Raw genomic sequence first — 230,686 nt, 5'->3', positions numbered from 1 at the left:
GGCTATTCCTGCAAAGTAAGAGGCGTGCATTAGAGATCCTTGATAGTCTTCTATACCTACAAGTCCTGCCGGGTTCCAATAGATCGAGTTCACATCATTGGTTGTAGCAACAACACTTTTGCTCATTCCTAGTCCAGCAGCATCAACTCCTATAGTTAAAAATTCATTAGAGTAACTTCTAAATGCTTGTGCAGATAAAAGAAGTGGACTAAGTAGTATAAAAAATAATATTTTTTGTTTCAAAGGATGAAAATTATCTGTAACAAATATCTAAAAACATACTAAAATAACAGTAGTTTTTTAAAGATATTGTTTATAATAGATTTATCTGAATATTTTGCCTGATAAATCTTTCAATTCTAAGTTCTAACCAGTTGTTTTTAGCGTTGTAAAAAGAGGAGATAAACCCACAATGTCCCCCATAACTTGTAGTTTCAAAGAAGAAATTTTTAGAATTTTTTGCTTCATCTATAGGGAAACATTTATCGGACAAAAAAGTATCATCTTTAGAGTTGATTAGTAAAGTTGGTATTTCTATTTTTGATAAGTATGGTTTTGCACTTGCTTTTTCCCAATAATCTTCTGGACTCTCAAAACCAAAAACAGGAACTGTATATAGACTTTCTAAATGTTTAAATCGGGTAGCTTTTGCTAGTTGATCTTTATCTAAATTAAATTCAGGAAACTTTGCAGCCTTATCTAAAATTTTAGTCTTCATGGTTTTTAAAAAACGCTCTAGATAGATTTTGTTCTTTAATTTCTCTAATTCATATTCTCCCGAAGCAATATCAATAGGAACAGAAATTGCAATTCCGCCCTTTATTTTAGGTGATATATTTTCTGATTGCTCTCCTATATATTTTAAGGTTAAATTACCTCCTAAACTAAAACCAACTAGTATAATATTGTCATAATTATAATTTTCTATAAGATGTTTTACAACAAAATCTACATCTTCTGTTTTTCCACTGTGATATGTGCCTAAAAGCAAATTATCATCGCCAGAACAACCTCTTAAATTAAAACACACAGTATCTAACCCTTTTTGGTTTAAGTGTTTCGTTGTAGATACGATGTATTTAGATTGAGAACTTCCTTCTAAGCCATGAATTAATAAAACTAAGGTTTTAGAACCAACTAGAGAAAAGTCTAAATCAATAAAATCTTTATCCCATGTAGAAATTCTTTTTCTTTTATAGTTACAGGATTCTTTTGAGAAAACAGATCTATAAATAGTATTTAAATGACCACTTTTAAAAAGGAAAGTAGGAGTGAAGTCGGAGGTTAATACAGGCATTTTTTCTGTTTGTAAAGTTTAAAATCAAAAATAATGAGATGTTACAAGCGTTCATTTTGATTTTATTGGTGAATTCGTGGCAAGTTCTTAAATATTAGTACAAATATTGGAAAATTTTAAGGATTATGAAAACCAATAAAATCGATTTTCTTATTTTAGCCTATAAATAAAACCTTAAAATGAATTTAAAAAAACACATTCCTAATTTAATAACGCTTGGTAATCTTTTTTGTGGAACAATTGCAACAATTTTTGCTGTTGAAGGAGATTTTGTTTTTGCTGGTTTATTTGTTCTTTTAGGTATTCTATTTGACTTTTTTGATGGTTTTGCCGCTCGATTGTTAAATGTTTCTGGTGAGTTAGGTAAACAACTAGATTCTTTGGCAGATATGGTTACAAGTGGTGTTGTACCCGGAATTATTGTTTACAAACTATTAGTAGAAAACACTTCTGGTTTATATGATTTTAACGAATTCAATTATTTGCCTTTTGTAGGTTTACTTTTAACTTTAGGAGCTTGTTATAGATTGGCTAAATTTAATATTGATACGAGGCAATCAGATTCCTTTATAGGTTTACCAACGCCTGCAATGAGTTTGTTTATCATTTCTTTGCCTTTAATTCAAGAATATTCTACAGTAGAATTTGCTCAAAATTTAATAGGAAATAATTATTTTTTAATTGCAATTACTTTATTATTAACATATTTAATGAATGCAGAATTGCCTTTATTCTCTTTAAAATTTAAGGAGTATTCTATTAAGAAGAATATGGTAAAGTATTTGTTTCTACTAGTTTCTTTATTGTTGATTATCTTCTTACAGTATATTTCAATTCCGTTGATTATTATATTTTACGTAGTTTTATCCGTAATTAGTAATTTTAGAAAAAAAGAAACAGTTTAAATCTGTTAGGCTTTTATTTAAGTAATTCTATCAGCAAATAAATCTTATTTAAGATCGATGAAAAATATTGTTAGCCTTACAAAAAGCGTCTGTGAAAATATAAAACAACTATTTGAAATTATATAGACAAGTTGTTAACGACATAGATTATGGTTTAAAACAAGAAATATGTCTAGTTGAGTGCAGTTGAAGCCTATTTTAGTGGTCTAATAGTTCCTGATTGATTTTCATATAAAAAAAGCCCTTTCAATTTTCAAACTGAAAGGGCTGATATGTATATTAAAAAAAAGTTGCTTAAAAAATCTTCCTCTTTTTCAATTCGAAGTCTTTACCTAAATATACTTTTCTAACCATTTCATCTGCTGCCAATTCTTCTGGAGTTCCACTTTTTAGAATACTTCCTTGGTACATTAAATAGGTTTTATCTGTAATCGCTAAAGTTGCTTGTACATCATGATCTGTAATTAAAATACCGATGTTTCTATCTTTTAAATGAGCCACAATGCTTTGTATGTCTTCTACAGCAATAGGGTCTACACCAGCAAATGGTTCATCTAATAGAATAAATTTTGGATCGGAAGCTAAGCAACGTGCAATTTCTGTTCTACGTCTTTCTCCACCAGATAATAAGTCTCCTCTGTTTTTACGAACATGACCAATATTAAACTCTTCAATTAAAGACTCTAATTTTTCTTTTTGTGCTGTTTTTGATAAATCTGTAAATTGTAAAACAGACATAATATTTTCTTCAACAGACAATTTTCTAAAAATAGAAGCTTCTTGTGCTAGATAACCAATCCCTTTTTGAGCACGTTTGTACATGGCATCTTCAGTAATTTCTTCATCATTTAAGAAAATTTTACCCGAATTTGGTTTTATCATCCCAACAATCATATAGAAAGAAGTTGTTTTTCCGGCTCCATTAGGACCTAAAAGTCCGATAATTTCACCTTGTTTTACCTCTAAAGAAATTCCGGTAACAACTTTTCTACTTCCGTAGATTTTCTCTATGTTTTCTGCTCTTAAAATCATATTTCTTTACAATGTATTATTGTGTAAACGTTTAATTGTGTAAATGTTGTTGTTTGTAAAAGTAATAATTGTAAAGTATTAAAACCTTAATATAATTATAAAGATTTAACAATTACACGTTTAAACAATTCAACAATTAAACCTTTTCATGAAGCATTTCCCAATACTCAACAGCTCTTCTTAAATGCGGAATAACAATAGTACCACCAACCAAGGTAGCAATAGACATCGTTTCCATCATTTCTTCTTTAGTAACTCCATTTTTCATAGCGGCTTCTAAGTGATATTGTACACAATCATCACAACGTAAAACCGCAGAAGCCACTAAACCTAAAAGTTCTTTTGTTTTAACAGGTAAATGACCTTCTTTAAAAGTATTTGTGTCTAAATTGAATATTCTTTTTATTACTTTATTATCAGAATCTAAAATTTTATCGTTCATTTTCTGACGATAGTCATTAAACTCCTGTACCTTTTCGTGCATCTTTATTTTGTTTTTTTATTACTATTTTAGAAACTCTAATACTTACTTCATATAAAATAAGAATTGGAATTGCTACAATTACTTGACTAGCAACATCTGGTGGCGTAATAATAGCTGCTAAAATTAATACAACTACTAAAGCATGTTTTCTATATTTTCTTAAAAACTCTGGTGTTACCAAACCAATTTTGGTTAAAAAGTAAACTAAAACTGGTAATTCAAATAAAATTGAAACACCTAATAACATATTGGTTACTAAACCTATATGAGAGTCCATTGTAAAGTTATTCTGAATTAAATCTGTAATTTGATAATTATACAAAAAGTGTATAGAAATAGGTGCAATTACATAAAAACTAAATGCGATACCACAGAAAAATAAAAAAGAAGCTATAAAAATAAATCCTCTAGACTTATTTACTTCCTTTTTTGTTAATCCAGGTGCAACAAAACGCCAAATTTCCCATAATAAATAAGGGAAAGCCAGAATAATACCCAATATAAATGAAGACCAAATAGAATTCATTAATTGTTGGGTGGGCTTTAAACTTATTAAGTTATCTTTAAAAACAACATTACAAAAGCTACTATCCAACTTAAAAAAAGTGAAAAAATCACAAAATAGTTGATAGGTTATAAAATCGGATTTTCTGTGTGCTAATAAGAAGTTTTCATACACTTCTTTTTGAAACACAAATAATACAATTGCTATGATAAATATTGCGGCAGCACTTCTTACCAAGTGCCATCTTAATTCTTCTAAATGACCTAAAAAGGACATTTCTTTTTGTTGCTCTGCCATTAAAAAATACCTTCTTTAATTAAATCATGTAAATGTACGACACCAACATATTTGTTTTTATGATCTACAACTAACATTTGTGTAATGCTGTTTTTTTCCATTAAAGTTAATGCATCTACCGCCATTGCATCTTCTAAAATAGTTTTTGGGTTTTTACCCATTATATCTTTTGCTGTAATTTGAGAAATTTGTGTAGATTTAGAAAGCATTCTTCTAATATCTCCATCGGTAATAATACCTGTTAATTTTTCTTTATTTAAAACAGCAGTAACCCCTAATCTTTTTTCAGAAATCTCTACAATTACTTTTGCGATACTATCTGTTTCGTTAACAGCAGGAACTTGGTTTTTTTCTACCAAATCAGCTACTCTTAAATACAATCGTTTACCTAAAGCGCCTCCAGGATGGTATTTTGCAAAATCTTTACTTGTAAAACCGCGTAAATCTAGTAAACAAACAGCTAGTGCATCACCTAAAACTAATTGTGCAGTGGTACTTGTTGTTGGTGCTAAATTATTAGGACACGCTTCTTTTTCTACATAAGCATTTAATGTAAAGTCTGCATGTTCGCCTAAATAGGAGTCTACATTTCCTGTAATTGCTACTATTTTATTTCCATAATTTTTTATCAATGGAACTAAAACTTTAATTTCTGGAGTGTTACCGCTTTTAGAAAGACATATAACAACATCGTCTTGTTGTACATTTCCTAAATCTCCATGAATAGCATCTGCAGCATGCATAAAAATAGCAGGTGTTCCTGTAGAATTAAATGTAGCAACTATTTTAGCAGCAATGTTTGCGCTTTTACCAATTCCGGTTACAATAACCCTTCCATTAGAATTTAAAATAAAATTAACGGCCTCTTCAAAGTCCGCATCAATTAATTTTGCTAAATTAGCAATAGCATTACTTTCTGTTAAAATAGTTTCTCTGGCAGTATTTATAATTGTGTTTGTCTTTTTCAAATGTTTGGTGTTTTATCAGAATAAAAAAAAGTTATATCTTTAGATTAAGAAACAAGCAAATTTACTATAAATAATAATTAGAGCAAATATAATAGTATGTTTGTGAGTTGATTTTAAAGTTAAAATAATATTTAATAAAAATGGATTTATATACCCCTCTAAAAAAGTTCTTTGGATTTAATAAATTTAAAGGTTTACAAGAGCAAGTAATTAAAAGTATTGTTGAGAATAACAACACTTTTGTAATAATGCCAACAGGTGGAGGAAAGTCTCTTTGTTATCAGTTACCTGCATTAATGACAGAAGGAACTGCTATCGTAGTTTCTCCATTAATTGCTTTAATGAAAAATCAAGTAGATGCAATTAGAGGTATTTCTGAACACAATGGTGTGGCACATGTTTTAAATTCATCTTTAAATAAGACAGAAGTAGCTCAAGTTAAAGAAGATATTACTAATGGAATTACAAAACTTTTGTATGTAGCACCAGAATCTTTAATAAAAGAAGAGTATGTTACTTTTTTAAGAACGCAGAAGATTTCTTTTGTAGCGATTGATGAAGCGCATTGTATTTCTGAATGGGGACACGATTTTAGACCTGAATACAGAAATCTAAAACATATTATTAAGGCCATAGATAATGTACCTGTTATTTGTTTAACGGCAACTGCAACAGAAAAAGTACAAGAAGATATTTTAAAAACTTTAGGGATTCCGGAAGCGAATAGATTTAAAGCGTCATTTAATAGACCTAATTTATTTTATGAGGTAAGACCAAAAACGAAGGAAGTAGAAAAAGATATTATTCGCTTTGTAAAACAAAGAATGGGTAAATCTGGAATTATCTACTGCTTAAGCAGGAAAAAAGTTGAAGAAGTTGCTCAGATTTTACAAGTAAACGGAATTAAAGCAGTTCCGTACCATGCAGGTTTAGATGCTAAAACAAGAGTAAAGCATCAAGATATGTTTTTAATGGAAGATTGTGATGTAGTAGTTGCTACGATTGCATTTGGTATGGGAATAGACAAGCCAGATGTGCGTTTTGTAATTCATCATGACATTCCTAAAAGTTTAGAAAGTTACTATCAAGAAACAGGTAGAGCGGGTCGTGATGACGGAGAAGGATATTGTTTAGCATTCTATGCGTATAAAGATATAGAAAAGTTAGAGAAATTTATGGCAAGCAAGCCCGTTGCAGAGCAAGAAATTGGGCATGCATTATTGCAAGAAGTGGTTGGTTATGCAGAAACGTCTATGAACAGACGTAAATATTTGTTGCATTATTTTGGCGAAGAATTCGATGCTGAACATGGAGATGGAGCAGATATGGATGACAACTCTAGAAATCCGAAGAAAAAACACGAAGCTAAAGAAGACGTTCAACTTTTATTAAATGTTGTAAAAAAGACCTTACAAAAGTATAAATCTAAAGAGATTGTAAATACAATAGTAGGAAAAGAAAATGCTTTATTAACTTCTCATAAAACGCATTTACAACCCTTTTTTGGAAGTGGTAAAGATAAATCTGCACTTTATTGGATGGCACTAATCAGACAGATTTTGGTGGTGAACTTAATAAAGAAAGAAATAGAACAATATGGTGTTGTTAAATTAACTGAAAAGGGAGATGCTTATATAAAGAATCCTACTTCTTTTATGATGACAGAAGATCATTCTTATAGTGAAGAAGATGATAACTCTATTATTACAAATGCTAAATCTTCAGGAGGTGTTGCTGATGATAAGTTAGTAAAACTATTAAAAGATTTACGTAAAAGTGTAGCAACAAAACAAGGAGTGCCTCCATTTGCTGTTTTTCAAGATCCATCTTTAGATGATATGGCTTTAAAATACCCAATTAACTTAGCGGAGCTTTCTACAGTTCATGGAGTAGGAGAAGGTAAAGCAAGAAAATTTGGAAAGGATTTTGTAAAATTAATTGCTACTTATGTAGAAGAAAATGAAATTCTAAGACCAGATGATTTAATAGTAAAAAGTACAGGGACAAATTCTGGCTTAAAGCTTTTTATTATTCAGAATACGGATAAAAAATTACCTTTAGAAGATATTGCAAAGTCAAAAGGACTTGAAATGGGAGAATTAATTAAGGCTATGGAAGGAATTATTTTTTCTGGAACGAAGCTGAACATTGATTATGCTTTAGATGATTTACTAGATGAAGATCAACAAGAAGAAATTCATGATTATTTTATGGAAGCAGATTCTGATAATATACAGGAGTCTTTAGATGAATTTGATGGTGATTATGATGAAGAGGAATTAAGGTTAATGCGAATTAAATTTATAAACGAAGTCGCTAATTAATACTAGTTCTTAAAGAGAACAAATAAAATTATTAGTAGAATATTTATTACAATACAAAAAAGCACCTATAAATAGGTGCTTTTTTGTATTGTAAAAGAAGTAAAAAACTATAAAGTAAAAATAGTAAGTAATACTCCTAAAATAATGGCAATAAATTTTTTCAAATTAAATTTATGATTTTCAGAGCCTTCAAAAAGAATAATGGTAGAAATGTGAAGAAAGACACCAATAATTATAGCTGTTATTTCTTTTGCATAGGTTGTGAAAAATGGAATTTTATCACCTAATAATAATCCAAGAGGACTCATCAATGCAAAAACAATCAAGAAAATAAACGTTATTTTTTTAGAATATTTTGTCTGAATTAAAAAGGTTGTTAAAACAAATGCAATTGGTATTTTATGCACTATAATTGCCCATAACAAATTATCACCTGCGTGATGAATAGGTAAACCTTCGGAAAAGGCATGTAAAGACAAACTTATAAATAACAAGGTTGGAAACTCTTTACCATCAGAATGAATATGAATATGTCCGTGTTCTGCTCCTTTAGAAAAAGATTCTAATACAGACTGAATAATAATTCCGATTAATATAAAAATTCCTATTTTTTTATATTCTGTAGTTTCAGCATATACTTCTGGCAGTAAATGTAGAATAGTAACAGATAACAAATAGGCACCACTAAAAGCTAATAATAGACGAACAGCTTTTTTACTTGGTTTTATTATATAGACCAGTAAAGAACCAATAAAAACTGCTGTTAATAATAAGACATAACTCATTTTGCAATAATAATTAATCGATCAGAAGTTTTAGCTTCAAAGTTATCTAAGTTGTAATTTCCAAAAACGCTTGTAATTGTAAATCCTACTTTTTCTAAAAATGTGGTCATTTTAGCAAGGTCTAAATACTTTACTTGTTCTGTATAAGAGTGGTTTTCTCCATCAGCAAAGAAAGAAATATGCTTTAAGATAAACCCATCTTTTATTTCTCTTTCAATATGAAAAGTGATGTTGTCTACAGTTTTTGTTTCCTTCTTCACTAAATTCAGCTTTACTTTTTCGGCATTTAAAAAGTCAAATACAAAAAATCCGTCTTTGTTCAGGCCGTTTTTAATGTTTTCTAGAATTAAAATATCCTCTTTATCGTCTTTAAAATACCCGAAACTTGTAAATAAGTTAAAAATAGCATCATACGTATGATGAAAAGGTTTGCGCATGTCATGCACATTAAATTTTAATGTATTATTTTCAAATTCTTTTGCAGCATTAATACTGTTTTCTGCCAAATCACCACCAGTAACAGTATAACCTAAAGAGTTTAAAAACACAGAATGACGCCCTTTACCACATGGTAAATCTAAAATATGCGTTGTTTTTGGCAAGCTTAAAAAAGAAGTAATATTCTTCATAAACAATTGCGCTTCATCGTCATTTCGTTCCTTGTAAAGTGTGTGATAGTAAGGGGTATTAAACCAATCTGTAAACCAATCTTTTGTTTTCATTTTTATAAAATTTGCAATAACCAGCGAATTACTTTCATTGCTATTGGCTATTCTTAGCCTTTTGCCATTATAGACATTTCAGTCTGTAAAAGTAACCAAATCTTACGTTCTGTAAAATGAATTTCTTAATTAGTATAAAAGCTATTTATAAATAGTATTTTTGCAGTCAATTTTATGAGCATGAACAAAGATTTTAAAATGACAGCAACAACACTTTTCGGTTTAGAGGGTGTTTTGGCAAAAGAGTTAAGAGACCTAGGAGCACAAGATGTTAATGAGGGAGTTAGAATGGTTTCTTTTAGAGGGGATAGCGGTTTTATGTACAAAGCAAATATTGCTTTAAGAACAGCTGTAAGAATTTTAAAACCTATTAAAGTTTGTAAAATCTACGATGAAGAAGATTTGTACGAAGCAATTCAGAAAATTAAATGGGAAAACTATTTAGAAACTGAAGGTACCTTTGCAATAGGAGCTGTCGTAAATTCTAAGAATTTTACGTCTAACTCACATTATATCTCTTTAAAATCTAAAGATGCAATTGCAGATTACTTTAGACATAAATATAGTAAAAGACCAAATGTAGATTTAGATTATCCAGATTTAAAAATTCACATTCACATTCAAAAAGACTGGTTAACCGTTTCTTTAGATTCATCCGGAGATTCTTTGCATAAAAGAGGGTATAGAACAGCGACTAATATTGCGCCAATAAACGAAGTTTTGGCTGCAGGTATGGTTTTATTGTCTGGTTATACTGGAGAGGAAAACTTTATAGACCCAATGTGTGGTTCTGGTACCATTTTAATTGAAGCTGCTATGATTGCCTGTAATATTCCGGCAAACATCAACAGAAAATTATTCGCTTTTGAGAATTGGAAAGATTATGATGAAGATTTGTATTTTACCATTCAAGAATCCTTATTAAAGAAAATACGTTCTTCTCATTTTAAAATAATGGGGTTTGATAAAGCGCCTTCTGCGGTACAAAAAGCACAAGACAATGTTGCAAATGCCAATTTAGATGATTTTATAGGGGTGCACCACGTTAACTTTTTTAACTCAACAAAAGAAGTTTTTGGTAACACTACTATTTTATTTAATCCACCTTATGGTGAGCGTTTAAACATTGATACAGAAGAGTTTTATAAGAAAATAGGAGATACACTTAAAAATAATTATCCTGGTTCTACAGCTTGGTTAATTACTTCAGATACAGATGCTTTAAAATGCGTAGGACTAAGGACTTCTAAAAGAATTGCCCTTAAAAATGGAGATTTAAACTGTAAGTTTGTAAAGTACGATTTGTATGAAGGAACTCGTAAGTTTAAAGAACGTAAAGAGGATTCAGATACAGAAGTAGAAACAGAAACGGAAGATTAGATTCTTTTTGTTATTGCGAGTTTACAAAGCAATCTATACTATAATAGTAAAGAAGTTATCTAAAAAAGGTTAAATCTTGTCATACTGAACTTGTTTCAGTATCTCAACTTATTGAAGTTCAATCTTCATAAGAATCTGAAATAAATTCAGATTGACAAAAATCTTTTTTTAGATAACTTCTTTTTTTTGAGGCTATTTAATGCTTGGAGTTTATATTGAGCGTAGTCGAAAGACACTCGCTTATTTTATCCTGAAAAGGAATAAAAAAGAGCTCAAAAAATTGCTTCAATAAAGGATAGATTTGTTTGTAAGCTTTGGTTATGAAGAAAAAGCTTAATTATTTCTAGACCTATATTTGGATGTTTTTCTTTCTACTAATTTTAACGAGTTTCGTCTGTTATTATTTTTGTTCTGTGTTTTACACCCCAATCTCTTATAGTTTCTATTACTTTATCTAAAGATTTTCCGTAATCGGTAAGGCTATACTCTACAGATACTGGCATTGTATCAAAAACAGTTCTATTTACCAATCCATTTACTTCTAAATCCTTTAATTCTTTAGATAACATTCTAGGAGTAATTCCTACTATTTGACGCTCTAACTCTTTAAATCGGTGGTTTTGAAATGAAAGTGCAATAATTATAGGCAATCTCCATTTTCCGCCTATCAGTTCAAGGACATCACGCACCGGAAGAATAAAAGTCTTACATTCTTGATGTGTGTGTATCTCTTTATGTTTATTTTCTAAATTCATAATACTCTTAAAATAGATTATTGGTATACTAAAGTATACTACTATACTTTAGTATACCGATATACATTGTATAGCAAAATTATATATTTTTGTGTTATAAATAAAGATAAGAAGATGAAAAACACATTAATTGTAAATTATACACCAAGAATAGGGTCTAATACTAAAATATTAGTAGATCATTTTACAGCATTAAATAAAGATAAAACAAAAATTACTGTTTTAGATTTGGCTAAAACAGCTCCTGATTTATTGTTAGAAGAAAACCTTAATCTATATGTAAAAAGAAATTTTGGTGGTGTAGATTTAAGTGAAGATGAACAAAAAAGAATGTATCATAATGATAAAATAGTACAACAAATACTAGATGCCGACTTTATTGTTTTAGCAAGTCCTCTTTATAATTTTTCAATTCCTGCTACTGTAAAAGCATGGTTTGATACCGTAATTAGTGCGGGTAAAACATTTACACAAACAGCAACAGGGCCTAAAGGGTTGTGTGAGAATAAGCAAGCAGTATTACTAATGACAAGTGGAGGCGATTTTAATAGTGAACCATTAAAAAATGTTAATTTTGGATCTCCGTTAGTTGCTACCTGTTTTGGATTTATGGGCATACTATCAGAAAGTATTACAGCATTTGGCTTACAACAATACCAAGACAAAGCGACAGAAATTTTGGAAAAAGCTAAACAAGAAGTCGAAGTTCTAAGCAATAAATGGTATTAATACTGTATATAATAAATTAAATATAGCTTAAAAAAGAATTTTAAATACCAATATAGTTGGTGTATTCTCTTGAACCGATGATTTAAGGGAATAAAAATATAATTTAAAACAGCTAATTATAGAGGAATACTGGGGGAAATTGGATGTAATAATTCTATATTGATTCTTTTTTTAGTAAAATATCAAAAATATTTTATAGGTTGTTAGTTTTTAACTTACACAGATTTTAGGATAGTGTCTTTTTTTTACAAAGCAATTTATACTATAATAGTAAAGAAGTTATCTAAAAAAGGTTAAATCTTGTCATACTGAACTTGTTTCAGTATCTCAACTTATTGAAGTTCAATCTTCATAAGAATCTGAAATAAATTCAGATTGACAAAAAATCTTTTTTTAGATAACTTCTTTTTTTTTTGAAGCTATTTCCTGCTTTCCGTTATATCTTTTTGTGAAAAACAAAAAGGATACCACTTCAATCAGGGCTAGACTTGTTGGTAAACTTTTAGATAAATTTAATGAAAAAAGCCTTTAAAAAACTGAATAAATTTCAGTCTTTTAAAGGCTTTTTTATATCAATTTTGTAATTATTTATTCAACTTGTTTCTTTGAATTAGCTTTTTTTAATTCTTCTAAAATTGATTTTTGATTAGTAATAACTTCATCAATTCTAAGCATCCACGCTCCAAATGCTCTTATTAAAAAAACGATTACAACGATTATTACAAGTCCGATAATAAAATCCATATTATTAAATTTAGGTTATTTGTTATTACTTTTATTAAAGTTACTGCTTTAAAAAACCGATCTCAGTTATTATTTAAACTCTATTATTTCTGCAGTCATAGTTGCTGAAACTCTTTTTTTAGTTTCAATTAAATCAACAGATACGTTTACAAGAGCTCTACTACCAATTAATTCTACACCAGCTGCTTTTGCTTGTTCTAACATTTTAGCTTTAGCTCTAGAGATAATTCCTTCTTTATTTGTAATGTTTCCTGTCAATATTTTTTCTGTAACTGTACCTGTAAAACTACCTAGTACATTAAAATTTGAACTTGATAAAATTGTTTGAGTCTGATTTTGTTGTTGATAACCGCCACTATATAAGCTTGATGTTTTACATGATGTTAGTGCAGCAGCAATAACCATAATAATAAAAGTTTTTTTCATTTAATTGATGTTATATAATTTTGCCTACTCCTTTTTAAAGTCCTTTTTCAGCTTGTTCAGACATTATTTATTGTGATCTATTTTACTTAAATAAGTTCAATGTTTTTGGATAAATTAAATTAAGATTTAACTTATATTTTAATAACTTAAAATTACTTTCATTTTTTTAAATAAACTTACGGGTTTCCGTAAGTTCGCTAAATTCTAAGGCATAATTGTTTTGTCTGTGGAGTTGTTTCTTTTACTTTTATTAAATATATAGCATTATTAGCGTTAATAAAATGCTGCTAACTAAAGCTAATTATAAGCAGCTAATTTACTTTTTTGGTGTTAAAGTAATAATATAAAAGCTCCCTTTTTAAACAAAAAAAACCAAAACAATTAAGTTTTGGTTTTTTTATGATGTAAGGTTTTATTTACTATTTACCTTTCTTTTGTTGTGCTTGTTGCTCTTGTGCTTGCTTCATAGCATCGTCTATTTTTTGACGGAATTTACTTTTCTTCTTTTCCGGTTTCTTTTTGTTTTCTTCTATTTGAGCATGAATTTTATCTTCATCAATAACAAAATTCTTAATTACCAACATAATAACAATCGTTAGTAAGTTAGAAATAAAGTAGTACAAACTTAATGAACTTGCGTAGTTGTTAAAGAAAAACAACATCATAATAGGAGAGAAGTAAATCATATACTTCATCATTTTTCCCATATCAGGCATACCTTCTTGTGTAGGTGGCTGCATATTTGCTTGCTGACTTTGGTTCATTTTCATGTAAAAGAAAATTGCGACAGAAGCTAATATTGGAAATAAACTTACGTGATCTCCATAAAAAGGTATTTTAATTGGCAATTGATAAATCATATCATAAGAAGATAAATCATTTGCCCATAAAAAGTTCTCTTGTCTTAAAGCTAAGTTTGTTGGGAAAAACTTGAATAATGCAAAGAAAACTGGCATTTGTAATATTGCAGGAATACAACCAGATAACATGCTTACACCAGCTTTACGCTGAATAGCCATGGTTTCTTGCTGACGTTTCATAGCATTTTCTTTTCCTGGATACTTATCATTTAAAGCTGTTAATTCAGGTCTAATTACCTTCATTTTAGCACTAGATAAATAAGATTTATAAACTAACGGAGACATGATGATTCTAACAACAATAGTCATTAAAATAATAATTAATCCGTAGTTAGATAAGAATCCTTTTAAGAAATTAAATACTGGGTAAAATACAGTTCTGTTTAAGAAACCAAAAATTCCCCAACCTAAATCTGCTGTATGATCTAAATCAGTACCTTCAAAAGTCTTTAATAAATTATAATCACTTGGTCCGTAGAACCATTTCATGTTATAATTTAACTCACCACTAGCTAATTCTAACGGAGTTTTTAATTCATATCGTTTTGTAAAAACCGTATCTAATTCTTCATTTTTAATAAGATCTGTAGAAGTTACAGTACTGTTATTAAAAGGAGTATCAGTTAATAAGATAGACGTAAAGAAGTGTTGTTTATAAGAAATCCAATCAACATCATTTAAAATTTCTGTGTTACCAGCATTCAAATAATCTACATCATCTTCTGTTTTATAATAAAGATGAGAATACATGGTGTTTTCTGTCTTTACACTCTTTTCATGTGCATAACCATCTAAAGACCAATCTAAATTAATTGGGGTAGAAGAGTTAATTACATTGCTTAAACCTTGAGAACGAACTGCAAAATTAACCATGTAATTTTCTGGTTTCATCTCATATCTATATTCTAAGAATTGAGTGTCTGAAACTTTTAACTTCATAGAAAGAACAGTCGTTTCTCCATTTTTAGAAACTGTAGGTTCAAAGAATAGGTCTTTGGTGTTTAAAATTCTATTGTCTGTAGTACCAAAATTGATGTTAAAAGACGCGTTTTTGTCTTTTATCATATATAAAGGTAAAGAATCATGAGTTTTATAATTCTTAATTTCAGCCTCTATAATTTGTCCACCTTTATTACTAACGGTTAATTTAACCAAGTTATTTTCTAAAACAGAAGTACCGTTAGAACCTTTTATTGCACTTTGTGCAAAAGCACCAAGTTTAGTTGTGTATGCAATTTGTTTTAAAGAATCGTTTTCAAAAACAGGTGTGTTTTCTGTAAAATTATTCGATGTGTTTTTTGTAGTGTCTACAATTTGTTCTGTATTCGTAGAAGGATCCGTAGTTTCATCTGGTTTGGTAGAGTTAATCCAGTATAATAAAATACCTCCTAATAATAACATTCCTATAAAAGAATTGATATCGAATTTTTTTTGTTCCATGTGTTATTTTAAAATGTCAATTTGTCATTAAACCAAAAATATCTTTTGATAAAAACGCGACAAATGTAGTTAAAAAGCAGCTTTATATAATTTTTGCTACTTTATTTTTGATACTAACTATGTAGTTCAAATAGTATTCCTAATTTTTATAATGTCACTTTAAGAGCAGTCGAAATATTTAAGTTTCGACTGCTTTTAATTAAATACTTTTTTATTTTTGAGACTGTTTTAAGGCAGCTTTAATAAAATCTACAAATAAAGGATGTGGTTTTAAAACGGTACTCTTATATTCTGGATGATATTGAACACCAACAAACCAAGGATGTGCAGGTACTTCTACAACTTCTACCAATCCTGTTTTAGGGTTGAAACCTGTTGCTTTCATTCCGGCAGCTTCAATTTGTTCTAAATAATCGTTGTTAAACTCAAAACGGTGTCTATGACGCTCGCTTATCATGTCAGATCCATAAGCTTTGTATATTTTAGAATCTTTTTTCAACTCACAATCCCAAGCACCTAAACGCATGGTTCCACCTTTTTCGGTAACATCTTTCTGACTTTCCATTAAATTAATAACAGGGTCTTTAGTGCTTTTATTCATCTCTGTAGAACTTGCATTCTCTAAACCTAAAACGTTTCTTGCAAATTCAATAACCGCCATTTGCATTCCTAAACAAATTCCGAAGAAAGGAATATTATTTTCTCTTGCATATCTTACGGCTCTAATTTTACCTTCAATACCTCTATCACCAAAACCAGGAGCCACTAAAATACCATTAACACCTTTTAGTTTTTTCTCTGCATTTTTAGGTGTTAAACTTTCTGAATGTACCCAACGTACTTTTACTTTAGTTTCGTGCGTAGAACCTGCATGAATAAAAGCTTCCGTAATAGATTTATAAGAATCTTGCAACTCAATATATTTACCAATTAAGGCAATTTCTACTTCGTGCTTTGGGTTTTTGTGTTTCTCTAAAAAGTTGTTCCAAACTTTTAATTCTGGTTCTCCTTTAGAAGAAAGCTTTAATTTATTTAAAACAACGGTATCTAAACCTTGTGCTAACATTAAATTAGGAACATCATATATAGTCTCTGCATCTATAGACTGTATTACGTCTTCTTGCTTCACATTACAAAATAAAGCCAGTTTACGTTTAATGTCATCAGAAATTTCATGTTCTGTTCTACACACTAAAATATCTGGACTCACACCACTTTGCATTAACATTTTTACAGAGTGTTGCGTAGGTTTTGTTTTTAATTCACCTGCAGCAGCTAAAAAAGGAACCAATGTTAAATGAATAACAATAGCATTATCTTCTCCTTTTTCCCAAAGCATTTGTCTAACAGACTCTACATATGGTAAAGATTCAATATCACCAACAGTTCCACCAATTTCTGTAATTACAATATCGTAATCGCCCGTTTCTCCTAAAATCTGGATTCTACGTTTAATTTCGTCTGTAATATGAGGGATCACTTGCACCGTTTTTCCTAAAAACTCTCCTTTACGCTCTTTATTAATTACAGATTGATAAATTTTACCTGTAGTTACGTTATTAGATTGACTTGTAGGAATGTTTAAAAAACGCTCATAATGACCTAGATCTAAATCTGTTTCTGCTCCATCATCTGTAACATAACATTCTCCATGCTCGTACGGATTTAAAGTTCCTGGGTCTATATTAATATAAGGGTCTAATTTTTGGATAGTTACAGAAAATCCTCTTTGCTGTAATAATTTTGCTAATGATGCAGCAATAATTCCTTTTCCAAGGGATGATGTTACGCCTCCTGTTACAAAAACATATTTAGTATTACTCATGGTATTCTTAGGTTTGCGCAAAAGTACTAACTCTAAAAATTCTGTCAAATAAAAAAGGTGAAAAGATTTACAAAACTTGTACTTTTGTCTCGTTAAAAAATATTTCATTTTTTTTTAAAATAGTGTTTGCCATAAATAAAAACAGTTGTATATTTGCCAACGCTTTAAAAGAGTAGAATTTAAAGCAGTAAAATAATAATAGAAGACATTTAAAAATACAGATAATGCCAAAAAGAACTTACCAACCGTCAAAGAGAAAGAGAAGAAATAAACATGGTTTCATGGAAAGAATGGCTTCTGCTAATGGTAGAAAGGTTTTAGCTCGTAGAAGAGCTAAAGGAAGAAAGAAAATTTCTGTTTCTACTGAAACTAGACATAAAAAATAAATGATTAACATTTGTTAATATATAAGGTGTTACTTTTTTAAGTAATGCCTTTTTTTATACCCAAGCACTAACTATTTTTGTAAAACAACATAACACAACAACTTACAATGCCAAAAAGAAAAGACCTCAAATCAGTTTTAATTATTGGATCTGGACCAATTGTTATTGGACAAGCTTGTGAATTTGATTATTCTGGTTCACAATCTTTACGTTCTTTAAGAGAAGATGGAATAGAAACAGTTCTAATCAACTCAAATCCTGCAACAATTATGACAGACCCATCTATGGCTGATCATATTTATTTGTTGCCTTTAACAACCAAATCTATCATTCAAATTTTAAAAGAGCATCCACAAATTGATGCTGTTTTACCAACAATGGGTGGGCAAACCGCATTAAACCTTTGTATTGAAGCAGATGATAAAGGAATTTGGGAAGATTTTAATGTAAAATTAATTGGTGTAGATATTGATGCCATTAATATTACAGAAGACAGAGAGCAGTTTAGAGAGTTAATGTTAAAGATTGATGTGCCAATGGCGCCTCAAGCAACAGCTACTTCATTTTTAAAAGGTAAAGAAATTGCACAAGAATTTGGTTTTCCTTTAGTAATTCGTTCTTCTTATACCTTGGGTGGGGCAGGAGCTTCTATTGTTTACAAAGCAGAAGATTTTGACCAACTTTTAAGTTTTGGTTTAGAAGCATCACCAATACATGAGGTGATGATTGATAAAGCAATGATGGGCTGGAAAGAATACGAATTAGAATTATTACGTGATAAAAACGATAACGTTGTCATTATATGTTCTATCGAAAATATGGATCCTATGGGAATTCATACTGGAGATTCTATAACAGTAGCACCTGCTATGACACTTTCTGATAAAACGTATCAGAAAATGCGTGATATGTCTATTAAAATGATGCGTTCTATTGGAGATTTTGAAGGTGGTTGTAACGTACAGTTTGCAGTCTCGCCAGACGAAAAAGAAGATATTATTGCTATTGAAATTAATCCTCGTGTTTCTCGTTCATCCGCTTTAGCGTCTAAAGCAACAGGGTATCCTATTGCAAAAGTAGCTACAAAATTAGCGATTGGTTATACTTTAGATGAATTAGAAAACGGAATTACAAAATCTACATCTGCTTTATTTGAGCCAACTTTAGATTATGTAATTGTAAAAATACCACGTTGGAATTTTGATAAATTCGAAGGTTCAGATAGAACTTTAGGTTTACAAATGAAATCTGTTGGAGAAGTAATGGGAATTGGACGTTCTTTCCAAGAAGCATTGCACAAAGCAACACAGTCTTTAGAGATTAAAAGAAATGGTTTAGGTGCAGACGGAAAAGGGTATACAGATTATAACCAAATTATAGAAAAATTAACCAATGCAAGTTGGGATCGTGTGTTTGCAATTTACGATGCCATTGCTATGGGAATTCCTTTAACTCAGATTTACGATATCACAAAAATAGACATGTGGTATTTAAAACAATATGAAGAGTTATTTCAACTTCAAAAAGAAATTTCTACCTACAAAATTGATACTTTAGGAAGAGATTTATTACTAGAAGCGAAGCAAAAAGGATACGGAGACAGGCAAATAGCGCACATGCTGGGTTGTTTAGAAAGTGAAGTATATACAAAAAGAGAAGAATTAAAAGTACAACGTGTTTTTAAATTAGTTGATACTTGTGCTGCAGAGTTTAAAGCAAAGACTCCTTATTACTATTCAACTTTCGAAAACGAGATTGAAACTGCAGACGGAGAAATTATTATTGCAAACGAAAGTATTGTAACTGATAAAAAGAAAATTATTGTTTTAGGATCTGGACCGAATAGAATTGGACAAGGAATTGAGTTCGATTACTGTTGTGTACATGGTGTTTTAGCAGCTGCGGAATGTGGTTACGAAACCATTATGATTAACTGTAACCCAGAAACGGTTTCTACAGATTTTGATACAGCTGATAAATTATATTTCGAACCTGTTTTTTGGGAACATATTTATGACATTATTCGTCATGAAAAACCAGAAGGAGTTATTGTACAGTTAGGTGGACAAACGGCTTTAAAGTTGGCTGAAAAGTTAACGAAATACGGAATTAAAATTATTGGTACTTCTTTTGAAGCACTAGATTTAGCGGAAGACAGAGGGCTTTTCTCTGAGTTGTTAAAAAGTAACAATATTCCTTACCCAGAATTTGGTATCGCAGAAACTGCGGATGAAGCTTTGGCTTTAGCGGATGAATTAGATTTCCCTATTTTAGTAAGACCTTCTTATGTATTAGGAGGACAAGGAATGAAAATTGTAATCAACAAAGAAGAGTTGGTAAAGCATGTTGTAGATTTATTAGGTAGAATGCCTGGTAATAAATTATTGTTAGATCATTATTTAGATGGAGCGATAGAAGCAGAAGCAGATGCAATTTGTGATGCAGATGGTAATGTGTACATTATTGGAATAATGGAGCATATTGAGCCTTGTGGAATTCATTCTGGAGATTCTAATGCTACTTTGCCTGTTTTTAATTTAGGCGATTTAGTTTTACAACAAATTAAAGACCATACTCGTACTATTGCTACAGAGTTAAAAACGGTAGGTTTGATTAATGTTCAGTTTGCAGTTAAAAATGATATTGTTTATATTATTGAAGCAAACCCAAGAGCATCTAGAACAGTACCATTTATAGCAAAAGCATACAAAGAACCGTATGTAAATTATGCAACAAAAGTAATGTTAGGTCATAATAAAGTAACAGATTTTAATTTTAACCCTCAATTAGAAGGGTATGCAATTAAGCAACCTGTATTTTCTTTTAACAAGTTCCCGAACGTTGATAAGAAACTAGGACCAGAAATGAAGTCTACTGGAGAGAGTATTTTGTTTATTGATAGTTTAAGAGACGATCAGTTTTATGATTTGTACGCAAGACGTAAAATGTATTTGAATAAGTAATTTTCAAGTAAAACTTTATATTAAGCATCTAAAAATATTGATTTTCAGTATTTTTGGATGCTTTTTTTATGCTTATACTTTAAGGTTTTATATTTATTAATGATAAAAAATTATTCTCTTTTAATAAATGAATGAACATTTATTCATAACTTTGTATTCGGAAAATAATTCTAAGTATGGCGCGTAAAATTGATGAAGATAAAATAGCAAGAATTAAAGATGCGATTATGCACACCATTGTAGAACATGGTATTGAAGCAACTACAATTGCAATGATTGCTAAAAAAGCAAACGTAAGTGGTGGGTATTTGTATAGAACTTATACAGGTAAACAAGATTTAATAAATGAACTTTATCATGATAAGGTAGATTCTTTATATAAAGAGCTAGAATATTTATTAACCATAAACTCAAATACTATTAAACCACTTATAGAAGAGTTTATTAGAAATAGAGTAACTTACTTTTTAGATGAGCCAAATGCATCTAAGTTTTTTTATCAATTGCTACATAATGAAAACTTTTTTGCATCAGAAATCATTAAAGAAAAAAGTGCTGAATTAATGAACAGCATCAAAAAAATTGGAGTGAAATCTGGAGAGATTTCTAAAGAAACAACGGTGTATCAATTGCATTATCACATTTTAGTCTATGCCGTGGATTATATCAATTTTACAAGAAAAAATATTTTTGGAGAACAAGAAGTTACTATAGATGATGTAGATAAACTAACTGACAATATTTTAAATATTTTAAAATAAGTGAATATCAATTTAAAAAATAAATCAATGAAATTGAATAGAATAGGAGTGTTTTTCTCTGTTGTATTAGGTTTTATAACAACATTTACAAACGCCCAAGATATTACTTTAAGGCAAGCGTATGACTTAATGTTGTCTAAAAACGGAGATGCAAAAGCCTCTAGCTTTGAAGTAAAAGCGATGGAAGAAGAGCACAAAGCTACAAAAGGATTGCGTTTACCAACGGTAGGTGTTTCTGGTACTTATATGCATTTAGATAAAGATATTTCGGCTGATTTAAATGAGCAAAGAAATATGGTAGGTGGTTTGTTAGGAATTACAGATCCTGCATCGGTTTTAGGAAGTTGGGATTTTACGCTGCAAGAAAAAAATATGGGGTTTGCCACTGCAGACATATCGATGCCAATTTATGCAGGTGGAAAAATTAATGCTGCCAATAAAGCATCAGAAATAAAATTAGCATTGTCAGAAACCAAGCATAAAATTAAAGAAGATGCATTAACGATTCAGTTAATCAATTACTTTTTTAAGTTAAAGTTAGCGCAAGAAGCAGTGCAGTTAAGACAAGAAGTATATGATGTTATTTTGTTACATAACAACCAAGCAACTAAGTTTTTCGAAAATGGTATTATTCCAGAAGTAGAAACTTTAAACGCTAAAGTAGCTTTGTCTAATGCAAATAGAGAGTTGTTAGGCGCTAAAAAAGATGTCGATTTGGCTACTACGGCTGTTCAGAATTTAATAGGAGTAAATTCAATTTCTGGTTTCAGTAGTGAATTTAAGGAACCCACCATTGTAAAACCTTTGCAAGAGTTTACCAATGATATGTTGACTGAAAATGAACAGTTAAAAATCATTGAAAAAAATCATGAGTTAGCAAAAGTAGGAGTACAAGTAGAAAAGAGCGATTATTTTCCGAAAGTAGGAGTTTCTGGAAAATACATCCTTTGGAAAGATAATTTGCCATTGGTAGATACAAAATGGTTTGTTGGTGTTGGTGTAGAATGGGAATTGTTTAATGGTTTTCAAAGAGAACATAAAATAAAAGCATCTAAATACAAAATTTCTCAAGTAGAAGAAATTGATAGACAAGCACGACTAAATTTAACGACGTACACAGAAAAATTGTACAATACCATGCAAAAGGAACTGGAGCAATACGAAAGTTTACATACAGATGAAGCATTGGCAAATAGACTAAAGTTTATGAGAACACGTGCTTTTGAAGAAGGAACAGGAACTTCACTAGAAGTGATGGACGCAACTCTAAAGTTATCAGAAATTAAATTACATAAAATAAAAGCCTTATATGAGTACAATGTAGCTTACGGAGAGTTAATGGTACTTACAGGAAAAACAGCTTCTTTCTTAAATCAAAATTAATAATAAAATTAAAATGAGAAATCCAAAATTTATAAAATCATTAATAGGTGTTGTAATTATTTCAATTATAGTTCTTACAGGTGTGTGGTTTTTAACGAAACCTAAATCGGTTGTTTTACAAGGTAGAATTGAAGCAAAAGAAATTTATTTGTCTTCTAAAATACCTACACGTATCAATTCTTTTGAAGTAAAAGAGGGAGCAAGTGTAAAAAAAGGACAATTGATAGCAACGCTTTTAAGTCCAGAAATTATGGCTAAAGAGCAACAAGCGTTAGCTTTAAGAGATGCTGCAAATGCTCAAAAAAATAAAGCACAAAATGGAGCAAGGTCAGAAGAAATTAGAGCTGCAAAAAGTGTCTATGAAAAAGCAACAGCAGCAGCCAATGTAATGAATAAGACATATACTCGTATGGCAAACTTATTTAAAGACGGTGTAATTTCTGAACAAAAACGAGATGAAATATTTGCTAAAAAAGAAGTTGCCTTAAAAGACCAAGAAGCTGCATTAAGCATGTATCAAATGGCAAAAAAAGGTGCTAGGAACGAAGATATAGATGCTGCTACAGCAATGGTAAAACAAGCAGATGGCGCTTTAATTGAGTTAGAGGGTTATAAAAATGAGCGTAATATTATTGCACCTATAGATGCAGAAGTTCTTGATTTTTTACCAGAAGAAGGAGAATTAATAGGAGCAGGTTATCCTGTGGCTCATTTGGTTGATCTAACAAATAGTTACGCTATCTTAAATATTAAAGAAACGAGTCTTTTCAATTTTAAAAAAGAAAGTGTTTTTGAAGCAACGATTCCTGCTTTAAACAATAAAAAAGTACAATTTAAAATTTATTACGTGGCTGCTTTAGGAGATTATGCTACTTGGAGTGCAACAAAAGCTACTGGAGATTTTGATATTAGAACTTTTGAAATTAAGGCGATGCCTGTTGAAAAAGAAGTAGAGTTAAGACCTGGAATGAGTATTTTAATTGATTATTCTCAATTTAATGAGTAAAATGAAACCCTCTTTACGGATTGCAAAAAGAGAGATCGCACTGTTATTTAACAGTAAGTCGACTTTTGTTCTTGCAGTAATATTGCCTTTTGTGTCCATTTTGTTTTTCAATACGCTTTTAAGTGAAGGTGTTGCTAGAGATTTACCTGTTGCTGTGGTAGATTTAGATCATACTGCAACCTCAAGAAATATAATTGCTCAGTTAGATGCTGCGCCAGATATTAAAATTGGTTTTTTTCCTATAAATCAGCAAAAAGGAGAAGAATTAATTAGCTTGGGAAAAGCGTATGGTGTCGTTACAATTCCTCAAAATTTTGAAGCCGATTTAAAAAGTGGAAAACAAGTAAACATCATCAACCAGTACAATAGTAATTTGTTATTGGCTGGTGGATTAGAATACAAAGCATTTCGAAAAGTAATAGGAACAATTTCGGCTGGTGTAAACATAGAAAAGCAACGTAAAAAAGGAGTTTCAAAGCATCAAGCATTGGTTAATTATCAACCTATAAAAGCAAATAATCATGTATTGTCTAATCCGTATACAAATTACTCTTATTACTTAAATACCGGGTTTTTAACGATGTTTTTCCAATTATTTGTCATGCTAACCACTATTTATTGTTTTGGAGCAGATTTAAAATATAGCAAAGGAAATAAGTTATTGAGCATTACAAACGGAAGTTTATCTGCTATTATTTTAGGAAAAGTTTTACCTTATACTATTTGGTTTTTATTTGTAGGCATTATTACACTATTAAGTATGTACGTATGGCAAGATTTTCCTTTTTTTGGTAGTAAAACAACCGTTTTAGCTGGTTTACTTTTATTGATATTAGCAAATCAATCATTTGCATTATTCTTTATTGCTATTAGTGGTAGTTTTAGAGAAGCCTTAACAATTGGTTCTGGTTTTGGTGCTGTAAGTCTTTCTTTTTCAGGAATTACATTTCCAATTTTCGGAATGCCAGAAATACTGCAATGGTTGAGTCAGGTTTTTCCGTTTACCCATTTCTTTGAATTATTATTAGATCAATCGCAACGAGGGTTTCCTGTATTTTACTCTTTAAAGGCAATCATTATCTTAGTTGTTCTGTGTATTGTACCAATTTCAATAAGTTGGTTTAAGTTAAAAAGATTGTTTTTAAAAGGAAAGTTTAATCACAGTATTTAAAATGAAGAATTTATATAAATTATTTTACAAAGGCATCATCTCATTTAAGAATACATTCCGTACCGAATGGAATTCAATTAAATCGGATAAAGCGGTGGCGAGTACTTTTTTATCTGTTACCCTTATTATTTTGGTGGTGTATACCTATATATATTCAAATCAAATAATAAAAGAAGTTCCGGTAGCAATTGTAAATCAAGATGGTACCAGAATGAGTAGAGATTACATTGCTATGTTAGCGGCTACAGAAGGTACAAAAACAATAACATCATTTGCAGATTTAGAAGCAGCAAAAGTAGCCTACTATTCCAGAGAAGTGCAAGGTATCGTTATGATTCCAAAGAATTTTGAAAAGAATATTAGAAGTGGTAGACAAACTACCATTACTACTTTTTCTGACGCTGCAAATATGTTGTTTTACAAACGTGTTTTAGGAGATGTTACTGCGGTTAACGGATATTTTAGTGCAGGAATTTCAATAAAAAAAGAAATGGCTAAAGGTGTTTCTTTTGATGCTGCTCAGAAAAATTATACGCCTATAAAAGCAATATCAACCAGTTTGTTTAACATAAATTCTGGGTATGCAACTTATTTAATTCCCATGTTAACAGCTTTAATTATTCAATTAGTATTGTTGATGGGAATTGGTCTTTTAAGTGGTTCTCGACGAGAAAATATTTCTACGCATAAAGAATTTCCAAGAATATTAAGTAGAGGAGGCGTAATCTCTGTTTTACTAGCAAAAGCCTGTTTATATACTTTAATTTATATCGTTATTATTCCTGTTCAAGTTGGCGTTGTGTACACGCTATTTGGAATTCCGGTGCGTTCCTCATTATTATCAATTTACGTATTTATAATTCCGTATATATTTTCTGTGGTATTTTTAGGAATATCCATCAGTTCTTTTTTTAAAAGAAGAGAAGATTCTATTGTGTTTTTAGTGTTGCTTTCTATTCCGTCTTTAATGTTAAGCGGCTTGTCTTTTCCTGTTGAAGGTTTTTCTAAGTTTTATAAATTTATTTCAGACATAATACCATCAACACCTGGTATGAATGGTTTTGTTAAATTAACACAAATGGAGGCTTCATTTTTAGATGTTTTAAAAGAATGGAATCATTTATGGTTGTTGACAATCATTTATTTTGTCATTGCTGCTATCTCTTTAAAATTAAGAGCAAAAAAGGAAGTGATCTTAAAAAAAGGATTAGAGGTAAATAGTTAATTATATAGATTATAAGAGTCGAAAACTATTTTAGTAATCAATTAGTTCTCAACTGTGCTCTAACGGACAAAAATAAATTTAGTAGCTACTGTAAAGTAATCAGTTAAGGTAAATAAAAAGTAGGTTTTTATGTACTGATATCTAAAAGCAGTTATAAAATCTATACATCGCTTTTTTTTGATTTGAATACCTTGAAAATCCTAAGCTTTTCTTAATCTTTCTCAAATTTCTATTATCTTCGTTTTTCTAAAAAAAGAGACAGAAAATGAGTAGAAATATAAAGGACTATTTAATTATTGGTTTAAAAGGAATGGGAATGGGGGCAGCAGATGTAGTGCCTGGAGTTTCTGGTGGTACAATTGCTTTTATTTCTGGTATTTATGAAGAACTATTAGGTTCTATTAGCAACGTAAATCTAGACTTATTTAAAACGTTAAAAAAAGACGGATTAAAAGCCGCTTGGACACAATTAAATGGTAATTTTTTAGCTTCATTATTTATAGGGATTTTTATAAGTATAATTTCATTAGCAAAAGTCATTAAATACTTATTAGAGAATGAACCTATTTTATTATGGTCGTTCTTTTTTGGTTTGGTATTGGCTAGTATCATTTACATCGCTAAGCAAATTACAAAATGGAATGTTATTTCTGTAATAGTCTTAGTTTTAGGAGCCTTTTTAGCATATTATATTACGACTCTAAATCCTTTAGTTTCAGAAAATTCTTCTCCGTTATTTATATTTCTTGCAGGAGCAATTGCTATTTGCGCAATGATTTTACCCGGAATTTCAGGTTCTTTTATTTTAGTGTTATTAGGTGCATATAAACCTGTTTTAGATGCTTTAAATAATAGAGATTTTAAAACGATTTTAGTTTTTATGGCTGGTGCAATTATTGGTCTATTAACATTTTCTAGAGTTTTAAAATGGTTGTTTAAACATTATAAAAATATAACGTTAGCTGCTTTAACTGGTTTTATAATTGGTTCTTTAAATAAAATTTGGCCTTGGAAAGAAACCTTAACATGGCGAACAAATTCTCATGGCGTAAAAGTGGCATTTAACGAACAAAGTATAAGTCCTTTTTCTTTTAATGGAGATGCAGAGTTAACCATGGCAATTGTATTGGCGGTTATTGGTTTTGTAATTATTCTAGGAATGGAAAAATTAGCAGTAGAGAAAAAATAAATGTTAATAGAAAGAACTTTTTTACAGAAATTAATCCTTTTCTTAAAAGGGTTGGCAATGGGCGCTGCAAATAAGGTTCCTGGTGTTTCTGGTGGAACGGTTTCTTTCGTTTTTGGCTTTTATGAAGAATTAATTTACTCGTTTAGAAAGGTAAACTTAAAAGCATTTAGGTTGCTGCTAAATGGTCGGTTTAAAAGTTTTTATAGCTACATAAATGGCTCGTTTCTGCTTTTAGTTATGGGCGGAAGTGTCTTTAGTTATTTTAGTATTTCTTTAGTTTTAGATTATTTTTTAGTAAACTTTGAACTCTATGTTTGGAGTTGGTTTTTTGGAATGATTATAGGCTCTATTTATTATATTGGTAAAGATTTTGGCGAATGGAATTTTAAAAATATACTATCTCTAATTATTGGAGCTTCTATAGGAATTGGAATTAGTTTTTTAACACCAGCTACAGAAAACGACAATCTTTGGTTTGTTTTTGTTTGTGGAATTATTGGTGTTTCTGGTATGACGCTTCCAGGGCTTTCTGGGTCTTTTATCTTAATCCTTTTAGGTAATTATGTGTTGTTATTGGTAGACTCTGTAAATGTATTATTCAATGTAATTACAAGTCTTTTATCGGGAGATTTTAAAGTTTTATCCGATCCTATAAAAGTACGTTATTTAAAAATAATTAGTGTTTTTACGGCAGGTTCTGCTTTTGGCTTGGTTTCTATTAGTCATGTTTTAGGCTATGTTTTAAAACGGTGGAATCAAATTGTAAATGCAGTTATTATCGGTTTTATTACGGGATCATTAGGGATTGTTTGGCCTTGGAAAAAAGCAGTGTATTTACAAGAACAAGGCAACTTTTTAATTGATCAAAAAGGAAATAAGATTGTTGAAAATTACGAACGTTTTGTTCCTGATTTTTCAAATTTAGAAACCTGGACCGCTGTATTTTATATTGTGTTAGGTATTTTGTTAATTTTAGTAATAGATTTTTATGGGAGAAAGAAAAAATAAAGTTTTTGGATTATTAGGAAAAGATATTGAGTATTCTTTTTCTCGTGGGTATTTTACAGAAAAGTTTGAAAAATTAGATTTACAAAAATGTAAGTACGTTAATTTTGATATTCAAAAAATAGAAGATTTTACTGCTGTAATAAAAGAAGGAGGAGATAGTTTAGGCGGAATAAATGTTACCATTCCTTATAAGGAAGAAGTAATGAAATACTTAGATCAATTAGATGAAACAGCAAAGGCTATTGGAGCTGTAAATACTATTAAATTTACTAAAAGAGGAAATTTAAAAGGTTATAATTCTGATGTTGTTGGTTTTGAGAAATCAATATTTCCATTGATAAAAAAACATCATAAAAGAGCTTTAATTTTAGGGACTGGTGGTGCTTCTAAAGCAATTGCCTATGCCTTAAAAAAGAATGACATTAAGTTTAAATTTGTTTCTAGAAAACCAGAAGGTAAAAAAGAAATTTCTTATCAAGATTTAACGGAAGAAATCATGGAGAAATATCAAGTTATTATTAATTCTTCTCCAGTTGGTACATCTCCTAATACAGATAGGTGTCCGGATATTCCGTATCAGTTTATTACCGAAAATCATTTGTTGTACGATTTAATTTACAATCCAGAAGTCACAACTTTTTTAGCCAAAGGAAAAGCACAAGGAGCAACAATTAAAAACGGATATGAAATGTTGCAATTACAAGCAGAGGAATCTTGGAGAATTTGGAATAAAGCATAATTAGAATGCTATTATTTATTTTGTATTAAAAGAGTAGTTGGCAAGTTAGCGTAGCGCGTTAGGGATTGAATTGGAAATCCTTTTTATGAAGTATGAATAAAAAGATTGTAAAAGAAAGCCCGACCTGCAAGGGAACGCCCAAAAGTAAATTATCTATGTTATTTTATAGTTAGATAGTTTGTAGATTTAGTAAGTTGTCAGTATCTTTATAAGATATATAATAGTATTATTATAGTAGACCTTAAACATTGTAGATATGTTAGAAAAAAATGAAGTAAACGTTGATAAGACGGAAAAGAAAGTAGAAGAAGTTTTAAATGAAACTAAAAAAGTTGAAGCTGTAGAAAATCTTGAAAAAACAGATGATACTGTTGATGCTGTTGATGAAATAGAGAAGTCTATTGCTAAGGATGCAGAAAAAAATAGTGACAAAGAAGAAGAATCTGATGTTGTAGATTACACAAAATTATCTTTAGAAGATTTAGTTTTAGAACTAAAAAAAACACTTTCTGACAATCCTGTTCAAAAAATAAAAACTCAAGTTGAAGGTATTAAAAGTGCTTTCAATCAGAAATTTGGTGCTCTTTTAGCAGAAAAGAAAGCCGCTTTTTTAGAAGAAGGAGGTAATTCTATCGATTTTCAATTTTCTAGCCCTATAAAAACGGATTATAATACGCTGTTGTCTGATTATAAAAAACAACGTGATGCACATTATAATGATTTAGATAAGCAACTTTCTTCTAATTTAGATAAAAGACTTTCTGTTATTGAGCAATTAAAAGATTTAATTGAAAATGCAGATACTGCAACGATGTATAAGAGTTTTAGAGAATTGCAAGATTCTTGGAAAACTATTGGACCTGTTTCTAAGAACCATTATAATGATACTTGGAAAACGTACCATCATCATGTAGAGCGTTTTTATGATTTATTACATTTAAGCAATGATTTTAGAGATTTAGACTTTAAACATAATTTAGAGGAAAAATTAAAAATTATAGAAAAAGCAAACGCATTGGCAGAAGTTGCTGATATAAATATTGCATTTAAAGAATTACAAGATTTACATAAAATCTGGAAAGAAGATATTGGACCCGTTTCTCAGGAAATGAGAGAAGATGTTTGGGGAAAATTTAGTGAGGCTACTAAAAAGATTCATGACAGAAGACATGATCACTTTAGAGAAATGCGTTCTAAACACCAAGAAATTATAGAAAATAAATTAGTAGTGGTAGAAAAGCTAAATGCTTATGATACGGCTAATAATAAAACGCATAACGATTGGCAAAAAAGTATTAAAGATATAGAAGAGTTAAGGCAAGAGTATTTTAATGCTGGTAAACTTCCGTATTCTAAAAGTGAAGAAGTTTGGCAAAAATTTAAAGCAGCTACAAAGAAATTTAACAGTGCTAAGAATGTTTTTTACAAACACGAAAAGAACGATCAGCAAGATAATTTAAAGAAGAAAATGGCCTTAATTGAGCTTGCAGAGTCTTTAAAAGAAAGTGATGATTGGGAGTCTTCGACGAATACTTTAAAGAAAATACAAGCAGATTGGAAAAAAATTGGTCATGTTCCTCGTAAATTTTCTGATGATATTTGGAAGCGTTTTAAAGCGGCTTGTAACCATTATTTTGATAGATACCACGATCAGAAAAACTCTTTAAATAAAGAGCAACAAGAGGTTGTAGATGCTAAAAAAGAATTTTTAGAAACAGTTAAAGAATTAAAAGATCCTACCAAAGAAGGTATTTTCGAAATTATAAGTAACTGGAGAAGTTTAGGTGCATTGCCAAGAAATGCAAGACATATAGATGGTAAATTTAACAAGTTAATAGATAGAGCCTTAAGTGGTTTAGATCTAGACAAGAATGAAGTTGCTATGTTAAAATTTACACATGTTGTAGATAGCCTTGCAGCAGATAACGATGTTAGAAAGTTAGATTCTGAGCAAATGTTTGTTAGAAAGAAAATTGATGAAGTTGTTAAAGAAATTCAGCAATTAGAAAATAATTTAGGTTTCTTTTCTAACGCAACAGATGATAATCCTTTAGTATTAAATGTAAAAAATAGAGTAAATGAGTTTAAAGTAGATTTGGCTATTTGGAAAGAAAAGTTAAGTTACATTAAGAAACTAGATTACTAATTTACTTATAAAGTATTTATATTCTTAAATAATCGATACAGATTTATAAAGGATAAAATTTTAAAATAAAAAAACTGAACAATGTCGTCATTGTTCAGTTTTTTTTATTTGTATGTTTTTATATGCGTTTCACTTAAGCATTTTTGATTTTTAGATCTATATTACCCTAGTAAGCAGTAGGTAAAAACTATAGTTTTTCTAAATTACTCTTGATATTGATGGATTACTTTGGTGGCAATTTTTTTTTATTTGAATACCATGTCTAGGTGATACTTTAACTTAAGTCAGCTCACCAAGTTTTATTTCTTGTGAAATTGGAAGTTTAAAAGAAGTTGAGTAGTCTTTTTGTGAATGTTTTAAAAACTCATTTTTTAATATATTTCATTACACTATTGCTTAAGTCCTTGGTTATTTGAGCCCTTCGTTATTTAAGTGTAGAGTTTTTTTTGTTTTATATAAATTCTATTTACTCTTATAAAGAACTTGCACTAAAGGTATCACCTTGGTTAACATCACCTGTGTCAAAACCTTTTTTAAACCAACGCATTCTTTGTGCAGAAGTTCCGTGTGTAAAAGAATCAGGAACCACTCTTCCTGTAGATTGTTTTTGTAAACGATCGTCTCCAATAGCATTTGCAGCATTTAAGGCTTCTTCTAAATCATTGTCATCTAAAATTAAATTATCTTTTTGAGAATGATGCGCCCAAACACCAGCGTAAAAATCTGCTTGTAATTCTAACATAACAGAGTATTTGTTGTATTCAGTTTGACTCACTTTACCACGTAAAGCTTGTACTTTTTTACTGATACCTGTTATGGTTTGAATGTGATGGCCAACTTCGTGCGCAATTACATACGCTTGTGCAAAATCTCCGGGCGCATTTAAATTTCTTTCCATTTCTTCAAAAAAACTTAAATCTATGTATAGTTTTTCATCACCAGGACAATAAAAAGGACCAGTTGCGCTAGAAGCACTTCCGCATGCAGAATTCACAGAACCTGTAAAAAGAACTAAAGTCGGTTCTCTATAATCTTGTATAATTGTATTCCAAACATCTTCTGTACTTCTTAAAACTTGGTTACTAAATTCTGCCAACTCATTTTCTTTAGCTGTTCCTTTGTAAGTAGTTGAAGATTCTATTTGGTTACCAGTATTTCCTGTAATAAAGTTTAAGGGATTGTTTCCTGTAAAATACATGACAGCCAAAACAATACCTACAATAATTAATCCTTTTTTAGAAGTCACTAATTTTAGTAGAAGCCCAATTATCATAGGACTTAAACTGCCTAAACCACCAGAACTACCACCCGAAGAAGCGCCTCTTCTATCTTCTACATTAGAACTTTTTCTATTTCCTTTCCACTTCATAAAATATCATTTTAAAAAGATAAATTTACTGTTTATTTTTATTTAATTCTTCTAGACTGTGTGGTAAAAGATAAACCTTGTTGACCTTTAGTAGAATTCATGATTCCTTCGAATAAAGGTTCTGGGCAATCTTTTGGTATTTTCCATTCGAAAATAAAATTAGAACCCGTTTCTCCATTTTTTTCTACTTCGTCTATGATTATTTCTGCAGTTTCTAAAGGAGCTAGAAAGATTGTTTTATCAAAATAAGAGTGAACAGACTTTCCTTTGGTATCGTAATATTCTGCTTTTAACAAATAGATGGTGTCTGTATCACTTGTATTCCGCAAACTAACCATAGCAGTTAAACTGTGGGTTTTGTGTTCTGAAACACTGTAAATTTGAGAATATACAGATAAATAAGATTTGCCGTGTTCTAAAGAATCTTTGGTATTGATTGCTAAGTGTCTTTTAGACCAATTTTTAAAATCTACAGAGCTGACTTCTTTCTCTTTATTACAGCTTAAAAGTAATAGACTTAGGATGATTAGTAAAGTGTATTTTTTCATTTTTTTTTGGAGAAATGGAAGTAGTTTGTTTGACCTGTTTGTGGATTGAAAGTTTCGTGTTAAGTGAATGGTTATTTTCCGCAGGAAAATTGTTGTTTACAAAAATGCAACTGACTTTGATAAAGCACTAATATAGCAAATTTTAATACACGGTATTGGGCACTGTTTTACCAATCTAAAAGTTCATTCTTTACTTTTTTAGAATCTGTTTTATTAAGTTCTTTCAGCTTATTTAAAGCTTCGTCAAAGTTGAAACAAAAATCACTCATTATTAGGTCGTTAGTGGTTTCGAATACGTTTTCTTGATTTAATATATTTGATTTTTTATCGTCTAATTGATAAACAGAATCTTCTTGAAGAGATGATGTTAGTTCTTTTAAATGAATTTTATGACCTTTGTATTCAGCTAATTTTGGATGAGTTACACTAATCAAATCTATTAAAGTGTTTTTTGCAGAATTAACTCCAATATAAGATAATGAAACAACCATAGGTTTTTCAAAATAATTAAAAGTTGTATGATTTGAATTATTTGTTGAATATTTAGTTTTTACTTTTTTTCTATAATAATTATGTACATCTCTATTTTTTTTGTCACTAGAAGAACGTATAGTTTCAAAATCTTCTTTTTTTGTAATCGCTATGACGCATGATTTGTTATAGTGATTTTCAATTCTTGTTTTTACACGTTTTTCTTTTTTGTCCCAATCTTCATAATTTGTAGAAGCAAAAGTTTGAAAATCTGTTAATGCCCATTTTAAAATGGTGTTATCAAAACCGTTAGGGTCTAATTCATAATAAATAGTTAAAAGGTTATAAAACCGTTTTATTCTAGAATCGAAATACATTTTTTCAAGAATTGCTTGTTGAGATTCTTTCGAGTCAATCCAAATGAATTTTGCAGCGAAATAATCTTGAAGAGATTTATGCCCCCATTTATAATAATTTCCTTCTTTTTTGAAAATTGGAACAGTTTTAATTAAATCTTTTAAAAAATCGCTTGATCTAAATTTAAGGTCACTGATATGTTTTTTTGCTTTATCAATAAATTTAATTATGGTGTTTTTATCATATTCAACTTTGTTTTCAATTGAGGTGAAATAACCGATATGTCTTAATACTCTTTCAAAATCATCAATATGTAAATTGCTATATTTATCTCTTTTTAAATAACCTTCTTTCGATAGGTCATGTGTTTCAAAAAGAGCATCATAAACTTGCTGGTAAAATTGACTCTTTTTAATAGGTATATCTTTTTTGAATTCATAAGACTTATACAATAAGGAAACTAGAAATGGGTTACTTAAATATTCTTGAAGTGAATCATCAGGAGTATCATTTAATTGTTTAATTAAGTTTTTCGAAATTGGACGATAACTATACGAGTCATACTTATTTAATAAACTGTAGGCTTCTCCTTTTTCTAATGGTTTTACGTTAAATTTTTGAAAATCACCAAAAGAAGCTAAAGAGTCCTCAGGTCTTGATGTTATAAGAAAGAAATTGTAATTGGCTTTTTCAATGAATTTATGTAATTCTCTAATTACATATTCTCTATCATCCAGAGCTATTTCATCAAAACCGTCGAATAAAAAGATAAAATCACCTTCATTAATTAATTTTAATATAAAATCTTGACTCAGTTTTTTTCCGATTGGAGAAAGTTGATTTTGAATTTCTTTAAGTATATTGTTTTTATTATTTATTTGACTTAATTCAATGAGAATAGGTATACCTTTTTTTTCTAGAATTATTGATTGAAATAATTTTTTTGTAATCGTGGATTTACCCATGCCTGCGGTATCTTCTATAATTACTCTGATGTATTCAGGAATTAAGTTCTCAGGGTAATTATTTATCTTTATTTCTATTTGAGTGTTCTTATTTCCATCCTGACAGCTTAATGTTAAAGGCTGATATAGTATTTCTAATAGAGTTTGTTTATTAGGAAATACGAGCGTGTCAATTGTTAGAAATTTTTCATAGCGTTGAGTAAGATAACTATCAAAATTTTCTTCAACCTTATTTGGTGTTGTATTCGTTATAGCAAATTTACTGAAAACAGTTTGAATTTTCGGCAAAAGAATGTCTTTCACAATCGGTAAAATTAAATTTGAAATTATAAGTTCTTCAGGTTTATTCATGTGTTTTGTTTAATTGTGCACAACTATTTTGATAAAATAAATTTCAATTCATTTATCAGAAGTCGAACGAATTTACCCTTTTTTCTTGACAAAATCAAACAAAAAACCTCTCTGAATGAATAGTGAGGTTTGTGGTTTTTAGCAGCAGTAAAAAAAGTTAAGTTTAGTTACAGTTTTAACCAGAAAAAATGACTTTGAATTTACAAAGTGGAATTTTAAAGCAGCTTTATGATGGTTACGAAAACGTATTTTAAAAAGCTAAAAGGAATCTTTAAATTTAGTCTGCTAGTCTGTTGCAATTCCAAAATAAACCCATGTTACATTTTCTAAAAAAGGATTATTCATGGAGTGGAATTCTCCTTGTTCAATAGTGATACAATCTCCAGGAACTACAATCATTTTTTTGTCATTCACAATAAACTCTGCTTTACCAGATTGTATATAAAAAACTTCGTACATGGTATCATGTCTATGCGTTTCTACAGTTTGTCCGGGTGTAAAAGTTGCAGAACCAAACATCATTAATTGAGGAATTTCTCCTCTTTCTATAAATACTTTTTTCTTGACATTTTCATCGTGACTTGTGCCTATTTCTGGTAATGTATTTGTGTGTATTAATTTCATTGTACATATTAATTCTGATTCCTAAAATACAAAAACATTCAAATTATCAAAAGAAAAAATACTGTTTGATATTTTAGTGTTATAAAAAGGAATGAGAGGTTTTGCTTTATATTTTCTGATAAAAAAAGGACAAATAAAAAACCTCCCTGAATACACAGAGAGGTTTTTGTATTATAAGTCATTGCGAGGTATGAAGCAATCTGTAAATTTAAAGAAACAGATTACTTCATTCGTTCCTCATTCGTAATGACGTTTTATTACTTAATTAACGCGTAAGAACGTTTTATGAAGTTTGTTAACTCTTCACCATGTAAAAGGTTTTGAGATAATTTAGCTAAATCAAAAGCTTGAGAAATTAAACCTTTCTGAGCCGCTTCATCTTTATTATTTAAAATATCAGCAACTAATGGGCTGTTTGTATTTACCACTAAGTTATACATGTCTGGGAAATTACCCATTCCCATCATTCCACCACCACCAGAAGCTTGCATTTCTTTCATTCTACGCATAAATTCTGGCACTGTAATCATAAACGGAGAAGAAGCAGAATCCATCGCTTCTAATTGAACTGTATATGTTTTAGAATTTACTGCACCTTCAATAATTGGTTTTAAAGTTGCAATTTCATCTTCAGATAATTTAGAAATTACGTTATCGTCTTTCTTAATTAAATTATCTACGTGATCTGCATCAACTCTAGAGAATTTTACTTTAGCATCACCACCTTCTAATTTCTGCATTAAATGAGAAATAATAGGAGAATCTAATAACAATACTTCATATCCTTTAGCTGTTGCATCCTGGATATAACTGTGTTGTGCTTCTTTGTTTGATGTATATAAAAGAACGTGATTTCCTTCTTTATCAGTCTGAGAATCTTTTGTTTTTTCAATTAATTCATCAAATGTAAAATACGTATCTGCAACTGTTGGGTACAATGCAAATTTCTTCGCTTTGTCAAAGAATTTATCTTCAGACAACATTCCGTACTCAATAATTACTTTAATATCGTTCCATTTTGTTTCAAAATCAGCTCTGTCTTTTTTGAAGATAGAAGATAATTTGTCTGCTACTTTTTTAGTAATGTAGCCAGAAATTTTCTTTACAGCTCCGTCTGCCTGTAAACCAGAACGAGAAACGTTTAAAGGAATGTCTGGAGAATCAATTACACCTTTTAACATTTGTAAGAAATCAGGAACAATTCCTTCTACATTATCTGTAACAAAAACTTGGTTTTGGTATAATTGAATTTTGTCCTTTTGCATATCCATTGATGTAGATAACTTAGGGAAAAATAAAATACCTGTTAAGTTAAAAGGATAATCAACATTTAAATGAATGTGGAATAAAGACTCTTCAAATTGCATTGGATACAATTCTCTGTAGAAGTTTTCATAATCTTCATCACTTAAATCTGCAGGTGCTTTTGTCCAAGCAGGTTCTGTGTTGTTGATAATATTATCAACTGTAATTTTTTTATGAGGCTCTGTAGTTTCTTTACCTTCAGCATCTGTTGTAGTTGCAGGTGTAAACTCAGGATCGTTAATTTCTTCTGTTCCAAATTTAATTGGCACTTGGTTAAAACGGTTGTATTTGTTTAATAAACCACCAATTTTACTTTCTTCTAAAAAGTCTAAAGAATCTTCTGCAACGTGCAAAATAATTTCTGTACCTCTGTCTGCTTTATCACTTTCTACTAATGTAAACTCTGGAGAACCATCACAAGTCCAATGTGCAGCAGGTTCGTCTTTAAAAGACTTTGTAATTAATTCTACTTTTTCTGCAACCATAAAAGCAGAGTAAAAACCTAGTCCGAAATGACCAATAATTCCTGCTTCGTTGTCTTTATATTTATCTAAAAATTCTTCAGCTCCAGAAAACGCAATTTGGTTGATGTATTTTTCAACTTCATCTGCAGTCATTCCTAAACCTTGATCTTTAATAGTAATTGTCTTAGCATCTTTATCTATGCTGATTTCAATTTTAGCATCACCTAATTCAGTTTTAGCTTCACCAATAGCAATTAAATGCTTTAGTTTAGAAGTTGCATCTGTTCCGTTAGAAATTAATTCACGTAAAAAGATTTCATGATCTGAATACAAGAATTTTTTAATTAGTGGAAAAATATTTTCTACTGATACATTAATATTTCCTTTTGCCATTTTATGTTTATTTTATTAATTTATTATTCTGATAAAGGTTATTCAAAAAAAATACCAAAGAGAATTTTATGACAAGATGACATAAATATTATTTTAATGTCAACTCTTTCGTTTATTTTTATAAATTAGTACTTTTACGTATTAAGAGTTTGCAAAAAATCAAAAAAACAATATATAATTATGTATAATTCAAAAATAACGGGACTTGGGTATTATGTTCCAGAGAATGTTGTTACCAATAACGACTTAAAAGAGTTCATGGAAACTTCAGATGAATGGATTCAAGAACGAACAGGAATTAAGGAAAGACGTTGGATAGACCCAAAAACAGAAGACACAACGGCAGTTATGGGCGCAAAAGCATCTAGAATTGCAATTGAAAGAGCTGGGTTAACAAAAGATGATATCGATTTTATTGTATTTGCAACTTTAAGTCCGGATATGTATTTTCCTGGAGGTGGAGTTCAAGTACAAGAAATGTTAGATATGGGAACAATTCCGGCTTTAGATGTACGTAACCAATGTTCTGGTTTTATTTATGCAATGTCTGTTGCAGACCAATTTATTAAAACAGGAATGTATAAAAATGTTTTGGTTATTGGAGCAGAAAATCATTCAGGAGGATTAGACAAATCTACAAGAGGAAGAAATATTTCGGTGATTTTTGGAGATGGAGCAGGAGCTGCTGTACTTTCTAGAAGTGAAGAAGCAGGAAAAGGAATTTTATCTTCTCATTTACATTCGGAAGGTAAACATGCAAAAGAATTGGTTTTAGAAGGACCGTCTACCGGAAAATGGGTTCCAGGAATTATAGAAAGAAATGACCCGGATGATGTTTCTTATTTCCCTTATATGAATGGTCAGTTTGTTTTTAAGCACGCCATAACACGTTTTTCTGAAGCAATTGTAGAAGGTTTAGCAACAAACAAATTAGAGAAAGAAGACATTGATATGTTAATTCCGCATCAAGCAAATTTACGTATCGCACAATTTATACAAAAGAAGTTTAAGTTGTCTGATGATAGGGTTTTTAATAATATTCAAAAATACGGAAACACAACAGCAGCTTCTGTAATTATTGCTTTAACCGAAGCTTGGGAAGAAGGAAAAATAAAAGACAACGATTTAGTTGTTTTAGCTGCCTTTGGAAGTGGATTTACTTGGGGAAGTGTAATTATTAGATGGTAAAAAGAAGAGGGTTGACATTCGTTTGTTAAATTGTTCTTTTGGAATGATTGGTGAAAAATGTGATTTTAAACTAAAATATAGTCAAGTTAAAATGGAAACCCAATTTAAATTCTAAATATCACACAGAGCTTGTCGAAGTGTAACCTAAAATGGTCTTCGACAGGCTCAGACTGACATTCGTTTTCTAAATTGTTCTTTTAGAATGATTGGCGAAAAAGGTGATTTTAAACTAAGATTTAGTCAAGTTAAAACGTAAACCCAATTAAAACTCTAAATGTCACACAGAGCTTGTCGAAGTGCAGTAAAATGGTCTTCGACAAGCTCAGACTGACATTTGTTTGTTAAATTGTTTTTTTTGAATGATTGGTTAAAAATGTGATTTTAAACAAAAATATTGTCAAGTTAAAACGTAACCCAATTAAAACTCTAAATGTCACACAGAGCTTGTCGAAGTGTAAAAAATAGTCTTCGACAAGCTCAGACTGACATGCGATTGTTAAATTGTTTTTTTGTAATGATTGGTTAAAATGTGAGTTTAAACTAAAAACTTTCAAGTTAAAACGTAAACCCAATTCAAACTCTAAATGTCACACTGAGCTTGTCGAAGTGCATTATCCAAAAACTAAATTATGAGAATTTATTATGTCTACATTTTACTATGCTCTGATAATTCTTATTACACAGGAATGACAAATAATTTAGAAAGAAGATTGTTTGAACATAAGTCAGGGAAAAGTAAAGACTCCTATACTTTTTCTAGGCTACCAATTGAATTAAAATGGTATTTAGAGTGTTCAGATTCGAGAGATGCAATTCAATATGAAAAGAAAATTAAAGGCTGGTCTCACAGAAAAAAGAAAGCTTTGATTGATGAAAATTGGAGTGATTTAGTAAAGTTTTCTAAAAACTATTCAGAAAATAAAGATTCTAAAATATAGTTGTTTTGTAATTTGAATTAAAATTTGTGAGTATATTTTATTTTTTTTAAACTCAATTTAAATTCAATATGTCACACAGAGCTTGTCGAAGTGCAGTTAAATGGTCTTCGACAGGCTCAGACTGACATTTGTTTTCTAAATTGTTTTTTTAGATTGATTGGAAAAAAGTAGAGTTTAAACTAGTATATTGTCCAGTTAAAACGTAAATCCAATTAAAACTCAAAATGTCACACAAATGGTCTTCGACAAGCTCAGATTGACATTTGTTTGTTAAATTGTTCTTTTAGAATGATTGGTAAATAGTGTGATTTTAAACTAAAGTATTATCAAGTTAAAACTAAAGCCAATTAAAACTCTAAATGTCACACAGAGCTTGTCGAAGTGTAAGTTAAATAGTCTTCGACAGGCTCAGACTGACACTCGTTTGCTAAATTGTTCTTTTAGAATGATTGGTGAAAAATGTGATTTTAAACTAAAATATTGTCCAGTTAAAACGTAAACTCAATTAAAATTCTAAATGTCACACTGAGCTTGTCGAAGTGCATCTAAATGGTCTTCGACAGGCTCTGACTGACATTCGTTTTCTAAATTGTTTTTTTGAGTGATTGGTAAAAAATGTGATTTTAAACAAAAATATTTTCCAGTTAAAATGGAAACCCAATTAAAACTCCAAATGTCACACAGAGCTTGTCGAAGTGCAGCTAAATGGGCTTCAATAGACTCAGACTGCCTTACACTTCCAAAACACTATTTAAAAACTAATTATTTACTAGCTTTTGGGTAATCTGTATAACCTTTAGCTCCTTGGCTGTAAAAAGTATCTTGATCCCACTCAGTTAATTCTAAATTGTTTTCAAAACGTTCTACTAAATCTGGGTTAGAAATAAAAGGTTTCCCATAAGCAACTAAATCTGCATCTCCATCTTCAAGTATTTTATTTCCTTTTTCTTTATCAAACGAAGTGTTAATCATTAGAGTTCCATTATATAACGGACGGAAATGTTTTGCTATTTCAGTTACTGCAAAAGGAACATCAGAAACATCTGTAAAAGGTTCTGAAAGATGAACGTATGCTAAATTGTAATCGTTTAGTTTTTTAATTATGTACTCGAATGTTGGTATTGTTTCTTCATCTAAATTGATGCCAAACAAACCGTTTAGAGAAGGATTGAAACGTACACCTATTTTTTCTTGAGGAATTACTTCTTTCATTGCGTCTAAAACTTCAAAAAAGAAACGCGTTTTGTTTTCAATACTTCCACCATAATTATCTGTTCTTGTATTAGAACAGCTCGTAAAAAATTGATGAAATAAATAACCGTTAGAAGAGTGAATTTCTACGCCATCAAAACCTGCTTTTACGGCATTTGCAGCAGCATTTTTAAAATCGTTAACCGTAGTTTTAATATCTTCAACCGTCATTTCTTTTGGTGTAACAGTATCTTTAAAACCTTCTGGCGTAAAAGATTGTGCATTTGGGTTTATTGCTGATGCAGAAAGTGGTAATTCTCCGTTATGAAAATCTGGGTGTGATATTCTACCAACATGCCATAATTGAATAAAGATTTTTCCTCCTTTGTCATGTACACGTTTGGTTACTTGTTTCCAACCTTCAACCTGTTCATCAGAATATATTCCTGCAGTATAAATGTAACCAACTGCATCTTTAGATACTTGTGCGCCTTCTGTTATAATTAAACCTGCAGATGCGCGTTGTTCGTAATACAAACCATGTAATTCGTTAGTAGGCACATTACCTTCGTTATCTGCTCTACTACGAGTCATGGGAGCCATTACGACCCTGTTTTTTAAATTAATATTTTTATTATATGGAGTTAATAATTGTTGCTTGCTCATTTAATGTTGACTTTTATATTGTTAAATCTACACAAAATTACAGGAATAGAAAGCTAATATTATTGACTTAGATCAATTAAGAAAGATTTAACCTTTCAGTTGTCGCCTTACGCGACTTAAGTTTTCTGGAGAAACACCTAAATAATTTGCAATGTCGTAATTAGGTACTCTATCTTCTATATTTGGGTATGAGGAGCAAAATTCTAGATAACGTTCTTGGGTATTTTTTTCTAATGTAGATAAAATTCTTTTTCGCTGCGCGATGAATGCCTTTGTGGTTAAAATTCTAAAGTAACGTTCAAAAATAGGCGCTTCATCATAAATTTTTTGAAGATTGTCATAGCTTATAGATAATAATTTAGAGTCTTCTATAGCTTCTATATGTAATATGGAAGGTGTTTGATTGTAAAATGCATCAAAATCTCCTACCCACCAATTTTCTATAGCAAATTGTATGATATGTCTATTCCCCTTATCATCCATATAATAAGCTTTTAAACAGCCCTTTATTACAAAGTATTCGTGTTTTACAATGGCGCCTGGTAATAGTAAAAACTGACCTTTAGGTATAGAGGTTTCCGTTAGAATGGCATTAAACAATTGCAAATCAATAGTTGTTGGAGTAATATGATTATTGATATGATTTGTTATAGATTGATACATGTTACAAAGATGCTAAAAATGATTACTTAATTAAAGTGAAACTTTCTCTTTTTATTTTGATATGAAAGTATTTTTTAAGGTGAAATAAAAACCTCATTATAAGTAATGAGATCTCTAGTTATTTTATATTTCTTTTTAATTAATATTTCATTTACTGTTTTTGTATTTTTAAAAAAATGAAATTAAATAGGTATATTGGATTTCTAATATTACTAGCTTTTATTAATCGATTGGTTTATATTTGTTATGATATTAAATTTGTTTAACGTAAATTAACAGAATGAAAAATGTAACATTAGTTCTTGGCGCATCAACAAATCCTAACAAATATTCTAATATTGCTATAAAAAGACTCGTAGATAAAGAAATACCAGTTGCTGCTTTAGGCATAAGAAAAGGAACCGTTTTAGGTGTTGTCATTGAAACCGAAAAAAAAGAGTTTGAAAATATTGATACGGTTACTTTGTATCTAAATCCAAAAAATCAAGAAGAATACTATAACTATATAATTGGATTAAAACCTAGAAGGGTAATTTTTAATCCTGGGTCTGAAAATGGAGAATTTGTAAAACTTTTAGAAGAGAATTCTATTGAGACAGAAGTTGCTTGTACATTAGTAATGCTGAGCATGAATCAATATTAAAAAGTAAATTGAATTGGTAAAGTTAAACTTCCCTTTTCAAAATATTTTATTTTCTAATAAATTTAGAAAAACCAATTCAATTTACTTATTAATTATATTTTAAATACTTTACCAGGTTCGGCTAAGTGCGTGTGTTTAAATATTTCTTGTGCTTCCGCTCTAAAAACGTTAATATCTTTATATCTGCCAGAATAATGCCCAATTATTAATTGTTTAGCGTTGGCTTGTTTTGCTATTTCAGCAGCTTGTTTTGTTGTTGCGTGTTTGGTCTTTTTTGCCAAATCTTCTCTATCTGCTAAAAAAGTAGCTTCGTGGTATAATAGATCTACATCTTTTATAATAGGTACAATGTCTGGTTTATAGCAAGTATCGCTACAAAAGGCAAAACTTAAAGGTTTGTCTGCCGGAATTGTTAATTCTAAATTAGAAACAACTTCTCCAGAAGGTAAAACAACATCTTTACCTGCTTTTATATTTAAATAATCAGCTTTATCAATATCTGGATATCCGCTAATATTTAACATGTTTAATTTTCTTGGTTTTTGCTTTTCTGTAAACAAATAACCATTTGTATAAACTCTGTGGTTTAAAGGAATTGTAGTTACAGAAACTTTATCATCTTCAAAAATAAGCTCACTTTCTTTTGAGGTTAATTCATGAAAAATCATTTTATATTTTGCGTGAGATTGAGAAACTCTCAATTGTAATAAAGTAACTTCTTTAATACCTTTTGGTCCATAAATATGGAGTTCTTTTTCTCTATTTAATATTCCGAAAGTAGCTAATAATCCAACTAAACCATAAAAATGATCGCCATGTAAATGCGTAATAAAAATATGATTTATTTTAGAGAAACCTACTTTATATTTTCTCATTTGACGCTGCGTACCTTCTCCACAATCAATCAAAAAATGACTGTTGTTAATTTCTAAATATTGAGAAGTAGGAAAAGCGTTTTTTCTAGGAGTTGCAGAATGGCATCCTAAAATAGTTAGTGCTATACTCATCTAATCACAAATCGTTTAGAGATGGTTCTTTTATTGTCTTGAATACTATAAATGTACATACCTGTAGCTAAATTATCTTTATAAAAAGGAATGTTATTTTTACCAGATTTAATCTGAATACTTTTTCTATATACTGTTTTTCCTAGAACATTTTTAACCGTAAAATAAATGGTCTTGTTAGCGTCTGATGAAAAACTAATTTTGGTAGAATTGGTAAATGGATTTGGAGCAGCAGATAAACCATCAATAGAGTTTTCTTGAGAAAAACCAATTGAAGTGTAACATAAAAATAAAATAAAAAGTAGTTTTTTTACCATTTGCTTCTTGTTTAAAATCCTAGTTCTCTTTCCATAGCTTCCATTTCTATTACATCTATTGCTTCTTGTACAGTAGGAGTAATGTTAAAGTTTTCTGGAAAATCGTCTATATTAATACTAGAATTTACTAATACAAATGATGTGCCATTTTCCTTTTTTTGAGCTGCTATTCTCAAAAATAGTAAAAAATCTTTTATTGAAGCGTTAATGTTGTCTGAAATTTGTATAATAATATGCTCTTTAGATCTTTTTTCTTCTTCAATTAAGAAAGAATTGTAGAATTCAGAGAATGACTTTTCATCACTTGAAATAAGTGTATATGTATCTTTTTTTAATATTTTCATTATTTTAATTCGCTTTTGTACAAATAACATTTAAGATGTAAACTACTTCTTTTTCATAAGAATAGATTCGTTTATAATCTCTAAAAATTATTCTTCGGTATTCTGGTAAAATGTCATCTTTTTGAAATTGTTCAGCAAACTGAATTTCTTTTGAAGCTCTAATAATATCTTTTCTTACAATTTTTCTTGCTGATGGCGATTTAGTATACCTATATTCTAAGATTAAGAGTAAAGATTCTTGAGCTTTTCTTGTCCAAACAACTTTAGTAATCTTATTATTCATTTTCAAGTTCCTCAACAGAAATATAATCTCCCTCTTTTACTTGGTTATTTGCTGTTTCAATATCCGTAATATAATTATTTTTGGTCATTGGTTTTCCGTCAGGGTAAAATGCAACGATTTCATCTTGATAATAATTTTCAAAAACGCCGTTAACAATTTTTAATACTTTGTCATCTGCGTTTTCTAAAAAATATTGAATTTTATTTTTTAATTCAGCTGTACTCATCTTTCCCAAATATAAGAAATTTATCGCTTAACTTGTTGTGCTAATAAATAAATAACTGCCATTCTTACGGCAACTCCGTTTTCTACTTGGTTTAGAATAATAGATTGATTAGAGTCGGCAACTTCACTTGTAATTTCTACACCACGGTTTATAGGTCCTGGATGCATGATTACAATTTTCTTGTCGAGACTATCTAAAATCTCTTGATTTATACCAAAAAGTTGCGTGTATTCTCTGGTAGAAGGAAAGTACTTAAGATCCATTCTTTCATTTTGAACACGTAAAACATTGGCAACATCACACCATTCTAAAGCTTTTTTTAGATTGGTTTCTACTTCTACACCCAAACTAGAAATGTATTTAGGAATAAGTGTTGTAGGGCCACAAACCTTTACTTTGGCACCTTGTAATTGCAGTGCAAAAATATTAGATAATGCAACTCTAGAGTGTAAAATATCTCCTACAATAACTATTTTTTTGCCCTTTACACTGCCCAATTTTTCTCTAATAGAATAAGAGTCTAATAGAGCTTGAGTCGGGTGTTCATGCGTTCCGTCTCCAGCATTAATAATTTTAGCATCTACATGTTTAGATAGGAAAACGCCAGCTCCAACACTTGCATGTCGCATAACAACAATATCAACTTTCATTGCTAAAATATTGTTTACGGTATCAATTAGAGTTTCTCCTTTTTTTACAGAAGATTGTCCTGCAGAAAAGTTAATTACATCTGCAGAAAGTCTTTTTTCTGCCAATTCGAAACTTAATTTTGTACGCGTACTGTTTTCAAAAAACAAGTTAGCAATAGTAATATCTCTAAGAGAAGGAACTTTTTTAATAGGTCTGTTAATTACCTCTTTAAAATGATCTGCAGTTCTAAAAATAAGATCAATATCAGTTTCTTTTAGATACTTTATTCCTAATAAATGTTCTACACTTAATTCTGACATAATTATTTTGATTCTATGTAAACTGCGTCTTTTTTGTGTGTTTCTTTCCAGGTAACTAATACCTTTTCATGGTTAATAGCATCTACTTGACGGCCTCTATAATTTGGCTGAATTGGTAAATGTCTACTAAAACGTCTGTCTATTAATACTAATAGCTCAATATTATCTGGTCTGCCGTAGGCTTGCATTGCAGTTAATGCAGCTCTAATGCTTCTACCAGAAAACAAAACATCGTCAATAATTACTACATTTTTACCTTCAATTATAAAGTCCATTTTAGTCGCTGTAGCTGCTAAAGGTGCATCTCTTCTTCTAAAATCATCTCTGTAAAAGGTAATATCTAATAATCCTAATTTTAAGTCTTTAACGTTGTAAGTGTTTTTTAATAAATCGGCTAATCTATTAGCCAAAAAACTACCCCTTGGTTGCAAACCAATTAATACGGTATTAGAAAAATCGTTATGATTTTCGATTAACTGACAAGCCAATCGATGTAAAATTATTTCAATATCCTTTGAGTTAAGTAAGTTTTTTTTGCTCATAAGAAAGCTATCAATTTAGCTTGATAGTTATTGAAAATCAAAATTACTGTAAATAAATGTATGTGCAAAATTTATAGCAACTAAAAACGAAATCACTTTAATGTTAACTAAATTGTTAAAAAAAAAATAACCTAAATTAAATGGGAACTCGTAGTTATAGTACCTTTAATATACTAATTCAAAACTAATAGTTATGTCCCTCTTAAAGTTTGAATCCATGCTTAAAACCAACGCAGTTTATTTTTTTGATCTGGTTGAGTTTGAAGAAATAATTGTACATTATTTAGATGCTGGTAAACATGCTTTGGCTAAAAAAGCCGTAAAATTAGGGTTGCAACAACACCCTGCTTCTGTAGAGTTAAAATTACTACAAGTAGAAATTTATGTTTTTGAAAATGAGTTAGATAAAGCATCCATATTATTAAAAATAATTGAGCGTTTAGAGCCTAATAATGATGAAGTTTTTATACAAAAAGCAACCATCAGTTCTAAACAAGGAAACCATAAAGAAGCTATAGAATTATTAAAAAAAGCGTTGACTTTTACAGATGATAAAGTAGATGTTTGGTCTCTTTTAGGAATGGAATATTTGTATTTAGACGACTTTAATAATGCACGTTCTACGTTTATAAAGTGTGTAGAAGTCGATTTTGAAGATTATTCTGCCTTGTATAATGTAGTGTATTGTTTCGATATGGAAGCTAAACATGAAGAAGCAATAACGTATTTAAATGCTTATGTAGAAAGAAATCCATATTGTGAGGTTGCTTGGCATCAATTAGGAAGGCAATATTTTATTTTAGAAATGTTTGAAAAGGCTTTAATGTCTTTTGAATATGCTGTTTTAATTGATGAATCTTTTATTGGAGGTTATTTAGAAAAAGCAAAAACCTTAGAGCAATTAGGGCGTTATAAAGAAGCGATCGATAATTATTTAATTACGTTAGAATTAGATGATGCAACTGCTTTTGTATGTCTTAGGGTAGGAGAGTGCTATGAAAAATTATTAAATTTAGATGAAGCTATTTCATTTTATAAAAAAGCGGTACATGAAGATCCTTTGTTAGATAAAGGTTGGGTGTCACTCGCTAATTTATATTTTTTAGATGAAAACTATCAGAAAGCTGCTTATTATATTTCTAAGGCGTTAAAAATTGAAGAGGATAATTTTTTGTATTGGAGACGATATGCTGAAATTAATTTAAGACTTAACTTCTATGAAGAAGCGGTAGTTGGTTATGTAAAATGTTTAAGTTTAAATGATACCGACTTAGAGGTTTTTATAGGTTTAACGGATGTATTATCTTTTTTAGGCGAATTTAACGATGCTATGAGTACTCTAGTTAAAGCACAAAAATTTTACAAAGATGCTGCTGAAATAGAATATAGATTAGCAGGCTTATTTTTTATTCTGAATAAAGAAAAATACGGATTTGATCACTTAATTACTGCTTTAACAATAGATTACGATTATCATATTATTTTAAAAGAATTGTACCCAATTGTCTATGACGATAAAAAAGTGCAAAAACTTTTAGTTGATTATAAAAAAGCAACGGAATAAGTTCTAAAATTAAAAACCTCACAATTTTGTGAGGTTTTTCTTAATTTTTTATTGACTAAAACGTATTACTTGCCAGCTTTATCAACAACTAACCTTGTTGCTCTATTGGCAACTTCCCATGCTGTATGAAAAACCAAACGAGTTCTTTTTTCTAGTAATTCATATTCAATTTTATCAGGAGTATCAGAAGGTTTATGGTAATCTTCATGTGTTCCGTTAAAATAAAAGATTACAGGAATATTGTGTTTAGCAAAGTTATAATGATCAGATCTATAGTAAAAACGATTTGGGTCATTTTCATCATTATAAGTATAATCTAAATTAATATTGGTGTATTTAGTGTTAGCGTTTTCAGAAACTTGGTGAAGCTCTGTGCTCAATTTATCTGCTCCAATTAAATAGATGTAGTTCGTGTCTGTTTTGTGTGCGTCATCAATTCTGCCAATCATATCAATATTTAAATTACAAACAGTATTTGCTAATGGAAATATTGGGTTTTCAGTATAATATTTAGAACCTAATAATCCTTTTTCTTCACCGGTAACATGTAAAAATAATATCGATCTTTTAGGGCCTTTTCCTGCTTTTTCTGCTTCTTTAAAAGCTTTTGCAATTTCTAAAATAGCTACAGAACCAGAACCATCATCATCTGCACCGTTATAAATTTCACCATTTTTTACACCTTCGTGATCTAAATGAGCAGAAATAACTACAATTTCATCTGGTTTTTCTGATCCTTTTATAAATGCTAAAACATTTTCTGAATCTTTATATTTACCACGACGTGTATTTTTATTAATCCATTCAGCAGGTACTTCTTGATAATAATTATCGCCTCCTAAACCAGAAGAGATTCCTTTAGAAACATAGAAGTTTTTTAAAAATTCAATCGCTTTTTTCTGTCCAGGTTCTCCGGTATTTCTACCTTCAAATTCATCCGAAGCAAAAATATATAAATTAGTTTTTAAATCTTCAGCTGTAATTGATGCAGCATATTGAGCAGCATAATCGATGTTTGAATCTTCTTTTGTAGCATTTTTACTAGAGCTACATGCTATTAAAAAAAATAGTCCAAATGTATAAAGGATGTTTTTCATGAATTGTGTTGAATAAAATTATATTGAAAATAAAATAAAGCTCAAACTTAACTTTTGTTAATCACAAATTGTTGTAACGTTTTGTTAAAATTAACAAGTTCTTTAGGGAAAAGTGTGTCAAAAGCATTAATTGTTATTAATTCTGTAGGTGTACCGAAGTGTACTGTGTTTTCTGTTAAAAGCATTACTTCATCTGCTAATTGAATAGATAGGTTTATTTCGTGTGAAGAAATTATAATTGTTTTATTAGTATCTGCAACTAATTTTTTTAATAATGAAAATATCTTAATGGTATGATGCATGTCTAAATGGGCTGTTGGCTCATCTAAAATAATAATTTCGGTGTCTTGCGCTAATGCTCGTGCAATTAAAACTCTTTGCAGCTGACCATCACTTAATTCATAAAAACGGTTGTTTTTAAGTTGTTCTATTTCTGTTTGATTAATAGCTGTATCTACTTTTTCGATGTCTTTGCTAGAAAGTTTATCAATCCAATTGGTGTAAGGCTGTCTGCCTAATGCAATTAATTCGTAAACCGTTAACTGGCTTTCTGGTAAACGTTCTGTTAATACCAAACTTAATTGAGTAGAAAGTGCTTTTTCTGTGAAGTTTTGTAAATTTTTCTGATGAATGAAGATTTCTCCAGAAATAGGTTTTTGAACCTTAGAAAGTGTTCTTAATAAAGTAGACTTTCCGATTCCGTTTTTACCCAAAACCGTTATTAATTTTCCTTTTTCAATTTCTAAATTAATGTTAGATGCAATAATTTTAGAGTTCTTTTTTTGCTGATAACCTATCGATAGATTTTCAGTTTTAAGGATGATATGTTTATTTTTTATTTTCAAAGTTTCAAAGGTTTAGAGTTACAAAGGTTTAGAGTTACAAAGTTCAGCTTCTGTGCTTATAGATTTTTAAGGATGTAACTTTGTCACTACTTTTAACTTTGCTACTTAATTATACAAACAATCTCTTTTTTCTAATTAGCAGCCAAATAACAATTGGTGCACCAAATAAAGATGTAATTGCATTAATAGGTAATGTAAATTCGCTTGTAGGCATTTGTGCAATAGCATCGCAAATTAATAAAACAATGGCACCAATAATAGCTACTGCGGGTAATAAAATTTTATGATTAGAGCTAGAAAACAACATTCGTGCTATGTGCGGAACTGCTAATCCTACAAAGGCAATTGGCCCAGAAAAGGCTGTAATTACTCCAGTTAAAATACTGGTAATTAGTAAAATAATATTTCTACTTTTTTTTACATTAACACCTAAACTCTTAGCATAGTTTTCACCTAATAAAAAACTGTTTAAAGGTTTTATAACGGTGATGGTTCCTAATATTCCGATACAGTAAATAATAACAAAAACGGTAATTTCATTCCAAGTTAAATTACCCAAACTACCAAAACTCCAAAATAAATATTGTTGAATTTGAGCTGCTTCACTAAAATATGCTAAAACACTTATAACTGCAGATGTTAAGGAACCAAACATCAATCCGATGATTAAAATGGACATGGTATTTCTTACTCTATTTGCTGCAATAATTACGGCAGATAAAACTAAAAAAGCACCTAGACTTGCAGCAATAGGCAAAGACCAGTTAGAGACTGAACTTGCAAGAAAAAAACCTCCAAAAACCGAAGAACCCAATATTAAAATAGCAACACCTAAACTTGCTCCAGAAGAAATACCAAGTACAAAAGGACCCGCCAAAGGATTTCTAAATAAGGTTTGCATTAATAAACCACAAATAGACAAGCCAGAACCTACTAAAACAGCAGTTATAGCTTTGGGTACTCTAAAATTGATAATAATAGTTTCCCAACTTTCCTTGGTTACATTACCACCAAAAAGGCTGTTAAAAATATCTTTAAACGGAATTGAAACAGACCCAAAACTGATGTTCAAAAAGAACAAAACGACTAGTGAAATTGATAATAAAAAGAAGTGTTTTGTGTATGATTTGTTTTCCATTGATGGTTGTCTGGTTGTGCGCAGTCTAAACTTATTTTTAAACTTCTCTAAAGCTGCGTTATATCTTCAAGTTAAAATCCTTTTAACTTGAAGATAATGTTTTAGAGTTTGATTTTAATAATTATATTTTGATAAAAATTTTACTAATTTCTGAATTGCAATTCCTCTATGAGAAATGGTGTTTTTTTCTTCCGAAGTCATTTCAGCAAAAGATTTTTCAAAACCTTTTGGTTTAAAAATTGGATCATATCCAAAACCTTTTTCTCCGTGTTTTTTTTCTAAAATATCTCCTTTACAAATTCCTTCGAAAAGAAAATTTTCGTCATTTAAGTTTAAAGCAACTGCGGTTCTAAATTGTGCTTTTCTGTTTTCAGCAGGTTTTAAATCTACCAATAATTTTTGCATATTGTTTTCAGAATTAGAAGGCTCGCCAGCAAAACGTGCAGAATATACACCTGGTTTTCCTTCTAAGGTTTCTACTTCTAAACCTGTATCATCTGCAAAACAATTATAACCAAATTTTTTGGAAATATAATCTGCTTTTAATTTAGCGTTTCCCTCTAAAGTGGTTTCTGTTTCTTCTATTTCGTCAAAACAGTTAATATCTCTTAAACTCAATAATTGTATTGAGTCTGGTAACATTTCCTGAACTTCACTAAGTTTGTTAAGGTTGTTTGTTGCAAATACTAATTTCATTAAAAATAAATTGATTTTTAAACAAATGTAATCAATTTATATATGCTACTTTATTTTTTAGTTTACTTAAATAACAAAAAATAACTGTAAATTGCAAAAATAATTAAAACGCTGTATCCATTACTATTATTGGTTTGTCGTGTAAATGTCGGGTTAAAATCAACAAAAATGTACCTCCAAAATATAAATCTAAATTAACATTGTATGATAAATAAAAATATACATACAATGAAGCAACCAGAATTAGGTAAACGTATTTTTGAACTGCGAAAAAGAAATGGATTAACTCAAGAAGAGTTGGTAGAACAATGCAATATTAATGTTAGAACAATTCAGCGAATTGAAGCAGGAGAAGTAAACCCTAGAAGTTATACTATAAAAATTATTCTTGAAGTATTAGGGGAAGATTTGCAAAACATAAACGAGAGTTCTTTAGATGAAAAAAATGTAATTAATTGGACTAATACAGAATTAAAATCCTTGAATAAAAGTTGGGTTTTTGGTGTTTTTTATTCAATTATTACGTTGATAGGTATTTTAATGGAGGTATATTTTACAACTCATAAAGTATCAGGTTTTTGGCTCTTGGTTTTTAGAATACCGTATGTAATTCTATTTTTCCTTTTTGTAATTCCATTTCTTAAGGGTTATAAGATTATTGCTCAAAAGTTTAATAATACCTTATTAATAAAAGCAATTTACATTTATTTTGGTATAGCTATACTTATTTCATTTGCTACTTTTTTTATGAAGAGTAACGGTTTTATAGGTGCATTGGAAATAGCAATAGGTGTGTTTTTAATGATGATTTTTGGTGTTGGAGAATTAATTATGGGATTAGGGATTTTAGGGTTAAAAGAAAATTTAGGTTCGTTTGCTCAAGTTACGGGTATTGTAAAAATTGTAAACGGAATTATGGCCATTACTTTAATACTATGGCCTGTTGCCTTATTTTTGATTATTCCAATATTAATACTTGAAACCTTCTTTTTAAACGATACTTTTAAAACCTGTAAAGATTCGATTATTCATGATGATACGGCTCATTCTTTAAAATAGTAAAACCTCTGTACAACTGTTCTACAATAAAAAGGCGAATCATTTGGTGAGAAAATGTCATTTTAGATAAAGATATTTTTCCGACAGACTTTTTATAAACCGCATCAGAAAAACCATAAGGTCCGCCAATTACTAAGACTAATTGTTTAATACCAGCGTTCATTTTTTTCTGTAAATATTTAGAAAACTCAATAGAGGTAAAGTGTTTGCCTTTATCGTCTAACAAAACTAAATTATCGGTGTTCTGTAGTTTAGACAAAATCAATTCACCTTCTTTTTCTTTTTGTTGAATTTCGCTAAGATTTTTTACATTCTTAATATCAGGAATTATTTCTAACTCAAACTTTATATAATGTTTTAACCTATTTTGATATTCATCAATTAACAGCATTAATTGTTTATTATCTGTTTTACCTATAGCGAGTAATTTAATTTTCATATTTTTTGTTTGGTCGGGCTTAGGCGAAACCTAAATTTTATGATTAATTCCTTTTTTAAAACTCATACTTACTGTGTAGCAGACAAACTTTAAAAAAAGAAAACAAATTTATAAGATTTAAAACATAAATTGGACAGAACAGACCAAAAGTTGAAAATCATTGTTATTTTTACATCAGAATTAATGAATTATGATATCAAAAGAACAATTTCAAAAAGAATTAGATTTAATTATAAAAAATGCCATTCGAGAAGATATTGGTGATGGAGACCATACATCACTTTCTTGTATTCCTGCCGATGCACAAGGAAAGGCAAAATTGTTGGTAAAAGAAGACGGAATTATTGCCGGAGTAGAATTTTCAAAACAAGTTTTTTCTTACGTTGATGAAGATTTAGAAATAGAAACATTTATAAACGATGGTGATGATGTAAAATATGGAGATATTGTTTTTCATGTTTCTGGGAAATCTCAATCTATTTTAATGGCAGAACGTTTGGTTTTAAATGCCATGCAAAGAATGTCTGCAATTGCAACCAAGACAGCTTTTTTTGCTAATTTATTAAAAGGAACAAAAACAAAAGTTTTAGATACTAGAAAAACCACACCAGGAATTAGAGTTATTGAAAAATGGGCTGTTAAAATTGGAGGTGGAGAAAATCACCGTTTTGCCTTGTATGATATGGTGATGATTAAAGACAATCACATCGATTTTGCTGGCGGAATTACAGCAGCCATTACCAAAACAAAGAAATATTTAGCAGAAAAGAATATCGATATTAAAATTATTGTGGAAGCTAGAAGTTTAGAAGAAATTAAAGAAATTTTGTCTAACGATGGTGTTTACAGAATTTTAATAGACAACTTTAATTATGAAGATACTAAAAAAGCGGTAGCTCTAATTGGTGATACTTGCTTAACAGAATCTTCTGGAGGGATTAATGAAGAAACGATTAGAAAATATGCAGAATGTGGTGTAGATTTTATTTCTTCTGGTGCATTAACACATTCGGTTTATAATTTAGATTTAAGTTTGAAAGCGTTTTAAGAATGTTAAAAAGTCTGACTTTCTTACTCTGTAACTACTTTTAACTTTGTAACTAAAATAAAAAAAATGAAAAAATATATAACAATTGCAGCTTCTTTAATGTTGGTGATTTCTTGCAACACTAAGGAAACTAAAAAAGAAAACACGATGGATATTTCTAAAAATCCTTTATTGATAAAAAGTACTTTAGAGTATGGAACGCCAGATTTTACTAAAATAAAGTCGAAACATTTTTTACCGGCTATTTTAGAAGGTATGAAATTACAAAACGAGGCAATTGTAAAAATTACAGAGAACACAGATGATCCAACTTTTGAAAACACTATTTTAGCTTTAGAAGAAAGTAGCAAAAAATTAGATGACGTAAATGCAGTTTTTTATGGATTGGCAGGCGCGCATACCAATGATACGATTAAAGAAAATCAAAAAGAATTAGCACCAAAGTTTTCTAAACACAACGATGATATTTTACTAAACACACAATTATTTGCAAAAGTAAAATCGGTTTATGAGAATCTTTCTGAAGCTAATCTAGATGCGGAATCTAAACATTTAGTTGGTGAGTATTTTAAGAATTTTTCTAAAGCAGGCGCAAATTTATCCGAAGAAAAAAAGGAGAAATTAAAAGAAATCAATTCAGAAATAGCGAGTTTGTCTAATGATTTTGGAAAGAAATTATTAGATGCAAGTAAAAAAGGCGGAATTACAGTTACTAATAAAGAAGATTTAAAAGGTTTTTCTGATGAAAAAATAAAGTCTTTAGAAAAAGATGGTGCCTATGAAATTCAGTTAGTAAATACAACGCAACAAGCTTCTTTACAAACCTTAGAAAATAGAGAAGTAAGAAAGGAATTGTTTGAAAAATCGATTCATAGAGCAGATGCTGGTGAATACGATACGAGTGATCTTGTTTTAAAAATGACAAAGTTAAGAGCAGAAAAAGCTCAGATTTTAGGTTTTGACAACTATGCTAGTTGGAGTTTACAAGGAACCATGGCTGCAACACCAGACAAGGTTTTTAATATGTTTGAAAACTTAATTCCTGGCTCATTAGAAAAGGCAGCATCAGAAATAAAAGAGATTCAGGCAGAAATTAATAAAGAAGGAAAAGATTTTAAATTAGCGCCTTATGACTGGAATCATTATGCAGAAAAAGTACGTAAGTCTAAATATAACTTAAACGAAGATGACGTAAAACCTTATTTTGAAATGACAAACGTTTTAGAAAAAGGAGTTTTTTACGCTGCTACAAAGTTATACGGAATTACATTTAAAAAACGTACAGATATTCCTACTTATCACCCAGATGTTGTGGTGTATGAGTTGTTTGAAGAGGACGGTTCTAAATTAGGATTATTCTTTGGAGATTATTTTGCAAGAGATAGCAAACGTGGTGGTGCTTGGATGAGTAATTTTGTAAAACAATCTAAATTACGTAACCAAAAACCGGTAATTTATAATGTTTGTAATTCATCTAAACCAGCAGAAGGAGAACCTGCATTAATCAGTTTTGATGAAGTAGAAACCATGTTTCATGAGTTTGGCCATGCATTACACGGTTTCTTCGGAAATCAACAATATACGTCTATTTCTGGTACAAGTACAGCAAGAGATTTTGTAGAATTTCCTTCTCAGTTTAACGAGAACTGGGCAACGCATCCAGAAATTTTAAATAATTACGCGATACATTATAAAACAGGAGAAGTGATTCCTGTAGAATTATTACAAAAAATTAAAGATGCAGGTACCTTTAATCAAGGATATTCTATGATAGAGAATTTATGTTCTTCTAGTTTAGATATGAAATGGCATACAATTTCTGCAAATGATACTATTGAAGATGTCGCTAATTTTGAAGCAGAAGCTTTAAAAAGTATGAAATTAAATTTGGATGAAATTCCACCAAGATATCGCTCTACTTATTTTGCACACATTTTTAGTGGTGGTTATGCAGCAGGTTATTATTCTTATTTATGGACAGAAATGTTGAGTCATGATGCGTATGATTGGTTTAAAGACAATGGCTTGTTAACTCGTGAAAACGGACAAAAATTCCGTGAGCAAGTTTTATCTAAAGGAAACACAATGGATTATGCAGAAATGTATAAAACATTTGCAGGTAGAGATCCTAAAGCAGCACCAATGTTAGAAGCAAGAGGTTTAAAATAATTAATAAAATGAAACATATTATAAAAGTTATAGCAATAGTTTGTATTCTATTTTCAGCATGTAAAAATAACACACCACAAGATGTCTCTGGTGTTTATATTGGCGAATTTCCATGTGCAAGTTGTACGGGAATCGATAATACAATGACCTTAAATTCAGATGGAACTTTTGTGTTAGAGAGCGTGTATAAAGGACAAGGTGATGATGCTGTTTTTACGAAAACGGGAAATTATTCCGTTGAAAACGGAAAAGTAATTTTAGCCTTAGAAACGAGTCCATTTAAATATGAAATTGGTGACAATTACATTGAAATGCTAGATATTGATGGTAATAAAATTGAAAGTGAGTTAAATTATAAATTAACAAAACAAGAATAAGTTTAGATGACAGATACTTATTTTGATAGTGAGGAATTTACTAAAATTGATTTTAAGAAAACTAAGATAAACAAAGGAGAGTATGACAATTGTACATTCACTAATTGTAATTTTGAGAATGTACATGCATCAAATATTCAGTTTGTAGAATGCGATTTTATAGATTGTAATTTTAGCAATGCAATTGTAGATAATACGGCTTTTAAAGAGGTTACTTTTATCAATTGTAAAATGATAGGTGTAAAATTTAATGAATGCGATTCGTTTTTATTACAATTTAGTTTTAAAGATTGTCAATTAAGTTTTTCGTCTTTTTATCAATTAAAAATTCCGAATACAAAATTTAGTAATTGTAACTTACAAGAAGTAGATTTTACAGAAGCCGTTTTAACCAATTCCATTTTTGATAATTGTGACTTTAATGGAGCCATTTTTGGTGAAACTAATTTAGAAAAGTCAGACTTTAGAACAGCTTTTAACTTTAATATCAGTCCGGAAAAGAATCGTTTAAAAGGAGGGAAGTTTAGTAAAGACAATGTTATTGGGCTTTTATCAGAATATAGAGTTGTAGTTGATTGAAAAGTTACAAAGTAGCAAAGTTACAGAGTTGCAGAGTAACAAGCTAAACTTTGTAACTTTGAAACTATTTTTAACTTTGCCACTAATAAAAAAAAGATATGAAAACATTTAGAGATTTGTTAGTCTGGCAAAAGTCGATGAACTTTGTTACTGAAATTTATAAAGTATCTAAATCATTTCCAAAAGAAGAAACATTTGGCCTAACTTCTCAATTAAGAAGGTCTGCAGTTTCAATACCTAGTAATATTTCTGAAGGTTATGGTAGAGAAGGAGTGAAAGATTATCTTCGTTTTTTAAATATTGCAATGGCATCTCTTTTTGAATTACAGACACAAGTGGAAATTGCTTTTAATTTAGAATATATCAATAAAGGTAAGTTTGAAAATTTATATGAATTATCAAGAGAAATAGAGAGAATGTTATCTAGTTTTATTAGAACTATAAAATCAAAAAGAAACTAATCTTACAGTTATTCAACTTTGTAGCTCTGCAGCTAATTTAAACTTTGCAACTTAATGTCAAGAGAAATAGAAGAAAAACTAGAAAAAATACCAGTTGTAAATTTCTTGGTACTATTTGGAAAAAGAATAAAAATTCCTGGTTTAGAAGGAATGTCTTTGTACGATGTAATAGAAATGTACATTATTGGTATTGTAAAAGGAGCCTTAACAACTAGAGCAGGAGGAATTGCATTCAGTTTTTTTATGGCTGTTTTTCCTTTTTTGCTGTTTATTTTAACGTTAATTCCATACATTCCAATAGAAGGCTTCCAAGAAGGCTTATTTTCATTTATAAAAGAGGTGTTACCGCCACAAACCTTCGAAGCTGTAGATGTTGTGTTAAAGGATATTATTAATAATCAATATGGAGGTTTGCTTTCTTTTGGTTTCTTACTGTCTATCTTTCTAATGACAAATGGTGTGAATGCTATCTTTGGTGGTTTTGAACATTCATACCATATAACTGATGTTAGAAATGTTTTTAGAGCCTATTTTGTCTCTTTAGGAGTCTCTTTATTAATGTCATTCTTTTTAATTATAGTAATAACTTCACTAATTTTATATCAATTTGCATTGTCTAAAATTGATGAAACAGGTTGGCTAGATACAACCGATTTAGATCTGTTTTATTATGGAAGAAGTCTCATTTTTCTAGTGATGATTTTCACCATAGTTTCGTTGCTTTTTAGATACGGAACAAAACAAGGAAAAGAAACAAAATTCTTTTCTGCAGGAGCACTTTTAACCACAGTTGTATCTTTATGTACGTTTTATTTATTCGGAATTTATGTAGTGAAATTTGCACAATACAATCAATTATACGGTTCTATTGGTACTCTTTTAATCTTGATGTTATTTGTATGGCTAAATGCAATTATCTTATTGTTAGGGTTTGAGTTAAATGCAGCTATTTACGCTTTAAGGTTCAGAAATAAAATTGATTCTATTTTATAACATTTCTAAGTTTTTCACGATATTTGCGCTCGCTAAAAGCAATTATCATTTAACAATTATCAGTAATCTAATCTGGTTTATTAAAAAATGATAAATGAACATTGATAACTGATTTATATGAAACCAAGTATTCCAAAAGGAACCAGAGATTTTTCGCCAACAGAAGTAGCTAATAGAACGTATATAATGAATACGATAAAAACTGCTTTTGAAACATTCGGATTTCAACCTATAGAAACACCAAGTTTCGAAAATTCATCAACCTTAATGGGGAAATATGGTGAAGAAGGAGATCGTTTGATTTTTAAAATTTTAAACTCTGGAGACTTTTTAAAGAAAGCCGATGAAGGTCTTTTATCAGAAAAAAATAGCTTAAAAGTTACCAGCCAAATTTCAGAAAAAGCATTACGTTATGACTTAACAGTGCCTTTTGCTCGTTACGTTGTGCAACATCAAAATGATATTACGTTTCCTTTTAAAAGATATCAAGTACAACCTGTTTGGAGGGCAGATAGACCACAAAAAGGACGTTTTAGAGAGTTTTTTCAGTGTGATGCAGATGTTGTTGGTAGTAAATCTTTATGGCAAGAAGTAGAATTTGTACAATTATATGATACCGTTTTTAGTAAACTTGGTTTAGCAGGAACGAATATCAAAATTAACAATAGAAAAATACTTTCTGGAATTGCAGAAGTTATTGGTGCACAAGATAAATTAATCGATTTTACTGTAGCTTTAGATAAGTTAGATAAAATTGGTAAAGACGGTGTTGTTAAAGAAATGTTGTCTAAAGGAATTACGGAGGACGCTATTGAAAAAGTACAACCTTTGTTCGATTTTTCTGGGTCTAATTTAGATAAATTAGCTTCATTAGAAAGTCTGTTATCAACTTCTGAAGAAGGAACAAATGGAGTAGAAGAGTTGCGTTTTGTAATTAATTCTGTTTCAGCATTAGGTTTAGAAACAGCAACTTTAGAAGTAGATGTTACTTTAGCAAGAGGATTAAATTATTACACAGGAGCAATTTTTGAAGTTGCTGCGCCAAAAGGTGTAAAAATGGGTTCTATTGGTGGTGGTGGTAGATATGACGATTTAACAGGAATCTTTGGTTTAAAAGATGTTTCTGGAGTTGGAATCTCTTTCGGATTAGACAGAATCTATTTAGTATTAGAAGAATTAGGGTTGTTTAAAGCTGTAGATTTACCAAAACCAAAGGTTATTTTCTTAAACTTTGATTCTAATTCGGATGTTTTAAAAATGAAAGCCATTAAGGTTTTAAGAGAAAATAATATAAAAAGTGAATTTTATCCTGATTTAGCAGAAAGTAATAAGGCACAAAAGCGACAATGGAAATATGTTAGTTCTAGAGAAATAGAATTTGTAGTTTCTAATGTTGTAAACGATGTTTTTACTTTAAAGAATATGAATTCTGGAGAGCAAAAAGATGGTAATTTATCAGAAATACTATCCTTACTAAAAGCATAAATTATAGTTTTATAATTTTTATTGATTCGTAAACTAAAATAATACGTTGCAAACACGTAAATTTGCACTATAATAAGAATGAAATGTTTGAATTGAGCAGCAAAATGAATGACGAAAGAATTGAAGAAATAGGAGAGAATCACGTTGGTACATCAGCCAAAACTCCATTAAGAGCAGATGCTTTTGATATAACTGATGAAGAAAAAATTGAAAGAATCCAACAGAGTGTTAAGGATATTTTAACCACTTTAGGTTTGGATTTAACAGACGATAGTTTACAAGGAACTCCTAAAAGAGTTGCTAAATCTTTTGTTAATGAACTTTTTATGGGATTAAACCCTAAAAATTTACCAAAAGCATCAACTTTTGATAATAATTACAATTATGGTGAAATGTTGGTAGAAAGAAATATCGTTGTATATTCTACCTGTGAACATCATTTATTGCCAATTATTGGTAGAGCACATGTTGCTTACATTTCTGATGGAAAAGTAATTGGACTTTCTAAAATGAATAGAATTGTAGAGTATTTTTCTAAGAGACCTCAAGTGCAAGAGCGTTTAACAATGCAAGTTGTACAAGCGATGCAAGAAGCTTTAGGTGTAGAAGATGTTGCTTGTGTTATTGATGCAAAGCACTTATGTGTTAACTCTAGAGGTATTAAAGATATCGAAAGCTCTACTGTTACTGCTGAGTTTGGAGGTAAATTTAAAGAAAAGGAAACGAAAAGAGAATTTTTAGAGTACCTAAAAATGAATACAAGTTTCGAATAAAACTATTATTTCTGTTTAAACAGAATTCTATAAATATTAAAAACCGTTTAGAGATTTTCTAAACGGTTTTTTGTGTTTAATATTTTTTAATTGATTCTAGAAATAATAAAAATGGAGGCTGTATTCTTAAAAATAAAAAAGTCCAAAGCTTTTAACTTTGGACTTCTTATTTATATACTAAAATAAATAGTTTATTTATTTACTACAACCCATTCTCCTTTTTCAATTAAAGGAATAGCTTGTTTAAATTTTACTTCTTTCTCTTCACCACTCATTACATTTTTAATTGTAACGCGCTCATTTCTTCCAACTTTAGGTTGTTCACGTACTATGGTTTCAACAGGTTCAGATTGTTTTTGACGAGAACTCTCTATAGCTTGTTCTGTAGAGTTTTGAACATCAGCTTTACTTGTATTTAAACTTTCTCTTTTTTGTTGACGTGCTTCTGAAATTTGATTCGCATCTTGACTAGGAAGCTCTCCTTTAAATAAGAAAGATAATACCTCTCTATTTATTTCATCAACAGTAGTTTTAAACAATTCAAAAGCTTCAAACTTGTAGATTAATAAAGGATCTTTTTGCTCATAAGATGCATTCTGAACAGATTGTTTTAAATCATCCATTTTACGTAAATGATCTTTCCAGTTTTCATCTATAATTGCTAACGTAATGTTTTTCTCGAAATCTGTAATTAAACTTTTTCCTTCACTTTCATAAGCATCTTTTAAGTTGGTTACAACTTGTAAAGATTTAGTACCGTCAGTAAAAGGAACTACAATACGCTCATAACGATCACCTTCATTTTCAAAAACATCTTTAATTACAGGGAATGCTAAAACGGCATTTCTTTCAATTTTGTTTTTGTAATGTTCTGTAACAAGATCGTATAATTTGTCTGTGATTTCTTTTTGTGAAAGTTTATCAAATTCTTCTTCTGTAAAAGGAGAAGTCATTGAAGAAAATTTAATCAATTCAAATTCAAAATTGTGGAAATTCTTAGCTGCTTTATTCGTATTCGTAATAGATTCGCAAGTGTCATAAATCATGTTTGCAATATCTACCTGTAAATGTTTACCATCTAATGCATGACGTCTTCTTTTATAAACAAACTCACGTTGAGCGTTCATAATATCATCATACTCTAACAAACGCTTACGAATACCGAAGTTATTTTCTTCTACTTTCTTTTGTGCTCTTTCAATAGATTTGGTAATCATAGAATGCTGAATTACTTCACCTTCTTTTAAGCCCATTCTATCCATCATTTTGGCAATTCTATCAGAACCAAAAAGACGCATTAAATTGTCATCTAAAGCAACATAAAATTGAGTAGACCCAACATCACCTTGTCTTCCTGCACGTCCACGTAACTGTCTATCTACTCGTCTAGAATCATGACGTTCTGTACCAATAATAGCTAAACCACCAGCATCTTTTACTTCTTTAGATAATTTAATATCGGTACCACGACCAGCCATGTTTGTTGCAATTGTAACAATACCAGGTTTACCAGCTTGCGCAACAACATCTGCTTCTCTTTTGTGTAATTTTGCATTTAAAATATTATGAGGAATCTTACGCATTTGTAACATTCTACCTAATAATTCTGAGATTTCTACAGAAGTTGTACCAACTAAAACAGGTCTATTTTGTTCAACTAGTTTTACGATATCTTCAATTACTGCATTGTATTTTTCACGCGCAGTTTTGTAAATTAAATCTTCCTTATCATCTCTTTGAATAGGTCTGTTTGTAGGGATTTCTACAACATCTAATTTGTATATTTCCCATAACTCACCAGCTTCCGTAATTGCTGTACCTGTCATACCAGACAGTTTTCTGTACATTCTAAAGTAATTCTGTAAGGTTACAGTAGCAAAAGTTTGAGTAGCATCTTCAATTTTTACATTTTCTTTTGCCTCAATTGCTTGGTGTAATCCGTCTGAATAACGACGACCATCCATGATACGACCTGTCTGCTCATCAACAATCATTACTTTGTTCTCCATAACCACATATTCAACATCTTTTTCAAAAACAGTGTATGCTTTTAAAAGTTGGTTCATGGTATGAATGCGTTCACTTTTTATGCTAAAGTCTTTATATAGTTCTTCTTTTTGAGCAGTTTTTTCTTCTTTACTACTTTCAGAATTATCTATTTCACCAATTTTTACTCCGATATCTGGTAATACAAAGAAGTTTTCATTTGCAGTTTTTTCTGATAAATCTGCGATTCCTTTGTCTGTTAAATCAATTTGATTATTTTTTTCTTCAACAACAAACCATAAGTCTTCATCTACTTGTGGCATTAATTTGTTGTTATCTTGCATGTAGTAGTTTTCTGTTTTCTGCAAGATTTGTTTATTTCCTTCTTGAGATAAAAACTTAATTAATGCTTTGTTTTTTGGTAAACCTCTGTAAACTCTTAATAATAAAAATCCTCCATCTTTATCGTTTCCTTCTGCGATTAATTTTTTAGCTTCAGCAAAAACACTAACTAAGTGATTTTTTTGTTTAGTAACGATTTCAGAAACTAAAGGTTTTAATTCGTTAAATTCATGTCTGTCTCCTTGTGGTACTGGTCCAGAAATAATTAACGGCGTTCTCGCGTCATCAATTAAAACAGAATCTACTTCATCAATAATTGCGTAGTTAGGTGCTCTTTGTACTAAATCGTCTTTAGAGCTAGCCATATTATCACGTAAATAATCGAAACCAAATTCGTTATTTGTACCATACGTAATGTCTGCATTATATGCTTTTCTACGCGCATCAGAATTTGGTTGATGATAATCGATACAGTCTGTTGTAAAACCATGAAACTCAAAAATTGGTCCCATCCACGCTTTATCACGTTTTGCTAAATAATCATTTACTGTTACTAAGTGAACTCCGTTACCAGTTAATGCATTTAAATAAACGGGAAGGGTAGAAACTAATGTTTTTCCCTCACCAGTCATCATTTCTGCAACTTTACCTTGGTGTAAAACAGATCCACCAATTAATTGAACATCATAATGAACCATGTCCCAAGTGACAGCTTTACCGGATGCATCCCAAGAATTTGCCCAAAAAGCTTTATCACCTTCTAAAGTAACGTTATCTCTTTCTGCAGATAATTCTCTATCAAAAGGAGATGCTGTAACTTCTACTTGCTCATTTTCTACAAAACGTTTTGCCGTTTCTTTTACTATAGCAAAAGCTTCTGGCATAATTTTAAGTAAAGTTTCTTCAGAAACTTTATATGCTTCATCTTTTAAAGCATCTATTTCAGTATAAATATCTTCTTGACGATCTATATCTGCTGTCTTAGCTTCTTCTTCTAATTCAGTAATTTTAGTATCAAACTCTTTTGTAGCAGTTTTTATCCTTTGCTTAAACTCGATGGTTTTGGCCCTTAAACCATCGTTAGAAAGTTTAGAAAATTCTATTTCGAATTTTTTTACATTTTCAACAACTGGTTGTAAAATTTTTAAATCTTTTTCTTGCTTATCACCAACAAAAAGTTTGATTACTGAATTTAAAATATTCATTTATTATGTTATTTTCAGTTAAATTAATAACTGCATTATAGTTCCGTATCAGGTTTTTTAAAAGCCTGAAAAATAGTTTTCTAGATTATAAGAAAACAAAAAAAAAGCCTCTTTAGAGACTTTTTATATTTAATTATTATGTTTAGTATTCATCCTCATTCCAAAGATAATCATCTTCGGTAGGATAATCTGGCCAAATTTCAACAATTGAGTCATACGCATCACCTTCATCTTCTATATCTTGTAGGTTTTCTACTACTTCTAAAGGAGATCCAGTTCTAATAGCGTAATCTATTAATTCGTCTTTGGTTGCTGGCCAAGGCGCATCTGCTAAATAAGATGCTAATTCTAATGTCCAATACATTTCTTAATGTTTAATTTTGTGCAAAAATAATTTTTTTACTGAATTATACAAGTCTTTTTTAAGAAATATATAGAGAAGTTATTCTTTCAATTTGTTAATATCTTAAAATTAATGCTTTAAGGATGAAATAAAATGAAAAACTTCTTTAAATCGATAAAAAAAGAACGTGTTAATTTTTTGTAGGAATCCATTTGATTTCCTCTACTGATAAGTCTTTGGACAACTTTCGTGCCAACGTAAAAAGGTAGTCAGAAAGTCGGTTTAAGTATTTTAGTATGTCAATATTAATGTTTTCTTGATCATTTAGTTCTACAACTAAGCGTTCTGCTCGTCTGCAAATACATCTTGCAATATGACAAAATGACACAGATTGATGTCCGCCAGGAAGAATAAAATGAGTCATTTGAGGGAGCTCTAAATCCATTTTATCAATTTCTTCTTCTAAAAACAGAATAGAAGCATCATCAATTTTTGGAATGTTGAGTCTCTCTTTTCCATTTTTTAAAGTTTCTTTTTCTGGAGGAGTTGCTAACATAGCACCCAAAGTAAATAATTCATTTTGAATTTTTAATAAAGATTCTTTAATAGAAACACTTATGTTTTGATCCTTTATTAATCCAATATAAGAATTTAGTTCGTCTACATTACCATAACTTTCTATACGTAAATTGTATTTTTTTACTCTAGTACCTCCAAAAAGAGCGGTTGTACCAGCATCACCAGTTTTTGTATATATTTTCATAATATTAGTTGCGGTTTTTCATTAAATCAAAGTTACAAAGTTTAAAAGGAGTGCTGTTTAAAATTAACACGATTTAACACTTTTAAAGAATTAGACTCTTATTTTAAAATGTTCTTTTTCCTGTTCTTTTCTGAAGAAAACAATTCCCCAGTAAAAAACATCAACGGTAACGGTTACTTTTTTGTGATTTTTAATTTCTGTCCAGGCTTCTTTCATTTCGTCACTCCAGTAAATATCATCAAAAATCCATACTGAATTATTAGTAACGGTATTTAAACAAGTATTAAAATAATGTAAGGTGTCTTTTTTTGTATGATTTCCATCAAAATAAATACAATCGAATTGTTGGTTTTTGACAGCTTTGGGTAAAGTTTCTTTAAAATCGCCAGTAATTATCTGAATGTTTTTATAATTATTTTTTAAAAATAAATTTTCAGCAATTTTACTAGTTTCTGGGCAACCTTCTAATGTTGTAATATTTGTTTTATTGTTTCCAATTTTAATTGCTGATGTACCTAAACCTAAAGAAGTACCAATTTCTAATAAATTATTATGTTTAAAATATTGAATTAAACGAATTAATAATTTAGCTTTTTTGTTTGATAAACCTGCAATTTTTGCAATTTTAGAAACTTGACGCTCATTATTTTTAAAAACTTTAGAACCTGCACCAAAATCTGTGACTTTTATCAAACTTTTGTTGTCTAATAGTTGTTGCTTCGTTTTATAAAATAATTGAACTAATATTGGGTCTGTTTTTTTGTAAAAACATTTGGTTATTAAATCATACACAAAAGGGGAGTGAACCCCATGTTGATTGGATGATTTTACGAGAAATTTTAAATATTTTGTTATCAAATAAATCATTTTTTATAAAAAACGAAAGTAAAATAAAATTATAGTAAACCACTTTTAAAAAGTATATTTGTGCATATTTATGATTAAAATTACAATGAGAAACCATTTTTTACTGCTCTTATTTATTCCTTTTCTTTTTTCGTGTATACCAGCTAAGGATATAATTTATCTACAAGGAGAGCCAATTGCAAAAAAAGAAATTAAAAGAATTAATAATATTCCTTACAAGTTACAGGTTGATGATATCTTAAATATAGATATAAAATCTAATGACGAGACTTTAGTATCCGTTTTTAAGAAACAATCTAGTAATTCTAATAATACAAATATAGATGAATCTCAAATATTTTTTAATGGTTATAGTATTGATAGTTATGGAAATATAAGAATGCCTACTTTAGGAGAAATTAATGTTTTAGGGTATACTGAGCTAGAGGTTCGAAAAAAAATAGAAAATGAATTAAAAAAATTCATTAAAACACAAGAAGAGCTTTTTGTTTCTGTAAAATTGGCTGGTATTAAGTATACAGCCATTGGAGAAATAGGAAATCCAGGTCCTAATATTATTTATCAAAATAAACTTTCCATTATAGATGCTATTTCTAGTTCTGGAGATATTACAGCTGTTGGTAATAGAAAAAGAGTTGAAATTATAAGAAACTCGATTACGGGGACAGAAAAATTCACAATTGATTTAACACAAATAAGCGCTTTTGATTCGGACGTATTTTATATCAAACCAAATGATATTATAAATGTTATTCCACTGAAACAAAAGACATGGGGAACAGGTACTACTGGTCTTGGAGCACTCACAACAATTGTTTCTTTATTTACATTAATAAGTACTACTTTTATTTTAGCAAGAAATTTATAGCGATTTATGGATAATTTTAATAAACTAGATAATAGTACTATTCAAAACAATATTGATGTTAAAGGTTATCTTTTTAAAGTTTTATCTTATTGGAAACTTTTTTTTGTAACTATTATTATTGCATTAATTGTTGCTAAATTTATGAATGACTATAAACCTAAAATTTATAGTCTTAACACAGTTATTTCTGTAAAAGAAGAAAATAATCCATTATTTTCTACCGGAACAAATATCGCTTTTAACTGGGGGGGAGCAAGTGATGCTGTAGAAACGATTAAAGTAGTCTTAACTTCTAGAACACATAATGAAAAAGTTGTTAAAAAATTAAATTTCTTTATAAATTATTTAAAAGAAGGAAGGTATAGGCTAGAAGATGTGTATGGACAGACACCTTTTATAGTTAATCTTAATACTAGCAAGCCTCAATTATATAATAAGCTTTTACAAGTAGAAATTACTGGAGAGAATACTTATAATTTGTCTTTTGATTTTAATGAATTAGGTACTAACCAATTAATTACATATGATTCTAGTGTAATAAGTAATTATAACTCTAATAAAACATCTTTTTCTAAAGAGTTTAAAATAGATGAAGAAGTAAATACTTCATTTTTAAATTTTTCACTTAAAAAAAATAATAAATTTAATATAGGAGAAAAATATTTTATTCAGTTTGTAAGTTTTGATGGCACCGTTGGGGCTAATAGGTCAATAAGTGTATCTGATATTACAAATGGGTCTTCGATGCTTCAGTTGTCTAAAGATGGTACAAATAAGAATAGAATTGTAGATTATTTAAACACAACCGTTTTTATTTTAGATAAAGACAAACAAGAGCAAAAGATTCTTTATGCTAAAAGAACAAAAGAATATATTGAAGTTTTATTTACAAAAGTAGAAGATAGTTTAAAGAGAATAGAGGAAGAGTTAGGGGTTTATAAAGAAAAAAATAATATTTACGATCTATCTGAAGAAGGGAGTGTTATTTTTGATCAAACAATTGACTTAGAAAAAGAAAAGAAAGGGATATTAGAATTTAATGACTATTTAAATAACTTAAGAAGTTATATAAGCTCACATGATTCTTTTGGAGAAAACGTACCTGTGCCTGCTTTAATATCTATTCAAGATATGAAAATTGCAGAAGAAATATCTATTCTTATACAGAAATCTAGCTTAAGAGAGAAATTAAGAGGTTCTGTAACAGATAGTCACCCAAGTATTGTAGTATTAAGCAATGAAATTAAGATTTCTAAAAATAATCTTTTAGAAAATATTTCAACATTAAAAGTAGTTAATAATAATAAACTTAATAAGTTAAGGTCTAATTTATCTAGTTATAAAAGTAAGTTAAAAAGATTACCTAAAACTGAACAAGGCTTATTAAAATTTGAGAAAAACTATGAAATTTCTGAAGCAAATTATAATTATTTGAAGCAAAAAAGTTATGAAGCTGGTACAGCGATAGCTGCAAATGTATCTGATGTTAAAATTATAGACACGGCTAAAGATTTAGGTAATGGACCTGTATACCCAATACCAAGTTTTAATTATTTAGTAGGATTAATGTTGGGAATTGTTTTTCCATTATTTTACATCATAACTAGAGAGGTTTTAGATAATAAAATTCACACAGCAGAAGATATTCAAAATAATTATGCAATTCCTGTTTTAGGTGTTGTAGGTAAAAACCATGGAAATAATAACCTAGCTGTTTTTAATAAACCAAAATCTTCTGTTTCAGAATCTTTCAGGGCGCTTAGATCTAATATTCAATTTTTGTTTAAGAATACAGATGCGGATAAATCAAAGACATTAGTTTTAACTTCTTCTGTAAGTGGAGAAGGGAAAACAATGATTTCTATAAATATGGCAACTGTTTTTGCTTTAAGCGGAAAGAAAACGGTATTAATAGGTTTAGATTTAAGAAAACCTAAAATTTATGATGATTTTGATTTAACCAATGACGTTGGTGTGGTAAATCATTTAATTAAGCAAAAGACATTAGATGAAATTATAATTAAGACTAAAGTACCAAACCTAGATCTTATTTTGTCTGGACCAATACCTCCAAATCCATCTGAATTATTACTGAATGAAACGGCAGATAAGATGATTAAAGATCTTCAAGAAAGATATGATTATGTTATTATTGATACACCGCCTGTTGGTTTAGTTTCAGATGCTTTAGAATTGTTTAAATATGGAGATGCTATTATTTATGTTATCCGTCAGGATTATTCCGAAAAGGGAATGATGAGAATGATAGATGATAAGTATAAAAATAAAGAAGTAACCAATATTAGTTATGTTTTAAACGACTTTTCTATAAAGAATAAATACGGTTATGGTTACGGCTATGGTTATGGCTACGGTTACGGCTATGGTTACGGAAAATACGGTAATGGCTATCATGAGGATGAAGACAATAAAGGCTTCTTCTCTAGAATATCTAGTTTATTTAAAAAGAATTAAAAATTCAAAAAGCATCGCTAATTCGATGCTTTTTTAGTTATATAAAAAAACTGAGAAGAAATTTCAGTTTTTTAGAGGAATTTAATAAGCTGTTTTATCTTGTTTTTCTGCCCATTTATTAAAAGGCTCTAATGCAATTTCTCTTCCTATTTGCTCAAAAGGAATACTTCTTTTCTCGTAAGGTAAAGGAATTTCTTTGTAGATAAATTCATCGTCAAAACCAATATTTGCAGCATCTTGCTGATTACTTCCATAAAAAACTTTGTCTGGTCTTGCCCAGTAAATCGCACCTAAACACATAGGACATGGCTCGCAAGAAGTATATATAATACAACCGTCTAACTGAAAAGAACCGATGTTTTTACAAGCATCTCTTATTGCAGTTACTTCTGCGTGTGCCGTTGGGTCGTTTGTAGAAGTTACTTTGTTGTTTCCACGACCAATTACTTTTCCGTCTTTTACAACAATACATCCAAAAGGACCTCCTTCGTTATTGTTCATTCCTTTTAAAGCCGCTTTTACAGCTTCGCTCATAAATTCTTCGTGTTTGTTCATCTTCATTTTCTTTTATTATGATTTACTTTGTTTAGCCAAAAAAAGCTGCATAAGTATGCAGCTTTTAGAGAATGTAAAATTAATATTTTTATTTTAAACCGCCAGTCATTTCTTCTGGTTTTACCCATTCGTCATATTGTTCTGGAGTTACATAGCCTAAACGAACAGCTTCTTCTTTTAAAGTTGTTCCGTTAGCGTGTGCTGTATTTGCAATTTCTGCAGATTTATAATACCCGATTTTAGTATTTAAAGCAGTAACTAACATTAAAGAATTATTTACCAATTCTGTAATTCTAGCATGATTTGGTTCTATACCAGCAGCACAATGTTCATCAAAAGATTTACAAACATCGCCAATTAATTGAGCCGATTGTAAAACATTAGCAGCCATTACAGGTTTAAAAACATTTAATTCATAATGTCCTTGAGCACCACCAATTGTTACGGCAACGTCATTACCCATAACTTGAGCAGCAACCATTGTCATAGCTTCACACTGTGTTGGGTTTACTTTACCAGGCATAATAGAAGAGCCTGGTTCGTTTGCAGGAATAATAATTTCTCCAATTCCAGATCTTGGTCCTGAAGCCATCATTCTAATATCGTTTGCAATTTTATTTAAAGAAACAGCAATTTGCTTTAACGCTCCATGCGTTTCTACTAAAGCATCATGTGCTGCTAAAGCTTCATATTTGTTTTCTGCTGTAATAAATGGCATTCCTGTAAATTGTGCAATATATTTTGCAACTAAAACATCATAACCTGCAGGTGTATTTAATCCTGTACCTACTGCTGTACCACCTAAAGCTAATTGAGATAAATGCTCTAATGTATTATTTAGCGCTTTTAAACCGAAGTTTAATTGTGCAACGTAACCAGAAAACTCTTGACCTAAAGTAAGTGGAGTAGCATCCATTAAATGTGTTCTACCAATTTTTACAACATCTTTAAAAGCTTCGGTTTTTGCTTTTAAAGTATCTCTTAATTGTGTAATTCCAGGAATAGTAGTTTCTATAATTTTTTTGTAAGCAGCAATGTGCATACCTGTAGGAAATGTATCGTTAGATGATTGCGATTTATTTACATCATCATTTGGCTGAATCACTTTTTCGCCTTCACCAATTACTTTTCCTGCAATTTCTTGCGCTCTGTTAGCAATTACTTCGTTCACATTCATGTTAGATTGTGTACCAGAACCTGTTTGCCAAATAACTAAAGGAAACTGGTCATCTAACTTTCCTTCTAAAATTTCATCACAAACTTGTGCGATTAAATCTCTTTTTTCTTCTGTTAAAACACCCAACTCTGTATTTGTATATGCAGCTGCTTTTTTTAGATATGCAAAACCATAAACAATTTCTAATGGCATAGAACCAGAAGCACCTATTTTAAAGTTGTTTCTAGAGCGTTCTGTTTGTGCACCCCAATATTTGTCTGCAGGAACTTCTACGTTTCCCATAGTGTCTTTTTCGATTCTATATTTCATAATTATAATGTAAATTTTAGATACACAAATTTACAAAAAACTATGATTACATAAAGTTGATATTTATCATTTTTAGATAACTAAAAAAAATGTTTTTTTGATGCCTATCTTTTAAAAATAAATATTATTTTTGCAATAATAATTTTACAAAATATACAAATGTTAGATTTTTCAGAATTTTCAGGATTGGTTTTATTTATGTTTATTTTTACAGCTGGTTTTTGGTTGTTAATATTCTTATTAACATTTGTGGTTCCTTACTGGATTGGTGGAACTATCTGGGAAAATATGAAGTTAAAGAAAGAAGCTAAAAAAGCTGCCGAAGGTAAGTAGTCTTTTTAAAACATATAATTAAAAAAAAACTCGTTCATTTATTTGAACGAGTTTTTTTTGGGCGTTACCACAAGGGGCGGGATTTCCGTTACAAGTCCTCGTTTTTTACAAAGGTAAAAACCTGTGGGCTTTTCACTAGAATCCCTAACGCGGGCAAACTTGCAAAACTTGTTGTAGTAACAAATAATTAGCAAATATGCCCGCGTTAGGGATTGAAGCAATTGTTTGAGCTCTTTTTTCTTTTTCAGAAAAAAAGCGAGTGCGGAAAGCCTGTTAAAACGCCCAAATACTTTTAAAATTCATCTCCGCCACCATCATCTTCTCTATTTCCAGCTGGTTTTCTATCTTTTTGGTTTTTACTCTGATTAAATCTGTAGGTAAAAGTTAAAGACACCTGGCGCATTCTTCTTTGAAATGTTTGGTCAGTAATATTTGTAGGGTTTTCTTTACTTGGAGCGTACCCAACAACTTGGTACTTTCTAGAGTTAAAAAGATCACTAACATTAAGTACTAAGGTACCTTTGTCTTTTAAAATATCTTTACTAAGTGCTATGTTTGTAGATAAAATACCTTCTCTCTCGCTTTGTGCATCGTTTTTTGGACCGTAATAAAAAACTCTTGTTTGAGATTGAATATCCCAAGGAAGTGTAATTTTAGCATCGAAACGCGTGAACCAAGAGTCATTTTTTGTATCAAAATTTTGAGTAATTGGTGTTAGGTTGCCATTATTAGGGTCTGTAACGTTGTAAGTGTATTCTCCTTCTGTTTCGAATTGATAGTAGTTAAAACTACCAGAAAAACGTACTTTTCTACTAGCGTTATAATTTGCTGTAAATTCGAAACCAGATCTGTCTTCTGAAGCTAAATTAATAGGTTGTCTAATAATTACATTGGTTTCTTTTCCGTTTACAAATCTAACATCTTGACTGTTAACTCTCGAGATATTGTTTGTTGAATGTTGGTAATAAATAGAGGAGTTTAAAGTTAATTTCCCCCAAGTATTTAAGTAACCTAAATCGAAAGAGTTTGTATATGTAGGGTCTAAGTCTACGTTTCCTTTAGAAAAAATAACTTCACTTTCTCTACTTTCAAATGGATTTAAATAGCGAGAGCTTGGTCTTCTTAATCTTTTGCTATATCCTAAGGTAAAACTTTGATCATCGTTTAATTCATACCCAAAGTTTACGGTTGGAAACAAATCTGTATAATTTTTATTGTAATTTTCATTGTTATTCAATAATTGAATATCAATGTTTGTAATTTCTGCTCTTAAACCTAATAAATAAGAAAACTTGTTAATTTTACTTCCAAATTGTGTGTAAAAAGCATTTACATTTTGAATGAATTCTAAGTTATTAGAAGGGTTGTATGCTGGGTCTAAATTAGGAGCGACAACTAAGTAATTTGACGATAAGTCTTGGAAACTACCACGATAACCTGCTTCAAATTGTGAGTTTTCACCGATTGGTAAAACGTAATCTGCCTGCACTAAATTGTCTATAGAAAGTTCGTTTGTTGTATTTGTTTCTGGATTTGTATCTGTAATTATTGCAAATTCATTTTCTGAACTAGCACTATGTTGTAGGTCTACAGTTAATTTTTGACCTTTATCATCTAAATTATTTGTGTAATTTAAAGAGAATTGAAGTGTTTGATCTTTTTCTGATTCATCTTGTATACGTAAAGAATTATATAAGTTGTTTTCGCTAGTATCAAAAGAACTAATGTTGTTTATAGAAACATTATCATTATTAGAGTCTCTCACAAAAATAGTACCTGTAATAGAACTTTTTTTGTTTAAGTAATACTCTAAACCAAAATTAGCATTAAAGCCTTTTCTTAATCTTTCGTTGTCTCTATTTTCTACTCTTATACTATCTACAACATTACCTGTTAAATAAGTAATATCAGAATCGTAAATACCAGGGCTTCTACTATTATTATAACCAAGGTTAGAAAAAACATTTATTTTTTCTGTACGTAAATTTAAATTTACACCAGCTTGGTAATTTTTAGGATCTCCGGCAGTAACATTTACAGAACCGTTAAAACCAGAAGCTTTTCCTTTTCTTAAAATGATGTTTAAAATTCCTGCAGTTCCTTCAGAGTCATATCTTGCAGATGGAGATGTAATTACTTCAACTCTTTCAATAGCATCAGAAGGCAATTGTTTTAAAGCATCTGCACCGCTTAAACCAACTAAAGCAGATGGTTTTCCGTCTATTAAAATACGTACGTTTTCACTACCTCTTAAACTAACAATTCCTTCGGGATCTACATCTACAGAAGGTACGTTGTCTAAAACATCAGAAGCAGAACCACCTTTTACAGTCATGTCTTTACCAACGTTATATATTTTTTTATCTAAACGAATATCTACCGTAGATTTTTCTGCTATAAAAACCACTTCATCTAAACTACTTGTGTCTTCGTAAAGTTTGATTGTTCCTAAATTTTTGTTTGATAAAATTTCTTGAACTGGATACTTAATAGTTTTAAAAGAAATAAATTCTACACTAATTTCGTACGTTCCTATTGGGTTTTTAATATTGAAACTACCTGTTTGATCTGTAATTCCCCCAGAAACTACTTGCGTTTCAGTGTTTTTTAAAACTACAGTAGCATATTCTAATGGTTGATTGGTATTTGCATCTACAACTTTACCTGTAATAGAAATAGTTTCATTACTAGGTTTTTGAGCTAGCAAATAGGTTGATGTTAATAGGCAAAGTAATAAGAGTGTAATTTTCTTCATAATTGTCTTTGAATCTTGTTATTTTAAGACAGCAAAGTTCTCTCTAAGTTTAATTAGAAGTAGTTAAAGAAAAGTTAAACAAAACACAAAAAAGTTAAGGTTAAATTATGGATTTAATATTTTCTGGAGGTCTGCCGATAACTGCTTTGTTATTATTGATAACAATTGGGCGTTCTATTAACTTTGGATACTCTATCATTGCTTTGATAACCTCCTTGTCAGATAACTCTTTTCCTTTGTAGTTTTCTTTCCATATTTTTTCTGTTTTTCTAACTAACTGAATAGGAGAGATGTCTAACATTTTAATAATTTCTGTTAGTTCTTTTTCTGTTGGAATTTCTTCTAAATATTTTACTATTTCGAATTCTTTCTTAGAGTTTTCTAAAATTTCTACCCCTTGTCTAGATTTAGAACAACGTGGGTTGTGGTATATTTTAATCATTATTTTTAAGTTTCAAAGTTTCAAAGTTTCAAAGTTTTGCTATTCGTTTGCAAATTAGTTTAGCCCTGATTGAAATGGCATCCTTTTTTTATTTTTCTTAAAAAAAGATATAATCTTTCGACTTAGCTCAAGATAAATTCCTAGTAGGAAATAGCTTCTAATAATTGTAATTTAAATAATTAAAAATCTAATCGCTTTTTTGTCCATTTAACATTAAATAAGACTTTAAAAACGGATTTATATCGCCATTCATTACATTGTCTACATTACCTGTTTCGTGACCAGTTCTTACATCTTTTACCAACTTATAAGGATGCATTACATAGTTTCTAATTTGGCTTCCCCATTCTGTTTTTAGCTTCCCAGATTCAATCTCATCTCTTGTGGCTTGTTGTTTTTGCAATTCAATTTCATATAATTGAGATTTTAGCATTTTTAATGCTGTTGCTCTATTATCGTGCTGAGAACGCGAGTTTGAGCAAGAAATCTGAATTCCGGTTGGTTTGTGCGTTAACTGAACTTTGGTTTCAACTTTGTTTACATTTTGTCCGCCAGCACCACTAGAACGCGCGGTTATAATTTCTATATCTGCCGGATTGATTTCTATTTCTATAGAATCATCGGCAACAGGGAAAACATAGACAGAACCAAAAGTGGTATGACGTTTTCCGTTAGAATCGAAAGGTGAAATACGTACCAATCTGTGTACACCATTTTCTCCTTTTAGCCAACCAAAAGCATAATCACCATCTATTTCTATGGTTATGGTTTTAATACCAGCTACATCACCTGCTTGGTAATTAAGTGTCTTTAATTTATAACCTTGCTTTTCTGCCCACATGGTGTACATTCTAGACAACATTTCTACCCAATCGCAACTTTCTGTTCCACCTGCACCTGCATTAATTTGTATGGTAGCAGATAATACATCTCCTTCGTCGGATAACATATTTTTAAACTCTAAATCTTCTAAAAATGTACTTGCTTTTTCAAATTGTTCTACAACTTCTGCTTCTTCAACTTCTCCTTCTTTATAAAACTCGTATAAGACATTTACATCTTCACTTAAAGTGATGGTTTTGTGATAGTCTTCTACCCAATTTTTCTTTAAGCGAAGCTCTTTCATAAAAAGCTCTGCTTCTTTAGGGTTGTTCCAAAAATCTGGATCTACCGTTTTCTCTTCTTCATTGGCAATTTCAATCAGTTTTTTATCAATCTCTAAATAAGATTTTAACTTTTCAATTCTTTCGGCAATATCTTTAAGTTGTTCTTGTGTAATCATAGGTTGAACAAAAATAAATGAATTTTTAAGAATTCTTGTTTTAAAAGATGATAGTTATTTTATAGATTTATCAAAAATTAGAATAAGTAATGATAATAGACTTAATTTCCGATACTGTTACCAAGCCAACAAAGGGAATGTTGGATGCAATGATGAATGCAAGAGTTGGTGATGATGTTTTTAAAATGGATCCAACAACGAATGCTTTACAAGAAAAAGCAGCTGAAATATTTGGAATGGAAGATGCCTTGTTTTTTCCTTCTGGAACCATGGCAAACCAAACAGCTATAAAATTACATACCCAACCTGGAGATAAATTAATCTGTGATAAATATGCACATGTTTATAATTACGAAGGTGGAGGAGCAGCTTTCAATTCTGGAGTAACTTGTAAGTTAATTGATGGTCAAAGAGGAATGTTTACAGCAGCACAATTACAAGAAGCTATTGCAGAAGGATTTGGTATTCATACGCCATTTGCAAGTTTGGTTTGTATAGAAAATACTACAAATAAAGGAGGAGGAGCTTGTTGGGATTTTTCTGAATTAGAAAAATTACAGAAAATATCGAAAGAAAATAATTTAGCTTTTCATTTAGATGGAGCACGTTTATTTAATGCCATGGTTGCAAAAAATGAAACTCCAAAACAATATGGCGAATTATTTGACACAATTTCTATTTGTTTGTCTAAAGGATTAGGTGCACCGATTGGTTCTATTTTATTAGGCTCTAAAGCACATATAGCAAAAGCTTTGCGCATTAGAAAGTTATTGGGTGGTGCAATGAGACAAGTCGGTTTTTTAGCTGCAGCCGGAATTTATGCTTTAGACAATCATGTAGAAAGATTGGCTGAAGATCATAAAAGAGCAAAAGAAATAGGTGTTGTTTTAGAATCGGTTTCTTATGTTACTAAAGTAGAACCGATAGAAACTAATATTGTAATTTTCTATGTTGATGCAAAAATAGGAGCAGAGAAGTTTATTAAAAAAATGGAGTCAAAAAACATTCTTTTAACGCCAATGGGCGAAGGAAGAATTAGAATTGTTACGCATTTAGATTACACAGCGGAAATGCATGAAATTCTTTTAAGAGAATTGAAAAACTTTTAAAAGTAAAAACGGACAATTGGTGAAAAAGCAGAGGCATAAACGCTTCTGCTGTCGTATAAAACATCATATCTTATACCAACAGCAAAACGACCAGTATTATAAGCTGCACCTAAATATAAGGCAGGAAAACTTGTTGATGTACTATTTGAGTTTTCTGAAATATTTGCAAAAGATTGTTCAAATTCTCCAGAAAGCTGAATACCTATATTAGGTATTTGGTATAAAGAAATAATACTCGCTCCATAAACATTAGTTTTTGTTGTTTCGTATTTACTATATATATAGGTTAAACCAGTTCCTAAAGCAAAACCATTGTCAAAATTATAAATGGCACTCGGAGAAATACCAATGGTAGTTTGCGAACCAAAACTCATACTTACACCACCACCAAACTGTACATTGTCCCAAAAATCAGTGTTTTCTTGAGAAAACATTGTAAAAGAGCAACTTAAAAATAAAAAGAGAACATATTTTTTCATAATACAAATTAATTAGGCTCGTCTAATTTAGCTAATTCTTTGTAATTTCTGTTTAATTTTTTTAATAAAATTCCATATAGCAATTGATAAAAGAGCCATAAGACACCTAATATTACCAATGTAATAACTAGAGTTAAGAGAATTATTAAAAATATTTGCTTGGTTTCTAAATCTTCAAACTTAAAATTTATTTCTGCTACCATTACAATAATCATCATTAATGCCATGTAACCTAAGTTAAATATCACATAGTTTCTTACTGTTTTTCTAGTTTTAAGAATTTTTTTCATCAACTTTTTAGTTGAATCAATGGTAGAAATACTTTTGTAATTCTTATAGAACATTACTAAAAAATAGAACAAAATTATATATGCTAAAACTTGAGAATAATAAACAAAATTCATTAATCCAATTTTTTCATATTCTAAATATGCTTCTTCCATATCTAAGAAAAAGTACATAGAATTTAAAATTACAAATTCTAAAATACCAATAATAAAGATCCATTTTACAATAGATGATGACTTAGATTTAGCCATTTTGTAGATATCAACAGACGAAAATTTATTTCCTTCTTCTGGTTGATTTTCCCACGTTTTTTTATATTTATCTAATAAATCCATGCTGTTATGGCTTTAAAATGTTTTTTAATTTCTCTTTTGCTCTATTCATTTTTACTCTTGCATTTACAGATGAAATCCCCAATGTTTCAGAAATTTCTTTGTAAGGTTTGTCTTCAAGATATAAAAATATCAACGCCTTGTCAATATCATTCAATTGATGAATCGCTTGGTACAGTGCTTTTAATTGTACCTCTTCTGTATCATCATAATCCGTCGCTTTTATTTTATAAGCAAAATCACTAATATCTTGTGTTTTAACTCTTCTTGTAGATTTTCTATACAACGAAATTGCTGTATTTAAAGCTACTCTATACATCCAAGTGCTAAATTTTGAATCTCCTCTAAACTTTGGGTAGTTTTTCCAAAGCTGAATGGTTATCTCTTGAAATAAATCATTATGAGCACTTTGGTTTGTAGTGTAAATTCTACAAATTTTATGAGCAATATTTTGATTTTCTTCAAAGTCCAATAAAAAATTTTTCTCTAAATCTTTTTGCACTTGTGTAAATTAGTTAGTTACCTATTAGTAGGGTAAAAGTATAAATTGTTACATTTTAAATAAAAAATATTTTATTCTTTGTTTTTTCTTTAACTTTGTTGAACTAAAAATAAAATACATTGAACAATATTAAATTGGATTTTACCATTAAAGACCTTGAAAATATTTCAGGAATAAAAGCACATACAATCCGTATATGGGAAAAGAGGTACAATCTTTTAGAGCCAAAAAGAAGCGAAACAAATATTCGTTTTTATTCAAATGAAGATTTACAGAAACTTCTAAATATTGTTTTATTAAATAATAATGATATTAAGATTTCTAAGATTTCAAAAATGTCTGATGAAGAGTTAATTTTGCAAACTAGAGCATTAGCTTTTGAAACATCTTTAAATGACGAATCTATTAATGCTCTAAAACTATCGATGTTTCAGTTTGATAAACGCTTGTTTAACAATGTTTATGAAAAGCTTTTAGAAGAAAAAACTTTTCAAGAAATTTTTCAAGAAGTCTTTATTCCTTTTTTAAATGATGTAGGTTTATTGTGGCAAACGGATACTTTAAAACCAGCTCATGAACATTTTATTTCTAATTTAATTGTTCAGAAAATTCTTATAAATACAGAAAAACTACAGTTCGATATTTCTGAATCAAGTAAAACGTATGTGTTGTTTTTGCCAGAAAATGAAATTCATGAAATTGGACTTTTATATTTAAATTACGAACTTGTTTTAAGAGGAGCTCATACCATTTACTTAGGGCAAAGTTTGCCTTTAAACAATTTGGATTATTTTTTAGAAAGTGATAATGAAATTTGTTTTATTACTTCTTTAACTATTAAACCATATGATGATAAAATAGAAGATTATTTTAAAGAAATAGATGTTATGATACGTAATTCAGGTAAAACATTTGTAGCTATTGGTCAGAAAGTAAATCAGGTTAAACACCTAGATTTAAGTCCACAAATTCACCTACATAACACTATAACTGATTTGTTAAAGGTGATATAATTTTATATTTTCAATTTTATGTTTAATAAAATTGTATATTTGTTAAACAAAATTAAAAATGAAGAAGAAAATTTATATAATAGGATCGGGTTTTTCTGCTTTATCAGCTTCTTGTTATTTAGCAAAAGCAGGTTATGAAGTTATTATTTTAGAGAAAAACGATACTTTAGGAGGAAGAGCAAGACAGTATAAAAAAGATGGTTTTACTTTTGATATTGGGCCATCTTGGTATTGGATGCCAGATGTGTTTGAGCGTTTTTTTGCTGATTTTGATAAAAAACCATCTGATTATTATACGCTGGATAAATTAAATCCTGGTTACGAAGTTTATTTCGGAGAAAATTCATCCGTTAAAATAGCCAGCGAATTAAAAGAAATTTATCAACTTTTTGAAGATGAAGAAAAAGGAAGTGCTAAGCATTTAAAAACTTTTTTAGATTCAGCAAAATCTAATTATGATACTGCCATAAAAGATTTGGTATATCAACCAGGAGTTTCTCCTTTAGAATTGGTAAATACAACAACTATTGCAAGAGTTTCTCAGTTTTTTTCAACCATAAGAAAACAAGTTAGAAAAGATATAAAAAGTGAAAAATTAATTAAGATATTAGAATTTCCTGTTTTGTTTTTAGGAGCAAAGCCTAATAATACACCTGCATTTTATAATTTTATGAATTATGCAGATTTCGGATTAGGAACTTGGCACCCAAGAGGAGGGATGTATACCGTTATAGAAGGTATGGTTTCTTTGGCTAAAAGTTTAGGAGTAACGTTTAAAACGAATGCCAATGTTGAAAAAATTATAACTGATACTTCTAAAAATGTAACGGGTTTATTGGTAAATGGAAAAGAAATTAAAACGGATTTAGTTTTAAGTGGAGCAGATTATCATCATACTGAAACTTTGTTAGATAAAAATGTGAGACAGTATTCTGAGCGTTATTGGGAGAAAAAAACCTTTGCTCCATCTTCTTTATTGTTTTATGTTGGTTTTGATAAAAAAATTGAAAATGTTAGTCATCATACGCTGTTTTTTGATACCGATTTTGATGCTCACGCAAAAGAGATTTATGATGATCCGCAATGGCCAACAGATCCTCTCTTTTATGCAAATTTCACTTCTATTACAGATAAAACTTCTGCACCAGAAGGTAAAGAAGCTGGTTTTTTCTTAATTCCTTTAGCTCCCGGAATAGAAGATACAGAAGAACTAAGAGAAGAATATTTCCATAAAATTATGGATAGATTTGAGGCATTAACAAATCAAGAAGTAAAAAAATATGTGTTGTTTAAAAAGTCTTTTTGTGTAGATGATTTTAAAAGTGAATACAACTCTTACAAGGGAAATGCATACGGAATGGCAAATACACTTTTACAAACTGCTTTTTTAAGACCAAAAATAAAAAGTAGTAAAATAAAAAATTTGTATTTTACAGGGCAGTTAACTGTTCCAGGTCCTGGAGTTCCACCAGCTTTAATATCTGGAAAAATTGCATCAGAATTAATCTTTAAAAATCAACTATAATTATGAAAGAACTATTTGATAGCGTTTCTAGTGAATGCAGTAAGTTGGTTACAAAAAAATACAGCACTTCTTTTTCTTTGGCTGTAAATATGTTGTCTCCAAAAATTAGAACAGATATTTATAATATTTATGGTTTTGTACGTTTTGCAGATGAAATTGTAGATTCTTTTCATGATTATAATAAGGAACTTTTAATGGAACATTTTGAAAGAGATTATTATCTAGCAAAAGAGCTTGGTATTAGTCTAAATCCCATTTTAAATTCTTTTCAGCAAACGGTTCTTAAATATAAAATACCAGATGAAATGGTGCAAGCCTTTTTAAAAAGTATGAAAGCAGATTTGTTTAAAACAGAATATCAAACTAAAGAAGAATATGATGCGTATATTTATGGTTCTGCAGATGTAGTTGGGTTAATGTGCTTAAAGGTTTTTGTTGATGGTGATGATAAAAGATTTAATGAGTTAAAGGATGCTGCAATGCGTTTGGGGTCTGCTTTTCAAAAAGTAAATTTTTTACGTGATTTAAAAGATGATTTTGAAGTGTTGAATCGTTCTTATTTTCCTAATATAAATTTAGGGGAATTAGATGCATCTTCTAAACAGTTAATTATTGATGAAATAGAAGCAGATTTTGAATTTGCATACCAAAACGGAATTCTTAAATTACCAGTTGAAGCTAAGTTTGGTGTTTATATGGCATATCGATATTATAAAAGACTGCTTAAGAAGTTAAAAGATGTTCCGTCAGAAAAAATTATGGATACTAGAATTCGTATATCGAATCCGATGAAAATAAATTTGTTAGCTAGAAGTTACGTAAAATATAAATTAAACATTATTTAATGATCTTTGTTCTAATTACTTTGGGTGTTTTTCTTTTTATGGAATGCGTTACATGGGTTACTCATAAATTTGTGATGCATGGTTTTGGTTGGTATTTACACGCAGATCATCATCAGCCAAAATACCAAGGTGTATTCGAAAAAAACGATGCTTATTTTATTGTTTTTGCCATACCTAGTATTTTACTTTTTTACTTTGGTACGTATACAGAATATACGTTCTTGTTTTTTATTGGACTCGGAATTCTGTTTTACGGAATAGCCTACTTTTTAGTACACGATGTTTTAATTCACCAACGTTTTAAATGGTTTAAACATACTAATAATCGTTATTTAAGAGGTTTGAGAAAAGCGCATAAAATGCATCATAAGCATTTAGGAAAAGAAGAAGGAGAATGTTTTGGAATGTTATTTGTACCTTTTAAATATTTTAAAAAACCAAAACTTTAAGGTTTAAAAATTCACTAATTTCTTCAATTTTTACTAAACACACCATTATATCTCTATTTTGAATTATTACGACTACATAATTGTTGGAGGAGGAGCATCTGGACTAATGATGGCTTATAGGATGTCTAAAGATTCTTTTTTTGATGACAAATCTATATTGATTGTAGACGAAGTAAAAAAGCAAGTTAACGATAAAACTTGGTGTTATTGGGAAGAACAAGATGGAGAATGGAATGATATTTTAACTACTTCTTGGAAAAATATTGTGTTTAAGAGTGCTATTTATAACAAGGTAGAAAGTATTGCTCCTTATCAATATAAAATGATTCGTAGTAAAGATTTTTATCTAAAAATATGGAATCAAATAGCATTAAAAACAAATATTTCCTTTCTTGAAGAAAGTGTTATTAATATTAATCAACTATCCTCCGAGGCAGAAGTAATTACAGAAAATAAGGTTTTAAAAACACTAACTGTACTTAATAGTATTTTGAGTGATGATTATAAAAAACAGTCTAAATATCCTGTTTTAAGACAACATTTTGTTGGTTTTTTTATACAAACAGAAGAAGATTCTTTTGATGATAGTGCAGCAACTTTTATGGATTTTACGGTTGCACAAAAAGGAAATACACGTTTTATGTATATACTTCCTTACAGTAAAAAAGAAGCATTGTTTGAGTACACCTTGTTTTCTAAAGATTTATTAGCTTATAATATTTATAAAACTGAAATAGAAAAATATCTACAAAGTAAAAATATTATCAATTATAAAATTATTGAAACAGAGCAAGGTTTAATACCAATGACCTGTTATAAATTTTGGAATAAAAACTCTAAAAACATTATTCATATTGGTACTGCAGGTGGTTGGTCTAAAGCAAGTACAGGTTTTACTTTTAATAATATCAATAAAAAAACAATCCTTTTAACCAATCATTTAAAACAAAATAAACCATTACCAAAATTTCATAAAATAAATAAATTCTGGTTTTATGATTTATTGTTATTAGATATTTTAAGTGAAAAAAACCATATAGGATCTTTTCTTTTCTCAAATTTATTTAAACGTTCTTCACCTAAAAAAATATTAAAATTTTTAGATGAAGAAACTTCTGTTTTTGAAGATTTACAAGTGATACTTAAAATGCCTCCAAAACATTTTATCATAGCACTTTTTAAAAGAATTTTATAACTTAAGATCTATTTAAAACTTTTGTCGAACACTTCTTTCATTACAGAGTAAGAAGTAGATGCTCCTGGTGAAGCGCCTAAAAGAGCAGCAATTGTTTTATCTTCAGAAATTATTATTTCTGTTCCAAATTCTAATTTACCAAACCCTTTTTTATTTCTTTTTATAATTTGAACACGTTGTCCAGCAATTACAGTTTTCCAATCGTCATTATTTGCTTCAGGATAAAAAGCTCTTAATTCTTCCATTCTGTCTTTAAAAGATAATCTTACTTGTTTTATTAAGTATTTTACAAGTGGTAAATTTTGGTAACCAGCACCTAATAAACTCATAATATTATCAAACTCTACAGATCTAGGTAAATCGAACATAGAACCGTGTTTTAAGAATCTAGTTGTAAAGCCCGCAAAAGGACCAAATAACAATTCTTTTCTACCGTTAATCATTCTAGAATCCATGTGAGGAACAGACATTGGTGGTGCACCACGTCCTGCTTTACCGTATGCTTTTGCGTTATGCTTTTCTATAATTTCTGGATTGGTACAACGTAACCATAGACCACTTATAGGAAAACCTCCATAGCCTCTTGCTTCTTTTATATTTGCTTTCTCTAATAAAGGCAATGTACCTCCACCAGCTCCAATAAAAAGATATTTAGAGGCAAGCATCCAGCTTTTAACAACGTTTTGCCCTTTTATTGTTACTACCCAATTACGTCTTTTAGACTTTTGTATGTTGTTAACGTTACTATGATTTAATAACTCTACGTTGTCTTGTTTTTTTAAGTAACGAAATATTTGTTCTGCAATTTCACCAAAGTTAACATCATATCCTTTTTCAAAAAAGGTAGCAGCAATTTCTTCTTTATCTGCTCTTCCTTCCATCATTAAAGGGAGCCATTTTTTTACTTGTTCTTTATCTTTAGAGAAAAGCATTCCTTTAAATTGAGGGTTATCTTTTATAACCTCATAACGCTTTTCTAAAAAAGCAACGTCTTTTTTTCCTCTAACAAAACTAAGATGTGGAACTTCGCTTATACATTTTGATAAATTGTTGATATAGCCTTTTTCTTCACAGTCTTTCCAAAAATTATAAGTTTCTGTAAATTGCTCCGAAATACTGATGGCTTTTGTAATATCTACAACACCTTTTTTTTCTGGAGTGTAATTCAATTCACAATTCCCAGCATGTCCAGTACCTGCATTATTCCAAGCCTCAGAACTTTCTTGGGCTATTGTAGGTAGCTTTTCTATGATGGTTATTTTCTTCCCAGGAAATTTTTCAAAAAGTAAGATGGCTAATGTTGCAGACATGATACCACCTCCAATAAGTACAAATTCGGAATGTTTTACAGATGAAATTTTTGGCATTTTTTTTATTTTAAGAGCACAAAGATACTTGTTTCTTGAGGTTTTTAAAACTGATTTTTGTTGAGATTTTAGTAATTTTTATATAGTTAAATTATATAATACATAAATAAATCGCTTATATAAAAATATTTTGAAATTTATATTGAAGGTATGGGTTCTTTATAGTCCATTTTAAAGATTTAATAGTACGAAATTGAAAAATAAATGGACGCTCTTTTTTCCAAATAGAATAAAGCATTTAATTTTTCTAAATTATTAAAAAGAAATAATTTTCTTGTTCATTTTTAAAGTTGGAGTTTAAAAAATAATTTAAAGCTACATGGTTTTTAGCCAATCGTCTAATCTATCTAACCAAGTATGTAAATAACCTTTTTGATTTATTGCTAAAGAAAAACCGTGACCTCCATAAGGATAAATATGCATTTCTACTTTTACTTTTTTATCATTTAAAGCTTTGTAAAACTGTATACTGTTTTCTACAGGCACTGCATTGTCATTAGAAGAATGCACTAAAAAAGTAGGAGGTGTATTTTCTGTAACTTGTAACTCATTAGAGTATTGTTCTATTAATTCTTTGGTAGGTGTTTTGCCTATCAATTGATTTCGAGAACCTTTATGTGTATAATCATCCTTCATCGTAATTACGGGGTAAATTAAAGCCATAAAGTCTGGTCTTGCAGAAATGGTGTCTATAGATTCTTCTTTAAAATTATTATCAGTATCAAACTGAGTGCCCAAAGTTGAGGCTAAATGTCCGCCAGCAGAAAAACCGATTACCCCAATTTTATTTGGATTAATACCGAATTTATCAGCATTAAAACGAACCCATCTCATCGCTCTTTGAGCATCTTGCAAAGGAGCTTCATTGGGAGTTTTTTGAGACTTAGAATTTGGTAATCTATACTTTAGAACAAAAGCAGTAATTCCCTTGCTATTAAACCATTTTGCAATTTCAGTGCCTTCCCAATCATAGGCTAACATAGTATAACCTCCACCTGGATAAATAAGAACAGCCTTATCTGTTGCATTTCGTTTGGATGGAGCATAAATTTCTAATGTTGGTTTTTTAACTTTAGATATTTTAATAATATCTCCATGTTCTATAAATTCTTCTTCGCTAGTTTCTATGCTATTTGGGACGATTTTCCAAAGAGAGATAACTTCATTTTGTGCTTGTAATTGACCAAAGGATATTATCATAAATAAAAAAATAAGTCTTAGTTTCATATAGGTTATTTTAAAAATAGAGATTTACCATTGTACGCCAATAACATGCTCTATGGGCTTCTTCTTGCCATTCAAATAAGTGATGTGGAATTCCTTTTTCCTGTAAAATATTACATAGTTTATAGTTGCTTTCTAAAAAAACATCTTCTTTACCGACGGCTAATATAATATTCATTTTACTCAATTGATTAAGTAAATTTTGATCGTCTAAATTTTTTAAATATTGATTAGGCATGTTAAAGTACACAAAATCATTATGAAAACCACTTAACAAGTCTTTAAAGTAACCATTAGATTTCGTTAAATCATAACGTCCACTCATACCAACAACTTTAGAAAACAATGTTGGATGTCGCATGGCTATGTTTACCGCATGGTAAGCACCTAAACTGCAGCCTGCAGATACTATATTTTTATTTGAGTTTTGTAAATTGGCGAAAGGGAGCACTTCTTCTATAACGTAGTTTTCATATTGTATATGTCTATAAATTCTATAACCTGGATCTTTAAAACTGTTGTAAAAAGATTCTAAATCTACACTGTCTACACAATAAACTTGTAATTCTCCTTTTTTAATCTTTTGCTCTACAGAGGCAATAATTTTCCAGTTTTCATAATCATAAAAACGTCCCATTCTCGGTGGGAAAAACAAAACTTTTTCACCTGAAAATCCAAATACAAGGAGTTCCATTTCTTTTTCAAGATTTTGACTATACCATTTATGATATTCTCTTTTCATGAAAAATTAATTTTTCATTAAGATACTATTTTAAAATGTTTTTTCGAGTATTTTTTGAGGGAAAATTTTAGGATGTTTCTGGAGTGTTTTTTCTAATAAGTTGTACCCCTTAGAGTTAAAGTGTAATCCATCTTCTTCAAAATACTTGCTATTCGGTTCTCCTTTTTTATCTAATAAGGCATCATAAATATTTACAAAATGAAAATTATCGTCTTTAGACATTAACTTTTGAATGTTTTTATTTGTGTAATTGATGCTTTCTTGCAGATGACTACGTGCAATACTAGGTTTTATAGAAATACAAGTACATTTTATGTTACCGTATTTAGTTCTAATTTTAAATAGTAAGTTTTCTAAAAATAGAATAATTTCTTCTGGATGTCTGCCGTCTCCTAAATCATTGTCTCCTGCATAAATTACAATAGCATCTATATCTTTTATGTTTTCAAAAATACGATCAAAGAACCAAGTACAAGCAGCCAAGGTAGAGCCTCCAAATCCTAAATTTATTGGTTTATGTTCTTTAAAAGTAGTAGTTAAGTTATTCCATAGGGTTAATGTAGAACTTCCGTAAAAAATCGTTTTTGGATGATATTCTAATTCTTTAATTTGATTTTCTAATCGTTCTAAATCTGGATGATACCAAAACATGTATTTTTTTTTAGGGTTAATTTTTCAATATAGAATTAAAAAGTTAAATAGTATTAAAATGGTTATAAAATTAAGCGTTGTCCCTGCGTTTTTAAGGGATATCCCTACTAAAATACAAGTAGAATCACTTTTTATGTCTACAAAAGTGACTTTTTGGAGTTCAATTATCAATTCATAAAAGAAGTATGTATTGTTTTTTGGTAGTAAAACGACTAATTATATTATTTATTTAATTCGTGAATTTTGTTGTTTATGTGTTTGGTTTTTAAATGGTTATGTGTGTTTGTGTTTTTGAGATTATTTTTTATTTTACTTAATGTAAGTTTATGTTTTTAAGTCGTCTATTTATTGAATAAATTTGCATTAATTTATAAAACATAGGTAAAATAAATGAAATATATTAGAATATTAATACTAGGTCTTACACTCGTTTTTACAAGCTGTAAACATCCTTTTGAGTTTAGTGTTTATGAAGCAAACGTTAAAACCGAACAACAAAATACTACTGATAAAAATTTAAAATTATTAGAGAATATTACAGTAGACTCTAAAGAATTTAAATTCGCTTTTTTATCAGATGTACATTTTTTTTATGATCAACTTAGTACAGTAATTGATGATATCAATAAAAGAGATGACATTAAGTTTGTAATCTTTGGAGGTGATATTGCTGATCAAGCATTATTAAGAGAATATGAAATTTTTCATGATATCATGTCTAAATTAAAGAAACCTTATCTAACGGTTATTGGAAATCATGATTATAATATCAATGGAGGAATCATCTACAAGAAAATGTTTGGTGATTATAATTATTCTTTTGAATTTAACAATAACAAGTTTGTTCTTTTTGATAATGTAGTTTGGGAAAGTGAAAAGGAGTTAGATTTTGATTGGTTAACATCAGAATTAGAAGACAATACATCTTTTAATCAAGTATTTGTTATTGCTCATATTCCTCCTTATGGAGATCAGTTTGACGATGAATTAAAAGAAAAATACATGTCTACCATGTCAGAATACAATGTTCCATTATCTATTCATGGACATACGCATAGTTATTTATATGAAGAGGGTGATGTAAGTTATCTAACTGCGCCTGCAGTTAAAGAGAAAGCGTATAATATAGTATCTGTGAAGGATAAAGGGTTTAGTGTTGAATTGATCGAATTATAAAATAAATGAAAATTAGAAAAATATTTATAGTATCTATATTGTTGTTATTATTTAACAATGTTTATGCTCAAGAAACAGTTGTAGTTAAAGAGAAATCTTGGTATGTACCAGATTATGTAAAAGCTCAATTTGCAGGAAATATTGGTCTTGTTTCTGTGGGAGCTGGTTATCAATTATTTAATGATGTTTTGTATTCAGAATTATTATATGGTTTTGTGCCTGAATTTGCTTCTAGAGCAGATAATATTCATTTAATTACCATTAAGAACACGTTTCCTATTTATAGAAAAGTAATTGGAGAAAATTTAACAATAACACCTATAGCAGGTTTTACAACAACTTTAGACATAGGAACGAATTCTTTTACTACGCTTCCTAGTTTGTACCCTGATGGATATTATGTGCCTACAGCTGTTCATTTTACTTTTTTTGGAGGAGCTTTATTGCATAAGGATTTTAAAAAGCCAAAAATTTTTAAAGGAGTAGATTTTTATTTAGAATTCGGAACTGTAGAAACCTATTTATGGTATGCAATTACGTCTAAAGAGGTTGGTGTACTTGATGTTTTTAGTACTGCCGTTGGAGTGAATTTTTACTTTTAAACAATCTTTAAATTACTTAAAAAGTAAAAAGCCTTGTTTACAATTTGTAAACAAGGCTTTTTTTATGGAATAGATAATTTCTACTTCGGATATTTCTCAGCAATCTTATCCAAAGATAAATTGTGAATACTTCCAACATGTGTATGTTGTTTTCCTAAATCTGGTTTGTACGTTCCGGCTTGTACTTGTCCGCCAATTTGTTGATACGCTTCTCTAAAAGACATACCTTCCACCACTAAATTATTGATACTATCTACAGTAAATAAATATTGATACTTTTCATCATTCAAATCAATATCTTTTACAATTACTTGTTGAATAGAATAATTAAAGATGTCTAAAATATCTTTTACATCTTCAAAAGCAGCAATAATATTTTCTTTTAATAACTGAAAATCTCTGTGATAACCGGTTGGTAAATTATTAGTAATCATCACCATTTCTGTATGTAAAGCCTGTATTTTATTACATTTTCCACGGATCAATTCAAAAACATCAGGGTTTTTCTTGTGTGGCATAATGCTACTTCCTGTTGTTAATTCATCTGGAAAGGTGATAAACCCAAAATTCTGACTCATATACAAACAAACATCCATTGCAAAACGAGACATCGTGTTACACAATCCGCCTAAGGCGGAAGCAATAGAACGCTCACTTTTACCACGGCTTAATTGTGCTGCAACCACATTGTACTTCATGGTAGCAAATTCTAATTCTTTGGTGGTTAATTCTCTGTCTATAGGAAAAGAAGAACCGTAACCAGCAGCAGAACCTAATGGGTTTTGGTCTACAACTCTAGAAACAGCATTTAACATATATACATCATCAATTAACAATTCTGCATAGGCAGAAAACCACAACCCGAAAGAAGATGGCATGGCAACTTGTAGATGCGTATATCCAGGTAATAAGCTTTCTTTATGTGTTTCTGCTAAACTTAAAAGGGTATCAAATAAAGTTTTAGTTTTATCATTTATAACAGCTAAATTTTCTTTGTAATACAATTGTAAAGCAACTAAAACTTGATCATTTCTAGAACGAGCAGTATGGATTTTCTTACCAACTTCGCCTAACTTATTTGTTAATTCCCATTCAATTTTAGAGTGTACATCTTCAAAAGAAGCTTCAATAACAAAGGCTCCGTTTTCAATATCATCCGCTAATTCTTGCAATCCTCTTTTTAAATCTTTCAATTCATCCGCTGTAATAATACCTATAGATTCTAGCATTATTGCGTGTGCTAAAGAAGCCTGAACATCATATTTTGCAATATGCATGTCAATTTCTCTATCATTACCAACGGTAAATTTTTCTATTTGTTGATCTATTGAAAATCCTTTATCCCAAAGTTTCATATTTGTAAATTTTATTTTAAAATTTAGAATCAAGATACAAGACCGTTTCACTTTTAGAGTCAAGACTAAATCTATCAGTTCTAATTATTTTCTCTTCTTGCGTCTTGGTTCTTGTCTATATTTTCTACTCTCTTTTTTCTCTATTTAATTACTCTATTCAACAACTCAACATAAATTTGAATTCCTTCTTCAATTTCTGCAAGATAAATAAATTCATTGGCAGAATGAGAACGTGTACTGTCTCCAGGTCCTAATTTTAAAGATTGGCAAGTTAACACAGATTGATCGGATAGCGTAGGAGAACCGTAAGTTTCTCTTCCCATAGCAATTCCTGCTTTTACCAAGTCATGATTTGTAGAAATACAAGAGGAGTTTAATCGTAAACTTCTTGGTGTAATTGTAGTACAAGGTGCTTTTTCTTGTAATATTTCATTAATTTCTTTATTCGAATACGCATCATTTACACGAACATCTACCACTAAATCTACATGCGCTGGAACAACATTGTGTTGAGACCCTGCAGAAATTTGTGTAACGGTCATTTTTACATCACCTAAAGCCACAGAAGGTTTCTCAAACTTAAAATCTTTAAACCACTGTAAAACTTCAATAGTATTGTAAATTGAGTTGTTATTATTTGGATGTGCAGCATGACTCGGAGTTCCTGCTACAACAGCATCAAAAACAACTAAACCTTTTTCTGCGACCGCTAAATTCATTAAAGTAGGCTCGCCAACAATTGCCACATCAATATGTGGAATAATAGCTAACATACTATTCAATCCATTAGGACCACTATTTTCTTCTTCTGCAGATGCTACAATTACCAAATTGTATTTAAGGTTTTCTTGTGCGTAAAAATTAGTGAATGTAGCCATTAAGGAAACCAAACAACCACCAGCATCATTAGAACCTAAACCATATAATTTACCATCTTCTACTATGGCTTTTAAAGGATCATTGGTGTATGCCGAATTTGGATGTACGGTATCGTGATGAGAGTTTAACAATAAGGTAGGTTTGCTATCATCAAAATATTTGTTGGTTGCCCAAATATTATTTTTTGTTCTTTTAAAAGGTATTTCATTTTCTACAAACCAACCTTCTATCAATTTTGCTGTATTTTCTTCTTCTTGAGAAAATGATTGTGTTTCAATCAAGTTCTTTAAAAGAGAAATTGCGTTTTCTGTTAATTTTTCAATATTCATTTTTATAATGTTATTGTGGTAAAATTATCGTTTTCTTTAGTCAGCATAGAAGTGTTTCCAATATGTACTTTTGAAACTCCATTATTTAAAGCATCAAAACAGTTGTCTATTTTTGGAATCATTCCGTCTGTAATAATTTTAGCGTCTAATAATTCTTTATACGTATCCGTATCGATTTTTTTTACCACAGAATTTTTATCATTAAAATCTTTTAAAACACCATTTAATTCAAAACAATAATAAATATATGTTTCGTAGATTTCACTCATTCCAACTGCAATAGTACTCGCAATTGTATCTGCATTGGTATTTAATAATTGTCCGTTTCCATCGTGTGTAATTGCACAAAAAACAGGTGTAAAATTGGCTTTAATTAATTTGTCTATAGAATTAGAAGCTACTTGTTTTACATCTCCTACAAAACCAAAATCGACTTCCTTAACAGGTCTTTTTTCTGATTTTATACTGTTAATATCTGCCCCGGTTAAACCAATAGCATCTATTTGTAATGCTTGTAACTTTGCTACTATATTTTTATTAACCAAACCACCATAAACCATGGTAATTACTTCTAGCGTTTCTGCATCTGTAATACGTCTACCATTTACCATTTTAGATTCTATGCCTAGTTTTGATGCAATATGCGTGGCACGTTTTCCTCCTCCATGAACCAAAATTTTGTTTCCGTCTAAGTTAGAAAATAATTTTAGAAAAGCATTTAAAGAAGTTTCATCTTCAATGATGTTTCCTCCAATTTTTATGATTGATAGTTTTTCCATTTTTGTTTCTGTGTTTACTCGATTGCCCTCGAGGTGTTAACAAGTTATCAACTGCGTTCGACCTGACAAATGTTATAAATTTTCTAATATTTTCTTTAATACCAATTGTGCTGCATAGGTTCTGTTGTTTGCTTGTGCTATAACTAAAGAACTATCAGAATCTAAAACAGCATCTTCTACTACAACATTTCTTCTAACCGGTAAACAGTGCATAAATTTTGCATCACCAATTTTTTCTTTGGTAATCATCCAATCTAAATCTGTTTTTAATATTTTTCCGTAGTCATCGTAAGAACTCCAGTTCTTTGTATAGATAAAATCTGCATCTTTAAAAGCTTCTTCTTGATTATGATAAATAGGAGTGTCCTTGGTAATTTCTGAACTTAAATTATAGCCCTCAGGATTTGTAATTACAAATTCAACATCCATTTTTTGCATTGCTTGTGTAAAGCTGTTAGCAACAGCGTGTGGCAAAGCCTTTACGTGTGGAGCCCAACTTAATACTACTTTTGGTTTCTTTTTTGTAGTATTTTCAGAAATAGTAATTGCGTCTGTTAAACCTTGCAAAGGATGACCAGTAGCACTTTCCATACTTACAACAGGTACAGAAGCAAATTTTACAAAAGATTCTAAAACTTCTTCAGATTCGTCTTTTTCTTTGTCTGTTAATGTAGGAAAAGCTCTTACAGCAATAATATCACAATATTGAGAAATTACAGCAGCACCTTCTTTTATATGTTCTGCAGTGGTACCGTTCATAACCGTTCCATCTCCAAATTCAATTCCCCAAGCATCTCCGGTTACATTCATTACAATAGGATCCATACCTAAGTTTAACGCTGCTTTTTGTGTACTTAAACGCGTACGTAAGCTAGAATTGAAAAACAACAATCCTAAGGTTTTGTTTTTCCCTAAAAGATTGTTATTTAATGGTTTTCTTTTCAATTCTTTGGCTTCTTGAATCCAATTGTCAATATGTTCTATGTCTTTTATGGAGGTGTAATTTTTCATTGTATTTTTTTTTGCAAGAGGTTTAAACCTCTTGTATTGTGTGTATTATTTTATTTTTGTAAACGGTACAATATTATTCATGGCGTTGGTAATAAAATTATCTTCTAATCCATTTACAATCCATGTTTCTATATTTGCATTTTTGGTTAGTTCCGCAGCTTCAATTTTAGAAGCCATTCCACCAGTACCATGAGATGATTTAGAACTCACAACTTCACCTTTTAATTCTTCAAAATTAGCTACTTCCAAAATAGTTTCTGGTGTATTATTTTTAAAGGACTCTTTGGTATAAATTCCGTTTGTGTTTGTTGCAATGATCAATAAATCTACATTAAGCAAGGTAGCTGTTAAAGCTGCTAGTTTATCATTATCACCAAACTGAATTTCGTCGGTTGCAACGGTGTCATTTTCGTTGATAATAGGAATGTAATTGTTATTTACAAGTACATTAATAGTATTTACAATATTGCTTTTACTTTGTTGTTTTTCAAAATCTGAGTAGGAGAGGAGACATTGAGAACTCAATAATCCATACTCTCTAAATATTTCTTGATAAATTCTTATTAAATGTGGCTGACCAATAGAAGCCAAAGCTTGTTTTACAAAAACTTCTTCGTGTTTACTCTCTAGTTTTACAAACTGTTTTGCAACGGCAATTGCTCCAGAACTTACAATTATAAACTCGCAAGTATCTTGTAATTTTGCAATCTGATTCGCAATATCTTCAATTTTTCCTCTAGAAATATTATCGGTTTCTTTGGTAAGCGTGTTAGAGCCTATTTTTAATAAAATACGTTTCTTTTTTTGCATTGTGTTTAATTACGAGTTTTACTTCTTAATTTCTCTATTTATATTTTATTGATAGTAGCTAATTGTGATAGTTCTTACTGACAACTAACTGTCACTGTAAAACTGTTAACTTCTTAATTGTCCATTTCCATGAACATACCATTTATTGGTAACCAAATGTTGTAAACCGATTGGCCCACGTTGGTGTAATTTGTCTGTACTAATTGCCAATTCACCACCCAAACCTAATTGACCACCATCTGTAAAACGAGTAGAAGCATTATGATAGACAACTGCGGTATCTACGTTTTCCATAAATACTTTAGCTTTCTCAATTTCTTTGGTGATAATAACAGATGAGTGTCCGCCACCATATTTGTTTATCATGGCAATTGCATTAGCATTTGAAGCAATTTCTCCAATTACAATTTTGTAATCTAAAAACTCTTCGTACCAAACTTCGTTTGATGAAATTTCTTCTAACTGATGATTTTTAGCAACAGTTACATCACCTAAAACTTCAATTTTAGATTCATTTAATTTTGATATTAATTTATTGATGAATACTTCTTTATTAGTAAGATTAGCATCAATTAAAACTTTATCAACGGCATTACAAGCAGATATTTTTGATTTTCCGTTGATGATCACATCGATTGCAATATCTAAATCAGCATCATTACTTACATACACAAAGTTGTTTCCTCGTCCGCTAATTATAACAGGACAGGTAGCGTGTTTTTTTACAAACGCAATTAAACGTTCGCCACCACGAGGAACAATTAAATCTACCTTTTGTGTTGGTTTTTCTAAAAAAGCCTGTGTTTCTGTTCTGTTGAATTGTAAATATTCTACCCAATCTGTAGCAGCATCGTGCTGTTTTAAAGATTTGTGCCATAATTCTACAATTTTTAAATTGGAATTTAACGACTCTTTTCCTCCTTTTAATAATATTTTATTTCCGGATTTAAAAGCAATTCCTGCAGCTTCCACAGTAACATCTGGTCTCGATTCATAAATAATCAGAATCGTTCCAAAGGAAGCCGTTTTATTGTAGACTTGCATTCCGTTATCATGCTTAAAACTAAAACGCTCTACACCAACCGGATCTTCTTGTGAAGCCAAATGTTTGGCAGCAGCAATCATTTCATCCACTTTTTTATCATCTGCTTTTAAGCGATCGAACATAGAAATATCATCTCCTTTATAAGCTTCTAAATCTTTTTTGTTAATGCTGATAATGCCTGCTCTTTCTTTCTCAAGAAGTTCTGCCATTGTAAGTAAAACAGCATTTCTAGTTTCAATTGATAACAACGTATTCATTTTTTTGTATTCTTTATGGTTACAAATTTTCAGAGTAGCAAAGTTACAAAGTGAACACTCAAACTCACTTTGCAACTTTGTCGCTTTGCGCCTTTTTTTAAAACTAATTATTCCCCTAAAGCATCAACCAAAGCTTCAAAAAACTGATTGATATGCTCTTTCTTTAAAGTTAAAGGAGGTAGTATTCTTAAAAGGTTTTTATTCATAGCTCCACCTGTAAAAATATGATAGTCGTAAATTAATTTCTTACGTAAATCTCCAACCTCAAAGTCGAATTCTAAACCAAGCATTAACCCTTTTCCTTTAATATTTTTTATTTCAGGAATTGTCTTTGCAATTTTCATGAAATAGCAAGACATTTCATTTACATTGTCTATAAGGTTTTCTTCTTCAATTACCTTTAATACAGATAAACCAGCAGCACAAGCTAAGTGATTTCCTCCAAAAGTAGTCCCTAACATTCCGAATTTAGCTTCAATATCTGGGTGGATTAAAATTCCTCCAATCGGGAAACCATTTCCCATTCCTTTTGCTATAGAAATAACATCTGGAGTTACATTATAATGTTGATAAGCAAAAAACTTTCCAGATCTTCCGTATCCAGACTGAACTTCATCAGCAATAAAAAACGTGTTGTTTGCTTTACAAAGAACATCTACTTGTTCAAAAAACTCAGCAGTTGCTTGGTCTAATCCACCAACACCTTGTATAAACTCTACAATAACTGCACAAACATCACCTTTTTCTAGTTCTGTTTTTACAGCATCAATATCATTTAAATCTAAAATAGTAACCTTTTGTTGTGCGTTAATTGGTGCAATAATATTTTTATTATCTGTTGCAGCAACGGCTGCAGAAGTTCTACCATGAAAACCATTTTTAAAGGCAATAACTCTAGATTTATTGGTTTTAAAAGAAGCTAATTTTAACGCATTTTCATTTGCTTCTGCACCAGAATTACATAAAAATAATTCGTAGTCTTTACAACCTGAAAGTGCTTCTAATTTATCTGCTAATTGAACTTGTAAAGGATTCTGAATAGCATTCGAATAAAAACCTAGTTTTTCAACCTGATTAGTTATCGCTTTTACGTATTTAGGATGTGCATGACCTATAGAAATTACAGCATGTCCACCATATAAATCTAAATATTCCGTTTTGTTTTCGTCATAAACATAAACTCCTTTAGCTTTTACAGGAGTAACATTGTACAGTGGATAAACGTTAAATAATGGCATAATGATAGTTTTTAGTAACAATGGGTTTACACCCGTTGATTAGTTTTTAATTTGGTTAATTTTATCAAAAGATTTGTTGATTCCTTTAATTAAAGAAGAGCTTAAACCTTGGTGTTCCATTTCGTTTAATCCTTCAATTGTACAACCACCAGGAGTGGTAACTCTGTCTATTTCTGCTTCTGGATGATTGCCTGATTCTTTTAATAAACTAGCCGCACCAAAACAAGTTTGCATGGCTAATTTATGTGCTTCATCGGCTTCAAAACCTAACTGAATTGCGCCTTGTGTAGTGGCACGAATTAAGCGCATCCAAAAAGCAATTCCGCTTGCACAAATAACTGTTGCCGCTTGTAATTGTTCTTCCGGAATTTCCATAGACTGACCTAAGCTATTAAAAATAGTTTTGGCTAATTCCACTTTTTCTTTTCCTTTAGTATTTGGTGAAAGACAAGTCATAGATTGGCCAACAGCAGCTGCAGTATTTGGCATAGAGCGAATAATAAATTTATCGGCTCCAATAATAGCTTCTATTTTTTCTATAGAAAAACCTGTAATTACTGTAATGATCACATGGTTTTCTTTTAAAAGAGGTTTTAAATCTTTTAAAATCTTATCTAAATGTCTTGGTTGAACGGCAAATATTAGAATGTCAGAATTTTTAACAGCTTCTTCATTATCAGTAGTTAAAACTACTTCATTATAGGTATTAAAACTTGCTATTGAATTTGTATTTCGTTTTGTTAAATACAAAGAACTCACCACCTTGTTTTTTAATAAACCTTTGGCAATAGACTGTCCTAAACTTCCTGCTCCAATAATTGCTGCTTTCATAATTAATATTTTTTTGCGTTCCTAAAGGTTGCGCTTTACACTATATCTTATTTTGTTCTCGATACAAATTTTTTCAAACTGACACCAAAAAAGATGGAGCTTGTCTTGAGCGCAGTCGAAAGGTTTCAATTGCTAACGCAAGCTAGTGATTACTAGAAATAATTCGCTTTTAAATTTAAACCTAATGTTTCTTCAAAACCATGCATTAAGTTTAAATTCTGAATTGCTGCACCAGAAGCACCTTTTAATAAATTATCTATAGTAGTTGTAATTAATAATTTATTACCGTGTTTTTCCAATTGTACCAAACACTTGTTGGTGTTTACAACTTGTTTCATAAAAATGCTTTCATCAGAAACAAAGGTAAAAGCGGCATCTTTATAATATGCTTTATACATTTCTTTTGCTTCTTCAAGAGTGCCATCATACTTTGTGTACGTAGTTGCAAAAATTCCTCTAGAAAAATCACCACGATTTGGCATAAAATTAATTTCAGAATTAAAACTTGGTTGTAATTGGTTTACCGTTTGGTTGTATTCTCCTAAATGCTGATGATTAAATGCTTTATAATGAGAAAAATTATTATCTCTCCACGTAAAATGTGTGGTTGCAGATAAAGATGTTCCTGCACCAGTTGCACCTGTAACAGCATTCACATGTATATCATTTTGTAACAATCCGTTTGCGGCTAGAGGTAAAACTGCCAATTGTATAGCCGTAGCAAAACAACCAGGATTTGCAATATATTTAGCTGTTTTTATAATTTCTTTGTCTAATTCTGGTAAACCATAGACAAAATCTTTTCCTTCGAAATTCTTGTCTGCAAGTAATCTAAAATCGTTACTTAAATCAATGATTTTCGTGTTATCAGAAAAGCTATTTTTTTGTAAAAATGCAGTAGAATTTCCATGACCCAAACATAAAAATAAGACATCTACATCAGCATTTATTTCACTTGTAAAACTAATTTCGGTATCACCAATTAAATCTTGATGCACTTTATACAATTTGTTACCAGCATTAGAAGTACTGTATACAAAATTGATATTTGTCTTTGGATGATTTAATAATAATCTAATTAATTCACCAGCAGTATAACCAGCTCCTCCTATAATTCCTACTTCTAATTTTTTCATACTTTTGAAAATGTTTAACTGTGTAATTGTTTAATCGTGTAATTGTTATGTTGTGTAATCGTTGTGAAAATAACCACTTAAACAATTACAAGGTTAAAAAAGTGTAACTGTTTAATTATTTAATCGTGTAAACTCAGTTACACATTTAAACAATTACACGATTCAACATTATTTGTTATTTACTTGTCTGTATATTTTATTCTGATTTCCTAAAATTTTAATAAAACCTTTTGCATCATCTGCTGTCCATGCTTTATTTTCTTCACCATATGTACTAAATGCGCTAGACATTAAATCATGATCAGAAATAATTCCATCTAAAGAAAAATGATAAGGCTTTAAAGAAACCACAACATTACCAGAAACCATTTTTTGAGAACTTTGTAAAAAAGCTTCCGTATCTCTCATTACAGGATCTAAATATTGACCTTCATGTAAATGCATTCCGTAAAAACTAGATAAATACTCTTTGTGTTGTAATTGCCATTTTGTTAAGTTGTGTTTTTCTAACAAATGGTGTGCTTTTACTGTAATTAAAGCTGCTGCAGCTTCAAAACCAACTCTTCCTTTTGTACCAACAATAGTATCTCCTACATGAATATCTCTACCAATTGCATACGCAGAAGCGATGTCATTTAATTTTTCAATATTTACTTCTGGTGCATTTTCTTGTCCGTTTAAAGCAACAAATTCACCATTTTTAAAAGTCAATGTAACTTTTTCTTCACCTTCTTTTTCTAATTGAGAAGGATATGCTTCACTAGGTAAAGGTAATTCAGATTTTAAAGTCTCAACACCACCAACACTAGTTCCCCAAAGACCTTTGTTTACAGAATATTTAGATTTCTCCCAAGGCATATCAATACCTTCAGATTTTAAATAATCGATTTCTTCTTGTCTTGTTAATTTTTGATCTCTAATTGGAGTAATAATTTTGATGCCAGGAGCCAAGGTTTGAAAAATCATATCAAAACGAACTTGGTCGTTTCCTGCACCTGTACTTCCGTGTGCAATATATTCTGCGCCAATACTCTTTGCATATTCTACAATTTCTATTGCCTGAATAATTCTTTCTGCACTTACAGATAAAGGATATGTAGCGTTTTTTAATACGTTACCAAAAATTAAATACTTTACTACTTTGTTGTAGAATGTAGCAACTGCATCAATATTTTTGTATGTAGAAACACCCATTTTATAGGCGTTACTTTCAATGTGTTTTATCTCTTCTTTTGTAAATCCGCCTGTGTTAACACTTACGGCGTGTACATCATATTCTTTTGATAAACTTACTGCACAATAAGATGTGTCTAAACCTCCACTATAAGCTATTACTAATTTTTTCATAATATTATTCTTTATTTTTTTTAAGAAACAATGCTTGTTTTATTCGTTTTAATCTTTGAAATGTTTTTTCTTTAAAAGGAGTTTTCTCTTCTTTCTTTATTTTTGCAGGATCAAAAAGCATCCCCGTACACAAACACATTTTTCTGTCTGTTCTTGTTAAAACATCGTAGTTTCTACAAGTTTGGCAGCCATCCCAAAAGGATTGATCGTCTGTTAACTCAGAAAAAGGTACAGGTTTGTAGCCTAAATCGCTATTTAATTTCATTACAGCAAAACCCGTTGTAATACTAAAAACTTTTGCATCTGGAAATTTAGTTCTAGAATGCTCAAATATCTTTTGTTTTATTTTTTTTGATAACCCAATATTTCTATAATTAGGGTGTACAATTAAACCAGAGTTGGCAACAAATTTTCCATGTCCCCATTGTTCTATATAGCAAAACCCTGCAAATTCTCCATTTTCTAGGGCAATTACAGCATTACCGTTTTCCATTTTTGTGGCAACGTATTCTGGTTTTCTTTTTGCGATACCAGTACCTCTTACTTGTGCAGCATCTTCTATAGTTTTGCAGATGATTTCTGCGTAAACAATATGTGACTTGTTAGCAATTACAATTTCCATTGCATTGTGTTTTTTATTTTATTAAAGTTGTTGTTTGTTCTTTTTGAATGTAGAATCGGACTCACCTAAACTCTATAATTATCTAAACACCCAAAGGGCGAAAAGAAAAACTACGTCGTAAATTGTTATTGTTTAAAATAACGAAAGATTGTAAGTAAGTTTTGTAAGAATTGTTCACGATAAAATAAATAAATGGATAAATACTATAATAAGTAGACTTGTAGCTAAAGTAGAATATTAGCGACGGCGGTTGCGCAAGCGCAAGCTGGGACTTATTGTAGTACATAAATTATTTATTCTTGTAGTAATCATACTGCTAAAGTAAATATTTTTTAAAAAGTATGGTCAAAAATATACCGCTTTTTTATCAGTTTTATCAAATTTAAACAAATTTATAGTTTGCGTTAAAAATTAATCAACAGATATCTTAAATAATCTTTTTTTCATAATTTTTATGGTATTTAAATTAGTGCTTTTTATTTATTACTTATTATTTTATGTGAAAACTACAATTCATCTTTAAAAAATTACAACTCGGTATTCTAAAATTTATAGAACTAAGGTAGTGTTGCATCTTTGTATCATAATTAATCACTTAAAACAACTTATTATGAAACTTATCTTAGCAATTTTAACAACGGCAATGTTATGTGTAACAAACTTCGTAACGGCTCAAAACAAAACAATTACAGCAACTGTTGTAAATATAACTTCAGATTCTGGTAAAGTAGGTTTTGCTTTATATGACAAAACTAATTTTAGATTGAAACCAATACAAAGTACTAATGCTACAATTGAAGCAGGGAAAAGTACAATGATCTTTGAAGACGTAGAAGCAGGCGAATATGCAATTATTTGTTATCATGATAAAAATGATAATGATAAAATGGATTTTAAAGCGAATGGAATGCCTTTAGAAGACTATGGTGCTTCTAACAATAACATGACTTTTGGTCCGCCAAGATTTGAAGATGCAAAATTTAAGGTTAACGATAAAAATGTATCTTTAGAAATTAAATTTTAGTACGTATTTTTTACAAGAACAATTTCCCAAAATGAAGACACCTACCAACCATATTTATAATAAAATTAAAAATGATTTTATACTTTGTACAAAATTGACCATAGTTATAGGGATCGTTTTTATAATTATAAACCAACAATTTAGTTTTAAAGGTGCAGGTATAACTTTTTTAATTTCGGGAATGTATTCTTTTACTTTAGGACTTGGAAATGGAATTATTAATGAATATCTAAATACCAAATGGGATTGGGTTAAAGAAACTAACAAAAGAGTTTGGGCAGGAATTATAACTACCGTAATTTATACAATACTTGCCGTTTTAATCATTCATTTTATACAATATATATTACTTTTTGGGTATAAAGTAGAAAACTTCTTTCAAGGATATTTAGTTTGGGTCCATTTATTTGCAATCATATTTTCATTAGGAGTCGCTGCTTTTTTTCATGCCAAAGGTTTTATGGTGAACTGGAAATCTGCCATGACCCAAGAAACTACCAAACAAGAAATTGTAGCAAAAACAGAAACAGCAAAATTTGAGTCTCTAAAAAATCAATTAGATCCACATTTTTTGTTCAATAGTTTAAATGTGTTAACGAGTTTGATTGGCGAAAATCCTGCGCAAGCAGAAAAATTTACAACTAAATTATCTAAGGTGTACAGATATGTTTTAGAGCAAAGAAACAAAGATTTAGTGCCTATTGAAGAAGAATTGAAATTTGCAAAAACGTATATGCAATTGTTAGAAATGCGTTTTGAAGATGCCGTGAAATTTAATATTCCGGATACCATAAGTAATAACGACTTAAAAATCGTGCCACTGTCTTTGCAACTTTTGTTAGAAAATGCGGTAAAACACAATGTGGTTTCATCGTCTAAACCTTTAACAGTTAGTATTTATGAAGAAGATACTTATTTAATTATAGAAAACAATGTAAATCCTAAAGAGGCAATAGGGAAAAGCACCAAAGTTGGGTTGCAGAATATTGCGGATAGATATGGATTGATCACTCAAAAAGGAGTAAAAATAGAAAACAATAACAAAACTTTTAAGGTGAGTTTACCTCTCTTATATAAAATGAACGACATTATGTACAACGACGATTTAGAAAACAGCAGATATGTAAAAGCAGTAGAAAGAGTAGAGAAACTGAAAGAATTTTATCAGAATTTAGCAGCTTACTGTATTGTAATTCCTTTTTTAATTTTTATCAATTTAAGGTTCTCTTCAGGATTTCACTGGTTTTGGTTTCCAATTTTTGGATGGGGAATGGGATTGGCATTTCACTTTTTAGAAGTAAATAATTACAATATTTTCTTAGGGAATAATTGGGAAGAAAGAAAGATAAAAGAAATGATGGAAAAGGAGAATCAGCATAAAAACAGAAGATAATGGAAAAGGACCTTACACAAGAACAAAAATATATTTTAGCAAAGAAAAGAGTTGAAAAGATTAGTAAATTTTATAAACACTTGGCGACTTATGTTATTGTAAACAGCTTTTTAAGTGCCATTTTTATAGTTGGAGACATGAATGATGGAGATACTTTTATGGAAGCTTTTTCTAATTATCATAATTATAAAATTTGGTTTTTTTGGGGAATCGGAATTGCTTTTCAGGCTTTAAATACTTTTGGATTGAGTTTGTTTATGAATAAAGATTGGGAGCAAAAGAAGATTCAGAAGTATATGGATGAACAAAATTATAGAAGATAATTATGGATACAGATATTAGTCAAAAACAACAATACATTAGAGCCCAGAAAAGACTAAAAAAGATAAAAGGGTTTTACACACATTTAAGTATTTATTGTATTGTAATACCGATTATCATTTTTGTGAATTTAAAATTCGAACCTCATTTTCATTGGTTTTGGTTTTCTGTTTGTGGCTGGGGAACAGGACTTTTCTTTCACTGGTTGTCCGTTTTTGGACTAAAGCTATTAGGTTTGGGAAATGATTGGGAAGAAAAGAAAATTAAAGAATTTATGAACCAAAAATAACTGTTATGGAAAGAGATTTTACAAAAGAACAAAATTATATTAAAGCTAAAAAACGTGTAAAAGCTATTAAAGGTTTTTATGTTCACTTAATGGTATTTGTTATTGTTAACATTTTTATAAGTGGAGTTGTTATATTTGGGCTGTTACAAAGTGATTATTCTTTTTATAATGCAATTACTAATTTTGGTGTGTATTCTACTTGGCTTTTCTGGGGAATCGGAATGTTTTTTCATTGGATGGGAGTTTTCGGATTCAAATCGATTGGGTTTGGTAAAGATTGGGAAGAGAAGAAAATTAAAGAATTTATGGAAAAGTAATGTTGTTACACAGAAATTCACGGAGAAAAAGAAGGGTTTCGCAGAGTTTTTTGACACAGAAGTTTTTGCTTTGCGCTCTTTTCGAAAATACTTTGTATTAACCTTTTTTCATATTATAAACCACTAAATACAATTTTATGAACGTATTAATAATTGAAGATGAAAAGCCTGCAGCAAGAAGGCTAAACAGAATGTTGGCAGCATTAGGTTTAGATGTTCAGCAAATGTTGCACTCGGTAGAAGAGTCTTTAAATTGGTTACAAAATAATGAACATCCAGATTTAATTTTTTTAGATATTCAGTTATCAGACGGATTATCATTTGAAATTTTTGAAGAAATTGAAGTGAAATCTGCCATTATTTTTACTACTGCCTATGATGAATATGCGTTAAAAGCATTCAAATTAAATAGTATTGATTATTTGCTAAAACCTTTAGATGAAGACGAACTGAAAGTTGCAGTAGATAAGTTTAAAGAATATCGGCCAAAAGAAACAGAAGTACAAGTAAACTTGGATGAAATTCGTAAACTATTGGTGAATCCCGTAGATAGAAAGTTTAAAAAGAGATTGACGATTAAGGTTGGTCAGCATATAAAAATTATAAATATTGATGAGGTTGAGTGTTTTTATAGTGAAAATAAATCTACTTATATTCATACTAAAGAAAACCGAAATTACTTGCTAGATAATTCTTTAGAAACTTGGCAAGAACAATTAGATCCAGAACATTTTTTTAGAGTCAACCGAACTTTTATTGTGCACATAAATGCGATAAAAGATATTATTGCCTATTCTAATTCTCGTTTAAAATTGATTTTACATTCTTATTCTGATAGTGAAATTATTGTGAGTAGGGATAGGGTTAAGGATTTTAAGAGTTGGATAGATTAGTATTAATTATAAAGTAAGTAAAATATGTAACTGGACTGTTTTCTGAATGATGAAGAAAACTAGTACTTTGCTAACTTAAGAATACAAAAACATTTTAAATTCTGATTTTAGAAAAATATTTGGATTAAAAAATACAATTTGCCAACAATGCACATGAAAACCAATCATCAAAATGAGTCGACTGATAAAAAGAATCAAACAAATCAACTTTTAGATACAGAGTCCAATCCCCAAGAGAATGAAGAATTGGCTGAAGAGAAACCTGCAAAACGAAAAAGAAGAAAAGCCACTGAAGAACAATTAAACAATCCGTTTCATGGAGTGAAATTAATCCAGGTTTTAGAACGTCTGGTTGCTCATTATGGTTGGGAGTATCTAGGGGAACGTGTAAATATTCGTTGTTTCAAAAATAACCCTACTATGAAATCAAGTCTCGGGTTTTTAAGAAGAACAACTTGGGCTCGAGAACATGTTGAGGACGTTTATTTGGAGATGCTAGAAGAGAAAAAGAACCAAATTGAATAGTGAAAAAGTAAAAGGGTTTTCAATGTAAAAAAAAACTACAAAAGATATTATTGTATATTCTAATTCTCATTTAAAATTAATTTTAAACTCTTATTCTGAAAGTGAAATTATTGTGAGCGGAGAACGTGTAAAAGATTTTAAAAACTGGATTGACTGACGCAGTCAGTTTTTTGTGTTTTAAAGTTTTAACGATTGTCATTCCGAACGAAGAATGAGGAGGAATCATACTCTCAGTTATTTTGATAAGATTTCTCAATCGCTGAAAAAGCTCATTTCGAAATGACAATTGACATATTAAGGAAATTAAACATATATTTGCAGTCGAAATGAAAAGATTGAACAACATATTACGCCTTCCTTTTTTCAGCACTTATTATTATCAAATAATAACTGCTCGGAATGGCTATGTATATACTTCAAGTAAAATCTGATAATAAATAACAATATAACATAACTATAAAGCCCGAGCATTTGCTCGGGCTTTTTTTATTTAAAAAAATATGGAAACAATTAATAAGTTAAAAGAAAATGTAGAAATTATTCTTCCTCAAAACGGACTGGAAGAAAAATTAGAATTAGCAAAAAAAGAGAACCGAAAGCTAATAATTAAGCTTGGTTTTGATCCGACAGCACCAGACTTACATTTGGGTCATGCTGTTGTTTTAAAGAAGTTAAAAGAGTTTCAAGATCTAGGTCACCAAATTGTAATTTTGGTTGGAAATTTTACTGCTCGAATAGGAGATCCTACAGGGAAAAATAAAAGTAGAAAACCTTTATCTTTAGAAGAGGTGCAGCACAATGCAGAAACCTACATTAATCAATTATCTAAAGTTATAGATGTTGATAAAGTTAAAATCGTTTTTAACTCAGAATGGTTAGACAAACTATCATTTACAGAGGTTATTCAGATTTTATCTAAAGTTACCGTTGCGCAGTTAATGCATAGAAACGACTTTAATAAAAGGTTTACGGAAAATACGCCAATTGCAATGCATGAATTAGTGTACCCGATACTTCAAGGATTTGATTCTGTAGAAATTAAAGCGGACATAGAAATGGGTGGTACAGACCAACTTTTTAATTGTACTATGGGGAGAAAGTTACAAGAAACTTTTGAAATGAGTCCACAAATAGTAATGTGTATGCCATTACTAAAAGGTCTAGATGGTAAAGAGAAAATGAGTAAATCTCTGCACAATATTATAGGGATTACAGATGAACCTAACGAAATGTTTGGTAAGACAATGTCTATTCCAGATAGTTTGATAGAAGAGTTTTTACAATTAACAACAGATTTTTCTTTAAGAGAAAAAGAGGCTATTAAAAATAAGTTAGCTAGCGGAGAAAATCCGATGGAAATAAAAAAGCTAATTGCTAAAAACATCATTACCCAATACCATAGTAGCAATCAAGCAGAAGAAGCAGAAGAATACTTTGCAAGTCAATTTCAAAGTAAAAAATTAGAAGAAAAAGAATTTAAATCTGTTTTCATTAAAGATTTTCAACATAAAGAAAATACAATTAGTTTAATAAACTTATGTGTTCACCTTAAAAAAGGACTTTCTAAATCTGCTTTACGAAGGTTAATTGAAAGTGGAGCTGTACAAATTGATAGCGTAAAAAATAAAGAGGTTTATGCGGAAATTGTTATCAAGGACGGTATGAAAGTAAAAATAGGGAAAAGAGCATTTTATGAATTAAAAGAATAAGATTGTTAGATATTTAAGAGCTAAATTAATTATTGTTTTGGGTTATGTTTAAAAGTAGACTAGTATTTTTACAACTAGTTTAAAACAATAATTACTTTATAGATATGAAAAGAACCTTATTAATACTTTTATTTCTATGCTCAAACATAAGTTTTGCGCAAAATAAATCAGTTTATAGTAAAAAATTATCTGCACAAGAAGTAGATACTATTTTTTCTGAAGACCTTAAAAATAAGCTTAAAATAGAATATTCTATAAATAAAGTTTATGAGTTTAATGATAATTTAGGAAAACACTATTTAGTCTTAACGCTAAAAGAAACAAAGTGTGGTAATGAGTATATTAATTGTAATAAGGCTATAAAAGCATATTGTATAGATTATAAAAATAATAACTATAATCTAAAATGGAATTTAAATGATTTTATACTTCCAAATGGAAATGAAGTGTCAGAAGAGTTTTCAATTTCATTTTGGACCAAATTTATTAATTTAAGTGATGTTGATGCTAATGGAATTATTGATCCGATAATTGTGTATGGTACAAAAGGCTTAAATGATTTTAGTGATGGTCGGGTTAAGATAGTAGTTTATAATAAAGGAAAAAAGGTTGTAATAAGACATCAAAATGGAATTTCAGATTATGAAAGAATTGCAAAAGTAGATGCTGGTTTTTATATGTTACCTTATAAAATTCAATTAAAAGTAAAAGAAATAATGAATAATATAGAGGAAAATAATTTTGGAATTTTCCCTTATAAATGGCAAAATAACATGAAGAGTAAGAAACTAATACTTGATGAATCTTAGTGCAAATTTTTAAAATAGAATTAAGAAAATAAAAAGTAATGTATTTATAATAAAAACTAGATTCGTTTTTACGCTCCACAATAATAAACTTAACTTTACAGCTTCTTAAAAAGATACAATTGCGATTATAAATGGCAATTACAAAAACACATTACATGAATATTTATAAAGAAATAGAGGCAGAAATTTTAGCGGCATCAAATATTGTTATTACAGCACATAAATCTGCAGACGGAGACTCAATCGGTTCATCTTTAGGTTTGCTTTATTTTATTGAAAAATTAGGTAAGAAGGCTGTGGTTTGTCATCCAGATAAAGCACCAGATTTTTTATATTGGTTAGATACTTCTGCTATTATTTTAATGGAAGAAAATCCAGAAGAAGTAACAGCACAAATGCAAAATGCAGATTTAATTTTCTGTTTAGATTACAATGCAACCAATAGAGTAGGACCAGAAATGCAAGAACTGTTAGAAGCAGCAACTTGCAAGAAAATAATGATAGATCATCATTTAAATCCGGAAGAATTTCCTACAATTACAGTTTCAGAAACGACAGCATCATCAACATCACAATTAATTGTAGATTTAATTGAAGAGTCTGGTCATTTAGAATTGTTAGACGAAAAAATAGGAACACCTTTATATTTAGGTATTTTAACAGATACAGGGAGTTTTAGATTCAATTCTGTAAAACCAAGAACACACGAGGTTTTAGGTAAGATTTTAGCAGCAGGAGTAGAGCATCATTTAATTCACGAAAAATTAAGCGATAATAATACAGAAACTCGTTTGCGTTTGCAAGGATATGCAATGAGTGAAAAATTAGAAATTTTATACGATTATAACGTTGCTATTATTTCTTTATCTAAAGAAGAACTTGCAAAATATCACTATAAGAAAGGAGATACAGATAGTTTAGCAAATTTAGTTTTATCTATAAAAGGGATGAAAGCAGCTATTGTATTTACAGAAAGAGACGGAATTATGAAAATTTCTTTCCGTTCTAAAGGAGCAGAAAATCCGGTTAATATGTTAGCAAAAGAACATTTTAACGGTGGAGGACATGCAAATGCTTCTGGAGGAATGAGTGATTTAACTGTTGATGAAACTTTAGAAAAATTAAAAGGATTGATTCCGGAATATTTTCAAAAACAGTAAGAATAGTCTTGTAAAATAGGTTAAAAATAAATACAAGACTCTGCATGAAAGAAATACTTTCACCAATAGAAGCCCAAAAGATAGTCTTGCTTTCTCAACGTGTTTTTCCTGGTAAGTTAAAAGGTACATCATTAGCTAATACACTTGCCTGTATTGAACATCTTGGTTATTTGCAGATAGATACTATTTCGGTTATTCAACGTGCCCATCATCATACGTTATGGAATAGGAATCCAGAATATCAACTTTCTGATATTGATACATTAATTGAAACCAAACAGGTTTTCGAATATTGGTCGCATGCGGCAGCATATCTGCCAATTCGAGACTTTAAATATTCACTTCCCCGTAAACATGCCATTCTAAAGAACGAACAAAGTCATTGGTTTCAGAAAGATGCGAAACTCATGGATGCTATACTAAAACGCATAGATAACGAAGGTCCTTTAATGGCAAAGGATTTTGCTCATACAGCTAAAGTTGGGGAATGGGAAAGTAAACCAGCAAAACAAGCTTTAGAGAATTTGTTTATGCAAGGAGATTTGATGATTTCCAGTCGTCAGAATTTTCATAAAGTATATGACCTTACGGAACGTGTTTTACCAGAGAATATTGATGCGAAATGCCCTACTCAACAAGAACATATTCGGTTTTTAATTACAAGTTATCTAAGAGCTAATGGTATTGGTCAAGCAAGTGAAATGGCATATTTACTTAAAAACACCAAAACACTTGTTTCTTCTAAATTGAAGGAGATGTCTTCTAACAATGAATTACTAGAAGTGCATGTTAACGGACAAATATATTACGCCTTGCCTAATGCTTTGAGTTTGTTAAGTAAGCCAATGAATAGTCAACTGAAAATTCTTTCTCCTTTTGATAATTTATTGATTCAGCGTAAACGCATACAGCACTTATTTAATTTTGATTACAAAATAGAATGTTATACTCCAGCTGTAAAACGGAAGTATGGTTATTTTTCATTACCAATTCTTTGGGATGGTAAATTAGTAGCAAGAATGGATTGTAAGGCAGATAAAAAAAGTGCTACGCTTCATATTCATCATTTATTTTTTGAAGAAAACTTTTCTTTTAATGAATCTTTTAAAGCAGCTTTTATTAAAGAGATAGAGGCGTTCAAAAGTTTTAATAATTGTTCAGGTGTAGAAGTACATAAAACAACACCAAGCTCATTATTAAATACCATTAAATCTATTTTTTAGCAAATATCAACGATTATTTTCTTGAGGTTGATTTTAATCTTTTTCAAAACTAGTTCAAAGAATTATTTACGTTCAATAAAACTTTGATTATTTTTATCAAAAATTATATAAACATGATGCAACATTACGAGTTTGTTAATAGAAAAGGCATAACAAAAAGAATTTTTAATCTGTTAGTAGTGGTTTCTTTTCTAACAATATTATTTTCTTGTAATAGTACCGATGATGATTTATTTAACGAGGAAGAAATTATACAAAAAGATGCTAAAATAGAAGATTTAGCGGGTGCTTGGTCTATTTATAAAGTAGCATCTAATGGAAATGAAGCTTCTGTACCTGCAACAACTGAAGAGTGTGGTAGAGATTTTTTTATTTACAATAGTTCTGGTACTTATGAAGAATTTCTGTATCAAGAATCTTTTACTTGTCAGCCCGTACAAAATAAATTAAAATGGACTTTAAATAATGGCATAATTACGTTAAGTACTATCGATAATAGCAATTCGGATATTATAAAAATTGTAAACTTAAGCAAAGATAATTTTGTTTTCATTGCCAGTTTAGACACAGATGGAGACGCTATTAAAGAGGAGTTTACTTTTACAGCCTATCAATATCTTGCGCCAAATGAAACAGATTTGTATTCTTCTACTTTTGAGAGAAAACATGAAGAACCTTTTGAAAATCACATAGAATTTGGTTGGGACGCTTATGACGGATACAATATGTTTGAAAAGTACGAGATTTATAGAAGTGGTAAAGATTGTAATATAGATTCAGCTACTTTATTAAAGACAATTACAGATGGTAATTTAAATACTTTTATAGATGAAGAACCTTTGCCTAATAGCGAAGCGTGTTATTTCTTAAAAATTTACACAAACAAAGGTCTTTTGGGAGAAAGTGATCCTAGATATATAAACCCTGAATTTATATTTCCAGAAAATGTTCTTTTTAAAAATGCCGAAGTAATTGAAAATGAGATTTCTTTATCTTGGGAAAAATATTCTGGTTATTATTTTTCTCATTATGAGATAAGAGTGCAAGATCAGAATGAAAATTCTGCACCTAAGATAGAAAGCGTTAAAATTATTACAGATATCAATACCACTACTTTTACAGATACGAATCCACCGTATGTAAATAACCCTATTTACTCCATTTATGTGTACAATATATTTGGAAATATTAGTAACTTAAATGATGAGAAATCTATTGTAGAAACAGCTTTTACAAGACCAGAATTGTTAGACGTTGATTATATTAAATATTTAAGTTTTGATGCTGAAGATCAATCTTTTTTCTTTTATTTAAGAAATACCAAAAACGAGCCGCGATTGGTAAAATATGATTATATCAAGCAAGAAATAACTGCAGAAGCTTTTAAACTACCAACGTCGTACACGGAAGTGGAAATGAAATTAATTAATTCAGAAAATGGAAAAGAACTAGTTTTTTCTCAAAGTGATGACCTTTTTATTTACGACGCAGAAACCTTAAATTATAAATATTCTTTAGCTGCATCCTATAGGGCAATGGGTAGTTTTGATTATTTTGATGATAATATCTGGGTTTTATCTGACAGTGATGATGTTTTTACTTACAAAAGAGATGGAGATCAATTTGTACAAATTGATAAAAAACCACATTTCCCCGATCATCAAGGAGGTCAGAATTATGAAATTACAAAATTAGATAAAAACAACTTCTTTTTAAGTCATAATAACGAGGGTAGAGCAATACATTACAGCATTAGTGATGCCGGAGAAATTACGAATAATGGAATAAAAGAAATTCCTTTAAAATTCAAGTATAATAGTGATGTATCAGTAAATACAAGAAGTTCTTATTTACTAAACAAAAAAAGAAATACGGTTTATTCTTTAGATGACTTTTCTAAAACGGTAACTTATTCTACTCCAATAGTTACATCAAATTTTAGTAAAAATGGCACTGAAATTTACGGGACAAATAATGATCCAGAAGTTTATGATAATCATAAAAATTTCAAAAAAGAAATTATAGTGTATAGCATTTTAAATAAAAATTTTAGAACAATTGCCACGAAAGGATTTCCGCTATATGTTACAGAAGATAATTTTGGAAACATCATTAGTCTGTCTTCTGGTTTTCCTAGAGATTCTTATTATGATGGTTATAATGGCAATGTAGCAGATATGTTTGTAGAAATTATCAAATAAGTAAAACAAACTCTTTAAATAATTTTTAAACTCTTAAACTTTGATTATTTTTATCGAAATTTAGTTTTAAATGAGTCAGAAAGAAGAGTTTTTCGAGTACATAAATAATGGTTACAAAACAAAAGGTGATTTTATAGCATTAGGTGCCGCCATGTTAGGTGAAGAAACCATTACAGATGCCATTGTAAAAGTACCTTTAAAAACTTTAAATAGACACGGTTTAATTGCTGGAGCTACAGGAACAGGAAAAACCAAAACGCTACAGATTTTAGCTGAAAACTTATCTGAAAAAGGAGTTCCGGTTTTGTTAATGGATATTAAAGGTGATTTATCTGGCTTGGCACAACCAGGAGCAGATCATCCAAAAATTGACGAACGTCATGCAAAAATTGGTTTTCCGTTTACGGCACAAAAATTTCCTATAGAAGTTTTAACCATTTCTGAACAAGACGGAACAAGAATGCGTGCTACGATTTCAGAATTCGGACCTGTTTTATTATCAAGAATTTTAGACTTAACAGAAACTCAAAGCGGAATTGTTGCCATCATTTTTAAGTATTGTGATGACAATAAATTTGCTCTTTTAGATATTAAAGATTTCAAAAAAGTTTTACAATATGTTACCAATGAAGGTAAAGAAGAAATTCAAGCTGAATATGGACGAATTTCATCTTCATCTACTGGAGCAATTTTACGTAAAATTGTAGAAATAGAACAACAAGGCGGAGATTTATTCTTTGGAGAAAGATCTTTTGAAGTAGAAGATTTAACAAGAGTAGATGAAGACGGAAAAGGAATTATTTCTGTATTGCGTTTAACAGATATTCAAGACAAGCCTAAGTTGTTTTCAACATTTATGTTGCAATTATTAGCTGAGGTGTATGAAACTTTTCCAGAGCAAGGAGATAGTGACAAACCAGAGTTAATTATTTTTATTGACGAAGCACATTTGGTGTTTGAAGAAGCTTCTAAGGCTTTATTAAATCAGATAGAAAGTATTGTAAAATTAATTCGTTCTAAAGGAATCGGATTGTATTTTGTTACGCAAAACCCTAAAGATGTGCCAGAAGATATTTTAGCACAATTAGGTTTAAAAATTCAACATGCGTTAAGAGCATTTACTGCAAAAGATAGAAAAGCTATTAAGCTGGCGGCAGAAAATTATCCTTCTTCAGAGTATTATGATACCAAAGAAGTTTTAACACAATTAGGAATTGGAGAAGCATTTGTATCCGTTTTAAACGAAAAAGGAATTCCAACTCCTTTGGCAAGAACTATGTTACGTGCGCCAATGAGTAGAATGGATGTTCTAACTGATAAAGAGTTAAAAAGCGTAATTAATAACTCACGTCTTTTTTATAAATACAACGAAAATTTAGATAGAGAAAGTGCGTACGAATTGTTGAATGAAAAGATAGAAAAGGTTAATATTGCAGAAGCCGATGAAAAGGAAAGAGTAAAAATAGCAAAAGCAAGAGAGAAGGAAAGAATAAGAGAAGAAAGAGCAGCTAGAAGTACTACCAGACGCAGAAGTACGGCACAAAACCCGTTAATAAAAGTATTAACAAGTGCAACTTTTATTAGAGCGGCATTTGGTATCTTAAAAAAAGTATTAAAATAAGAAATAAATAAAAAGAACATTTAAATAACAAACATACTATAATGATTAAAAAAAATATCCTTCCAATTATTGCAATCGCATTTTCACTATTTGTAATTAGCTGTGATAATACTAGTAAATTTAAAATAGAAAAAGGTAAAGTTGGCGCGCTTACAACCACAACTACAATAAAAGAATTAAGTACTATTTTTAAAAACGATTCTATTGTTAAAAATTTAAGTGAAGGTGCACAAGGAGATAATTATTTTCAAGAAGACGATGAATATTTTATTTTTGAAAAAGGAGGAAAGTTGTTACTTACAATTTTGCCAAAACAACAATTAGATTCTACTTCTACCATAAAAAGTATAGAAATTAATGATGTGCGTTATACAACTGCATCTGGAATTAATTTAAATTCTAGTTTCTCAGAAATAAATGCCAATAACAATATTAACAGAATAGAGACTACTTTAACGTCTGCAACGCTTTTTTTAAACGACTTAAATGCAACAGTTGCTATAGATAAAGAAGAGTTAGGTCTAAAAGAATTGATTACTCAAAAAGTAACAAAAGAGCAAATTCCAGATTTAGCAAAAATGAAATCTTTTATCGTTTGGTTTAATTAAATTTTAGGGCAAATTTTGTCGCTTTATTTTTTTAACAAAACCGCGCTTGAAATTTATCTTGAGCGAAGTCGAAAGGCTATATCTTTTTATGTAGAAATAAATTGATATTTTAAAAACTCCTATTTAATAAATAATATTTTGTTATATTTATTAAATAGGAGTTTTTACATAAAAAGGATGCCGTTTCAATCGCTTTCGCAAAACCAATATTTATGAAGAAAAAATATACCATTCAAAAAGCACCCTTTGTGGTTCCAACCACAGACGGTAAAGTAATAGAAGAACATTTCGGACAAGCAACCGATGGAAACTCTCAAATAAGTATTGCACACATGATTGCGCCTTCTGGTTGGAGTGAACCTTTTCAAACGCCAGAATTTGAAGAATACACGTACATTATCAAAGGAAAAAAACAATTTATAATAGATGGAGAAACTATTATTTTATCTGCTGGAGAATCTATTAAAATAGAAAAAAATACGAGAGTTCAATATTCAAATCCTTTTATAGAACCATGTGAATATATGGCAGTTTGTTTGCCTGCTTTTTCTATAGATTTGGTACATAGAGAAGAGGTCTAAATTACATTTGTGTTAATTTCTAAATTGATTGTTATAATATTAACATTACATTATTCCTAAATTGCGATAAACTACTAACTATGAAAGATACTATTGCACCAAGAATAATAAGACAAATATTTGTTTTATTACTTATTTTATTTATTTTAATTCTAATTTTCAGGGAGTTAATCCCATACTTATCAGGTGTTTTAGGGGCAATAACTATTTTTGTTTTATTAAGAAAAGCAATGCTTTTTTTGGTTAATAAAAATTGGAAACCAAATATTGCCGCAGCTTTTTTAATCGTAGTTTCCTTTATAGGTATACTTTTACCAATTTCGGGTATTTTATTAATGTTGGCAAATAAAGTGCGTGATGTAGTTGGAAATTCAGAAGAGGTTGTATCAAAGTTTAAAACACAAATGACTTCTTTAGAAAGTAAAGTAGGTTATAATTTTACAGATAGTATAGACGCGGAAGAAGTGTCTAGTTGGATAACAGATAACTTACAAGGTTTTGTAGGTAGTACCTTTAATATATTTATATCCATTGGTTTAATGTACTTCTTATTATACTTTATGTTGGTAAATGAAAAAATCTTAAGACAATCTTTATACAAATATCTACCAATAAACGAAGTGAATTTAAAGATAATAGGATCTGAAGCGAAGTCTATGGTTCGTTCTAATACCATAGGAATTCCTTTAGTAGCTATTGCACAAGGTATTATTGCATTAATAGGTTTTCTAATTTTCGATATCAATAACCCATTCTTTTGGTTTACAATTGTTACAGTAGGTTCTATGATTCCTTTTATAGGAACCTTTGTAGGTATATTACCTGTTTTTATTTTAACGTTAGCTTCTGGAGACAGTGTTGCTGCTTGGGGAATCTTAATTTATGGGATAGTTGTGGTTGGTTCTACAGATAATATTATAAGGCTTTTGGTATTAAAAAAATTAGATGATGTACACCCTTTAATTACCTTAATTGGTGTTATTGTTGGGGTACCTTTATTTGGGTTTATTGGTTTAATTTTCGGGCCATTATTAATCAGTTTATTTTTAGTAATTGTAAAAATTTACAGAAAAGAATTTGCAGAAAATAATATTTAATTAATACAATTTTAAGCAAAAAAAAGCGATGCATTTAATGCATCGCTTTTTTTTATACCTTATAAAAAATTAGCTTTTTCTTTGGCAAGCTAATAATGTGTTTTTTAATAACATGGCAATAGTCATTGGACCAACTCCACCAGGAACAGGAGTAATAAAATCAGATTTTTTAGAAACTTCATCAAAAGCGACATCTCCAACCAATCTAAATCCACTTTTTTTAGTAGCATCTTCTAAACGAGTAATACCAACATCAATTACAGTAACATGGTCTTTTATCATATCTGCTTTTAAAAACTCAGGAATACCAATTGCAGCAATAATAATATCTGCTTGTAAGGTTATTTCTTTTAAGTTTTTAGTTCTACTATGGCACATTGTTACCGTTGCGTTACCAACCTTTCTTTTTTGCGATAATAAAATACTCATTGGGCTACCAACAATATGACTTCTACCTAAAACAACTACGTGTTTTCCTGAAGTTTCAACTTTATATCTTTCTAATAGCTCTAAAATTCCAAAAGGAGTTGCAGAGATAAAAGTAGGTAAATTTAAAGCCATTTTTCCAACGTTCGTTGGATGAAAGCCGTCTACGTCCTTATCAGGGTTTATAGCCATTAATATTTTTTGCTCATCTATGTGTTTTGGTAACGGAAGTTGAACAATAAAACCATCAATATCTTTATCAATATTTAAAATAGCAATTTCATTTAATAAATCTTCTTCGTTAGTATCATCTGGTAATCTAATTAAAGTAGATTCGAAACCAACAAGCTCACAAGCTTTTACTTTTGCATTCACATAAGTGATACTTGCACCGTCGTCTCCAACGATTATCGCTGCTAAATGAGGCGTATCAGCTCCTTTACTTTTTAAATCTCTTACTTCTAAAGCAATTTCTTCTTTAATGTCTGCAGATGTTTTTTTTCCGTCTAATAAAATCATATTTTCAGTATTCAGTATTCAGTATTCAGTCGCAGTTTTCAGTCACAGTTTGTACGCTGTAAATTTAACGGCAAATATTTATTTTCTTTAATTTAATTAATTTCAACTCCAAATTTACCTGGATTATTAATCATATAATTTATTAATTTCCCAATCTCTTTACTTTGATTAGAAAAATTATTGTGATCATTATCGGAAATATATTTACAAGCTAATGCAAAATCTAACCAAGTATTTGTTTCTGAATTTTCACCATCAGAATCTGTAAGTTTACTTATAAAATGTTTCGGATATCTTCTTTTTCTATAGGCTTCAGCAATATTTGCACAAACAGAGCGTGAACTTCTTCTTACTTGATCTGTTAATGAATATTTTTCTTCTTTTGGAAAAGATTTAGACAATTCAAAGATTTTCATTGATAAATCAAATGCCTTTTTATAAGCCAATAATTCTTTAAAATCCATAATTTTACTGTGAACTGTTACTGAAAACTGAGACTAAAAAAATTACTTCATTCCTTTCATCATTTGCATCATCTTTTTGCCGCCGCCGCCTTGCATCATCTTCATCATTTTACTCATTTGGTTAAATTGCTTCATTAATTGATTAACTTCATTAACCGAAGTTCCAGAACCTTTTGCAATTCTCTTTTTTCTACTGGCATTTATTGTTGTTGGTGTACTTCTTTCTTCTGGCGTCATAGAATGAATAATAGCTTCGATACCTTTAAAAGCATCATCATCTATATCTACATCTTTCATTGCTTTACCAGCACCAGGAATCATACCAACTAAATCTTTCATGCTACCCATTTTTTTGATTTGTTGAATCTGACTTAAAAAGTCATCAAAACCAAATTGATTTTTAGCAATCTTTTTCTGTAATTTTCTAGCTTCTTCTTCATCGTATTGGTCTTGTGCTCTTTCTACTAAAGAAACAACATCTCCCATCCCTAAAATACGATCAGCCATTCTATCTGGATGGAATACATCTATTGCATCCATTTTTTCTCCAGTACCAATAAACTTAATAGGTTTATCAACAACAGATTTAATAGACAATGCAGCTCCACCACGAGTATCTCCATCTAATTTTGTAAGAACAACTCCATCAAAATTTAAGATATCATTAAAAGCTTTTGCAGTATTTACTGCATCTTGCCCTGTCATAGAATCTACTACAAATAAAGTTTCTTGTGGACTTACAGCTTTATGAATGTTAGAAATTTCATTCATCATTTCTGTATCCACAGCTAAACGACCAGCAGTATCAATAATAACTACGTTTTTACCGTTTGCTTTTGCATGTTTTATTGCGTTTTGTGAAATTTCAACAGGATTGTTGTTTCCAACTTCTGCATACACCTCAACACCAATTTGTTCTCCAACAACTTGTAATTGATTTATTGCAGCAGGTCTATAAACATCACAACCAACTAATAAAACTTGTTTAGATTTTTTATCCTTAAGAAAGTTAGCTAATTTTCCTGAAAAAGTAGTTTTACCAGAACCTTGTAAACCAGACATTAAAATTACAGTTGGCGAACCACCTAAATTAACACCTACAGTTTCTCCACCCATTAATTCTGTTAGTTCATCTTTAACTAACTTTACCATTAATTGCCCTGGGTTTAACGTAGTTAATACGTCTTGCCCTAAAGCTTTGGATTGAACTCTTTTAGTAAAATCTTTGGCAATTTTAAAGTTAACATCGGCGTCTAACAACGCTCTTCTAACTTCTTTTAATGTTTCTGCAACATTTACCTCTGTAATTTTACCATGACCTTTTAAGGTGTGTAAAGCTTTATCTAATTTATCGCTTAAATTATTAAACATAATTCGTCTTCTTTTTTAGGAAGCACAAATATATGAATTAGAATAGTTTTTTATTGAATCAGAATTAGAAAATATGTGGTTAAAGATATTTATTAATTGATTTGAGATCAATTAAAGGTAAATAGGTTAAGTAAAAACGAAGTTTCTTATTAAAATATTGAATAATATGAATTTAAAACTTGTGATTTTATTTTTATCACGAAGTAAAATTGGATAGTTTATACCCCAGTGAGGTTAGCAATAAGTCTCTTCACCATAATTCATTATTAATATTTTGGTATGATGTTCTGTGTGATATGCTGTCCACATAATAATTTCTCTAATAGTCATTTTACCCATTAAAGGATGCGGAAGTACCAACGTGTCTAAATTAACATCACTAATTTTTTTGATTTTAAATTGTAGTTTTTTACTCTGTATTTGCAGTTTTGTTAATAGACGTTCTCTATCTTTCAGTAATGGTTTTTTTAACTTTTGATTGTATTTCTTTGTTTTATCTTTATTGTCAACTAATTCTTGACAGTACTTACTTACAATCGTTTTGTAATCTCTAGGTTCTCTATTACACAACCCAAATTTGTATTTAAAAAAAAAGCGAGGATAACTTAAAGCGTTATTTAAAAGTTGTAAGCTGTTTACTAAATGCAATATTTGTTGTCCTACAGTCCATTTTCCATCGGGGCCTTTTTCCCAGTTTTCATTTGGTTGATCTTCTAACCATTTAAATAAAGTATTGTGATTTTCTTCTAATAAATCTGCAATTTCCTCTTTTTCCATCAATAATAAATTATGTAAGTAAGATACAAAAAAATACGTTATAAACTGTTGAGGCTTAATATGACTTTTAGTGTTTTTTAAGTGTGAATGGTTGTATATTTCAGCGAATACTCTCTCGTATTCTACAATAATAGATATCCTGAAAACTGTAAATGATTATAGCCAAATTAGCAAGTAAAATCGCTTTATAAAAGGATAAAGTGTTTCGTTTTCTTCTTAATTAATTTTTTCAATAGTTAACATAGTTCCTTCAGGGAGTATGCTTAAACTATCTGGAGTTCCACGATCACTTTCGTAAACTCTACCTTCAACTCCAATTTTATCATTTACAATTAAGTCTAAAATTTTTACCATTGTTACAGTACTTTTATTTACCAAACTACTTGTTTGATAGCTATAAGCTCTTGTATTATTTACCGATATCGTATTTTTTGTGAGCTGAAATTCTCCTCCAACTCGAACATTATTTATTGCTTCGGATGTAATTCTGTAAGTAATTTTATAACGTCCCGCTTTAAGCACAGTAATTCCATCTGAAGTATTAGTGTAGTCTGAAGAGTTGGGAGTAAAATTTTGAGATTGAAAGTTGATTGTTGTAAAATTGGAAGATTCTGCAATTGTTTGTATTGCATTTGGGTAGCGCTCGCTTACTGTAGGTATAAAAGTTTTTTTAGGTATATATTGAGATGAAGTATTATCATAAACTAATGTTTGTCCGTCTGTTGGAGATATGTTCGAAACATCTATGTTTTGTATTCTTTCAACGGTTGCTAAAGCTAAAGTTCCTGAAACATCACCTGTAATTTTTAATGCTGATAAATCTGTTTGTTTTGTTGTTTCTCCATCATTTTCTAATGAGATTTCTAAATTTTTACCATCTGCATTTAAAGTATAAATATTAATTTTTTGAGTATCCGTATTTACAGCAGAAGGATCTATCCAAATTGTTCCAGTATTGGTTGCTGATAAAATTTGTCCATAAGTGCCTGTTGAATTATTTTCATCTAGAATATGACCATCTAATTTTAATGTTTGTTTTATTGTTACAGTTGTATTATTAGATATTTCATCTATGTTTAGAGCTTCAATACCACCAACTGAAAAGCTAATTTCATCTGCGACAGGGCTGTACATTCCAGTATCTGTATCATTTTTAAATCTGTATGATGGTCGGCCTATAGTACCATCAGAGTTTAAAATGCCTTCCGTTCTCATGGCTCCCGTAACATGAAACTTATTTGTAGGAGAACTTGTTCCTATACCCAATCTATTATTGGTGCTATCCCAGAATAATTGAGTATTGTCTTCTGTAGGTATCCCAGTAGCACCTGCAAAAAATACAGATCCTTTCGTAGCTGTTGGCGATAATTTTTCCCAAGAAGTACCATTATAAATTTTAATAGTAGTGGGTGAGGAAGAAGTATCAAACCAAATATCGTTTTCTACTGGATTTGAATTACTCGTGTTAGCAGTTGTAACTGTATTATTTCTTATGTTAAGTATAGTTCCTTTGTTATTGATAACGCTAACTTCTTGCGCATATATACTAGTCACTAATAGTAGTAAAAAAGAGATAATATGTTGCTTTAGAAAGTGCTGCATTTTTTATTTATAAAATAGAGTTATAAAGTTATAAAGTTATAAAGTTAAAAAGTTAAGAAAGTTGATTTTGAAAATAAGAGAGTTTTATTTTAAGACAAGGACAAGTAAAATTATGGCTTGTAATTATACAAACCATAATTTATAAGGATGCTATTTTTACTTAATAAAGTGTACTTCAAAAACATCTCCAGTATAAGCAGTACCGCCTAATGAAGCAACAACTATGTTTACTTCATTAACAGTTGTAATTGTATAGTCTGTACCAGATCTTAATTTTGCACCATTTCTATACACAGATACACGATTAACGTTTGTAGTTGCTAAGATACCAACGGCATCCACAGTAAAGTCAGTTGTTACATCTGCAGTTAATTCTGTTTCATCCCATAGAACATCAATGAAATTAGTCATTAAAAGTTTTTTTGTTTCACCAGTAGCTTCATCCCTAACTAATAATGAATATCCTGTAGTGTCAAAAGCTGTGGCAGCAGAGTTTTCAGCATCTCCAGCGGTTGAGTCAATTCCATCAATTCCTGTAATAGCAAAAATAGCTCCGGATGCGTCTATATAAGTATCATCTGTTAAAGTACCACCCAATTGCCAGGTTGTAATTACACCACCATCGGGTGCAGTATCAGTAAACATGGTTACACCATTACTAGATTGTAAATACTTAATTGTACCCTTATTATCTATAACTTTAATAGAGCCGCCAGCATCACCTAAAACAGTATTTGCTTGTTTTGTAAAATCGGTTGCAGCATTAGTTGAGGTCTCTGTTCTTTGGGCATTCATGGCGCTAGCTACCATAATCATAATTCCTAATACTGTTAATTTTAAATAATTCGTTTTCATAGTTTTCATTTTTAATTAATTTAATTGTTATTTTTCTTTTTTAATTGTTTTTATTCATAGGCTTTTCAGTTTTTTATGAGTGATGTATTAATATAGTTGGACTATTCTAACTTTATCATCTTGGTAACATTTCGCTTCTTGTTCTAGTTTTATAGTAGTATTGTTAATTGCAACAAAATTGATACGAACACCGTTTCTAAATACATCTATTTTATCAGAATTTGTAATGTTGAGGGGAGTGGTAAATTCTAATTGACCATCAGAAGCAATAATAATTACTTGTTTTTTTTGATGGAGAGTAGAACTAGCTTTTTGCCTTAAAACACCTGTACTTTTATCCATAACGACTATTTGATCTTCAGTATTTGTGCTTTCTTGCAAACCTGCAAAGGCAAATGTGTTTGTTGCGCTTGTAGTAATTAAAGTCGGTTCAATTAAAATACCACCTAGTTTTACTTTGTTGTCACTTATGTAAAGACCATTTTGTGCTTTCATGTTTTTAAATGAAACCCAATGAGTACCATTGTATATTTCTATACAGTTACAAGTCTGATTCCAAACTTGATCTCCAATATCAGGACTTTCAAATTGAGTAGCTCTAATATTTTCGTTTGCTACTACTATAAGTCCAAATTCATTAGTAGGATCAAAATCTGCATTTACAGGAAGCCAACTTGTATTATCCCAAATCATTAATGATGGGTTGTTATTTATACCATATTCTGTGAGCCAAATGATATCTCCTAATTGATAAGGAGGAGATAGGTCTCCTAAAGAATTCACTATTTTTATGTTTCCATTACCGTTTCCATTACCGTTTCCACTACCAGGTTGAGGTATGTATAATATTTTTTGACTGTCTAAAAAGACAAAACCGTCGTTATCATTTAGAATATTTAGTTCAACATTTAAATGTTTTAACTTTCCATCCCAATTAATATCATAAAATGTATTACTTATAGGAGTACCTTCGCCTACAATAAGGGAAACCATTCCGTTTTCATCTGTACTAATTGTATGTTCTTCTATGTATTCTACAGCGGTTTCATTTGTTATAGTAAAACGTAGGGTAATTTCCTCTAGACCTAAAGGAACTTTATTTTCTAACACGTTTGTTCCAGGAATCTGAATTTCTTCGTTATTTAAAATTAACGCCTGATAATTAAAACCAGGCGTTTGACCAAACAGAAACGTGTTTGTTAGTAAAAATAAAAAGAGCTGTATTTTATGTGAAAATTTCATATTTATTTTTTAGAACCTTCTGTTATTTAATCTTAAAATATAGAATAACAATCCAAATGAAAATGCCTTGGTGTGAAATGAATATGATTCTTCTATATTACTGTCTTGGCTTTTTTCTTTAAAACTATCGGCTACATTATATTTTATATAGGTAGATAGATTATCATGAATAACATATTCTACACTTATTCCTCTGTGTATTCTAATTAAGCTTTTGTCAAAAGTATTTTCCTTATATAGGTTTACTGTATTGTCTTTATAGGTTCTTGTTCCTGCAATAAGCCTATCGTAAGAAATATGTGCGTGTATTTGTACTTTTAACCGTCTTTCATTAACAGCGGCAAAGTTGATACCTGGTTTTAAGGTTACATAGCTTAAATTATACGTTGTAGGTATGCTAATATTACCGGAATAAAAACCAGTGTTAATTTTATATTTATTGTATCCCAGGCCTATTTCCCAAGTAAAACGTTCTTCATCTAATTTAAATCTAAAACCACTTTCAATAAAAAATTCTTGTGCTTTTGAGTAACTTAAATCTAAAGTATTATTTCCTAAATTATTAACGTAATCTTTAAAATAGGCATTTTCAAAACCAGTTTCAATATAGACTTGTTGTGCCTTTGTTGTATCGTTCATAAAAATAAATACAACAGTTATAATTATAATATTTGAGATATTTTTCCACATCTCTTATTCTGTTTTTAGTATTTTTTCTGTAAACGTTTTATTACCGCTTTGTATGCGTATAATATAGATGCCTATACTATAATTTTTCAGGGGAATTAGTAAATTGTCTGTGGTGGAGTATTCTTTTTTAAAGATAATTTTCCTATTAATATCATATATGTGTATATGAATTTTATGCTTAGTTTCTTTGGAGAAATTAAGTGTTAGATATTCTATAAAAGGATTTGGAGAAATGACAATGCTAAGAGATTCATCAATAATATCTTTGTTAGAATTATTGATACTAAATTCTTTAATATTATTTAAAAAACCTTGTTGGACATTTCTTTTAGTAGTAATTTTTGTGCCAATAATACTAGATTGACCAATGCTTTGTAAAACTGTATACCTTATTTTATTGCTAGAAATAGGATATACAGATGTACTACCTACTGTAGATATTGTAGATTTTAAAAGAGTTTGTTTTGTTTGTTGAGAATGCGTTTCAATTACAAGCAAAACAAGTATTATTAAAAGTAGTTCTTTAATCAATGAAAATTTCTTTTTAATTATAATGCAGTTTTTTCTTAAATATATGCATTTTTAACAAGAAATTAACTTTAATTTGGTTTTTTGTTTATAATTGTTACTTATTTGGTTGTGAATTTTAAGGCGTCTCCATTAATACAATGACGTTTTCCTGTAGTGTTTTTAGGACCATCATCAAAAGAATGACCTAAGTGACCTCCACAGGTATTGCATTTTAATTCTGTTCTTGCATAACCAATTTTATAATCTATATCTAACTCTACATTTTTCTTTATTGCTCGGTCAAAAGAAGGCCAACCAGAACCAGAATCATATTTGTATTCAGATTTATAAAGTGGTGTTTCACAAGCAGCGCAAACGTAAGTTCCTTTTGTTTTGTTTGTATTAAAAGAACTAGAAAAAGGTTTTTCTGTACCTGCTTCTCGTAATATATAATACTGTTTAGCTGTCAATTCTTTTTTCCATTCAGCATTTGTTTTTTCAATGGTGTATGTTTTTTTTTCTTTGGATGATGTCTGAGCTATACCATTACAGCTAATCAATAAAATTAAAACTAGTAAAGAGAAAATATTTTTCATAAATTTTAAATGTTTTTAAGTTAGACGAAAACTTTGTGACATAATTACATATTTAACTTTCGTCAATAAATTGTTTTTTTGATTAAGATAGAATATGTAATTTTATAGAATTGTAAACAATCAACCAATAGTGACAATTTAGAAATAGATGTGTCTTATTAATTAGTGATCATAAAAAATAAATAGATGAAAAAAATAGCAGTTTTAGTTTTAACGGTTTTACTTTTTGTAGAGTGTAGTACAGTACCAATTACGGGTAGAAGCCGTGTCAATTTTGTGAGTGATGCGCAAGTTTTACCTACTAGTTTTGCCCAATACAGTACTTTTTTAGAAGAAAATAAATTATCTACAAATACTGCAATGTCTAATCAAATTAAAAATGTTGGTAAAAATATTTCTGCAGCTGTAGATCGTTTTATGCGAGCAAACAATATGAGCTCAGAAGCAGATTCTTATAGATGGGAATTTAATTTAGTAGATGATGAAACCGTAAATGCTTGGTGTATGCCAGGAGGGAAAGTTGTTTTTTACACTGGTATTATGCCAATTTGTGCTAATGAAAATGGAGTTGCAGCAGTAATGGGGCACGAAGTTGCACATGCTTTTGCTAAACACGGACAAGAAAGAATGTCTCAAGGACAATTACAACAATTAGGTGGTGTTGCCGTAGCATTGGGTACTTCTGGTAAAAGTGAAGAATCTCAACAATTATGGAATACTGCATTTGGTGTTACTACTGGTTTAGGAATGTTAAAATTTAGTAGAGTTCATGAGCAGGAAGCAGATAGGTTAGGTTTGGTTTTTATGATTATGGCTGGATATGATGGAGAAGAAGCTGCTGAGGTTTGGGTAAGAATGAGTAATTTATCTAACGGAAGTTCTCAACCAGAAATTTTAAGTACTCACCCTTCTAATGAATCTAGAATACAAGATTTAAGAAATTATTTACCAACGGCTAAAAAATATGCTGCAGAGTATAATGCAAAGTAAAAGCTATAAATAAAAAATAAGGAAACAAATAGATTTCCTATATTGTAACCGTTCAAAAAAAGATGTTTTTTTGAACGGTTTTTTTATAAAATAGATTTTATGTTAAAAATTGGAGATAAAAAATTAATCAATGCTTGGGCTTTTTATGATTGGGCAAACTCAGTATATTCTTTAGTAATTAGTACCGCTGTTTTTCCTATTTATTATGCAGGTTTAACGGCTTCGGAAGGTTTTGCAAATGCAGAAGGAAAAATCACTTTTTTAGGGACACTTTGGAATCCGACAACCTTGTATAATTATGCAATGGCCTTTTCTTTTTTAGTGGTAGCTTTTATATCACCCATGCTTTCTGGTATTGCAGATTATGCTGGTAATAAAAAGAAATTTTTAAAAGGTTTCTGTTTATTAGGCGCGCTCTCTGTAATGAGTTTATATTTTTTTACAGGAAAAGAAACGCTTTGGGCGGGAATCCTTTTTACCATTTTAGCGAGTATAGGTTTTTGGGGAAGTATCGTGTTTTATAATGCTTATTTGCCAGAAGTTGCTTTACCAGAACAACAAGACAATGCAAGTGCAAAAGGGTTTATGTTAGGGTATTTAGGCTCTATTTTATTATTGCTTTTGTGTTTAGTTTTAATAGAAACTGAAGTTTTTGGTTTTTATGATAAACAATTTGGCTCACAATTATCTTTTGTCTTAGTAGGTTTGTGGTGGCTTGGTTTTGCACAAATAACCTATGCTAAATTGCCTAATGAAGAGAAAAAAGAAATCCCTAAAGACAATTATTTTGCGAAAGGATTAAAAGAAATAAAAAAAGTTGCTAAAGAATTATTTGCTTATAGAGAATTAAAAATATTTTTAATTTCATTCTTTTTATGGAGTATCGGCGTGCAGACTATTATTTTAATGGCAGGTATTTTTGGTACTATTTTAGGCTTAGAAACTTTAAACTTAATTGCAACAATTTTATTAGTTCAGTTTGTAGGAATTATTGGCGCTTTTTTGTTTTCTAGATTGTCAAATAAAATAGGGAATATAAAAACATTAAAAATTACCATTGCTATTTGGGGATTGGTTTGTTTTATAGGTTTTAACTTAACTAAAGACACTCCGAATATAGAAATGTACTTTTATATTTTAGGAGCCTTAATAGGTTTGGTAATGGGGGCTATACAGTCTTTAGCAAGATCTACGTACTCGAAAATGCTACCAAAAACAGAAGATAATGCGTCCTATTTTAGCTTTTTTGATGTGACAGAAAAAATAGCCTTAGTTGTAGGTATGGTAACTTTCGGAATTTTAAATTCTATGATATCTATACAATCTAGTGTATTGGCTTTAGCTGTTTTCTTTTTAGCAGCTTTTATTTCTTTAAGTTTTATTAAGAAAACAAAATACGTGAAATAAAAAAAAGTGCTGAGTTTTATAACTCAGCACTTTTTTTTAATTTCTTTGTACTCTTTTATATACTAAAATTAATCCCTAAGATTATATTTCTTCCTTGATTTAAAATTTCATCAGATTTTAATCTAGACAAATGGTTTATATATTTTGTGTCTAATAGGTTGTTTACAGATAAACTTGTAGAAAACTTAATATCATTTAAAGTGATGTCTCCACCAAGACCAAAATTGATTAGGTTATAGCTAGGTGAGTAGGTTTCAAATGGACCAATGTTATTTTGAGAAAATGTACTTTTTAAAGTTACTGAAGCGTAACCTTGTTGCATCCAGTTTTTTATGTCAAACTCAGTTCTTAACGTGTTTTTCCAAGAATTGGCTGGAATTAAAGGTAGGTAATCTCCATTATCTTGTTCGCCAATTACGGTTTCAAAAGAACTTTCTAAATGCAACCAATCTAAAGGGTGAGGGTGTAAGTGAAAACCAAATTCACCACCATATAATTTTGCATCTTCTTGTAAGTAACTATAAACAGGCTCTCCGTCTTCAACTTCTCCTGTTGGAGAAATAAAAATATAATCGTTTAATAAATTATAGAATCCGTTTGCAAACAACTCAAAATGTTCTGTTTTATACTCTAAAGAAAGATCAAACTGAGTATTTTTCTCATTGGTAAGATTGTTGTTTCCTTTTTCAAATCTATTGGTACCATGATGCACTCCGTTAGAAGATAATTCTGCTAAAGTTGGTGCTCTAAAACCAGTTGCTATATTTATTCTTGCTACAAAATTGTCTGTTATAGAGGTTTTAAAACCTAATGAAGATGTAAAACTATTATAAGATTTATCAACTGCTTCAAAAATATGGATTTCCTCTTCATGTGCAACTTCGTGTCTTTCTGTTTCTATATTTCTATTATCATAACGCACTCCTGCTTGTAATGTATTTCTATTCCAAGAATAGTAAGCCGTGGTAAAAACTCCGAAATCGTTTATAGTCGCATCAGGAATTAATATCTCTTCTCCAAAGTTGGTATTTGTTTGATGTAATCCTTGTACTCCGGTTAAAATTTCAACATTTCCTATTTTAGGAAAATGATATTTAGCATTATAACTAAATGTTTTTAATTTCATTCTTAAAGCAGCTTCTTCATGTTCTTCTTCTCCATGATCATGATCATGATCATCTTCATGTTCATCATGATGCTCTTCAAATTCTTGTCTATCATTAAAAGTATACCCTAAGTCTAAATCTATTTTAGAATCGCCCAAAAAGAAATGATTATGAGAGCTTATAATATGATTGTCTATTGCTTGATAAGGTTCTAAAAGCGTTCTACTGGTAGATTGTTCTGCAACACCTTCTTCTGGCAAGCCTAATTTAGATCGGTTAAAATTATAACGAACCTCTGATGTAAAATTATTTTTAGAATAAGCAATTCCTGTTTTAAAATCTTTTTCGTTAAAACGGGTGTTGGTAACTCTTTCATCCGTAGGGATTTTATAATCTACATGATTTGCATACGTTCCTCTTGCTAAAAATTTCCAGCTTTCTGAAGATAATTTAGCACCAACAGATGTATTTGTTCCTAATGTATTACCAAAAAAACGATGACTAACATTTAGTTCTTTAGAGTTTTCTGCCGCAAATTTTTCTGGAATTAGATATAAAACACCACCTAGTGCATCGGATCCATAAAGTAGAGATGCAGGTCCTTTTATTACCTCAATATTACTTATTCCAGCATCGTTAATACCTAAGCCGTGTTCACTACCAAATTGCTGATTTTCTAAACGAATACCTTGCGTATAGACTAAAACTCTATTACCGCTTAAACCTCTAATTACAGGTTTTCCTATAGAACCTCCCGTAGATATTTGCGAAACTCCAGGGATATTTGTAATTCCTTCTACAAGGGAAGTAGCGCCAGATTTAATAATAGATTTAGCAGAAAGGCTTTCTATTTTCATTACATTTTCTGACTGTAATTTATTAAAAGGAGCAGATATTACAACTTCATCCATGTGAAATGGACTTTCTTGTAATTGAATGTCTAGAGTTATGTTTTCTTTGTTAAATTCAATTATTTTATAAAATGTTTTAAACCCTAAATAGCTAAAAGTTATTTTTATTTTCCCCTTCGGAATGTTTCTTAAAATATAGCTTCCGTCTTCTTTGGTTGTCGTTCCTTTATGCAATTCTTGTGCATAAATTTGTACTTGCTCCAATGGATTATTGTTGCTATCTGTAATAGTTCCTGAAATGCTGTTTTGTGCATTCACAGAAAACCCTGCTACTAAAAGTAGCAATTTTATAAATGTTTTCATTGATGTTATTTTACTATTAAAATTAATTTAGACCCTTAGGTCTTTTTAACACAAAGGGTTTTAATACGGTACACTGCGAAAGTTAGTTAATAGGTGTTTTCAATCTTTTCTCTTTCACAATGATATATTTAAATAGTAAAATAGGGTGGGCCTCTAGGAGGTTTTATAGATTGATAAACCTTTTTAATTCTCTGTGGTTTATCTATAAAAGTTGAAGCGTAAAAGTGTTTGGGAATCACATCATAATTAGATGTAAAATCCATAGAGAATACGGTTAATTGCTTGTGGAATTCAGCACAGTCTAAATGCTGTTTATGTATGTGATGATCTGTAATAGAGGTACAAACAGCATGCTCATGATTTGCTAAATCATGCAGTATTTCTATTGAAGTTGGTATCATCAATAGGAAAAGGAAAAAAATGCTAAGTATTCTTTTAAACAAGAGTTTTTGTTTTCTATTTCACTTTATAAATAGTACCATCTGTAGCAAATTTACTAAAGCCAATTTTTGCAGAAAAACTAAAAGAACTATCTGTTACTTTCGTAATTTGAACATAGATAGGTTCTTTATCAATTTCCTTTTTTGGAGATTTCATTTTTAAAGTATAGAAGAAATTATTTTTCCATTTGATATATAATGTATCAATATGTTTTATCTTTTTTTCTCCATAAGTACTATCATTAGAGATGCTTATGATTTTATCATACTCTTCAATTTGAAGACTATCTTTTCTAGTGATCGTTGTTTTACTATATCCATCTCCTGCAGGAATCTCAAAAACCCCTTTTTTAAAGCGATCTGAGTTATCTTTTATATCTGACTGACAAGAGAAAAATATAATACTGAATAAAACCAAGAAACAAGATACAAGAGGATACTGTTTTTTAGCATCCTTTTGTCTTGATTCTTGATTCTTGTTTCTTGGTTCTGTTTTTAACATAGCTTAAATACCTGTATAATTACTTGGTGTAATTGCTTTTAATTCTTCTTTAATTTCTGATGAAACTTCTAAAGTATCAATAAAGTCTGCAATAGATTTTTGGTTGATTTTAGCATTCGTTCTCGTCAATCCTTTTAATGCTTCATAAGGATTTGGATATGCCTCACGTCTTAAAATTGTTTGAATTGCTTCTGCAACAACCGCCCAATTGTTTTCTAAATCTTGCGCAAACTTTTCTTTGTTTAACAATAATTTATTCAATCCTTTTAAGGTAGATGTAAATGCAATAATTGTATGACCAAATGGTACACCAACGTTACGTAAAACAGTACTATCCGTTAAATCACGTTGTAAACGAGATACTGGTAATTTAGCTGAAAGGTGTTCGAAAATTGCATTTGCTAAACCTAAGTTTCCTTCTGAATTTTCAAAATCAATAGGATTTACTTTATGTGGCATTGCAGAAGAACCAACTTCACCTGCTTTAATTTTTTGTTTAAAATAATCTGTAGAAACGTATGTCCAGAAATCTCTATCTAAATCTAAAATAATAGTGTTTATACGTTTTAAATTATCAAATAAAGCAGCTAAATGATCGTAGTGTTCTATTTGAGTTGTAGGAAAAGAATGGTGTAGACCTAATTTTCCTTGTACAAAAGTACTTCCAAATTCTTTCCAGTCTATACTTGGGTATGCAACTTTGTGTGCGTTGTAATTACCTGTTGCTCCACCAAATTTTGCAGCACTTGGTATGTCATTTAATAATTCGAATTGCGCTTTTAAACGCACCACAAAAACTTCTATTTCTTTTCCTAATCTTGTTGGAGATGCTGGCTGACCATGAGTTCTTGCCAACATAGAAATGTCTTTCCACTCAATAACTAATTCTTGTAACTTCTCTAAAAGCTCAGTATAATGAGGTACATAAACATCGTTCATTGCCTCTTTAATAGAAAGTGGAACAGCGGTGTTGTTGATATCTTGAGAAGTCAATCCAAAATGGATAAACTCTTTATGTTTTTGTAAACCTAAAGCATCAAATTTTTCTTTGATAAAATATTCAACAGCTTTTACATCGTGGTTTGTAATGCTTTCAATATCTTTTATTTTCTGAGCGTCTTCTGTAGTAAAATCAATATAAATTTTACGTAAATCGTCAAATAAATCGATATTAAAATCTGCTAATTGCGGTAAAGGAATTTCACACAAAGCAATAAAATATTCAATTTCTACTCGAACTCTGTATTTTATTAAAGCTTCTTCCGAAAAATAATCTGATAATTTTGATATTTTACCTCTATAGCGACCATCAATAGGAGAGATGGCATTTAATTGTGTTAATTCCATTTTTTCGTTATGTTGTTAATTGCAAAAATAGTGAATTTAGCAGATTTATGATGTTTTTTGTACACGAATTTCAAGGATTAACACAAATAGATAGTTGAATTTTTAAAACTTAACAGCCCCTAATTCACTGTTTTTTTATTTTTAATTCTGTTGGTGCTATTTTTTTAATTCAAAACAAATATTTTATGATTATTCAGTATCAACCAAAATAATTAAAACGCAATTGTTAACAATCAAATTTGTGGAATCTGTGAAATTCGTGTCTTTTTAACCTCTTTTTTCTATCAATTCTAAAATGATTCTTCCACGTGCTTTACAACCTTTACTTTCATGGATAATTTTAGTTTCTATTAAATGTTTTAATTCTGGATGAATCCATTCTTTTTCCAATCCAAAAAAATACAAAGTATTCATTGTATAGGTTCTTACTGCAATTTTTTGTGGTGTTATTAACCAATCGAAACCTGTTTCTATTATCTTGTCTATGTGGTTATTTGTAAGTTTCTTTTGTACAGTATTTTCTTTTTTAGAATAATAAGCAGTAGCTAAATGTTCGCAAATTTTAGCACATGGTCTAATAGCACTATCAAATTTTAAGGTTTTAATTTTTAGAGTGAATTCATCTAAATGAGGTAAAATCCATTCTAAATGATGGTGTGTACAAATCCATTCTAAAACCCAAGCAGCCTTTATAGATACTTTATTTTCGGTATCAAACGTAATAGTAACCAGTTCTTTAAATAATTGTGGATTTTCTAAAATAATATTAGCAACTCTTTGTCGGTTTTCCCTTTTAGGGTTTTCCATGTTGTGGAGTTCTTCGGTAACGAAAAGAAGATTTGTTTTTGGCACTATTAATGTATCTTTGTTTTAAAATTATATTTGAATGATAAAGATAAAAAGACTGTTTTTTATTTTACTATTTTTTGCTTGTTTTTTTACAAGTGAAAATTTTAATGCACAAAAAATTAATCAAGTAAATGCTAACAATGAAAAGGTAGGTGTTTGGAAAAAATATTATCCAAATAAACGAATTCGTTATGTTGGTCAATTTAAAAATGGAAAAGAAGTAGGTGTTTTTAAGTTTTATGACATTACAACATCTAAACATCCAGTAGTTATAAAAACTTTTTTTGATAATTCAGATTCTTTATATGTTCAGTTTTTCACTCTAAAAGGAAAAATAGAAACTGAAGGTGTTATAAAAGGTAGAAAACGAGTTGGTAATTGGAAATATTTTTATCCTGATGGTATAATTATGTCGGAAGAAAATTATAAAAATGGAAAATTAGATGGATCGCAAATAATTTATTATCAAGATGGTCAAGTTACAGAGTTTGCTGCCTACAAAAACGGATTGTTAAACGGTACTGTTAGTAAATATTCTAATAAAGGAGTCTTAATTGAAGAGGTTACGTATGAAAACGGGGCTTTAAATGGATTGGCAAAATATTTTGAATTAGACGGTGTTTTAAAAGAAACTGGAAATTATAAAAATGGATTAAGAGTAGGTAATTGGGAGTATTATATGGATGGAGAAGTGGCTTCAGAAAAAGAAATTAGAAAGAAAAACACATTTTCTCGTAAAAAAGAAGATTAATTCTCGGTTTGTTACGTGTATTGTTAAAAAGAACTTGTTATATAAAACAAAACAATGGCTTTATCAATTCTTTCAATCTGTTAAAACCATTTCTAATGTGTACCTTTGCATCCTCAAAAATTAAAAATGAAACGAGTAGTTGTTGGTCTTTCGGGTGGTGTAGATAGTAGTGTTACTGCACATTTATTAAAGGAACAAGGGTATGATGTAATTGGGCTATTTATGAAAAATTGGCACGATGATTCTGTTACTATTTCTAATGAATGTCCTTGGTTAGAAGATTCTAATGATGCAATGATTGTTGCAGAAAAATTAGGAATTCCTTTTCAGGTAGTAGATTTAAGTGAACAATATAAAGAACGTATTGTAGATTATATGTTCGATGAATATTCTAAAGGTAGAACACCAAACCCAGATGTACTTTGTAACCGAGAAATTAAATTTGATGTTTTTATGGACATCGCTTTAAAATTGGGAGCAGATTATGTTGCTACAGGTCATTATTGTAGAAAAGGTGAAGAAGTTATAGACGGAAAACCGGTTTATAAATTATTAGGAGGAAAGGATAATAATAAAGATCAGTCTTATTTTTTATGTCAATTATCTCAACAACAATTGGTAAAAGCATTATTTCCAATAGGAGAATTAACAAAACCAGAAGTTAGGGAAATAGCGAAAGAAGCAGATTTAATTACGGCAGAAAAGAAAGATTCTCAAGGTTTATGTTTTATTGGTAAAGTTCGTTTGCCTGAATTTTTACAACAAAAATTACAACCTAAAGAAGGGGTAATTGTAACGATTCCTACGGATTTTGAGCAATACACAAAACAAACTCCTACTTTTGAAAACAAAGAAGAAGAATTAAAATATTACGCTACCAAATTTACTTACAATAAAGAAGATGGTAAAGTGGTTGGTAAGCATCAAGGAGCACACTATTTTACAAAAGGACAACGTAAAGGTTTAAATGTTGGTGGTACAAAAGAAGGTTTATATGTGATAGAAACCAATGTTGTAGAAAACGTAATTTATACCGGAGAAGGCAAAAATCACCCAGGACTGTATAGAAATGTATTGTTTGTTTCTAATGAAGAAATGCACTGGATTCGTGAAGACTTAACTTTAAAAGTTGGAGAAACCATGCAAGTTGATGCAAGAATTAGGTACAGACAACCTTTAGAAAATGCTGTTTTACACAAAGTAGCATCTGGTTTGTATGTTGAATTCGAAAACAAACAATCTGCAATACAAGAAGGACAATTTGTCGCTTGGTATAAAGAGGAAGAATTATTAGGTTCTGGAGTTATCTCTTAAAACATTTATAAAATCATAAAAAAGTAGTAATTTCGGAATATGAAGAAATTACTACTTTTTTTATGTCTAATTTTTTGTTTTCAAGTTTCAGCACAAGAAGATGTTTGGGTTTTTATAAAAGATAAACCTCAAGAAACTAGTTTTTTAAGTAATCCTACTTTAATGCTTACTCAAAGAGCATTAGATAGAAGGTCTAAACTCAATATTCCTTTAGATTCTAAAGATGTTCCTGTTGATGAAGCGTATTATAATCAACTTAATAATGATAAAACGGTTACTGTTTTAGGGAAATCTAAATGGTTAAACGCTGTTCATGTTCAAGGAGAAGTAGCAGCTATTAATACTTTAATGTCTAATTATAGTTTTATAGCATCTATAGAATTTGCCAATAAATCGTTGAATCTAAACGGTAAATCAAAAGGAAAAACAATAACTCCAAATCATTATAATAAGTTGAATGAAACCCTAACTGATTTTAATTATGGTGCAACCGATAATCAAATTAAAATGTTAAAAGGAGATTATTTGCATCAACAAGAATTAACTGGGGAAGGGCAAATAATAGCAATTATAGATGCGGGGTTTCCTAATGTAAATACCTTAGATGCTTTTAGTAGAATTAGAGATAATAATCAAATTTTAGGAGGTTATAACTTTGCTGATAGAAATGATAATTTCTACACAAGAAATAGTCACGGAACCCATGTTTTGTCTTCAATTGCTGCGTATATTAAGGATGAATATGTTGGTACGGCTCCAGATGCAAAATTTTATTTATTTATATCAGAAATTTCAGAAACAGAAACAGTTTTAGAAGAGACACTTTGGGTAGAAGCGGCAGAACGAGCAGATAGTTTGGGAGTTGACGTAATAAACACTTCTTTAGGATATACTACGTATGACAATCCTAATCACAACCATACCTATGCAGATATGGATGGTAAAACTACTTTTATTTCTAGAGGAGCAGAAATTGGTGCTTCACGTGGTTTGCTTTTGGTAAATGCCGTTGGTAATGATGGGACTCAGTCATGGAAGTATATGGGAGCACCTGCAGATGCAGCTTCTGTGATTTCGGTTGGAGCGGTAAATTCTTCTGGAAATATTGCAAGTTTTAGTTCTTTCGGACCAACATCCGATGGAAGAGTAAAACCAGAAATTTTAGGTCAAGGACAAAACCCAGCATTGATAGATTATAGTTCAGGAGAAATCACAACTTCATCTAGCGGAACGTCTTTTTCATCGCCCATAATGGCAGGTTTAATTGCTTGTTTAAATCAGAATGAAGGATTTCTTTTAAAAGCATCCTTAAAAAAATCTGGTGAAAATTATAATGATTATCTAAAAACTGCTATTTACGAATCTGCGGATAAATTTAAGAATCCAACAGACCAACACGGTTATGGAATTCCGAATTTTGAAACAGCACTGAATAGTTATATTGCTAGTTTATCTTTAATACAAGATGAACTTATCAATTTTAAGATATCTCCAAACCCTGTTCAAGATCGTTTTACCATTTCTACGGATGATTTTGAGGATGTGTCAATTCAAATTTATACGATTTTAGGAAAAAAAGTATTTGAAAAAGCAGTAGTAACTTCCAAAAATATTGATATTTCGTTTTTGAATACAGGTATTTATATGTTGAAAATATCAAAAGGAAATCAGCAAAAAAATATTAAAATTATAAAGCAATAATGATAAATAAAATAACAACTCTTTTCAATATAAAATATCCCATTGTTCAAGGAGGTATGATTTGGGTTTCTGGATGGAAGTTAGCCTCAGCGGTTTCTAATGCCGGTGGTTTAGGTTTAATTGGTGCAGGTTCTATGTATCCAGATGTTTTAAGAAAACACATTATTAAATGTAAAAAAGCAACCTCCAAGCCTTTTGGAATAAATGTGCCAATGCTGTATCCAGATATTGAAAAAATAATGGATATTATTGTAGAAGAAGGCGTAAAGATTGTTTTTACTTCTGCAGGAAATCCAAAAACTTGGACGTCCTTTTTAAAGGAGAAAGGAATTAAGGTTGTACATGTTGTAAGTTCGGTTAAGTTTGCTTTAAAAGCAGAAGCGGCAGGTGTAGATGCTGTTGTTTGTGAAGGTTTTGAGGCAGGCGGACACAATGGGAGGGAAGAAACAACCACTTTTACTTTAATTCCCATGGTAAAGGAGCAAGTTAAAATTCCTGTAATTGCTGCTGGAGGCATTGGAACCGGAAGAGGCATGTTGGCGGCTATGGTTTTAGGTGCAGACGGTGTACAGATAGGAAGTCGATTTGTAGCTACAGTAGAATCTTCTGCTCATATTAATTTTAAAAATACCATTGTTGCTGTTAAAGATGGAGATACACAGTTAACGTTAAAAGAATTAGCGCCAGTTCGTTTGGTGAAAAATAAGTTTTATAATGATGTACAAGAATTATATAAACAAAACCCAACAAAAGAAAATTTGATAGAATTATTAGGAAGAGCAAGATCTAAAAAAGGAATGTTTGAGGGAGATTTAGATGAAGGTGAGTTAGAAATTGGTCAAATTGCTGGTTTAATTCATGAAATAAAACCAGTAAAAGACGTTCTAAGAGAGATTATTGATGAATTTAATGCGATTAAGTCGCTGGAAATTAATGCTTAGTGTTGTTTTTTTTTAAATAACTTAATTATTTTGATAGGTTTGTTAATTTTTGGCATTACATTTGCAATTCAATAAACGTTGTTAGGAATTAATTTAACAACACAATATTTTTTTATTATGAATAAAGGTACCGTAAAATTTTTCAACGAATCTAAAGGATTTGGATTTATCACTGAAGAAGGATCAAACAAAGAACATTTTGTACATGTTTCAGGATTAATCGATGAAATTCGTGAAAACGATGAAGTTGAATTCGACTTACAAGATGGAAAAAAAGGATTAAACGCAGTAAACGTAAGAGTATTATAATATATATTTATTACTAGTTAATTTTTTATCTAAAAGCCTATCAATTTATTGATAGGCTTTTTTTATGTTGTTATAATTCAGAATAAATAAAGTATCATAAAAATTTGCTCCGTTATTCAAATTTTGGCATTACATTTGTTATTATATAAATGTTGTTAGTAATTAAATTGACAACAAATAATTTTTATTATGAATAAAGGAACAGTAAAATTTTTCAATGAATCTAAAGGATTTGGATTTATCACTGAAGAAGGATCAAACAAAGAACATTTTGTACATGTATCAGGATTAATCGATGAAATTCGTGAAAACGATGAAGTTGAATTCGACTTACAAGATGGAAAAAAAGGATTAAACGCAGTAAACGTAAGAGTATTATAATATATATTTATTACTAGTTAATTTTTTATCTAAAAGCCTATCAATATTGATAGGCTTTTTTTATTTTAGTATTTTAAAACTGTATTTATGATAGACGGAAGACAAAGAAAAAATGTTAAGATTGGCTTATTTGTAGAAATTATTCAAAAACCGCATCAACGAAGTGGAGAATTAACAGAAGGTGTTATAGCAAAAATTCTAACTAAAGCTCAAAACCATCCGTATGGTATTAAAGTTCAGTTAGAATCTGGTTTGGTAGGTAGAATTAAAAATATTATTGAATAATAACTATTTTAGTTAATAGGTACTTTAATCTCGTACACTTTTCTACTTTTATTGTTTAGTTTATTTTCTCTTAACCAAGGGTTATGAATTTTAAACTCTTTATAATTCATTCCAAATTTTTTGGCAAAATGCGTAATGTTAGATATTGCTGTATCAACTTTTATAGTTCTTGTTTCTGGTAAGGTATATAAGTCTTCATTTTCAAAGACAAAACCATATTTTTTTGGATTGCTTATTACTTCTTTTAAAGCAATAATTCTTAATACATATCTTTCGGTTTCATCTGGTAATTTAGCATCGTAATAATTAGTTACTTCTTGCTCATCTAATCTTCTACTAACACCATAGTTTCCTGCATTATATGCAGCGGCAGCTAAAGTCCAAGAATTAAAACGTTTTTGAGATTTTTTTAAGTATTCAGCAGCTACTTTTGTCGATTTTTCAATATCGTAACGCTCGTCTACATTACTATTAATCTCTAATCCGTATTCTTTACCTGTTGCTTTCATAAAATGCCACATACCTGCTGCACCTACGTTAGACGTTTCGTCTATGAAAGCACTTTCTGCCAAGGCTAAAAATTTAAAATCGTCTGGTAAACCATATTTTTTAAGCAATGGCTCTAGAATAGGGAAGTACTTATTAGCTCTCTTTATCAATAATAACCCATTAGATTGCCAATAAGTATTAACTAACAGCTCTCTCTCCATTCTTTCTTTAACATCAGGAATTTCTAAAGGAACCCTTTCACCTGCAAGATTTAAATTGTTAGGTAGTTTTAACGCTTTTATTTTATAAGTTGCATGCGTGCTTGTTTGTGGGTCGGTTTCATTTTTATTAATGCCATTATAAAATAAAAAAGCAATAATTAAGATGCTAAGTAGTGAAAGAAAACGGAGTGATTTATTCATGAGATTGCAATTTTTTTATGATTTAAAAATAAGGAATACCTTTGTTTTAACTAGTTAAAGTATCGTTAATGATTTTAGTTAATTTTTTGGCTTTAGTGATAATCATAATATGGCTACCACCTTCTATTTGTATACAATTGTTTATGTTTTTTATAGGAAATACATGGTCACTTGTGCCATGAATATGAGTAATGTTTTGGTCTTTTTTTGTTTGTTCCCATCTAATAATGGTGCCAATAGACCAGTTTAAATACAGTTCACTTCTAACAGAAAGGTACTTTTTGTAAATATCGGCTCTCTTCTTTAACGATTTTCCTAAAAAATATTGCGCATAATCTTCAAAATTTGAAACAACTTTTGTTGGAAAGAATTTGTAAGCTTTTGTAAATTTTACAAATTCAAATCTCTTAGGAAGTTCTTTATGGTGTTTTACACTAGATATAATAATAACTTTTTTAACATCTAAATATTTACTCATTTCTTGTACCATAATTCCGCCAAAAGAAACACCTACTAAAACAGGGTTTTCTTCTTTTACTTCTTCGCTCATTCTCATGGCGTAATTAGCAATAGACTCTTCTTGTGCTATGGGTGTTATCCATTCTAAATAATGAACGTCATATTTATCTTTTGATAATTCTAAGTTTTCAAAAATTTCTGGTCCAGCTGCTAAACCAGGTACCAAGTATATTGGAATCTTTTTCATATCTATTTATTTTAATGTAGCAATTACATTTTAAATTGTAACGCTATTGTTTTCAAAATTAAATCTTACCAAACCATCTTCATCAATTTCAGTAAGTGTAATAGTATGTAATGTATTTACTAACTCTGGGTTCCAAGGTGTTTTAACTTTAACGTAATTTTCTGTAAAACCGTTTATATACCCTTCTTTATTTTCATTTTCAAATAAAACGGTTAGGGTATTTCCTAACTGACTTTCATAAAAAGCACGTCTTTTTTTAGCGGATAAACCACGCAACATTTTACTACGTTTTGCACGTACTTTTTTAGGCACGACACCTTCTAGATGCACTGCTTCTGTATTTGGTCTTTCAGAGTAGGTAAAAACATGTAAGTAAGAAATGTCCATTTCGTTTAAATAGTTGTACGTTTCTAAAAACAGCTCTTCTGTTTCTCCAGGAAAACCAACTATAACGTCTACACCAATACAAGCGTTAGGCATTACTTCTTTAATTCTTGTTACTCTATTTGTGTACGTATTGGTTAAATACCTACGTTTCATTTTCTTAAGTAACTTATCACTACCAGATTGCAAAGGAATATGAAAATGAGGAACAAAAGAACCTGATTTAGATACAAATTCTATCGTTTCATCTCTAAGTAAATTAGGTTCTATAGATGAAATTCGTAAGCGATGTATACCGTCTACTTTATCTAATTCTTTTACGAGTTCTAAAAACGTATGTTCGTGCTTTTTATTACCAAATTCACCTTTACCATAATCGCCAATATTAACACCTGTTAAAACAATTTCTTTAATTCCTTTTGATGAAATTTCTCTGGCATTTTCAATAACATTTTCTAAAGTATCGCTTCTAGAAATTCCACGTGCTAAAGGAATTGTACAATAAGTACATTTATAATCGCAACCATCTTGTACTTTTAAAAATGCACGTGTTCTATCTCCAATTGAATAAGAACCAACGTAAAAATCTGCATCAGAAATTTCACATGAGTGAACTTCACCAACATTATTTTTAGTTAAATCGTTTATATAACTAGTAACATTAAACTTTTCTGTAGCTCCTAAAACTAAATCGACACCATCTACTGCAGCTAATTCTTCTGGTTTTAATTGCGCGTAGCAACCAACAGCGATTAGGAAAGCATCATCGTTTTTCTTTAAAGCATTTTTTACAATGGTTTTAAAGCGTTTATCGGCATTATCTGTAACAGAACAGGTATTTATAACATACACGTCTGCTTTTTCTTCAAAATCGACACGATTAAAACCTTCGCTCACAAAATTACGAGCAATAGTAGACGTTTCTGAAAAATTTAATTTGCATCCTAAAGTGTAAAAGGCAACTTTTTTTTCTGCATTCATTCTAATAAGTGTGTTTAACTAAAAAACAAAACTTTAAAAAAGGATTTATTTCTTAAAGTTCAAATTGTATATTTACAAATACTGTATAAAACAGTTTAGAAGAGCAAAAGTACGATATTATTGATGATTTTTGAAACGGAAAGGTTAATTATTAGAAGGCTGTGTGTAGAAGATATAGATGCATTTCATAAACTAGAAAGTAATGTAAATGTTTTAAAATATGCTACCGGAAACCCAAAGAGCTATATTGAAAATGAAACTGAGTTAAAAACGTTAATTTTAAAATATAATACCTCTAAAAATGGCTTTTGGATTTACGCTATTGTTAGAAAAACAGACAATCAGTTTTTAGGCACAGTGGCCTTGGTTAAAGATAATTTAGATGATGAAATAGGCTATCGCTTTTTAGAAGAATTTTGGAAACTAGGCTATGGAGCAGAAGTTTGTGTAGGTCTAATTACCTATTGTAAAAAACTTAAAATGGATAAAATTGTAGGCTATGTGGTAGATGAAAATATAGCTTCTTCAAAAATTTTAGAAAACAATAATTTTAAAATAAAAAATACTTTTATAAATGATGAAGGTCTAGCAGAAAAAAAATACGAATTGTATTTATAATTAAAGATACCTTTACCTCGCATCACTATGCAGAACTTAGTGCACCTGTTTATTTAAAATAACTTCTCTTTAATTTTAGCTTTTAATTTTTCTGAAACATTTGTTGGAAACGGTTTATCTCCATGTAAAATGTCTACCATTAAATCGCTAAAATGCTGCCCGTATTTTTTTAGTATATAATTTCTAATCGGATTGTTATTATAAAAGAATTTTGATAAAGTGCCACCTGAGTGTAATTCAGGTAACATCTTAATATTTAATTTTTCTATATACAGTTTTTCAGCTAAAGATTTCTCTAATTTACTTTCTATAAGTGCTTCTGCAACATATTTTCCGCTTAAAATAGCATTCGAAATTCCTTCTGCAGTTATAGGTTCTGCAAAACCAGCAGCATCTCCAATTAAGAAAACATTATTTTTAACAAAACCATCTGTTCTTGGCGCAATCGGAATTTTAAATCCGTGAGCATCTTCTTTTATTACTTCATTAATACCCAAAGTTTTTAAGTATTTTCTGTAGTACTCTTTTAAATTGATTTTACCTTTCCTAGTGGTTAAAACACCTAATGATAAATGATTTTTCTTAGGAAAACTCCATGCGTATCCATAAGGAACTGCATCAATATCAAAACGTATACTTGTAGATAATCTTTTAAAATCTTCTTTAGAAACTTCTACTTCGTACTCTAGAGCAGGTATTAGTTTTCTAGTGTCTTCTTTCCAACCAGCCATTTTTGCTGTCTGACTTAAAACACCGTCTGCAGCAATTATAAAATTTGCAGTAATTTCTCCTTCAGAAGTATGTAGTATAGATTTGTTATCTTTAAAATCGATGCTTTTTAATGTATGGTTTTCTAATAAAGTAACGCCAAATTCTTTTGCTTTTTCTACAATTAAATTATCAAAAGCATCTCTCATAATCATAGTTATGATTGGCTTTTCTTTAGAAGATTGGTAATAAATTTTACCGCCATTAAAATAACTGTCAACAGCAAAGAATTCACTTTCAATAACTTCATTAATCTCAAAAGGCATGTCTTTTCTTCCTCTATTAACAAAACCTCCACCGCAGGTTTTGTAACGTGGTAAAGTTTCTTTTTCTATGATAACGGTAGAGATACCTTGTTTGCCTAAATAAAAAGCGGTTGAAGCACCAGAAGGTCCGCTTCCAATAATCGCTACATCAAAATGTTTCATAGAATTAGATAATTTAATTTTATAAGTACGAATATAGAAAAACTTACCAGTTAATTTTTGCCATAACAGGAAAATGGTCTGAGTACTTTTCTGTATAGGTAGTAAACTTGTTGCTAATGGCGTTATTGTCGGTTAAAATGAAATCTATTCTCATTGGAAACCAATAATTGTAGGTCTTACCAAAACCTTTACCAGATTCTATATAAGTATCTTTTTTACCTTTTGCAATTTGGTTATAGACCCATGAGTAACTAGTATTATTAAAGTCTCCACAAACAATTTTTTTCCCTTTCCATTGTTGCTCATGCGCTAAAAACTGAACGGTTTGCTCTGCTTGTTCTTTAAAGGAATTAGAAACTCTTTCTATTAATTTTTCTGAATTTTCTTCGCCAAAATTTTCTTCATTTGGCTTTATTCTTAAAGATTCTAAATGGATATTATAAATTCTGATGGTATCCTTTTTCTTTAATATATCAGCAAAAATAATATTATTACCAGTACTTTTTAAGTCTAAAGATCCAGAATTAATAATCTTATGTTTAGAGTAAATCGCCATTCCGTATTTTTTACTATTCGGACGAAGTTTTACGTATTTGTAAGGAAAAGAGAAGTTGTTTTTATTAGACTTATAGTATTCTTGTATGCTAATAATATCTGGGTCTTTTTCTGTGATAAATTCGTAGCCATCTTGTACTATTGAGTCCTTTTTTTTATGAAAAAGATCGAAGCTTTTTACATTATAACTCATTACTTTTAAATCGCTGTTTAAAGAAGAGTTGTTCCCTGAAATTTTGAAAAAAGGAGAGGAGAAAAAGACTCCAATAATAAAAACAGTAACAGATAATAAAAATTGTTTTTTTAACTTAATTAACCAGTAAATAGCAAAAAGCAGGTTAATTATCATTAAGAAAGGTACAAATAGGCTTATGATAGCAACAAATGGTATGGTAATGGGAGATATAAAATGTAGTACATAAGATAACAATAATAGGGTTGCTAATATTGAATTTAGAAAAAATAAAATCTTATCTATGGGGGACAAATTTTTCATACTATTACCTTCCTTGTTTAAATAAGAATTCTTTTTCTTCTTTTGTTAAAGTATCATAACCAGACTTGCTAATTTTATCTAAAATAGCATCTATTTGTTGTTGGTTTATAGAAGTGCCCTTATTTGTCTTTACTGTTTTTTTTGGCGATTTATAAACTGTTTTTAAAGGTTTCTTTTTTGTTGAAAATAGGGCTGCTATTTTATCGAAAATAAGTATTTCTTTATTGGCTGCTTTCTGAACATATAAAAAGCCAAATAAAGCGCCTCCTAAATGTGCAAAATGTCCACCAGCATTTCCTCCAGACAATGCTAATATATCTAAACCTACCCAAATAGCGCCCAAATACCATAGTTTAACAAAACCAATAAAACGTATTTTTAATTGATAGTTTGGTATGTACGTGGTAATTCCTATAAAAATAGCTGAAATTCCTGCAGAAGCTCCTACTAATATAGAAGATTGATCTTGAAATAAAGGAAAGTAGTTGTGGCTTAAAATAAATAATGCGCCACCAAAAAAAGTACCTAATAGGTAGAACGTTAATAGTTGCTTTTGTGTGAAATACTCGATGAATAAGTTACCTACAAAGTATAGTGTTATTAGGTTTAAAAGAATGTGTAGAAAGTCGGCATGTAAAAAACCATAAGTAATAATAGTCCAAGGTTTGGTGAGTAAAGATGTAAAATTATCATCCAAAGAAAACCAGGTTACTACCCAATTTATTTCGCCTTTATATAAATCTTGAAAAACAGATGTTAACAAGGTAAATACAAAGATAGCAAGGTTTATGTAGATTAATTTTTCTACAATATTTCCGCTTTTATAGCGGTTTTTTATGTCGTCTATAAAACTCATTAATATGTTTTAAATTCATTCTTTTTCCAGTACCAAGCTATAATAAAACCTATTAGAGCTCCACCAACGTGTGCAAAATGAGCTATGTTTCCAATAGAATATTTAGTCATTCCAAAGAATAAATCTCCTAGAATCATTACAGGTATAAAGTATTTTGCAGCAATAGGAACAGGGAAAAATATCAATGCTAATTTTGCATCTTTAAAATAAAGACCAAAAGCTACTAAAACACCATATACAGCTCCAGAGGCTCCAACAGCAGGAGTATTGTATAAAGAGGTTATTTGATTAAATTGATCTTGCGTAATGGCTCCTATAATACGAGCATCATTGGTGCTACCAGATTTTAAGATAGATAAAACTTCAGAATTATTTAAACCTGCATTTATAAAAAGTTCGTAGATACCATTAAATTGATAATAATTGACCAATGTGTAAATTACTCCAGCTCCAATACCTGCAGAAAAATAGAAAAATATAAATTTCTTTTTTCCCCATATTTGTTCTAAAGGAGTACCAAAAGCCCATAAACCGTACATGTTAAACAATATATGACTAAAACCACCGTGCATAAACATGTGTGTTACGTACTGCCAAATTCCGAAATGTTCATTTTCAGGAAAATGTAAAGCCAAGATATTTGTAAAATCTAACTTTAAGAGTTGTGGTGCAACAAATAAAATTACATTTATAATAATTATATGTTTTATGGCATCTGTAAGTTTTGTATTCATTTTTAACTGTTAAATAGATTGTCTATTTCGTTTAATGTTAATGTTTTAAAAATTGGTTTTCCGAAAGGAGATACCGTTGGTTCTTTACAAGAAAATAAATCATTTACCAATCCTTCTTGTTCTCGTTCAGAAAGTTGTGTGCCTGTTTTTATAGACAATGTTTTTGCAAACGATTTTGCCATGACATCAAAATGACTAAAACTAGCATCTGGTACTTCTAAATCTATATCGCTTAATAACTCTTCTAATATAATCGTTATTTTACTTTCTGTAACCGAAACCGGAATTCCTTTTATAGTAACACTGTCTTTTGTAAATTCATCAAAAGAAAAACCAGCATTTTCTAATTCGGTTTTAATCGTGTAAATCATTTCTATTTCTGCAGATGTATAAGAAATTTTAACAGGAAACAATAATTGCTGACTGTTGGCTTCTTTTACAGTAATACTTTCTAAGAAATCTTCGTATAAAATACGCTGATGCGCTAAAGATTGATTGATTAAAACCACACCAGATTTTATAGAACTTAGTAAATACTTTCGCTGAATTTGAAATGTTTTCTGTGTTTTTATTTCTTGTTGATTGTCAAATAATTCCGATTGTATCTCTTCTTCTGTATCTGCAATAGTAGGAGTATATAAAGACTCCCAACTTTCTGTTTTTGGTTCGCTTTTAAACGGTGTATGTATTTCTCTGCTTGCTTCTTCTTTAAACGGATTAAAATCTGGATCTACAGATATTTTAGGAGTAGAAGTAGATTTTGGTTTGGAATTAAAATGATACGGTGTATCTAAATTTGCATCTCTATTAAAGTCTAAAACAGGCGCTACATTGTATTGGCCTAAACTGTGTTTTACAGTAGCTCTTAACATGGCATACAAAGCTTTTTCATTATCAAACTTTATCTCTGTTTTAGTAGGATGAATGTTAATGTCAATAGTATTTGCAGGCACTGTTAAATATAGAAAATAGGAGGGATGTGACCCTGATTCTAACAAACCATCATAAGCATTTACCACTGCATGATTTAAGTATGAGCTTTTTATAAAACGATCATTCACAAAAAAGAATTGTTCTCCTCTTTTTCTTTTAGAAAATTCTGGTTTCGCAACAAAACCTTCTATACCTACAATATCAGTATACTCGTTTATAGGAACTAATTTTTCATTCATTTTAGTGCCAAAAACACTCACAATTCGTTTTCTTAAATTACTGCTTTTTAAATGATAAACTTCATTATCATTATGATGCATTAAAAAAGCAATATTTGGATGCGCTAAAGCAACTCTTTGAAATTCATCTATAATATGACGCGTTTCTACGGTATCCGACTTTAAAAAATTTCTTCTTGCAGGAATATTGTAAAACAAGTTTTTTACAGCAATACTGGTTCCTTTACTAGTAGAAACAAAATCTTGTGATACAATTTTACTTCCTTCAATTTTTATGCAAGTACCTAGCTCTTCGTCGTCTTGTTTTGTTTTTAATTCTACATGCGCAATGGCAGCAATAGATGCTAAAGCTTCTCCTCTAAAACCTTTGGTGTTCAGGTTAAATAAATCTTCGGCTTTTTGTATTTTAGAAGTTGCATGACGTTCAAAACTCATTCTAGCGTCTGTGGTACTCATTCCTTTTCCGTTATCAATTACTTGAATTAACGTTTTACCAGCATCCTTTAATAAAAGTTTTATGTTATTTGATCCAGCATCAATGGCGTTTTCTAGCAACTCTTTTACAACAGAAGCAGGGCGTTGAACGACTTCTCCTGCAGCAATTTGGTTAGCAACATGATCTGGTAATAATTGAATAATATCCGACATTAATTTTTATTGAAAAATGGATAAATCGAAATCTATGATGTACAAAAAGATAAGTACCAAAATTGCGATAATATAAAAAAGTGTTTTGTTTACGCTTCTGTCTGAATTTTTTAAATCATCAAAAGCATCACTAAATTTACCTTTAATTCCTTTATTTTTACCAGTGGTTGTTCTAAACTGATCTAATTTGTGTTCTATTTTAAAAGGGCTACCTTCTCCTTTGTAAAAACGAGGTTGGTAATCAAATTTTTTATTAGTACGTTTTAAAAATCCCATAGTTTTAGTATTATTGGTTTATAAATTCTAGAATAAATCAAGGATTATACCAACTTATATAAGTGTTTCAAATTTACAGAATTAAAAGGAATTCTTCAAACAAAGATGTTAAAAGAGTTCTTAATTTTTCTTGCAAATTTTTTAAAAAGGGTGTAGAGAGAACTTTAGGGGAAATAAAAGAATACCTACAAGGTTAGAGAAACCTTGTAGGAAAATGGTTATCATTAATAACCAATACTTTCTGAAGTAGCATCAATATTTTTAAGTGCAGCCATTTTAATTGCTGCAACGGCACATTCTGTTCCTTTGTTACCTAATTTACCGCCAGATCTGTCTAAAGATTGCTGTTTTGTGTTATCTGTTAAAACACAAAATATAACAGGAACGTCGTATTTTACATTTAAATCTACAATACCTTGGGTAACGCCTTCACAAACAAAATCGAAATGTTTCGTTTCTCCTTGTATTACGTTTCCTATTGCTATAATTGCATCAACTTGCTGCGTTGCAATCATTTTTTTACAGCCATAAACTAATTCAAAACTTCCAGGAACATCCCAAGAAATAATGTTTTCTTTCGTTGCTCCGCAATCTAATAAAGTTTCAATTGCACCTTTTTGTAAATTTCCTGTAATTTCAGGATTCCATTCTGAAACAACAATCCCAAATCGAAAAGATTTCGCATTTGGGATTGTTGTTTTATCGTAAACTGATAAATTGGTTGTAGCCATGTTTTTAGTTTTCAGTCTGCAGTTATCAGCTTTCAGTTAGTTATTTACTGCCAACTGTACTGTTTTACTGCGAACTATTTTAGTTAGCGTATTTAGCTGCTGCTATATATTTTTCTATATCTCTACCTTGGTCAGATTTAGAATAGTTTTCTTTAATTTTTGTGAATAAAGTTTCTGCTTTACCAAAATTCTTTAATTCCATAGCAATTTGACCTGCTTTAAATAAGTATAATGGAGTTGTAAAATCATTACTTTTTTTGTTTGCTGCTTTTTCGTAGTAACTTAAAGCATCTTCAGATTGGTTAATATCTGCAAAAGCATCTCCAATAGCTCCAATAGAAACTGGTCCTAATAACTCATCATCAGAATCAAATTTACTTAAGTGCTCAATTGCTTTGTCGTATTTCTTCATTTGTAAATAAGAAACACCTGCATAATAGTTCGCTAAATTCCCTGCATCCGTTCCGCTAAAAGAATCTGCAATGTCTAAGAAACCATAATTACCATCTGCTCCTTCTAAACCTAAAGTTAATAAAGAATCTACTCCAGAACCTGCAATTGACGCTTCGTTAAAATATTTTCTAGGAAAAGCTAATTCATTAGAAGCTTTTGTTTCGTTTGGCTCCACTACATATTTAGTATAACCCATATACGCTAAAAACAATACTACTACTGCTATTAAAGCTAAAAACAATGGTTTGTTGTTTTTCTCAATCCATTGCTCAGATTTAGACGCTGTTTCGTCTAAAGTATTTAATACTCCAGCTGTTTCAAATTCAGATTCATCAATTTGATTTTCTACTTGTTTACTTTCTGCCTTGTATTTTTTCTTGTATGTAGCCATTGTTTCCTTAAAAATTAGTGGCGACAAAAATAGTTTTTTTAATTGGATTTTAAAAGCGGATAATTCGCTAAATTTTCAATAATTTGCAAAACGTTTTCAATATCAAAATTTATCCATGTATTTACAGAAAATTTCTTTACTTAATTTTAAAAATATTGAGTCGCAAACTTTTGATTTTCAGAAGAAAATAAATTGTTTTGTGGGTAATAATGGTATTGGAAAAACCAATGTTCTAGATGCTATTTATTACCTGTCTTTTACAAAAAGTTACTTTAATTCTGTCGCTTTGCAGAATATTAGACATGGAGAAGGTTTTTTTATGATAGAAGGAGACTATCTTTTAAACGATAGAAATGAGAAAATTGTTTGTAGCTTAAAAAAAGGTCAAAAAAAGGTTTTAAAACGAAACGGAAAAAGTTACGAGAAGTTTTCTGAACATATTGGTCAGTTGCCATTGGTTATTATTTCTCCTGCGGATAGAGATTTGGTTACCGAAGGGAGTGATACGAGAAGAAAGTTTATTGATGGTGTAATTTCTCAACAAAACAAAACCTACTTAAAAGATTTGTTGTCTTATAATAAGGTGTTGAGTCAAAGAAATGCGTTGTTAAAATATTTTGCTGCAAATAGAACTTTTGATGCTTTAAATTTAAGCGTTTATGATGAGCAACTTTCTGAATTTGGAGCGCGTATTTATGAAGTTAGAAAAAGTTTCTTAGAAGGTTTTATTCCGATTTTTAATGAGAAATATCAAATAATTTCTGGTGATAAAGAGCATGTTAATTTGTTGTATAAAAGTCAGTTGCACGATTTTTCTATGAAACATTTATTAGAAAAATCTTTAACAAAAGATAAAATTATACAATACACTACTTCAGGCATACATAAAGATGATTTAAGTTTTGATATTGGCGATTATCCTATTAAAAAATTTGGTTCTCAAGGACAACAAAAATCATATTTAATCGCTTTAAAATTGGCGCAGTTTGAGTTTATTAAACAGCAATCTAAAGTGACTCCTATTTTATTGTTAGATGATATTTTTGATAAGTTAGATGAAAATAGAGTGTCTCAAATTATAGATTTGGTAAATAATGACGAATTCGGACAGATATTTATTACAGATACGCATTTTGAAAGAACAGAGAATATATTAAAGCAAGGGAGTAAAGAATATCAGATTTTTAAATTGTAATATTAGTTTCAAAGTTTCAAAGTTTCAAAGTTTCAAAAAATCCAATAATCTATTATATAATGGCAAAAAGAGAAAATGATTCCTTTTCTATTGAAGATTTAATGAAAAGTTTTATCAAGGAAAATAACTTGAGTAAAGGAATGCAAAAAATTAAAATAGAAGAAACTTGGAATAAAATGATGGGACCAGGTGTTGCCAATCATACCACTTCTGTTAAGCTGCAAAATAAAACATTGGTTATTCAGTTAACTTCTTCTGTTTTACGAGAGGAATTAAGTTACGGTAAAGATAAGATTGTAAAAATGATGAATGAAGAAATTGGTGATGATGTGATTTCTAAATTATTGTTGGTGTAGCGTTTTATTAACGATCTAAATAATAAAGTAAAGCAAAATATAGTGATTATATTTTGCTTTTTTATTTTCTAAAAAAAACAGAAGTTTATAAATTGTTCTTAAAAATAATAGGATGACATTTTTCGATAAACAAGTCCACTTCTTTTAAAGAGATATTATTTGGATATGTCATTAATAGAAGTTCTACGGCAGGTTGCTCTTTTCTTAAAGGTGGCATTTTGTACGGGTGCTGATTTAATTTAAACCCTACATTCTCATAAAATTGTATTCTCCGTTTATTTAGGTTGCAAATAGGTAGTTCTACTTCTAGAATAATTGGTTTACTGCTGCTTTTTATAAAATTACTTAGAATTGCTTTTCCGAGACCTTTGTTTCTCTGTGCTACAGCTGTTGCAAAGTGGTCTATGTATCTATTGGTGTTAAATTCCCACCATAATATAAATCCCATAAACTGGTTATTATCTATGATAACATCAAAATGATATTGCTCATTTTGTAAAACAAAAGATTGATCTTCTAATAACCTTCGCTCTTCAATAGGGAATGCATCTTCGTACAATTGCCATGTTTCCGGGAAATAGGTGTCTGAAGTATTTTTAATCCTTAAAAATTTCATTGGGTGTTGTGATCTATGTTTTTGTAATTAATTTGGTGTTGTTTTTTCATATTTGTGCTAACGATTTTGTGTGTGTTTCGTTACGTATAAATTAGCGGTTTATTTTCGGTGAAGCACGAGCCGATTTTTTTAACTTCGATTATTCAACTAATTAGATAAGAGGTTTATGCTGTTTTATTTACAGGCGTTTTATTCTTCATAGTTCTTTAGGTATTCCATTATTTTCGGATAGAAATCGGTAATTGATTTATATTTATTCCTGTTTAAACTGTAATTCTCAAAAAAAGCATATAAAGGCTTTGCTAATTTATAACGTCGAGATTGATTTTCTATTTCTTCTAGCCCTTTTTCTTTCCCAAATTTCTGTTCTAATATTTTAGCTGTGCAAACTCTTACTATTAACTCGTCCAATTCATTTTCCCATTCCGATTCATTAAGTTTTTCTCCTTTACTTGTCGTTAGAAAAATATTTTTGATTTCAGACAAGTCTTTTTTGTTGTCTTTTAAAAAATCTTGCACAAAAAGATGGCTAATCTCGTGTGTAACTACATTTAAATATGGTGTAAAAAATACAGGACTTTCATCGATTAGATTTTTACTTACATCATTCAAATATGCAAGTCGAAACATTCTATTGCCGTTGAATTTAATATTATTTGAAGGAATTGCATTGTTACCCATATTATTTAATAAATCCACATAGATTATAAATTTACTGGCCGTAGGTTTTCGATAAAATTCTTGAATTTCTTTCAGAATTCCAGAGTCTTTAACAGAGTCTTTTGCAGTTTTACAAACCGATTTATATAGTTTTTTATGCTTTTCAATGAACTCTTTTACTTTACAGTCTTTGTAAAATTCATTGAAATGAAATAAGAAAGTGTCTTTAGAGGAACTTCTGATATAGTTAACTTTAGGTTTTATTTTTATTTCAAACGGATAATTTTCAGATAAGAAAAGACCTAATGAAGCAATATCATATCCATCCCAAGACTCTAAATTTCTATACCAATTTAATGATTTATGGTTTTTATAAGGCTCGAAGTGTGTTTTGAAATCTTTGTAATAAGTTGATGGTGTTGGTTTTATGGCCATTGTGTCAACAGTTGCTAGCGTGTAAAAAATGCTCAAAGCTTCCATTCTTTGATCAATTTTTACACTTAAGTTCTCCTGAGCTTTTGTGCTATTATAGATAATAGCAAGTATTCCAAATGTGATAAATTTTAATTTCATAGACGTTTTTTGCTTGCGTTCGTTGTTGTATAAGCTTTGTTACGTTGTTTAATCAGTGAATTTATTAAATAAAGAGCGAACAGAGAAACACAGGATGAACTTCTCAAATGAGCTAAAACCAGCAATAAGTTTATATGGTGTTAGTCACTGGCTTTTTTCTTCAAAATTATATTCTTATTGTACTAATATAAGCCCAAATAATAAATAGTATTTGTAAAGGTATTCGAAACCATAAATATACAAGACCATTTCCGTCAAATGTTCCTTTTTGGTAATTTACATTATTTATAGAAGCATAAATATTAGCAGGTAGCATTAATAGAAGAAAAATTATAAGTGTCCATCCAGATATAGTTTTTAGTTTAGGAGTTAATAAACCTATTGCTAATAGAATTTCAAAAATTCCAGTTAGGTAAATAAAAATTTCTTTAAAAGGAATAAATTTAGGAATCATCATTGACATTCCCTTTGTAAGCACAAAATGTCCAACAGCAGTAAATACAAGCATTATTGACATCGCAATTCTTGCTGATAAGGTAAAGTCGTATTCTTTTTTGATAATTTTAATTACTAAAATGGAGATTATAAAGCTTAATAAAAGTACAATTAATGGTTTCATATTTTTTCTTAATTATTTGAACGCAAAGGTTGTTAAAGAACAAATAGAAATAATGAATCCAAGTTAATTAATACGTTTTCTTATTCTACTTAATGCTTGTGGAGTAACACCAATATAGGAGGCTATATGTTTTAATTGAATTTGTTGTAATAATTTAGGACGCTCAATGAATAAGTTTAAGTACCGTTCTTCCGCTGTTTTGTTTAGTAAGGAAATTTCTCTCTTTGATTTTATTAAAAACATATTTTCAGCCATTTTTCGACCAATAATATTTCCATTGTTTGTTCTTTCATAGACTTCTTCTAAGTCTTTTTTAGAAATTCTCCATAAAACACTTTCGGTTAATGTTTCAATTTGGTATTCTGAAGGCATTCGTGATAAAAAGGAATCATAACCAGTAACAAATTCATTTTCAAATAAGAAACCAAAAGTTAAATCAGATTCTACTCTTGGAATATAGAGTCGAATTATACCTTTCGAAATAAAGTATAAATAATTTTCAACCTTACCAACTTGTAATAGCGTACTGTTTTTTTTAAGTTTTACTTCTTGTAATTTAGAGGAGAAAAACTCCCAGTCAGAATCGGTCATTGGAGAAATATTATCAATAAACTTTCTGAGTTCGTTCATTTTTTGTTGCTAATGTCTAAGTTATGGTTAGTATGGGATTAAAAAAAATTAATTTCGGATTAATTACTTAGCCAAAACTTTTTATTTTGTTTTTTTGTTCTAAAGCCAAATCAAAATGGTTTGGCGGACTTTATGAAAATATACTAAACTTTGAGTTAAGCACCAAAACCCGTATTAATTATAGCCATTGTTACCAGCTGGTTTATAATTTTATTTCATATTCTTCCAACTTTTTCCATATATCAATAAATTCTTTTATTCCATCTTTTTCAAGGTCCGTATTTACAATAAGAATTTTGCCGATGTTGGTTTTGGTGTTAAAAAACATATGAGTTACCACTCCTGGGTCGCCCCCTGTATGGCCTATTTGTCCTTGGGCAGAAATCCCTATAAAAATGCCCATATTATATTCATCATCATAAAGACCTTCATTTCTTTCTTTAAAATTTTTATCAGCTAAATAGGATTTAAATAGTTTTTTATAACTTTCTTTAGTTAGGATTTTTCCATTTCCATTATATCCTGAGATTAGTTCTGATAGGTGTTTTCCTAAATCATTTGATGAAGTAATTAAGCCTCCATCAGGATAATTAACCAATTGATAAAGGGCTAATTCGGTTTCTTTATCTGAATAAAGTTTTGAATGGTTTGAAAAATCTACTTCACTAAGGAACCAACCAGAATTAGACATTTCTAATGGATTAAAAATGTGCGTTTTCGTAAATTCATTAAAAGATTCACCAACTGCATTTTCTATAACAAAAGCTGCTAACCCAGCAGCAATGTTTGAGTATTCAAATATTGTCCCTGGTTCTTTTTTTAAGAATGTATTTTTCTTATACCACTTCCCCTCTTTATGTAAAATATTTTTTAGAAACTCATTATAAGGCACCATCTCATCAGGGGAACGAAAGTTGCTGTTTACTTTAGCTGCTCCATTATTTTTTTCTTTTAAGACATATCCGTTTTTTTCATATTTCGATGGGTCTCTTATGCTTGAAGTATGCGTAGCTAATTGGCGGATGGTTATTGATGTGTTTGAGAAATTTGGGTTAATTACTTTAAAAGGTAAGTATTTGTTTATTGGGTCATTCAAATTGAGTTTACCTAGTTCTTGAGCTTTTAATAAAGCAATACCAATAAAGGTTTTTGAAATAGAAGCAATATTCTGAATGGTATTTTCTGTATATATTTTGTTATCTTCTCTATTAGAATATCCTAGACCTTTTTCGAACAATATTCCATCTTGATTCACAATAGCAACTGAGAAACCATTAATATGGCCTTGTGAATAAATTTGTTCTAACTCCTTGGTTAGTTTTTTCGCAATTGAATCATTTGTTTGAGCATAGCTTTGATATAATAAAACATTCAATAATATTAAGATAATTAGTTTTCTCATTAGGTTTTATGTTGAGTTTGCTTGCTGGTAACTAGTTGTATAGTGACTCTTATTAGTTATATCCGTAAAATTATCTAGATATAGTGTCAATATATATATTACTGTTATCTTGTAAAGATAATTTATTTATTGAATTATCTAAAAATTCGTTTAGATACAAACTAAAAGTTTCAAACAAAAAAAACTCGTAACAATTATGTTACGAGTTTCTTTAAAATATTTGATTAAGAATTTTATAAACCCTTAAAATTGCTCTCTTCCAGAAAAGTGAAAGTTTCCTTCAATTTGTGCGTTTTCATCAGAGTCAGAACCATGTACAGCATTTTCTCCCATAGAAGTTGCGTATAATTTTCTAATAGTTCCTTCTGCAGCATCAGCAGGATTTGTAGCACCAATTAAGGTTCTAAAATCTTCTACAGCGTTGTCTTTTTCTAAGATTGCAGCTACAATTGGTCCACGTGTCATGAACTCTACTAACTCACCAAAAAACGGACGCTCATTATGCACAGCATAAAAAGTTTCAGCATCTGCTTGTGTCATTTGAGTTTTCTTTAAAGCTACAATTCTAAATCCAGCAGCGTTAATTTTGTCTAAAATTGCTCCAGTATGTCCGTTTTCTACAGCATCTGGTTTAAGCATTGTAAATGTTCTATTTGTTGCCATTCTATTTTTTATATTTTTGCAAAAGTACATTATTTAATGTTAACTGCAAGTTAAGGGTAAACTTGTGTGAATTCTTGTTGTAATTTATTGTTTTTACTCCGCATTTCTAGGGCGATTTCTTTTTTCTTAAAATTGAATCTTAAAAGTCCAAAATTAATTTCTGAAACTACATTTTGTAATCTGTGTTTGTCCGTTTTTTTAGTGAAATTACTGTATGGATTTATAAGTTGGCTAGAAGTAAAATCATTGGTGTTATTGTAGTAAGTTTCTTTAGAAGGTGCCCAATATTATAAATAAAAAGGACTAAAAGGTAGATTCCAATTGTTAAATTTTAAGACTAAATGGGTTTATTTTAACAGAAATGTAAAAGAAAATATATTTTGAACAATGTTATTAAATTGTATCTTCGCATCTTATGATTTTAAAAGGATTTGAAGAGTTAAAAAGCTTTCTTGACACATCGAGAAATATTGTAATTGTAGGGCATAGAAATCCAGATGGAGATGCTATGGGATCTACATTAGCTTTAAAACATTATTTAGATAAAAAAGGACACAATGCAACTGTTGTTGTGCCTAATGAATATCCAGAATTTTTACATTGGCTACCAGGTTCAGAAACTACCTATCGTTTCGATTGGCAAAATAATCAATCTCAAAAAGCCATAAAAGCATCAGATCTTATTTTCCTTTTAGACTTTAATACGTTGCATAGAGTAGGTACTGACATGCAAAAGACGTTAGAGAAATATCCCAACGATTTTGCGATGATAGACCATCATCAACAACCAGATGATGTAAAATATATGTATTCTGATGTTACTATTTGCTCTACAAGCCAAATGGTGTATCAATTTATAGAAATGAATGCCGATTTAGATTTAATTGACGCAGATATTGCTACGTGCTTATATACTGGTATTATGACAGATACTGGATCTTTTCGTTTTAGGTCTACCACAAGTACTACGCACAGAATTATTGCCGCTTTAATAGATAAAGGAGCAAAAAATGATAAAATACATAATAATGTATATGATGCCAATTCTTATAACAGATTGTTGTTATTAGGACAAGCGTTAAGTAATTTACAAATTTTACCAACGTACAATACAGCGTATATTACATTGTCTTCGGAAGAAAAAAAGAGATTCGATTTTCAGAAAGGAGATACAGAGGGTGTTGTAAACTATGCACTTTCTTTAAAAGGAATTATTTTTGCAGCAATTTTTATAGAAGATAGCGAGCAAGGAATGGTAAAAATATCTTTCCGTTCTAAAGGGACTTTTTCTGTAAATCAGTTTTCAAGAAATCATTTTTCTGGAGGCGGACATGACAATGCAGCAGGAGGAAGGTCTGATGCTTCCATGGCAGATACCGTGACCAAATTTGTTAGTTTATTACCACAATATCAAAAAGAATTAGAAGCTTCTTATGAAAATTAAAATTTTAGTTCTAACGTCAATTTTATGTATAGGCTGCTCTAAAGTAGCGCCTAGAAAACCGATTAATCCTAAAGCCTCTACAACGGTATTAAAGGAAACTATTAAGGAGTCTATAAAGTTAAATGCTATAGAAGAAGCTAAGATTTTAGACGTAATTAAAAAAGATTCAGTATATACATTTCAAGTTTCTTCTAATGGATTTTGGTATGCCTACATCAACAAAATAGAAGAAAACGCTCCAACTCCAAAAGAAGGAGATGTAGCAGTGATAACCTATAATGTTTCTGATTTACAAGGGAATATAATTTATAGTAAAGAACAATTAGGTGTAAAAAATTACAGAGTAGATAAAGAAGATTTTATTTCTGCACTTCAAGTAGGAATAAAGTTGATGAAAGTTGGAGAAACCATTACATTTGTGATTCCGTCTTATAGTGCTTATGGCATTTCTGGAGATGGAAATAAAATAGGAATTAATCAATCAATTAAGAGTACAGTAACATTAATCAATATAAATAATTAAAAATGAAAGTAGTAAAAAGTGTATTAGCATTAGCAGTTGTTGCATCTATGGTATCTTGTGATAGCAAAGTAAAAGAAGTAAAATCTTTAGAAACAGAAATAGACTCTGTTAGTTATGCAATTGGTTTAAGTATGTCTGGTCAATTAAGATCTGGTTTTAAAGATGTAAATAAAGATATTCTTACGCAAGCTATTAGAAATGGTTTAGATTCTACTAACTTATTAATAGATATTAAAGATATTCAGAGTGTAATTAGCCCTTATTTTCAAAAGAAACAAGCAGAAGAAATGCAAGCGCAGCAAGCAAAAGCAGCTAGTGAAGCAGAAGCTAAGTTTGGAGAAAATAAAAAAGCAGGAATTGACTTTTTAGCAGAAAATAAAACAAAAGAAGGTGTAATTACTACAGATAGTGGTTTACAGTACATTGTTTTAAAAGAAGGTAACGGAGACAAGCCAGAAGGACCAACTACTAAAGTAAAAGTTCATTATCATGGAACTAACATAGAAGGAAAAGTTTTTGATAGCTCTGTAGATAGAGGTACGCCAGCAGAATTTGGATTAAACCAAGTAATTAAAGGTTGGACAGAAGGTGTGCAATTAATGAATGTTGGTTCTAAATATAAATTTTTCATACCGCAAGAATTAGCTTACGGAGCACAACAAAAAGGTGCAGATATTAAGCCATTTTCTACATTAATTTTTGAAGTAGAATTATTAGAAATTACAAAATAATATCCTTGATGAAGAATTTAAAATACTTAATTGCATTTGTTATTTTATTAACTGCATGCAGCACTACACCAGAAAAGTACAAAGGACTTGATGATGGAGTTTATGCTGAAATTTTAACCAATAAAGGGGAGATTTTAGTAGAATTATATGCAGAAGATGTACCAATGACAGTTGCAAATTTTGTTTCTCTTGTAGAAGGAACAAATAGCAAGTTAGTAGATTCTTTAAAAGGTAAAGACTTTTATGAAGGTGTTATTTTTCATAGAGTTGTAGATAACTTTGTAATTCAGGGTGGTGGTTTTACTGCTAGTGGAAGAAAGGATGCAGGTTATGTTTTTGGTGACGAATTTCCGAAGAGTGAAGATGGAGATTTAATGTACAGACATAATGATAAAGGGATTCTTTCTATGGCAAATGCAGGACCAACAACCAATAATACTCAGTTTTTTATTACTCATAAACCAATTCCGCATTTAGATGGTAAACATGCTGTGTTTGGTAAAACAATAATAAACGCACTTCAATTAAAAGAATTAAAAAGTAAAATTAAAGATTCTTTACAGTTAAATAAAGCAATAGATTCTACAAGAATGTCTGTTGTAAATAGTATTGTACAAAAAGATACTATTTTATCTGTAAAGATTCTTAAACTTGGCGCTGAAGCAAATAGCTTTAATGCTGCAGAAGTTTTTGATACTCAATTAGGAGATTTCGCAAATTTAGAAAACGATAAAAAGAAAGCTGAAGATGAAGTTGAAAAAGCAAGATATGCTAACTATTTAGTAGAAAAAGAAGCTTTTTTAGCGGAAATGGATGAAGCTAAAGCTGAAAAAACATCTTCTGGACTTCGCATTTTAAAATTAAAAGAAACTTCTGGGAAAAAAATAGTTGATAACAAACCTTTAACTATTAATTATACCTTGTATACTGCAGATGGTAAAAAAATTCAGTCTACAGCAGAAACTAGTGGAGCACCTTTTGTTTGTCAGTTAAATGATACCCAAAGACCTATGATTGCAGGTTTTAAAGAAGGTGTCTTAACGATGAAAGAAGGAGAAAAAGTACGTTTATTTATTCCTTACTATTTAGGGTATGGAGAAGAAAAATATGGCCCTTTCCCTGCAAAATCTGATTTAGTTTTTGAAGTTGAAGTATTAAAAATTGGAAAATAATTTGTTAGAAAATATTATACATTTAGATAAAGAATTATTAATTTTTCTAAACAGTTTAGGAAGTGAGCAATGGGATCCGTTTTGGTTGGTAATTACCAATCAACTTTATTGGAGCCCATTGTTTATTCTTATCTTTTATTTAACCATTAAAGCTTATGGTTGGAAACAAGGTGGATTTATGATTCTTACCATGATTTTATTGGTGGCATTTTCAGACCAATTTACCAACCTAATAAAAAATTCTGTTCAACGTTTACGTCCTAATAACGATCCAGAAATAAAGCACTTATTAAGAACGCTAATTACGCCTCAAAGTTTTAGTTTTACCTCTGGTCATGCTTCTACATCAACATTTTTCTCTGTTTTTGTAGTATTACTTTTAAGAGATAAATACAAGTACATTTACTTTGTTTTATTTTGGCCATTAATTTTCGCTTATAGTAGGTTGTATTTAGGAGTACACTTTCCTCTAGATATTATTGTAGGCGCTTTAGTAGGTGTCACTTTTGCTAATATTTATTACTACTTTTTTAAGAAGGTAGATCAAAAAATATTTCAATAAAATTAGACAACATCTTTACTTTATTTTTCGATAATTATCGGATTAAAATACATGTAATAAATTCTTCAATTTAAAATATTACAAACCAGTTTTGTAAATACATAATTAGTGGTGTAATTAAGTTATTCTAACTTTTTTCACGCACTAATTTTTTGTTTTTAATAAAAAAATGTAATCAAAATACATTTAAACTTTAGAAGTAGCATTTTTTTTAATTACAGATCTTAAACTAAAAAAAGAGGCTATAATTGGTGCTCTTCAGAAATAAAATATTTGCTAGAAAGTAGTTGATAATTCAGTGTTTCCTACAACATTATTCAGATTTAAAGACGCATCAGAATTTATTTTAGAAATATTAAAAATAAACTTGCTTTTTAGAATTAAAAAGGATGATAAAAAGTAGATTTTAAGTAAATTTGCAGTTAACAAACCCGGAAAAAAATAATATGAAAATATCATACAATTGGTTACAACAATTTTTGCAGATAGATTGGGAGCCTGTTAAAACAGGAGAATTGTTAACTGATTTAGGTTTAGAGGTGGAAGGAATTGACACCAAAGAATCTATAAAAGGAAGTTTAAAAGGAATTGTTGTTGGTAAGGTTTTAACTTGTATACAGCATCCTAACGCAGATCGTCTTAAAGTAACTACAGTAGATTTAGGTCTAGAAAATCCCGTACAAATTGTGTGTGGTGCCCCTAATGTTGCTGCAGGACAAAAAGTACCAGTTGCAACTATTGGAACTACTTTATATGACGAGAAGGGTGACGGCTTTAAAATAAAAAAAGGTAAGATAAGAGGAGAGGAGAGTCATGGAATGATTTGTGCTGAAGACGAATTAGGTTTAGGTAAAGGTCATGACGGAATTTTAGTCTTAGATAAAAAACTAAAAGCGGGTACACCAGTTGCAGAAGTTTTTAAAATAGAAACAGATCATGTTTTCGAAATTGGGTTAACGCCTAATAGATCTGATGCAATGAGCCATTTTGGTGTTGCAAGAGATTTACGTGCAGGTTTAATTCAACAAGATATTAAATTAGAATTGATATCTCCTTCTGTAAGTAATTTTCATGTAGATGAAAGAACGTTACGTGTAGATGTAGAAGTAGAAAGCAAAGAAGCGACTCCTCGTTATTGTGGTATTACGATTACAGATATAGAAGTTAAAGATTCGCCAGAATGGATACAAAATAGGTTAAAAGCAATTGGCTTAACACCTAAAAATAATATTGTAGATATTACAAATTATGTTTTACATGAATTAGGACAGCCTTTACACGCCTTTGATGCGCAGAAAATAAAAGGAAATAAAATACTTGTAAAAACATTAGAAGAAGGGACAAAGTTTACCACTTTAGATGAAGTTGAAAGAGAATTGTCATCCGAAGATATCATGATTTGTGATGGAGATTCTAATCCGCTTTGTATTGCAGGTGTTTTTGGAGGTTTACATTCTGGAGTTACAAAATATACAAAATCTATATTTTTAGAAAGTGCTTATTTTAATCCGGTTAGTGTTCGTAAAACAGCCAAAAGACATGCATTAAATACAGATGCATCTTTCCGTTTTGAGCGTGGTATAGATATAAATACAACAGAATACGCTTTAAAAAGAGCAGCATTGTTAATTGAAGAATATGCAGGTGGTAAATTAGCTTCAGATGTTTCTGATTTTTATCCTGTTAAGATAGAAGATTTTCAAGTGTTTTTGTCTTTTGAACATGTGTATAGATTAATAGGACAAGAGATTCCGAAAGAAACCATTAAAAATATTTTAGCTTCTTTAGAAATTAAAATAAACAGTGTAACTAACGGTGGTCTTGGTTTAACGATACCTTCTTACAGAACAGATGTACAGCGTGAAGCAGATATTATTGAAGAAATTTTAAGAGTATACGGTTACAATAATATTGAGTTTTCTCACAAACTAAATACTTCAATTTCTTTTGATTCTAATAAAGAAACTAAGATAGAAAACGTTATTGCAAACCAATTAAGTGCTTTAGGTTTTAACGAAACTATGGCAAATTCTTTAACAAAGCCAGAGTACAGCACTTTGTCTGAGAATATTAGTGAAGAGGCAAATGTAGAAATGTTAAATCCGTTAAGTAACGATTTAAAAGTGCTACGTCAATCTTTATTGTTTAGTGGTTTAGAATCTGTTGCATATAATATCAATAGAAAAAACAACTCATTACAGTTTTATGAGTTTGGTAAAACATACCATAAGTACAACGATAAATACGAAGAAAACAAACATTTAACGCTTTTTGTTACTGGTAACAGAACTAAAGAAAGTTGGAGTGTTGCTAGTAAATCAACTGATTTCTTTTACTTAAAAGGTGTTATTACTTCTTTATTAAGTAGATTAGGAATAGATAAAGTAAAATCTTCACCATCTAAACAAGATGTTTTTTCTGAAGGAATTTCTTTTGGTTTAGGAAAAATAAAATTAGTAGAATTTGGAGTTGTGAAAGCTTCTTTATTAAAAGAATTCGGAATTAAGCAAGAGGTTTTATTTGCTGATTTTAATTGGGATACTATTTTAAAATTAGTAGGAAATAAGAATATTAAAGTAAGTGAGTTATCTAAATTCCCAATTGTAAAACGTGATTTAGCCTTATTATTAGATTCTAAAGTTTCTTTTAACGAAGTATACAATTTAGCTTTTCAAGCTGAAAAAAAGCTACTAAAAGAGGTTGATTTATTTGATGTTTACGAAGGTGATAAATTACCAGAAGGAAAAAAATCGTATGCAGTTAGTTTCTTATTACAAGATGAAACAAAAACTTTAGCAGACAAACAAATAGATAAAATAATGCAAAAATTACAGCAATCATTCGAAAAGAATTTAGAAGCTGTATTAAGGTAATTTAAAAATTACTTTTATTAATTTTCATAAAAAAACCATCTCATTTGAGATGGTTTTTTTTACTTACTAATTCAAATATTTATCTCAAAAACAGTTTACAAAGTTGCTTTCAATAGTGCTTTTTCAAACACGGTGCAAAAATAGTATATTATTTGAGAATATGTTAATTAAATCTAATTTTTATATTAATTTAATAAAAAAACGACTCTCAATTGAGAATCGTTAAATTTTATTCGTTTTTGATGTAAAAATATAAGTGTTTATGATAATCTATTATCAACTTAAAAATATTTATACAGCGTGTTTATGTGCCTTGTAAGAAGAACGCACTAAAGCACCGCTTTCTACATACATAAAGCCCATTTCTAAACCTAATGTTTCGTATTTTTTAAACTGATCTGGAGTGATAAATTCTTTAACCGGTAAATGCTTTTTTGTAGGTTGTAAATACTGACCAATCGTAATAATATCACAATTTACTGCACGTAAATCTTTCATGGTTTGTATAACTTCTTCTTCCTTTTCTCCTAAACCTAGCATTAAACCAGTTTTAGTTCGCATTCCGTTTTCTTTTAAGTATTTTAAAACACCTAAACTTCTATCGTATTTTGCTTGTATTCTAACTTCACGAGTCAACCTTCTAACGGTTTCCATATTATGAGAAACTACTTCTGGGTGTACTTCTATAACTCTGTCTAACTGTTTTGTGTTTCCTTGAAAATCTGGAATTAAAGTTTCTAAAGTTGTATTTGGGTTTGCTCTACGGATTGCATCCACAGTTTCTGCCCAAATAATAGAACCACCATCTTTTAAATCATCTCTATCTACAGAAGTAATTACGGCGTGTTTAATGCTCATTAATTTTATAGAACGTGCCACTTTTTCTGGTTCATCCCATTCTACAGTATCTGGTCTTCCGGTTTTTACACCACAAAAACCACAAGAACGTGTACAGGTATTTCCTAAAATCATAAATGTAGCAGTTCCTTCTCCCCAACATTCTCCCATGTTTGGGCAGCTTCCACTAGTACAAATAGTATTCAGTTTATATTTATCTACCAAAGTTCTTAGCTCCGTGTATTTTTTACCAACAGGTAATTTTACACGTAACCATTTTGGTTTTTTAACTTTCTCAGGAAGTATTACAGATTCTATTGCCATTTTCTATTGAATTTGAAAAACAAAGATACAAAGGAAAAAATAAAAAAGTAGGGTTCTAAATTGAAGTATTAAACTTGTTTTATAAGAAATAATGAGATGTTGAATTTTCTTCTAAAAATGCCCGGTTAAACCCGCCTTAAAATGTTCCCAATCAGAAATTATAGCTTTAAAAATAATAAAAGAAACTACAGCAATTAAAGTAGTTATTCTTAAGTTATTCTTGTCTTTTTTAGAGATGGAGTTCTTTTTCTGTTTTGTTGTCATTACAAGTTTTTTTATAAAAATAAAGAATTAATTACAAAAACATTGGTATATAGTTTAAGATTTTTTAATAATCTCTGCTAACAATTTTTTAGCTCTTAACAACTTTACTTTTACGTTATTCATAGGTTCGTTAATTTGCTCGGAAATTTCTTTATATGATAATTCCTGAAAATAACGTAACTGAATTACTTCTTGATATTTAGGTTTTAATTTTTTAATGTCCCTCAACAACTTCGCTAAGTTTTGTTCTGTAATAATTTTATCTTCAGGAGTAGGGCTTTCATCGACTACTAAATACGCTTTTTCTTCTTGTTCTTTAGAGGTATTTGTAGCGATAGAAATATTTTTCTTTCGTACTAAATCGATATGAACATTCTTAGAAATGGTTATTAACCAAGTCTTAAAAACATACTGTTCATCAAAAGTATTAATTTTATCAAAAGCTTTAGAAAACGTTTGTATAGTAATGTCTTCTGCTTCGTTTTCGCTTTGTGTTCTCTTTAATTGATAATTATAAACAGCAGACCAATAGGTGTCCAATAAGAATCTAAATGCAGATTGATTTCCGCTTTTAGCCTTTGTAATATTGATTGCAAGTTTAGTATTGTCTATTTCCAATGATTTGGTTTTGACGACAAATTAGTGATAAATATTGAAAAGTGAAATATTAGTAGTCCTATTTCTAAAAATGGCAATACATAAGTGATGATTGGTTCTTTTAATTTTTTAGCAGAAAAACCGATAACAATGAATTGCACTATATAATACGTTAAAAATATTGCTAAAACAGGTTCCCAGGAATAAAGGAAAAATAACGGAATAGCCAAAAGATAAAACAATACTTTAGAAACAAAGAATAAGCCTAAAAAGAATTTATGTTTTGGTTTATAGTATTTTGCTGTAGATATATGTCTCCTTTTTTGTTGAAACCATTCTTTAAAACTTTTGGGAGCAATAGATTCTGTAAAACTTTTTTTAGAGATGGAAAATGTAGTATTTTCTTTGTTTGCAGCATCTTGAATAAATAAATCATCATCACCAGATTTTATATGAATATGATTTATAAAACCTTTTACATTAAAAAATTCAGATCTATGATATGCTAAATTACGACCAACTCCCATATACGGTGATCCCAGTTTTGCATAACTAAAATATTGAATAGCCGTTAATAAAGTCTCGAATCGTACAAATAAGTTTACTAATAATTTTTCTTTCTTGTATTTTCCATACCCTAAAACAATGGTTTTTTCTTCATTGAAATTTTGAGCCATTTCAGAAATCCAATGTTTAGATACTGGTTTACAATCAGCATCTGTAAACAAGAGATGATCATTTTTTGCACCTTTTATTCCTAGTGTTAACGCGTATTTTTTATTTCCCCAAAAAGCCTCTATGTTCTCAACATTAATTAATTTAATATTAGAATGTTCTTTTTCAAAAGATTCCATTACCTCTAATGTTTCGTCTGAAGAAGCATCGTTTATTAAAACAATATCAAAATTTGAATAATCTTGATTTAATATAGATGGTAAAAAATCTTGTAAGTTTTTAGCTTCATTTTTGGCACATACAATTACAGTTATAGGAATATCTAAGGCATTTTTTCTATCCGTTTTTTTTTTGAATAAGAAAGAAGAAAAAATTAGATAATAAATAATTTGTATTGCTGTAAATACTACAAAAGAGTAGAAGAGTACAGATAATATCATTTAAAAAAGAGAGTTAGTTATGTTCGGTGTCTTCACAAGTATCAAATTGGTCTGGAGTTTTTCCACAAAAACCACAAGACTCTCCTGATTTGTTTAACATTGGGTTTTGGCTTGCACAAGTACCTGCAAATTTACCATCTTTTTTTGCCCATATTTTTATAGCGATTCCTGCCACTGCAAGTGCTAATAAACCTAAAGTAAGAAATAATAATTTCATAATAAAAATTTGATCTACAAAGATACGAATTCTTAACCGGTCTTAAAAAACAATATAGAATATTTATATAGTGACTTTCTAAGAAATTAGGTGTCATAATTTTGAATATAATTAACAACTTTAACATAAAATTATGGATACAATTACACAATCTTTACAAAACTTTTACAATACAATTTCTGCTGGTTTAGGAAATTGGGGACTTCAATTAATTGGTGCTTTTGCAGCATTAATAATTGGTCTTTGGATTATTCGAATGATTATGAAAGGAGTTTCTAAAGGGTTTGAAAAAACAAAACTTGATGAAACTTTACAACCTTTTTTATTAACCAGTATTGGTTTTATTTTAAAATTACTATTAATTATCTCTATTGCAGGTATTGTTGGTTTACCAATGGCCTCTTTTGCAGCATTAATGGCAGGTGTAGGTTTGGCAATTGGTGCTGCTTTTAATGGTTCTTTAGGGCATATAGCTTCAGGTATTATGTTACTTGTTTTTAAGCCTTTTAAAGTAGGAGATTTAATTAAAACAAACGGAGCTTTTGGTTTTGTAAAAGAAATATCTGTGTTTGTTACCGTTATAGAAACGTTTCAGAATGAAACTGAAATTATACCAAATTCTGCCATAACTTCTAATAAGATTACCAATTTAACTAAAATAGGAAATTTACGTATCGATATGCCTTTTGCAATTAGATATGGATCGGATATTGAGAAGGCAAAACAAATTGTATTGGATGTTCTTTTAAAAGACAACCATGTTTTACAAGAAGGCGCAAGTGCTCCAAGAGTTGCTGTTAATAATTTAGGACAAAATAGTGTTGAGTTATTGGCTTTACCATATGCGAATTGCGAGAATTATTGGGAGGTTTTTTGGGATACTAGACAGAGAATTGTAGAAGCTTTAGGAAATGCAGGTTACGAAGCTCCGTTACCACAACGTGTTGTTACCATGACCAAATAATTTATAATTACATATATTTAGAAAAGACTGTTTTAAAAAGCAGTCTTTTTTTGTATGTTTACTTTTTATTTAATTACTCCTTGAGCGAAGAAAACTTTATAAACCAATTACAAGCCGGAAAACAAGCAGCTTTTAGTCAACTTTTAGATGATTATCAGCAGAAAGTTTTTGGTACCTGTATCTCCTTTATTCCTAATAGAGAGGATGCAGAAGATGTTGCTCAAGAAGTTTTTTTAGAAGTTTTTAAGTCGGTATCTAAATTTAAGGGAGATTCTAAACTATCTACCTGGATTTATAAGGTAGCCACAAATAAGTGTCTAGAATTTATCCGAAAAAAGAATACAAAAAAGAGATTTGCATTTATGCAAACAATCTTAGGTAATGAAATTCCTTTAGATAAGACAAGTTATTTTACAGAAGTAAATCACCCGGGAATTTTATTAGAGAATAAAGAAAAATCAGCAATTATTTTTAAGGCGATAAACACTTTGCCAGAAGCACAAAGAGTCGTTTTTACATTGGCAAAGATAGATGATAAAAGCTATCAAGAAATTGTAGATATTACAGGTAAAAGCTTGTCTTCTGTAGAATCTTTAATGTTTAGAGCTAAAAAAGGATTGCAGGAAAAATTAGAAAATTTTTATAAAAATGAAAGCTCTTAACTATAAGTTATAACGGTAAATTGAGGTTTATAATTAACGGATTAATCACTCTAAAATTATCGAGAAAAAAAAGCCTAAGGCTTCGCAAGTTTTTATAAATTATTGCATCTAAATAGATAGTGATTGTTTAAAGATTAAAAAAAATGAAAAGTACAAAACACATAAATCAAGAGGTAGAAGACACTTTTAAAGTATTAAATACGATCGAAAAAGTAGAAGTAAATCACTTTTTTAAGCATAAAGTATTGCAAAAATTAAATGCAGAAAAAGAAGAAAAGAAACCTATTTTTGCTTGGTTTACACCTCAGTTACAATTAGCAACTTTAAGTATTGTCTTGTTGTTAAATTTCGGAACTATCTTTTACGCTTTTAACAATTCAGGTGAAAGTGATAGCTCAACATCAGATATAGAGGTTTTTGCACAAGAATATTCTTTACAATCAGACAGTAGTTCTATTTTAAATTAAAAAAGATGAAATCAAAATTACTTCCTATTTTTCTGTTTTTATTAATTATTTTGAATGGAGTATTAATATTTATGTTGGTAAAAAAACCACATGAAAACCTAAGAAACAATCCTAGTAATAATTTCTTAACGGAGCAATTACAATTTTCAGAGGATCAAAAAGAAGCATTTCAAGTCTTAGATGAAGAACATAGAAATTTAATGATTCATTTTGAAGAAACGATCAAAGATCAAAAAGATATTTTGTTTAGTTCTTTTAATAATGAAGACTTTAATGTAGATTCATTAACTGTTAAAATAGGACTTTTAGAAGCTAAAAAAGATGCTCAAGTTTTTTCTTTTTTTAAAAAAGTAAGAAGACTATGTACGGCAGAACAAGCTAAAAAGTTTGATAAAATTATTAAGCAAGCAATAAGAGGTGGAGAAAGAAGACCTCCAAATGATGGAAGAATGCCTCCTCCAAGAAATGAAGGCATGCCACCACCACCACCAAGATAATATGTATTCGCTATTTATTAAAACCTTATTTCTTCTAGAAATAAGGTTTTTTGTTAAAGTAAAGTTAACGTGCGCAAGTTTTAAAAAAGAGTAGCATCTAAACTTTTATAAACTTAATAAATACATTTATCATGAGAAAATCAACAAATAAAATTTTAGCAGTACTAATTGTTTCTTTAGGGCTATCAGCGTCAACTTTTGCACAAGGAAATAATTCTGATGACAAACCAAAAGGTCCTCCAACCTTTAAGCAACTCTTAAAAGAATTAGATACAAATGAAGATGGTAAAATTTCTTTAAAAGAAGTTAAAGGACCATTGGCTAAAGATTTCAAAAAAATAGATACAGACGAAGATGGTTTTTTATCAGAAAAAGAAATAAAAAATGCTCCAAAACCAGAGAGAAAAGAAAGACCAAGAAACTAATACGAGAAAAATAAACAGATAATTATGAAAAATTATAAAACCCAACTACTTTCACTATGTATGTTATTCATTATTTTTTCGTGTACTAGTGATGATATTTCAGATGTCGCTACAGTTGAAGACGAAGATGAAGAAGTTGCAGTAGTAATAGACGATACAGATTTTGAAGCAATAGATTGGACCAGCGATACGCATAGTAAAGATGCAGACCCAGATTTTGATGAAGTTTTTGAAGACAATGCAATAAAAAGATTAGACTTTGTAATTTCTGAAGAACGCTGGCAAACCATGTTAACAGATATGACAAATCTTTATGGAACTTTTGGAGGAACATCAAACGGACCCGGTGGAGGAGGATTTGGTGGAACTACAGTAGATATAGATGAAGATCCTATTTTTGTGCCAGGAGAAGTTTTTTATGAAGGCAAAGAATGGTATCGTGTAGGATTGCGTTTTAAAGGAAATTCTAGTTTAAAATCTAGCTGGGAGTCAGGTATTTTAAAGCTTTCATTCAAATTAGATTTTGATGAGTTTGAAGATGATTATCCTCAAATAAAGAATCAACGTTTTTATGGATTTAAAAAATTAAGTCTTAAAAATAATTATAATGATAAATCTATGTTGAGAGAAAAGGTAGCCACAGATGTCTTTAGAAGCGCTGGTTTGGCAGCGTCTCATACGGCCTTTTATGCACTTTATGTAGATCATGGAGACGGGCCAGAATATTTCGGAGTTTATACCTTAGTTGAAGAAGTTGATGATACGGTTTTAGAGGATCAATTTTCTTCGGATGAAGGAAACTTATACAAACCAGATGGTGATGCAGCTTCTTTTGCAAATGGTACTTTTGATGAAGATGAATATGTGAAGAAAAATAATGAAGATGAAGCAGATTTTTCTGATGTACAGAGTCTATTAACCATTTTACATGACGGAACTAGAACTACTGATGCGGCAACTTGGAGAACAAATTTAGACGCCGTTTTAGATACCGATGTCTTTTTAAAATATTTAGCGGTAAATACCGTAATTCAGAATTGGGATACATACGGTAGAATGACGCATAATTATTTCTTGTACAACAATCCGGATACCAATAAATTAACTTGGATTCCTTGGGACAATAACGAAGCGTTACAAACAGGAAATCAGCAAGGAGCGTTGTCTTTAAACTTCTCTGAATTAAGTGCTTCGAGTTGGCCATTAATTGGGTATTTATATCAAGATGATGTTTATAAAGCAAAATACGATGCGTATGTAAAAGAAGCAGCGGAAGGAGCATTTAATGAAACTACAATGCAAGCATTATATACAAGTTATGCTTCTTTAATCGAAGATTATGCAACTACAGAAATTGATGGTTATAGTTTTTTAAATAGTGGTTCAGATTTTCAACCAGCTGTTAACACATTAAAAACTCATGTAACTTCAAGAAATGCAGCTGTATCAAGTTATTTAGGTGAATAAAATAGTTTTTGAATTTGATTAATTAATAGCCTCGTAAGAAATTTCGGGGCTTTTTAATGGAATTTAAATTACGAACACAAGTTTTTTAAATTAAACACATCTAAACTTTTATAAAACATTATAATAATGAATAGTAAATATTTTATACCAATTATAGCGACTTTACTTTTAATAGGATGTAAAAGTAAATCCAATTCGCATAGCCATACACATATTGGGGAAACAGAAGCACATACACATTCTAATACCAATTATTTTGATTCCTATAGTCTAGAAGATGCAGGTTACGGAACAAAAACAATGGTAACCGTTCATGCAGAAGAGAGAAAAATGGTTACAAATGCGTTGCCAAATCATAAAACAGGAGATTTTCCAAGAAAAGGAAATCCGAATACAATTTCTGCACAAAACAGAACCTATACATTTTCTACAGTACCTAAATATACAGGAAACCCTACTTGGGTTAGAGAACCTGGAGTTGCTTTAAATGGTGTAAAATTTGAACCAGGAACTGCAGAAGTTGTAGTCTGTGAAACAGGAGAGAATTATAGAGTAGAGGCTTTTCAAGATATTATAGACTTAGGTCTAGATTTTAATCATGCCCACGTACAGCCAAATGGAGCGTATCATTATCATGGCACACCTACTTCTGTTATTGAAAAATTTGATACAGGAAAAGACTTGGTGCATGTTGGTTTTGCTCACGATGGTTTTCCAATGTATTATTCTAAAAGTAACGCTTATAAACCGAGTTATAAATTATTAGATGGTACACGAGATGGAGAAGATTGTGTGTATGAAAATCCAAGAGAAACCATAGAAATTAAGGTTAATGACAATCATGATGGAGCTTTTGGTTCTGACTTTGAATATGTTGCAGGATCTGGAGATTTAGATGAATGTAACGGTATTTCAATAGAAGGAAAATACATGTATTTAGTTACAAATGAATTCCCTTATGTAAGCAGATGTTTAATGGGAGAGGTAGTGCAAGAAGAGCGCAGAGGAGCACCTAGAGATGGAAATAACGTAGGAAATGGTGGCGCACGAAAAAACTTTAGTGAATTATTAGAAATGATGGATACAGACAAAGACGGTAAATTATCTAAAACCGAAGTAAAAGGTCCATTAAAAGAACAGTTTTCTAAAAGAGACATCAATAAAGATGGCTTTATTTCTAAAGACGAATTAGAGAGTTTACCAAAACGCAATAGAAGATAATTTAAAATAATAAGCTGAAACCGCAAGTTTTTTTTAGAAACCACATCTAAAGATTATATAAACTAAAATATAACCCAATAAAAAATGAAAAACCAATTTATCAAAACCACATCACTTATAGTACTATTTTTTTCAGTATTTGTTTCTTGTACGTCTGATAGTGAATCGGATTTAAGTACAGACACTGACGTAGATGATGTTGTTATAACAGAATTACATGCAGCGTATGCAGAGTTTAATACCGCTGCAACCGATATTTATTTATCTAATGGAGGTACAACGGTAACTATAGAAACCACAGGTTTACCAAACCATGAAAGCGTATATTGGGGAGAAGATAGCGACTTATATCTGGAAGAATCTGATGTAGCTACAACTCCTTCTATAATGTCTAGTAATAATAACGCAGTTACCATTACTGTAGATGCTACTCCAAATTTAACGGGTAGTACGGTAAGTACACAATTAAATACGATTGGTGTTGCGGTAAGTGGTGCATCTATTTTTAATGATCAAGAAGGAAATGGGGCATTGGATGAAGCTGCTGCAAGTTTAGATTGGACAGGAGCACATATTGGGCCAGGAGTATATCATTATCATTTAGAACCAAAAGCATTTACAAACGATGATAAAAATCTAGTAGGTATTTTATTAGATGGTGTATTCTTATATGGAAGAAAATGTAATTCAACAGATACTTATCCAACGGATTTAGATACTTCTGGGGGACATACTTCTGTAACTCAACATTCTGATGGAATAGAAGAATATCATTATCATATAATAAACGAATTGTATTCTACAACAGGTTCTTATATTGCTTTTACAGGTCCTTATCAAGGTTACTAATATGAAATTAACAAGATTCTTTTTTTTCCTTTTTTCAATTTTTATTATTGGTTGTAATTCTTCAACCAATAATAAAAAGAAAAATACTGCTATTAAAATTAGAACTATTGATAGTACTGTTACAGTTCATAAAGACAGTTTGGTGTTAAATGGTAACGAAGGGAATTGGTATTATAAAAACAAACTTTTTAATGGGTTTGCAGTTAAATATCATTCCAATGATTCCTTAAAGGAAAAGACAGGTTTTTATAATGGTAAAAAAGAAGGCGTTTATAACGTTTGGTTTAAAAACGGAGTTTTAAAGGTAACATCGCATTACAACCAAAATGTTATGGAGGGCAGTTACAAATCTTGGTGGTTAAACAGTACTTTGGCTTATGAGGCAACCTACAAAAAAGGGAAATTAGAAGGAATAGAACGACAATGGTATGCTGATGGAGTAATGTCTAAAGAAAGAAATTTGTTAAAAGGAAATGAAAATGGTTTGCAAAGAGCTTGGTTACAAAACGGTAAGATCTATGTAAATTATGAAGCTAAAAATGGCAGAACTTTTGGGATGAAGCGTGCAAATTTATGTTATCAATTAAAAGATGAAAAAATTGAAGAAAATAAAGAATTATAGTTTTTTACTAATAGGTATATGTCTTTTGTTTAGTTGTAAAAAAACAGATCATAAAGAAATAGCAAGTAAAGTTGATGTATTACCTTATTATAATGAAGCATCTTTTACTCCTAAGTGGATCGATGCTAAAAGCGATGCTTTAAATACTTTTCATACCATTCCAGATTTTAGTTTAACAAACCAAGATGGGGAGAATATCAGTCAACAAACATTTGATAATAAAATTTATGTAACAGATTTTTTCTTTACAACGTGTCCTGGTATTTGTCCGATGATGACCGATAACATGATTCTTGTTCAGGAGGCTTTTAAAAATGATGATGAAATTTTAATGCTTTCGCATTCCGTAACGCCTTCTATAGATTCTGTAGCTCAGTTAAAAAAATATGCTTTAGATAAAAATATAGGTCAAAATTGGCATTTGGTTACTGGTGATAAAAAAGAAATTTACGATTTAGGAAGAAAGTCTTATTTTGTGGAGGAAGATTTAGGTAAACCAAAAGGAATTGATGATTTTCTACACACAGAAAATTTTATTCTTATCGATAAGAATAAACACATTAGGGGTATTTATAATGGCTTGAATAAAAATTCTGTAAAACAATTAATTGCTGATATTAAGATCTTAAAATTAGAAAGTTAAAATAAAATAAGCTTTTAACAGATAGTGGTTCTCTAAAAAGAAATAAACCTTGTCATGCTGAACTTGTTTCAGCATCTGCACTTACTGAAATTAAATATTCATAAGAATCTGAAATAAATTTAGATTGATGAAAAAATCTACTTTTAAGGGAACTTCTATTTTATTATGACGCTAGAACAATTGAAAATCTAAATGTCTTCCTGAGCTTGTCGAAGGACATTCAGTAACAAAAATAAAATCTTAGACAAAGCTTTTGCTGAGCAATTACAAAGTGCTCAGGTAAAACATGTCATTTTAATAATTTTTTTAGTAAGCCAATAAGTTTATAGCAAAAAAAAAGTCTGAAGTTATTTTATATAAACTTCAGACTTTTTTATAATGCAAATTAGGTTTTAGTAAGTCTCATTAAATTGAGTTACTAATTCTTTTACCTTTTCTGGGTTTTCAGCGGCAATATTCACCGTTTCATTTGGATCGTTTATATGGTCATAAAGTTCAATAAATAAAGGTGTTTCTTTAGGTTTTCTTCTGTCTTTCCATATTACAATTCTATAATCGTCTGTTCTCATGGCATAGCCCATAACAAACTGCTCGTAGGTTCTTCTATTCCATTTATCACCCATTTGAGCTTTAATTTTATTTTCAATTTTTAAGATTAGAGGCTTAAAAAAAGTAGTTCTAAAAGGCGGAGTAAAAGGTCTTGCTGCCCACTCTCTTAATGCTGGAGTAGGAAATAAACTAAAAGCAGGTTTTTGAGATTTCATACTAGGATTTTGTAAAATAGGCACTAAACTTTTACCTTCTAAATTACTAGGTGTTTCTAAACCAGTTAAATCACATAAAGTAGGATATAAATCTAATAACTCTACCAATGCGTCTGTTTTTTGCCCTTTTGTTTTATCTGTAATTCCGGGAGCAGTAATAATAAAAGGCACTCTGGTTGCTATTTCATAATTGGTTGCTTTTCCCCAATATCCCATTTCTCCAAGGTTGAATCCGTGATCAGACCAAAAAACAATAATGGTATTTTCATATTCTCCAGAATCCTTTAAAGCCTGAATCATTTTACCAACTTGAGCATCTATATAACTAATACATGCATAATATCCATGACGTAATTTTTGTTGTAATTCCGTATTAAATTTACCTGTTTTAGGCATGTCTGCAGAAACACGTAACTCTAAAGATTCAGACAAGCCCATTGCAGCACCGTCCTTTGGTGGATTTACTTGCGTTGCAATTGGTATTTTTGTTTCATCATATAAATCCCAATATTTTTTTGGAGCAATCCAATCTAAATGTGGTTTTTTAAAACCTAAAGCAAGAAACCAAGGCTTATCATTTTCAACCATTTCATTTAAGGTAGCAATGGCAGAAAGCGTATTGTATCCGTCCTCATAAGTTTCATCGGGTACATCTGCAGATTCTAAAGCAGGACCTTTGTCTAACCAGTTTTCACGAATCAGTTTTTCTCCGTATTTATCCTCTAAAGCCTTTTTGTTTTCTTGATACATTAATTGGCTTTCAGCAAGTGCATATCCACCAGCTGTTTTTGGCACATTTGAGTTCAATTTTACTTTCACAGGTTTTCTAGTCCAAGACATTTCATTGTCTGTATATTGCCCATGAAATACTTTACCGGCATAGACCGTTTCGTATCCATTTTCTTTAAAATGCTGAGGTAACGTAACAATACTTGGTCTGTTGGCTCTAAAATCTTGAAACAAATCAATAACATTAATTGTTTCTGGTCTAGAACCGGTTAGAATACTTGCACGAGAAGGTCCGCAAATGGCTTGTTGTACGTACGCTTTATTAAATTGAACACCAACACTTGCCAACTTATCTATATTAGGCGATAATACCACTTCAGAACCATAGGTTCCTAATTCTGCCCTTAAATCATCAACAGCAATAAATAAAACATTGGGTTGCTTTTTCTTTTGAGCAAACCCCGAAAAGGAGAGCATCAAAGAACCTAAAAAAATACTTAATAAAAGTTTTGTTTTCATCTTGAAAATATTTGAATAATTCATCGTATAAATTAGAATGCTAATTAGCGTATAAATTTTCAAAAAAAAGGTGACAAGTACTTCTTTAATATTACCTTAAAAGATGGCTGTTTTACCCAAAAATTAATTAGTTAAAAGCCGATTAAAAATAACTTCATTTCTATTTTAAAGATTCTTATTTCCGCTAATGCGGGAATTTAAAATAAATGAAGATTGTTAAAAATCCTTTTTAGGGTAGACATCATTAGTATATAGTAGCGCTGTTTTTTTAAATAATATTCACTTCAATTTCTAAAGGAATTCCGAATTTATTAAAGATGGTTTCTTTTATTTTTTCAGCAAGCTGATAAATTTCGTTCCCAGTAGCATTGCCGTAGTTTACCAAGACCAAAGCCTGTTTTTCATGCACTCCGTAATTACCAAAACGTTTCCCTTTAAAACCAGCTTGCTCTATTAACCAACCTGCAGGAACTTTCACTTCAGTATCAGATATTTTATAACTAGGTATGGTTGGGAAATCCTTTTGTAATTCTAAAAACTGAGTGGTAGCAATTACAGGGTTTTTAAAAAAACTACCGCTATTTCCTATTTCTTTAGGATCTGGAAGCTTGGATTTTCGAATGGAAATTACAGCCTCAGAAATGTCTTTTAAAGTTGGTTTTGTAATGTTCTTAGTCGTTAACTCTGTATTAATAGCGCCATAAGAAGAGTTTAAATGATGGTTGGTTTTTGTCAGCTTAAAACTCACCGAAGTAATAATGTATTTTCCTTTTACTTCATTTTTAAAAATAGAATTCCTGTATCCAAAATTACAATCTTCATTAGAAAACTGAATCAATTTACCCGTTTCAATATCTAGTGCTTCTACTTTTGTAATAGTGTCTTTTACTTCTACACCATAAGCTCCAATATTCTGAATAGGGCAAGTGCCCACATTCCCCGGAATCAAAGATAAGTTTTCTATTCCCCCATAATTTTCAGAAACACACCAGAATACAAAATCATGCCAATTTTCGCCAGCATTTACAGTAATATAAGCAGCGTTTTCATCTTCGTTATCAATAGAAATACCTTTAATATCTATGTGTACCACTAATTTTTCTATATCTTTTGTCAGCAACATATTGCTTCCTCCAGAAATTAAAAAAAGGTCTTTTTCAACTTTTAAAAGTTGTTGTAATTGATATACAGAATCAATAGAAATAAAACGTTTGGCATTAACAGAAATGCCAAACGTGTTATAATTTTTTAAGGATGTGTTTTCTAGAATATTCATTTATTTTCTGTAAAGTCTAACTTGCTATTGCTCGTTACAAACGAGTACAAGTATTGCTGGTTATTTCATTCTGGTACTCGTTACAAACGAGCGCTATCAGTGATAACAAATATAGTTTTTTATCTATAATCTTTATACCTAATTAATAGACAATAATATTTTAGTATTATGTTTTTTTCTTAGTTAGTGAAGTGAGATTACACGTTTTTACTTCAGTTTTCGTTTCCGTAAACTTACTTAAACCTGATTTATGATTTCTCTATCATTATTTTTTGTTCTCTACCAATTAAGAAATATAAAATAGCACCAAAAAAGTTAGCAAATAAAACAACTAGTACCCAAACGATTTTATTATTTCCTTTAAACTCATTCTTTAAAATATCTACAAGGGCAATTATTGTTGGTAAAATTCCAAGAAATAAGACGATAAATATTATAATTAGTTGCCAAGCTCCAATAAATAAAAAAGAGTTCATAATTTTTGTTTTAAATTTTAATCAGTATTAAAGCTGACGTTGTTGTGTTATGGTTTGTTGCGTGTATCAAGCAACTAATTTAGTAAATAATAACTAAATAAAAAGCCCTCACAAACTTTCGTAAATAGGTGAGGACTTAGCAATAAATTATATATGGTGTTGGCGGTAGTTTTTATTTATGCATCTACAAAAATTACTTGACCCGTAATAAATCCATCAACCGAACGTTCAAAAGCTTTACCAACTAATCTACCAGGAACTGGCTCAAAACCTGGCATCATTTCACCATAAACATCCCAAGCCTCTTCTAAAACAGTTGGGTTTATTGAGTTTACTCGGATTCCTCTTGGCATTTCAAAAGCAACACATTTAACAAATGTATCAATAGCGCCACTAGTAGTAGCATCAGCAATTGCAAAAGGTATAGGCTTCGTATTTAAAATTCCTGTTATTAAAGTAAATGACCCCTTATCTGCAATATATTCTTGACCAATACGTACAATGTTTATTTGTCCCATCATTTTACTTAAAATAGTACTCATCCATTGTTCTTCGGTCATTTCAGTAAAATTTGCATATTCACAAACACCAACAGTGTTTACAACAGCATCAAAATGACCAACATCTTCGTATAATTTCCTTAATGATGCTTCGCTTGTAATATCTACTTGAAAGTCATAGCTATCAGCAGAACGTCCAGCAGTTATAATTTTGTGTTTTCCTAGACCCGTAAGAGCAGCTTGTCCCATTTTTCCGTTTGCTCCAATTAAAATTATTGTTTTCATATAATATTTGTTTTTAAATTATATGCAAATTTATGAAGCACTAAAGATTTAAGAAGAGGACATTTGTCTAATACGTAATATTAGCTCTTATTCGACTTAGGTGACGTTGTGTAACGCCTAGGTAAGAAGCTATATAATGTAGTGGAATCTCTTTGATATATTCCGGTTGCGTTGTAATTAAATCTAAATAGCGTTGTTGAGCCTTATCTTTTTGATGATTAAATATCCATTTCTCTAATTCAACATATTCCTTTTCGGCAATAATTTTCAAAAAACGCAACCAATTACTATTTGATTTCGCTAAATCTTCTAAAGTTGCTTTTGGTATTGAAATTATTTCAGCATCTGTCAGAGCTTGAATATTTTCTTCAGATTTTTTTTGTGAAATAAATGAAGAATAAGCCATTAATAATTTATTTGGAAAAGTGAAACAATATGTGATTTCATCGTCATTATTTGAATAATAATAGGAACGAAAAATTCCACTTTTGACAAAAGCTATAGAGTCGCAAATTTCATTATTATTAATATATAAATCGCCTTTTTTTAATAAAATAGTTTGAGATAAATTCAAAAAATCATTAATCTCTATGTCGGTAAATAAATTAAATGATTTTAAATATTCGTTCATTTCTTTCTTTGATGTTTTGTATGCTCAAATTACCGCCAACGTTGTTGTATCAGCTTTGTTGCGTTGTTTAACGCAGTGAATTTAGTAAATAAAGTACGAACGACGAAATTCCGGAGGAATTTCCCAAGTGAGCCAAAACCAGCAATAAAGTTTATACGGTGTTAGCTGTAGTATTTTTTTAAATTATTAATTTTAAATTCAAATATTATGACTAAAGATGAAATAAAAAATTATCAAGAATTTTTCAAAACCCCTTCAATTAAGGAGTTTTACAAATTTACAAAAGACACCCAAAATCATATAATTTCAACAAAACTTGTAGGACTTTCTTCGGATTTAGAGTTTTGGATGCAAATGGCTTTTGACAATGATTTTTCAAAATTAGAAGTTTTATCTGATAACTATAATTTTAAAGTTGATTTTTCTTTTCCTAAAAATTATCACAAGTCTGAAGATGAGGGAAAATGTATTTCAGAATGACATTTTCTGCAAACACTAATTAAGTCTTCAAGTTTTTCATTAAATACATTTTCATATGTTAAATGATGTACATCATCTGCTTTTTTTACATTACAAATCTTACATAAAGAGTCATCTCTTTTCAGAACTTTGTCTCGTATTGTTTTCCATTCTTTAGTTTCAAGGTATCTGTGATATTTCGCGTATTTTGTATTGTAACGATAGTGTTCTTGTTTTAACTTAAATAATGATTTGTTTTCAGAAAATACGAAGTTTTTATATTTTTCATCTCTTTCAGTATTTAATTCTCCTTTTATTAAGTCAGAGAATTTTTTACTACTCAAAGGCTTTTTTTTATTTATACAACCACCACAATTCAAACATTGTTCACGAATAAAATATAAACTATCATTTTTTCTATCTATAACAACAATTTTAAATGGATCTCTACAGCAATCGTTCAATTTTTGATAAACCCAAAACTGGCAATTTTGACATTCGTGAATGTTGTGATAATCATAATCAGTTATCACTTTTATATTTTTACTCTTACATTTTTTACATTCCTCCATAATCTTGGATATTACTGCGAACGTTGTTGTATAAGCTTTGTTGCGTTGTTTAAGCAGTGAATTTAGTAAATAAAACACGAACGGCGAAATTCCGGAGGAATTTCCCAAGTGAGCCAAAACCAGCAATAAAGTTTATACGGTGTTGTAAGCAGTTTTTTATTCAGCTAATTTATTTTTTCCGTTTTCTGTTTTTATAAATTTTGCGTTCCTTTTTTCAATAATCTTTCCTAAATCTACAAAGTCTCCAATTTCTCTCGAAACTTCTGAAATTTTAATAGATTTTCCATCTTTTATAAAAACAAGGAGGTTTACAGAATCGATATATTCAATTCCATTTACTTTAATATTTTCTAAATCTAAATTCAGCTTTTTTTCGACATTATCAATCATAGAATATGGTCCAAGAATTAATAATTCTTTCCATTCAAAACTGTTGAGTTTAGTTAAGTCGATTGTTTCTGATTTCGACTTAAATTTGGTTTCTATTTTTTTGGTCAGAGTTTTGTCAGAATGCAATGAAGTCATTTGTTGACAAGAGAATAAAGTCAAGGATATAATCGTAATTATTATTAGTTTTTTCATTTATGTTCAGCAATTCGTTTCTCGAAAATAAGTTCATTGTGTTCAGTTTTTTTTTCTGAATAATTAACTTTAAATTTATCTCCGTTTTTTATAGTTTCCTTTTTTACAGTTAATTTTTGATTTTCAGTATATTTTTTTTCATTTACTTTAAATTCATATTTTATAAATATTCCTCTATGAAATCGTTCTTCAATTTCAATAATAGTTCCGATTGCTGTTTTTGAATTCTTCAATTCATTTTTCTCAACCAAACTGTTCCAAACGCCAAAACAAATTCCAGTAATAATTAACAGAATTAAAATTGAAAATTGCCATTTATTTTTTCCTTTTTTTTCTTTCAATTTCAAATATTTTCTTTTAGTTCGAGTGGTTTTTCAAATTGCTTACAACTAGATTATATAATTACTTTTAGTACTATTATCCCGTAAATAAGTTAGGATAATAGTACTTTATATAATAGTTATAACTAATCTTTATAAACCTTTAAAGCTTCACCTAAAATCTCTACAGATCTAATTAAATCTTCTTTGTTTAAAACATAAGCCATTCTAATTTGATTTTTTCCTTCACCTTCAGTTGAATAAAAACCACTTGCAGGGGCAACCATTACAGTTTCATTGTTTAAGTTAAAGTCCTCTAATAACCATTTTGCAAAATGATCTGAATCTTTAACAGGCAATTGCGCAACACAGTAAAAAGCACCTTTTGGGTTGGCTACTTTTACACCTTCAATTTTGTTTAATTCTGCAATTAAAGTATTTCTTCTGTCTACGTATTCTTCTTTTACATCATCAAAATATTGTTGTGGCGTATCTAAAGCAGCTTCACTAGCAATTAATGCGTAAGTTGGCGGACTTAAACGTGCTTGTGCAAATTTAATAGCTGTTTTTATAAAGTCTTCATTTTTAGAAACAATACAACCAATTCTAGCACCACACATACTGTATCGCTTAGAAACAGAATCTATAACTATAGAGTTTTGCTCTAAACCATCTAAAGCCATTACAGAGGTATGTTGTAAACCATCGTAGGTAAACTCTCTATATACTTCATCAGCAATTAAAAATAAATCGTGTTTTAAAACAATCTCTTTTAATTTCTGAATCTCTTCTTTAGAATATAAGTATCCTGTAGGATTCCCTGGGTTACAAATTAATATTGCTTTGGTATTCTTTGTGATTAACTTCTCAAAATCTTCAATTTTAGGCAATGCAAAATTGTCTTCAATTTTAGAAATAACTGGTACTACGGTAACTCCAGAAGCGGTAGAAAATCCGTTGTAGTTTGCGTAAAAAGGTTCAGGAATAATAATTTCATCTCCCGGATCTGTAATACTACCAATGGTAAAAAGCAATGCTTCAGAACCACCTGTGGTAATAACAATATTGTTTGCAGTTACGTTAACTTGATGTTTTTTATAATAACTAACTAGTTTGTTTCTATATTCTTCAGAACCTTCAGAACGTGCATAAGACAATGTTGTAATCTCATTGTTTTTTACAGCGTCTAAGGCAACTTGTGGTGTTTTTATATCTGGTTGACCTATATTTAAATGGAATACTTTAACACCTCTTTTTTTAGCGTCTTCAGCATACGGTACCAATTTTCTAATTGGTGATTCTGGCATTTTTAATCCTTTCTTAGATATTGCAGGCATAATTATGTTTTAAATATTTGTAATTGCGAATTTCCGAAATATATTTTATTTAAAAGAGTATATTAAAGAAACTTTGCAGGTGTTTTACTGTCAAACAAGTATGTGATATATTTTAGTTGAAATTTAAGAAATTCTTTAATTGTCTTGTTTTGTTGTATCTTGTATAGGTTCTAAAAACAATTAGTTTGATAAAATCATATGCACTTATCATAATCTCATTTTTATTTTCATTGATAGTATATTCTCAACCAGGATTTACTTTTAATGAAAAAAATAAGCATAGTCAACAAGTTAGTTTTAGATTGATTAACAATTTAATTGTGATTCCTTTAGAAATTAACGGTAAAGAATTGTCCTTTATTCTTGATACGGGAGTTAATAAAACTATTTTATTTAATTTATCAGAAAAAGATAGTATAGAGTTGTTAAATACTACCCGAGTAAGGTTGCGCGGTTTAGGTAGCGGTGATGCGGTAGATGCAATTATTTCTAAAGAGAATATTTTTAAAGTAAAGAATCTAATAAGTAAGAATGAAACGGTTTATGTTATTTTAAAAGATTATTTCGATTTATCGAGTAAAATGGGCACAACCATACACGGAATTATTGGTTATAATTTATTGAAAAATGTAATTGTAAAGATTAACTATAAAACCAAAAAAATAAATTTTTACAATCCTAAAAACTTCACCTATAAAAAATGCAGAAAGTGCGAAACCTTCCCGTTTCAGTTTTATAGAAAAAAACCATTTATAGATGCTTCGGTAAGTTTAGATACTCTTGGTAGTTCGTTTATTAATGTGAAATTGTTAGTAGATTTAGGCGGGAGTGATGCTATGTGGCTTTTCGAAAATTCTAAAAAATCGATTAGAAGACCAAAACGTTTTTTTAATGATCTTTTAGGCGAAGGATTAAGCGGACCTATTTATGGAAATAGAAGTAGAATTTCTAAATTTAAAATGGGACATTTTGTTATTGAAAGTCCTACGGTTTCTTTTTTAGATTCCCTTTCGACGCACAATGCAAGAAAATTTAAAGAAAGAAATGGGAGTGTTGGTGGCGGTATTTTAAGTCGATTTAAAGTTTGGATTGATTATCCTCATAAAAAAATCACCTTAAAAAAGAATGGTTCTCTTAGTGCAGGGTTTAATTATAATATGAGTGGTTTAGATGTGGTGTATAATGGAAAGCAATTGGTAAAAGAAGAGATTGTGGATAAGTACAAAAATGCCTATAACAACCAAATGCCTAATAAAAACTCGATTAGTTTTGTTACTAGGTATTCCTTTAACTTTAAACCATCGTTTATTATTCGTCGTGTTGTTAAAAACTCAGCAGCAGAAAAAGCAGGTTTGTTAAAAGATGATGTTATCCTAAAAATTAATGGAAAACATGCTCATGAATTAAAGATAGAAGACATTATCTATAAATTTCAAGAAAGGGATAAAAAGAAAATTCGAATTACAGTTGAACGCAATGGCGTACAAATGAAATTCGAATTTCGTTTGATAAAAAAAATATAGATTAAATATCTGTTAAGATACTTTTCTCTTTTTCTAAAGAAAGCTCTTTAGTTACTACTCCTTTAATTCTAATTATTTTATTTCCTTCTTTTGCATTCGAAAAAACAGTAATAGATTTAGAAAAACCACCAATTCTGTTGGTATCATAAGATACTTTAATTTCTCCTTTTTCTCCTGGCATTATTGGTGCTTCGGGTTTTTTAGGAATTGTACAACCACAAGAAGATTGAATTCTACTAATAACTATTGGTTCATCACCAACATTAGAAAATACAAAGACTCTTTCTTTATCAGATCCTTTTTCAATTTTTCCGTAGTTAATAGTTTCTTCTTCAAATTTAAACTCTTGTGCGTTTATTGAAAAAGAAATAAAGAATACGATTAATAATGTTCCGAAAGTTTTCATAACTATATGTTTTATACTGTAAATCTAATACTAATAATTTGTTTTAAAAAATCAACTACTAATTTTCTCGACAAATTAGAGTTTCGTATTTTTGCAAACTATATATCAAAAACGATACCAAAGTATGACAATTCCATCTAAATATGATGCAAGCCAAGTAGAAGGTAAATGGTACGACTACTGGATGAAAAATAACTATTTTCATTCTACGCCAGACGAAAGAGAGCCTTATACAATTGTAATTCCGCCACCAAACGTAACAGGCGTTTTACATATGGGGCACATGTTAAATAATACAATTCAAGATGTATTAATAAGACGTGCGCGTTTATTAGGTAAAAATGCATGTTGGGTTCCTGGTACAGATCACGCTTCTATTGCTACAGAAGCAAAAGTGGTTGCCAAGTTAAAAGAACAAGGAATTAAAAAAAGCGATTTAACACGTGAAGAATTTTTACAACACGCTTTTGATTGGAAAGATGAATACGGAGGAATCATTTTAGAACAATTAAAAAAGTTAGGTGCTTCTTGCGATTGGGAAAGAACTGCATTTACAATGGATCCAGAAATGTCTGAATCTGTAATTAAAGTTTTTGTTGATTTATATAACAAAGGTTTAATTTATAGAGGATACAGAATGGTAAACTGGGATCCGGAAGCTAAAACAACACTTTCTGATGAAGAAGTAATTCATGAAGAAAGACAAGGAAACTTATATTATTTAGAATATAAAATTGAAGGATCAGACGATACGTTAACCATTGCTACTACAAGGCCAGAAACTATTTTTGGTGATACTGCAATTTGTATCAACCCAAATGATGAACGTTTTACACATTTAAAAGGAAAGAAAGCAATTGTTCCTTTATGTGGTCGAATAATTCCTATTATAGAGGATGAGTATGTAGATTTAGAATTTGGTACAGGTTGTTTAAAAGTGACGCCTGCACACGATGAAAATGATAAGAATTTAGGTGATAAGCACAAATTAGAAGTTATTGATATTTTTAATGATGATGCTTCTTTAAATTCTTTCGGATTACATTATCAAGGTAAAGACCGTTTTGTAGTTCGTAAAGAAATTGCTCAAGAATTAGAAGAAAAAGGAATTTTAGTGAAGACTGAAGTTCATACCAATAAAGTAGGAACATCAGAAAGAACAAAAGCAGTTATAGAACCTAGATTATCTGATCAATGGTTTTTAAAGATGAAAGATCTTGCACAACCTGCAATTGATGCAGTTTTGGGTGAAGATGCAGAAATCAATTTATATCCAAAGAAATTTGAAAACACGTACCGTCATTGGATGGAAAATGTGCGTGATTGGAATATCTCTCGTCAACTTTGGTGGGGACAACAAATTCCTGCGTTTTTCTACGGAGACGGAAAAGAAGATTTTGTAGTAGCTGAGACAAGAGAAAGAGCGTACGAATTAGCAATTTCTAAAAAGGTTGTTGATGCGTCTTTTAAAATAGAAGACCTTCGACAAGATGAAGATGCCTTAGATACTTGGTTTTCTTCTTGGTTGTGGCCAATGTCTGTTTTTGATGGAATTAGAAATCCAGAAAACGAAGAAATTAAATACTATTACCCAACAAACGATTTAGTTACTGGACCAGATATTTTATTTTTCTGGGTAGCAAGAATGATTGTTGCAGGTTATGAATATAAAGACGAAAAACCTTTCAATAACGTTTATTTAACTGGTTTAGTTAGAGATAAACAAAGACGTAAAATGTCTAAATCTTTAGGGAACTCGCCAGATGCTTTAAAATTAATTTCTGATTATGGAGCAGATGGAGTAAGAGTAGGGCTTTTATTAAGTTCTGCAGCCGGAAACGATTTAATGTTTGATGAAGATCTTTGTCAACAAGGAAAAGGATTTGCAAATAAAATTTGGAATGCTTTCCGTTTGATAAAAGGTTGGGAAGTTGATGCTAGTTTACCACAACCAGAAACTTCTAAAATTGGTTTAGAATGGTACGAAGCTAAGTTTCAAAAAACGTTGGCAGAAATAGAAGACCATTTTTCTAAATACCGTTTGTCTGATGCTTTAATGGCAATCTACAAGTTAATTAACGATGATTTTTCTTCATGGTTATTAGAAATTGTAAAACCTGCTTATCAGCAACCAATAGATAAAGTAACGTTTGATGCTATTATTGAAGTTTTAGAAAATAACTTAAAAGTATTGCATCCATTTATGCCATTTTTATCAGAAGATATTTGGCAATATATTGCAGATAGAACACCAGAAGAAGCTTTGATTATAGCAAAATATCCTGTAATTAAAGATTTCGCTGCAAAAATTATAGAAGATTTTGAATTTGCTACAGGAGTTGTATCAGGAATTAGAACCATCAGAAAAGATAAGAACATTTCTTTTAAAGATGCAGTAGAATTATTTGTTATTGATAATGATAAAAGCACAAAACAATTTGATGCTGTTATTCAGAAATTAACAAATACAGAAACTATAAACTATGTTTCAGAGAAAGTAGAAGGAGCTTCTTTTAGAGTAAAATCTAACGAATACTTTGTACCTATTTCTATTGAAAACATAGATGTTGAAGCAGAGATTAAGAAATTAGAAGGAGAGCTTAAAAGAGCAGAAGGTTTCTTATTTGGTATTACAAAGAAGTTGTCTAATGAGCGTTTTGTGTCTAATGCACCAGAAAAAGTGTTGGCTTTGGAACGTAAAAAAGAAGCAGATACAGTAGCAAAAATTGAAACTATTAAAAGTAGTTTGAGTTCGCTACAATAAAATTTTATTTTTTTTAATATTATAAGCCCATGAAAATTAAGTTTTTATGGGCTTTTTTTATTTTTTATAAAAAAAATGAATTTTTAAGGTAGGGTATTTATAAACTGAGTTGTTTAACTAATAGAAGTAACATTAAATAACTAAATAACCGCCATAGGTTATATCATTTAAACTAATTAATTATGAAAAAATTTATTATACCTGTTGTAGCAATATCATTAATGGCAACATCTTGTGTTTCTAAAAAAAAGTATGTAACGTTAGAAAATCAGTATATTAATACAAAAGGGACGCTTCAAAAAACTACCTTAGAAAAAGAAGCACTAGAGGGGAAATTTGCTAAAATTGAAAGTAGAGTTGCGGACTATAATGAGAAAATTAATTCATTAAAAAGTGATAATTCAAGCTTACAAGATGCCAATGACGTAAAATTAGATATGGTTGGTAAAACAGCTGTAATTTCTAATAATACAAGAGAAAGAATGAGGGAAACTTTATCTAAAGTAGATCCGGAAGAGTTAGCAAAAGCTAAAACTTTAAAAGATTCTTTAAATCTTGCCATTTCTTATAATTTAAAAAATAAGTTTGATAATTCTGATTTAACAGATTCTGATGATTTAAATATAGACATTGATCAAACGGTAGTAATGATTTCTGTTTCTGATAAATTATTATTTAACAACGCAAGTTATAGAGTTAAAAATGGTGCTTATGGTTTAATTGAAAAATTAGCGGCAGTTATAAAATCTGAACCAAGTATGGATGTTATGATTGAAGGTCATACAGATTCTAGAACCATTAACAATGCTGTTGTACAAGATAACTGGGATTTAAGTGTAAAGAGAGCGACTTCTATAGTACGTCTTTTAGAAAGTAAATATAATATTGATGGAAGTAGATTAATTGCTGCAGGTAGAGGTTCTACAATGCCGTTAGTAGAAAATACGACTAATGATAATAGAGCAAAAAATAGAAGAACAAGAATTGTAATTCTACCTAATTTAGATAAATTCTTTGCTTTACTTTCAGATGATCAATTAAAAGAATAATAAAAATTATATGAAAAAGGAAGAGTTTAGGAAAAGGAAGAGTATAGTATGAAAAGTGAAAAGCTCCTTGTTAAAGGAGCTTTTTTTTATATAGTAAATTATCCACTTTAGTTCGTAGATAAAAAAAAAGAGTCCTTTAGGTTTATGAAACATGTAGGAACTTTTTTAATTTATTTTAAGCTAAAATAGCATTAATTCTAGCCAATTCTTCTTCAGAAAAAGTAGTGTTTTCAGTAGCTTTTATACTGTCTAAAATTTGCTCAGTTTTGCTGGCTCCAATTAAAACAGATGTAATTCTATCATCTTTTAAAATCCAAGAAATAGCCATTTGTGCTAAATTCTGATTTCTGCTTTTAGCAACTTCGTTTAAAGCTTTAATTTTTGGAAGCATTTCCATCACTTGATCTGTTTTTAAATAACGACCATCTTTTACAGCTCTAGAATCTTTTGGCAAACCGTTAATATATTTGTCTGTTAACATTCCTTGTGCTAATGGAGAAAAGCAAATGGTTCCAACTCCAGAATTCCCTAATAAATCAATTAAACCATCTTCAATCCAACGGTAAAACAAACTATATCTTGGTTGATGAATTAAACACGGGGTACCTAATTCTTTTAATATTTTAAAAGCTTTTTCTGCTTCTTTAGGTTGATAATTAGACAAACCAACGTACAATGCTTTTCCTTGTCTTACCATTAAATCTAAAGCACCCATAGTTTCTTCTAAAGGAGTGTCATAATCTGGCCTGTGATGATAAAAAATATCTACATATTCTAAATCCATTCTTTGCAAACTTTGGTCTAAACTAGAAATTAAGTATTTTTTAGAACCAAAATTCCCATAAGGACCTTCCCACATATCATAACCCGCCTTTGATGAAATAATTAATTCATCTCTATACTTTTTGAAATCTTTTTTTAAGATTTTTCCAAAAGTTTTTTCAGCAGAACCATAAGGAGGTCCGTAGTTATTGGCCAAATCAAAATGTGTAATTCCGTTATCAAATGCACATTTTAATAAGTTTCTTGCATTTTCAAAATCATCATTTTCACCAAAGTTATGCCATAAACCTAAAGAAAGTTCTGGTAACAGCAAACCGCTATTTCCTGTTCTTCTGTAGTTCATTTTATTATACCTTTCTGAATCTGCTTTGTATTTTTCCATGATTATTTTTAAATTAATCTCGTAGAATAATTATTAATATTTAGAGTCGAATTCTATTTCAAAGTAACAAAAAAGCAACGATTTTACAATCATTGCTTCTCATATATTTCCGTTAAATATCTTTTAGTAATTTCCTTTTTATGTTTTCTGATGCCAAATGAATTTTATACCAACATAAAACAATTAAAACTCAAAATGTCTTCCTGAGCTTGTCGAAGGATATTCAATTGTCAAAAAAAGTATTTCGCCATATAATTTCCATCATAATTTATGAAATATTATACTTAGTTTTAGCTTCATTTAAAATACTTTCATGTGTATAGGTTTTCCCTTTTTTAATATCTTCTCTACTTTTTTGTAAAAGTTCTTGAATATCACTCGGAATTTCATCAAAAAAATCAGTTTCTTCTTTCATGTATGATGTATGTAAAGCATCTATTAATCGCAAAAAACGCTCATCTACATTAACAATTTCTTTTTTCCATTTATTTCTTAATTCTATAGTTCCCATAATATAACTGATTACTAATTATTTATACAAATATAACGAATTCAATTTGTAATATTTTAATAGGCTTTTTTACTGCCAACTGAAACTGGAAACTGAATACTAAATAAGTGCTTCTCTCAACAATGTAACTGGGTGTTTTGCGATGCGTTTTGTTCCATCAAAAATTTGATGTCTACAACTTGTTCCTGCAGCAGCAATTTCTGTATCGGAACTACAATTTCTAATTTTAGGAAACAAAGTGTCTTCACCAACTTGCATAGAAACTTTATAATGTTCTTTTTCATAACCAAAAGAACCTGCCATTCCGCAACAACCAGAACTAATAATTGTTACTTTATAGTTTTTTGGAATGTTTAAAATTTGAAAACTAGCCTGTGTGCTAGACAATGATTTTTGATGACAATGTCCGTGTATTTTTAAAGTCTTAGACTCCTTTGTAAATAAAGAAGTATCAATATTTCCTTTTTCTAATTCTTTGGCTAAAAACTCTTCAAACGTAAAACTATTTTTTGCAATTTTTTCTGCAGATGCTTTATCATCAGCTAGACGAATGTACTCATCTCTAAAACCTAAAATAGCAGAAGGTTCTATTCCTACTAAAGGAGTTTCATCTGTAATTATATCTTTAAAAATAGCAACATTATTATTACAAATTGCTTTGGCTTCTTTTAAAAATCCTTTAGAAATATGACTTCTTCCACTTTCATCATGCTTTACGGTTTTTACTTCGTAGCCTAATTTTTCTAATACAATAACAGCATCTTGTCCAATTTCTGAATCGTAAAAATTGGTGAATTCATCATTAAATAAATAAAGTGCCTTTTTAGATGTTTTTGGATGATGTTTCTTTAACCAACTTTCTAAAGTCTGATTTGCTAATTTAGGAACAGAGCGTTCTATGGCAACTCCTAAAACTTTTTTTGCAATTGTAGAATTGGTGAAAAAGTTAGTGATTGAAGGAAAAGCACTTCCTAATTTATTATATTTAGCATTATTAGCAAACATTTTATTTCTAAAAGAATAGCCATTTGCTTCTTGATATTGGTATAAAAACTCAGCTTTCATCGTAGCAATATCCACATTACTTGGGCACTCTGATGCACAGGCTTTACAGCTTAAACAAAGGTCGAAAACTTGTTTTAATTCTTTATGATTAAATTTATTTGCTTGGTTGGAATTTGTTAAAAATTCACGCAATGTATTTGCTCTTGCTCTTGTAGTATCTTTTTCATCTTTTGTAGCCCTATAACTTGGGCACATCGTTCCGCCAGCTTCTACAGGTTTTCTACAATCTCCAGTTCCGTTACATTTTTCTGCGAGTTTTAAAATTCCTTCGTCATCAGAAAAATCTTGAATGGTTTTAATTTCTGGCTCAGTTCTACCAACTTCATAACGTAAGCTTTCATCCATTGCAAAAGCATCCGTTATTTTACCTTGATTAAAAACATTATTTGGGTCAAACGCTTTTTTAATTCTTCTTAATAATTGGTAGTTTTTATCACCAATCATCAACGGAATAAATTCTGCACGCACAATTCCGTCTCCATGTTCACCAGAAAAAGAACCTTTATATTTTTTAACCAACTCAGCCGTTTCAGTCGTAATCTTTCTAAATAAAACAACGTCTTCTTTTTTCTTGATATTCAAAATAGGGCGTAAATGTAATTCACCAGCACCAGCATGTGCATAATACACAGCGTTTTGCTGATATTTAGCCATAATTTGAGTGAATTCCTCAATGTAATTTGGCAAATCTTCTAAAGCAACTGCAGTGTCTTCTATACAAGCAACTGCTTTTTTATCGCCAACAATATTTGCTAAAGCACCCAAACCTGCTTTACGTAAATAATGCACTTTTGCAATATCTGCTCCGTACACTTTTGGGTGATAGTAACCAAAGTTGTTTTTTTCTAAATCTGCAATTAATTTATCTGCTAAAATTTCTGTTTCTTCAATTGAGTTAGAAGATACTTCTAGCATTAAAATAGCTCCTGGGTCTCCTTGTAAAAAGAAACGATTTTTTGCTAATTCTCTATTGTTTTTAGTACAATCTAAAATTGTTTTGTCCATCAATTCGCAATTATATAAATTGTGATTCATAGCAATTACTGTAGCGTTTAAACTTTCGTTTATGGTTTTAAAATGTGTACAAACCATAATGCTTTCTGTTGGAGGTAAAGCATCTAATTGTAAGGTAATAGAAGTAGAAAAAGCCAAAGTACCTTCACTTCCTGCTAATAATTTTGCAATGTTTATGGTTGGTGAAGTTCCGCCGAATAAATCTGACGTTAATAATTCGTCAACCGCATAACCAGTACACCTTCTATGAATGCTTTCTTTAGGGAATTCATTCTTTATTTCTTGCTGATTTTCAACTAAAGAAAGTTCATCAAAAAGACTTTTATAAATTTCACCTTCTTGCGTATTTTCTTTTGTTTTTTTAATGAAATCTTCCGAGGTAATTTCTTTAAAAACAGCGGTGCTTCCATCACTTAAAATTGCATCGATTTCTAAAACTTTATCACGTGTAACTCCGTATTTTATAGAGGTGCTTCCAGAAGAATTGTTACCAACCATTCCACCAATCATACATCTGTTAGAAGTAGAGGTGTTTGGACCAAAAAACAAACCAAAAGGTTTTAAATACACGTTTAAAGAATCTCTTACAATACCAGGTTGTAACGTAATTGTTTTTGCTTTCTCATCAAAAGAAATAATATTGGTAAAATGTTTAGAAACATCTACCACAAGTCCATCTCCAACACATTGTCCTGCTAAAGAAGTTCCAGCTGTTCTTGGTATTAAAGTAATATTGTTTTTAGTAGCAAAGGCAATTAAGGTTTTTAAATCTTTTTCATCCTTTGGAAAAGCAACCGCTAAAGGAATTTTCCTATAAACCGAAGCGTCTGTTGCATATAAAGTTTTATGTAAATTATCAAAAAGAACATCACCAGAAAGTGAGTTGTTTAAATTGGCTAAAGTAGTATTGTCTATCATTATTTACTGTTGAAGAAGTAAGAATCAGTAACAAATATGCGAATAAAAAACTCATTATTTCTATCTCAAAAAATTTCTTTGATTATTTTTATTGATTCTTTAAAAAATGATTTAAAAAACTGATAATTTAGAAGCCTAAAAAAGTGTTGTTTTTAATTTTTTGCTATTTCTATGAATCGTATTTATACTAGGTTTTAAAAAGTATCTTTGCAAAATAGTATTTAGCAAAGATTTGAATACAGATTGTTGCTAAATTCTATTTCTAATACTATTTTTAATACCAAGAATTGCAAACATTAATAATTTGCAATTCTATATAATACCATATAAATTAATGAGTTCAGCGCTAAAAATAAACAAACCAACACCAATTCACCCAGGTGATGATCTAATAAAATTCGATAGTAATACAGATGTAAGAGAAACGCTTTATGCGATGAGGGAAGGCCAATCTGTTTTAATTACTGAGTTTTATAGCAACGGAATGTTGCTTTTAAAAGAGTTGCAAAAACATTTAAAAATCCGTTTGCCAAATAAAACAATTAAAGAGCAACATGCATTTCGTGCAGAATACCATAAGCTTTCTAATCAAATATTATTACAAATTAAAAATCAAAAATTGGTTGTAGATAAAGCTCCAAAAATTGGTTGGTTTGCTAAATTGTTTGCAAATAAAAATAATTTTTTATTAACTTTTCCAGAAGTTCAAAGACTAAACAGTGCTTGGCAAAAATATAACAAAGGAATTAAAGTACCTGTTTTAAGAAACAAAGTACATCCTTATTTAGGGACATATTTTCCAACACGTTTCGATCACTTAACGTTGTTTGATAATTGGTTAAAACGTTACGAAGGTCCTAAGAAATCTGCTATAGATGTTGGTATCGGTAGTGGTGTTTTATCTTTTCAGATGGTGCAACATGGTTTTCAGAAAGTATTTGGTACAGATACAAACCCAAATGCAATTTTTGGTTTAAAAGAATTTATGGGCGAGACCAAATTGTCTCGTAAAGTGGAATTAGACTACGGAAACCTTTTTGGGAAATGGGAAAAAGAAACGGAATTAATAGTTTTCAATCCGCCTTGGTTGCCTGCTATTTCTAGTGAAGAAAATATAGATGAAGCTGTTTATTATAATAAAAACTTATTTTCTAAGTTTTTTGCTGAAGCAAATAATAGATTGGCTGAAGATGGAAAATTAGTAATTTTATTTTCTAATGCAGCTCAAATAAAAAAGCTTACAAAAGAAAATCCGATAGAAAAAGAATTGGCAAAAGGGATTCGTTTTAAACTAGAAAAATGTTTAAAGAAAACAATTAAACCTACGGTTGATAAAACAAAACGTAACAAAAAAGAAGCTGCTTTAGAAGAAGTACAGCTTTGGGTTTTAACTAAAGTTTAGAAGGTTTTAGAATATATATAAAAGGGTAGCAATTAGTTTTGCTATCCTTTTTTAGTTTGAATAAATGAGATTATTTAAGTTTATGAATTAACTTTTTTTCTAGAAAAAGTAAATAAACCTAAAATAGGACCAATTGCTAACAGCATAAAAATAGCATTAGAATCTGTACTATCTTTGTAACCACTAATTAATTGTATACTAACAATAGTAATTGCAAAACCAATACAATTAACAATAGTTAATGCAGTTCCTTTGTTTTTAGCATCTACATTTTGTGCTACTAAAGTAGAAAATAACGGAGAGTCTGCAACCACAACCATTCCCCAGAAAAGTAGAAAAGCAATAAATAGATTTTCATTTTTTAGTTGAAACATCAAAGGAGAAATTAAACAACAAATACAAGAGAAAAGTAAAGCTAAATATGCAATGTTTTTTGGACTATATTTTTCAGATAAATAGCCTCCTAAAACACAAGCTAAACTTCCTGTTCCTATAATTATAAATGATAATAAAGGAATATTAAAAGACACATCTGAATGCGAATTTTCATAGATTTTTAATAGAATAGGCACAAATGTCCAAAAAGCGTATAACTCCCACATGTGACCGAAATAACCAAAAGCTGCTTTTCTAAATTTATTGTTTTTAAATATTGAAAAACAAATGGTAATATCTAGTTTTTTCCCCGCAGTTCTATAAGGTCCGTTAGGTACAAAAAGCAACATTAGTAATCCGCCAAAAGCGGCTAAAACAGTAATGGAAATTATAATTGTTTTCCAAGAAAAACCTTGCATTAAGTCTTTTAGTAAATGTGGTAAAGCAGTACCTAAAACCAAGGCTCCAACTAAATATCCTAAAGATTTACCTAAGCCTTTGTTATAATAATCTGTAGCAATTTTCATTCCTACAGGGTAAATTCCAGCTAAGAAAAACCCTGTTAAAAAACGCATACCTATTAATGTTAAAAAAGTTTGATTTTCAAAAACAAGTCTCAAGTTAAAAAATGCACCTAAAACTGCACAAACAAAAAAGACCTTAGAGGGCGAAAATCGATCTGCAATGGTTAACAAAGCAAATAATAAAGTTCCTATAATAAAGCCAAATTGCACTGAAGAGGTTAAGTAACTTAACGCAATTTCATCTAAGTTAAAACTTGTGATTAAATCTGTCATTACTCCGTTGCTTGCAAACCATAAAGAAGTACAACAAAATTGAGAAATAATGATTATTGGAAGAATGTATTTTGATTTGCTCATATATAAAGGCGAAAGTACCAAAAAGCATGCAATAATCAATTAAAAAATGTTTTGCCACTTCAATAGAATATCTATCTTTGATATTGATGAAAAAAGTAAAAATCATAGAATGTCCGCGTGACGCGATGCAAGGAATAAAGAGCCATTTTATTTCTACAGAACAAAAAGCATTGTATATAAACTCATTATTAAAAGTGGGTTTTGATACCATTGATTTTGGCAGCTTTGTTTCACCAAAAGCAATTCCGCAAATGCGAGATACTGCAGCTGTTTTATCTAAATTAGATTTGTCTAGAACTCAAAGTAAATTGTTGGCTATTATTGCCAATGTAAGGGGCGCTAATGATGCTTCTGTATTTGAAGAAATTGATTATTTAGGATATCCTTTTTCTATTTCAGAAAACTTTCAAATGCGTAATACGCATAAAACCATACAAGAATCTATAGAAACGTTAGAAGAAATTTTAAACATTGCAGACAAGACTAATAAAGAAGTAGTTGCTTATTTATCGATGGGCTTTGGTAATCCTTATGGTGATCCTTGGAATGTAGAAATAGTAGGCGAGTGGACCGAAAAATTATCTAAAATGGGCGTAAAGATTTTATCCCTTTCGGACACTGTAGGAAGTTCTACACCAGATGTGATTTCATATTTATTTTCTAATTTAATTCCGCAATATCCATCTATAGAATTTGGCGCACATTTACATACAACACCAGACAAATGGCACGAAAAAGTAGATGCCGCTTTTAAAGCGGGATGCAATCGATTTGATGGAGCGATTAAAGGTTATGGAGGTTGTCCAATGGCAAAAGATGAATTAACAGGGAACATGCCAACAGAAAAATTATTGAGTTATTTTACAGCTCAAAAAGCAGATATTAATTTAAAACCAATGAGTTTTGAAAGTGCCTATAACAAGGCTTTAGAGACTTTTATTTAAGTTGTAAAGTGAAAACTTGTCAAGCTGAACTTGTTTCAGCTTCTCATCATAGCTTAAAGTGTAAACGTTTTCAAATTAACAGACGTATTATATAGTTATCAAACCTATTCATAATGAAATTCACCAAATTACTTCCTTTTTTTCTATCAATTATTGTTTTATCTTCTTGTTCTAAAGAAGATGGTAAAATAGATTTTACTTTTTTACAACTAAATGATGTGTATGAGATAGCACCAATACAAGGAGGCGAGTTTGGTGGAATGGCAAGGGTAGAAACCGTACATAAAGAACTACTTGAAGAAAATAAAAATACCATGCTTTTTATGGCTGGCGATTTTTTAAATCCGTCTTTAATAGGTACCATAAAAAATTAATGGAGAAAGAGTACGAGGAAAACAAATGGTAGAGGTAATGAATACTATGAATTTCGATTTAGTGGCATTTGGTAATCATGAGTTTGATATTCCGCTAAAAGATCTTCAAAAAAGATTAAATGAAAGTAATTTCCCTTGGATTTCTGCCAACGTAAAACTAAAAACCAAAGAAGCAGCAATTCCTTTTTATAAAGAAGTTAACGGACATAAAGAACATGTAGGTGAAACGTTTATAAAAGTACTTGTAGATGAGGATGGTACAAAAATAAAAGTGGGTTTTATAAGTGTTTGTATTCCGTCTAACCCTAAAGATTTTGTAGAATATGGAAGTGTATTTGTAAAAGCAAGAGCTTCTTATGCCGCTATAAAAGATTCGGTAGATGTAGTTTTTGGGTTAACTCATTTAGATTTAGAAAGTGATAAAAGAATTGCAAAGATAATTCCAGGTTTGCCTTTAATTATGGGCGGACATGAGCATGCAAATAGCAATGATTTTGTAGATGATGTTCAAATTTCTAAAGCAGATGCAAATGCAAAAACGGTGTATGTTCATAGAATTTCTTATGATAAAAAAACAAAGAAAACTGTTGTAACATCAGAATTAAAAGAAATAAACTCAACAATTAAAGCTGATGAAAAAGTTGCAACGATTGTAAATAAATGGCAAGCCATTTTAAATTCAAAAATAAAAGAAGTGATAACTAACCCAGAAGAAATAATTTTTGAAGCAAAAACGCCATTAGACGGAAGAGATTCGAAAATTAGAGGTGTACAAACCAATTTAGGAGAAATCATTACAAAAGCCATGTCATTTTCTTTTAATGATGAGGTAGATTGTGCGTTGGTAAATGGTGGTTCTGTAAGAATTGATGATCAATTATCTGGAAACATAACACCTGTAGATATCTTTAGAGTATTGCCTTATGGAGGAGCCGTTTTAAAGGTGGAAATTAAAGGAAGTTTATTAAAAGGTGTTTTAGATTATGGTTTAAAAGCATCCGGCACAGGTGCTTATTTGCAACGATTTAATGCCGAAAAAGAAGGGGAGAAGTGGCTTGTTAAAAAGCAAGAATTAAATATAGATAAAACATATACCGTAGCTTTTTCTGATTATTTATTAAAAGGATTAGACATTCCTTTTTTATCGAACGATAATAAAGAAGTGCTTTCTGTTTATGTACCTAAAGAATCAGAAGTTTCTTATGATATTAGAAAAGCAGTAGTTGCCTATTTAGAATCTTTGTAAGCTGAATTTCAGAGGGGAGTTTAAAAAAAAAGCTTAGTTCTAATAAAATCTAACATTCATTTAACGTTAAAATTCATATATAATTTGTAAATTTGCACGCAATTATACCTTAATTGCAACATGACAGCACACGACAACAAAATTTTAGGAGAAGGATTAACATATGACGACGTTCTTTTAGTCCCAGCCTTTTCCGATGTACTTCCAAGAGAAGTAAGTATTCAAACAAAATTTACAAGAAATATTACTATAAACGTTCCTATTGCATCTGCTGCAATGGATACTGTTACAGAATCTGCATTGGCAATTGCCATTGCAAGAGAAGGCGGTATTGGTGTTTTACATAAAAACATGTCTATAGAACAGCAAGCTAAAGAAGTTAGAAAAGTAAAACGTGCCGAAAGCGGAATGATTTTAGACCCTGTTACTTTGCCTTTAACGGCTGTGGTTGCTGAAGCAAAAGCAAACATGAAAGAACACGGTATTGGAGGAATTCCTATTGTTGATGACAATGGCATCTTAAAAGGAATTGTTACTAATAGAGATTTACGTTTTGAGCATGATAGCCAAAGACCAATTGTAGAAGTAATGACTAGCGAAAATCTAGTAACTGCAGATGTTGGAACTTCTTTAAGTGATGCCGAAAAAATTCTTCAGAATTATAAAATAGAAAAACTTTTAATTGTTGATGAAAATTATAAATTAAAAGGATTAATTACTTTTAGAGATATCACCAAAGTAACTCAGAAACCAATTGCTAATAAAGATTCTTTTGGTAGATTAAGAGTTGCGGCTGCATTAGGAGTTACAGGAGATGCAGTAGATAGAGCAGAAGCATTAGTAAATGCTGGTGTAGACGCTGTAATTATAGATACAGCTCACGGACATACTAAAGGAGTAGTTGCAGTTTTAAAAGCTGTAAAAGCAAAGTTTCCTGAATTAGATGTAGTTGTTGGAAATATAGCTACAGGAGCTGCTGCTAAATATTTGGTAGAAGCAGGTGCAGATGCTGTAAAAGTAGGTATTGGTCCAGGTTCTATTTGTACTACAAGAGTAGTTGCAGGAGTTGGTTTTCCTCAATTTTCTGCAGTTTTAGAAGTTGCAGCCGCTATTAAAGGTAGTGGGGTTCCAGTAATTGCAGATGGAGGAATCCGTTATACAGGAGATATTCCTAAAGCAATTGCAGCTGGAGCAGATTCTGTAATGTTAGGTTCTCTTTTAGCAGGTACAAAAGAATCGCCAGGAGAAACTATTATTTACGAAGGGAGAAAATTTAAATCTTATAGAGGTATGGGATCTGTAGAAGCTATGAAACAAGGTTCTAAAGATAGATACTTTCAAGATGTAGAAGATGATATTAAAAAATTAGTACCAGAAGGTATTGTAGGTCGTGTTCCTTATAAAGGAGAACTTGCAGAAAGTATCCACCAATTTATTGGAGGTTTACGAGCTGGAATGGGATATTGTGGAGCAAAAGATGTAGAAACATTAAAAGAAACTGGTAGATTTGTAAGAATTACAGCAAGTGGAATTAATGAAAGTCATCCGCATGATGTAGCAATTACTAAAGAATCTCCTAATTACAGTAGAAGATAATTAGACTTTTTAAGATATAAAAAAACCGAGTAAAATTAATTTTACTCGGTTTTTTTTATTTTTGTAATAAAAAAGTACTATAAACGCTTTATATAGTTTTCTTAACGCTTAAACCTAGGTATTTGGAAAGGTCTTGTTTCTTGTATCTTTTAGCGCAGCGGTCTTATTTCCTTTTATAAATCTTATTTTAAGTCAATTTTAGCATTGCTTTCTTCTAGTAAGTGAATATATTCATCAACTTTAAAAACTTTACTATGAAAACGAGAAGTTCTATTTCTTCCTTCACTTTGTCTTGTAATACTTCTTGCAAAACGTCTAACTTCGTCTTTAGTTGTTAAGATAATACCAGGAACAGGCGTACTTTTTCCATCATCATCTTTTGCAACCATTGTAAAATAAGAAGAGTTACAATGTTTTGTTTCTCCAGTTCTAATGTTTTCAGAATCTACACGTAAACCAACTACCATAGAGGTTCTACCTGTAAAATTAATAGAAGCTTTCATGGTTACTAATTCGCCAACTTCAATAGGATTTAAAAAATCAACCTTATTTACAGAAGCCGTAACACAATAATTTCCAGAATGCTTAGAAGCACAAGCAAATGCAATTTGATCCATCAAATTTAAAATATAACCTCCATGAATTTTACCGCTAAAATTAGAGTTCGATGGTTTCATCAACTCCATAATTTTTACTTGTGATTCCTTAATATGTTTAAATTGTTTAATCATAATTTAGTTTTATGCTTATCAGTAATAGGATTTTTATAACTTAAATATTATTGTTACCCATTTTATTTATAAAAAAGCGAAATTATCATTTTATTTACGCTATTAAATAAAAAAGAGTACTTATTATATATTATTAGGTATTTCTTAGTGAAATTAAATAATTATTATGGATTATTTATTTTAAATGTATAAAATTATATGATTACTTGTGGTGTCGTTCTAATTTAAAAGAACTTTTGAAACACATATTATTGTAATTTATAATAAATAATGCTGACAAGACTGATTTTGAAGTTAGAATACACTATAATTTATAGATTTTTATTAGAAAGCAGCACCTAAATTTTATGATATGTTAATGTCAGAAGAATTAATGTTTTAGAATAGTATAAAAAAAGTGCTGTTTTATTTAAGACTTGATAAAAACGAATTGTAATTAATAGAATTGGTATTTTTTATGCTCATTTTAAAGTAAATTTGTGGCACTTTTAAAAAGAAAAAATGAATTATATTCTATTTGATGGAGATGTTAGAAACGCTCTATTACCCTTTACATATACAAAACCAGTTGCAGACATTAGAATAGGAATATTAACCATTCGAGAAAAGTGGGAGAAATATTTAGGTTTAACGACCACGACTATTACACAGGAATATTTAGAAGAAAAATATCCGATGGTAGAAATGGAAGAGAACATATTAATCAATGCTTCTTTTTGTCCGACTGAAAACTTGATTGAAAAAGTAAAGAATTTATCAAAAAATGAAGCTATTTTTAAAGGTGATGATGTCATTGCTTTTTATACTTCAGATTCACAAGAAGAAGTGAATTTTGATGAGTACACTCAAATTGAATTTGATGAAGATTTGATACAAGTTAAAAACACTTGGGATATTTTTTCTTTAAATGACATAGCTATTCAGCAAGATTTCGATTTAATTACAGAAGGAAGAGAGTCTGAACCAATACCAGAAGGAACAAGGTATTTGAATAAAGAAAATATTTTTATAGAAGAAGGCGCAGAAATTACTTTTGCAACTTTAAACGCATCTACAGGACCAATTTATATTGGTAAAGATGCTGTTATAATGGAAAATTCTGCAATTAGAGGTCCTTTTGCAATGTGTGAAAATGCTGTTGTAAAATTAGGAACAAAAATATTTGGAGCTACTACTTTAGGTCCTTATTGTAAAGTAGGAGGAGAAATCAGTAACGCTGTTTTATTTGCATATTCAAGCAAAGGTCACGATGGTTATTTAGGGAATTCTGTAATAGGAGAATGGTGTAATTTAGGTGCAGATACAAATAACTCTAACCTTAAAAATAATTATGCCCAAGTTAAATTATGGAATTATGAGACAGGTCGTTTTGCAAAAACAGGCTTACAATTTTGTGGTTTAATGATGGGAGATCATTCTAAATGCGGAATCAACACAATGTTTAATACAGGTACCGTAGTTGGTGTAAGTGCCAATATTTTTGGAAGCGGATTTCCAAGGAATTTTATTCCGTCTTTTAGTTGGGGAGGAGCTTCTGGATTTACAGAATATAAAACTGATAAAGTTTTTGAAGTAGCAGAAGTTGTTATGAAACGTAAAGATTTGGTTTTTGAAGAAATTGATAAAAGAATTCTAGAACACGTTTTTGATGAAACGAAACAATATAGAAATTATTAAAAAAGGTTACAGTTTTCAGTAACAGTATGTAGTTCGTTTATATTGAAAAATTATACTTATTGCTTGTTTGCCTTCACGAGCGGTATGCTCGCGCTAGCGAAGGCTAGTTATTTTCTAACTAGAAATTGCAACTGTAAACTGAGACTGAATACTGCGCACTAATTTAATACGCATCCACATCCGTTATAAATCGGATTGGTCTAAAATCTTTAACAGCTTCAAAAGTGTCTTTAATCTTTTGTAGCTGTTTTTTTGTTTGTGCTAAATTCTGTTTTGGTGGAATTTTAATGACAATGTTCTTAATATATTGATTTCGAACTCTAGAAACGGCTGGTGCTGTTGGACCTAAAACATGCTCGCCAAAAGAACTGGATAAAGCTTTAAAAAGCCAATTTACACCACTATCAACTTTGTTATAATCTTTGTGTTTTAAGGTGATTTTTATCAACCTGTAATAAGGTGGATATTTATATTGCCAACGTTCTTGCAATTGTTCTTTATACATTTCTGCATAATTTGTAGTAGAAACTTGTTGTAATATTTGATGATGCGGATTGTAGGTTTGAATGGCTACATTTCCTTGTTTTTTGCTTCTTCCTGCTCTTCCAGAAACTTGTACCATCATGTCATAAGCACGTTCATGTGCTCTAAAATCTGGAAAATTGAGCATAGAATCGGCATTTATGATTCCAACTAAAGTTACATTTTCAAAATCTAACCCTTTAGAAAGCATTTGTGTTCCTACTAAAACATCTATCTCCTTCGCTTCAAAAGCTCCAATTATTTTTTGATACCCATATTTTCCTCGAGTGGTGTCTAAATCCATTCTTCCGATTTTAAAATCGGGAAATAAAGTTGTCAGTTCTAGTTCAATTTGTTCGGTACCAAAACCTTTATTGTCTAAAGTATTGCTTCCACAAGCTCCACAACTATTTGGCATGGCTCTTTGATAGTTGCAATAATGGCAACGTAATTCGTTCCTAAATTTATGATAGGTTAAACTGACATCACAATTTGGGCATTCTGGTGATACTCCACAAGTATTACATTCTACAACTGGTGAAAATCCGCGTCTATTTTGAAACAAGATTACTTGCTCTTTTAAGTCTAAAGCTTCCTGAATCAGTTTTAGCAATCTATCAGAAAAATGACCTTTCATTTCCTTTTTTCGCTGCTTTTCCTTTACGTCTATCAATTCAATTTTTGGCAGTTGCACATTTCCATGACGACGATTTAATGCTACAAAACCATATTTATTTTGTTGTGCATTAAAATAAGTTTCTAAGGATGGAGTAGCAGAACCCAATAAGATTTTAGCATTATGAAGTTTCGCTAAAACAATAGCGCAATCTCGTGCATTATACCTTGGAGAAGGTTCAAATTGTTTGTAAGAAGTTTCGTGTTCTTCATCAACCACAATTAAACCTAAGTTAGAAAAAGGTAAAAATATTGAAGAACGAGCACCCAAAATAATACGAGCTTTTGGTTTGTTTTCTAAAACATTATTCCAAACTTCTACACGTTCATTCATAGAATATTTAGAGTGAAAAACAGAAATTTGTTCTCCAAAATAAAACTGTAAACGTGTAATTATTTGTGTGGTTAATGCAATTTCGGGTAATAAGAATACTACTTGTTTCCCTTGGTCTAATACTTCCTGAATTAACTTTGTATAGACCTCCGTTTTTCCAGAACTTGTAATTCCGTGTAAAAGTGTAACGTCTTTTTCTTTAAAGGTTTCTTTGATTTCTGTAAGTGCTTTTTCTTGAAATTCATTCAGTACTTTTAAATCATTTGTATCTCCATTAAACTCAATTCTATCTGTTTGAATGTGGTAAAATTCAAAGATATTTTTATCAACTAAAGATTTTAAAATGGAAGCAGAAACACTTGCTTTTTCCTCTAGATCTTTTGCTTTTATAGGTTTTTTAGAAGTTGATAATTGAAAAAATCCTAAAACCGCTTCACGTTGTTTTTTTGCTCTAGATAATTCTTCTAATAGTTTTCCTAAAGAATCATCCGAAGAATAATCGGAGTGTAAACGAACGTACTTTACTAGTTTTGGTTTGTATTGTTCGTAAATTTCTTCCTTAATTATAATTGCCTCTTTTTTGATTAAAGAGTTTATAATAGGCATTACTTTTTGCTTTCCTAAAATAGCAATTACTTGATGAATGGTTAATTGAGATTGATGTTGTAAAGCTTCAAAAATTAAAAACTCATCATCGGCTAAAATAGCATCATCAGAAAAATCTTCATTTTTATTGATAATGGTTTCACTTTCTAACAAAAAAGCAGAAGGCAAAGCAGCTCTATAGACATCACCTAAAGAACACATGTAATAATTAGAAATCCATTGCCAATGTTTTAGTTGTAATTCATTTACCAATGGAACTTCATCTAAAATCTGATGAATATCTTTGGCTTCGTACAAAACTGGTTTTGTTTGATGGATGTTTAAAACCAAGGCAGAATACATCTTAGATTTACCAAAAGAAACAGCAACACGCATTCCTTTTTTTAGAAAGTTAGCTTCTTCTTCTGTAACAGAATACGTAAAAGTTTTCTGGATAGGAATGGGTAGTATGACGTCTATAAAATGTAGCAAAAATTTAATTTTTAAGTGCTTGTCGTTTTAATGATAAGAAAAATGTTTTTTTCTATCCTATTAAGATTTAAAAGTGACAATAAATTCAAAATTACATAAAATTAAAAATATAATAGTGTTTTTTCTAAGAGAGATTGCTGTGTTTTTATGGGCTATAATTACTTTTTATCTTTCTTTGAAAAAATTAACTCTTTTCAAGTCCATATTCTCCTGATACAGATTTGATAATTCTATCATTAGAACGCAGTCTCATTGAAAGTAATGCTATATCCATTACAACATCATTATTAGAGTACTTAAATATTTTTTCTTGTGCATTTTTTGAACGCTTATAATTTGCTGAAAACCTATTTTTCCATTCAGTTTCATATTCGCTTAAAAAATCAATATTTTCTTCTTTTAAAGACTTATCTATAGCCTTGCTAGCCATTATAGCAGCTTCAAAAATAAACTTGTAACCTTCTCCAACAATAGGGTTTACCTGAGAAACACAATCTCCAACACAAACTAAGTTATTAATTACAAATTTTTCTAAGACGGGAGTAATTGGTACGCTACCACCTTCTACCTTATCATTATCTTTTTTAACTAATTTTTTAATTAATGGTAGTTTTAAAACCTCATTTAATCTAGGTTTTAAATTTTTAATAATGGCTTCGTTAAAAGTACCAAATCCTATGATTGCTCTTTTATTTTTTAAAGGAAAAATCCACCCATAACCACCTTGATAATCTTTACCACTTAAAAGATACATTTTGTTTGGTTCGCCTAAATATTCCACATTATACTCAACACCAGTTGCTAGTTGCCCTTTTTTTTCTCTTAAGCCTATTTTTTTACTAATAACTCCATTGGTACCAGATGCATCAACAATAATTTTTCCAAAATAGTTGTTTTCGTTTTTATCAGTAACGCCAGTAAAAAGACCAGCTTCATCTTTTAAAACATCTTTTATATGAACTTCCGTTTTTATGGTTACGTAGTTTTGGTCTAGAGAATTGATAAGTTCTTCATGTAGTTTCTTTTTGTCTAAAACGTACATATTTAGGTTTCCTATTTCTCTTTTTACTCTTTTAGATTGAAAAACGAGTGTATCTATTTCTTGTGCAATAACTTTTTTTGATAGATTGAAATCTTCTAAATTTATAAAACTACCAAGTGTGTTAAAAGAAAACTCTAATAAATTATCCTTTCTATCTAAAATAAGTGTTTTTTGTTTAAAACTACCTAGTTCTCTTGCAAGTATTAAACCTGCAGTACCACCACCAACAATAACAATATCAAAATTATTCATAGACTTTAAAATATTGGTGTAAATTAATTCTATTTTAATGATAATAAAAGTAAAAATAGCTAAAATAAGAGTTTTAAAACTTGTGATTTATTAGCTGCTAGTTTACTTGTTCTTAATGTGATAATAGTTTTGTTACGATTGGAGCAGTGGAGGTTTTTTTATAAAATTAGTTTTTTGAACCCTTTAAAAAAGTGGTTTTTTCTACTTAATAGTGAGCTATAAATTATAAAAAAAGCCTATGGTTTTACTTTAGCCACCAAACAAGTTTAACCCTGATTGAAGCAATTATTTGAGCTCTTTTTATTCTTTTTCAGAATAAAAATCGAGTGTCCTTCGACTTGGCTCAAGATAAACTTCAAGCAGGAAATAGCTTCTAAAAAGAATGTTTAATATAAGGCATATTCAATTTCTTCTTCCTTGACTGCTGGAAATAATTTTTCTGCTTCTGCTAAATCTTGAATGTTATCTACTTCGTACCAAGGTTTTTTATCGAAAGAAATTGCTTCGAAATGCAGTTCTTGCTTATCTACTAAATCAGAAAATACAGTTTCGTAATAAGAATTTACGCTTCCTTCTTCAATATATTGATTTAGTCTTTTAGTAATTTTTTGCCAAGACTCTAAAGAGAAACTATAGATATTTACGGTTTTATAGCGTGTTTCAGGATAAGTTTCTGTAGTACCTGGTTGAAACTGCATCACTTTATTTTGAGCGTTAATAGTTACGGTAGTTCCGTTAAGCCAAGGTTGCATTTTTGCCACTGCCATTCTATCTGGGTATACCATATTGCTTAGTAAAGAGGTTTCTAAAACCAAGTCGCTTTCTATAAGTACAAAAGGTTCTTTTATACTATTTCTTGCCATCCAAAGAGAATAAATGTTATTGGTGGTTTTGTATAACGGACTGTGTACATACTCGATACTTATTCCTTCTTTTTCATTGCCTAAAAAGTCTACAATACACTCTTGTTTGTAACCTGTTACAATGATAAGACGTGTAAAGCCTTGTGCTGTTAAATTAGTTACAAGACGCTCTAACATAGATTTTTCACTGACTAAAGTTAAGCATTTAGGAGCATCTTTTGTTATTGGAAAAAGACGACTTCCGGTTCCGGCAGCCAATAATAATGCAGTAGTAATTCTATTGTTATTTGTATGTTTTTCTGAAATAATTGTCATGTAATATTAATTTGGGGGCACTATCAAAAAAAAACATAAAAGCAATTTTAAGAGCTTTTATGTTTACTAAATTGAATGTTTTTAATATGTTATTTGTGGATAATTTAAAGAACGTTTATAAAATCTATTAATGTAATAATTGACTTGTAAAAAGAGTTCCTTAAAATCCATTTTTTGCAAATTTACTATGCTAAGGTGGAATGTGCTATTTATATTTAACAATTTATTAGCTATCAAAAGTGTTTACAAAAAGACATAAAAAAACCTCTAATTACCGATTGGTTATCAGTGAAATAGAGGTTTGTTTAAACTAAATATGTAACTATACTAATTTCTTAGCATTCTTTACTTTTTGCTTTGTAAGTGCAATTTCTATTACTTCTTTCATTTCAGAAACATAATGGAAAGTCATCCCTTTTAAGTAGCTTTCTTTTATTTCTAAAATATCTTTTTCGTTTTCTTTACACAAAATAATTTCTTTAATATTGGCTCTTTTAGCAGCTAATATTTTTTCTTTAATTCCGCCAACTGGTAACACTTTTCCACGTAAAGTAATCTCACCTGTCATGGCTAATTTGTTTTTAATTTTACGTTGTGTAAAAGAAGAAACTAAAGAAGTTAACATGGTAATACCTGCACTTGGTCCGTCTTTTGGCGTTGCGCCTTCTGGTACGTGAATGTGTACATTGTATTTTTCTAGAATTTCTTGCTTAATACCTAATTCTTCTGCATTTGATTTTATGTATTGTAAAGCAATAGTTGCAGATTCTTTCATCACATTCCCTAAATTACCAGTAATAGAAAGGTTTCCTTTTCCTTTAGATAAAATAGATTCAATAAATAAAATATCTCCACCAACACTTGTCCAAGCTAAACCTGTAACAACACCAGCAACTTCATTATTCTCGAATTTATCTCTAAACCTTGGAGTTCCTAAGATTTTTTCTATTTTTTCTGAAGAAATTGCAATGTCATACTCTTCTTCTAAAGCGATAGATTTTGCTGCGAAACGAACCACTTTTGCAATTTTCTTTTCTAAACCACGTACTCCAGATTCTCTTGTATACCCCTCTACAATTTGCTCTAATTGTTTTTTACCTAACTTTAAATGTGCAGTTGTTAAACCATGCTCTTTTAATTGTTTTGGTAATAAATGTCTTTTAGCAATTTCTATTTTCTCTTCAATAGTATATCCAGTAACGTTTATAATTTCCATTCTATCACGTAAAGCCCAAGGAATTTGGCCTAAGTTGTTCGCAGTAGCAATAAAAAGTATTTTAGATAAATCGTAACCAACTTCTAAATAATTATCGTAAAAAGATTCGTTTTGTTCCGGATCTAAAACTTCTAACATTGCAGAAGAAGGATCTCCTTGATGACTATTACTTAGTTTATCAATTTCATCTAAAACAAAAACAGGATTCGAAGTTCCAGCTTTTTTTAAGTTCTGAATTAAACGCCCAGGCATAGCACCAATATAGGTTTTTCTATGTCCTCTAATTTCTGCTTCATCACGCAAACCACCTAAAGACATACGTATGTATTTACGTCCTAATGCTTCTGCGACAGATTTCCCTAAAGAAGTTTTACCAACTCCCGGAGGTCCGTATAAACAGATAATTGGCGATTTCATATCACCCCTTAACTTTAAAACGGCTAAGTGTTCTATAATTCTATCTTTTACTTCTTCTAAACCAAAATGATCTCTATCTAAAACTTTGGTAGCAAATTTTAAGTCGAATTTATCTTTCGAGTAAATTCCCCAAGGTAATTCTAGTAACAATTCTAAATAGCTTCTCTGAACACCATATTCAGCAGCTTGTGGGTTCATTCTTTTTAAACGATTGATTTCTTTTTCAAACGTTTCACCAACTTCTTTACTCCATTTTTTAGTTTTAGCCTGCTTACGCATTTCCTCTAACTCTTCGTCATTAGAAACACCTCCAAGTTCATCCTGAATGGTTTTTAATTGCTGATTTAAATAATATTCACGTTGTTGTTGGTCTAAATCTTCGCGAGTTTTAGACTGAATATCATTACGTAATTTTAATTTCTGAAGCTCTTTGTTTAGGTTTTTTAACGCTAATAAAGCACGTTCTTTTAGATTATCTTTTTCTAAAATTACTTGTTTCTGAGCTACAGATAAATCCATATTAGATGAAATGAAATTCACCAAAAACGAATCTGATTTTATGTTTTTAATTGCAAAAGAAGCTTCACTAGGTAACATAGGGTTTTCCTTAATTACTTCTAAAGCTTGTTCTTTAATAGACTCTATAATTGCTTCAAATTCTTTTTCATCATCAACGCTCCTGTCTTCTAGCGCTTCTCTTACCGTTGCTTTTAAATACGGTTTGTCTTGAATAATTGCATCAATTTCGAAACGTTTTTTACCTTGAATGATAACGGTTGTATTACCATCAGGCATTTTTAAAACACGTAAAATCTGTGCAACAACACCTGTTGTGTGTATGTCTTTTAAAGTTGGTTCTTCTTCGTCTTCATTTCTTTGTGCAACAACTCCAATTACTTTATCGCCTTTGTTTGCATCTTTTATTAATTGAATAGAAGCATCTCTACCGGCTGTAATAGGAATTACAACTCCCGGAAACAATACGGTGTTTCTTAATGGTAAAATGGATAAAACTTCTGGAACACTTTCCTTATTAATAATTTCCTCATCTTCTGGGGTCATTAACGGAATTAATTCAGAATCTTCATTCAACATATTTTGTAGCGACATATTGTCTAAATGCATTATTTTTGGTTTGCTCATGTGTTATATCTCTGTCATACTGACATTGATTCTTAAAAAGTATAAAATCAATATCAATTCGTTATTTTTAGTTTACTAGTAATCAATAAAATAGAGTTCTATTTTCTTAATGTCTAATATATAAAAACAATTGTTGTGCCAAGGTTAAAATAGTTTAGATTCCTTTTAAAGTATTTAACTTATTATAATTTTAGTAAATTTGATTCAATAAAATAATTAATTTTCAATTATGAAAGATACAAGTCATCATGATGAGCGTATTGCAAATATGAAGTTTTTCTCTGTGTATCAACATTATGTTACAAAAGTCGAAAAAAAGGGGAGAAGTAAAGCTGAACTATTAGAAGTAATTGAATGGTTAACGGGGTATAATGAAAGTAAAATAAATGAACTTATCGATAAGCAGGTTACTTTTGAAACTTTTTTTAAAAATGCAACATTACATCCAAATGTACATTTGATAAAGGGCGTAATTTGTGGGTATAGAGTAGAGGAAATAGAGAATTCATTAACACAGCAAGTTCGTTATTTAGATAAATTAGTTGATGAGTTAGCTAAAGGAAAAAAGATGGAAAAGATACTAAGGCAAGCGCCTAAAAAATAGTATAAAGTGTAGTCACAATTTTGCCTTTTCCGTCTTCTAAGATATATGACAATAATTCTTTTTCTTCTTTAAAATTCATATTGAAAGGAGGCTCTAAAAGTTTAATTCCGCTTTTCTTTTTAATTCGGATTCCTTGTCCAGAAATAATATCCTTATTAGGAATAAAATCTTCAGACGGCAGATGTTCGGTAAGAATAACATATTTGTAATTAGATAATTTATCTACAACACTTTGTACTTCTGCATTCGATAAATGTTGCAAAACTTGTCGTAAAATAATACAATCTGCTTTTGGTAAAGTATCCGTGGAAATGTCTAAACATTCGAAGTTTAAATTTTCTGCCTTAAAATGCTTTGTATTGTGTTTTATCAATTCTGATACAATATCCACAGCGGTATATTTTTGTGTAAAATTCACAAAGTTTTTACCAATATTAAAATCTCCACAGCCCAAATCTAAAACCGTAATAGGGGTTTTAAAAGAACTTAAAAAAGTGCTAATAGTTTCTATATAAGGTTCAATTATTTCTGGTTGATGAGATCCAGAACCAGAATAAAACTCAGTATTGTTACTTCCCCAAAGATTCATTTTATAAACCTGATCCATAGCATCTTTTGTGGGCCAAGGTTTTTTATTCTTTTTGATATTCGTGTTTTTCAAATGGATTAATATTTAAATACTTCAGTTTTTTTCGTCATTTTTGTATTAAAATAAAATAGATGTCAGCAATACAGATTAAAACAATTACTTATAATAGTTGGAAAAATGCTGTTGAAATTTCAAATTTAGAAATTAAATTGATTGTAATTCCGGAAACGGGAAGAATAATTTTCTTCGGATTTTTAAGTGGTGAAAATCTATTTTATGAAAATGAAGCATTAGAAGGAGTCGAATTTAAAGTAGGAGAGTATTTTACTTCAAATTCAGAAAAACAAGCACCAAATGTTGGCGGAAATAGAGTTTTACCTTGTTCAGAAGAATATCATCATTTAATTACAGATTCTAGACACATTCCAGATCCTTATATAAACGCTAGTTGTTATTCTGTTGCGTTTTTATCAAACGGAATCGTTTTAGAAAGTCCGATTAGCGACTTATTAGGGATTCAAATAAAAAGAACCATTACAATTTCTGAATATGGGGCAGAAGTTGATATTCAACAAGAATTGGTGAAAATTCAAGTTGCAAAAAATACTGTTTTAGAAACAATACCTTTAACAATTTGGAGTTTATCAAAAATTAAAACACCTAATGTTAGCTTTTCATCCATTGCAGAAAACAGCATTTTTGAAAATGGATTTACGATTTCTAAATGGCCAGATGCAAAAAATTATGCCGAAGAAAATGCATCTGTAAAAAACACTATTTTATCCTTAAAGTCTTCCGATGAATTTCCTCAAAAGATAGGATTAGATGCTAGAAAATGGGTTGCAGGTTATTTAAACTACACGTTGTTTGTAGAGCAATTTACTTTTGATGAGAAAGATACGTATCCAGATAACGGAACTTCTGTAACCATTTTTGGGAATCATTTATTTACAGAATTAGAATGTTTAAGTCCTGAAAGAAAGTTGTCAATCGGAGAAAAAATCACCTATAATTTAAGTTGGAGTTTACAAAAAGTTAAGAATTACAGTGAATTAAAAGAGATTTTACATACTTTAGATGCATGATTTTTTTAGAATCTATAATTATAATTACAAAATGTAAATTATAATTATAGAATAAACAATTAGAGAAAACCCAATAAAAATAGCTATTATGAACAAAAAAGTACTTTTAACGAGCTTAATTTTAACCATTACTTTTGCTGTAAATTCCCAAAGTTGGTTTGGGAATAGTAAAAAAATAAAAGGAGATGGAAATGTGGTAACTGTAACAAGATCTACTTCGGGTTATGAAGGAGTTTCAATAGGTGGATCTTTTGATGTAATTCTTGTAAAAGGAAAAGAAGGTAAAATAACTTTAGAAGGAGAAGAAAACATACTTCCTTTTATAGAAACTGAAGTTTCTAACGGTCTTTTAAAAGTGAAATTTAAGAACAACACAAATATTAGCACTACTAAAAAACTAACAGTTACAGTGCCTTATGAGGATATAGAAAGTATTGCTTTGGGCGGTTCTGGAAATATTTTAAGCGAAAGTTTAATAAAAGCAAACGATTTTAATGTGAATTTAGGTGGTTCAGGAAACATTACATTAAAAGTAGATGCAGACGCTATAAAAGCTTCTATAGGAGGTTCTGGTAATATTAATTTAGAAGGGGAATCTAAGGAATTCAATTGTTCTATTGCGGGTTCTGGAAGTATTAATTCTTACGGTTTAGAAACCAATGAAATATATGTAAATATAGCGGGTTCTGGAGGTGTAAAAACAACTGTAAAATCTAAGATTAAAGCAAAATTAGTAGGTTCTGGTAGTGTTTATTATAAAGGAAATCCTTCTAATGTTAATAGTAAATCGGTTGGTTCTGGTGATGTGGTAGATAAAAATTAAGTTACCACCAAACAAAAAATATCTTTATAATCTCACCATTTTGTTTTTTCAACCAGCAAAGTGGTGAGAATTTTCTTTGCAAATATTCCTCCGCAACAAGGCTAAAATCTTCAAAATTTAACCAGGATACATTTTTATGAGGAATAGTTATCCAATCTTTTTTGTTTGGGATAAAAAACTTACAATCTTTAAATTGTTCTAATTCTTTTTTATTGATGTAAAACCCAGAAATACAATTTGGATTCAAGGTTGATAACTGAAGACTTATATTAGAGAAAGGAATAAATAATTGTCCTTTAAAATAAACTTGCTGTTCAATTTCTGAAGCTTGTAAATTGATAGTTTTTAAATAAGAAACACATTCATTAGAGTAGAGAAGAGGCAGTTGTTTGTCCTTTAATTTATCTAATTTCTCAACTAAAGAATCTTTTCTATTCGGACCAATAAAATGTTCTACTTCTGTTTTTCCTATTGAAGGATCATATAAATAAAATTTATAAATCACTTCTAAATGAATCGGTTGCTCATTCCTTAACAAGATGCAATCTAACTCACCTAAAGTAATTTTTTCTTTCTGAATTTGAATATTCTCACAAATAATAGAAATCGATTTTTCTTGTGCAAATTGATAAGAAACAAAACGTTCTATATATTTCCCTAAGCGTAGTTTTTCATTGATGTCTATATCAATTTTTGTTGATTTCGATTCAATTTCAAATTGATGTAAGTCATAAACAGCATTGTCATTCCACAAACAATCTGTTTGCAAAAATCCCTCATACCTTTTCTGAATGTCTTTAGTTTTTTGATGCATATATGAGACACAAATTTAAATTAATTAAACGCTAAGTTCACAAAGTTTTTTCGCAAAGGACACAAATAAAAAGCGATTTTATCATTGTTGTAATTTCTAAGCTTATTATAAGACAATTTTCTTGCCTAAATTTAAAAGCATTCAATCTTTGCGTCTTTGTGACTTTGTTAAAAAAACGTTTCTGTGAATCTTCGTGAAATCCGCATCAATAATATCTAAAAACTTCGTAAGTTTAACCTCTAAAATTTTTATCAAAATGCAATTCGAAAAATCGAGCTTTCAATTTTTAAAAGATTTACAAAATAACAACAATAGAGAATGGTTTACAGAGCATAAACCTACTTTTGTAAAGCATCAAAAAAATCTAAAAGAATTATTTTTAGAAATGCAAATGCAATTAGAAAAGCATGATGAAATTGATAAAATGAAAATTTATCGAATTTATAGGGATGTTCGTTTTTCTAAAGATAAAACACCTTATAATCCAAGATTTGCTGTTTCGTTTTCTAGATTAGGAAAACAATTGCGTGGTGGGTATTATTTACAAATTAAACCAGGTGAAACTTTATTAGGTGGTGGATTTTGGCAACCAGAAAAAGACGATTTATACCGATTAAGAAAAGAAATTGAGCAAGATGCTACTGAATTTAGAGAAATTTTAGAAGATGAAACTTTTGTAAAGTACTTTGAAGGAAAATTTGGCGGAGACGAATTAAAATCTGCTCCAAGAGGTTTTGATAAAGAGCATAAAGATATCGACTTATTGCGTAAAAAAGGATTTGTTGCTACTAGAGATTTTACAGACGCAGAAGTTTTAGCACCCAACTTTTTAGAAGAAGTAGATAAAAGTTTTAAAGCTTTACGACCGTTTTTTAATTTGTTTAGTGATGTTTTAACGACAAATTTAAATGGGGAGAGTATTATTTAAGAGTTGATTTTGGGCGAGTTGTTTCGCAGAGTTTTTATTTTTGTTTAAGATTTAAGGTTTCAAGAACGATTGTCATTTCGAAATGAGCCTTTTTCGGCGATTGAGAAATCTCAAAGCTTCTAAAATGTAGATTCCTCTTCCTGCATCATTCTGAATGACATGGGGATTTTAATGCTTCAAATTCTTATCAACCTCACGTTTTAAAACTATAACTGTAATTACGGTCGATAAAACATCTGCTATAGGAAAAGACCACCAAATACCACTAATTCCGTAGTACTTCGGTAATAAATAGGCTAACGGAATTAAGAAAATTCCTTGTTTTAAAAGAGTTAAAAACAAAGCAGGTAATGCTTTTCCTGCAGCTTGAAAATATGCTGAACCAATTAATTGCATGGTAATTACTGGAGTTGCTAAAAAGACAATTAACATTGCATTTGGAGTTTCAGTTAACAAAGTTGTATCAGTTGTAAAAATTCCAATTACTTCTTCCTTAAAAAATAAGATTGCTATAAAAATAAGAGTTCCTAAAACAGATCCATATAAAAGCGCTTTTTTGATAGTTTCTTTTACTCTATCATTTTTATTTGCTCCAATATTATAACCTGCTACAGGTAAAAAACCTTGGGAGACTCCCATTACCGGAGAAAGAGAAAACATCATCACTCGGTTAATAATTCCGTAAATAGCAATAGATATTTCTCCACCATATTTAAAAAGAGAGTAATTTAATACAATCATTAAGATACTAATAGCACCTTGTCTTACAATAGAAACGCCTCCTAACTCTATAATTTCTCTAACAATTTTACCATCTAATTTAAAGTTTTTAGGAATAATTTTTAATTCACTCTTAGAAGATAAAAAGAAATATAAAATGTACGAACCAGAACTCATAAAAGAAATGGTAGTTGCTAAACCTGCTCCCCACATTCCCCAATTAAAAAATTTGATAAAGATAATGTCTAAAACAATGTTTAAAACGGCTGGAACCATCATTGCATACATCGCAAATTTTGGTTTTCCTTCAGCTCTAATCGTTGGGTTCCCCATCATAGCAAAGGCTAAAAACGGAACTCCATAGATTACAACTTTAAAATATTCAGATGCAATGGGTAAAATATCGCCTTTGGCACCAAATAAATTTAGGATAGGTACACTAAAAAAGTTTCCGATAATTACAAAAATAATCGCTAAAATAACAGTTAGCGCAACCTGATTTCCAAAAGTTAAAAATGCTTTTTCAGAATTTCCTGCGCCCAATGCTCTAGAGATTATAGAACTACCTCCAATACCTATTCCCATACCAATAGAAGATATTAGAAAAACAATTGGTAGTACTACTGTAATTGCGGCAATTGCTAAAACTCCAATCCATTGTCCCACAAAAATAGTATCGACAATCATATTTAAAGACATCACAAGAATCCCTATGGTCGCTGGAGCTGCTTGTTTTATTAATAAGGTACTAATTTTTTGTGTTCCTAGGTTGTTTGCTAATTCTGTCATAATATTCTGCAAATATCGATATAAAGAGCAAGTTTTGACTAAATCTAAGCTTCAATAATTGTTATATATATCTTAAAATTTTTATGTTTGCTAAAATTGATAAAAGTGGATAACGTTTTTACATTAACTATTACAGTTTCATCTGAAGATATAGACAATTTAGATCATGTTAATAATTTGGTCTATGTAAAATGGATGGATAAAATAGCAACTACTCATTGGAGTCATTTAACCAAAGAATACCCGCTACCACAGTATGTTTGGGTGGTAATGAGACATGAAATAGATTATTTAAAACAAGCTAGTTTAGGAGATGTTATTACTGTAAAAACTTGGGTAGGAGAAACAAGAGGGATTACTTCTGTCCGTTTTATGGAGTTTTATAAAGAGAAAGTGCTATTGGTAAAAGCCAAAACAATTTGGGCAATGTTAGATTCTAAAACCTTTAAACCTGCAAGAATAAGAGAGAATGTTTTAAAAGTATTACAACCGCCTAAGTGATTTTTACCTACCTTTTAATTATCTAATTTTTCTTTCTTATTTTAAAATTTTAACGATATTAATTATATACTTTTTTTAATTCACGCAAATTCGTGTAATTAGTGTCTATAAAGTATCTTTGCACAAAATTAAGATACAAAATGTCAACTTTTTCTTCCTTAGGAATTACCAAAGATTATATACAAGCAATTAAAGAATTAGGGATTTCTACGCCTTCAGAAATTCAAGAGAAAGCGATTCCTATTTTATTGGATTCGCCTACAGATTTTATTGGTTTAGCACAAACGGGTACAGGTAAAACGGCTGCTTTTGGTTTGCCTATTCTTCATCATATAGATGCAAGTTCAGATAATATACAAGCGTTAATTTTATCGCCAACCAGAGAGTTGGTACAGCAAATAAAAAAGCAATTATTTAAATTCACGAAGTTTAGTGAAGAGAAAATATTTGTAGAAGCTGTTTTTGGTGGAGAAAAAATTGACAGACAAATGAATAATCTAAAGAGAACTACACACATTGTGGTAGCAACTCCTGGTAGATTAATCGATTTAATAGAAAGAGGAAACATTGATATCAGCCATGTAAAAACAGTTGTTTTAGATGAAGCTGATGAAATGTTAAGCATGGGGTTTAAACAAGATTTAAATAGAATCTTAAAGTTTACAACCGAAGGAGACCGTAAAACTTGGTTGTTTTCTGCAACAATGCCAGAGGAAATCAAAAGGATTGTAAAAACCTATATGGATTCTAATGCGCCAAGAGTAGAGATTAACAGAAGTTCTTTGGTAAATGCAAATATTCGTCATCATTTTGCTAAAACTACTTTAAAAGAGAAAGCGGCAGATATTGTAACTTTCTTAGAAAAGAGACAAGACCAAAGAGGAATCATCTTTTGTAGAACAAAAGCAGGTGCGCAGAATTTAGCAGCCTTTTTAATTGAAGAAGGTTTTTCTACAGCAGCTTTAGAAGGAGATATGCAACAGAAAGAACGCGATAAAGTAATGCGTGCTTTTAAGAAAGAGAATTTACAATATTTAGTTTCTACAGATGTTTCTGCACGTGGAATTGATGTAAGTGGTTTAGAGTTTGTAATTCACCATCAATTACCAGAACAATTAGAATACTACACCCACAGAAGTGGAAGAACTGCAAGAGCAGGAAAAACAGGAGTTTCAATTGCTTTTATTTTACCTTCAGAAATCGTGAGAATTCATGAAATTCAGAAAGAATTAAATATTAAGTTTTCTGAAGTAACCGTATAATATTATCTAAACCGAAGCTTTTTTAGTAGAAAAACTTCGGTTTTAATACTAATCATTGTAAAGTTGATATAAATGGAACTCATTTATGTTTTAGATATTTTAGGAACTTTTGCTTTTGCAACCAGTGGTGCTTTAGTGGCTTCGGATAAAAAGTTTGATTTATTTGGAGTATTAATTATTGCTTTTGTAACGGCTGTAGGTGGTGGAATGCTACGTGATGTTTTAATAAATGCACATCCTATAAATTGGATTGGAGATTTAAATTATTTATACACCATTTTTGCTGCTGTTTTTTTTACTTTTCTTTTTAAAAGTAAAATAGCCTACTTAAGTAAAACCATGTTTTTATTTGATACAATTGGTATTAGCGTGTTTACCTTATTAGGTTTAGAGAAAGGCTTGGCTTTTAATTTACACCCAATTGTTGCCTTAATAATGGGGATGATTTCTGCTGTTTTTGGAGGTGTTTTACGTGATGTATTAACTAATAAAATACCACTAATTTTTGAAAAAGAAATCTATGCTTCTGCTTGTTTAGCAGGCGGTATTACTTATCTAGTTTTAAATGAGTTTAGCGCTCCTCAGGCTGTTCTTTTTGTAGTTTCAACCATAGTTATAGTCGTAATTAGAGTAGTTTCTGTAAGGTTTGAGTTAGAATTACCTAAGATTAAAGATGATCTATTTACAAAAAAGTAAGAGATGAAATCATTAGAATTTACAAATTTCGAAGATTTTAAAAAGATTAGAGGAAAACAATTGCCTGTTGGAGATTGGTATACCATTACGCAGCAAATGATTGATGATTTTGCAAACGCTACTTTAGACAAACAATGGATTCATGTTGATGAAAAAAGGGCCGCCAAAGAAAGTCCTTTTAAATCTACCATTGCACATGGTTTTATGTCTGTAGCCATGATTTCTAAATTATTAGAAGATTCCTTTTCTATAAAAAGTATAAAAATGGGTTTAAATTACGGATTGAATAAAGTCCGTTTTCCAAATCCTGTTCCTGTAAATAGTGAACTAAGAATGCTTACTGTAGTAAAAGATATTGAAGAAATGAGTAACAACGGAATTAAAGTTACATTTTCTTGTACCATAGAAATTAAAGGTGAAGATAAACCTGTTTGTGTTGCGGAATTTCTTGCCGCTTTTTTTGAATAAAAAGAAAATAAAGCCTCTTAAGTTAGAATTCCGTCGTCCGCACATTTTTTTGAAAACCAAAAAAGAAATATAGCAAAAAGTGGAATTATTATTAGCATTGAATATTCCATAGCTCCATACAATTCTTTTCCAGGATTGATAAACCCATTATATGTTGTTTGTATTAAAACGGCGATTAAACCAATTAGGAAAAATGTTTTGGCTATTTTTTTTCTAAAGAATAATAAAATACAACCCAATACAGATGAGAATACTGCAACTGCAAAAGCAGCCATAACCCAAGAAGGTGTATTGTAGATAAACGCTAGTTGTGCTTCTGTGTACATTAATTTAAAACGTTCTGTTTGGTAGGCCTGATTTAAATAGCCATCTACCCCCATAGCATTCCAAATAAATCCAATAGTGGCTATAATCCAAAATGCAGTACTCGGTTTGTTTTGGTTGTTGGTCATAAGTTTATTTTAAGGAAACAATTTCTTAAATGTACAAAAAAATAAACTTGTATTTTTTTGTTGCATAAAAAAACCTTTCAAATTAATGAAAGGTTTTAGAATAAGAGAATAATATAAAAAATATTACTCTTTATGTAAATAAACAGCAGAAGCTGATGTTAAACTTGAATTGTAGACAGGAGTTAAGTTTCCTCCATTAGAAATGTTATTATAGGCTAAAATTCTTCCACCACCATTTCCTGCTTCCGCAATAAAAACAGTTTTAGTATCACCATCATAAGCAACATCTACTGGGTTACCCATTAAAGTATTAGACCCTTCAACTCTTGTTTGTTCTGTTAAGGCTAAAGTATTACCATTAGCAGTTGCACTAAATTTACTTGTAAAGTTTTCTATTACCTGGAAACCACCATCATCTTGTCCGTTAGACGCTTCTCCGATATCTGTTAAAATCATTGTATCGGTAGCCATATCATAAGTTAAACCATGTGTTCTTACAATTCCTTCAATTGCTATTTGTTTTGTAGCATCTAATGTGGTAGTAGACGTGTTGTTTAAAAAATTAGAATAAACTGCTAATTCATTTGTTGTGTCTGCAATAACGTACAAATCGTTACCAATAAAGGTAATTCCCCAAAGCTTAATATTTGTTGTAATCGTATTTCTTAAATTAAATTGATTTCCACTTTTAGTGTAGATAAACAATTTACCATCATTTGTTGCTGCATTTCCATCTGCATCAGCATTATCTGCAACTACATAGAAGTCACCGTTTACAGCCAATTCTCTAGGACTTTGCATATCTAGACTACCAACAACACTAGCGGTTACATTTGCAGAAATAACAGAGGTTGCTAATGATACGTCTGTATAACCTTCTAATCCCAAAGTACTTCTAGAAGCTTGTATTACTAAGTCGTCTTCACTGCTATAATAGATACCATCTGCGGCACTGGTAGAAGTTGTTAAAGTAGATTTGGTTACATTGTCTGTACTGTTTACGTTGTAAATATTTACATTCCCGTCAGAATTGTTAGATGTAAATAATAATTTAGTTTGCACTTGAGCTGTTATATTATTCTCGCTATCAGAGCAAGATGTTAAACCTAGGGCTGTTGCACATACTAATGTAAAAATTTTAATTGTCTTCATAATTTAATGTTTTTTTAGTTATCAAAAATATATACGTAATAGTTTTACAGTTGGTTTTTTAAAAATGCATTTTTTTATAATATTTTAAGGATTAATAAAATAAATGGTCATAAACCTATAACTATTTTGAAAACTTTTAAATTTATCGTATCTTTGCAGACATAAGAAAAAATACACTCCTCTAAATACACTAGTTAGCGTTAGTTTGATTTCGAATTTCCAGTTAGGTATTTTATCTTTTCAGAAATATTAATTTAAAAAACTCTTATATTTTTAATGGCAAAATCGCAGCAAACCTTTAGTAAAAGTGAAAAAGAAAAAAAACGTTTAAAAAAACGTTTAGATAAGCAAAAGAAAATGGACGCTAGAAAAGCGGACAAAGATGAAAATGGATCAACAGGTATCCAATTTGCTTACGTGGATCATAATGGAAACTTAACAGATACTCCACCAGATCCAGAATTGAAAGTAGAATATGAATTGGAAGACATTCAGATTTCTGTAACCAAAAAAGAAGATTTACCAGAAGAAGATCCTGTAAGAAAAGGAAAAGTTTCTTTCTTTGATTCTTCTAAAGGTTTTGGTTTTATTATCGATTTAGAAAATAACGAAAAATATTTTACGCACGTAAGTGGTTTAATAGATGAAATTGCAGAAAACGATAAAGTTTCTTTCGAATTAGAGAGAGGAATGCGTGGTATGAATGCAGTTAAGGTTAAGAAAGTTTAATACTTTACTAACTTTATAAAAAATGAATCCTTCTGAAAAGAAGGATTTTTTTTTGTAGTATTTTTACAATTGAAAAAAAATATGTTGATGAGGGATAAAATTGATACCTATAATAAAATATCTGAATACAATGATATTAAAATTGAAGAGTTTGACGTTACTAAGCGTTATACCAAACCTCATAAACATAATAAATATTTAGAAATTGTCTATTTTATTAAGGGAACTGGTTTTCATCATGTAGATTTAAAGAGTTACAAAATAAAGCCATCTACTGTTTTTATAATTAAAAGAGATGAGGTTCATCATTGGGAAATAACAACCAAACCCAAAGGATATGTAATTATTATCAAAGAAGATTTTTTACAAAAAACGCTAGATAAATTTATCAATAATCAGCTTTTAAAGCTGCAACAAATTTCAAAAATAAAACTATCTCAAAAAGATATTTCTCTAAAAGCGTTGTTTAAGTCTCTAACTTGGGAGAAAAAACAAGAAGCAGTAAATAGAGAAGCTGTAGAAGGTGGTTTAAAAGCATTATTTTCTAAGTTGGTAAAATATGCGCAGATAGAAAAAGTAGAGAGTACAGATCTAGTGGTTTTGTTTACAGATATTTTATCTAGCACGTTAAAAAATAATGTTAATTTCTATGCAGAGCATTTAAACACAACACCTCAAAACTTAAATGCAATTTGTAGAAAGGAATATGAGAAATCTGCATCAGATATTATTGCAGATCATATTATTAAAGAAGTTAAAAGGCGTTTAATATATACAAATGAGGCAATTAGTGATATTGCTTATGGTTTAGATTTTAAAGACGCATCTCATTTTTCAAAATATTTTAAACGATATACCAAAGAAACACCCAAAAAATATAGGTTACAAAATAAATCCAATTAGACCTTGAAATTTTCAAATAGACCATTTTAAAGGTACTTAATTAGAATACTTTTGCTATAAATTATTAAGGGTATTATTTTAGCTAGTTTAAATTTACCTACTAAAAATTAAACGTTTTTAAATTTATTTATTCCAATCACTTAATAATAATTTACTAAACTATTAACTAAAAAAAACTATTTAAATGAATTTTAAAAAATCAATGTTTTTATTGCTAACTCTTATTTTAAGCCAGTTAACAACAGCTCAATTAACCGGAAAAGTTATTGAAGCAGATGAAAACTATCCTCTAGAATATGCTACTGTAGCGCTATACAAATCAGGTAATAAAGAACTTGTTACTGGGGTTGTAACAAATTTTGATGGAATATTTTCTTTTGCAGGTGTAAAACCGGGTAGCTATTATTTAGAAACTTCTTTTATAGGATATCAAATAAGTACATCCAATGCAATTGTTATCAATAAAAGAGGAGAAAAGAAGGACTTAGGAGTAATAAAACTAATTTTAGGTTCTGGAAATGAGTTGAATGAAGTTGTAATTAAATCTGAGAGAAGTGCGGTTGTTCATAAAATAGACAGACAAGTTTTTGACACCAAAAAATACCAAAGTACTGTTGGTGGTAATGCGGTAGATGTTGTTAAGAACTTACCTTCTATTACCGTAGATGGTCTGGGGGATATTAGTGTAAGAGGAAGTAAAGGGTTTACTGTTTTAATCAACGGAAAACCAACACAAGGAGATGCAAGCACTATTTTAGCGCAACTACCAGCAAACGCTTTAGAAACTGTAGAATTAATTACTGCGCCTTCTGCCAAATATGATCCTGAAGGAAAAGGTGGAATTTTGAATATTATCACTAAAAAAGGTGCTATCAATGGAACCTTTGCACAGATTAATGTTCGTGGTGGATTTCCTTCTATTGAAGAATATGATACAAAAGAACCAGCGCAGCGATATGGAATAGATGCAACTGTAAATAAAAGAACAGATAATTGGAATATTTCTGTAGGTGCAAGTTACCAAAGAAATGATAAGACCGGTAGAAGAGAAGGAGATATGTTTATTATAAATACTCCAGAAAATAAAACTACTTTTTTACCTTCTGATGGAGAGCGTAGTTTTGATGAAGTTACCTATAATGGTCGTTTTAATATAGATTATACACCAAATAAAAAAGATACGTATTCCGTTGGACTTTTTGCAGGAAAACGAACTAAAGAACGTTTGGCAGATATTGTGTATTATGATAATCATGCTATTTCTCCTATTGGAGGAAACACGCGCGATTATACGTTTTCATATTACAATCATAACTTAAGAATTAGAAAAGGAGATTTTGCTTTAGGTAGTTTTGATTATGCTCATAAGTTTGATAATGAATCAAAAATATCTACTTCAATACTTTATGAATATACTTTTTTAGGAGGTCCAACAGAAAATGATAATTTAGGGAACCCTGATAATAGTATTGTATACCAACAAGAATACAATACCAACGACAATCCATTATACGGAACCCGTTTTAATTTAGATTATCAATGGAAACCTTTTTCTTTTGGAACTTTAGAAACAGGGTATCAATTTAGAGATTTAGATCATACAGGAAAGTTTGAGTATGAAAGAGATGGTGTTTTAGTACCAGAGTTTTCTAGTGATGTTAGCTTAAAAAGAACCATTCATTCTGGTTATGCACAGGTAACAGGAGCAAAAAGTAAATGGGAATATGCAGCCGGAGTTCGTTTAGAATCTATGGATAGAGTGTATAAAGAGGCTTTACAGAGTGAGGCAACAGAAAATGTATATAACTACGATTTTGTAAAGTTGTTTCCTTCTGCATCTTTACAGTATAAAATTAATGATAAAACGAATATTAAAACAGCTTATAGTAAAAGAGTAGAAAGAACAACTACTTTTAAAATGAATAGTTTTGCGGAGCGTGAACATTCAGAAGTTTTTGAGCAAGGTGATAATACGTTGGAACCAGAATTTATAGATTTAGTAGAATTAGGAATTACTAAAAAATTAAAAGGAGGAAACTCATTGTATGCAACAACGTATTTTAGACATGTAGAGAATGTTATTAATCGTGTAAATACGTTGGCTTATGAGGAAAGTGGTGCAATTATAGATAGTGTAATTAATAGAGTATATTCTAATGTAGGGAAAAGTAATGCTATTGGTTTAGAGATTGGAGCAACAATAAAACCAACTGCAAACTGGACCAATTCTATTGGTGCCAATGTATATAATTATGCTATTGATGGTATTTTAAACTTTAAACATAGAGATGGTGTTGATAGAAGTTATGATATAGATTCTAAATCAACTATTTATTCTTTTAACTTGAATTCTACCTATAGTTTTTGGGAAAATGCATCTGTACAGTTTACTTTTAATTATTTGTCTGATAGAAATACGGCAATGGGAGAAGATTCTCGTTTTTATTCACCGAACTTAACGTTCAGAAAAAAGTTTATGGATGATAAACTAACGGCTACTCTACAATGGCAAAATATAGATATGGGGTTATTAAGTACCAATGAACAACGTATAACAACCTCAGGAGCTAATTTTTATACTACTACCAACTATAAGTATGAAGTAGATATGGTTTCTTTAAATTTATCTTATACTTTTAATGCTGCTAATAATAAATCGAAGTTTATTGATAGTGAATTTGGTAAGAAAGAGTTTTAAGGAATAGATTATACATATGTAGTCCCTTCAGGTTTTAAAAACCTGAAGGGACTTTTTTTAATTTAAATTATGATGTAAAAGTCAAAATTGTTAGTGAAACTTTCGTATTAAGCTTGATTATTCATCATTTAAAAGTTTCTCAATATTAAAAGACAACGACTCAAACATATCAGATTTATAGCTTGTTTTATAATATTGATATTTTCCTTTAGCATCTATAATAACATTTGTAGGAAATAAATCAACATCAAACTTTTTTGCAAGCCATGAAGCATCTTCTGTAATTTCATAATTAAAAGGAAATGTTTTTAGAAACTTTTTAATTTTATATTCAGGATCTAAAAACGCAGCAATAAATTCTACATCTTTATTTTTAAATGCATCTTTCAATTTATTTAATTGTGGAATTTGCTTTCTACTAGCATCACTATTAAGGTACATAAAAGTAAAAATAATTATTTTTCCATTTTGTTTATTGCTTTTATATTTTTTTCCAGATATTGTTTTTAAACTATAAGATGGTGCTTTTTTATTTATTTTGTTTACAGATTTTTCTTTTATCTTTTCTCTTTTAATGGTTCTATCAGAGGTATACTTTTTATGTTCTTCATCTGTTCTTATTAAAAAACCTTTTAAACTATAAGTTTCTTCTGGTAAAGTTGTGTAATCTATTTTTGTAGCTGTAACTGTATAATTTCCTAATTTTTTGTCTTTAGAAGAGTATTTTAGCAAAAAACCTTCAACATTAAATAATTTATTATATCGTAAACAAATATCTTTAGTTGTAATTATTTCTTTAGTGGCTTCACCTAAAGGAATAGTGTAAACATCTGTATTAAAACCAAGTAACTTTTTAGGAGCGTTAATTATTTTAGTTGGTTTCTTCTTTGGTATTAAAAAGTCTTTAACAATTGCTTCTTTCTTAACTTGACTTTTATAACAACTATAAATTTTCTCTTTGTCATAATCGTATAAGTAGTATGTTTCGTAGCCTACAGTATTTTTAGTTGTTTTTTCTATAAGTTTATTCTGATTGAAAAAAACAATTATTTCTTTTTTAAATCGTGAAGATTTTTTTTGTGCATCAGAAAGCTCATTTTCATATTCTACTTTGTAGGTAATTACTATATCATTTTTTATTTCTTGATAATTTGGATATCTCCATTGAGAGTGAGTAGATGCTCCTAAAAAAACATTGATAATTAATATTATAATTTGTGATTTCTTGAAATTTATTTTCATTTTGTATTTTCAATAAATATAATAAAAATTAAAAAGACCTTTCATTTTTTTAAGTTGAAAGGTCTTTTTAATATCTTGATTCTTATTTCTATAAGCGAAGCAATCTCTAATAGTTTTATTTATTATAAAACTCCATACTCTCCACAATCAATTCTTCAGGAACTTTACAATCTATTTTATAGTCTTGATAATCGTTTAATAAAACAAAATTTACTTGTCCGTTTACGTTTTTCTTATCGTGTTTTAGCAATTCCATAATTGCAGAAAAATCTTCTTTTAAAAGAGTTGTTCTGTTGTAAATAGATAAAACAATTTCTTTTACTTCGTTTACTTTTTCGGTTGGGAATCCTAACAATTTAGCCGACATAAAACACTCACAAACCATCCCAATAGCAATTGCTTCACCATGCGTAAGGTTTTCTTTGTCTTCAGATTCTAGGTAAAAAGACTCAATAGCATGACCTAAAGTATGACCAAAATTTAAAATTTTACGTAAGCTTTGTTCTTTAGGATCTTGTAAAACAACTTCGTTTTTTATCTCTATAGATCGATGTATTAAATCACTTATAACTAATTCTTTATTGTCTTTTATTTCATTAAATAATTTAAGGTCGTAAGTAATACCATATTTAAGTATTTCTGCAGTTCCAGATTTAATTTCTCTGTCTGTAACGGTCGTTAAATACTCAGTGTCTACAATTACCATTTCTGGATTTGCAAACAATCCAATCTGATTTTTTAGTACGCCTAAATCAACACCTGTTTTTCCTCCAACAGAAGCATCAACCATAGATAATAACGTA

General features: G+C 29.9%; 226 protein-coding genes (2 of these 226 only partly in view). 104 read left to right on the top strand and 122 right to left on the bottom strand.

Annotated elements, in window-relative coordinates:
• Positions 1-243 carry the start of a PorV/PorQ family protein gene (locus WHD08_RS04990; RefSeq protein ID WP_208889006.1) on the bottom strand. The gene continues 828 nt to the left of window position 1, outside the view, so 243 of the gene's 1,071 nt are visible here — the first part of the coding sequence; the start codon lies at positions 241-243; its stop codon lies off the left edge, out of view.
• Positions 244-313: 70 nt separating this feature from the next.
• Positions 314-1,297: a YheT family hydrolase gene (locus tag WHD08_RS04985; protein WP_208889007.1), complete on the bottom strand. Its 984-nt coding sequence runs from the start codon at positions 1,295-1,297 to the stop codon at positions 314-316.
• 179 nt (positions 1,298-1,476) lie between these two features.
• Between WHD08_RS04985 and WHD08_RS04980 the strand changes: the two genes are divergently transcribed.
• Positions 1,477-2,202, top strand: coding sequence for a CDP-alcohol phosphatidyltransferase family protein (locus tag WHD08_RS04980; RefSeq protein WP_208889008.1), 726 nt, complete (start codon positions 1,477-1,479; stop codon positions 2,200-2,202).
• 294 nt (positions 2,203-2,496) lie between these two features.
• Here the strand turns inward: WHD08_RS04980 and lptB are convergent, their stop codons facing one another.
• The 4 genes from lptB to WHD08_RS04960 form a co-directional block, all read right to left on the bottom strand.
• Positions 2,497-3,234: an LPS export ABC transporter ATP-binding protein gene (gene lptB, locus WHD08_RS04975; protein ID WP_208889009.1), complete on the bottom strand. Its 738-nt coding sequence runs from the start codon at positions 3,232-3,234 to the stop codon at positions 2,497-2,499.
• Positions 3,235-3,370: 136 nt separating this feature from the next.
• A complete protein-coding gene (locus tag WHD08_RS04970; RefSeq protein WP_165730548.1) occupies positions 3,371-3,718 on the bottom strand; it encodes a carboxymuconolactone decarboxylase family protein in 348 nt (115 codons plus the stop codon).
• The gene (tatC, locus tag WHD08_RS04965; RefSeq protein ID WP_165730549.1) at positions 3,693-4,520 is read right to left on the bottom strand and encodes a twin-arginine translocase subunit TatC; all 828 of its coding nucleotides are present in this window, start codon (positions 4,518-4,520) and stop codon (positions 3,693-3,695) included. Before tatC ends, WHD08_RS04970 begins: the two co-directional genes overlap by 26 nt.
• Positions 4,520-5,488, bottom strand: a complete 969-nt coding sequence (locus WHD08_RS04960; RefSeq protein ID WP_208889010.1) for a KpsF/GutQ family sugar-phosphate isomerase — start codon at positions 5,486-5,488, stop codon at positions 4,520-4,522. Before WHD08_RS04960 ends, tatC begins: the two co-directional genes overlap by 1 nt.
• A 140-nt stretch (positions 5,489-5,628) precedes the next feature.
• On the opposite strand from WHD08_RS04960, the gene WHD08_RS04955 reads away from it, so the two are divergent.
• Positions 5,629-7,812, top strand: coding sequence for an ATP-dependent DNA helicase RecQ (locus WHD08_RS04955; protein ID WP_165730553.1), 2,184 nt, complete (start codon positions 5,629-5,631; stop codon positions 7,810-7,812).
• Between the two features lie 107 nt (positions 7,813-7,919).
• Here the strand turns inward: WHD08_RS04955 and WHD08_RS04950 are convergent, their stop codons facing one another.
• Together WHD08_RS04950 and WHD08_RS04945 are read right to left on the bottom strand one after the other, a co-directional pair.
• Complete coding sequence (locus WHD08_RS04950; RefSeq protein WP_208889011.1) at positions 7,920-8,597, bottom strand: ZIP family metal transporter; 678 nt, start codon at positions 8,595-8,597, stop codon at positions 7,920-7,922.
• On the bottom strand, positions 8,594-9,319 hold the full coding sequence (locus tag WHD08_RS04945) for a class I SAM-dependent DNA methyltransferase (RefSeq protein WP_208889012.1): 726 nt from the start codon (positions 9,317-9,319) through the stop codon (positions 8,594-8,596). The genes WHD08_RS04950 and WHD08_RS04945 overlap by 4 nt, the downstream gene beginning before the upstream one ends.
• Before the next feature lie 180 nt (positions 9,320-9,499).
• Here WHD08_RS04945 and WHD08_RS04940 point away from each other — a divergent pair, with 180 nt between their 5' ends.
• Complete coding sequence (locus tag WHD08_RS04940) at positions 9,500-10,699, top strand: THUMP domain-containing class I SAM-dependent RNA methyltransferase (RefSeq protein WP_165730559.1); 1,200 nt, start codon at positions 9,500-9,502, stop codon at positions 10,697-10,699.
• Between the two features lie 380 nt (positions 10,700-11,079).
• Here the strand turns inward: WHD08_RS04940 and WHD08_RS04935 are convergent, their stop codons facing one another.
• The gene (locus tag WHD08_RS04935) at positions 11,080-11,454 is read right to left on the bottom strand and encodes a winged helix-turn-helix transcriptional regulator (RefSeq protein WP_208889013.1); all 375 of its coding nucleotides are present in this window, start codon (positions 11,452-11,454) and stop codon (positions 11,080-11,082) included.
• Between the two features lie 114 nt (positions 11,455-11,568).
• On the opposite strand from WHD08_RS04935, the gene WHD08_RS04930 reads away from it, so the two are divergent.
• Positions 11,569-12,183 (top strand): FMN-dependent NADH-azoreductase, encoded by a 615-nt coding sequence (locus WHD08_RS04930; RefSeq protein WP_208889014.1) that lies wholly within the window; start codon positions 11,569-11,571, stop codon positions 12,181-12,183.
• A gap of 588 nt (positions 12,184-12,771) precedes the next feature.
• Here the strand turns inward: WHD08_RS04930 and WHD08_RS04925 are convergent.
• The 4 genes from WHD08_RS04925 to WHD08_RS04910 form a co-directional block, all read right to left on the bottom strand.
• Complete coding sequence (locus WHD08_RS04925) at positions 12,772-12,927, bottom strand: hypothetical protein (protein WP_208889015.1); 156 nt, start codon at positions 12,925-12,927, stop codon at positions 12,772-12,774.
• Between the two features lie 69 nt (positions 12,928-12,996).
• Positions 12,997-13,353, bottom strand: a complete 357-nt coding sequence (locus WHD08_RS04920) for a DUF6567 family protein (protein WP_165730567.1) — start codon at positions 13,351-13,353, stop codon at positions 12,997-12,999.
• A gap of 419 nt (positions 13,354-13,772) precedes the next feature.
• Positions 13,773-15,653, bottom strand: a complete 1,881-nt coding sequence (gene yidC / locus WHD08_RS04915) for a membrane protein insertase YidC (RefSeq protein WP_208889016.1) — start codon at positions 15,651-15,653, stop codon at positions 13,773-13,775.
• A 211-nt stretch (positions 15,654-15,864) separates the two neighbouring features.
• Entirely contained in the window at positions 15,865-17,478 is a 1,614-nt protein-coding gene (locus WHD08_RS04910; RefSeq protein WP_165730571.1) for a CTP synthase, read from the bottom strand.
• A 224-nt stretch (positions 17,479-17,702) separates the two neighbouring features.
• On the opposite strand from WHD08_RS04910, the gene rpmH reads away from it, so the two are divergent.
• From rpmH to WHD08_RS04855, 11 genes are all read left to right on the top strand, one after another.
• Positions 17,703-17,864 (top strand): 50S ribosomal protein L34, encoded by a 162-nt coding sequence (gene rpmH / locus WHD08_RS04905; RefSeq protein ID WP_036820926.1) that lies wholly within the window; start codon positions 17,703-17,705, stop codon positions 17,862-17,864.
• Positions 17,865-17,971: 107 nt separating this feature from the next.
• The gene (gene carB / locus WHD08_RS04900; RefSeq protein WP_208889017.1) at positions 17,972-20,827 is read left to right on the top strand and encodes a carbamoyl-phosphate synthase large subunit; all 2,856 of its coding nucleotides are present in this window, start codon (positions 17,972-17,974) and stop codon (positions 20,825-20,827) included.
• Positions 20,828-21,003: 176 nt separating this feature from the next.
• Entirely contained in the window at positions 21,004-21,588 is a 585-nt protein-coding gene (locus tag WHD08_RS04895) for a TetR/AcrR family transcriptional regulator (protein ID WP_165730575.1), read from the top strand.
• Between the two features lie 27 nt (positions 21,589-21,615).
• Positions 21,616-22,971, top strand: coding sequence for a TolC family protein (locus WHD08_RS04890; RefSeq protein WP_208889018.1), 1,356 nt, complete (start codon positions 21,616-21,618; stop codon positions 22,969-22,971).
• 13 nt (positions 22,972-22,984) lie between these two features.
• Positions 22,985-23,977, top strand: a complete 993-nt coding sequence (locus tag WHD08_RS04885; protein WP_208889019.1) for an HlyD family secretion protein — start codon at positions 22,985-22,987, stop codon at positions 23,975-23,977.
• Position 23,978: 1 nt separating this feature from the next.
• Positions 23,979-25,148 (top strand): ABC transporter permease, encoded by a 1,170-nt coding sequence (locus tag WHD08_RS04880; RefSeq protein ID WP_208889020.1) that lies wholly within the window; start codon positions 23,979-23,981, stop codon positions 25,146-25,148.
• A 1-nt stretch (position 25,149) separates the two neighbouring features.
• Entirely contained in the window at positions 25,150-26,373 is a 1,224-nt protein-coding gene (locus WHD08_RS04875; RefSeq protein ID WP_208889021.1) for an ABC transporter permease, read from the top strand.
• A 265-nt stretch (positions 26,374-26,638) separates the two neighbouring features.
• Positions 26,639-27,562 (top strand): DUF368 domain-containing protein, encoded by a 924-nt coding sequence (locus tag WHD08_RS04870; protein ID WP_208889022.1) that lies wholly within the window; start codon positions 26,639-26,641, stop codon positions 27,560-27,562.
• Entirely contained in the window at positions 27,563-28,570 is a 1,008-nt protein-coding gene (locus WHD08_RS04865; protein ID WP_208889023.1) for a DUF368 domain-containing protein, read from the top strand.
• On the top strand, positions 28,551-29,309 hold the full coding sequence (locus tag WHD08_RS04860) for a shikimate dehydrogenase family protein (RefSeq protein WP_208889024.1): 759 nt from the start codon (positions 28,551-28,553) through the stop codon (positions 29,307-29,309). The genes WHD08_RS04865 and WHD08_RS04860 overlap by 20 nt, the downstream gene beginning before the upstream one ends.
• A 256-nt stretch (positions 29,310-29,565) precedes the next feature.
• Complete coding sequence (locus WHD08_RS04855) at positions 29,566-31,455, top strand: DUF349 domain-containing protein (protein ID WP_208889025.1); 1,890 nt, start codon at positions 29,566-29,568, stop codon at positions 31,453-31,455.
• Positions 31,456-31,927: 472 nt separating this feature from the next.
• Here WHD08_RS04855 and ypfJ read toward each other — a convergent pair whose 3' ends face one another.
• From ypfJ to htpG, 5 genes are all read right to left on the bottom strand, one after another.
• Entirely contained in the window at positions 31,928-32,824 is an 897-nt protein-coding gene (gene ypfJ / locus WHD08_RS04850) for a KPN_02809 family neutral zinc metallopeptidase (protein WP_208889026.1), read from the bottom strand.
• Positions 32,825-32,862: 38 nt separating this feature from the next.
• A complete protein-coding gene (locus tag WHD08_RS04845; protein ID WP_208889027.1) occupies positions 32,863-33,372 on the bottom strand; it encodes a DUF3124 domain-containing protein in 510 nt (169 codons plus the stop codon).
• A 167-nt stretch (positions 33,373-33,539) separates the two neighbouring features.
• Complete coding sequence (locus WHD08_RS04840; RefSeq protein ID WP_208889028.1) at positions 33,540-35,516, bottom strand: NACHT domain-containing protein; 1,977 nt, start codon at positions 35,514-35,516, stop codon at positions 33,540-33,542.
• A 285-nt stretch (positions 35,517-35,801) separates the two neighbouring features.
• Positions 35,802-36,140: a cupin domain-containing protein gene (locus WHD08_RS04835; protein ID WP_208889029.1), complete on the bottom strand. Its 339-nt coding sequence runs from the start codon at positions 36,138-36,140 to the stop codon at positions 35,802-35,804.
• Positions 36,141-36,397: 257 nt separating this feature from the next.
• Positions 36,398-38,302 carry a molecular chaperone HtpG gene (htpG, locus tag WHD08_RS04830; RefSeq protein ID WP_165733496.1) on the bottom strand — a complete coding sequence of 635 codons (1,905 nt, stop codon included), beginning with the start codon at positions 38,300-38,302 and terminating at the stop codon, positions 36,398-36,400.
• A gap of 180 nt (positions 38,303-38,482) precedes the next feature.
• Between htpG and WHD08_RS04825 the strand changes: the two genes are divergently transcribed.
• Both WHD08_RS04825 and WHD08_RS04820 read left to right on the top strand, forming a co-directional pair.
• Complete coding sequence (locus WHD08_RS04825) at positions 38,483-39,490, top strand: 3-oxoacyl-ACP synthase III family protein (protein WP_165733495.1); 1,008 nt, start codon at positions 38,483-38,485, stop codon at positions 39,488-39,490.
• Between the two features lie 629 nt (positions 39,491-40,119).
• Positions 40,120-40,428 (top strand): GIY-YIG nuclease family protein, encoded by a 309-nt coding sequence (locus tag WHD08_RS04820; RefSeq protein ID WP_165733494.1) that lies wholly within the window; start codon positions 40,120-40,122, stop codon positions 40,426-40,428.
• 762 nt (positions 40,429-41,190) lie between these two features.
• Here WHD08_RS04820 and WHD08_RS04815 read toward each other — a convergent pair.
• Both WHD08_RS04815 and WHD08_RS04810 read right to left on the bottom strand, forming a co-directional pair.
• On the bottom strand, positions 41,191-42,285 hold the full coding sequence (locus tag WHD08_RS04815; RefSeq protein ID WP_208889030.1) for an alkene reductase: 1,095 nt from the start codon (positions 42,283-42,285) through the stop codon (positions 41,191-41,193).
• Positions 42,286-42,372: 87 nt separating this feature from the next.
• Positions 42,373-42,948 (bottom strand): Crp/Fnr family transcriptional regulator, encoded by a 576-nt coding sequence (locus tag WHD08_RS04810; RefSeq protein ID WP_165733492.1) that lies wholly within the window; start codon positions 42,946-42,948, stop codon positions 42,373-42,375.
• A gap of 280 nt (positions 42,949-43,228) precedes the next feature.
• Here WHD08_RS04810 and WHD08_RS04805 point away from each other — a divergent pair, with 280 nt between their 5' ends.
• Positions 43,229-43,591 carry a CoA-binding protein gene (locus WHD08_RS04805; protein WP_208889031.1) on the top strand — a complete coding sequence of 121 codons (363 nt, stop codon included), beginning with the start codon at positions 43,229-43,231 and terminating at the stop codon, positions 43,589-43,591.
• 92 nt (positions 43,592-43,683) lie between these two features.
• Here the strand turns inward: WHD08_RS04805 and WHD08_RS04800 are convergent, their stop codons facing one another.
• Genes WHD08_RS04800 through pyrR form a run of 7 tightly spaced genes read right to left on the bottom strand, consistent with a single transcriptional unit; the run spans position 43,684 to position 47,260 of the window.
• Positions 43,684-44,598, bottom strand: coding sequence for a ribonuclease Z (locus WHD08_RS04800; RefSeq protein ID WP_208889032.1), 915 nt, complete (start codon positions 44,596-44,598; stop codon positions 43,684-43,686).
• Positions 44,595-44,915 (bottom strand): T9SS type A sorting domain-containing protein, encoded by a 321-nt coding sequence (locus WHD08_RS04795; RefSeq protein ID WP_208889033.1) that lies wholly within the window; start codon positions 44,913-44,915, stop codon positions 44,595-44,597. Before WHD08_RS04795 ends, WHD08_RS04800 begins: the two co-directional genes overlap by 4 nt.
• A gap of 11 nt (positions 44,916-44,926) precedes the next feature.
• Positions 44,927-45,259 (bottom strand): hypothetical protein, encoded by a 333-nt coding sequence (locus WHD08_RS04790; protein ID WP_165733488.1) that lies wholly within the window; start codon positions 45,257-45,259, stop codon positions 44,927-44,929.
• Positions 45,260-45,263: 4 nt separating this feature from the next.
• The gene (locus WHD08_RS04785) at positions 45,264-45,542 is read right to left on the bottom strand and encodes a type II toxin-antitoxin system RelE/ParE family toxin (protein ID WP_208889034.1); all 279 of its coding nucleotides are present in this window, start codon (positions 45,540-45,542) and stop codon (positions 45,264-45,266) included.
• Positions 45,535-45,768 carry a hypothetical protein gene (locus WHD08_RS04780; RefSeq protein ID WP_165733486.1) on the bottom strand — a complete coding sequence of 78 codons (234 nt, stop codon included), beginning with the start codon at positions 45,766-45,768 and terminating at the stop codon, positions 45,535-45,537. The genes WHD08_RS04785 and WHD08_RS04780 overlap by 8 nt, the downstream gene beginning before the upstream one ends.
• Before the next feature lie 20 nt (positions 45,769-45,788).
• Entirely contained in the window at positions 45,789-46,718 is a 930-nt protein-coding gene (locus tag WHD08_RS04775) for an aspartate carbamoyltransferase catalytic subunit (protein ID WP_165733485.1), read from the bottom strand.
• 2 nt (positions 46,719-46,720) lie between these two features.
• Complete coding sequence (gene pyrR / locus WHD08_RS04770; protein ID WP_165733484.1) at positions 46,721-47,260, bottom strand: bifunctional pyr operon transcriptional regulator/uracil phosphoribosyltransferase PyrR; 540 nt, start codon at positions 47,258-47,260, stop codon at positions 46,721-46,723.
• A gap of 193 nt (positions 47,261-47,453) precedes the next feature.
• On the opposite strand from pyrR, the gene WHD08_RS04765 reads away from it, so the two are divergent.
• The gene (locus WHD08_RS04765) at positions 47,454-48,824 is read left to right on the top strand and encodes a tetratricopeptide repeat protein (protein ID WP_208889035.1); all 1,371 of its coding nucleotides are present in this window, start codon (positions 47,454-47,456) and stop codon (positions 48,822-48,824) included.
• Positions 48,825-48,889: 65 nt separating this feature from the next.
• Here the strand turns inward: WHD08_RS04765 and WHD08_RS04760 are convergent, their stop codons facing one another.
• The 4 genes from WHD08_RS04760 to WHD08_RS04745 all read right to left on the bottom strand — a co-directional run bounded on the left by WHD08_RS04760 (position 48,890) and on the right by WHD08_RS04745 (position 52,600).
• Entirely contained in the window at positions 48,890-49,921 is a 1,032-nt protein-coding gene (locus tag WHD08_RS04760) for a M28 family metallopeptidase (RefSeq protein WP_208889036.1), read from the bottom strand.
• 47 nt (positions 49,922-49,968) lie between these two features.
• Complete coding sequence (locus tag WHD08_RS04755; RefSeq protein WP_208889037.1) at positions 49,969-50,766, bottom strand: ABC transporter ATP-binding protein; 798 nt, start codon at positions 50,764-50,766, stop codon at positions 49,969-49,971.
• Between the two features lie 109 nt (positions 50,767-50,875).
• Positions 50,876-51,904, bottom strand: a complete 1,029-nt coding sequence (locus tag WHD08_RS04750) for a FecCD family ABC transporter permease (RefSeq protein WP_208889038.1) — start codon at positions 51,902-51,904, stop codon at positions 50,876-50,878.
• A gap of 114 nt (positions 51,905-52,018) precedes the next feature.
• The gene (locus WHD08_RS04745) at positions 52,019-52,600 is read right to left on the bottom strand and encodes a non-canonical purine NTP diphosphatase (RefSeq protein ID WP_208889039.1); all 582 of its coding nucleotides are present in this window, start codon (positions 52,598-52,600) and stop codon (positions 52,019-52,021) included.
• Between the two features lie 228 nt (positions 52,601-52,828).
• Between WHD08_RS04745 and WHD08_RS04740 the strand changes: the two genes are divergently transcribed.
• Positions 52,829-53,659: a helix-turn-helix domain-containing protein gene (locus tag WHD08_RS04740; protein WP_208889040.1), complete on the top strand. Its 831-nt coding sequence runs from the start codon at positions 52,829-52,831 to the stop codon at positions 53,657-53,659.
• Here the strand turns inward: WHD08_RS04740 and rlmH are convergent.
• Positions 53,625-54,098 carry a 23S rRNA (pseudouridine(1915)-N(3))-methyltransferase RlmH gene (gene rlmH, locus WHD08_RS04735; protein WP_165733478.1) on the bottom strand — a complete coding sequence of 158 codons (474 nt, stop codon included), beginning with the start codon at positions 54,096-54,098 and terminating at the stop codon, positions 53,625-53,627. The two genes, WHD08_RS04740 and rlmH, sit on opposite strands and share 35 nt — an antisense overlap.
• A 190-nt stretch (positions 54,099-54,288) precedes the next feature.
• Here rlmH and nadC point away from each other — a divergent pair, with 190 nt between their 5' ends.
• From nadC to folE, 8 genes are all read left to right on the top strand, one after another.
• Entirely contained in the window at positions 54,289-55,146 is an 858-nt protein-coding gene (gene nadC / locus WHD08_RS04730; protein WP_208889041.1) for a carboxylating nicotinate-nucleotide diphosphorylase, read from the top strand.
• Between the two features lie 66 nt (positions 55,147-55,212).
• Positions 55,213-57,315, top strand: a complete 2,103-nt coding sequence (locus tag WHD08_RS04725; RefSeq protein ID WP_208889042.1) for a M3 family metallopeptidase — start codon at positions 55,213-55,215, stop codon at positions 57,313-57,315.
• Positions 57,316-57,323: 8 nt separating this feature from the next.
• The gene (locus WHD08_RS04720; RefSeq protein ID WP_165733475.1) at positions 57,324-57,692 is read left to right on the top strand and encodes a copper resistance protein NlpE; all 369 of its coding nucleotides are present in this window, start codon (positions 57,324-57,326) and stop codon (positions 57,690-57,692) included.
• 6 nt (positions 57,693-57,698) lie between these two features.
• Positions 57,699-58,271 (top strand): pentapeptide repeat-containing protein, encoded by a 573-nt coding sequence (locus WHD08_RS04715; RefSeq protein ID WP_165733474.1) that lies wholly within the window; start codon positions 57,699-57,701, stop codon positions 58,269-58,271.
• Between the two features lie 98 nt (positions 58,272-58,369).
• Positions 58,370-58,732 (top strand): four helix bundle protein, encoded by a 363-nt coding sequence (locus WHD08_RS04710; RefSeq protein ID WP_165733473.1) that lies wholly within the window; start codon positions 58,370-58,372, stop codon positions 58,730-58,732.
• 54 nt (positions 58,733-58,786) lie between these two features.
• Positions 58,787-59,725 (top strand): YihY/virulence factor BrkB family protein, encoded by a 939-nt coding sequence (locus tag WHD08_RS04705; protein WP_208889043.1) that lies wholly within the window; start codon positions 58,787-58,789, stop codon positions 59,723-59,725.
• Between the two features lie 117 nt (positions 59,726-59,842).
• Positions 59,843-61,210: a histidine--tRNA ligase gene (gene hisS, locus WHD08_RS04700; RefSeq protein WP_208889044.1), complete on the top strand. Its 1,368-nt coding sequence runs from the start codon at positions 59,843-59,845 to the stop codon at positions 61,208-61,210.
• 104 nt (positions 61,211-61,314) lie between these two features.
• Positions 61,315-61,983: a GTP cyclohydrolase I FolE gene (gene folE, locus WHD08_RS04695; RefSeq protein ID WP_240915486.1), complete on the top strand. Its 669-nt coding sequence runs from the start codon at positions 61,315-61,317 to the stop codon at positions 61,981-61,983.
• Positions 61,984-62,174: 191 nt separating this feature from the next.
• On the opposite strand, the gene secA is transcribed toward folE, so the two are convergent.
• From secA to WHD08_RS04675, 4 genes are all read right to left on the bottom strand, one after another.
• Positions 62,175-65,516 (bottom strand): preprotein translocase subunit SecA, encoded by a 3,342-nt coding sequence (gene secA / locus WHD08_RS04690; RefSeq protein ID WP_165733469.1) that lies wholly within the window; start codon positions 65,514-65,516, stop codon positions 62,175-62,177.
• A gap of 142 nt (positions 65,517-65,658) precedes the next feature.
• The gene (locus tag WHD08_RS04685) at positions 65,659-65,880 is read right to left on the bottom strand and encodes a DUF2795 domain-containing protein (protein WP_065318236.1); all 222 of its coding nucleotides are present in this window, start codon (positions 65,878-65,880) and stop codon (positions 65,659-65,661) included.
• A gap of 169 nt (positions 65,881-66,049) precedes the next feature.
• Positions 66,050-66,622, bottom strand: coding sequence for a cob(I)yrinic acid a,c-diamide adenosyltransferase (locus WHD08_RS04680; RefSeq protein WP_208889045.1), 573 nt, complete (start codon positions 66,620-66,622; stop codon positions 66,050-66,052).
• Between the two features lie 90 nt (positions 66,623-66,712).
• Positions 66,713-67,315, bottom strand: a complete 603-nt coding sequence (locus WHD08_RS04675) for a class I SAM-dependent methyltransferase (RefSeq protein ID WP_340833527.1) — start codon at positions 67,313-67,315, stop codon at positions 66,713-66,715.
• 259 nt (positions 67,316-67,574) lie between these two features.
• On the opposite strand from WHD08_RS04675, the gene WHD08_RS04670 reads away from it, so the two are divergent.
• Complete coding sequence (locus WHD08_RS04670) at positions 67,575-68,357, top strand: polysaccharide biosynthesis/export family protein (RefSeq protein ID WP_340833526.1); 783 nt, start codon at positions 67,575-67,577, stop codon at positions 68,355-68,357.
• Between the two features lie 6 nt (positions 68,358-68,363).
• Positions 68,364-70,832 (top strand): exopolysaccharide transport family protein, encoded by a 2,469-nt coding sequence (locus tag WHD08_RS04665; RefSeq protein WP_208889047.1) that lies wholly within the window; start codon positions 68,364-68,366, stop codon positions 70,830-70,832.
• Between the two features lie 81 nt (positions 70,833-70,913).
• Here the strand turns inward: WHD08_RS04665 and WHD08_RS04660 are convergent, their stop codons facing one another.
• Positions 70,914-71,387, bottom strand: a complete 474-nt coding sequence (locus WHD08_RS04660) for a nucleoside deaminase (RefSeq protein ID WP_208889048.1) — start codon at positions 71,385-71,387, stop codon at positions 70,914-70,916.
• An 88-nt stretch (positions 71,388-71,475) separates the two neighbouring features.
• Positions 71,476-72,873, bottom strand: a complete 1,398-nt coding sequence (gene fumC, locus WHD08_RS04655; RefSeq protein WP_208889049.1) for a class II fumarate hydratase — start codon at positions 72,871-72,873, stop codon at positions 71,476-71,478.
• A gap of 159 nt (positions 72,874-73,032) precedes the next feature.
• Between fumC and WHD08_RS04650 the strand changes: the two genes are divergently transcribed.
• Positions 73,033-73,206: a hypothetical protein gene (locus WHD08_RS04650; RefSeq protein WP_165733463.1), complete on the top strand. Its 174-nt coding sequence runs from the start codon at positions 73,033-73,035 to the stop codon at positions 73,204-73,206.
• A gap of 292 nt (positions 73,207-73,498) precedes the next feature.
• On the opposite strand, the gene WHD08_RS04645 is transcribed toward WHD08_RS04650, so the two are convergent.
• The 3 genes from WHD08_RS04645 to prfB form a co-directional block, all read right to left on the bottom strand.
• Positions 73,499-75,961, bottom strand: a complete 2,463-nt coding sequence (locus WHD08_RS04645; RefSeq protein ID WP_208889050.1) for a TonB-dependent receptor domain-containing protein — start codon at positions 75,959-75,961, stop codon at positions 73,499-73,501.
• Between the two features lie 100 nt (positions 75,962-76,061).
• Complete coding sequence (arsC, locus tag WHD08_RS04640; RefSeq protein ID WP_208889051.1) at positions 76,062-76,403, bottom strand: arsenate reductase (glutaredoxin); 342 nt, start codon at positions 76,401-76,403, stop codon at positions 76,062-76,064.
• A 187-nt stretch (positions 76,404-76,590) separates the two neighbouring features.
• Positions 76,591-77,685 carry a peptide chain release factor 2 gene (gene prfB, locus WHD08_RS04635; protein WP_208889052.1) on the bottom strand — a complete coding sequence of 365 codons (1,095 nt, stop codon included), beginning with the start codon at positions 77,683-77,685 and terminating at the stop codon, positions 76,591-76,593.
• Positions 77,686-77,774: 89 nt separating this feature from the next.
• Between prfB and WHD08_RS04630 the strand changes: the two genes are divergently transcribed.
• Positions 77,775-78,794: a threonine aldolase family protein gene (locus WHD08_RS04630; protein ID WP_165733459.1), complete on the top strand. Its 1,020-nt coding sequence runs from the start codon at positions 77,775-77,777 to the stop codon at positions 78,792-78,794.
• On the opposite strand, the gene WHD08_RS04625 is transcribed toward WHD08_RS04630, so the two are convergent.
• From WHD08_RS04625 to WHD08_RS04615, 3 genes are read right to left on the bottom strand one after another with little or no spacing between them, the layout of a single operon-like run.
• A complete protein-coding gene (locus WHD08_RS04625; RefSeq protein WP_165733458.1) occupies positions 78,791-79,273 on the bottom strand; it encodes a hypothetical protein in 483 nt (160 codons plus the stop codon). The two genes, WHD08_RS04630 and WHD08_RS04625, sit on opposite strands and share 4 nt — an antisense overlap.
• A gap of 8 nt (positions 79,274-79,281) precedes the next feature.
• Positions 79,282-79,896: a hypothetical protein gene (locus WHD08_RS04620; protein WP_340833523.1), complete on the bottom strand. Its 615-nt coding sequence runs from the start codon at positions 79,894-79,896 to the stop codon at positions 79,282-79,284.
• A gap of 4 nt (positions 79,897-79,900) precedes the next feature.
• Complete coding sequence (locus WHD08_RS04615) at positions 79,901-80,395, bottom strand: RNA polymerase sigma factor (RefSeq protein ID WP_165733456.1); 495 nt, start codon at positions 80,393-80,395, stop codon at positions 79,901-79,903.
• 119 nt (positions 80,396-80,514) lie between these two features.
• Between WHD08_RS04615 and WHD08_RS04610 the strand changes: the two genes are divergently transcribed.
• From WHD08_RS04610 to WHD08_RS04590, 5 genes are read left to right on the top strand one after another with little or no spacing between them, the layout of a single operon-like run.
• The gene (locus WHD08_RS04610; protein ID WP_165733455.1) at positions 80,515-81,408 is read left to right on the top strand and encodes a MerR family transcriptional regulator; all 894 of its coding nucleotides are present in this window, start codon (positions 80,515-80,517) and stop codon (positions 81,406-81,408) included.
• A gap of 58 nt (positions 81,409-81,466) precedes the next feature.
• Positions 81,467-82,933 (top strand): phytoene desaturase family protein, encoded by a 1,467-nt coding sequence (locus WHD08_RS04605; protein WP_208889053.1) that lies wholly within the window; start codon positions 81,467-81,469, stop codon positions 82,931-82,933.
• A gap of 2 nt (positions 82,934-82,935) precedes the next feature.
• Complete coding sequence (locus WHD08_RS04600; protein WP_208889054.1) at positions 82,936-83,778, top strand: phytoene/squalene synthase family protein; 843 nt, start codon at positions 82,936-82,938, stop codon at positions 83,776-83,778.
• A complete protein-coding gene (locus WHD08_RS04595; RefSeq protein ID WP_165733452.1) occupies positions 83,778-84,227 on the top strand; it encodes a sterol desaturase family protein in 450 nt (149 codons plus the stop codon). Before WHD08_RS04600 ends, WHD08_RS04595 begins: the two co-directional genes overlap by 1 nt.
• A 58-nt stretch (positions 84,228-84,285) precedes the next feature.
• On the top strand, positions 84,286-85,422 hold the full coding sequence (locus WHD08_RS04590; protein WP_208889055.1) for a lycopene cyclase family protein: 1,137 nt from the start codon (positions 84,286-84,288) through the stop codon (positions 85,420-85,422).
• Positions 85,423-85,430: 8 nt separating this feature from the next.
• Here the strand turns inward: WHD08_RS04590 and mqo are convergent, their stop codons facing one another.
• From mqo to WHD08_RS04570, 4 genes are all read right to left on the bottom strand, one after another.
• Positions 85,431-86,789, bottom strand: coding sequence for a malate dehydrogenase (quinone) (mqo, locus tag WHD08_RS04585; RefSeq protein WP_208889056.1), 1,359 nt, complete (start codon positions 86,787-86,789; stop codon positions 85,431-85,433).
• A gap of 315 nt (positions 86,790-87,104) precedes the next feature.
• Entirely contained in the window at positions 87,105-88,016 is a 912-nt protein-coding gene (locus WHD08_RS04580) for an alpha/beta hydrolase (protein ID WP_165733449.1), read from the bottom strand.
• A gap of 10 nt (positions 88,017-88,026) precedes the next feature.
• The gene (locus WHD08_RS04575; RefSeq protein ID WP_165733448.1) at positions 88,027-88,755 is read right to left on the bottom strand and encodes an esterase family protein; all 729 of its coding nucleotides are present in this window, start codon (positions 88,753-88,755) and stop codon (positions 88,027-88,029) included.
• A gap of 30 nt (positions 88,756-88,785) precedes the next feature.
• On the bottom strand, positions 88,786-89,406 hold the full coding sequence (locus tag WHD08_RS04570; protein WP_208889057.1) for a GDSL-type esterase/lipase family protein: 621 nt from the start codon (positions 89,404-89,406) through the stop codon (positions 88,786-88,788).
• Positions 89,407-89,796: 390 nt separating this feature from the next.
• Between WHD08_RS04570 and WHD08_RS04565 the strand changes: the two genes are divergently transcribed.
• Together WHD08_RS04565 and WHD08_RS04560 are read left to right on the top strand one after the other, a co-directional pair.
• Entirely contained in the window at positions 89,797-90,582 is a 786-nt protein-coding gene (locus WHD08_RS04565) for a metallophosphoesterase family protein (protein ID WP_208889058.1), read from the top strand.
• A gap of 5 nt (positions 90,583-90,587) precedes the next feature.
• A complete protein-coding gene (locus tag WHD08_RS04560) occupies positions 90,588-91,184 on the top strand; it encodes a hypothetical protein (protein WP_208889059.1) in 597 nt (198 codons plus the stop codon).
• Positions 91,185-91,264: 80 nt separating this feature from the next.
• Here the strand turns inward: WHD08_RS04560 and argH are convergent, their stop codons facing one another.
• The 11 genes from argH to WHD08_RS04505 all read right to left on the bottom strand — a co-directional run bounded on the left by argH (position 91,265) and on the right by WHD08_RS04505 (position 102,823).
• Entirely contained in the window at positions 91,265-92,539 is a 1,275-nt protein-coding gene (gene argH / locus WHD08_RS04555; RefSeq protein WP_208889060.1) for an argininosuccinate lyase, read from the bottom strand.
• Positions 92,540-92,679: 140 nt separating this feature from the next.
• A complete protein-coding gene (locus WHD08_RS04550; protein ID WP_208889061.1) occupies positions 92,680-93,747 on the bottom strand; it encodes a M20 family metallo-hydrolase in 1,068 nt (355 codons plus the stop codon).
• Positions 93,748-93,749: 2 nt separating this feature from the next.
• Positions 93,750-94,526, bottom strand: coding sequence for an acetylglutamate kinase (argB, locus tag WHD08_RS04545; protein WP_208889062.1), 777 nt, complete (start codon positions 94,524-94,526; stop codon positions 93,750-93,752).
• Between the two features lie 72 nt (positions 94,527-94,598).
• Positions 94,599-95,537, bottom strand: a complete 939-nt coding sequence (locus tag WHD08_RS04540) for an acetylornithine carbamoyltransferase (RefSeq protein ID WP_208889063.1) — start codon at positions 95,535-95,537, stop codon at positions 94,599-94,601.
• Between the two features lie 45 nt (positions 95,538-95,582).
• Positions 95,583-96,347: a glutamate 5-kinase gene (gene proB / locus WHD08_RS04535; protein ID WP_165733440.1), complete on the bottom strand. Its 765-nt coding sequence runs from the start codon at positions 96,345-96,347 to the stop codon at positions 95,583-95,585.
• A gap of 105 nt (positions 96,348-96,452) precedes the next feature.
• Positions 96,453-97,649 (bottom strand): glutamate-5-semialdehyde dehydrogenase, encoded by a 1,197-nt coding sequence (locus WHD08_RS04530; protein WP_208889064.1) that lies wholly within the window; start codon positions 97,647-97,649, stop codon positions 96,453-96,455.
• A gap of 107 nt (positions 97,650-97,756) precedes the next feature.
• Entirely contained in the window at positions 97,757-98,887 is a 1,131-nt protein-coding gene (locus tag WHD08_RS04525; RefSeq protein ID WP_165733438.1) for an aspartate aminotransferase family protein, read from the bottom strand.
• Positions 98,888-98,926: 39 nt separating this feature from the next.
• On the bottom strand, positions 98,927-99,718 hold the full coding sequence (gene proC / locus WHD08_RS04520) for a pyrroline-5-carboxylate reductase (RefSeq protein ID WP_165733437.1): 792 nt from the start codon (positions 99,716-99,718) through the stop codon (positions 98,927-98,929).
• Between the two features lie 152 nt (positions 99,719-99,870).
• Positions 99,871-100,854, bottom strand: a complete 984-nt coding sequence (gene argC, locus WHD08_RS04515) for an N-acetyl-gamma-glutamyl-phosphate reductase (RefSeq protein ID WP_208889065.1) — start codon at positions 100,852-100,854, stop codon at positions 99,871-99,873.
• Between the two features lie 168 nt (positions 100,855-101,022).
• Positions 101,023-102,201, bottom strand: coding sequence for an argininosuccinate synthase (locus WHD08_RS04510; RefSeq protein ID WP_208889066.1), 1,179 nt, complete (start codon positions 102,199-102,201; stop codon positions 101,023-101,025).
• A gap of 4 nt (positions 102,202-102,205) precedes the next feature.
• On the bottom strand, positions 102,206-102,823 hold the full coding sequence (locus tag WHD08_RS04505) for a GNAT family N-acetyltransferase (RefSeq protein ID WP_165733434.1): 618 nt from the start codon (positions 102,821-102,823) through the stop codon (positions 102,206-102,208).
• Between the two features lie 610 nt (positions 102,824-103,433).
• Here WHD08_RS04505 and WHD08_RS04500 point away from each other — a divergent pair.
• The 16 genes from WHD08_RS04500 (at position 103,434) to WHD08_RS04425 (ending at position 118,594) form a co-directional block, all read left to right on the top strand.
• Positions 103,434-103,847 (top strand): DUF2141 domain-containing protein, encoded by a 414-nt coding sequence (locus WHD08_RS04500; RefSeq protein WP_208889067.1) that lies wholly within the window; start codon positions 103,434-103,436, stop codon positions 103,845-103,847.
• 31 nt (positions 103,848-103,878) lie between these two features.
• Positions 103,879-105,240 carry a 2TM domain-containing protein gene (locus tag WHD08_RS04495; RefSeq protein ID WP_208889068.1) on the top strand — a complete coding sequence of 454 codons (1,362 nt, stop codon included), beginning with the start codon at positions 103,879-103,881 and terminating at the stop codon, positions 105,238-105,240.
• Positions 105,240-105,563 (top strand): 2TM domain-containing protein, encoded by a 324-nt coding sequence (locus tag WHD08_RS04490; RefSeq protein ID WP_208889069.1) that lies wholly within the window; start codon positions 105,240-105,242, stop codon positions 105,561-105,563. The genes WHD08_RS04495 and WHD08_RS04490 overlap by 1 nt, the downstream gene beginning before the upstream one ends.
• Positions 105,564-105,565: 2 nt before the next feature.
• On the top strand, positions 105,566-105,850 hold the full coding sequence (locus WHD08_RS04485) for a 2TM domain-containing protein (RefSeq protein WP_208889070.1): 285 nt from the start codon (positions 105,566-105,568) through the stop codon (positions 105,848-105,850).
• A gap of 5 nt (positions 105,851-105,855) precedes the next feature.
• Positions 105,856-106,167: a 2TM domain-containing protein gene (locus WHD08_RS04480; RefSeq protein ID WP_208889071.1), complete on the top strand. Its 312-nt coding sequence runs from the start codon at positions 105,856-105,858 to the stop codon at positions 106,165-106,167.
• A 137-nt stretch (positions 106,168-106,304) separates the two neighbouring features.
• The gene (locus WHD08_RS04475; RefSeq protein ID WP_208889072.1) at positions 106,305-107,060 is read left to right on the top strand and encodes a LytR/AlgR family response regulator transcription factor; all 756 of its coding nucleotides are present in this window, start codon (positions 106,305-106,307) and stop codon (positions 107,058-107,060) included.
• A gap of 147 nt (positions 107,061-107,207) precedes the next feature.
• The gene (locus WHD08_RS04470; protein WP_340833837.1) at positions 107,208-107,585 is read left to right on the top strand and encodes a VF530 family protein; all 378 of its coding nucleotides are present in this window, start codon (positions 107,208-107,210) and stop codon (positions 107,583-107,585) included.
• Between the two features lie 500 nt (positions 107,586-108,085).
• Positions 108,086-109,294 carry a tyrosine--tRNA ligase gene (gene tyrS, locus WHD08_RS04465; protein WP_208889073.1) on the top strand — a complete coding sequence of 403 codons (1,209 nt, stop codon included), beginning with the start codon at positions 108,086-108,088 and terminating at the stop codon, positions 109,292-109,294.
• 104 nt (positions 109,295-109,398) lie between these two features.
• Positions 109,399-110,103, top strand: a complete 705-nt coding sequence (locus WHD08_RS04460) for a M949_RS01915 family surface polysaccharide biosynthesis protein (RefSeq protein WP_208889074.1) — start codon at positions 109,399-109,401, stop codon at positions 110,101-110,103.
• A gap of 155 nt (positions 110,104-110,258) precedes the next feature.
• The gene (locus WHD08_RS04455; RefSeq protein WP_208889075.1) at positions 110,259-111,263 is read left to right on the top strand and encodes a DHH family phosphoesterase; all 1,005 of its coding nucleotides are present in this window, start codon (positions 110,259-110,261) and stop codon (positions 111,261-111,263) included.
• 44 nt (positions 111,264-111,307) lie between these two features.
• A complete protein-coding gene (locus WHD08_RS04450) occupies positions 111,308-112,486 on the top strand; it encodes a winged helix-turn-helix domain-containing protein (protein ID WP_208889076.1) in 1,179 nt (392 codons plus the stop codon).
• A gap of 113 nt (positions 112,487-112,599) precedes the next feature.
• The gene (locus WHD08_RS04445; protein WP_208889077.1) at positions 112,600-114,687 is read left to right on the top strand and encodes a lipocalin family protein; all 2,088 of its coding nucleotides are present in this window, start codon (positions 112,600-112,602) and stop codon (positions 114,685-114,687) included.
• Positions 114,688-114,757: 70 nt separating this feature from the next.
• Positions 114,758-116,308 (top strand): helicase HerA-like domain-containing protein, encoded by a 1,551-nt coding sequence (locus WHD08_RS04440; RefSeq protein WP_208889078.1) that lies wholly within the window; start codon positions 114,758-114,760, stop codon positions 116,306-116,308.
• A 41-nt stretch (positions 116,309-116,349) separates the two neighbouring features.
• The gene (locus WHD08_RS04435) at positions 116,350-116,916 is read left to right on the top strand and encodes a hypothetical protein (RefSeq protein ID WP_165733420.1); all 567 of its coding nucleotides are present in this window, start codon (positions 116,350-116,352) and stop codon (positions 116,914-116,916) included.
• 212 nt (positions 116,917-117,128) lie between these two features.
• Positions 117,129-117,497 (top strand): cupin domain-containing protein, encoded by a 369-nt coding sequence (locus tag WHD08_RS04430; protein WP_208889079.1) that lies wholly within the window; start codon positions 117,129-117,131, stop codon positions 117,495-117,497.
• An 80-nt stretch (positions 117,498-117,577) separates the two neighbouring features.
• On the top strand, positions 117,578-118,594 hold the full coding sequence (locus WHD08_RS04425) for an AI-2E family transporter (RefSeq protein WP_208889080.1): 1,017 nt from the start codon (positions 117,578-117,580) through the stop codon (positions 118,592-118,594).
• A gap of 69 nt (positions 118,595-118,663) precedes the next feature.
• Here WHD08_RS04425 and folD read toward each other — a convergent pair whose 3' ends face one another.
• The 10 genes from folD to msrB form a co-directional block, all read right to left on the bottom strand.
• Complete coding sequence (gene folD / locus WHD08_RS04420) at positions 118,664-119,539, bottom strand: bifunctional methylenetetrahydrofolate dehydrogenase/methenyltetrahydrofolate cyclohydrolase FolD (protein WP_208889081.1); 876 nt, start codon at positions 119,537-119,539, stop codon at positions 118,664-118,666.
• Positions 119,540-119,631: 92 nt separating this feature from the next.
• Positions 119,632-120,003: a four helix bundle protein gene (locus tag WHD08_RS04415; protein ID WP_165733416.1), complete on the bottom strand. Its 372-nt coding sequence runs from the start codon at positions 120,001-120,003 to the stop codon at positions 119,632-119,634.
• A gap of 42 nt (positions 120,004-120,045) precedes the next feature.
• On the bottom strand, positions 120,046-121,374 hold the full coding sequence (gene ffh, locus WHD08_RS04410; RefSeq protein ID WP_208889082.1) for a signal recognition particle protein: 1,329 nt from the start codon (positions 121,372-121,374) through the stop codon (positions 120,046-120,048).
• A gap of 234 nt (positions 121,375-121,608) precedes the next feature.
• Positions 121,609-122,151 (bottom strand): DinB family protein, encoded by a 543-nt coding sequence (locus tag WHD08_RS04405; RefSeq protein ID WP_208889083.1) that lies wholly within the window; start codon positions 122,149-122,151, stop codon positions 121,609-121,611.
• Positions 122,152-122,367: 216 nt separating this feature from the next.
• Positions 122,368-123,753 carry a hypothetical protein gene (locus tag WHD08_RS04400; protein ID WP_208889084.1) on the bottom strand — a complete coding sequence of 462 codons (1,386 nt, stop codon included), beginning with the start codon at positions 123,751-123,753 and terminating at the stop codon, positions 122,368-122,370.
• Positions 123,754-123,909: 156 nt separating this feature from the next.
• On the bottom strand, positions 123,910-124,608 hold the full coding sequence (locus WHD08_RS04395) for a hypothetical protein (RefSeq protein ID WP_208889085.1): 699 nt from the start codon (positions 124,606-124,608) through the stop codon (positions 123,910-123,912).
• Positions 124,609-124,695: 87 nt separating this feature from the next.
• Positions 124,696-125,850, bottom strand: a complete 1,155-nt coding sequence (locus WHD08_RS04390) for a hypothetical protein (protein ID WP_208889086.1) — start codon at positions 125,848-125,850, stop codon at positions 124,696-124,698.
• 9 nt (positions 125,851-125,859) lie between these two features.
• A complete protein-coding gene (locus WHD08_RS04385; RefSeq protein ID WP_208889087.1) occupies positions 125,860-126,489 on the bottom strand; it encodes a hypothetical protein in 630 nt (209 codons plus the stop codon).
• Positions 126,490-126,543: 54 nt separating this feature from the next.
• The gene (locus WHD08_RS04380) at positions 126,544-127,071 is read right to left on the bottom strand and encodes a T9SS type A sorting domain-containing protein (RefSeq protein WP_208889088.1); all 528 of its coding nucleotides are present in this window, start codon (positions 127,069-127,071) and stop codon (positions 126,544-126,546) included.
• Positions 127,072-127,169: 98 nt separating this feature from the next.
• Positions 127,170-127,646 (bottom strand): peptide-methionine (R)-S-oxide reductase MsrB, encoded by a 477-nt coding sequence (gene msrB, locus WHD08_RS04375; RefSeq protein ID WP_208889089.1) that lies wholly within the window; start codon positions 127,644-127,646, stop codon positions 127,170-127,172.
• A gap of 186 nt (positions 127,647-127,832) precedes the next feature.
• On the opposite strand from msrB, the gene WHD08_RS04370 reads away from it, so the two are divergent.
• Both WHD08_RS04370 and WHD08_RS04365 read left to right on the top strand, forming a co-directional pair.
• Complete coding sequence (locus WHD08_RS04370; protein ID WP_208889090.1) at positions 127,833-128,636, top strand: M48 family metallopeptidase; 804 nt, start codon at positions 127,833-127,835, stop codon at positions 128,634-128,636.
• Between the two features lie 99 nt (positions 128,637-128,735).
• Positions 128,736-130,043 (top strand): MFS transporter, encoded by a 1,308-nt coding sequence (locus WHD08_RS04365; protein ID WP_208889091.1) that lies wholly within the window; start codon positions 128,736-128,738, stop codon positions 130,041-130,043.
• Between the two features lie 55 nt (positions 130,044-130,098).
• On the opposite strand, the gene WHD08_RS04360 is transcribed toward WHD08_RS04365, so the two are convergent.
• From WHD08_RS04360 to WHD08_RS04340, 5 genes are all read right to left on the bottom strand, one after another.
• The gene (locus WHD08_RS04360) at positions 130,099-132,363 is read right to left on the bottom strand and encodes a TonB-dependent receptor (RefSeq protein ID WP_208889092.1); all 2,265 of its coding nucleotides are present in this window, start codon (positions 132,361-132,363) and stop codon (positions 130,099-130,101) included.
• A gap of 128 nt (positions 132,364-132,491) precedes the next feature.
• Positions 132,492-132,764, bottom strand: a complete 273-nt coding sequence (locus WHD08_RS04355; protein ID WP_208889093.1) for a hypothetical protein — start codon at positions 132,762-132,764, stop codon at positions 132,492-132,494.
• A 55-nt stretch (positions 132,765-132,819) separates the two neighbouring features.
• The gene (locus tag WHD08_RS04350) at positions 132,820-133,305 is read right to left on the bottom strand and encodes a hypothetical protein (RefSeq protein WP_240915484.1); all 486 of its coding nucleotides are present in this window, start codon (positions 133,303-133,305) and stop codon (positions 132,820-132,822) included.
• A 3-nt stretch (positions 133,306-133,308) separates the two neighbouring features.
• Positions 133,309-134,652, bottom strand: a complete 1,344-nt coding sequence (purB, locus tag WHD08_RS04345; protein ID WP_208889094.1) for an adenylosuccinate lyase — start codon at positions 134,650-134,652, stop codon at positions 133,309-133,311.
• A 267-nt stretch (positions 134,653-134,919) separates the two neighbouring features.
• Positions 134,920-135,459 carry an adenylosuccinate lyase gene (locus tag WHD08_RS04340; protein WP_208889095.1) on the bottom strand — a complete coding sequence of 180 codons (540 nt, stop codon included), beginning with the start codon at positions 135,457-135,459 and terminating at the stop codon, positions 134,920-134,922.
• 79 nt (positions 135,460-135,538) lie between these two features.
• Between WHD08_RS04340 and WHD08_RS04335 the strand changes: the two genes are divergently transcribed.
• From WHD08_RS04335 to WHD08_RS04305, 7 genes are all read left to right on the top strand, one after another.
• Positions 135,539-136,252, top strand: a complete 714-nt coding sequence (locus WHD08_RS04335; protein ID WP_165733401.1) for a toxin-antitoxin system YwqK family antitoxin — start codon at positions 135,539-135,541, stop codon at positions 136,250-136,252.
• Positions 136,253-136,378: 126 nt separating this feature from the next.
• Positions 136,379-137,566: a tRNA 2-thiouridine(34) synthase MnmA gene (mnmA, locus tag WHD08_RS04330; protein ID WP_208889096.1), complete on the top strand. Its 1,188-nt coding sequence runs from the start codon at positions 136,379-136,381 to the stop codon at positions 137,564-137,566.
• 39 nt (positions 137,567-137,605) lie between these two features.
• The gene (locus WHD08_RS04325) at positions 137,606-139,267 is read left to right on the top strand and encodes a S8 family serine peptidase (protein WP_165733399.1); all 1,662 of its coding nucleotides are present in this window, start codon (positions 137,606-137,608) and stop codon (positions 139,265-139,267) included.
• On the top strand, positions 139,267-140,208 hold the full coding sequence (locus WHD08_RS04320) for an NAD(P)H-dependent flavin oxidoreductase (protein WP_208889097.1): 942 nt from the start codon (positions 139,267-139,269) through the stop codon (positions 140,206-140,208). The genes WHD08_RS04325 and WHD08_RS04320 overlap by 1 nt, the downstream gene beginning before the upstream one ends.
• 117 nt (positions 140,209-140,325) lie before the next feature.
• The gene (locus WHD08_RS04315) at positions 140,326-140,517 is read left to right on the top strand and encodes a cold-shock protein (RefSeq protein WP_018943662.1); all 192 of its coding nucleotides are present in this window, start codon (positions 140,326-140,328) and stop codon (positions 140,515-140,517) included.
• Between the two features lie 189 nt (positions 140,518-140,706).
• Positions 140,707-140,898 carry a cold-shock protein gene (locus WHD08_RS04310; RefSeq protein ID WP_018943662.1) on the top strand — a complete coding sequence of 64 codons (192 nt, stop codon included), beginning with the start codon at positions 140,707-140,709 and terminating at the stop codon, positions 140,896-140,898.
• Positions 140,899-140,985: 87 nt separating this feature from the next.
• On the top strand, positions 140,986-141,183 hold the full coding sequence (locus WHD08_RS04305) for a YwbE family protein (protein WP_165733397.1): 198 nt from the start codon (positions 140,986-140,988) through the stop codon (positions 141,181-141,183).
• A gap of 8 nt (positions 141,184-141,191) precedes the next feature.
• On the opposite strand, the gene WHD08_RS04300 is transcribed toward WHD08_RS04305, so the two are convergent.
• From WHD08_RS04300 to mtaB, 3 genes are read right to left on the bottom strand one after another with little or no spacing between them, the layout of a single operon-like run.
• Entirely contained in the window at positions 141,192-142,094 is a 903-nt protein-coding gene (locus WHD08_RS04300) for a lytic transglycosylase domain-containing protein (protein WP_165733396.1), read from the bottom strand.
• A 46-nt stretch (positions 142,095-142,140) separates the two neighbouring features.
• The gene (locus tag WHD08_RS04295) at positions 142,141-142,800 is read right to left on the bottom strand and encodes an alpha/beta hydrolase (RefSeq protein WP_165733395.1); all 660 of its coding nucleotides are present in this window, start codon (positions 142,798-142,800) and stop codon (positions 142,141-142,143) included.
• 30 nt (positions 142,801-142,830) lie between these two features.
• Positions 142,831-144,165, bottom strand: coding sequence for a tRNA (N(6)-L-threonylcarbamoyladenosine(37)-C(2))-methylthiotransferase MtaB (gene mtaB / locus WHD08_RS04290; protein ID WP_208889098.1), 1,335 nt, complete (start codon positions 144,163-144,165; stop codon positions 142,831-142,833).
• 123 nt (positions 144,166-144,288) lie between these two features.
• On the opposite strand from mtaB, the gene WHD08_RS04285 reads away from it, so the two are divergent.
• Complete coding sequence (locus WHD08_RS04285; protein ID WP_208889099.1) at positions 144,289-144,783, top strand: GNAT family N-acetyltransferase; 495 nt, start codon at positions 144,289-144,291, stop codon at positions 144,781-144,783.
• A 53-nt stretch (positions 144,784-144,836) separates the two neighbouring features.
• Here the strand turns inward: WHD08_RS04285 and WHD08_RS04280 are convergent, their stop codons facing one another.
• From WHD08_RS04280 to WHD08_RS04245, 8 genes are all read right to left on the bottom strand, one after another.
• Positions 144,837-145,979, bottom strand: a complete 1,143-nt coding sequence (locus WHD08_RS04280) for a geranylgeranyl reductase family protein (protein WP_208889100.1) — start codon at positions 145,977-145,979, stop codon at positions 144,837-144,839.
• A gap of 43 nt (positions 145,980-146,022) precedes the next feature.
• Positions 146,023-146,883 carry an endonuclease/exonuclease/phosphatase family protein gene (locus WHD08_RS04275; RefSeq protein WP_244183250.1) on the bottom strand — a complete coding sequence of 287 codons (861 nt, stop codon included), beginning with the start codon at positions 146,881-146,883 and terminating at the stop codon, positions 146,023-146,025.
• Positions 146,884-147,034: 151 nt separating this feature from the next.
• On the bottom strand, positions 147,035-147,886 hold the full coding sequence (locus tag WHD08_RS04270) for a rhomboid family intramembrane serine protease (RefSeq protein WP_165733390.1): 852 nt from the start codon (positions 147,884-147,886) through the stop codon (positions 147,035-147,037).
• A complete protein-coding gene (locus WHD08_RS04265; RefSeq protein WP_165733389.1) occupies positions 147,886-148,620 on the bottom strand; it encodes a rhomboid family intramembrane serine protease in 735 nt (244 codons plus the stop codon). Before WHD08_RS04265 ends, WHD08_RS04270 begins: the two co-directional genes overlap by 1 nt.
• A 2-nt stretch (positions 148,621-148,622) precedes the next feature.
• Entirely contained in the window at positions 148,623-150,440 is a 1,818-nt protein-coding gene (gene mutL / locus WHD08_RS04260; protein ID WP_165733388.1) for a DNA mismatch repair endonuclease MutL, read from the bottom strand.
• Between the two features lie 6 nt (positions 150,441-150,446).
• Complete coding sequence (locus WHD08_RS04255) at positions 150,447-150,716, bottom strand: riboflavin synthase subunit beta (RefSeq protein ID WP_165733387.1); 270 nt, start codon at positions 150,714-150,716, stop codon at positions 150,447-150,449.
• Between the two features lie 224 nt (positions 150,717-150,940).
• On the bottom strand, positions 150,941-151,447 hold the full coding sequence (gene ribH / locus WHD08_RS04250; protein WP_165733386.1) for a 6,7-dimethyl-8-ribityllumazine synthase: 507 nt from the start codon (positions 151,445-151,447) through the stop codon (positions 150,941-150,943).
• Between the two features lie 79 nt (positions 151,448-151,526).
• A complete protein-coding gene (locus tag WHD08_RS04245) occupies positions 151,527-152,318 on the bottom strand; it encodes a tetratricopeptide repeat protein (protein WP_244183251.1) in 792 nt (263 codons plus the stop codon).
• Between the two features lie 88 nt (positions 152,319-152,406).
• Between WHD08_RS04245 and recF the strand changes: the two genes are divergently transcribed.
• Positions 152,407-153,486 (top strand): DNA replication/repair protein RecF, encoded by a 1,080-nt coding sequence (gene recF, locus WHD08_RS04240; protein ID WP_208889102.1) that lies wholly within the window; start codon positions 152,407-152,409, stop codon positions 153,484-153,486.
• A gap of 59 nt (positions 153,487-153,545) precedes the next feature.
• Positions 153,546-153,842 (top strand): DUF721 domain-containing protein, encoded by a 297-nt coding sequence (locus WHD08_RS04235; RefSeq protein ID WP_165733384.1) that lies wholly within the window; start codon positions 153,546-153,548, stop codon positions 153,840-153,842.
• Between the two features lie 85 nt (positions 153,843-153,927).
• Here the strand turns inward: WHD08_RS04235 and WHD08_RS04230 are convergent, their stop codons facing one another.
• From WHD08_RS04230 to WHD08_RS04205, 6 genes are all read right to left on the bottom strand, one after another.
• On the bottom strand, positions 153,928-154,458 hold the full coding sequence (locus WHD08_RS04230) for a GNAT family N-acetyltransferase (RefSeq protein WP_208889103.1): 531 nt from the start codon (positions 154,456-154,458) through the stop codon (positions 153,928-153,930).
• A 189-nt stretch (positions 154,459-154,647) separates the two neighbouring features.
• The gene (locus tag WHD08_RS04225; protein WP_208889104.1) at positions 154,648-155,691 is read right to left on the bottom strand and encodes a DUF4932 domain-containing protein; all 1,044 of its coding nucleotides are present in this window, start codon (positions 155,689-155,691) and stop codon (positions 154,648-154,650) included.
• Positions 155,692-155,857: 166 nt separating this feature from the next.
• Positions 155,858-156,310: a DoxX family protein gene (locus WHD08_RS04220; protein WP_208889105.1), complete on the bottom strand. Its 453-nt coding sequence runs from the start codon at positions 156,308-156,310 to the stop codon at positions 155,858-155,860.
• A 63-nt stretch (positions 156,311-156,373) separates the two neighbouring features.
• Entirely contained in the window at positions 156,374-156,940 is a 567-nt protein-coding gene (locus tag WHD08_RS04215; RefSeq protein WP_208889106.1) for a Crp/Fnr family transcriptional regulator, read from the bottom strand.
• A 202-nt stretch (positions 156,941-157,142) separates the two neighbouring features.
• Complete coding sequence (locus WHD08_RS04210) at positions 157,143-158,342, bottom strand: serine hydrolase domain-containing protein (protein ID WP_208889107.1); 1,200 nt, start codon at positions 158,340-158,342, stop codon at positions 157,143-157,145.
• Between the two features lie 243 nt (positions 158,343-158,585).
• Positions 158,586-159,005, bottom strand: coding sequence for a nucleoside-diphosphate kinase (locus WHD08_RS04205; protein ID WP_165733379.1), 420 nt, complete (start codon positions 159,003-159,005; stop codon positions 158,586-158,588).
• A gap of 415 nt (positions 159,006-159,420) precedes the next feature.
• Between WHD08_RS04205 and WHD08_RS04200 the strand changes: the two genes are divergently transcribed.
• From WHD08_RS04200 to pheT, 6 genes are all read left to right on the top strand, one after another.
• Positions 159,421-160,449, top strand: coding sequence for a DHH family phosphoesterase (locus tag WHD08_RS04200; RefSeq protein WP_208889108.1), 1,029 nt, complete (start codon positions 159,421-159,423; stop codon positions 160,447-160,449).
• Positions 160,439-160,972 (top strand): gliding motility-associated peptidyl-prolyl isomerase GldI, encoded by a 534-nt coding sequence (gene gldI, locus WHD08_RS04195; RefSeq protein ID WP_208889109.1) that lies wholly within the window; start codon positions 160,439-160,441, stop codon positions 160,970-160,972. The genes WHD08_RS04200 and gldI overlap by 11 nt, the downstream gene beginning before the upstream one ends.
• 2 nt (positions 160,973-160,974) lie before the next feature.
• The gene (locus tag WHD08_RS04190) at positions 160,975-161,703 is read left to right on the top strand and encodes an FKBP-type peptidyl-prolyl cis-trans isomerase (RefSeq protein WP_165733376.1); all 729 of its coding nucleotides are present in this window, start codon (positions 160,975-160,977) and stop codon (positions 161,701-161,703) included.
• Between the two features lie 8 nt (positions 161,704-161,711).
• Positions 161,712-162,875 (top strand): peptidylprolyl isomerase, encoded by a 1,164-nt coding sequence (locus WHD08_RS04185; protein ID WP_208889110.1) that lies wholly within the window; start codon positions 161,712-161,714, stop codon positions 162,873-162,875.
• Positions 162,865-163,437: a phosphatase PAP2 family protein gene (locus WHD08_RS04180; protein WP_165733374.1), complete on the top strand. Its 573-nt coding sequence runs from the start codon at positions 162,865-162,867 to the stop codon at positions 163,435-163,437. The genes WHD08_RS04185 and WHD08_RS04180 overlap by 11 nt, the downstream gene beginning before the upstream one ends.
• A gap of 446 nt (positions 163,438-163,883) precedes the next feature.
• Positions 163,884-166,310 carry a phenylalanine--tRNA ligase subunit beta gene (gene pheT, locus WHD08_RS04175; protein ID WP_208889111.1) on the top strand — a complete coding sequence of 809 codons (2,427 nt, stop codon included), beginning with the start codon at positions 163,884-163,886 and terminating at the stop codon, positions 166,308-166,310.
• Positions 166,311-166,601: 291 nt separating this feature from the next.
• Here the strand turns inward: pheT and lipA are convergent, their stop codons facing one another.
• The 5 genes from lipA to WHD08_RS04150 form a co-directional block, all read right to left on the bottom strand.
• On the bottom strand, positions 166,602-167,471 hold the full coding sequence (gene lipA / locus WHD08_RS04170) for a lipoyl synthase (protein ID WP_165733372.1): 870 nt from the start codon (positions 167,469-167,471) through the stop codon (positions 166,602-166,604).
• Positions 167,472-167,582: 111 nt separating this feature from the next.
• Positions 167,583-167,735: a hypothetical protein gene (locus tag WHD08_RS04165; protein WP_165733371.1), complete on the bottom strand. Its 153-nt coding sequence runs from the start codon at positions 167,733-167,735 to the stop codon at positions 167,583-167,585.
• Positions 167,736-167,789: 54 nt separating this feature from the next.
• Complete coding sequence (locus tag WHD08_RS04160) at positions 167,790-168,353, bottom strand: RNA polymerase sigma factor (RefSeq protein ID WP_208889112.1); 564 nt, start codon at positions 168,351-168,353, stop codon at positions 167,790-167,792.
• Positions 168,344-169,447, bottom strand: coding sequence for a glycosyltransferase (locus tag WHD08_RS04155; RefSeq protein WP_208889113.1), 1,104 nt, complete (start codon positions 169,445-169,447; stop codon positions 168,344-168,346). The genes WHD08_RS04160 and WHD08_RS04155 overlap by 10 nt, the downstream gene beginning before the upstream one ends.
• A 13-nt stretch (positions 169,448-169,460) precedes the next feature.
• Positions 169,461-169,664 carry a membrane or secreted protein gene (locus tag WHD08_RS04150; RefSeq protein ID WP_165733369.1) on the bottom strand — a complete coding sequence of 68 codons (204 nt, stop codon included), beginning with the start codon at positions 169,662-169,664 and terminating at the stop codon, positions 169,461-169,463.
• A 133-nt stretch (positions 169,665-169,797) separates the two neighbouring features.
• On the opposite strand from WHD08_RS04150, the gene WHD08_RS04145 reads away from it, so the two are divergent.
• The 10 genes from WHD08_RS04145 to WHD08_RS04100 all read left to right on the top strand — a co-directional run bounded on the left by WHD08_RS04145 (position 169,798) and on the right by WHD08_RS04100 (position 177,481).
• On the top strand, positions 169,798-170,628 hold the full coding sequence (locus tag WHD08_RS04145) for a mechanosensitive ion channel family protein (protein ID WP_165733368.1): 831 nt from the start codon (positions 169,798-169,800) through the stop codon (positions 170,626-170,628).
• 80 nt (positions 170,629-170,708) lie between these two features.
• Positions 170,709-171,290, top strand: coding sequence for an RNA polymerase sigma factor (locus WHD08_RS04140; protein ID WP_165733367.1), 582 nt, complete (start codon positions 170,709-170,711; stop codon positions 171,288-171,290).
• Between the two features lie 143 nt (positions 171,291-171,433).
• A complete protein-coding gene (locus WHD08_RS04135; protein WP_165733366.1) occupies positions 171,434-171,757 on the top strand; it encodes a hypothetical protein in 324 nt (107 codons plus the stop codon).
• Between the two features lie 5 nt (positions 171,758-171,762).
• Positions 171,763-172,254 (top strand): hypothetical protein, encoded by a 492-nt coding sequence (locus WHD08_RS04130; RefSeq protein ID WP_208889114.1) that lies wholly within the window; start codon positions 171,763-171,765, stop codon positions 172,252-172,254.
• A gap of 131 nt (positions 172,255-172,385) precedes the next feature.
• The gene (locus WHD08_RS04125) at positions 172,386-172,679 is read left to right on the top strand and encodes an EF-hand domain-containing protein (RefSeq protein WP_165733364.1); all 294 of its coding nucleotides are present in this window, start codon (positions 172,386-172,388) and stop codon (positions 172,677-172,679) included.
• A 24-nt stretch (positions 172,680-172,703) separates the two neighbouring features.
• Positions 172,704-174,146 (top strand): CotH kinase family protein, encoded by a 1,443-nt coding sequence (locus WHD08_RS04120; RefSeq protein WP_208889115.1) that lies wholly within the window; start codon positions 172,704-172,706, stop codon positions 174,144-174,146.
• Positions 174,147-174,272: 126 nt separating this feature from the next.
• Positions 174,273-175,367 (top strand): YHYH protein, encoded by a 1,095-nt coding sequence (locus WHD08_RS04115; protein ID WP_208889116.1) that lies wholly within the window; start codon positions 174,273-174,275, stop codon positions 175,365-175,367.
• Positions 175,368-175,451: 84 nt separating this feature from the next.
• Positions 175,452-176,216: a YHYH protein gene (locus WHD08_RS04110; RefSeq protein WP_208889117.1), complete on the top strand. Its 765-nt coding sequence runs from the start codon at positions 175,452-175,454 to the stop codon at positions 176,214-176,216.
• A gap of 37 nt (positions 176,217-176,253) precedes the next feature.
• Positions 176,254-176,838, top strand: coding sequence for a toxin-antitoxin system YwqK family antitoxin (locus WHD08_RS04105; RefSeq protein WP_422894399.1), 585 nt, complete (start codon positions 176,254-176,256; stop codon positions 176,836-176,838).
• Positions 176,807-177,481: an SCO family protein gene (locus tag WHD08_RS04100; RefSeq protein WP_208889119.1), complete on the top strand. Its 675-nt coding sequence runs from the start codon at positions 176,807-176,809 to the stop codon at positions 177,479-177,481. Before WHD08_RS04105 ends, WHD08_RS04100 begins: the two co-directional genes overlap by 32 nt.
• Before the next feature lie 392 nt (positions 177,482-177,873).
• Here the strand turns inward: WHD08_RS04100 and WHD08_RS04095 are convergent, their stop codons facing one another.
• The 5 genes from WHD08_RS04095 to WHD08_RS04075 form a co-directional block, all read right to left on the bottom strand.
• The gene (locus tag WHD08_RS04095) at positions 177,874-179,493 is read right to left on the bottom strand and encodes a sulfatase (protein ID WP_208889120.1); all 1,620 of its coding nucleotides are present in this window, start codon (positions 179,491-179,493) and stop codon (positions 177,874-177,876) included.
• A gap of 268 nt (positions 179,494-179,761) precedes the next feature.
• Positions 179,762-180,769: a UDP-N-acetylmuramate dehydrogenase gene (gene murB / locus WHD08_RS04090; protein ID WP_208889121.1), complete on the bottom strand. Its 1,008-nt coding sequence runs from the start codon at positions 180,767-180,769 to the stop codon at positions 179,762-179,764.
• Between the two features lie 248 nt (positions 180,770-181,017).
• The gene (locus WHD08_RS04085) at positions 181,018-181,245 is read right to left on the bottom strand and encodes a PLD nuclease N-terminal domain-containing protein (protein WP_208889122.1); all 228 of its coding nucleotides are present in this window, start codon (positions 181,243-181,245) and stop codon (positions 181,018-181,020) included.
• A gap of 176 nt (positions 181,246-181,421) precedes the next feature.
• Positions 181,422-182,030, bottom strand: a complete 609-nt coding sequence (locus WHD08_RS04080) for a short chain dehydrogenase (protein WP_208889123.1) — start codon at positions 182,028-182,030, stop codon at positions 181,422-181,424.
• A 67-nt stretch (positions 182,031-182,097) separates the two neighbouring features.
• Entirely contained in the window at positions 182,098-182,661 is a 564-nt protein-coding gene (locus WHD08_RS04075; protein WP_165733354.1) for a Crp/Fnr family transcriptional regulator, read from the bottom strand.
• Between the two features lie 207 nt (positions 182,662-182,868).
• Between WHD08_RS04075 and WHD08_RS04070 the strand changes: the two genes are divergently transcribed.
• A complete protein-coding gene (locus WHD08_RS04070) occupies positions 182,869-183,141 on the top strand; it encodes a hypothetical protein (RefSeq protein WP_208889124.1) in 273 nt (90 codons plus the stop codon).
• On the opposite strand, the gene WHD08_RS04065 is transcribed toward WHD08_RS04070, so the two are convergent.
• The 4 genes from WHD08_RS04065 to WHD08_RS04050 form a co-directional block, all read right to left on the bottom strand.
• Positions 183,102-183,692 carry an HNH endonuclease gene (locus WHD08_RS04065; RefSeq protein ID WP_208889125.1) on the bottom strand — a complete coding sequence of 197 codons (591 nt, stop codon included), beginning with the start codon at positions 183,690-183,692 and terminating at the stop codon, positions 183,102-183,104. The two genes, WHD08_RS04070 and WHD08_RS04065, sit on opposite strands and share 40 nt — an antisense overlap.
• A gap of 156 nt (positions 183,693-183,848) precedes the next feature.
• Positions 183,849-184,217 (bottom strand): hypothetical protein, encoded by a 369-nt coding sequence (locus tag WHD08_RS04060; RefSeq protein ID WP_208889126.1) that lies wholly within the window; start codon positions 184,215-184,217, stop codon positions 183,849-183,851.
• Between the two features lie 53 nt (positions 184,218-184,270).
• Complete coding sequence (locus tag WHD08_RS04055; protein WP_208889127.1) at positions 184,271-184,615, bottom strand: hypothetical protein; 345 nt, start codon at positions 184,613-184,615, stop codon at positions 184,271-184,273.
• Between the two features lie 125 nt (positions 184,616-184,740).
• Positions 184,741-185,931: a pyridoxal phosphate-dependent aminotransferase gene (locus WHD08_RS04050; protein ID WP_165733351.1), complete on the bottom strand. Its 1,191-nt coding sequence runs from the start codon at positions 185,929-185,931 to the stop codon at positions 184,741-184,743.
• Between the two features lie 185 nt (positions 185,932-186,116).
• On the opposite strand from WHD08_RS04050, the gene WHD08_RS04045 reads away from it, so the two are divergent.
• On the top strand, positions 186,117-187,454 hold the full coding sequence (locus tag WHD08_RS04045; protein ID WP_208889128.1) for an aspartyl protease family protein: 1,338 nt from the start codon (positions 186,117-186,119) through the stop codon (positions 187,452-187,454).
• A 1-nt stretch (position 187,455) separates the two neighbouring features.
• Here the strand turns inward: WHD08_RS04045 and WHD08_RS04040 are convergent, their stop codons facing one another.
• The gene (locus tag WHD08_RS04040) at positions 187,456-187,860 is read right to left on the bottom strand and encodes a DUF1573 domain-containing protein (RefSeq protein WP_208889129.1); all 405 of its coding nucleotides are present in this window, start codon (positions 187,858-187,860) and stop codon (positions 187,456-187,458) included.
• Between the two features lie 124 nt (positions 187,861-187,984).
• Here WHD08_RS04040 and WHD08_RS04035 point away from each other — a divergent pair, with 124 nt between their 5' ends.
• Positions 187,985-190,624, top strand: coding sequence for a valine--tRNA ligase (locus WHD08_RS04035; protein ID WP_208889130.1), 2,640 nt, complete (start codon positions 187,985-187,987; stop codon positions 190,622-190,624).
• Between the two features lie 182 nt (positions 190,625-190,806).
• A complete protein-coding gene (locus tag WHD08_RS04030) occupies positions 190,807-191,673 on the top strand; it encodes an OmpA/MotB family protein (RefSeq protein WP_208889131.1) in 867 nt (288 codons plus the stop codon).
• A 175-nt stretch (positions 191,674-191,848) separates the two neighbouring features.
• On the opposite strand, the gene WHD08_RS04025 is transcribed toward WHD08_RS04030, so the two are convergent.
• The 3 genes from WHD08_RS04025 to WHD08_RS04015 all read right to left on the bottom strand — a co-directional run bounded on the left by WHD08_RS04025 (position 191,849) and on the right by WHD08_RS04015 (position 196,346).
• A complete protein-coding gene (locus WHD08_RS04025; protein ID WP_208889132.1) occupies positions 191,849-192,838 on the bottom strand; it encodes an aldo/keto reductase in 990 nt (329 codons plus the stop codon).
• A 268-nt stretch (positions 192,839-193,106) separates the two neighbouring features.
• Positions 193,107-193,349, bottom strand: coding sequence for a hypothetical protein (locus tag WHD08_RS04020; protein WP_165733346.1), 243 nt, complete (start codon positions 193,347-193,349; stop codon positions 193,107-193,109).
• Between the two features lie 99 nt (positions 193,350-193,448).
• Positions 193,449-196,346, bottom strand: coding sequence for an FAD-binding and (Fe-S)-binding domain-containing protein (locus tag WHD08_RS04015; protein ID WP_208889133.1), 2,898 nt, complete (start codon positions 196,344-196,346; stop codon positions 193,449-193,451).
• A gap of 334 nt (positions 196,347-196,680) precedes the next feature.
• On the opposite strand from WHD08_RS04015, the gene WHD08_RS04010 reads away from it, so the two are divergent.
• Positions 196,681-197,748: a methyltransferase gene (locus WHD08_RS04010; RefSeq protein ID WP_208889134.1), complete on the top strand. Its 1,068-nt coding sequence runs from the start codon at positions 196,681-196,683 to the stop codon at positions 197,746-197,748.
• A gap of 80 nt (positions 197,749-197,828) precedes the next feature.
• Here the strand turns inward: WHD08_RS04010 and WHD08_RS04005 are convergent, their stop codons facing one another.
• Positions 197,829-199,004: an MFS transporter gene (locus WHD08_RS04005; protein WP_165733342.1), complete on the bottom strand. Its 1,176-nt coding sequence runs from the start codon at positions 199,002-199,004 to the stop codon at positions 197,829-197,831.
• A gap of 86 nt (positions 199,005-199,090) precedes the next feature.
• Here WHD08_RS04005 and WHD08_RS04000 point away from each other — a divergent pair, with 86 nt between their 5' ends.
• From WHD08_RS04000 to guaB, 4 genes are all read left to right on the top strand, one after another.
• On the top strand, positions 199,091-199,948 hold the full coding sequence (locus WHD08_RS04000) for a hydroxymethylglutaryl-CoA lyase (protein ID WP_208889135.1): 858 nt from the start codon (positions 199,091-199,093) through the stop codon (positions 199,946-199,948).
• Between the two features lie 113 nt (positions 199,949-200,061).
• Positions 200,062-200,322, top strand: a complete 261-nt coding sequence (locus WHD08_RS03995) for a hypothetical protein (RefSeq protein ID WP_244183252.1) — start codon at positions 200,062-200,064, stop codon at positions 200,320-200,322.
• A gap of 37 nt (positions 200,323-200,359) precedes the next feature.
• Positions 200,360-201,568 (top strand): bifunctional metallophosphatase/5'-nucleotidase, encoded by a 1,209-nt coding sequence (locus tag WHD08_RS03990; RefSeq protein ID WP_244183253.1) that lies wholly within the window; start codon positions 200,360-200,362, stop codon positions 201,566-201,568.
• 120 nt (positions 201,569-201,688) lie between these two features.
• On the top strand, positions 201,689-203,164 hold the full coding sequence (gene guaB / locus WHD08_RS03985; RefSeq protein ID WP_165733339.1) for an IMP dehydrogenase: 1,476 nt from the start codon (positions 201,689-201,691) through the stop codon (positions 203,162-203,164).
• Between the two features lie 182 nt (positions 203,165-203,346).
• Here the strand turns inward: guaB and WHD08_RS03980 are convergent, their stop codons facing one another.
• Positions 203,347-203,895 carry an acyl-CoA thioesterase gene (locus tag WHD08_RS03980; RefSeq protein ID WP_165733338.1) on the bottom strand — a complete coding sequence of 183 codons (549 nt, stop codon included), beginning with the start codon at positions 203,893-203,895 and terminating at the stop codon, positions 203,347-203,349.
• A gap of 501 nt (positions 203,896-204,396) precedes the next feature.
• Between WHD08_RS03980 and WHD08_RS03975 the strand changes: the two genes are divergently transcribed.
• Positions 204,397-205,572: a GlmU family protein gene (locus tag WHD08_RS03975; RefSeq protein ID WP_208889136.1), complete on the top strand. Its 1,176-nt coding sequence runs from the start codon at positions 204,397-204,399 to the stop codon at positions 205,570-205,572.
• A gap of 163 nt (positions 205,573-205,735) precedes the next feature.
• Here the strand turns inward: WHD08_RS03975 and priA are convergent, their stop codons facing one another.
• The 4 genes from priA to lon all read right to left on the bottom strand — a co-directional run bounded on the left by priA (position 205,736) and on the right by lon (position 213,428).
• Positions 205,736-208,180 (bottom strand): replication restart helicase PriA, encoded by a 2,445-nt coding sequence (priA, locus tag WHD08_RS03970; protein ID WP_208889137.1) that lies wholly within the window; start codon positions 208,178-208,180, stop codon positions 205,736-205,738.
• A gap of 184 nt (positions 208,181-208,364) precedes the next feature.
• Positions 208,365-209,474 (bottom strand): lycopene cyclase family protein, encoded by a 1,110-nt coding sequence (locus tag WHD08_RS03965; protein WP_208889138.1) that lies wholly within the window; start codon positions 209,472-209,474, stop codon positions 208,365-208,367.
• A gap of 386 nt (positions 209,475-209,860) precedes the next feature.
• Positions 209,861-210,652: a sugar phosphate nucleotidyltransferase gene (locus tag WHD08_RS03960; protein WP_208889139.1), complete on the bottom strand. Its 792-nt coding sequence runs from the start codon at positions 210,650-210,652 to the stop codon at positions 209,861-209,863.
• 322 nt (positions 210,653-210,974) lie between these two features.
• The gene (lon, locus tag WHD08_RS03955; RefSeq protein WP_208889140.1) at positions 210,975-213,428 is read right to left on the bottom strand and encodes an endopeptidase La; all 2,454 of its coding nucleotides are present in this window, start codon (positions 213,426-213,428) and stop codon (positions 210,975-210,977) included.
• Between the two features lie 229 nt (positions 213,429-213,657).
• Here lon and WHD08_RS03950 point away from each other — a divergent pair, with 229 nt between their 5' ends.
• Positions 213,658-214,032 carry a DUF2200 domain-containing protein gene (locus WHD08_RS03950; protein WP_208889141.1) on the top strand — a complete coding sequence of 125 codons (375 nt, stop codon included), beginning with the start codon at positions 213,658-213,660 and terminating at the stop codon, positions 214,030-214,032.
• Here the strand turns inward: WHD08_RS03950 and WHD08_RS03945 are convergent.
• Positions 214,022-214,693 carry a class I SAM-dependent methyltransferase gene (locus tag WHD08_RS03945; protein ID WP_244183254.1) on the bottom strand — a complete coding sequence of 224 codons (672 nt, stop codon included), beginning with the start codon at positions 214,691-214,693 and terminating at the stop codon, positions 214,022-214,024. The genes WHD08_RS03950 and WHD08_RS03945 overlap by 11 nt on opposite strands.
• 59 nt (positions 214,694-214,752) lie before the next feature.
• Between WHD08_RS03945 and WHD08_RS03940 the strand changes: the two genes are divergently transcribed.
• Positions 214,753-215,706 carry a hypothetical protein gene (locus WHD08_RS03940; RefSeq protein ID WP_208889142.1) on the top strand — a complete coding sequence of 318 codons (954 nt, stop codon included), beginning with the start codon at positions 214,753-214,755 and terminating at the stop codon, positions 215,704-215,706.
• Positions 215,707-215,794: 88 nt separating this feature from the next.
• Positions 215,795-216,529 (top strand): head GIN domain-containing protein, encoded by a 735-nt coding sequence (locus WHD08_RS03935; RefSeq protein ID WP_208889143.1) that lies wholly within the window; start codon positions 215,795-215,797, stop codon positions 216,527-216,529.
• 1 nt (position 216,530) lies between these two features.
• Here the strand turns inward: WHD08_RS03935 and WHD08_RS03930 are convergent, their stop codons facing one another.
• Positions 216,531-217,343: a DUF1853 family protein gene (locus tag WHD08_RS03930; RefSeq protein ID WP_208889144.1), complete on the bottom strand. Its 813-nt coding sequence runs from the start codon at positions 217,341-217,343 to the stop codon at positions 216,531-216,533.
• A gap of 256 nt (positions 217,344-217,599) precedes the next feature.
• On the opposite strand from WHD08_RS03930, the gene WHD08_RS03925 reads away from it, so the two are divergent.
• Entirely contained in the window at positions 217,600-218,271 is a 672-nt protein-coding gene (locus WHD08_RS03925) for a DUF2461 domain-containing protein (RefSeq protein ID WP_208889145.1), read from the top strand.
• A gap of 168 nt (positions 218,272-218,439) precedes the next feature.
• On the opposite strand, the gene WHD08_RS03920 is transcribed toward WHD08_RS03925, so the two are convergent.
• Entirely contained in the window at positions 218,440-219,780 is a 1,341-nt protein-coding gene (locus tag WHD08_RS03920; protein WP_208889146.1) for an MATE family efflux transporter, read from the bottom strand.
• A 105-nt stretch (positions 219,781-219,885) separates the two neighbouring features.
• Here WHD08_RS03920 and WHD08_RS03915 point away from each other — a divergent pair, with 105 nt between their 5' ends.
• From WHD08_RS03915 to WHD08_RS03900, 4 genes are all read left to right on the top strand, one after another.
• The gene (locus tag WHD08_RS03915) at positions 219,886-220,281 is read left to right on the top strand and encodes an acyl-CoA thioesterase (RefSeq protein WP_165733326.1); all 396 of its coding nucleotides are present in this window, start codon (positions 219,886-219,888) and stop codon (positions 220,279-220,281) included.
• A 140-nt stretch (positions 220,282-220,421) separates the two neighbouring features.
• Positions 220,422-221,543 (top strand): DEAD/DEAH box helicase, encoded by a 1,122-nt coding sequence (locus WHD08_RS03910; RefSeq protein WP_165733325.1) that lies wholly within the window; start codon positions 220,422-220,424, stop codon positions 221,541-221,543.
• A gap of 72 nt (positions 221,544-221,615) precedes the next feature.
• Positions 221,616-222,239, top strand: a complete 624-nt coding sequence (locus WHD08_RS03905) for a trimeric intracellular cation channel family protein (protein WP_208889147.1) — start codon at positions 221,616-221,618, stop codon at positions 222,237-222,239.
• A 3-nt stretch (positions 222,240-222,242) separates the two neighbouring features.
• Positions 222,243-222,707, top strand: coding sequence for a MaoC family dehydratase (locus WHD08_RS03900; RefSeq protein ID WP_208889148.1), 465 nt, complete (start codon positions 222,243-222,245; stop codon positions 222,705-222,707).
• Positions 222,708-222,724: 17 nt separating this feature from the next.
• Here WHD08_RS03900 and WHD08_RS03895 read toward each other — a convergent pair whose 3' ends face one another.
• Together WHD08_RS03895 and WHD08_RS03890 are read right to left on the bottom strand one after the other, a co-directional pair.
• A complete protein-coding gene (locus WHD08_RS03895) occupies positions 222,725-223,159 on the bottom strand; it encodes a hypothetical protein (protein WP_208889149.1) in 435 nt (144 codons plus the stop codon).
• Positions 223,160-223,282: 123 nt separating this feature from the next.
• Positions 223,283-224,311: a hypothetical protein gene (locus WHD08_RS03890; protein WP_208889150.1), complete on the bottom strand. Its 1,029-nt coding sequence runs from the start codon at positions 224,309-224,311 to the stop codon at positions 223,283-223,285.
• Between the two features lie 276 nt (positions 224,312-224,587).
• Here WHD08_RS03890 and WHD08_RS03885 point away from each other — a divergent pair, with 276 nt between their 5' ends.
• The 3 genes from WHD08_RS03885 (at position 224,588) to WHD08_RS03875 (ending at position 228,641) form a co-directional block, all read left to right on the top strand.
• The gene (locus WHD08_RS03885) at positions 224,588-225,040 is read left to right on the top strand and encodes a cold-shock protein (protein WP_166384656.1); all 453 of its coding nucleotides are present in this window, start codon (positions 224,588-224,590) and stop codon (positions 225,038-225,040) included.
• Positions 225,041-225,127: 87 nt separating this feature from the next.
• Positions 225,128-225,943: an AraC family transcriptional regulator gene (locus WHD08_RS03880; protein WP_208889151.1), complete on the top strand. Its 816-nt coding sequence runs from the start codon at positions 225,128-225,130 to the stop codon at positions 225,941-225,943.
• 184 nt (positions 225,944-226,127) lie between these two features.
• Positions 226,128-228,641 carry an outer membrane beta-barrel protein gene (locus tag WHD08_RS03875; protein WP_208889152.1) on the top strand — a complete coding sequence of 838 codons (2,514 nt, stop codon included), beginning with the start codon at positions 226,128-226,130 and terminating at the stop codon, positions 228,639-228,641.
• Positions 228,642-228,758: 117 nt separating this feature from the next.
• On the opposite strand, the gene WHD08_RS03870 is transcribed toward WHD08_RS03875, so the two are convergent.
• Together WHD08_RS03870 and aroB are read right to left on the bottom strand one after the other, a co-directional pair.
• Positions 228,759-229,883: a peroxiredoxin family protein gene (locus WHD08_RS03870; protein ID WP_208889153.1), complete on the bottom strand. Its 1,125-nt coding sequence runs from the start codon at positions 229,881-229,883 to the stop codon at positions 228,759-228,761.
• 115 nt (positions 229,884-229,998) lie between these two features.
• Positions 229,999-230,686: the 3' portion of a 3-dehydroquinate synthase gene (gene aroB / locus WHD08_RS03865; protein ID WP_208889154.1), read on the bottom strand. It continues 371 nt past the right edge of the window; the window shows 688 of its 1,059 coding nt (coding positions 372-1,059); the start codon falls outside the window, past its right edge; its stop codon occupies positions 229,999-230,001.

Origin of the sequence: Polaribacter sejongensis (genome assembly GCF_038024065.1) — a bacterium.
In the GTDB taxonomy this organism is placed as follows: Bacteria; Bacteroidota; Bacteroidia; order Flavobacteriales; family Flavobacteriaceae; genus Polaribacter; species Polaribacter sejongensis.
The sequence above is the reverse complement of the archived record's forward strand: the minus strand, read 5'-3'. Positions and strand labels throughout refer to the sequence as shown.

Coding starts and splice junctions, on each gene's coding strand:
- proB (WP_165733440.1), bottom strand. CDS start 96,347: ATGCAAAAAAAGAAACGTATTTTATTAAAAATAGGCTCTAACACGCTT.
- WHD08_RS04005 (WP_165733342.1), bottom strand. CDS start 199,004: ATGAGCAAATCAAAATACATTCTTCCAATAATCATTATTTCTCAATTT.
- tatC (WP_165730549.1), bottom strand. CDS start 4,520: ATGGCAGAGCAACAAAAAGAAATGTCCTTTTTAGGTCATTTAGAAGAA.
- WHD08_RS04165 (WP_165733371.1), bottom strand. CDS start 167,735: ATGACAACAAAACAGAAAAAGAACTCCATCTCTAAAAAAGACAAGAAT.
- WHD08_RS04215 (WP_208889106.1), bottom strand. CDS start 156,940: ATGAACGAACTCAGAAAGTTTATTGATAATATTTCTCCAATGACCGAT.
- WHD08_RS04365 (WP_208889091.1), top strand. CDS start 128,736: ATGTTAAAAATTGGAGATAAAAAATTAATCAATGCTTGGGCTTTTTAT.
- WHD08_RS04895 (WP_165730575.1), top strand. CDS start 21,004: ATGGCGCGTAAAATTGATGAAGATAAAATAGCAAGAATTAAAGATGCG.
- WHD08_RS04075 (WP_165733354.1), bottom strand. CDS start 182,661: ATGAACGAATATTTAAAATCATTTAATTTATTTACCGACATAGAGATT.
- WHD08_RS04810 (WP_165733492.1), bottom strand. CDS start 42,948: ATGTATCAATCTATAACAAATCATATCAATAATCATATTACTCCAACA.
- WHD08_RS04710 (WP_165733473.1), top strand. CDS start 58,370: ATGAAAACATTTAGAGATTTGTTAGTCTGGCAAAAGTCGATGAACTTT.
- lipA (WP_165733372.1), bottom strand. CDS start 167,471: ATGGCAATAGAATCTGTAATACTTCCTGAGAAAGTTAAAAAACCAAAA.
- WHD08_RS04060 (WP_208889126.1), bottom strand. CDS start 184,217: ATGACTTCATTGCATTCTGACAAAACTCTGACCAAAAAAATAGAAACC.
- WHD08_RS04350 (WP_240915484.1), bottom strand. CDS start 133,305: ATGTTAAAAACAGAACCAAGAAACAAGAATCAAGAATCAAGACAAAAG.
- WHD08_RS04120 (WP_208889115.1), top strand. CDS start 172,704: ATGAAAAATTATAAAACCCAACTACTTTCACTATGTATGTTATTCATT.
- WHD08_RS04815 (WP_208889030.1), bottom strand. CDS start 42,285: ATGAGCAAGCAACAATTATTAACTCCATATAATAAAAATATTAATTTA.
- WHD08_RS04890 (WP_208889018.1), top strand. CDS start 21,616: ATGAAATTGAATAGAATAGGAGTGTTTTTCTCTGTTGTATTAGGTTTT.
- WHD08_RS04070 (WP_208889124.1), top strand. CDS start 182,869: ATGACTAAAGATGAAATAAAAAATTATCAAGAATTTTTCAAAACCCCT.
- WHD08_RS03875 (WP_208889152.1), top strand. CDS start 226,128: ATGAATTTTAAAAAATCAATGTTTTTATTGCTAACTCTTATTTTAAGC.
- WHD08_RS04050 (WP_165733351.1), bottom strand. CDS start 185,931: ATGCCTGCAATATCTAAGAAAGGATTAAAAATGCCAGAATCACCAATT.
- arsC (WP_208889051.1), bottom strand. CDS start 76,403: ATGATTAAAATATACCACAACCCACGTTGTTCTAAATCTAGACAAGGG.
- WHD08_RS04065 (WP_208889125.1), bottom strand. CDS start 183,692: ATGGAGGAATGTAAAAAATGTAAGAGTAAAAATATAAAAGTGATAACT.
- WHD08_RS03920 (WP_208889146.1), bottom strand. CDS start 219,780: ATGACAGAATTAGCAAACAACCTAGGAACACAAAAAATTAGTACCTTA.
- ribH (WP_165733386.1), bottom strand. CDS start 151,447: ATGGCTACAACCAATTTATCAGTTTACGATAAAACAACAATCCCAAAT.
- yidC (WP_208889016.1), bottom strand. CDS start 15,653: ATGGAACAAAAAAAATTCGATATCAATTCTTTTATAGGAATGTTATTA.
- WHD08_RS04495 (WP_208889068.1), top strand. CDS start 103,879: ATGAAGACACCTACCAACCATATTTATAATAAAATTAAAAATGATTTT.
- folD (WP_208889081.1), bottom strand. CDS start 119,539: ATGATTTTATTAGACGGAAAAAAAACATCTGCAGACATTAAAGAAGAA.
- proC (WP_165733437.1), bottom strand. CDS start 99,718: ATGAAAGCAGCAATTATTGGAGCAGGAAGTTTAGGACAGTCTATTGCC.
- WHD08_RS04750 (WP_208889038.1), bottom strand. CDS start 51,904: ATGGAAAACAAATCATACACAAAACACTTCTTTTTATTATCAATTTCA.
- WHD08_RS04885 (WP_208889019.1), top strand. CDS start 22,985: ATGAGAAATCCAAAATTTATAAAATCATTAATAGGTGTTGTAATTATT.
- WHD08_RS04625 (WP_165733458.1), bottom strand. CDS start 79,273: ATGAAAAAATATGTTCTCTTTTTATTTTTAAGTTGCTCTTTTACAATG.
- WHD08_RS04150 (WP_165733369.1), bottom strand. CDS start 169,664: ATGAAATTATTATTTCTTACTTTAGGTTTATTAGCACTTGCAGTGGCA.
- WHD08_RS04780 (WP_165733486.1), bottom strand. CDS start 45,768: ATGAGTACAGCTGAATTAAAAAATAAAATTCAATATTTTTTAGAAAAC.
- WHD08_RS04870 (WP_208889022.1), top strand. CDS start 26,639: ATGAGTAGAAATATAAAGGACTATTTAATTATTGGTTTAAAAGGAATG.
- WHD08_RS04275 (WP_244183250.1), bottom strand. CDS start 146,883: ATGATAATTAACCTGCTTTTTGCTATTTACTGGTTAATTAAGTTAAAA.
- WHD08_RS04135 (WP_165733366.1), top strand. CDS start 171,434: ATGAAAAGTACAAAACACATAAATCAAGAGGTAGAAGACACTTTTAAA.
- WHD08_RS04425 (WP_208889080.1), top strand. CDS start 117,578: ATGAAAGATACTATTGCACCAAGAATAATAAGACAAATATTTGTTTTA.
- WHD08_RS04580 (WP_165733449.1), bottom strand. CDS start 88,016: ATGAAACTAAGACTTATTTTTTTATTTATGATAATATCCTTTGGTCAA.
- WHD08_RS04765 (WP_208889035.1), top strand. CDS start 47,454: ATGTCCCTCTTAAAGTTTGAATCCATGCTTAAAACCAACGCAGTTTAT.
- WHD08_RS04485 (WP_208889070.1), top strand. CDS start 105,566: ATGGATACAGATATTAGTCAAAAACAACAATACATTAGAGCCCAGAAA.
- WHD08_RS04740 (WP_208889040.1), top strand. CDS start 52,829: ATGAAGCAACCAGAATTAGGTAAACGTATTTTTGAACTGCGAAAAAGA.
- WHD08_RS04310 (WP_018943662.1), top strand. CDS start 140,707: ATGAATAAAGGAACAGTAAAATTTTTCAATGAATCTAAAGGATTTGGA.
- WHD08_RS03900 (WP_208889148.1), top strand. CDS start 222,243: ATGAAATCATTAGAATTTACAAATTTCGAAGATTTTAAAAAGATTAGA.
- WHD08_RS04920 (WP_165730567.1), bottom strand. CDS start 13,353: ATGAAAAAAACTTTTATTATTATGGTTATTGCTGCTGCACTAACATCA.
- WHD08_RS04320 (WP_208889097.1), top strand. CDS start 139,267: ATGATAAATAAAATAACAACTCTTTTCAATATAAAATATCCCATTGTT.
- WHD08_RS04745 (WP_208889039.1), bottom strand. CDS start 52,600: ATGAAATTAGTATTTGCAACAAACAACCTTAACAAACTTAGTGAAGTT.
- WHD08_RS04440 (WP_208889078.1), top strand. CDS start 114,758: ATGAGTCAGAAAGAAGAGTTTTTCGAGTACATAAATAATGGTTACAAA.
- guaB (WP_165733339.1), top strand. CDS start 201,689: ATGACAGCACACGACAACAAAATTTTAGGAGAAGGATTAACATATGAC.
- WHD08_RS04550 (WP_208889061.1), bottom strand. CDS start 93,747: ATGAATATTGAAAAATTAACAGAAAACGCAATTTCTCTTTTAAAGAAC.
- WHD08_RS04395 (WP_208889085.1), bottom strand. CDS start 124,608: ATGAAAACGAATTATTTAAAATTAACAGTATTAGGAATTATGATTATG.
- WHD08_RS04370 (WP_208889090.1), top strand. CDS start 127,833: ATGAAAAAAATAGCAGTTTTAGTTTTAACGGTTTTACTTTTTGTAGAG.
- WHD08_RS04945 (WP_208889012.1), bottom strand. CDS start 9,319: ATGAAAACAAAAGATTGGTTTACAGATTGGTTTAATACCCCTTACTAT.
- WHD08_RS04570 (WP_208889057.1), bottom strand. CDS start 89,406: ATGTTTTGGTATCATCCAGATTTAGAACGATTAGAAAATCAAATTAAA.
- WHD08_RS04010 (WP_208889134.1), top strand. CDS start 196,681: ATGAGTTCAGCGCTAAAAATAAACAAACCAACACCAATTCACCCAGGT.
- WHD08_RS04565 (WP_208889058.1), top strand. CDS start 89,797: ATGAAATATATTAGAATATTAATACTAGGTCTTACACTCGTTTTTACA.
- ffh (WP_208889082.1), bottom strand. CDS start 121,374: ATGTTTAATAATTTAAGCGATAAATTAGATAAAGCTTTACACACCTTA.
- WHD08_RS03980 (WP_165733338.1), bottom strand. CDS start 203,895: ATGATTAAACAATTTAAACATATTAAGGAATCACAAGTAAAAATTATG.
- WHD08_RS04400 (WP_208889084.1), bottom strand. CDS start 123,753: ATGCAGCACTTTCTAAAGCAACATATTATCTCTTTTTTACTACTATTA.
- WHD08_RS04040 (WP_208889129.1), bottom strand. CDS start 187,860: ATGAAAACTTTCGGAACATTATTAATCGTATTCTTTATTTCTTTTTCA.
- WHD08_RS04405 (WP_208889083.1), bottom strand. CDS start 122,151: ATGGAAAAAGAGGAAATTGCAGATTTATTAGAAGAAAATCACAATACT.
- WHD08_RS03930 (WP_208889144.1), bottom strand. CDS start 217,343: ATGCATCAAAAAACTAAAGACATTCAGAAAAGGTATGAGGGATTTTTG.
- WHD08_RS03895 (WP_208889149.1), bottom strand. CDS start 223,159: ATGACCAACAACCAAAACAAACCGAGTACTGCATTTTGGATTATAGCC.
- WHD08_RS04080 (WP_208889123.1), bottom strand. CDS start 182,030: ATGAAAACAATAATTTTAATTGGAGCAAACGGAAAAATGGGACAAGCT.
- WHD08_RS03885 (WP_166384656.1), top strand. CDS start 224,588: ATGGCAAAATCGCAGCAAACCTTTAGTAAAAGTGAAAAAGAAAAAAAA.
- WHD08_RS04190 (WP_165733376.1), top strand. CDS start 160,975: ATGAAAGTAGTAAAAAGTGTATTAGCATTAGCAGTTGTTGCATCTATG.
- WHD08_RS04450 (WP_208889076.1), top strand. CDS start 111,308: ATGAAAGAAATACTTTCACCAATAGAAGCCCAAAAGATAGTCTTGCTT.
- WHD08_RS04130 (WP_208889114.1), top strand. CDS start 171,763: ATGAAATCAAAATTACTTCCTATTTTTCTGTTTTTATTAATTATTTTG.
- WHD08_RS04705 (WP_208889043.1), top strand. CDS start 58,787: ATGTCAAGAGAAATAGAAGAAAAACTAGAAAAAATACCAGTTGTAAAT.
- argH (WP_208889060.1), bottom strand. CDS start 92,539: ATGAAACTTTGGGATAAAGGATTTTCAATAGATCAACAAATAGAAAAA.
- WHD08_RS04305 (WP_165733397.1), top strand. CDS start 140,986: ATGATAGACGGAAGACAAAGAAAAAATGTTAAGATTGGCTTATTTGTA.
- WHD08_RS04445 (WP_208889077.1), top strand. CDS start 112,600: ATGATGCAACATTACGAGTTTGTTAATAGAAAAGGCATAACAAAAAGA.
- argC (WP_208889065.1), bottom strand. CDS start 100,854: ATGAAAAAATTAGAAGTAGGAATTATAGGAGGAGCTGGTTATACTGCT.
- WHD08_RS04300 (WP_165733396.1), bottom strand. CDS start 142,094: ATGAATAAATCACTCCGTTTTCTTTCACTACTTAGCATCTTAATTATT.
- argB (WP_208889062.1), bottom strand. CDS start 94,526: ATGGAAAAACTATCAATCATAAAAATTGGAGGAAACATCATTGAAGAT.
- nadC (WP_208889041.1), top strand. CDS start 54,289: ATGATATCAAAAGAACAATTTCAAAAAGAATTAGATTTAATTATAAAA.
- WHD08_RS04110 (WP_208889117.1), top strand. CDS start 175,452: ATGAAAAACCAATTTATCAAAACCACATCACTTATAGTACTATTTTTT.
- WHD08_RS04385 (WP_208889087.1), bottom strand. CDS start 126,489: ATGAACGATACAACAAAGGCACAACAAGTCTATATTGAAACTGGTTTT.
- carB (WP_208889017.1), top strand. CDS start 17,972: ATGCCAAAAAGAAAAGACCTCAAATCAGTTTTAATTATTGGATCTGGA.
- WHD08_RS04935 (WP_208889013.1), bottom strand. CDS start 11,454: ATGAATTTAGAAAATAAACATAAAGAGATACACACACATCAAGAATGT.
- WHD08_RS04595 (WP_165733452.1), top strand. CDS start 83,778: ATGATCTTTGTTCTAATTACTTTGGGTGTTTTTCTTTTTATGGAATGC.
- WHD08_RS04630 (WP_165733459.1), top strand. CDS start 77,775: ATGATAATAGACTTAATTTCCGATACTGTTACCAAGCCAACAAAGGGA.
- WHD08_RS04680 (WP_208889045.1), bottom strand. CDS start 66,622: ATGAAAATATATACAAAAACTGGTGATGCTGGTACAACCGCTCTTTTT.
- WHD08_RS04500 (WP_208889067.1), top strand. CDS start 103,434: ATGAAACTTATCTTAGCAATTTTAACAACGGCAATGTTATGTGTAACA.
- WHD08_RS04540 (WP_208889063.1), bottom strand. CDS start 95,537: ATGAAAAATTACACCTCCATAAAAGACATAGAACATATTGACAATTGG.
- rpmH (WP_036820926.1), top strand. CDS start 17,703: ATGCCAAAAAGAACTTACCAACCGTCAAAGAGAAAGAGAAGAAATAAA.
- WHD08_RS04225 (WP_208889104.1), bottom strand. CDS start 155,691: ATGAAATTAAAATTTATCACATTTGGAATACTTGCTATTATCTATAAT.
- WHD08_RS04455 (WP_208889075.1), top strand. CDS start 110,259: ATGAATATTTATAAAGAAATAGAGGCAGAAATTTTAGCGGCATCAAAT.
- WHD08_RS04805 (WP_208889031.1), top strand. CDS start 43,229: ATGAAAAATGTAACATTAGTTCTTGGCGCATCAACAAATCCTAACAAA.
- WHD08_RS04970 (WP_165730548.1), bottom strand. CDS start 3,718: ATGCACGAAAAGGTACAGGAGTTTAATGACTATCGTCAGAAAATGAAC.
- WHD08_RS04715 (WP_165733474.1), top strand. CDS start 57,699: ATGACAGATACTTATTTTGATAGTGAGGAATTTACTAAAATTGATTTT.
- WHD08_RS04775 (WP_165733485.1), bottom strand. CDS start 46,718: ATGTCAGAATTAAGTGTAGAACATTTATTAGGAATAAAGTATCTAAAA.
- fumC (WP_208889049.1), bottom strand. CDS start 72,873: ATGAAATATAGAATCGAAAAAGACACTATGGGAAACGTAGAAGTTCCT.
- WHD08_RS04155 (WP_208889113.1), bottom strand. CDS start 169,447: ATGATATTATCTGTACTCTTCTACTCTTTTGTAGTATTTACAGCAATA.
- WHD08_RS04085 (WP_208889122.1), bottom strand. CDS start 181,245: ATGAACTCTTTTTTATTTATTGGAGCTTGGCAACTAATTATAATATTT.
- murB (WP_208889121.1), bottom strand. CDS start 180,769: ATGAATATTCTAGAAAACACATCCTTAAAAAATTATAACACGTTTGGC.
- WHD08_RS04270 (WP_165733390.1), bottom strand. CDS start 147,886: ATGAGTTTTATAGACGACATAAAAAACCGCTATAAAAGCGGAAATATT.
- WHD08_RS04910 (WP_165730571.1), bottom strand. CDS start 17,478: ATGAGTAATACTAAATATGTTTTTGTAACAGGAGGCGTAACATCATCC.
- WHD08_RS03880 (WP_208889151.1), top strand. CDS start 225,128: ATGAGGGATAAAATTGATACCTATAATAAAATATCTGAATACAATGAT.
- WHD08_RS04530 (WP_208889064.1), bottom strand. CDS start 97,649: ATGAATACGTTGTTATCAATTGAAACTAGAAATGCTGTTTTACTTACA.
- WHD08_RS04980 (WP_208889008.1), top strand. CDS start 1,477: ATGAATTTAAAAAAACACATTCCTAATTTAATAACGCTTGGTAATCTT.
- WHD08_RS04490 (WP_208889069.1), top strand. CDS start 105,240: ATGGAAAAGGACCTTACACAAGAACAAAAATATATTTTAGCAAAGAAA.
- WHD08_RS04660 (WP_208889048.1), bottom strand. CDS start 71,387: ATGAACAAACACGAAGAATTTATGAGCGAAGCTGTAAAAGCGGCTTTA.
- WHD08_RS04220 (WP_208889105.1), bottom strand. CDS start 156,310: ATGAAACCATTAATTGTACTTTTATTAAGCTTTATAATCTCCATTTTA.
- WHD08_RS04790 (WP_165733488.1), bottom strand. CDS start 45,259: ATGAAAATATTAAAAAAAGATACATATACACTTATTTCAAGTGATGAA.
- WHD08_RS04480 (WP_208889071.1), top strand. CDS start 105,856: ATGGAAAGAGATTTTACAAAAGAACAAAATTATATTAAAGCTAAAAAA.
- ypfJ (WP_208889026.1), bottom strand. CDS start 32,824: ATGAAGTGGAAAGGAAATAGAAAAAGTTCTAATGTAGAAGATAGAAGA.
- WHD08_RS04470 (WP_340833837.1), top strand. CDS start 107,208: ATGCACATGAAAACCAATCATCAAAATGAGTCGACTGATAAAAAGAAT.
- WHD08_RS04725 (WP_208889042.1), top strand. CDS start 55,213: ATGAAAAAATATATAACAATTGCAGCTTCTTTAATGTTGGTGATTTCT.
- purB (WP_208889094.1), bottom strand. CDS start 134,652: ATGGAATTAACACAATTAAATGCCATCTCTCCTATTGATGGTCGCTAT.
- WHD08_RS04205 (WP_165733379.1), bottom strand. CDS start 159,005: ATGGCAACAAATAGAACATTTACAATGCTTAAACCAGATGCTGTAGAA.
- lon (WP_208889140.1), bottom strand. CDS start 213,428: ATGAGCAAACCAAAAATAATGCATTTAGACAATATGTCGCTACAAAAT.
- mtaB (WP_208889098.1), bottom strand. CDS start 144,165: ATGAATGCAGAAAAAAAAGTTGCCTTTTACACTTTAGGATGCAAATTA.
- WHD08_RS04670 (WP_340833526.1), top strand. CDS start 67,575: ATGAGAAACCATTTTTTACTGCTCTTATTTATTCCTTTTCTTTTTTCG.
- WHD08_RS04820 (WP_165733494.1), top strand. CDS start 40,120: ATGAGAATTTATTATGTCTACATTTTACTATGCTCTGATAATTCTTAT.
- WHD08_RS04460 (WP_208889074.1), top strand. CDS start 109,399: ATGAAAAGAACCTTATTAATACTTTTATTTCTATGCTCAAACATAAGT.
- mnmA (WP_208889096.1), top strand. CDS start 136,379: ATGAAACGAGTAGTTGTTGGTCTTTCGGGTGGTGTAGATAGTAGTGTT.
- WHD08_RS04505 (WP_165733434.1), bottom strand. CDS start 102,823: ATGGAAATTGTAATTGCTAACAAGTCACATATTGTTTACGCAGAAATC.
- WHD08_RS03950 (WP_208889141.1), top strand. CDS start 213,658: ATGAAAGATACAAGTCATCATGATGAGCGTATTGCAAATATGAAGTTT.
- pyrR (WP_165733484.1), bottom strand. CDS start 47,260: ATGAGCAAAAAAAACTTACTTAACTCAAAGGATATTGAAATAATTTTA.
- pheT (WP_208889111.1), top strand. CDS start 163,884: ATGAAAATATCATACAATTGGTTACAACAATTTTTGCAGATAGATTGG.
- WHD08_RS04855 (WP_208889025.1), top strand. CDS start 29,566: ATGTTAGAAAAAAATGAAGTAAACGTTGATAAGACGGAAAAGAAAGTA.
- WHD08_RS04835 (WP_208889029.1), bottom strand. CDS start 36,140: ATGAAATTAATACACACAAATACATTACCAGAAATAGGCACAAGTCAC.
- WHD08_RS04325 (WP_165733399.1), top strand. CDS start 137,606: ATGAAGAAATTACTACTTTTTTTATGTCTAATTTTTTGTTTTCAAGTT.
- lptB (WP_208889009.1), bottom strand. CDS start 3,234: ATGATTTTAAGAGCAGAAAACATAGAGAAAATCTACGGAAGTAGAAAA.
- WHD08_RS04845 (WP_208889027.1), bottom strand. CDS start 33,372: ATGAAAAAATACACTTTACTAATCATCCTAAGTCTATTACTTTTAAGC.
- WHD08_RS04025 (WP_208889132.1), bottom strand. CDS start 192,838: ATGGAAAAATACAAAGCAGATTCAGAAAGGTATAATAAAATGAACTAC.
- WHD08_RS04255 (WP_165733387.1), bottom strand. CDS start 150,716: ATGGGATTTTTAAAACGTACTAATAAAAAATTTGATTACCAACCTCGT.
- WHD08_RS04925 (WP_208889015.1), bottom strand. CDS start 12,927: ATGGATTTTATTATCGGACTTGTAATAATCGTTGTAATCGTTTTTTTA.
- hisS (WP_208889044.1), top strand. CDS start 59,843: ATGAAACCAAGTATTCCAAAAGGAACCAGAGATTTTTCGCCAACAGAA.
- WHD08_RS04525 (WP_165733438.1), bottom strand. CDS start 98,887: ATGCCATTATTTAACGTTTATCCACTGTACAATGTTACTCCTGTAAAA.
- WHD08_RS04185 (WP_208889110.1), top strand. CDS start 161,712: ATGAAGAATTTAAAATACTTAATTGCATTTGTTATTTTATTAACTGCA.
- WHD08_RS04985 (WP_208889007.1), bottom strand. CDS start 1,297: ATGCCTGTATTAACCTCCGACTTCACTCCTACTTTCCTTTTTAAAAGT.
- prfB (WP_208889052.1), bottom strand. CDS start 77,685: ATGATTACACAAGAACAACTTAAAGATATTGCCGAAAGAATTGAAAAG.
- WHD08_RS04940 (WP_165730559.1), top strand. CDS start 9,500: ATGAACAAAGATTTTAAAATGACAGCAACAACACTTTTCGGTTTAGAG.
- WHD08_RS04720 (WP_165733475.1), top strand. CDS start 57,324: ATGAAACATATTATAAAAGTTATAGCAATAGTTTGTATTCTATTTTCA.
- WHD08_RS03910 (WP_165733325.1), top strand. CDS start 220,422: ATGTCAACTTTTTCTTCCTTAGGAATTACCAAAGATTATATACAAGCA.
- WHD08_RS04015 (WP_208889133.1), bottom strand. CDS start 196,346: ATGATAGACAATACTACTTTAGCCAATTTAAACAACTCACTTTCTGGT.
- WHD08_RS04875 (WP_208889021.1), top strand. CDS start 25,150: ATGAAGAATTTATATAAATTATTTTACAAAGGCATCATCTCATTTAAG.
- WHD08_RS04560 (WP_208889059.1), top strand. CDS start 90,588: ATGAAAATTAGAAAAATATTTATAGTATCTATATTGTTGTTATTATTT.
- WHD08_RS04095 (WP_208889120.1), bottom strand. CDS start 179,493: ATGAAAACAAAACTTTTATTAAGTATTTTTTTAGGTTCTTTGATGCTC.
- WHD08_RS04145 (WP_165733368.1), top strand. CDS start 169,798: ATGGATACAATTACACAATCTTTACAAAACTTTTACAATACAATTTCT.
- WHD08_RS03870 (WP_208889153.1), bottom strand. CDS start 229,883: ATGAAAATAAATTTCAAGAAATCACAAATTATAATATTAATTATCAAT.
- WHD08_RS03905 (WP_208889147.1), top strand. CDS start 221,616: ATGGAACTCATTTATGTTTTAGATATTTTAGGAACTTTTGCTTTTGCA.
- gldI (WP_208889109.1), top strand. CDS start 160,439: ATGAAAATTAAAATTTTAGTTCTAACGTCAATTTTATGTATAGGCTGC.
- WHD08_RS04650 (WP_165733463.1), top strand. CDS start 73,033: ATGTTAGATTTTTCAGAATTTTCAGGATTGGTTTTATTTATGTTTATT.
- WHD08_RS04760 (WP_208889036.1), bottom strand. CDS start 49,921: ATGAAAAACATCCTTTATACATTTGGACTATTTTTTTTAATAGCATGT.
- WHD08_RS04000 (WP_208889135.1), top strand. CDS start 199,091: ATGAAAAAAGTAAAAATCATAGAATGTCCGCGTGACGCGATGCAAGGA.
- WHD08_RS04645 (WP_208889050.1), bottom strand. CDS start 75,961: ATGAAGAAAATTACACTCTTATTACTTTGCCTATTAACATCAACCTAT.
- WHD08_RS03975 (WP_208889136.1), top strand. CDS start 204,397: ATGAATTATATTCTATTTGATGGAGATGTTAGAAACGCTCTATTACCC.
- WHD08_RS04620 (WP_340833523.1), bottom strand. CDS start 79,896: ATGGATTTATTAGATAAATATAAAAAAACGTGGGAAAATCAACCAGAA.
- WHD08_RS03995 (WP_244183252.1), top strand. CDS start 200,062: ATGAAATTCACCAAATTACTTCCTTTTTTTCTATCAATTATTGTTTTA.
- WHD08_RS04955 (WP_165730553.1), top strand. CDS start 5,629: ATGGATTTATATACCCCTCTAAAAAAGTTCTTTGGATTTAATAAATTT.
- WHD08_RS04840 (WP_208889028.1), bottom strand. CDS start 35,516: ATGAATAAACCTGAAGAACTTATAATTTCAAATTTAATTTTACCGATT.
- WHD08_RS04825 (WP_165733495.1), top strand. CDS start 38,483: ATGTATAATTCAAAAATAACGGGACTTGGGTATTATGTTCCAGAGAAT.
- WHD08_RS04360 (WP_208889092.1), bottom strand. CDS start 132,363: ATGAAAACATTTATAAAATTGCTACTTTTAGTAGCAGGGTTTTCTGTG.
- WHD08_RS04415 (WP_165733416.1), bottom strand. CDS start 120,003: ATGGATTTTAAAGAATTATTGGCTTATAAAAAGGCATTTGATTTATCA.
- WHD08_RS04030 (WP_208889131.1), top strand. CDS start 190,807: ATGAAAAAATTTATTATACCTGTTGTAGCAATATCATTAATGGCAACA.
- WHD08_RS04210 (WP_208889107.1), bottom strand. CDS start 158,342: ATGAGAAAACTAATTATCTTAATATTATTGAATGTTTTATTATATCAA.
- WHD08_RS03965 (WP_208889138.1), bottom strand. CDS start 209,474: ATGAATAATTTTGATATTGTTATTGTTGGTGGTGGTACTGCAGGTTTA.
- recF (WP_208889102.1), top strand. CDS start 152,407: ATGTATTTACAGAAAATTTCTTTACTTAATTTTAAAAATATTGAGTCG.
- WHD08_RS04235 (WP_165733384.1), top strand. CDS start 153,546: ATGGCAAAAAGAGAAAATGATTCCTTTTCTATTGAAGATTTAATGAAA.
- WHD08_RS04100 (WP_208889119.1), top strand. CDS start 176,807: ATGAAAAAATTGAAGAAAATAAAGAATTATAGTTTTTTACTAATAGGT.
- WHD08_RS03960 (WP_208889139.1), bottom strand. CDS start 210,652: ATGACAATTATTTCAGAAAAACATACAAATAACAATAGAATTACTACT.
- tyrS (WP_208889073.1), top strand. CDS start 108,086: ATGGAAACAATTAATAAGTTAAAAGAAAATGTAGAAATTATTCTTCCT.
- WHD08_RS04020 (WP_165733346.1), bottom strand. CDS start 193,349: ATGGGAACTATAGAATTAAGAAATAAATGGAAAAAAGAAATTGTTAAT.
- secA (WP_165733469.1), bottom strand. CDS start 65,516: ATGAATATTTTAAATTCAGTAATCAAACTTTTTGTTGGTGATAAGCAA.
- WHD08_RS04865 (WP_208889023.1), top strand. CDS start 27,563: ATGTTAATAGAAAGAACTTTTTTACAGAAATTAATCCTTTTCTTAAAA.
- WHD08_RS04510 (WP_208889066.1), bottom strand. CDS start 102,201: ATGAAAAAATTAGTAATAGCTTATAGTGGAGGTTTAGACACATCTTAT.
- WHD08_RS04315 (WP_018943662.1), top strand. CDS start 140,326: ATGAATAAAGGTACCGTAAAATTTTTCAACGAATCTAAAGGATTTGGA.
- WHD08_RS03925 (WP_208889145.1), top strand. CDS start 217,600: ATGCAATTCGAAAAATCGAGCTTTCAATTTTTAAAAGATTTACAAAAT.
- WHD08_RS03940 (WP_208889142.1), top strand. CDS start 214,753: ATGTCAGCAATACAGATTAAAACAATTACTTATAATAGTTGGAAAAAT.
- WHD08_RS04475 (WP_208889072.1), top strand. CDS start 106,305: ATGAACGTATTAATAATTGAAGATGAAAAGCCTGCAGCAAGAAGGCTA.
- WHD08_RS04335 (WP_165733401.1), top strand. CDS start 135,539: ATGATAAAGATAAAAAGACTGTTTTTTATTTTACTATTTTTTGCTTGT.
- WHD08_RS04265 (WP_165733389.1), bottom strand. CDS start 148,620: ATGAATACAAAACTTACAGATGCCATAAAACATATAATTATTATAAAT.
- WHD08_RS04605 (WP_208889053.1), top strand. CDS start 81,467: ATGAAGAAGAAAATTTATATAATAGGATCGGGTTTTTCTGCTTTATCA.
- WHD08_RS04435 (WP_165733420.1), top strand. CDS start 116,350: ATGATTAAAAAAAATATCCTTCCAATTATTGCAATCGCATTTTCACTA.
- WHD08_RS04950 (WP_208889011.1), bottom strand. CDS start 8,597: ATGAGTTATGTCTTATTATTAACAGCAGTTTTTATTGGTTCTTTACTG.
- mutL (WP_165733388.1), bottom strand. CDS start 150,440: ATGTCGGATATTATTCAATTATTACCAGATCATGTTGCTAACCAAATT.
- WHD08_RS04785 (WP_208889034.1), bottom strand. CDS start 45,542: ATGAATAATAAGATTACTAAAGTTGTTTGGACAAGAAAAGCTCAAGAA.
- folE (WP_240915486.1), top strand. CDS start 61,315: ATGAATGACGAAAGAATTGAAGAAATAGGAGAGAATCACGTTGGTACA.
- WHD08_RS04685 (WP_065318236.1), bottom strand. CDS start 65,880: ATGTATTGGACATTAGAATTAGCATCTTATTTAGCAGATGCGCCTTGG.
- WHD08_RS04200 (WP_208889108.1), top strand. CDS start 159,421: ATGATTTTAAAAGGATTTGAAGAGTTAAAAAGCTTTCTTGACACATCG.
- msrB (WP_208889089.1), bottom strand. CDS start 127,646: ATGAAAAATATTTTCTCTTTACTAGTTTTAATTTTATTGATTAGCTGT.
- htpG (WP_165733496.1), bottom strand. CDS start 38,302: ATGGCAAAAGGAAATATTAATGTATCAGTAGAAAATATTTTTCCACTA.
- WHD08_RS04860 (WP_208889024.1), top strand. CDS start 28,551: ATGGGAGAAAGAAAAAATAAAGTTTTTGGATTATTAGGAAAAGATATT.
- WHD08_RS04390 (WP_208889086.1), bottom strand. CDS start 125,850: ATGAAATTTTCACATAAAATACAGCTCTTTTTATTTTTACTAACAAAC.
- WHD08_RS04230 (WP_208889103.1), bottom strand. CDS start 154,458: ATGAAATTTTTAAGGATTAAAAATACTTCAGACACCTATTTCCCGGAA.
- WHD08_RS04430 (WP_208889079.1), top strand. CDS start 117,129: ATGAAGAAAAAATATACCATTCAAAAAGCACCCTTTGTGGTTCCAACC.
- WHD08_RS04795 (WP_208889033.1), bottom strand. CDS start 44,915: ATGGTAAAAAAACTACTTTTTATTTTATTTTTATGTTACACTTCAATT.
- rlmH (WP_165733478.1), bottom strand. CDS start 54,098: ATGAAAATTAAATTACTCGCTATAGGTAAAACAGATAATAAACAATTA.
- WHD08_RS04035 (WP_208889130.1), top strand. CDS start 187,985: ATGACAATTCCATCTAAATATGATGCAAGCCAAGTAGAAGGTAAATGG.
- WHD08_RS04340 (WP_208889095.1), bottom strand. CDS start 135,459: ATGGAAAACCCTAAAAGGGAAAACCGACAAAGAGTTGCTAATATTATT.
- WHD08_RS03935 (WP_208889143.1), top strand. CDS start 215,795: ATGAACAAAAAAGTACTTTTAACGAGCTTAATTTTAACCATTACTTTT.
- WHD08_RS04280 (WP_208889100.1), bottom strand. CDS start 145,979: ATGAAACATTTTGATGTAGCGATTATTGGAAGCGGACCTTCTGGTGCT.
- mqo (WP_208889056.1), bottom strand. CDS start 86,789: ATGCCAAAAATTTCATCTGTAAAACATTCCGAATTTGTACTTATTGGA.
- WHD08_RS04125 (WP_165733364.1), top strand. CDS start 172,386: ATGAGAAAATCAACAAATAAAATTTTAGCAGTACTAATTGTTTCTTTA.
- WHD08_RS04800 (WP_208889032.1), bottom strand. CDS start 44,598: ATGAGTATAGCACTAACTATTTTAGGATGCCATTCTGCAACTCCTAGA.
- WHD08_RS04880 (WP_208889020.1), top strand. CDS start 23,979: ATGAAACCCTCTTTACGGATTGCAAAAAGAGAGATCGCACTGTTATTT.
- WHD08_RS04355 (WP_208889093.1), bottom strand. CDS start 132,764: ATGATACCAACTTCAATAGAAATACTGCATGATTTAGCAAATCATGAG.
- WHD08_RS03990 (WP_244183253.1), top strand. CDS start 200,360: ATGAATACTATGAATTTCGATTTAGTGGCATTTGGTAATCATGAGTTT.
- WHD08_RS04665 (WP_208889047.1), top strand. CDS start 68,364: ATGGATAATTTTAATAAACTAGATAATAGTACTATTCAAAACAATATT.
- WHD08_RS04600 (WP_208889054.1), top strand. CDS start 82,936: ATGAAAGAACTATTTGATAGCGTTTCTAGTGAATGCAGTAAGTTGGTT.
- WHD08_RS04295 (WP_165733395.1), bottom strand. CDS start 142,800: ATGAAAAAGATTCCAATATACTTGGTACCTGGTTTAGCAGCTGGACCA.
- WHD08_RS03890 (WP_208889150.1), bottom strand. CDS start 224,311: ATGAAGACAATTAAAATTTTTACATTAGTATGTGCAACAGCCCTAGGT.
- WHD08_RS04115 (WP_208889116.1), top strand. CDS start 174,273: ATGAATAGTAAATATTTTATACCAATTATAGCGACTTTACTTTTAATA.
- WHD08_RS04285 (WP_208889099.1), top strand. CDS start 144,289: ATGATTTTTGAAACGGAAAGGTTAATTATTAGAAGGCTGTGTGTAGAA.
- WHD08_RS04930 (WP_208889014.1), top strand. CDS start 11,569: ATGAAAAACACATTAATTGTAAATTATACACCAAGAATAGGGTCTAAT.
- WHD08_RS04575 (WP_165733448.1), bottom strand. CDS start 88,755: ATGAAAAGAGAATATCATAAATGGTATAGTCAAAATCTTGAAAAAGAA.